The organism is Kribbella soli, assembly GCF_004331345.1.
Lineage (GTDB): Bacteria > Actinomycetota > Actinomycetes > Propionibacteriales > Kribbellaceae > Kribbella > Kribbella soli.
This window is the reverse complement of record NZ_SJJZ01000006.1, coordinates 55222-282007: the sequence shown is the minus strand read 5'-3', so window position 1 is coordinate 282007 and position 226786 is coordinate 55222. Positions and strand designations below refer to the sequence as shown.

Below are 226786 nucleotides of genomic sequence, written 5' to 3'. Positions count from 1 at the left end.
GCAGGCCGGTCAGCACCACCAGGAACAGGGCGTTGGCACCAGGAAACCGGATCCGGGCGAAGGCGTACCCGGCCATGCTCGAGACCAGCAGCGTGATCAGGGTGACGAGTACGGCGATGTAGACGCTGTTCAGGTACTGCCGGGCGAACGGCTGGAACGTGAACGCTTCACCGTACGCGGCCAGGGTCGGATGCTCGGTCCACAGCGACGGCGGCGCCTTGAAGATCTCGGGCAGCGGCTTGATCGACGCCGCGACCATCCAGATCGTCGGCACCGCGAACGGAATCGCCAGTACGGCGAGCGCTGCCACCAGCAGCACCCGTCGGGGCATCGAGGTTCTACTGCTCATGGAACACCCATTTCCGGCGCAGCTGCCATTGCAGCAGCGTCAGCACCATCACGAAGCTCAACAGCATCAGCGCGAGCGTCGAGCCGTAGCCGATGTCGTTGAACTCGAAGGCCTGCTGGAACACGTAGTACACGAGCACGGTGGTGCTCAGCTCCGGCCCGCCACCGGTCAGTACGGCGATCTGCGCGAACGACTGCAGCGCGCCGACGACGGTGATGATCGCGGTCAGCAGCACCGTCGGCGAGATCAGCGGCAGCGTGATCCGGGCGAAGATCGACCGGCTGCGCGCGCCGTCGATCCGGGCCGCTTCGTACAGCTCCGACGGCACGCCCTGCAATGCCGCCAGGAACAGCACCATGTTCACACCGACGCTGCGGACGACCTGGCTGACGATCACCGACAGCATCGCGGTGTCGCCGTGCTGCAGCCAGTTCGGCCCGTCCACACCGATGGCGTGCAGGAGTCCGTTGATCCCGCCGTTGTCCTGCAGCAGGAAGCCCCAGACCAGGGTCCACGCCACCACGGACACCACGACCGGCGAGAAGAACAAGGTGCGGAAGAACGTCGCGCCGCGGAACTGCCGGTTCAGCAGTACGGCGATCAGCAGGCCGAGGGTGATGTTCAGGATCACGACGCCGCCGGAGAAGACGACTGTTGCCAGCAGCACCGATGGCAACTGCGGGTCGGAGGCCAGCGCGGCGTAGTGGTCCGCGCCGACGAAGACCTGCTTGCCGGTGAAGACGTTCCACTTGTTCAGGCTGTACCAGATCGCCAGGCCGACCGGGATCAGTACGAACAGCACGACACCGAGGAACTGTGGCGCGATGAACAGGTACCCGGTCAGCACATCTCGCCGGCGTGTGGTCCAGTAGCGCATCACTTGGCCAGGATGGGATCGATCGCGGTGCAGACCGACTTCAGGACGGCGGGGATGTCGGCGTCGGTCTTCCACAGTGCGTCCAGTGCGGTCTTGCCCTTCTGGGCGATCTCGGCCGGGCTGGTGTGGTTGGGCAGCGTGACGGCGTTCGGCAGCTGGTCGACCACGACCTCCTGCAGCTGGGCCGCGGACAGCTTCTTGTTGTTCTCGGCAAGCTTCGCGCCGGTGAGCAGCGACTTCCGGGGCGGCGGGAAGAACTGTGCCAGCTTCGCCGCGTTCGCCGGATTCGTCAGGTAGGCAAGGAAGTCTGTCGCCTGGTCCGGGTGCTTGCTGGCGGCAAGGACGCCGACACCGGCCTGGCCGAGTACGGCGTACTTGCCGGACGGTCCGGCCGGTAGCGGGTACAGGCCGAACTTGAACGACCCGGTGAGTAGCGACGCCCGGGAGACCTGGGCGACGGTGAAGGCGGCGTCACCGGCGAAGAAGTCGGCCTTGGTGCCGGGGCCGGGCATCGCGCTGGTCTTGAACGCCGCGTCGTGCAGGAACGTGAAGGCGCGTTGCATCTCCGGGCTGTCGAACGTGCAGGTCTTTCCGTCCGGGCTCCACGCCGAGCCGCCGAAGCCGGTCCAGACCGTGGCCAGCGTGTTCCAGGACTTGTAGTCGAAGTCCCGAACGACGAAGCCCGCCTTGCCGGTCTTGGCGTGGACGGCGGCACCCGCGGCGGCGACCTGGTCCCAGGTCAGCGTCTTCGGATCGATCTTCTGACCGGCCTTCGCCAGCAGGTCGGTGTTCACGTACAGCGCGAACGGCGAGTTCGAGAACGGGTAGGCGTACAGCTTGCCGTCGCGGCTGAACTCCTTGGTCGCGCTGTCCACCAGGTCGTCGTACTGCCAGCCGTCGGTCGCCTTCAGCTTGTCGGTCAGGCCGACCAGCGCGTCGGAGGCGATCAGGTCCTTGGACAGGTCGCCCATCCAGGCCAGGTCGGGCGCGTTGCCGCCGGCGATCTGCGTCGTCAGGGTGGTGTTGTAGTCGGCGAACGGCAGGCTCTCGAAGGTGATCGAGCTGACCTCGGGGTGGTCGGCGCGGTAGGCGTCGCCGATCGCGTTGAACAGCTTGAGTTGGTCCTCGTTGGAGGTCCAGACCGTCATCCGCAGTTTGACGTCGGTGGCCTTCGACCCCTCCGCCCCGGTGCCGGATGCGCCGCACGCGGCAGTCAGCGTCGCTGCCGTGGTCAGCGCGAGCGCGCCGAGCAACTTCCTTGCAGTGATCATGATGTGGTCCTTCGTGCTGGGGATGACTAGTAGCCGGCGATCTCGGGCCAGTGGAGCTCGACCCCGGCCTCGCTCAACCGGCCCTGGAGGCGTTCGACGAGGGTGTCGTCGGTCGCGATCTGCTGCGGGCTCAGGCCGCTCTCGAGGCAGAACGCCACGAGTTCGCCGGCCGATTCGCCGATGTTCCACTCGACCGGATGCAGCCGGTAGGCGCCGTTGGTGATGTGGGTGGTGCCGATGTTCTTGGCGGCCGGCACCAGGTTGTGGGTGGCCACCGGGACCAGCGCGCCGAGCGGGATCTCGAACGGTGCGCACTCGACGTCGATGTAGTTGTCGCCGCCGGTGGAGGGGTGCAGGTCGATCCGGTACATCCCGACTCCGACCGAAGCGTCGAACCGGGCCGGACCGTCGTACCCGCGGGCCTTGATCGAGATGTCCTGCTCGCGGACGGTGGTGAGCGCCTTGATCCGGCGCGATTCCCGGATGTACGGCGCCTGCGCGAAGCCGTCCGTGGTGCCGACCAGGTCGCCGCGGAGCCGCAGACCGGGCCAGCCGCGACCGCCGTCCGGACGTGGTGCCTCGGTCTGCAGCCAGTACACGTAGGCACGGGACTGCGCCTTCGCGGCCAGCAGATGTACGGCGCGGTCGTCGGTGTCGATGATCGAGCCGCTGACGTAGTCGAGCTGCGGCCAGTTGGCGAGCACGATGTCGCTGTCGTAGAAGCCGTCGGCGAAGTTCTGCCGGGCCGCGATCCGGCGGAACTGCCACAGGTCGTTGTCGCCCGCGTCGAACCGCGGGTCCCCGGTGGCGTCGGCGGCCGGGTTGACGATCATGGTCCGCTCTTCCGGCGCCAGCGTCCGCGGGTTCGGGGCGACGAAGGACAGCATCGGCGCGCCCCAGAACGGCAGCTCGAACGAACGCCAGAAGTCGTAGTCGTCAGGCCGCGCGATCGTGTGGTCGCCGGCGGCGTGGTCGAACACGAAACACCACGCGATCGACTGCACGTTGGCCGGATCCGCGACCTCCGCGGCACTCGGCTCACCGGTGTCGGATCGCGCCTCGGCGCCGACGACGTACTCCGTGCCGGTCAGCGGCAGTAGGTCGCCGGTCTCGGTCCCGTCCAGGACGAACTCGGCGGAGATCACGGTCTCGGCCCCGGTCGTCGGATCCGCGACCGTGACGGTGCGGACGACGCCGTCGGTCACCTCGGCCGCGACCGGCACGCAGGGTTGCAGAACGGTCAGCCGCCCGGTTGACCGGTACGGCGCGAGGAGTGCGGTGATGACCGCGTCGGCCACGCGCGGCTCGTGGCACAGGCGGCTGACCCGGCCACGTCCCGGATTCAGCTCGCGATCCATGCGAGCGGCGTCGGTCAGTGGGTAGTGATCCCGGTAGTAGCGGCGAATGCCTTCGCGGAGCGCGCGGTATCGGGCGGTGATACCGAACTGCTCGACCCAGATGTGTTCGTCGGGCGGCACTGCCTGCGAGGTGAGCTGTCCACCGAGCCAGGCGTACTCCTCGGTCATCACCACGCGCCGGCCGCGCTGCAGCAACGCCAGCGCGGCGGCGACGGAGCCGAGACCACCGCCGATGATCGCGACCTCGGTAGAAATCCGTTCGGTCATGAGCCGGTCCGTACGACGATGGTGGCGCCGGACTCGACCTCGGCGACCAGATGCCGCCGCGTCTCCAGGTCGGCCCACTCCTGCGGCTCGGTCGAGATCAGCAACTGGAGCAGGTCGAGCGCCTCGGCCGCGAGTTGTTCCCTCGGGACGTGGAAGCCCGCGAGCGGCCGGCCCTCGATCCGATGGCCGCGGACCTCGCCGAGTGCCGCGACCGAGATCTCGTCTGGTACGGCGACTCCAGCGGCCGTCAGCGCGTGGACGACATCCTCGATCAGGAAGGCGTCCTCGGCGATGATGACGGTCGCACCGGTGGCCTGCGCCAGTCGGGGCAGGTCGGCGATCCGCTCCTCTCCGACGAGCAGGAACGCGAGTCGGCCGTCTGCAGAGGCGGCCTCGACGGCACCGCGACGGTCCCGGGCCGCGGGCGTGTCCCGGCCGCGGTGCACGTAGAGCGCCTGCTGGTGCCCGGCGGCCGCGGCCTGGTCGATCAGCGCCGTGGTCGGCGTGACGTAGTCGATGGCGACGTACGGCACCGCGGCGGCGGTCTCGTCCCGGCGGCCGATGGCGACGAACGGGAACTGTTCCGCGACCAGTCGCTCCAGCTCGGACGCGACCATCTGCTGGCCGAGCAGCACGCAGCCGTCGGTCAGCCGCAGCCGGGTCTTGCGGTGGAACAGGCTCCGGGTGCCGTCCTCGACCGGTGACGAGGTGAAGAACAGCAGGTCCCAGCCGATCTGCTCGGCGGCGCGTTCGATCCCGTTCAGCAACGGCCCGTAGAAGTCCATGCTCTCCGGGGACAGCGCGGCCTCGTACGTGAAGACGCCGATGATCTGGTTGTCCAGGCCGGCCAGTCGGCGCGCCGCCGGGTCAGCGACGTACGTCAGTTGCTCGATGGCCTGCTTGACCCGTGCCCGGGTCGCCTCGGGGATCCGCACTCCGCCGCCGTCGCGGTCGTTCAGCACCACCGACACAGTGGTCTGGCTGACGCCGGCGAGTTCGGCGATCTCGCGCTGGGTGACCCGGCGAGGTTTCGGTGCCATCGTTCCTCCGTGGTGATAATGCCTATCTTCAGCAAGCTGCAGCGACCATAGCCCAGGAAAAGTCGTTAGCGCAATGACCTCTTGACGACGAGCTTCGGGGCTGGGAACGTTCCGTCCATCGATCTGAAGATGCGCATTATCAGAAGGAGTAGTCGATGACCTCCACCCTCAGCCGCCGCAGCCTGCTCGGCGCGGCGCTCGCGGCCGGTGTCGTACTGGTCGCCGAAGCGACCCCGATCAGCGCGTTCGCCGCGGCCGGTGACGTGACCCTGACAGCCGGCGGCATCAGCCTGCTGGCCAGCCCCGGCGGCCGGCTCGCCATCCGTGACGCTGGTGGCGTCACGCGGTCCGCCGGGTCGAAGTTCCAGGTCAAGGACAGCGTCGCCGGCGTCCTGACCTCCACCGGCGGCACCCCGACGCTGAGCGCCCTCGCGGACGGTACGCCGGCGATCCGGATGGACTACACCTTCGATGCCGCCGCCGGCTCGACGGTGGTCACCGGCTGGTTCAGCGTCAGTACGTCGCACGCCCGGCTGGAATGGCGGATCACCGGGGCGAACACGCTGCTCCCGGACGGTTTCCTGTTCAGCCGCGCGATCCAGGCGCCGACGGCACCGGACGACTACATCGCGATCACCGAGTGGATCCGCGACGCCGGCGGCGGGATCCCGTACGAGGACACCGTCGGCGTCGCGCACACGTCGACGTGGAGCTCCAGCCTGCACGGTCTGTTCCTGCTGGACAGCTCCCGGCAGGCGTGGACGAACGCGACCTGGGTGCACTCGCCGGGTGTGGTGGATCCGGCCGGCGGCTGGACCAGCCGGGCCGACTTCTTCTTCTCCGAGACGCGCCCGTCGGCGACGGCCACCATCGGCCGCGGGCGGGAGCTCGGGATCGAGCTCACCACCAACAGCGACTTCAATCTGTACGAGTCGGCCGGTGCGCCGATGCAGCTCACCGCGCTGGTGGCCAACGGGGGCACGGCCAAGTCGGTCGACCTCGAACTGTGGATGCGCAGCTTCGACGGCGTACTCCTGGCCTCGACGACCGTGACCGGAAGCGTCGCCGCGGCCGGCACCTGGCAACACACCTTCAACCTGACCGCGCCGGCCAGTGGGATTGCGCTGGCGGAGGTGGTGGTCCGATCCGGCGACGACGAGGCCTTCGCGCGGACCAATCTCGCCGTGCTCCCGGCGTACGACTACCAGGCCGGCGCGGACAGCATGTTCGGGATCGCCAACTACCCGTGGCTCCAGCGGCCGAGCGCCGACGCCGTACTCGATCTGTGGCAGCGGGCCGGGATCAGCGTGGTCCGGATCGCGTACGACGGTGGGCCCGGGCTGCCACCGTCTGCGTTCGACGCGCGCGGGATGCGGCACAACATCGAACTGCAGCCGTCGTTGACCGTGACCGACACCGAGGCGGCCGCCTGGGCCGCGGACAAGCTGGCGGTGGCGGCCGGTGCCGGTGCCGGGTACTTCGAGGTGGGCAACGAACTGAACCGGCCGTTCAACACCGGGGATGCCGCACAGGCCTATCTGGACAAGGTGATGCGGCCGGTGTTCGACCGCCGGGCCGTCACCGGGGACACCGTGAAGCTGATGAACAACGGGCTGGCCGGGATGGACAAGCCGTGGGTGGAGAACTTCATCGCCGCGGGCGGCTGGGACCTGATCGATGCCTTCGCCTACCACCCGGGTCGCGGCAACTTCACGCCCGACTACATCCCGCCGGGCGACGACTGGGACACAGGTGCCGTGGGCACCTACTGGAACTTCTACGGCGGGCTGAAGCAGCTCAAGGCGTTGATGGCCGAGCACGGTGCGAAGGAGATCTGGCTGACGGAGGCGTACGCGCCGACCAAGCCCAACAGTTGGTGGCACGACACCTATCGCCACGCTGCGGAGAACGTGCTGTTGAGTCTGGCGCTGGCCAAGGCCGAGGGCATTCGGTGCGTCTGCTGGTACCAGTTCCACGACAGTGTGCTCGGGATGCCGCAGATCGCCGACCCGGACAACGTCGAGTACCACTTCGGCCTGATGAACCGCGACCTGAGTCCGAAGCCGTCGCTGCTGGCGTATGCGACAGCGGCCCGGGTGCTCGACCAGGCCGTCTTCCGCGGGCAGCTGACCTTTGCGGATCCGCTGACGTCCGGCTTGTGGTTCGACACCCCGGACGGGCCGGCGGTCGTGCTGTGGAACCGGGCCGACGGCTACATCCTCAACACGGCCGGTCAGCGCACCGATTGGCACTTCCCGGCGCCGGAGGTCTGGGTCGACCCGTGGCCGACCAAGACACCGCTGACGGTTGCCGCGAGTTCCGCCGTACGAGAGCTGGATGCGATCGGGCAGGCTCGGACGTTGCCCGTCACCAACGGCAAGGCGACGCTGACCCTCGACGGCGCACCGCGCATCTACTACGGCCTGGTCCCGCATGTCAGCGGCACCGGCACCCACACCCTGGCCGGCTGCCGCCCCGGCCGCCGCTACCGCAGATGACCCCGGGCCACGAGGTGCGTGTGCCGACAGTTATCGTTTGACCGCGCATTGTCATCAAGTCATGGGGTCGGCATCTTCCGCCGGAGCGGGCCCTTGGGGGTTTGCTCATGAAGAAGGCCGTTTTGGCTGTCGTCACCGCTGCGGCGGTCGGTGCCGCTGCACTGGTTCCGTCCGGTCCCGCTGTTCAGGCAGCTACTGACGCTGTCAGTGGGACCGCCGCCACCGCGCCGCGCGGGTTCGGGTCCGCGCTGTCGTCGGTGCAGCAGACGGCCTGGCAGACGAACGCGAGCGTGAACGCGCTCGCCGTCGCGGGGAACCTGGTGTTCGCGGGTGGCCTGTTCACTCGGGTCCGGCCGCCGGGGAAGGCACGCGGGGTCGGGGACGCGGCGCGGAAGTACTTCGCGGTGTTCGACCGGACCACCGGCGTACCGACGCGGTTCGCGCCGCAGGTCAACGGGCCGGTGTGGAGCGTCGCGACCTCCCCGGACGGCCGGCGGGTCGTGATCGGCGGCGACTTCACCGTCGTCGACGGGGTGCCGCGGTCGCGGGTGGCGATGTTCGATGTCGCCAGCGGCAAACTCGTGGCCGGCTGGGACCCGGTCGTGAACTACCGGGTCGCGGCGCTGAAGGTCTCCAGTAGCACCGTCTACCTCGGCGGCTCGTTCGGAACCGTGGACAAGGTCGCCCGCGGCCGGGCGGCCGCGGTCACCCTGAACAGCGGTGCGCTGCTGTCGTGGAGTCCGAACGCGAACGACGACGTCCATGCGATCGAGCTGTCGACCGACGGCAAGCGGGCGTTCGTCGGCGGCGGGTTCACCAGGATCGGCGGACGTGACATCCACGCGCTCGCGATGCTGAACGCCGCCACCGGCGCCGCGCTCTCGATGCCCGCTGCGGCTGCGATCCCGCCGAAGTCCGAGGAGTGCGACAGCCGGGTCAAGGACCTCGAAGTCCAAGGGAACAAGGTCTTCGCGTCGAACGCCGGTACCTTCAGCGTGGGTTGCTACGACGGGGTGCTCGCGGCGGACGCCACGACCGGCAAGCTGCTCTGGCAGAGCAAGTGCCGGGGTGCGACCGAGGCGATCAAGGCGATCGGGAACTGGCTGTACAAGGGTTCGCACGCCCACGACTGCAGCGCGGACGGGGCGTTCCCGGACAAGACCGGGATGCACCACTTTCTCGTCTACAGCGCGATCACCGGGAAGCTCGGTCCGTGGTTCCCGAACGCAACCGCCGGCGGCACGACCCTTGTCGGTCCGCTCGCGTTCGCGTCTGGCGGCAACGACCTCTGGGCGGGTGGTGACTTCACCAAGGTGAACGGCGTACCGCAGGAAGGGCTGACCCGGTTCACGAACATGCCGGGTGGCGCGGCGCCGGCACGGCCGGCCGCGCCGAAGGTCGCCAGCGCGCGGGTGAACAAGGTGACGATCGCCTTCCCGACCGTGCTCGACCGCGACAACATCACGCTCACCTACCTGGTGTACCGCGGCAGGACGCGGATCGGCAGCTGGTCGCGGACGTCGAACTCCTGGACGAAGCCAACCGTCACCTCGGTCACCGACTCCGGCCTGACCAGCCGTCAGACGGTGTCGTACCACCTCGAGGTCAGCGACGGCCGCAACGTCCAGAAGAGCCCGACAGTCTCCGTCCGCGTCCGCTGACCTCAACACCGCGCGCCGGCCGGGTGTTCAGGCTGGTGGCGGCACCGCTTCTCGCGAACGGGTGATCTGCAGCTGGACAGGTAGTGCACCGGTGAGACGGTGTACGCGCGGACATACTCACGCTCAGGTGCACTACCCGGCCACCTGACACATCCTGTCGAGCTGCAGATCACACCGCGGCCGGCACCGCGCAGCCAGTTCACGAGACCGCAGACACCCTGCGGTGGCTGGAGACCCGAAATAGCGGTTCTCCTGTCCGGTGTCTGGGTGAACTGCGGGGCCGTGTGACAGGTTCAGGTGGGCTTGCACCTGATATTTCCTGTCCGCAGTACCCGGAAGGTGTCTCTTCCCCCGGCAACCGGCTGACTGCGTTCGCGGTAGCCGCAAGTCCGCCGGGAAACTCTGGCTGCTCATCGGACCACGGGCCGTCGGACTTCGGGCTGAGGTGGTGGTCTGTTGGCTCGGCTAGGTTCGAGGGGTGTCAGAGGAGTACGGGTTGAGCCGGCGACAGCTGATTGTCGCGGACTGCGTCGTCGCGGCCGGGTACGCCGTCCTCGTCCTGCTCACCTCGTCCACCGGGCCCGGGCTCGTCGCGCTCGGGCTCGCGCTGCCGATCGCGGTACGGCGGATCTGGCCGGTCCCCGCCTTCGCCGTCGTATCCGTGATGTCTGCGACCGCGTACGTCGTCGACGCCCTGCACGATCCGCTGCTCGCCGCCGCCTACGTCCTGTACGTCGTCGCACTCACCCGGTCCTCGAACAGGCCGCTGTCCAGCCGCCGCCTGATCGGCCTCGCCGGCGCCGTCGGCTTCGTCGTACTGCTCCTCGCCATGGTGGCCGGCGCACCGGCCGGTCAGGCCCGGCCCGCGCTTGTGCTCACCGGGATCGCCGCGTTGTACGGCGCCTGGGTGCTGGGACAGGTCGTCCGGGACCGACGGGCTGCTGCGGCGCGGGCGGCGCAGGTGCTGGCCGAACAGGCGGTGGCCGCGGAACGGTTGCGGATCGCCCGCGAACTGCACGACATCGTTGCCCACAGCATGGGATTGATCGCGGTCAAGGCCGGGGTCGCCAACCACGTACTGCGGGTACGTCCCGAGGAGGTGTCCGACGCGTTGTCGGTGATCGAGTCCACGAGCCGTGACGCCCTGGTCGAGCTCCGGCACATGCTCGGCCTCTTGCGGACCTCCGACGAGCCGGTGGATCTCGCACCGCCGGCGGGTCTCGCCGCGCTACCGGATCTGGTGAGCCGGGTCGAGTCGACGGGCGTCCAGGTCGAGCTGCAGGTCGACGTACCAGAGCCGCTGCCGGAGGCCGTTGGACTCACCGTCCACCGGATCGTCCAGGAGTGCCTGACCAACGTCACCAAGCACGCCCGCGCCGCACGCTGCCGGATCGCGATCACCGGCGCCGCGAACGCCGTACAGCTCGAGGTTTCCGACGACGGCGCGGGTGGTGCAGTGGTGGAGGGACATGGCCTGATCGGGATCCGGGAGCGGGTGAGTGTGTACGGCGGTTCGTACCGTGCCGGACCGCGCGCGGGTGGCGGCTTCGAGGTCGTCGTACGGCTGCCGTATGAGTGAGATCCGGGTGCTGGTCGCCGACGATCAGGCGTTGCTGCGCGGAAGCTTCCGCGTGCTGATCGACACCACGCCCGGGCTGACGACGGTCGGCGAGGCGGCGGACGGGATCGAGGCGGTCGACCTCGCGCGGCGCGAGCGACCGGACGTCGTACTCATGGACGTCCGGATGCCCCGGCTGGACGGGATCGAGGCGACCCGGCGGATCTGCTCGGCGCCGGAGACGGCCGGGACCAGGGTGCTGATCCTGACGATGTTCGATCTCGACGACGCCGTGTACGCCGGCCTGCGGGCCGGGGCGAGCGGGTTTCTGCTGAAGGATGTCCCGCCCGTCGAGTTGCTGCAGGCAATCAACGTCGTCGCGGCGGGCGAAGGACTGCTGGCACCCTCGATCACGCGCAGGCTGATCGCCGAGTTCGCGCGGCTGGCCGAGCCGGGTCAGGCGCCGATGACCGGTCTCGACGGCGTGACCGAGCGCGAACGGGAGGTGCTGTCGCTGATCGCGCGCGGACTGTCGAACGACGAGATCTGCGATCACCTGCACGTCGGCCGCGGCACAGTGAAGACCCATATCGGGCACCTGCTCGCGAAGCTGCACGCCCGCGACCGGGCCCAGTTGGTGATCGCCGCGTACGAGTCCGGCCTGGTCCAGCCCCGCCGCCGCTGACCGACCGGCGCAATTGAGTGGTTCAGCAGGTGGGCAACGAACTAGGCTGACCGCCGAGTCGACAGTCCACGAGGAGTTGGGGATGCCCGGTCAACCGGGCACGCGCTGAACGCATCTGTCATCGCGTGCCGCTTGCACAGTGTTGGCGCCGGTTCCGGCGTGCGTGAGTGGCGCAGCTCCTCCTTGCCCGGGGCTGTGGTCCCTGGGTCGACTCCTGGGACAACTCTGTGTCGCTGTGGAAGCATCATGACTTCCGGTGGCTCTGGCTCGGCCAGAGCGCCTCGCAACTCGCAAGCTTCGCCGGTCAGGTAACCGTGCCGCTGGTCGCGGTCACCTCGCTCGGCGCCGGTGCCGCACAACTCGGCATACTGCGCGCCGTGCAGGGACTCCCCATCCTGCTCTTCTCACTGGCCGTCGGCGTTCTCGTCGACCGCCTGCGATCCAGGACCGTGCTGGTGGCCGCGGATCTCGGCCGCGCCGTCGTTCTCGCGTCCGTACCGCTCGGGCTGGGCCTCGGCCTGCCGTTCCTGTACGTCGTGGGCTTCACCGTCGGACTGTTCACCGTCTGCTTCGACGTCGCGTACATGGCCTCGTTGCCGCAGCTCGTCGAGCGGAATCAACTTGCCCAGGGCAACAGTATGCTCGAGACCACTCGATCGGCCGCGCAGATCTGCGGCCCCGCGTTCGGCGGTGGACTCGTGTCGCTGCTGGGCGCGCCGATCGCGGTGGTCGCCGGTGCTGTGCTGTACGCGTTCTCCAGCCTGTCCGTCAGCCGTATCCGGAACCGGGTGAGTACGCCGGTCGCGCAGAGCGGCGTACTGCGACAGATCGGTGAAGGCCTGCGCGTCGTCGTACGGGATGCTTCGTTGCGGGCGATCGCCGCCGCGACGTGTGCGTACCAGTTCTCGTTCACCGCGCTGACGACTGTGTACCTGCTCTTCCTCACACGCACGCTCGACCTGCCTGGTGCGGTCGTCGGGCTGGTGATGGCGTCGTTCGGCCCGGGAGTGCTGATCGGTTCGTTGCTGTCCGCGTGGCTGCCGAGACGATTCGGCTACGGGCGCGTGGTGGTGTACGCGGCGCTCGTCTCGGACCTCGTCATGCTGATCACCTCCACTCTCCACGGCCCCGGTCCGATCACGGTCGCCGCGCTGATCGCGATCAACATCCTGTACGGCGCCTTGAGCCAATCCGTCGACGTGGCGGTCGTCGCGATCCGCCAACTTGTCACGCCGCTGCCGGTCCAGGGACGGGTCGTCGCGACGATCAACTTCCTCGGTCTGGGTCTGACCCCACTCGGCGCACTGCTCGGCGGAGCGGCAGCCGGTGTGTTCGGCGTACGGACTGCGTTGCTCGTCGCCACCGCGGGACTGTTCCTGTCGCCGTTGTGTTTGACGCGCCTCAGTCGCAGTCTGGTCGGCCGTGTCTAGAAGTGCGGCAGGATCGCGATGAGGGCGATCAGCAGGCAGATGGCGCCGTTGATGTACGGGTGGCTGGCGAGGATCGCGACGAACTCGCGGATTGTTGCTGTCGGCCAGTAGTACGCCGCCGTCGGGGAGCCGACCACCTGGCCGTTGACCTTCGCCTTGCGGGCCGTGAGTGCGGCGCGGAACGCGTGGAAGTTGTTCGTGACGATCAGGCAGCGGTACTGCGGTTGCAGCTCCACCATCAGGTCCCGGCTGAACGTCAGGTTCTCCCAGGTGGTCGTCGACCTGTCCTCGCGGAGGATCTGGTCGTCCGGTACGCCGTGTTCGACCAGGTACGCCGCCATCGCGTGCGACTCGGGCAGATCCTCACCCGGACCCTGCCCGCCGGACGTCACGAGCTGCGGCGAACGGCCCTTGCGGAGCGCACGCTCGTACACCTGTTGCGCGCGGTCGAGGCGACTGGCCAGCAACGGTGTGACCCGCGACCCCATCAGGCCCGAGCCGAGGACGACGACGAAGTCCACCTTCCGCGACGAACGGACCCGGCTGTAGAAGAACGCGTACACCAGGAAACAGAGGAACAGGAACGAGATGTAGGTCAGGACGCCGAGCAGCACCGACCGTACGGCGGCCAGCGGTTCCCAGCCGATCTTCTGCACCAGCACACTGAAGATCACGAAGCCGATGATCCCGAGGCCGACCAGCAGCGACAGCAAGTTGGACAACCGGCGGCGCTCCCGGCGCAGCATCGTGACGCCGTTGATCACCAGGAACACCGCGAGCACCGCGATCGTCAGCGGGATCGCGACCAGGACCGCGACCACCAGCACCTTGGCGGCGGTCTCACTGACCGCCTCGACCGCGAAGATCAGCCCGAGGCCGGCGAACATCAGCGTGAGGACCAGGAAGATCCCGTTCTTGAACAGCCGCCGGTCCCGCAGGAAGCTGACGCCGAAGACGAGGAACCAGAACCCGGCGATACCGAAACAGATGGCCATCGCGCGCCATCAAACCACGCTCCGTACCCGAGATGGGGGAGGCTCGGGGGCTGGACGGGGCCGGGTGTCCGGGCGGCTGGTGTGCGAGGCTGCGGGGGACGGATCGTGCAGGTCGAGAGAGGTGAGGTCGGCGTGGGTGCTGTGACCAACTGGGCGGGGAACGTCAGCTTTGCGAGTGAGCTCCAGCGGCCCCGGACGATCGAGGAGCTGCAGGAGCTGGTCGCGGCGGCCGAGAAGGTGCGGGTGCTCGGGACCGGGCACTCGTTCAACCGGATCGCCGACAGCACCGGCACGTTGGTCAGCGTCGCCGACCTGCCCACGGTGATCGACGTCGGCGACCGTGGTGTCACGGTCTCGGCCGGGCTCCGGTACGGCGAGATCACGGCGGCTCTGCAGGCCCAGGGACTGGCGTTGCACAACCTCGGGTCGCTGCCGCACATCTCGGTCGCGGGCGCGTGCTCGACCGGCACGCACGGCTCCGGTGACACCAACGGTCCGTTGGCGGACGCGGTCAACGCGATCAGCTTCGTAGACGCTTCCGGTGAGCTCGTCACGTTGACTCGGGATGACCCGGACTTCGCCGGGTCGGTCATCTCGCTCGGTGCGCTCGGGGTGACCGTGAGCATGACGCTCGACGTACAACCGTCGTACCAGATCAGCCAGGTGGTGTACGACGGGTTGCCGGTAGAGCGGCTCGGGGCGGACTTCGCCGAGGTGATGGGGAGCGCGTACAGCGTGAGCGCGTTCACCGACTGGGTGGACCCGGACGTGATGGTGTGGCGCAAGCGGCGGGAGCTGACCGCGCCCGATCCGGAGTGGCTGGGCGCGACGCTCGCCGACGGGCCGCGGCACCCGATCAAGGTGATGCCGGCCGACTACGCGACCCAGCAGGGTGGGGTCGCGGGGCCGTGGAACGAGCGTCTGCCGCACTTCCGCCTCGAGTTCACGCCGAGCAACGGGGACGAACTGCAGTCGGAGTACTTCGTACCGCGCGAGCGGGCCGCCGAGGCGTTCGACGTACTGCGGGCCTTGGGCAACCAGTTCGCGCCGGTGATCCAGGTGTCGGAGGTCCGGACGATCGCCGCCGACGACCTGTGGCTGAGCCCGAGCCAAAGCCGTGACACGGTCGCGTTGCACTTCACCTGGGTCCAGGACGAGGCCGTCGTCCGCCCGGTCGTCGCAGCGTTGGAGGAGGCGCTCGCGCCGCTCGACGCGCGGCCGCACTGGGGCAAGGTGTTCGCCGCCGACGCAGCCACGCTCGCCGAGCGATACCCAAAGGTGAAGGACTTCGTCGCGCTGGCGGCGAAGTACGACCCAACCGGCAAGTTCCGCAACGAGTACCTGGACACCTTCCTGCCCATCGGCTGAGTTCGGCGAGAAGCTCTCAGAGCTGCGCGACCAACGAGAGCAAAGGGAAACGCGGTGGCAACCGAAGTGGCTGCCACCGGCAACACACGCACGCCACAGTGACGCAATGCCCCCTAGTGCTCACGCTCCGTCCCGCACCCGGCCGTTGCTGGTGCGGCTGCACTTCTACGCGGGGATCCTGGTCGGCCCGTTCCTGCTCGTGACGGCGCTGACCGGGTTCCTCTATGCGCTCGCGCCTCAGGCCGAGAACCTGCTCTACCGCGACACGATCTCCGTCGAGAGCTCAGGTACGACGAGACCGGTCGGTGAGCAGGTCGCGGCGGCCCGGAAGTACCAACCGGAGGGGACGCTGCTCGCGGTCCGACCAGCCGCCGGGCCGGGGGACACGACCCGCGTGTTGTTCGGCGTGCCCGGGCTCGCCGAGTCGGAACGCCTTGCGGTGTTCGTGAATCCCGGCAACGCGGAAGTGACCGGCGAACTGGTTGCCTATGGCTCGAGCGGCGCGCTGCCGTTCCGGACCTGGCTGTCGAACCTGCACCGAAGCCTGCACCTGGGCGAGCCCGGCCGGATCTACAGCGAGCTGGCAGCCTCGTGGTTGTGGGTGATCGCGCTCGCCGGACTCGTGCTCTGGTGGACAGGACGACGTACCGGATCCCGGCTCCGGGTGGAGCGGGCCTCGAGTGCTCGCCGGCGGACGCTGTCGTGGCACGGCGTTCTGGGCACGTGGGTGATCGTCGGCATGCTGTTCCTGTCCGCGACGGGACTCACCTGGTCACGGTTCGCCGGGGCGAACGTCGGCGACCTGCGATCTGCGCTGGATTGGAAGACCCCGGCAGTCAGTACGGGACTTACCTCGGCCGACCATGCCGGACATGAGGGCCACACGTTCCCCGGCGGCGAGGTCGATCCGGCTGTCGAGGAGTGGGACCAGACGCTGCAGTCGGCGCGCTCCGCGCAACTGGACGGTCCGGTCGAGATCACCACACCGAAGCAGGCCGGTACGTCGTTCGTCGTCCAGGAGATCGGGAAAGTGTGGCCGACCCAGGCCGACGCGGTCGCGGTCGACCCGATGTCCGGGAAGGTGGTCGACATCGTCCGGTTCGCCGACTACCCGCTCGTCGCAAAGTTGTCCCGGTGGGGCATCGACGCGCATATGGGCCTGCTGTTCGGCCTGGCGAACCAGGTGCTGCTGCTGATCGTTGCCGGAAGCATCGTCGCGATGGTGATCCTGGGGTATCGCATGTGGTGGCTTCGCCGGCCGACCCGCGGGCATGTGCTCAGGTTCGGTCGCCCGGCTCGGCGCGGTGCCTGGCGGGAGCTCCCGGTGCTCGCGGTCGTCGTACTGCTCGCGCTCGCCGTCGGCGTCGGGCTGTTCCTGCCGTTGTTCGGGATCAGCCTGGCGGCATTCGTGGTGCTGGACCTGCTGATGGGGCTCCGGGGTCCGCGGAACGTCGCGACGGAGGAATCCCGGAGCGAGGAGGAGCTACTCGCCTGAGTGCAGGAACGGCTCGAGGGTGGACGTGATCGTCCACAGCAGGTTCCGCATGATCCGACGGTCCTCGGGCGACAGCTGGGCGAGGGAGCGGCGGCCGGCGCGGTCGTAGATCTCCTGCACGGTGTGGGCGAGCTCGACGCCGCGGTCGGTCAGCTCGATGCCCACCTGCCGGGCGTCGGTCGTACTCTTCACCCGCCGCACCAGCCCGGCGGCTTCCATCCGCTGCGTGGTCTTGGTTGCCGTCGGCACCTCGACGTCCAGGACCTTCGCGAGCCGGGCCACAGGTAGCGAACCGTGGTGCAGGAGCTTGGCGAGCACCAGCTCCTGTCCCGTGTGCAACACGGTCCCCGCCAGCTCCTCCGCGATCGCCTTCCGGGTCGCACGCTCCGCGAACCGCAGGGCGATCAGAACATCGGCCTCGTCCGCGGGTGCGTCCGGCGACCACTCCCCATGGCCGTCCGAGCTGCCCGGGCGGCCCGTGTCGGCGGTGTCGCTCGGGGTGGTCACGTGTGGCTCCGGGCGCGGAAGGGGTTGCGGTTGTTGTAGTCGCCGACGTAGTCGGTGGGGATGGCGGCTTCGCCGCGGCTCAGTTGGCTGGCGGAGCGGGGGAGTTCGTCGCGGACCTTCTGGTGGTGCGCCTGGGACTCCTCCGGCGTGGTCCGGCCGACGATCTTGCCTGACTCGACGAGCGGCTTCAGGAGAACGCGGTCGTCGCCGTCGTCGACCGGCTGTTCACCGACGCCGATCAGTTCGACCTCCGCGACCCCGGCCGCCGTACGCCGTCGTAGTGCCCACTTCCGGCCGCCGATCGAGATCTTGTCCGGGCTCTTCTTCGCGACCGGCATCAGTTCGCCGCTCGCATCCTCGCGGGCGACCAGCTTGTACACGAACCCGCAGGTCGGGTACCCGGAGCCGGTGACCAGCGACGTACCCACGCCGTACCCGTCGACCGGCGCCGGTGCGAGCGCGGCGATCTGGAACTCGTCCAGGTCGCTCGTCACGATGATCCGGGTCTTCGTCGCGCCCAGCGAGTCCAGCTGCTCGCGGACCTGCCCGGCCAGCGACGGCAGGTCGCCCGAGTCCAGCCGGACCGCGCCCAGGTCAGGGCCGGTCAGCTCGATCGCGGTCCGCACCGCCTCCGCGACGTCGTACGTGTCGACGAGCAGCGTCGTACCTTTGCCCAGCGCGTCGACCTGCGACCGGAACGCGTCCTGCTCGCGGTCGTGCAGCAGCGTGAACGCGTGCGCCGCCGTCCCCGTGCTCGGGATGCCGAACCGGCGGGCCGCCTCCAGGTTCGAGGTCGCGGTGAATCCCGCGATGTACGCCGCCAGCGCCGCGCCGACCGCCGCCTCCTCATGGGTCCGTCGGGAGCCCATCTCGATACAGGGCCGCCCACCGGCCCACCAGCTCATCCGCGACGCCGCCGAGGCGACCGCCGAGTCATGGTTCAGGATCGACAAGAAAACGGTTTCCAGCAGCACTGCCTCGGCGAAGGACGACTCCACCACGAGCACCGGCGAGCCGGGAAAGAAGATCTCGCCGTCGGCGTAGCCGGAGATGTCGCCGGAGAACCGGTACTCCGCGAGCCAGTCCCGGGTAGCCTGGTCGACGACGCCGCGATCGGCCAGGAAGGCGATCGTCTGCTCGTCGAACCGGAACCGCTCGAGCGCGTCCAGCAGGCGGTTGACGCCCGCGACCACGCCGTACCGGCGGCCGTCCGGCAGCCGGCGGGCGAACAGCTCGAACACCGAGCGGCGCTGCGCCGTGCCGTCGGCCAGGGCGGCCTGCAGCATGGTCAGCTCGTAATGGTCGGTCAGAAGCGCAGTGGACTGTGCCGGTGAGTGCGTCACAGGAGCAGCCTATTGCGAGACCGGAACCGATGATGGAGAGAATGGACAGGTGACCACCGCACCAAGCGAACTCGAGAGCGCCGAGGTCGACGAGGCGATCGAGTTGAGCCCGCCCTGGGTGACCGTCGTCTGGAACGACCCGGTCAACCTGATGGACTACGTCACCTTCGTCTTCCAGACCTACTTCGGCTACTCCAAGCAGAAGGCGGAGAAGCTGATGCTGCAGGTGCACCAGGAGGGCAAGTCGGCGGTCTCGAACGGCAACCGGGAAGCGATGGAACGCGACGTGGAAGCGATGCACACCTACGGCCTGTGGGCCACCTGCGAGAAGTCGTGACCCGGTTCCGCAGGCGCCGCAAGACCGTCGTCGTCAGCTTCGCCGAGCACGAGGCGGACATCCTGGCGAACCTGCTCCGCAACCTGGTCGAGCTGCTGTACGACGGTCTGCCGCCGCGCGCCACCGAGTCCAGCGACCCGCTCGCGGCGCTGCTGGACTCCGACGGACCGACGTCGCCGCCCGAGGACGTCGTACTGCAGCGGCTGCTGCCGGACGCGTACAAGCAGGACGACATGGCATCGTCGGAGTTCCGCCGGTTCACCGAGCGCGGGCTGCGCGAGGGCAAGGTGACCGACGCCAAGCGGGTGCTGTCCGCGCTCGAGGAGTCCGGCGCCGACGAGATCGCGCTGGAGCCGGACGAGCAGCTGTCCTGGCTGCGTGCGCTGAACGACCTCCGCCTCGCCATCGGCACCCGCCTCGACATCAAGGACGAGGACGACTACTCGACCTGGGAGAAGCTCCCGGACGACGACCCACGCCGCCTCACCTACGACCTCTACGACTGGCTCGGCTACCTCCAGTCCGCGCTCCTGCACAACATGCGCTGAGGCGGGGAAACAAATCGCCACCACACGCACATTTCTTTCCCCTCCACGGGGCTGATTAAGGTTGGCCGCATGGAGACGCGGCGGCTCGGGCGGACCGGGCGGGATGTTGGTGTGGTCGGGCTCGGGGCGTGGCAGTTGGGCGCCGACTGGGGAGAGGTGGACGAGGGCGACGCTCTCGCGGTGCTGCAGGCCGCGATCGACGGCGGGGTGACGTTCATCGACACCGCGGACGTGTACGGCGACGGGCGCAGCGAGCGGCTCGTGGGACAGGTGCTCAAGTCGTCCGAAGGCCTGACCGTGGCGACCAAGATGGGCCGGCGCGTCGAGCAGGTGCCGTCCAACTACACGCTGGACAACTTCCGCGCCTGGAACGACCGCTCCCGGCAGAACCTCGGCGTCGACACGATCGATCTGGTGCAGCTGCACTGCCCGCCGACGTCGGTCTACTCCGACGACGAGGTGTTCGACGCGCTCGACACCCTCGTCGACGAGGGCCGCATCGCGTCGTACGGCGTCAGTGTCGAGACCTGTGCCGAGGCGCTGACCGCGATCGCGCGGCCGAACGTCGCGTCGGTGCAGATCATCCTGAACGCGTTGCGCCTGAAGCCGCTCGACGAGGTCCTGCCCGCGGCGCAGGCGGCCGGCGTCGGCATCATCGCCCGCGTCCCGCTCGCCAGCGGTCTGCTCTCAGGCAAGTACGACGAACACACCACGTTCGCCGACGACGACCACCGCACGTACAACCGGCACGGCGAGGCCTTCGACGTCGGCGAGACCTTCTCCGGCGTCGACTTCGCCACCGGCCTGGAAGCCGTCCGCCGCCTGAGTCCCTCGCTTCCAGCCGGCGCCACCATGGCCCAGTTCGCCCTCCGCTGGATCCTCGACCAGCCCGGCGTCTCGGTCGTCATCCCCGGCGCCCGCAACCCGTCCCAGGTAGCCGGCAACATCTCCGCCGCCACCCTCACCCCGCTGACCCCCGACCAGTCGGCCGCCGTCCAGCAGACGTACGACGACCTGATCCGGCCGCAGATCCACGACCGCTGGTAACCCACTGTCCGCATTCTGGACCGACTTCGCGGTTGGCGGGGTCGGTGCGGCGCGCGCCGTACCGTGGAGGCGTGCTGGTGATCGAGAAGGCGACTGTTGACGCGATCGTGGCGCATGCCCGGCGGGATCATCCCGACGAGGCGTGCGGTGTGGTCGCGGGGGCTGAGGGGTCGGACCGGGGCACCCGGTTCATCCCGATGCTGAACGCCGCCATGTCGCCGACGTTCTACGAGTTCGACTCGGGTGACCTGCTGCGGCTCTACAAGGAGCTCGACGAGCGGGACGAGGAGCCGGTGGTGATCTACCACTCGCACACCGCCACCGAGGCGTACCCGTCGCGGACCGACATCAACCTGGCCCAGGAGCCGGGCGCCCACTACGTGCTGGTGTCGACGCGGGACGGCGCCGACTCCCCGGCGTACGACGGGCCGGTCGAGTTCCGCTCGTACCGGATCGTCGACGGTGAGGTCACGGAAGAAGAAGTACGCGTGGTTGGTTCTTATGCAGAGACAGAAGGAGAGCACTGAATTATGGCGATCGAGCTACGCGTGCCGACGATCCTGCGCACCTACACCGGTGGCGCGAAGGCGGTCAGCGGCGACGGCGTGAACCTGGCCGAGTTCATCGACAACGTGAACGGCACCCACCCGGGCCTCAAGGAGCGCATCGTGGAGGGTGAGCCGGAGGAGCTGCGCCGGTTCGTGAACGTGTACGTGAACGACGAGGACGTCCGGTTCACCGGCGGACTGAAGACCGAGGTCAAGGACGGCGACGTCGTCGTCGTGCTCCCCGCGGTCGCCGGCGGCTGAGCGCGAACCGGTAGAGGACTGACGATGCGCTTCGACAGCCTGCTCGACTCGATCGGCGGCACCCCGCTGGTCGGACTGCCCCGGTTGTCGCCGACGGCCGACGTCCGGCTGTGGGCGAAGCTCGAGGACCACAACCCGACGGGTTCGATCAAGGACCGGGCCGCGCTGCGGATGCTGCTGGACGCCGAGAAGGACGGCCGGCTGCGCCCGGGCAACACGATCCTCGAGCCGACGTCCGGAAACACGGGCATCTCGCTCGCGATGGCGGCCAAGCTCCGCGGGTACCGGATGGTCTGCGTGATGCCGGAGAACACCTCCGAGGAGCGCCGCCAGATCCTGCGGATGTGGGGTGTCGAGATCATCTCCTCCCCGGCCGCGGGCGGCTCCAACGAGGCGGTCCGGGTCGCGAAGCAGGTCGCCGAGGAGCACCCGGACTGGGTGATGCTGTACCAGTACGGCAATCCGTCGAACGCGCTCGCGCACTACGACGGCACCGCGCGGGAGATCTTCGAGGACCTCCCGTCCGTCACGCACTTCGTCGCCGGCCTCGGCACCACCGGCACGCTGATGGGCGCCGGCCGGTTCTTCCGCGAGCACAAGCCGGAGGTGCGGATCGTCGCCGCCGAGCCGCGGTACGGCGAACTCGTCTACGGCCTGCGCAACCTCGACGAGGGCTTCGTCCCCGAGCTGTACGACGAGACGCTGATCGACGCCCGTTTCTCCGTCGGTCCGCGGGACGCCGTCCGCCGGGTCCGCGAGCTGCTCGACAACGAAGGCATCTTCGCCGGCATCTCGACCGGCGCGATCCTGCACGCGGCGCTCGGCCAGGCGGCCAAGTGCGTGCGCGACGGTGAGCAGGCGGACATCGCGTTCGTGGTCGCGGACGGCGGCTGGAAGTACCTGTCCACCGGCGCCTACGAAGGCACCATCGACGAGGCCGAAGACCGCCTCGAAGGCCAACTCTGGGCCTGAGCCGGGTGAGGGGAACCGGAGCGGCGGGCGGAGGGCCGGTCCGGGCTGGTGGCGCCTTTGTTGCCTTAGGCACCTGCAGGGATTGTTACGTCATGTCCGCCTACGGTTCTTTGAACAGGACCTTGCGGCCGAGTCGGGGATGGACGCCGCGGCCCTTGCAGCTGTTGCACGGGCGCTGGGCGTAACTGAAGATGCTGCCGCGGTGCCGGCCGGCACCTTTGCATCGGTTGCACTTGGCATTCGGGTGCAGCGACAGCGAGACGACGTACATTGCGAACATCGCCATCAGCGCCAGCAGCAGGAGTCCCGTCGGTCCGATGGACGACGCGATGTCCGCGGCTGTGCCGTTGTTCGACTCCGTGGCCTGACTGGCCGCCTGTCCTGCGGCGGCGACGTGATCGGGCTGCGGAGTTGGTGCGGCGGTGGTACCGATTACCACCGCTAGGTGATGCGTCAGATCCATGGCATCACGAGGGGCGGTCGAGCAAACATCGCTCCAGAGTGGCGCGCATCACGCGAAAAGGCAATTCCATAACGTAAAGATGTGGATAACCTCGGCGTGTCGTTCCGACCGGTTAGGTAAGGCTGCACTTGGGATCTGCCCGGCGCCGGACCTGTATAAGCTTTTCCCGTGGCTGACGCACCGGTGGGGATCTTCGACTCAGGCTTCGGGGGACTCACCGTCGCCCGCGCGGTACTCGATCAGTTGCCGCACGAGCCGATCCTGTATCTGGGTGACACCGCGCGGCAGCCGTACGGCCCGAAGCCGATCGCCGAGGTCCGCGAGTACGCGCTCGAATGTCTGGACCATCTCGTCGAGGCCGGCGTGAAGATGCTGGTGATCGCGTGCAACTCCGCGAGTGCCGCGATGTTGCGGGACGCGCGCGAGCGGTACGACGTACCGGTTGTCGAGGTGATCCTGCCGGCCGCGCGCCGGGCCGTGGCGGCGACGCGGAACCAGCGCGTCGGCGTGATCTGCACGAAGGCGACCGCGCAGTCGCTCGCGTATGAGGACGGGTTCGCGGCCGCGCCGCAGGTGGAGCTGTTCACGCACGCGTGCCCGAAGTTCGTGGACTTCGTGGAGTCCGGCGTGACGTCCGGGCCGGAGCTCCTCGAGGCCGCCCACGAGTACCTGGACCCGCTGGTCGAGGCCGGTGTCGACACGTTGATCCTCGGGTGCACCCACTATCCGTTGCTCACCGGCGTCATCTCGTACGTGATGGGCGACAACGTCACGCTGGTCAGCAGCGCCGAGGAGTGCGCGAAGGACGTGTACGGCGTGCTCACCAAGACGGGCCTGCTCCGCCCCGACCACCTCCCGACGCCCGCGCACCGCTTCGTCACTACGGGCAACCCCGCGGAGTTCGCCGCGATCGGCTCCCGCTTCCTCGGCCCGGCCCTGGGAGTAGTCGACCAGTTCGCCTGGGTCCGCTGACAGGTGTGATCCAGGTCGCACCCGGCTGTTGTCCAAGGCACCGGAAGCGCCCCGGATGCCTGTGTGGTAACCGAATCGACGCGTCCGCTCGTCCTGCGCGGGGGTCGACTCGCCGGTAGGGTTCCAGGTATGAAGCTCACCGTGATCGGTTGCTCCGGGTCTGTGCCCGGGCCGGACTCGGCCGCCTCGAGCTATCTGGTCACAGCCGAGGGGTTCAACCTGATCCTCGACCTCGGCAGCGGCGCACTCGGTTCGCTCCAACGGCACGTCGCCGTACCGGAGATCGGGGCGATCGGCCTGTCCCACCTGCATCCTGACCACTGCATGGATCTGTGCGGGTTGTACGTCGCGGCGCGCTACGCGCCCGGGGCGCCGATCCCGCGGATCCCGGTGTTCGGGCCGCCCGGTACGGCCGAACGGATGGCGCTGGCCTACGACCTGCCGATCGATCCCGGGATGGAGGAGGAGCTGGAATTCCATGCCTGGCAGGACGTTCAGCAGGTCGGGCCGTTCACGATCCGCACCGCGCCGATGGTGCACCCGGTGCCGGCGTACGCGATCCGGGTCGAGTACGGCGGCAAGTCGCTGGTCTACACCGGCGACACCGGGCCGAACGACGCGTTGGTCGAGCTCGCCCGCGGCGCCGACGTCCTGCTGTCCGAGGCCGCGCTGCCGGACAACGAACCGAACAATCCGGTCGACCTGCACCTGACGCCCGCCGACGCCGGTGAGCATGCGAAGAAGGCCGGTGTGAAGCGGCTCGTCATCACCCACGTGCCGCCGTGGTACGACCGCGTGACGCAGGCCGAGAACGCCCGCCGTACCTTCTCCGGCCCGGTCGAGATCGCTACCCCGCATGCCGTTTTCGACATCTGACGGCATCCGGTTGTGGACCGCGACCACCGGTACGGCGACCGGGCGGCCGGCGGTCGTGATCCTGCACGGCGGCCCGGGCCTGTGGGACGACTACGCCGTCCTCGCGGAGATGCTCGACGACCTCGTCGTCGTGCACCGTTTCGACCAGCGCGGCTGCGGTCGCTCGGACCCGTCCGACGTACAGACGCTGGCCCGGTCGGCGCGCGACATCGACGAACTCCGCGCGTACTTCGGTCATGAGCGGATCGTCGTCATCGGCCACTCCTACGGCGCCACGCTGGCGATGACGTACGCCGCGACGTACGGCGATCACGTGGCCGGGGTGGTGTACCTGGACGGTGTAGGCATCGGCGACTGGCGTACGGCGTACCACTCCGAGCAGGCCCGCCGGATGACACCCGAGCAGTTCGCGCGACTGGAGGAGCTGTCCGGCAGGCGGCGCACGCCGGCCGAGGAGACCGAGTTCCGCGCGCTGTCCTGGTTCACCGACCATGCCGATCGGGAGCGCGCGATGGGATGGGCGTACGCGAGTGCCGCCGTCGACCTCCCGATCAACTTCGCCGCCAACCGCGCGCTCGCCGCCGAGATGAACAGCCGGACGCCGGACGAGGTGACGGCGCAGGCCGCGTCGATCCAGGCCCCGGTCACCTTCATCCACGGCGCCGGCGATCCCCGCCCCGCCTTCGCCGTCCAGGACCTCGCCGCCCACACCCCGAACCACACCTTCCACCTGATCCCAGCCGCCGGCCACTCACCCTGGCTCGAGCAGCCGGACCTCGTCCGGGAGGTGCTGCGGGGCGTAGTGCGGTAGACAAATCGCAATTCTGAGATCTACTCTCAAATTAGAGCTGATCTCAGAAAGGTGTTTGTGATGCTGGATCCGCGGCGGTGGTGGGCCCTGGCGGCGATGTCTCTGAGCCTGATGGTGATCGGGCTGGATCTGACCGTGCTGAACGTCGCGTTGCCGACGCTGGCGACCGATCTGCAGGCGTCGACGAGTCAGCTGCAGTGGTTCGCGAACGCGTACACGCTGGTGCTCGCCTCGCTGCTGCTCCCGGCGGGACTGCTGGGGGACCGGTACGGACCGAAGCGGCTGATGCTCGGGGCGCTGGTGGTGTTCGGGTTGGCGTCGGCGGCGTGCGCGTTCGCGAACTCTCCCGGTCAGTTGATCGCGGGTCGCGCGGCGCTCGGGATCGGGTCGGCGTTCCTGATCCCGCTGTCGATGTCGCTGCTCAACCTGTTGTTCGCCCCGGAGGAACGGCAGCGCGCGATGACGATCTGGCTGATGGCGAACTCGCTCGGCATCCCGCTCGGACCGGTGCTCGGCGGCTGGCTGCTGGACCACTACCGGTGGGGTTCGATCTTCCTGATCAACTTGCCACTAGTTGCAATCGGACTAGTTGCGGTGGCTCTCTTGATCCCGTCGACGAGCGGCCACCGGTCGCGGCGGATCGACGTACCGGGAATCCTGCTGACGGCAGCCGGACTGGTCTGCCTGACGTACGGGTTCATCGCGGCGGGCGAGCACGGCTGGGGCTCGGCCTGGGCGCTCGGCGGGATCGCGACCGGAGTGGTCTTCCTGACCGCGTTCTGGGCGTGGGCCCGGCGTACGACGGATCCGTTGATCGAGCTGTCCTTGTTCCGGTCGGCCGGCTTCACCTGGGGCACGGTGCTAGCGACGCTAGCTTCGTTCGCGCTGGTGGGATTGCTCTTCGTGCTGCCGCAACTGTTCCAGGCGGTGCAAGGCGCGGACGCGTTCCAGGCCGGGCTCCGGTTGCTCCCGATCATCGGCGGGATGCTGATCGGCGCGAAGGTCGCGGAGCGTCTGGTCGAGGTGGCCGGGGCGCGGGTCTCGGTGGTCATTGGGTTCTCGTTGATGCTCATCGGTTTGGCGATCGGGGCGTTCACGCAGGCCGGCGACGGGTACGGGTTCACCGCGATCTGGGTCAGCCTGGTGGGCGTCAGCATCGGTTTCACGCTGCCGCCGATGAACGGGCTCGCACTCGCCGCGCTGCCCCTCGACCGGAGCGGCTCCGGATCCGCGCTGATCCAGGCGTCGCGGCAGGTCGGCGGCACGCTCGGCGTCGCGATCCTCGGCACGGTGCTCAATGCGGCGTACCGCAATCACCTGGACGTCACCGGCCTCCCGCCCGCGGCTGCGGAGGCTGCGCGCGACAGTGCGTCGGCGGCGGTCGCGATCGGTTCTCCTGAGCTGACCCGCTCGGCCCGCGCGGCGTTCGTCGACGGCATGGACGTGACGCTGTGGGCGTGCAGCGGCCTCGCGGTGGTGTCCATCGTGCTCGCGTTGGCCTTCCTGCCCCGCCGTACCCAGGCAACCGCGCCGGAACTTGCGACAATCTCTGCATGAGCGGGTTGCGGGAGCGGAAGAAGGCGAAGACCAGGGCGGCGATCCAGGAGCACGCGCTGCGGCTCTTCCGGGACCAGGGGTACGCCGAGACCACGGTCCAGGAGATCGCCGCCGCGGCCGAGGTGTCGCCGGCGACGTTCTTCCGGTACTTCGCGACCAAGGAGGACACCATCGTCCTCGACCGGCTCGACCCGGTGATGATCGAGCTGTTCCGCGCCCAGCCGCCCGAGCTGCACCCGACCGACGCGCTCCGGGCGGCGATCCGGCAGAGCTTGGACGCGCTGACCGCAGAGGAGTGGGAGCTGGAGTCCCAACGCCAGCGCCTGGTGATGCATGCGCCCGAGCTCCGGGTCCGGATGCTCGACCAGCTGTACGAAGGCATCGACCTGCTCGCGAGCCTCGCCGCCGAACGCACCGGCCGCGCGGGCGACGACTTCGCGGTCCGCGCCTGGGCCGGCGCGGTCGTCGGCGTCGTCATGGCCACGTACGAATCCACGATCGATGCCCCGCTCCCGCAATACCTCGCGACAATGGACCAGGCCTTCGACCAGCTCGCCGCCGGACTCCCGATGTGACCGTTAAGCCACTTTCTCGGCCGCACGCTCCAGCAGTGCGTCACCGGGTTGCAGACCGAACGTTTCGGCTGCCGAGCCGCCACGGATGACGAGCTCGGTGAAGCCGGTGCCGGAGCTGCCCGGAACGATGCCAGGTGCGTTCCGCGGTACGGCGGTCAGATGCGGGTAGCACGTGACGTCGACGATCGTCGTGCTGCCGTCATCGTTGCGTTGAGCAACAGGTAGCGTCGTACCGGCGACGAGGTCGAGGCGCTGGTCGAGCTTGCAGTTGCCGAAGTTGTCGACGACGGTCACAGTCGGCTCCTCGTCGAGCAGTTCGGGTACGGCGGTCTCGGTCGCCGGGACCACGCGGCCGTCGGCGACCCATTTCGCGAGCAACGGCAGGTACCACAGGCTGCGGAACTGGGTGCCGGCGATCTTCTCGATGTCGTCCGCGCCGAAGCCGGCCGCCGTCACCGCCTCGCGGATGTCGGTGACGTAGACGTGGTCGATACCGAGCTCACGCCGTACCAGGGAAAGCACGCGGGCGTTGAAGGTGCTCGCGACCAGGTGCTTGCCGTGCCAGAAGAAGCAGAACGGTACGCCGTTGGGCCAGACGCCGTCGCGGGGCGCGATGTTCAGCAATGTGATGGTCGGATGGCCGTCCTCGCCCAGCAGCTCCAGCGATTGCAGGCAGTCGAGCAGGGTGAGCGCGGCGAACGACTCCGGATCGGGTCCGTCGGCGGCGACGACGGTCGGCGACTGGCCGAACAGGGCACCGATCCGGGTGCTGAGTCTGGCGCGGGCGTTACCGTCGAAACAGTCGGTGACGTATGTGATCGGGTACATAGGTGGCTCCAAGTGGTTGCAGCGGTGGGAAACGAAAGAGGCCCCCGACATCGGGGGCCTCTCGCTGCAAGCACACGTGCCTACGCCGCTAGAGTCCTCCGCATCGAGGGCTCAGCATTCGCATGGCGGCGTACCAGGTCACGTCGAAAAGCGTAGCACCGTCATCGCGTCTGGCCGTTGTCGAAATAGGCGACCAGGGCCGGGTCCAGCGCCGGGACGTCCTGCGGTACGCCGTTCGCGCGCAGGGACTGGGTGGCGGCGTAGCCGGCGGCGACCGCGGCGCGGGCCGCGATCGGGGAGGTGAGCGTCGCGCCACCGTCGCGGACGAAGTTCACGAACTCGGCGACCAGGTGCGGGTCGGCGCCGCCGTGGTGTTCGGTCTCGCCGGCGATCTCGACGACCTGGTCGGCGTCCTCGCGGTACCCGGAGCGACGGCTGTTCCACACCTTCACCACGCCACCGGCGGTGTCACCGAAGTTCTCGAGCCGGCCGTGGGTGCCGATCACGGTGTAGTTGCGCCAGTAGTCCGGCGTGTAGTGGCACTGCTCGTAGGTCATGAAGACCCCGTTGTCCAGCAGCAGGTTCGCCATCGACAGGTCCTCGACGTCCATCACCGGCGCCAGGCCCTTCTGCTCCAGCGGCGGCCAGTTGTCGCTGGACACGAAGTCCTTGAACCGCTGACCCGTCCGGTCGAGCCGGTCGGTGATCCCGCCGTACAGCGTGAGCGCGCCCATCGCGTTCACCCGGGTCGTGTAGCCGCCGGCCAGCCAGTGCATCACGTCGATGTCGTGGGCGCCCTTCTGCAGCAGCAGACCGGTGGTGCGGGTGCGGTCCGCGTGCCAGTCCTTGAAGTAGAAGTCGCCGCCGTGGCCGACGAAGTGCCGGCACCAGATGGCCTTCACGTCGCCGATCGCGCCGTCCTGGATCAGCTGGCGCATCGTCAGCACGACGGGCATGTGGCGCATGTTGTGGCCGACGTACAGCCGGGCGCCGGAGTCGTACGCCGCCTGCAGGACCCGGTCGCTGCCCTCGGTGGTGATCGCCAGCGGCTTCTCCACGAACACCGAGACGCCGGCCTCGAGGAAGTCGATCGCCGGACCCTCGTGCAGGTCGTCGGGCGTGGTCAGGAACACGCCGTCGAGCTTCTGGTCCAGCAGTTCGGAGTGGTCGGCGTACGCCGTGGCGTCCGGGTACAGCTCCAGCGCGAGATCCCGCTGTCCCGCGACCGGGTCACAGACCGCGACAACTTCCGAGCCCTCGCCGGGACGGTGCGCGTACTGCGCGATGCGGCTGCGTGCTCCGAGCCCCACCACGCCAAACCGAAGATCAGTCATACCAGGCAACTCCTGCACATAGTTGTTTGCAACAGCCTAACTCCGAGCAATTCTGGCAAGCAATCACCGATCCTCCAGCTGGAATTGCCGCACTGGTCATCCGCCGCACATCAGCGTCTCGCTCCGTGCCGTCACCATGGCGGAATGTGAGCCTCCACTACGTGGCACTGGGGGACTCGACCACAGTAGGGGTCGGGGACCCGATGAACGGCAGTACGACCGACCTGTCCGGTGCCGGTGCGCGCCCGGGCGAGGGGTGGCGGGGCTGGGCCTCGCTGCTCGCCGACTCCCTGGCCAGCACCCACCGTGTGACGTTCTCCAACTTCGCGACCAGCGGCGCCACCGTGCCGGTCGTCGCGACCGAGCAACTGCCCTCTGCTGTTTCCTTGGCGGACGGTCCTATCGACCTCGCCTCCCTGATCGTCGGGGTCAACGACACCCTGCGGTCCACCTTCGACGCCGGCCGGATCCGCGAGCACCTGGATCTGTGCGCCGAGCAGCTGACCGCCCGCGGCGCGTTGCTGCTGACCGTCCGGTTCCACGACCACGGCCGGGTGTTCGGCCTGCCGCGGTGGCTGCGGCGGCCGCTGTGGCACCGGATCGAGCAGGTCAATGTCGCCTTCGACGACCTGCACGCGCAGTTCGGCGGGATCCGGCTGGACATGGCCGACTACCCCGAGGTGTACCGGCGGGACTTCTGGAGCGTCGACCGGCTGCATCCGGGGGAGCGCGGGCACCGCACGCTCGCCCGGGCGTTCGCGGACGAGCTGGCGGTCCGCGGGCTGCGCATCGACGTACCGCCGGATCTGGACTGTGCGTACCGGCCGCCGAGCAAGTTGGCGGACGCGGCGTGGCTGGTGCGCGAAGGTGTGCCGTGGGTCGGGCGCCGGGCGAACGACCTGCTGCCCTGGGCGGCCCGGATGGCGCTGACGCAGTCGCTCCCGTCCGGGGAGGGGATGCGCCTGCGTCCGAAGAAGAGGGAGGAGCTCCCGCCGGTTCTTCGGACCTGAGCAACTGCGACTAGGGTCTTGGGTATGGCTCGGATTGACGGACGTAATGCTGACCAGCTCCGACCCGTGACGGTGACCCGGAACTGGCTCGACCACGCCGAGGGCTCGGTGCTGGTCGAGTTCGGGCGGACCCGGGTGCTGTGCGCGGCGAGTGTGACCGAGGGCGTGCCGCGCTGGCGCAAGGGCTCCGGTCTCGGTTGGGTGAGCGCGGAGTACGCGATGCTCCCGCGGGCCACCAACACCCGTTCGGACCGCGAGTCGGTGAAGGGCAAGATCGGTGGCCGTACCCACGAGATCTCCCGGCTGATCGGCCGCTCGCTGCGGGCCGTGATCGACTACAAGGCGCTCGGCGAGAACACGATCCTGCTCGACTGCGACGTACTGCAGGCCGACGGCGGCACCCGGACCGCGGCGATCACCGGTGCGTACGTCGCGCTGGCCGACGCGGTGTCGTTCCTGCGGGAGCGGAAGCTGCTGAAGAGCGAGCCGCTGACCGGGACGGTGTCCGCGGTGTCGGTCGGCATCATCGACTCGGTGCCGATGCTGGACCTCTGCTACGAGGAGGACGTCCGCGCCGAGACGGACATGAACCTGGTGATCACCGGCGACGGCAAGTTCATCGAGGTGCAGGGTACGGCGGAGGGCGCGCCGTTCGACCGCTCCGAGCTGGACAGCCTGCTGGAGCTGGGGATTTCCGGATGCGCCGACCTGGCCAAGATCCAGCAGGAGGCGCTGGCGTGACGCGTGTTTTGCTTGCCTCGAACAACAAGAAGAAGCTCGAGGAGCTGCGGCGGATCCTGACGCCGATCGTGCCTGGGATCGAGGTGCTCGGGCTCGGCGACGTACCGCCGTACGACGAACCGCCCGAGACCGAGCCGACGTTCGAGGGGAACGCGCTGCTCAAGGCGCATGCCGCGCTCGCCGCGACCGGTCTGCCGTCGATCGCCGACGACAGCGGGATCTGCGTGGACGCACTGAACGGAATGCCCGGCGTGCTGTCGGCGCGGTGGTCGGGGCCCGCGAAGGACAACCACGCGAACAACCTGCTGCTGCTCGGGCAACTGGAGGACGTGCCGGACGAGCGTCGCGGCGCATCGTTCGTAGCGGCGGTCGCTTTCGTGCGGCCGGATGGACCGGACGAGCTCGTGCTCGGCGAGATGCGCGGGTCGGTGATCCGCTCGTTGCGCGGGACCGGCGGCTTCGGGTACGACGTACTGTTCCAGGCCGACGGGTACGACCGCACCACAGCGGAACTGTCGATCGAAGAGAAAGACGCGATCAGCCACCGCGGCAAGGCCCTGCGCGAACTGGCCCCGATCGTGGCGAAGGCGTTGGGGAGCTAGAGATGTTGTTCGCTGGATCGGACAAGGACGGCGTCGAGAGCGGCCAGATCACCGTGGCGTACCGGCGGTGGGCCGAGCCGCGCGTGGTCGAGGGGCGGATCTACCGGACGAACGCGGGCCGGATCGAGATCGACAGCATCCGCCAGGTGAACCCGGAGCTGATCGCGGACGGCGACCCGGACGTGGCACTCGCCGACCGCCAGAACGCGAAGGACGTACGGCGCCGGCTGCGAGGCGATGACACGTTGCCGACGTTCCTGATCCGCTTCCACCTGGTCGAGGGCCCGGATCCTCGGGATGAGCTTGCCTCCCAGACATCCTTGACGCCGGAGGACTTGGACGACCTGCGAGCGCGGCTGTCCCAGTTCGACGAGCTCAGCCACCACGGCCCCTGGACGGCCGAGACGCTCCGGCTGATCCAGACCACGCCCGCGACCCGGGCCGCGGACCTCGCGGCCGCTGTCGGGCGCGAGACGGCGCCGTTCAAACTCGACGTACGCAAGCTCAAGAACCTTGGCCTGACCTACAGTCTCGAGGTCGGCTACCGCCTCTCGCCCCGTGGCGCAGCGTACTTGGATGCCATCGGCAACTAGACCTCGTCGCCACGCCCGCGAAGTCCCCGGCTGTCCCGGCGACTGGATGGTGATGGGCACGGTCGTCGGTGGAGAGTTTTGCTCGGATTGCGCCAGAAACACTCCACCAATGTGCGGAAAACTCTCCACCGGTGCATACAGGCGGCGGCGGTGGTTGATGTGTTCGGGGTAGTGACCGGCGTGGTGTGCATTTTGGACAGGAGGTGTCGGTTGGCCGGGTAGTGCACCTGAGCGTGATTGTGGTCGTGCGTACGGTGTCTCGCTGGTGCTCTACCTGTCGAGCTTGCACACCAGCGCGCCAGCCGTGCATCACATCGAGTCGCAGCGGTGCAGGTTGAGGGTGGCTAGTAGATCCTCGTGGAGTTCGAACCAGACGCGGTGGCAGGAGTCGACGTCGCTGCGGTCGACCCAGGCGGTCTCGCCTGCTGTGGCGCGTGCGAGCGCTTGAGAGAATCGCCGGTCATATCCGCCGAACCGCGGCAACACCTCCGTCAACCGTCGGGCGATGCTCCCGAGCGCCCCGTCGATCACCTTGAGCTCGTGCAACACCCCGGTGTCCCATTCGGGGTCGGTGTGGTCGTTCGCGGCGAGGGGGTCGGTCGGCGTCGGCCGCAGCTGCCAGTCGGTGCAGGCCTGCTGCAGCATGCCGTTCAGCGGCAAGAACTCGGCGTACACCTCGCGTACGGCGTCGACGTCGGTCAGCTCAGCCTTGAGTAGGCGCTCGTTCTCCGTGCGGCCTGCTTCGGTGAGCGACCAGCCTGACGTACCCGCGAAACTGCTGTACGTCGCCCAGCCGCGCGCCTCGGCATCCTTCAAGGTGTCCTCGACGCCCTGCAGCTCGAAACGTCGCGCGATCGCCTGCGTGTCCGCGAAACCCAGTAGTCGGACCGCGTGCAGTACGAGGTGCATCATGAGTCCTGCCGTGCGACCAGCCGGTTGAACCGCTGCTGACAGGCCTGCGGCGAGCTGAACCCCATCGCGTCGGCCATCTCCGCCCAGGTCAGCCCTGCGCTCCTGGCCATGAACAGCAGTCCGGCCTCGACCTCGTCGACCTCCGCCCGGGCGGCCGGCACCAACGCCAGCGCCGCTAGCAGATCGTCGTCGCTCAGATCAGCTGCCCGCCAGGCCGCGAACTGCGTGAAATCCACCGCAGACAACGGGATCGGCGCCGGGCGCCACGGTCGCGCCGGTAGATCCTTCGCGCCTAGGTCGAGCAGTTGTTCCCGAGCCTCGCGCTGGCGTTCGGCCTGTTCCTGGTCCGCGGTCGCCGCGGCGTCCTGCTTGCGTCGCATCCGCCTACAGTGGATCATCAATAGAACGTTGTCAATATTCTGTTGTCAACGTTTCGTTGATAGGAGCCTTGGATGCTGGTGCCCCTCGCGGACGCGACCACCGACCGGTGCGGCGCCAAAGCAGCCACCCTCGCAACCCTTCTCCGCAACGACCTACCGGTCCCCGAAGGCGTCGTCATCCCGTTCGGTGCTCAGCAGGCCGGCGATGGGCTGCCGGACGGGCTCGTCGATGAGCTCTCGCGGTGGCTCGCGAGCGTGGGTGATCCGCCGGTCGCCGTGCGGTCGTCGGCCGCGAACGAGGACACCGCGCTCGCATCGGCAGCGGGTCAGCACGACAGCTTCCTCGGCGTACAAGGGATTGCGGCGGTTGTTGACGCCGTGCGGGCGTGCTGGGCGTCGGTGTGGTCTGCGCGCGCAACGGCGTACCGCAACGGATCCGAGGCACCGGCGATGGCGGTGATCATCCAGCGTCACCTGGACGCCGACGTCTCCGGCGTGATGTTCACCAACCCGAACGGCCCCACGCTGATCGAGGCCTCGTGGGGCCTGGGCCCGAGCGTCGTCGAGGGGCGCGTAACCCCCGACTGCTACCAGGTCACCGCAGCCGGGACAGTCACCCGCGCGATCGGCGACAAGCTCACGTCCCTCGACCGCCAGGGCTCAGCCCTGACCGTCCGCGAAGTCCCCACCGATCAACGCCGTACGCCGGCCCTCTCCGACGCAACCGCCGTACAACTAGCAGCGCTAGCCCAAACAGTCACCACGCTCCTGGGCGGCCCCCAAGACATCGAATGGTCCCTATCCACCAATACCCCGTGGCTCCTACAGTCCCGCCCCATAACAACCCAACCACCCCTCGCCGCCCGCGCGCCCCTCACTGGCGAGCGCGCGAACCGGCGACTGCTGACCGGCATCCCAGGCAGCCACGGCACCGCAACCGGCCCCGCCAGAGTCGTCCGCGGTCCAGCCGACTTCCCCCAGGTCCACCCCGGCGACATCCTCATCTGCCCGCACACCGACCCCGCCTGGACCCCGCTCCTCTCCATAGCCGCCGGCGTGATCACCGAGCAAGGCGGCCCCCTCTCCCACGCCGCCATAGTCGCCCGAGAACACAAAATCCCCGCCGTACTAGCCGTGCCCCAAGCCACAACCCAGATCCCCACCAACACCCCCATCACCATCAACGGCACCACCGGCACCGTCCACCTCTGACCAGTGCGTTCCAGTTGAGTGAGGGTTTTGAACGATCCACTGTTACCTATAGCCAGAACCACTACTCACCGTTACTGTTCGCCGTGTATCCCGAGGGGGGCTCGGGGACCGGGGGGAATCATCATGTCTCAGCAATATCCGCAGTACACGCACGATCCGAACCAGCAGCAACTGCAGCCGGGTCAGGGATTCGGCGGCAATCCGCCGCTCGGCCCGACGCCGGAACCGCAGCTGCAACCGCCGCCGAAGAAGAGGCGGCGGTGGGTTCCCTGGGTTGTTGCCGCAGGAACCTTCCTGCTCGGGTTGATCATCGGCACCACCGGGAGCAACAGCAGCGGCTCAACCACGGCGGGAACTGGCGTACCACAACCGGCCGTGACCAAGACTGTGCCCGGCCCTGCCGGTGCGACCGTTGCGGGACCGACCGTCACGCAGACGGTGCCTGGACCGGCGAAGACGGTGACGGCGCCGCCGCCTGCCCCGAAGGCTGCGATCACCGAGGACGGGGTGTACCTGGTAGGCACCGACATCAAGCCCGGCACCTACCGCAACGGCAACGAGGACGACTGCTACTGGGCCCGCCTCAAGAACACCAACGGCGACCTCGATGGCATCAATGCCAACGGCAACGGCGGCAACCAGGTCGTCACGATCAAGAAGACCGACAAGGCCTTCGAGAGCCGGTACTGCGGATCCTGGACCAGGATCGGCTGACCGTACGTCGACGTTCGAACGAAGGGGGAATCATGTCGAATTCCATGGCGGCCGGTGCCCGCGTTGCGGTGGCGATCGGGGTGGTCAAGTGGGTGCTGATCGGGCTGGCGATGGTCGCGGCAGGGGTCAGCATTCTGCTGACGCTGGTGGACCCGACCTCTGAGTACACCGTCGCGGCCGGGATCGCGGGGGCTCTCGGTTGCGTCGTGTGGAGCCTGTTTGTGTGGGTGTTGTTCGGGTGGTTCGAGCACACGTTGTCGGCGTTGGTTGCGATCGCCCGGAACACCGGACAGCAGTTGCCGGTGTCGTACGACGTACCGCCGGCGGCGTACGAGCAACGCCGGGGCTGAATGCTGTTGTGCCTGAGGCGGGAGTTGAACCCGCACGCCCGGGGGCACCGGCACCTAAAGCCGGCGTGTCTGCCGTTCCACCACTCAGGCTGAGGAGGGCTGGTGCCTCCCCCGGGTAGACATCCTAGGGGAGGCGTCGGCCTTCGGTGGGGTCAGCGGCTCTGCAGGGCGTCGATGAAGACGTTCTTCAGGTCGCCGGGGTTGCGGGCGACGTACGCCGCGCCGCCGGTGGCTCCGGCCAGGGCGCTGAGTTCGTCCGCGTTCGCTTCGGGGCCCATGCCGAGGGCGATGATGCGGACCGGGCGGGACGGGTCCTGCTGGGCCTTGAGCGCCTGGACGGCCTCGGCCAGCGTCGGGCTGCCGGGGTCGTCGTTCTTGCCGTCGGTGAACAGCAGGACCGTGTTGACCGCGTTCGACTTGTAGTCCTGCCGGACCTGCCGGACCGCGGCGATCGCGGTGTCGTAGAGCCCGGTGCCGCCGTTCGGGATCGGGTGCTGGATCTTCAGCTGGTCGACGATCTTGCCGCGCTGCCGTTTCGACAGCGGCGCGATCGGCACCAGCGGTTTGTAGTCGGCCTTGTCGGCGCCGATGGTCGTCGAGAACGTCCACAGGCCGAGTTCCGCGCTGTCCGGGAACAGGCTGAGGCCGCCCGCGGCCGCCTCGATCGTGAGCTGCATCCGGGTCTTGGCGCCGACCTTCTCCGCCATCGAACCGGAGATGTCGATGACCGCCAGCGAGTGCGTGGACAGCGACAGCCGGGTCCAGTTCTGCAGCGTGGTGTCGATCGCCTCGCTGGTCGGCTTGGTCAGCTGGTTCACGTCGCCGACGCCGCGACCGCCGCCGAGCGGGTTCAGTGTGGTGTCCCGGAAGCCGGCCTGGTCACGTGCCTGCGTGGCGCTGTCGGTGAGCAGCTCGGTGGCCAGCGCCTGGGCGGCGTCGTTCGCCGAGTCGGTGTCGGACTTCGCCGTGACCACGATCGGGTAGTCCAGGTACAGCGTGCCGGTGTCCGGCTGGATCGCCCGGAGCTGAGCCTCGGGGTGCGCCTCCTGGTACTTCAGGAAGGCCTGCTCGGACGCCGGTACGACGGTCTTGCTGCCGTCCTGGTCCGCGCGACCGAACAGCGCGTTGACGTCGGTGAACGGCCTGGCCATCGACCCGAGCCGCTGGGCCAGCGGGACGATCAACTGCGACACCTGACCGTCGGAGGCTGTCGTCTTCTGCCGCTCGCTCTGCACCGCCAGCAACGTGAGTGCGCCGGGCGAGGTGTTCAGCGGGTCGAGCAGCGCCGGCTGGTTGGCGGCCATGATGCGGAGCCAGGACGAGGTGTCTGCGAAGTTGTCGCGCCGTCCGACGATGACCATCGGCGACGTGGCAATGGAGGCGACCGCGATGCTCGGGACGCTCTGGCCGTCGTCGGCCTGGGCCACCCACAGCGAGGAGTCCGGAACCCACAGGTCCGGCCGGTTGTCGCTGCCGTGCGCGACGTCCCGCGCGATCTGTGCCGACGGTGCCGCGCTGACAGTGACCTGCAAGCACGGGGTGCCGTCCTTGCCGCCCTTGGCCGCCAGCGACTTGGCCGCGGCTTCGAGCGGGGACTGCATCTCGGGCGTGGTGGCCAGCTGGATCTGCGCCGGGTCGGCGCAGGCCTTGCCGCCGCCGAGGAACCCGTCGGCGCCTGCCTCGGACCCGAAGGAGCGGACTACAAAGACGGCGCCCAACGACAGCACCAGTAGCCCGACCGCGGTGATGTACACCGACCGACGGTTGTTGTTACTTCGCGTCACCGCAGAGGAATGTTTTCCCATCGCGGCAGGTCCCTCCCTCCCAGAGGCAGACTGCGCGCGCAGATTACCCGGTTTCCGCACGTCACGGCGAAGGCCGCCAAAGGTCGTGACACACCCGTCGCTGAACCGGAACCGTCCCTGGAGTACGGCTCTTTCACAGGAACGCTTAAAAACTCACCCAGAGTGCCGACTCCGCTGCGGTCCGGTGAGATGTTGGTGTGATCCAAATCACAGCGGTAGTTTGCTTCAAACGACCGTTCCATGGACCAAGGTCATGAAACGGTCGAAGGTTTCCCTCCGGAAACGCCCACGGTGAGGTGCCTTTTCACAATTCCAGGTCACAGGCCCAGGTCGCGGCGCAGCTTGGCGACGTGGCCGGTCGCCTTCACGTTGTACTGCGCGACCGCGACCTTCCCGTCCGGGTCGACGACGAACGTGGACCGGATCACGCCGGTCACCTTCTTCCCGTACATGGTCTTCTCGCCGAACGCGCCGTACGCCTCCAGCACCGCCTTGTCCGGGTCGCTGAGCAGCGGGAACGTCACGCCGTCGCGCTCCCGGAACTTCGCCAGCTTGGCCGGCTTGTCGGGGGAGATCCCGAGTACGGCGTACCCGGCGGCCTGCAGCGAGTCGAGCGAGTCGCGGAAGTCGCAGGCCTGCTTGGTGCAGCCCGGAGTCATCGCGGCCGGGTAGAAGTAGACGATCACGTTCTTTCCGCGCAGGTCCGCCAGTGCCACCTCGTTGCCGTCGGCATCGGGCAGGGTGAAGTCGGGGGCAGTGTCGCCAACGGACAGACGTTCGGACATCAGGGTCCTCCACGGGGTAGGTCTACTGGCGCAATGTTACGTGCGGAAGAACTAGGCCCTGTCGGGGTGCGAGCGGACGCCGAGTGGGTGAAGATCTGCAAATGAGCCGCGCATCCTCCCGCCAATTGTTCGACGGCTATCTGGACCCGCGTCGTCCGCATGCCGAGGCGTACGACGAGATGTTCGATCCGGTCGACGGCGTGCGTACGGCGTACAAGCGGCTGCACGACTCGCTGCAGCCGTTGCAGCCCGCGGATCTGACCACCCGGTCCGAGGCGCTCGACCGGGCGCTCGTCGACCAGGGGATCACGTTCAGCCTGTCGGGGGAGGAGCGGCCGTTCCCGCTCGACCTGGTGCCGCGAGTGATCACGGCGTCGGAGTGGTCGCGGCTGGAGCGTGGCGTCGTCCAGCGGGTGCGGGCACTGGAGGCGTTCCTCGCCGACATCTACGGCGAGCAGCAGATCGTTGCGGACGGCGTACTGCCGCGCCGGCTGATCACCTCCTGTGAACACTTCCACCGGCAGGCAGCCGGGATCGCACCGCCGAACGGTGTCCGCATCCACGTGGCGGGGATCGACGTGGTGCGTGACGAGCAGGGCGACTTCCGGGTGCTCGAGGACAACCTGCGTAGCCCGTCCGGGGTTTCGTACGTGATGGAGAACCGCCGGACGATGGCACGGGTGTTTCCGGACCTGTTCGCCAAGCACCGGGTCCGTGCGGTCGGCGACTACGCCGTACACCTGCTCCGCTCGCTGCGGGCCGCGGCACCGGGCGTGACCGACCCGAACGTCGTCGTGCTGACACCAGGCGTCTACAACTCGGCGTACTTCGAGCACTCGCTGCTGGCACGCCAGATGGGGGTGGAGCTGGTCGAGGGACGGGACCTGTTGGCCCGCAACAACGTCATCTACCTGCGGACGACAGAAGGCGAGCAGCGGGTCGATGTGGTCTACCGGCGGATCGACGACGAGTTCCTGGACCCTGTGCAGTTCGTTCCGGACTCCGTGCTCGGTGTGGCCGGTCTGGTCAACGCAGCGCGCGCAGGCAATGTAGTGATCGCCAATGCCATCGGCAACGGTGTCGGTGACGACAAGCTGATCTACACGTACCTGCCCGAGATCCTGAAGTACTACCTCGGTGAAACGCCTCTACTGCCGAACGTCGACACGTACCGGTGCTGGCTGCCCGCAGAGCAGGCGGAAGTACTGGACCGCCTGGACGAGCTGGTCACCAAGCCGGTGGAGGGTTCTGGTGGGTACGGCATCGTGTTCGGGCCGGATGCGTCGCCTAAGGAGCTGCAGGCGCAGCGGCGGCGCATCAGGGCCAACCCACGTGGCTGGATCGCGCAACCCGTCGTACAGCTGTCCACTGTGCCGACGAAGGTCGGTGAACGGCTGCAGCCGCGCCATGTGGACCTGCGGCCGTTCGCGGTCAACGACGGCGAGGACGTGTTCGTTCTGCCAGGTGGACTGACCAGAGTGGCGATTCCCGAGGGCAGTCTGATCGTCAACTCGTCACAGGGCGGCGGGTCCAAGGACACCTGGGTGCTGGCACCCAGAGCGTCCGGTGAGGACGCCGAGCTGCGCGGGCCTGGTCTGGCTACGGCGGCAGTGAAGCCGGACCGTACGGCGACACCGGAACAGGGTCCCGAACTGAACGTCGCCCAACAGCAGCAACAGTGATAAGGAGGTGCTGACGATGCTCGCACGCAACGCCGAGTCGCTGTACTGGATCGGCCGGTACGTCGAACGCGCGGACGATACTGCGCGGATCCTCGACGTCTCGGTCCACCAACTGCTCGAGGACGCGACCGTCGACGCCGACACGGCCAGCCGCCGGCTGCTCTCGGTCCTCGGCATCACCCCACCCGACGGCAGCGAGCTGGACGTGTGGGGCCTGACCGAGCTGGTCGCGATGTCGCCGGAGACAGGGTCGATCGTGTCCTCGATCGCCAGCGCGCGGGAGAACACCCGGGTCGCGCGTGAGGTGGTGTCGAGCGAGCTGTGGCAGTGCATCAACGCGATGTGGAACGCCGTACCCGAGCGGCAGCGCGCTGCTCGCCGGGTTGGCCCGCACGAGTTCTTCACGTTCGTGGAGGACCGGGCCGCGATGTTCGCCGGGTTGGCGGACTCCACGATGAGCCGGGACGACGGCTGGCGGTTCCTGGTGCTCGGGCGGTCTGTGGAGCGAGTGGACATGCTTGTCCGGCTGCTGATGTCCCGTGTGGGCGACAAGCCCACGTCGCCCGGCTGGGTGACAGTACTGCGTTCTGCGGGTGCCCACGACACGTATCTGCGGACGTACCGTGGTGCGCTCGACGCGTCCCGGGTAGTGCAGTTCTTGTTGCTGGACCGGCTGTTCCCGCGGTCCGTGTTCCATGCGCTGCAGCAGGCGGAGTCCTGTCTGGAAGACCTCGACCACGGGCCGTCTGCGCGGATCGGTGCCGGTGCGGAGGCGTCGCGGTTGCTGGGGAAGGCGCGGAGCGATCTGGAGTTCCTGCAGCCGGCGGAGTTGCTGGACAACCTGACCGGCAGACTGCAGGCGTTGCAGGCGACGGTCCGCGACGTCGGTGAGGCGGTGTCCCGGCAGTACTTCCATGCGGTGCCATGGATCGAGTGGAACAACACGGAGGTGAACCTGTGAACTGGCGTCTCCGTGTCGTGCACACTACGGGCTACCGCTACGCGACGGCCGTTACCCAGTCCTACAACGAAGCCAGGCTGACGCCACGTCATGACGACCGTCAGAACCTCATGGTGGCTCGACTGGAGACGGTCCCCGCGGCCCGTGCGTACAAGTACACGGACTACTGGGGCACCGAGGTCAACTCCTTCGACCTGCACACTCCACACACCGAACTGAAGGTGATCGCGGCCTCTGTCGTCGAGACGAGCGACCAGACCCCACCGTCCGCTGAGGTCACCTGGGTGCAGCTGAAGTCACCAGAGGTCCTGGACACGTACGCCGAATACCTGGAGTGGACCAGCTACGTGCCAAAGCACCGGGAGCTGTCCACAGTCGCCCGCTCGCTGCGGAGGGGCAGTACGCCGGAGGAGACCGTACTCGCGGTGTCCAAGTGGGTCCACGACACGCTGAAGTACCAGCGCGGCACCACTGGTGTGCACTCGTCCGCTGTCGACGCATGGCAGGCCGGTGAGGGCGTGTGCCAGGACTACGCGCACCTGACCCTGGCCATGCTGCGCGCGGTCGGCGTCCCGAGCCGGTACGTGTCGGGCTACCTGCACACGAAGCCGGACGCGGCAGTGGGCGAGAAGGTCGTTGGCGAGAGCCATGCGTGGGTGGAGGCGTGGACCGGCGAGTGGTGGGGCTTCGACCCGACCAACGACATCTCGATCGGGCACCGGCACGTATGGGTGGCGACCGGCCGCGACTACGCGGACGTGTCGCCGCTGAAGGGCATCTACTCGGGTGACGCGGCGACGGCCATCGAGGTGACCGTCGACATGACCCGGTTAGCCTGAGCCGATGCGGGCCATGACAGTCACGCCGGGCAAGTCCGACTCGGCGACAGTGGGCAACGTCCCAGAACCACCCGTCGTCGACGGTTCGATCCTGGTGGAGGGCCTGCTGACGGGCATCTGCGGGACCGACCTGGAGCTGGTCTCCGGATCGTTCGGCAGCGGCCGGCCGGGCGCTGACCACCTCGTCATCGGACATGAGTCGCTCGGACGCGTGCTGGAGGCACCTCTCGGTTCGGGCTTCGCCACCGGGGACCTGGTCGCCGGAGTGGTACGCCGACCCGACCCGGTGCCCTGTCCGGCGTGTGCACGGGGTGAGTGGGACTTCTGCCGCAACGGGCAGTACACCGAGCGCGGCATCAAGGAGATGGACGGGTACGGCGCTGAGCGCTGGCGGGTCGACCCGTACTTCGCCGTACCGGTGCCTGCTGCGTTAGGAGAGCTCGGTGTGCTCGTGGAGCCGGCCAGCATCCTCACCAAGGCGTGGGAGCAGGTGGACCAGGTCGGAGCCCGATCGTGGTTCGCTCCGCAACACGTACTGGTGACGGGTGCCGGACCGATCGGTTTGCTCGCCGCACTGATCGCCCGGCAGCGCGGGTACGACGTACACGTGCTGGATCGGGTTGAGGACGGGCCGAAGCCAGAGCTGGTACGGGCGCTTGGCGGGACCTACATCACCGACCTGGAGCAGCTGGACGTCGTACCGGATGTGGTGATCGAGGCAACGGGTGCTGGGCAACTGGTGTTCGACTGTGCCTCGCTGCTGCCGGCCGCTGGTGTGATGTGTCTGGCAGGGATTCACCCCGGTCCAGCGACGGTCGACGTGCAGCTCGACGCGCTGGTTCGGCAGCTGGTGGTCCGCAACGCCGCCCTGGTCGGGACGGTGAACGCAGGGAAGCGGCACTACGCGGACGCCGTGGACGTGCTGCTGGCCGCGGACCGGTCCTGGCTGGAGCGGCTGATCACCCGGACCGTGCCGCTGTCCGAGTGGCCGGCCGCATTGGTGCGGGAACCGGAAGACATCAAGGTGGTCGTGGACTTGCTGCGGTGACCTGCGAGGATGGTGGGTGACGAGGGGCAGAGCGGGGCAGCCCCGCCGATGGAAGGAGCGCCGACACGTGTCGGACACGAAGGCTCGGACCGCCGAGCAGATCGAGGCGGACATCGCCGCTACCCGGGCGCGCCTGGCCTCGACCGTGGACGAGCTGGTCGACCGGGCGAACCCGAAGAACGTCGCCCTGCGGCAGGTCGAGCAGGCCAAGTCCCAGGTCTTCGACGAGCAGGGCCAGCTGCGGACCCAGAAGATCGTCGCGGTCGCCGGTGCCGTCGTCGGCGTGGTCGGCGTACTCCTGGTGATCCGCCGCCTGGTAGGTCGCCGGTGACTTCACGCAAGCGGCTGTCCGACGACAAGCTCCCGATCCGGATGCTGCACGACCGCGTCCTGGTCTCCCTCGAGCAGGAGGGCGAGCGGAAGTCGTCGGCGGGCATCCTGATCCCCGCCACCGCGCAGATGGGCCGCCGCCTCTCCTGGGCGAAGGTGGTCGCGATCGGCGCGAACGTGCGGACGGTCGAGGTCGACGACCGGGTGCTGTTCGACCCGGAGGACCGGGCCGAGGTGGAGGTGCGCGGCGACGACTACATCCTGCTGCGCGAGCGCGACCTGCACGCGGTGGCCGCCGGCCGCCTGGAGGACGGCCAGACCGGTCTCTACCTCTGAAATCTGAAACGAGCCGCCGTTGGGGCGGCGCCGGTGACCAGGTCGCGGACGAGCGCGCCGACCAGCGGCACGAACTTGAAACCCTGGCCGGAGAACCCGGCGGCGACCGTGATCGGTCCGGCGCGGTCGATGACGAAGTCGGACGTCGGTGTGTTGTCGTAGAGACAGCTGATCGCCGTGGACCTGTGGGGGTCCAGTCCCGGATACCACTGTTCGACGTACTCCAGCAGGGCCAGGTCCCGCTCCGGCTCCGGCTGGAAGTCGCGCTGGTCGGGGTCCACCTGCGGCCCGGTCGCGTGCAGTCCGACCTTGACCCCGGAGCCGGGCTCGTAGAGGCCGTAGCTGGTGGGGCCGTGGTGCAGGAAGGACGGCCACTCCAGCTCGTCTGACACGGGAGTGAAGAACCGTGGCTGCTCCTGGGTCACTGTGAACGGTGGCAACGGCACCAGTCCGTGCACCAGCTTCGGAGTCCATGGACCAGTGGCCAGTACGACGTGCCGCGCCCGCACCGCGCCACCTGGTACGTCGAGCTCGACCAGACCGTCGTGTACCCGCAGCGCCCGTACTGGTGACTGCACGCGGAACTCGGCGCCCAAACGACCAGCCACGACCTGTAGCGCGTGAACGGTCCGATCGGCGTACAGCCGGCCCGACCCCGGCTGGTACAGGACTGGGGTCTCGAACCGGAACCCTGGCCACCGCTCCGCTGCCTCTGCCGCCGGCAGCACCAACCCGGTTGCCCCGTGCAACGACCGGAAGGCCGCGATCGACGCGTCACTCATCCCGTGGTCGATCCCACCGGTCTCCTCGAGCAGCGTCTCGCCTGACTCCGCCTCGAGCTCCCGCCACAGCGGCCGTGCTCGCTCCGTCAGCTCAGCCACCTCGGCGTCGTCCGCAGCCGGCCGGAACAACCGCGTCGCGCCGTGCGACCCGCCCCGCTCGTGCCCGAGCGTGAACTGCTCCAGTACGACGACCTCTCGCCCGGCCGCGGCCAGTGCCCGCGCGGCCGCGGACCCCATCGCACCGGCCCCCACCACTGCCACGTCATACGTCATTCGGTCACCCCCTGTCCGCACTGATCGTAGTGATGTGGACAGGCAATCTCAGCTGCCGAGCGGGTGGGGGAGAATAGGCGGGTGATCTTCGAGACCTCCAGCCGGTTGCCAGACTTCCCGTGGGACAAGCTCGCCCCTTACAAGCAGAAGGCGGCTGCGCATCCTGACGGGATCGTGGACCTGTCGGTGGGCAGTCCTGTCGACCCGGTGCCGGCGCTGGTGAAGCAGGCGCTGGCCGACGCGGCGGACGCCCCGGCGTACCCGACGACGATCGGTACGTCGGCGGCGCGGCAGGCGGCCGTGGACTGGATGGTGCGGCGGCTTGACGTGACCGGCGTCGACCCGCAGAGCGGCGTACTGCCCGTGATCGGCACCAAGGAGCTGATCATGCTGCTGCCGACGCTGCTCGGCATCGGGGCCGGTGACACGGTCCTCATCCCGGACCTGGCGTACCCGACGTACGAGGCCGGTGCGGCGCTCGCCCGGGCCACCAGCGTCCCGGTCGCAGACCCGACGACGTACGACGGGCCGGTCCGGGTCGCGTACCTGAACTCTCCGCGCAACCCGTCCGGAGAGATCACCCCGCCGGCCGACCTGCGACGTGCGGTCGAGTGGGCGCGGGCGAACGACGTACTGCTGGTCAGCGACGAGTGCTACACCGAGTTCGGCTGGGACGAGAAGCCGGTGTCCGTGCTGCACGCGGACGTGTCCGGTGGCAGCTTCGACAACCTGCTGGCGGTGCACTCGCTGTCCAAGCGTTCCAACCTGGCCGGGTACCGCGGTGGTTTCGTCACCGGTGACCCGACCGTCGTGGCCGAGCTGCTCGCGGTCCGCAAGCACGCCGGGCTGATGGTGCCGTCGCCGATCCAGGCCGCGATGGCTGCCGCGTTCGCCGACGACGCTCATGTCGAGGAGCAGCGTGCCCGCTACCTGCGTCGCCGTGCCGTACTGCGGGACGCGCTGACCGATGCGGGCTGGGAGATCACCCTGTCCAACGGCGGGCTGTACCTGTGGGCGTCGCACCCGTCGTACGACGCGTACGGCTCCGTCGGCGCACTGGCGGACCGGGGGATCCTGGTTGCACCCGGTGCCTTCTACGGGACTGCGGGTGACCGGCACGTCCGGGTCGCGCTCACCGGGACCGACGAGCGCATCGACGCCGCTGTGAAGAGACTGCAGGAGTAAAAGAACTTCCCGCCTTCGTGTGACGTCTTCCCGGGTGACTGCCTCTTATAAGGGGTAGGTGCTGTCCAGGGAGGGTGAGGCGGATGCAACGCGTCGTTGGGGTGGCGGTCGCAGTTCTGTTGAGTCTTGGGTCGGTCGGTGTGGCGCATGCGGACGAGAGTCCTTCGCCGAGTGTCACACCGTCGGTGACTCCTACTGAGACGCCTACAGAAACGCCAACTGAAACACCCACTCCTACCCCCACTCCTACACCGACGCCTACACCGAAACCAGTGGTGACTCCGGCGGCGGCGTGGTCGATCACGTTGGACCAGCCGGCCGCGTCCTGGGAGGACAAGCCGACCGTCCTCACCGGCAAGATCAGCCAGCCGATCACCGGCTCGTACATCACGCTGTGGCAGCGCGTCCCCGGTGCGTGGGTGCTGCGCGCCTCGACCCGGACCACGACCGGCGGCGTGTACAGGTTCAGCTTCGTGTCGGCGTACACGGGCACCTGGGCGTTCCGCACGATGATCGGGGTCAAGGCAGAGACAGCGCTCGCGATCTCGGACTACCGGACCGTGCCGATTCAGGACCGGAAGATCCTGATCAACACCCCGGCGTCCTGGTACGCGACCCTGACCGGCGTATCGGTCACCGGACGGATGGTGCCGGCCGAGCCAGGCAAGGAGCTCGCGCTGCAGGAGTACCTCGGCAGCGGCGTGTGGCGACTGCTGAACATCGCCACGATGGATGCAGGAGGCAACTTCCGGCTGCGGGTCCCCGACGACCTGCCGAAGACGCGGACCGTCCGCGTCGTCACGCGGTACGTCGCCCAGCCCGCGATGGAGTACTCCGGTCTCGCGACGATCGTGATCAAGGCGGCACTGAATCCCAAGGTGTACGCCGTCTCCGCCGCGATGGTGCCGAACACGTACCGCGCCGGATGCCCCGTGACGCCGTCGTCGCTGCGGCTGCTGCAGCTGAACTACTGGGGTTTCGACGGTCGCGTGCACCGCGGCGAGCTGATCCTGCGGGACGCGGCGGTGGCGAAGATGATCACGGTGTGGACCTCGACGTTCGCGTCGAAGTTCCCGATCCGGCAGATGCGCCGGGTGGACGTGTTCGGCGGCAGCGACATCAAGTCGATGGCGGCCGACAACACGTCCGCGTTCAACTGCCGCCGCGTCACGGGCGATCCGTACTCGCTGTCGCCGCACTCGTACGGGTGGGCGATCGACATCAACACCGTGGAGAACCCGTACCTGGCCGCGAACGGCGTCTGGTACCCGTCGAACGGGCTGACGTACCGCAGCCGGTCCGTGGTGCGTCCGGGCATGCTGTTCTCGAGCAGTGTCGCCACGAAGGCACTGATCGGCCAGGGCTACTTCTGGGGTGCCGGCTGGGCCAAACCCGATTACCAGCACTTCGAGCCGAAGTGAAAGCCCTAGTAGTCGCCAGCGCGTTGTCAGTTGTTCTGGTCGGCTGCAGCTCCAACTCGGCCGCCCAGGAGCCCACACCGACATCAACACCGACTCCGATCCCCACCGTGGTCGGCGGGACGGTCCCGGTGCCCACCAACACTCTGAGCTCCACCAAACCGACAGATGCAGCAGTACCGCCGGAGGTGCCGGAGCAGGCGACCGCACCGCCTCCGGCAAACGCCGGTCCGCTCACCGCAGGCAACCTCCCGACACCTGACAAGCTCGGCACGGGCTGGAAGACCTACACAGACCCAGGCGGTGCAGAGGCAGGCTTCATCGGCAACAACACCTGGACCCGCCGACGCGACCCACACCAGGCCTCGTACGAAGCACTGCCCTCTGGCTGCGCCGGCCAGCCAGTCAACGGCTCGCTGCCTGTTCCCGCGTACGCCCTGACTGGCAGCTACCGCACAGCCGACGCGCTACCTGCTACGGCGCTCCTGCTCCGCTTCAGCAACGCCAACCAGGCGACGACCTACTACAAGGGCTACAAGGCACGCATGGACGCCTGCGGCACCGGCGGTGACCTGAGTGTCAAACAACTCTGGGCCGATGACGCAGCTGCTGCCGCGGTGCGTGCGTACGCCGGTGCGGAGTCGTACGTCGACCTGTCCGTCGTCCACGGCTCGACAGTCGCTCTACTCGCCACCACGTCCACACACCCAGATCAGCAGGCCGACTGGGCGCGCAGCGTCGTACCGACTCTGGACGCCGTCATCGACTAGCGTCGACCACTGCCTGCGCGAACTCCCGCGGTGCCTCTTGGGGCACGTTGTGCCCCACGTCGAAGGTGCGGTGCTCGTAGCGGCCGATGAAGTGGTCCCGGTACGACGACCCGTTCCCGGTCGGCGTGAACGGGTCGTAGCGGCCGTCGATGGTGATCGTCGGTACGGCGATCTTCGGCGTCTTCTGCAGTTTGCTCTCCAGTTCGGCGTACTCCGGCTCGGCCGGGATCAGGCTCTGCCGCCACCGGTAGTTGCCGATCACGATGGCCTCGTAGTCCGGGTTGTCGAAGGCGGCCGCGGTCCGGGCGTACGTCGCGGCGCTGTACTTCCACGTCGGCGAGTTGAACTTCCAGATGAACTCACCGATCTCCCGCTTGTACTGGTGCAGGCCTTCCACGCCGCGCTCGGTGGCGAAGTAGTACTGGTACCACCAGGCGTTCTCGGCCGCGGGCGGCAGCGGCTTCTTGTTGAACTCCAGGTTGGTGATCAGGTACCCGGTGACCGGGACCAGTGCCTGGACCCGCTCCGGCCAGAGCGCGGCGATGATGTCCGCGGTCCGCGAGCCCCAGTCGTAGCCGGCCAGCACGGCCTGCTGGATCCCGAGCGCGTCCATCAGGGCGAGGATGTCGAGCGCGAACGCGGCCTGGTCGACGTTGCGCGGCGTGGCGGCCGAGCGGAACGTCGTACTGCCGTGGCCGCGGAAGTACGGCACCACGACACGGTAGCCGCGACGGGCGAGCAGCGGGGCGACCTGCTCGTAGCTGTGGATGTCGTACGGGAAGCCGTGCAGCAGGAGCACGGGGATGCCGTGCGCCGGCCCGAGTTCGACGTACCCGACGTTGAGAACGCCCGCGTCGATCTGCCTGACCGGCCCGAACGGGAGCTTCGGAGAGGCGGCCGCGCCGGCTGTGAGGAACGGGGTGGCCAGCGCGGTGGCGCCGGCGGTCCGGAGGAGGGTGCGGCGGCTGACGTTCATGAGAATCCTTCCGAGTGGGAGTGGATCCAGATTCACCCGTGCAGGACCTGGGTCGCGCCCGTGAGACACCCTGGTCCGGACTCCCCAGGGTCTGAAGTCGGAGGAGAAGTTGTATTACCTTTCAGTATTTCGTGTCCTACACTCCGGTTATGGGTAACTTCGACCGGTATGCCCGCCTGACCGCGCGGCTGGACGCGCCGTACGCGGTGATCGACCTCGCCGCGTTCCGGCACAACGCCGACGATCTGGTCCGGCGCGCCGCCGGTACGCCGATCCGGATCGCCTCCAAGTCGGTCCGCTGCCGCGCGCTGATCACGGCCGCGCTCGAGCGGCCCGGGTTCCACGGCGTGATGAGTTACGCGCTCCCCGAGGCGCTCTGGCTGGCCCGCAACGGTGTCGACGACATCCTGCTCGGCTACCCGACGACCCACCGGGCCGCGCTCCGCGAGCTCTCCGAGGACCCCGAGGCGGCGTCCCGGATCACGCTGATGATCGACTCGCCGGAGCACCTCGGCTACGTCAGGGCCGCCGCGACCGGCGCTGCCCGGATCCAGATCTGCCTCGACGTCGACGCCTCGCTGCGGATCTTCGGCCAGCACCTCGGCGTCCGTCGTTCGCCGCTGCGGACCCCGTCCGACGTGGCGGCGCTGGCCCGTACCGTGGCCGCCGACGACGCGTTCGAGCTGACCGGCGTGATGTTCTACGAGGCGCAGATCGCAGGCCTCCCCGACACGTCGCCGGCCGTTCGCTGGGTGAAGCGCCGTTCGGCCGCCGAGCTTGCCGACCGGCGCGGCGCGGTCGTCGACGCGGTCAAGCAGGTCGCGCCGCTCCGGATCGTCAACAGCGGCGGGACGGGCAGCCTGGAGATCAGCAGCGCCGACCCGGTCGTCACCGAGGTCACCGCCGGCTCCGGCCTCTACGGCCCGACCCTTTTCGACAAGTACGACGTGTTCCAGCCCGAGCACGCGATGGCTTACGCGCTGGACGTCGTACGGCGGCCCGCGCCGCGGATCGCCACGCTCTTCGGCGGTGGGTACGTGGCCTCGGGGCCGGCGAAGAAGTCGCGGCTGCCGCTGCCTGCCGCGCCGTCGGGACTGAAGCTGCTGGGCACCGAAGGCGCCGGCGAGGTGCAGACTCCGGTCCAGGGACAATCGGCCGATCGGCTACACATCGGCGACAGAGTGTGGATGCGTTACGCGAAGGCGGGCGAGATGCTGGAGCGGTTCGACGTCCTGTACGCGATCGAAGGTGAGGACGTCAGCGAGCTCAAGACCTACCGGGGAGAAGGGAAGAACTTCGGATGAGCACCTGGCGGAACTGGGCCGGCACCGAGTCGGCCACCGGTATCGAGACCCTGCGGCCAGGTTCGGCCGACGAACTCGCGGCCGCGGTGAAGTCCGCGGCCGATGAAGGCAAGAAGCTCAAGGCGGTCGGCTCCGGGCACTCGTTCACAGGCTGCGGGGTGCCGCAGCAGGTGATGGTCCGGCTGGACGGCCTGTCCTCGATCGTCCACGCCGACAAGGAGTCCGGCCGCGTCACGGTCGGTGCGGGCACCGGACTGCGGAAGCTGAACGCGGGCCTGGCGGCGTTCGACCTCGCGATGGCGAACCTCGGCGACATCGACAAGCAGACCGTCTCCGGCGCGATCTCCACCGGCACGCACGGGACCGGCGCGCGGCTCGGCGGACTGGCCACGCAGGTCGTCGCGCTCGACCTGGTCACCGCGGACGGGTCGGTGCTGCACTGCTCGGCGGAGGAGAACCCGGACGTGTTCGCCGCGGCCCGGGTCTCGGTCGGCGCGCTCGGCGTGATCAGCTCGCTGACCCTGCAGTGCGTGCCGGCGTACCTGCTACGCGCGCAGGAGATGCCGCTGTCGCTCACCGACGTGCTGGACGGGTTCGACGAACTTGCCAACGGCAACGACCACTTCGAGTTCTACTGGTTCCCGCACACCGAGATCGCCCTGACCAAGCGGAACAACCGGGTCGGCCCGGGCGTCGGCGCCTCGCCGGTCGGCCGGGTCCGCGGCTGGATCGACGACGAACTGCTGTCCAACAAGGTCTTCGAGCTGACCAATCGGCTCGCGGTCCGGCGGCCCGGGATGGTGCCCCGGATCAACCAGCTCGCCTCGCGCGCGCTGTCGGCGCGGGAGTACGTCGACGCGTCGTACAAGGTGTTCTGTTCCGAGCGCACCGTGATCTTCCGCGAGTCGGAGTACGCCGTACCGCGTGAGCACGTCGTCGACGTGATCCGCCGGCTGCGGGAGTGGATCGACACGTCGAGGTCGCGGATCCCGTTCCCGATCGAGGTCCGGGTGGCCGCGCCGGACGACATCTGGCTGTCCACGGCGTCCGGGCGCGAGACGGCGTACGTCGCGATCCACCAGTACCACCGGCTGCCGCACGACCCGTACTTCCGGGCCTTCGAGAACATCGTCGCCGACTACGACGGCCGGCCGCACTGGGGCAAGCTGCACACGCTCACGGCGGATGACCTGCGCACCCGGTACCCGCGCTTCGACGACTTCCTCGCGGTCCGCGACCGGCTGGATCCGCAGCGGACGTTCGAAAACACCTACACCCAGCAGGTCTTCGGGGACTAGCCTGCGGACATGAGCACTCAGGAACGGCTCGAACCTGTCGTCGAGGACTGGCAGAAGGCGCTGGCCGTGGTCGCGCATCCGGACGACCTGGAATTCGGTACGGCGGCCGCGATCGCGCGCTGGACCGCACAGGGCAAGCAGATCGTGTACTGCGTGCTGACCTCCGGCGAGGCGGGCATCGACGGCGTCGACCCGGCCGAGTGCGGCCCGCTGCGCGAGGCCGAACAGATCGAGTCGTCCCGGATCGTCGGGGTCTCCGCGGTCGAGTTCCTCGGCCAGCCCGACGGCACCATCGAGTACGGCGTCGCGCTCCGCCGCGTGATCACCGCCGCGATCCGCCGGCACCAGCCGGAGATCGTCATCACGAACAACTTCCGCGACACCTGGGACGGCGACGTACTGCTGAACCAGGCCGACCACATCAACACCGGCCGCGGCGCGCTCGACGCGGTCCGGGACGCCGCGAACCGGTGGATCTTCACCGACGCCGGCGACAAGTGGGACGGCGTACGGCAGGTCTGGGCGGCGGGATCACCCGACGCGCGGCACGGGGTGGACACCACCGACACGTTCGACGTCGGAGTGCAGTCGTTGAAGGCGCACAAGGCCTACATCGACGGGCTGAACTGGCCACATTTCGACCCGGAGGAGTTCCTCGAAGGCACCTCGCGCCCGGCCGGTGCTCTGCTGGGCACGAAGTACGGCACGCGGTTCGAGGTCTTCACTCCTTGAGGTAGGCCCGCAGGTGCGGCGGCGTCGGCTTCGGACGCCGCGGCTCGCGGTCGCCGGCGGTGCCGGGGCCGGGCGGGTTGTCGGGGCCGACCCACGAGCGGACCAGCGCACGGCCGCCCTTGCGGGTCATCCGGTGCAGGTCGATCTGCTGGACCTGACTGGCCGGGATCCCGAGCTGGGCGAGGCTCCGGTTCGCCATCGCGCAGGCGGTGTCGTGCTTGCGCGGCGACATCTTCTGCTGCAGGACGACCGCGATCGTCCCGTCCGGCAGGTCCTCGATCCGCTGGAACCGCAGGCCCTTGTCCAAGGACCACGAGTTCAGGGCGAGGTCGATGTAGTCGGCGTTGGACAGTCGACGATCGGGCTTCGCGCGCGCAACCACTTCGTAACGGGCCATATCCCGATCATCCGTCGTAGGTCGCCGGATTTCCAGGAATCAATGCGGCGTCTGCGCTCAGCGAAGTGCGTTGATCGCGGCCGCCACCTCGGCCGGGTTGGAGATCGGAGTGAGGTGGTTGGCGTTCGGGATCAGCGTCGGCGCGGGGGCTCCGATGCGGGTCGCGGTCTCGGCCGGGTTGCCGCCGTTCGTGTCGTCGACGCCGAAAACGACCGCTTTGGGGAGCTTCAGAGCGCTCAGCTTCGCCAGCCGCTCGGGGGCGACCGCGGGGATGCCGTGCGCGGTCATCTGCCAGACAGCCTTCTCGGCGCCGGGCTGCCGGAACGGGCGGGTCCAATCGTCGACAACCATCTCCGGGCAGTCGGGGGAGCAGACGTTGTTGTAGATCTTCTTCAGCAGCCAGCCCTGGTTGAGCACCAGCCGGAACAGCGACGTCCGGTACGGCGGGACGATCAGCCAGCGCGGCGGCCCGGCCTGCCCGCCCGGCAGCGGCAGCCCGTCACCGTCGAGGAACATGATCCCGCCGATCCGGTCCGGCGCCTCCAGCGTCGCCTCGGCCGCGATCCCCGCGCCGAGCGAGTGCCCGACCAGGATCGGCCGCGGCTGACCCGGCCCGCCGAGATGCATCGCGTCCAGGAACCCGAGCAGCTGCGCCGCGAGATGCTCGACCGTGTACGGCGCCTTGCGCTCGGAGTACCCGTAGCCGGTGATGTCGTACGCGTACACGCGATGGTTGGTGGCGAGCAGCGGTACCAGCCGCGACCACGTGTCGACGGACTCCGCCGACCCGTGCACGAGTACGACGGGTGCTCCCGACGTACCCCAGGTGTCGTAGCGGGTGTTGACGTCGCCGGCCTGCACGTACTTGAGGCCGGGTGGAGGTGCTGCGGTTCCGTTGGTGACGAGGTTGTAGCCGAGAGATGCCGCGGTGACGACCAGCCAGAGCCCGAGAAGTCCCAAGAACCCCCGCCACAGGAACCGTTTCACAGGTCTTAGTTTTACAGGCCCTCGTTTACAGCTGGAGGATGCGCTGCGACTCGGTGAGGACTGCGGGGGAGGCGAGGGACTGCCAGCGCGGAATCTGTTCCTGGAGGAACGGGCGCAGCTTGAGGGCACGCTTCGCGTCGTGGTCGAGGACGTCGAGTTCGTTGACGATGGTCAGGTCGACGAAGTCGCGGAGGTCCTCGCTGCCGAGCTCCTCCGACGTACCGGTGAAGCGGTCCGTCACGGTGCGGTGCTCGGCGAGGTCGCGCCAGGTGGTCTCCCGGTCGCAGGCGCCGTACCGGTAGACGAGCAGCTCGGCCTCGGTGCCGATCACCGACTCCAGGACCGGGCGTTCGGTCTGCCAGTCGAAGAGGTGGGTCGGGAAGCCGTCGGTCCCGTACGCGGCGTGGGCGAGGCCACCCAGCACCAGAGTGTCGGACGCACCGAGGGAGCTGAGGCGCTTGGCCACGCGGTGCAGGTGGACGTACAGGCTTCCGCCCGCGTGGTCGATCTCGTCGGCGCCGCGCACCATCAGCAGCGAACCCAAGTCCTGGAAAGTGCTCATCTGACCCCTTCTCACCCCGGAGCGGCCAACCAGATCAAGGCCCACCGACCCGGCCCAGGTCACCCACGGTAAGGCCAACCCACCACCCCCGCCCACCACCCCGGCGTGCCGTTTCAGTCACACCAGCCCTGGCCTCCACTCGCCCGGTGCACAGGAACTCGTGTGGCCGGACAGGAAATAACCTGTTCAATGCACCCGCCACGCGGGCGCAGCCCCGGTTCCCGCGCGCAGCCACGCCGTCCCAGGTCCTGTCCACCACTCCAAGAGGCGCGCGTCAGGTTGTTGCGGTGGGCAACGGGGTCGACGCGCAGCAGGTTTAGGACAGCTTCAGTAAATCGTCAGAACCCGCCCGCAACCACCTCACACGGTTGCGGACGGGTTCTGCATTTCCTGCCCGTGGTTGATCAGGGAAGGTGACCGGCCACGGGGAGCCTGTCGTCGGGATCAGGCGGGATCAGGCGGGCGCTCAGTCGAGGTCGGCGAGGGCCTTGCGGGCGGCTTCGAGTTCGGCTTCGAGGGCGGCGACCTTGGCAGCCTGCTGGGAGCGAGCCTCCTCGATGACCTCGTCGATCGGGGTCGACAGGTCCTCGTGCAGCTCCTTCGCCGCACGCGACACCGCGGCCGCGGCAACGGCCAGGTCGCGGGCCAGGTACGTCGTGCCCTGCTTCAGCTCGGCGCGCCACTCACCGTCCGCCGTACCGGTGACGGTCAGCGTCAGCTCGATGGTCTTCGTCTTCTTGCTCGCGGCCTTCTTGGCCGGCGCCTTCTTCGGCTTCACGGCCTCGGTGGGCTCCGCGGGCTCGGCCGGCGCTGGGGTGGAGGTGGATTCGGGGGCGGCCGTCGACAGGTTGATCGGGTCGGGAGTGTCGGCGAGGTCGGACGGCGTCTCAACTGCCAGAGTGTCTACAGTCATCGTTGCGGCGATCTCCTTCGGAACTGACGCGGACGACCATTAGAACACATGTTCGATTGGCACGCCAACCAGCCTGCAGAGAAAACGATCGACCTGGTCCTCCAGGGGCGGCAGATCGGCCTCCGGCTCGTTGATGCGGATCGAGACCGCGCCGTGCACCGCCGAGCGCAGGTCGAGCGCCACAGCTGCCGCGTCGTCCGCCGGTGCGAGCCCTGCGTCCATGCAGGCCTGAACGGCGGCGATCGCCCGGACTGACAGCTCCTCCTTGAAGACCAGGTGCATCCGCCGGTTCAGCGTGCTCTCGTGCAGCACCTTGTAGAGGCCGGCGTACTCGCGCGACCAAGCACCGAGGAACAGCACGCGTGCGCGTAATCGGCGTACCGGATCGTCGCCGCCGCTCGCCTCGGCCTGTTCGAGGTCGCGCAGCAGGTCGGCGGTGGATTGTTCGAGCGCCGCGAACACGAGCTCGTCGCGATCGGTGAAGTGGATGTACACCGAGGTCGCCGCGATCCCGACCTCGCGAGCGACCGCGCGCAGCGAGAGTGCCTCGTCGTCGCCGAGCTCGTTCAGCATCCGCAACGCGGCGTCGATGATCTCGCGCCGCAGGAGCTCGCCCTGCCCGCGCCGGTTCCGGCTCCGCGTCGTCCCAGCGTCCATGAACCCGATTGTATTGCAACGCACGTTGCCTTACAGTCGTAGCACTACAGCTGTTCACTTAAGGATGACCATGAGCGAACTCAAGACACAAATCGCACCGTCGCCGGTGCTCACGCGGCGGTGGTGGGCGCTCGGGGCGGTGGCCACGGCGCAGTTGATGGTGGGGATCGATCTGACGATCGTGAACATCGCGTTGCCGTCGATGCAGCAGGACCTGGGGTTGTCGGATCCGTCTAGGCAGTGGGTGATCACCCTCTTCGCGCTGGGGTACGGCGGACTTCTGCTGCTCGGTGGACGGATGAGCGACCTGATCGGGCGGCGGCGAGCGCTCTTGATCGGGCTGACCGGATTCGCACTGGCCTCCGCGCTCGGTGGGGCAGCGACCGGTGGGGCGATGCTGCTCACCGGACGTGTGCTGCAGGGCGTCTTCGGTGCGTTGCTGACTCCAGCCGTGCTGGCAACGCTCGCCGCCTCGTTCCCGGCGCCGGAGGAGCGTGGAAAGGCGTTCGGGATCTACGGCGCCGTCATGGGCAGTGCGTCCGGACTGGGCATCCTGGCCGGCGGCGTGTTGACGGAGTACCTGGACTGGCGCTGGTCCATGTACGTCAACCTCCCCATCGCTGCACTGGCCGCGGCTGGTGTCCTGTACGCCGTACCTCCGGTGCAACGCACTAGCGGCGTGCGCGTCGACGTACTAGGTGCGCTGCTGGCTACCACTGGGCTGATGGCAGTGGTGTTCGGATTCGGCCGAGCGGAGTCGAACGGCTGGAGCGCGCCCGCGACGTACGTGTCATTGGCTGCCGGTGTGGCACTACTAGCTGCGTTTCTGGCAGTGCAGACCCGAGTGGCGTCCCCACTGCTGCCGCTGCGAGTGGTGCGAGACCGCAAGCGAGGTGCCTCGTACCTGGCCGTCTTCAGCCTGGCGATCGGCATGTTCGCTGCCCTGTTCTTCCTGACGTTCTACCTGCAGACCGTCCGCCACTACTCGCCGATCCGCGCCGGTCTGAGTTTCCTGCCGCTGACAGTCGGACTGATGGTCGGCGTACGTGCGGTGAGCCGCCTGCTGGCCAAAGCGAGCGTGCGCGCGCTCATCTGCCCTGGACTGCTGACCATCGCGGCAGGTCTCGCACTGCTCGGTCTCCTGCGCCCGGACTCCAACTACTGGCTGCAGGTCATGCCGGTGTTCCTGCTGGTCGGTTTGGGCACCGGCTGGGTCCTGGTCACGGCCAACAGCACCGCCACCCTCGGCGCTGGTGCCGACAGTGCAGTTGCCGGCGCCATGGTCATGACGTCCCAGCAGGTCGGAGCATCAGTGGGTACGGCGCTGCTCAGCACAGTCGCCGGAACAGTGGCCGCGCACTCCGACGCCGTCCACGGGTTCAACGTGGCCGGCGTCGGAGCGGCGGGCTTCCTGTGTGTTGCTGCGGTTGCTGTCTACGCGGTCGCCTCGGAGCGGTCGCCGGACCACTCCAGGTGGAAGTTGCCCTCACGGTCGACGCGCTTGTAGGTGTGCGCTCCGAACAGGTCGCGCAGCCCCTGGATCAGAGCAGCAGGCAGCCGCTCCGCCCGCAGGCCGTCGTAGTACGAGAGCGCCGCCGAGAACCCAGGAGCCGGTACGCCGACGGTCGCCGCGGTCGCCACCACTCGGCGCCACGCGTCCTGGCCGCTCGTGACCGCATCCCGGAAGTAGTCGTCGACCAGCAGTGACGGCAGTTCCGGGTTGCGGTCGTACGCCTCCATGATGCGGTCCAGGAACCGCGCCCGGATGATGCAGCCGCCCCGCCAGATCTTCGCCATCGCGCCGAGGTCGATGTTCCAGCCGTACTCGTCGCTGGCCGCCCGGATCGCGTCGAAGCCCTGCGCGTACGCGACCAGCTTCGACGAGTACAGCGCGTGCCGTACGTCGTCGATGAACGCGTCCCGGTCAACCTCCGCCTTCACGTCCCCAGGCCCGGGCAGTACGCCGGCCGCGGCCTCCCGCCGTACGACGTCACCCGACAGGGACCGCGCGAACACCGCCTCGGCCATACCGCTGACCGGGATGCCCAGGTCGAGCGACGACTGTACGGTCCACCGGCCGGTGCCCTTCTGCTCCGCCTGGTCGAGGACGACGTCCACGAACGAGCCGCCCGTGGTGGGATCGGTCTGGCTGAGGACCTCGGCGGTGATCTCGATCAGGAACGACTCGAGGTCGCCGGTGTTCCAGTCCCGGAACACTTCCGCGAGCTCCGTCGGGGACAGACCGAGGACGTGCCGGAGCAGGTCGTACGCCTCCGCGATCAGCTGCATGTCGGCGTACTCGATGCCGTTGTGCAGCATCTTCACGAAGTGGCCGGCACCGTCCGGGCCGACGTGCACGCAGCACGGCTCGCCGTTCACGTGCGCGGAGATCTTGGTCAGCATCGGCTCCAGCGCCGCGTACGACTCCGGTGAGCCGCCCGGCATGATGCTCGGGCCGTTCAGCGCGCCCTCCTCGCCGCCGGAGACGCCGCTGCCGACGAAGTGCAGGCCCTTCTCCTTCAGCGCGGCCTCGCGGCGCCGGGTGTCGGCGAAATGCGCGTTACCGGCGTCGACGACGATGTCGCCCTCGGCGAGCAGCGGCACCAGTTCGTCGATGACCGCGTCGGTCGGTGCGCCGGCCTTGACCATGATGATCACCTTGCGCGGCGGCTCCAGCGACTCGACGAAACCCGCCAGGTCCGTGGAGGGAATGAACTCGCCCTCGGAGCCGAACTCCGCGACCAGCGCGTCGGTGCGGGCCTGGGAGCGGTTGTGGAGGGCGACGCGGAACCCGTTGCGCGCGAGGTTCCGGGCCAGGTTGCGGCCCATCACCGCGAGGCCGGTGACGCCGATCTGGGCTTTGGCAGAACTCATCGAAATCTCCCGCAGTCTCGAGTTGTGTGCGGACCAAGTCTCGCCTGCCCGGCAAGGGCGCTCCGCAGCGGGCTCGGCAACTGGACACCGGTGAGCTCTTCTCAAAGCGGTGACAACGATGGTAAACATCTCAGAAATCGATTTCCCATCACGAAGGAAACCGCCCATGCTCCGTCGTGCTGTCGTGGTCCTGATGTCTTCGGTGCTGATGCTGACCGGTTCGGTGTCAGCCTCGGCGAGCACGTCCGGGAGCAACGGACCGGTCGGTTGGGAGGTGTACCGCAACCTCGACCGCCTGCCCGAGCTGCAGACCGCCGTCCGCACCAAGCAGTTCTCCAGCTTCGGCCGCGACGGCACGAACAACGACGGCTTCGACGGCACCTATTCCTGCTTGCGTACGACGGACGCGGGCTGCGTGATCGCCGAGGACAGCGGTCCCGGTGAGGTCGCCTCGATCTGGTTCACGCGCGACGAGGGCAACGTCACCAAGACCGGCACGATCACGGTCGAACTCGACGGCAAGCAGGTCCTGCACGGTTCGCTGCAGGACATCGTCGACGGCAAGCTCGGCGCACCGTTCAGCTACCCGCTGGTCGCGAACGGCGTACAGACCAGTGGCGGCGTCTACATCCGCGTCCCGATGCCGTACCGCTCGTCGATGCGGATCACCACGCAGACGAACCCGTACTTCTACCACGTCGACTACCGCCAGTTCCCGGACGCGAACGGCGTACAGACCTTCGACCCGAGCGACAAGGCCGAGGACGTGCTCGCGCTGCTCAACGCGGCCGGCACGAAGGATCCCAAGCCCGCGCGGCCCGACGCGCGGACCACGAGCACCCCGCTGAACCTTGCCCCCGGCAAGCAGGTGACGCTGGCCGACACCCGCGGTGCCGGTGAGCTGAGCGCGCTGCGGCTGAAGCTGCCCGACATCGTCGGCCTCGACCTGAAGAGCTTCGCCGACGACGGTCGCGCATTCCTCGGCGGCAGCACGTTCACGCTGAAGATCGACCCGGCCAACACCGGCGTGAAGCTGACCCGCCGGATGGATCTGCGGATCGGCAACCAGCGCGCGAAGATCCTCGTCGACGGCGCATCCGCCGGCGAGTGGGCGCCACTCAAGGCACAGGGTGCGCAGTGGCACGATCAGTCCGTCGACCTCCCGGCCGCGCTGACCGCGGGCAAGTCGCAGATCACGATCACCAACGAGTTCGTCTCGTCCGACCTGGACTTCAACGAGTTCGCGTACTGGGCGGACTCGACGGTCGGCGGTCAGGTGAAGCGCACCGACACGCTCGACGTCGGGCCCAACCACGTCGCCGACGAGCAGGCCCACGGGTACGCGATCACCCAGCAGAACTGGAGCGGCGAGCACGCGATGTCGTACGCCGCGACGGACGAGGACGCCGCCCGCGTCAAGCCGTCCGACACGCTCCTGGCGGGTGTGCGGGTGCAGGTGACGATCGACGGCCAGAAGCGCGTCGACGCCCCGCTCGGCGAGTTCTTCGGCTCCGGTCTCGGCGAGAACCCGGTCCGCTCACTCTTCTTCGCCATGGACCCCGACGGCTGGTACTCCGCCTGGTGGCCGATGCCGTACGCCGCACGCGCCACGGTCACGTTGGTCAACAAGACGACGTACCCGCTGAAGGGGCAGGCCGAGGTGACGTCGGCTCGCGACGCTCGCAAGGCGACTGACCTCGCGGCCGGGAAGATCGGGTACTTCACCGCGATCTCGACGCGCGGCGAGACCACGCACGGCAGCGACTGGACATTCGCCGACGTGGCCGGCCGCGGCAAGTTCGTCGGTGTCTCGCAGACCATGGAGGGACTGCTTGCCGATGGCAACACTCGCGGTTATCTGGAGGGTGACGAGCGGGTGTACGTCGACGGCGAGCGGACGCCGGCCATCCACGGCACCGGCACCGAGGACTACTACGAGTCCGGCTGGTACTTCAACGCCGGCACCTACTCGACCCCGTTCCACGGCAACTCGGCGCACGAGGTCCGGGCCGGTTTCTGCACCAACGAGTGCGACGGCGCATGGCGACTGCACATCACCGACTCGGTCGCCTTCGAGAACCAGCTCGACTTCAGCATCGAGCACGGCCAGCAGGACGACCACCCGGCGATCTACGGCTCGACAGCCTTCCTGTACACCGCGTCAAAGTTCGGTGCCCGGGAGACCGACCGCATCGACACCGGCTCGGCGGACAGCCGTCAGCAGCACGGGTACGTCGACAACGGCACCCAGGCGGATCTCAGCTCGGTGTACGAAGGTGATCACGACGACATCACCCTCACCGACCAGGTTCGCTCCAGCACGCAGCCGATCCGCTTCAGTGTGAAGACCGATCCGGCGAACCGTGGCGTCACGCTCCGCCGGACGAGCGACCAGAACGCCGCCGGCCAGTCGGCGCAGGTGATCGTCAACGGCAAGAACGCAGGCACCTGGCTGCAGCCGCTGGGCAACACTCATCAACGCTGGCTCGACGACAACTATCAGTTGCCTGCAGCAATCACATCCGGCAAGGGCCGCCTGGACATCGAGCTCCGCCCGAGCGGGCCGGCGTGGACGGCTTCGTCGTACGTCGTCCAGTCGTTGACGGCGCCGTACAGCGACAACCGGGCGCCCGGCGCGGTCGGCGGCGTGACTGCCGTCGGTCGCTCCGACAACGCGATCAACGTGACGTGGAACGACGTCGGCGACGACAGCGGAGTCGCGCACTACAACGTGTACGGCGCGAAGGCGGGCGGTGCGGAGAAGCTGCTCGGCACGTCGCCGTTGCCCGGCTTCCTGCACCGTGGCCTCGGGCTGCACGAGACATGGACGTACCGGATCGCAGCAGTCGACCTCGCCGGTCACACGGGTCCGAAGTCGAGCGCTGTGCAGGGCACGAGCGGTAGCACCTTGCGGGTCGAGGGGGAGTCGATGCTGCCGCCGGTGTCGTCGACTGTCGCGGTCGATCCGCAAGGCAACTGTTGCGGGGTCAGTTGGTCGGGTGGCGCGCAGGCGTGGATCCACGGGACCAAGGCCGGTGACAAGACCGTGTTCGGGTTCAACGTTCCGACAACCGGTTCGTACCAGCTGTCGACCGTGCTGACGAAGGCGGCCGACTACGGGATCGTCGCCCTACAGATCGATGGGAACGCTGCGGTCAGCTTCGACGGCTACCAGGCGTCTGGTGTCGGTACACAGTCAGTTGCGCTGGGCACCGTCCAGTTGGCAGCGGGCGATCACCAGTTCGCGGTGACAGTTACCGGCAAGAACGGGGCAGCAACCGGCTACCTCGTCGGAGTGGATCTGCTGGATCTTAGGCTCGCCCCGTGAACCCTTTGGAGTCCCGTCGTACCGCGCTCGTCCTGATCGACCTGATGCCGCGAATCATCGCGCTGGAGACCGCGCCGCTGAGCGGATCGGTCGTGCTCGAGCGATCCGTGGAACTGGCCGCGGCGACGCGATCCGCCGGCGGTCTGGTGGTGAACGTCCGGGTCGACCGGCCCGGGGTGGAGGTGCAGCCGGAGGGCAGCGAGTTCGCACCCGAGGCCGCGCCGCAGCCCGGAGACCTGGTGATAGTCAAGCAGACGGTGGGCGCGTTCGGGCGCACGTCCCTCGACACCGAGCTGCAGTCCCGCGGCATCGCAAACGTCGTACTCGCCGGCATCGCCACGAACTTCGGCGTCGAGTCCACCGGCCGTGCCGCCTCGGACCTCGGCTACGAAACTTTCTTCCTCACCGACGCCATGACCGGCCTCGACGACCACGCCCACAACTTCGCCGTCTCCTACGTCTTCCCCCGCCTCGGCTCGGTCTGCACCACCACGGAGTACTTGAAGGCACTCAGCTAGGCGAAAAGTGCAGCGTTTTCCTGGGTCCAGGTTTGGAGGGTTCGGGCGGGGTGGCCGGTGACTTCGGGGACGGTGTTGGTGACGGTGGTTTCGTCGATGGTGCCGTCGGCGAAGAAGGATTCGATGGCTTGAGCGTAGGGCTCGGGCATCGAGGCGTAGAGCGCCTCGTGGGTTTCGGCGCGGCTCATCGGGTACGCCGTCAGCGGGCGGCCGATGGCTTCGGCGAGGATTGCGACCTGTTCGACCGGGGTGAGGGCGACCGGCCCGGTGAGACGCAGTACGTCGCCGTCATGGGCGCCCTGCAGCGCGCGAACCGCTACGTCGCCGATGTCGCGCGGATGGATCGTCGACACCGGTACGTCGGGGAACTGCACCCGCACCTCGTCGCCTGCTGCCAGTTGGTCGCGCCAGCGCAGCGTGTTGGACATGAACGAGTTCGGCCGCAGGAACGTCCACTCCAGTCCGGCCGCCCGGACCGCTTCTTCGGTGGCGTGGTGATACGCGGCAACAGCGTTCGTCAGCTCGCCGTCGAGTGAACTGCTGGACAGTACGACGACTTTCCGCACCCCGGCCTGCACGGCGTTCGTCAGCAGTTCGTCGAGGCGGTCGTAGCCGCTCAACAGGAAGATCCCGGTCACCCCGGCCAACGCGTCCACGAACGTCTCCGGCCGGTTCAGGTCGCCGTACACCGGCTCGATACCACCCGGTAGTTCGCGTTCCGAGCGGATCAGCGCCCGCCCCGGGATCCCTTGTTCCGCCAGCGATTGCACCACGGCGCCACCCGCGTTGCCGGACGCACCCGTAATCAGAATCGTCACCCGCGCAACCCTGTCACATTCCACACCGCGCGAACAGCGTCACCAGTCGCGAAACGCAGCGGCTGCCGCGCGGAGGCAGGTGGCGGGGTCGTCCTGGTGGTACACGCGTTCGGCGGGTTCGATGTTGTCCAGGAAGCGTTGGTACGTGAGGGCGTAGGTGAGGAACCCAAGGACCTTCATCGGCCGGATCGCTCGCAACGGATCGCTGCCCGGCGCATGCTCCTTCCATGTCGCGCACCAGACGTCCGTGACGTGCGGATGCTTCTCGGCGGGCAGGAAGTCGTGCAGGCGTTGGACGTCGAGCGCCGGGTGGCCGATGAACGCGTCGGCCCAGTCGACGATGACGCGGTTCGCGCCGTCCGACCGCCAGTTGCCTGGATGGAAGTCGCCGTGCACGACCGTGATCGGCAGACCGGCCGCGTCGAGTTCGTCGACGATGTCGGGGAGCTTCGCGACCAGTTGGTCCACGCTCGCCAGCTCGTCGGGGGAGAGTGCGACGCGAGGCAGCAGCCGAGTGACCTCCGCGAGCAGGTCCTCCGGTAGCAGGGAAGGAGCCGCGAGCGTGTCGGCCTCGGATGCCAGGGCGGCTTGCGCGGCGACCCAGCGGCTCACCACATTGTTGACGGTTGCATGGTCCGGCTCCCAGCAGTCGATGCCCGGGGCATGAGCCAGGAGCGACCACCTGTTGTCCGTCGACTTGCCGAGTACGGCGGGTGCCAGCGTCGCGTCGTACCGCTGGACATGCTGGATGATGTCCGCGTCGATGCTCCCGAACCGGCTGGTGGCCTTGGCCCACGCGCCGGGGAAGCGAATCAGGCACGACAGGTTCCACGTCTTCACCTGTACGGCGTCGTGCGGTCCGACAATGCTCTGCGCCCACTCGATCAGCCGGGTCGGTCCGTCGATCTCGGCCCAGGTCGATCGCAGCGGGTCGGGCGCGATGATCGAGTCCCACTCGGGCAGCGGTGTCTCGTCGAGTACGCCGTACCGTGGCTCCTCGAGCGCCTGGACGTGGTACACGACCCGTCCGCCGCGGCCGATCACGGCCTCGTCGGCGTGGACGAGTCGCAGTACCACTGTCCGAACCCCGAGCAGCTCGTCGAGATGCCGGGTGATCGCCTCGACCTCGGCCCACCACCCCGGCTCGACGTCGAACGCCGACGCCCGCCCGACGTACCGGTCGCCGACGCTGACCAAGGCCTCTACCGTCTTGAGCTCCACCCGCCTACTTTCGCGTGATCCGGTGCCAAGTGCGAGCGCCCGACTTCAGCACGACCCCGGCGTCGAGCTCGACGGCAGCAGCAGGATCGTCCATCCGTACGCCGTTGATCGTCACCGCGCCCTGCTGCAGCAGACGACGCAGCGCGGAGTTGCTGTCGTTCGGGCGGACGGCGCGCAGCAGGTCGAAGGCAGTCGCGACCTCACCGGTGACGACGACCTCGGGCATCTCGTCCGGTTCGGAACGCTCGGAAAACGTGTGACGGAAGGCGTCCAGCTCGGTCTTGGCGATGCCGGCGCCGTGGTACCGGGTCACGACGGCAGCCGCCAGCCGGAGCTTGGCGTCGCGCGCTGCCGGGCCGGTCGCATCCGCGAGCGCGGCGACCGTGTCGAGGGGCAGCTCGGTGTAGACCCGCGCGTACGCCTCGACCAGCGAGTCCGGAATGCTCATCACCTTTCCGAACTTGTCCCGCGGACTGTCTGTCAGCCCGATGTAGTTGTTGAGCGACTTCGACTGCTTGGCCCGGCCGTCGATTCCGGGCGTGATCGTCGTCGTGATCACCACCTGCGGCGGCGCGCCGAGCCGTTGCTGGAAGTGCCGCCCGAGCTGCTCATTGAACAGCTGATCCGACCCCACGATCGTCAGGTCGCTCTGCATCGCGAAGCTGTCGTATCCCTGCAGCACCGGGTACACCAGTTCGTGTACGGCGATCTCCCGGCCGGCCGCGACCCGCTCGCGGAACATGTCCCGGCTCATCAGCTGCGCCTGCGTGACCTGGGCGAACAGACTCAACAGCTCCGCCACCGGCATCGCGTCGTACCACTCGGAATTCCGGCGTACCTCGAAGACGTCGGGATCGGTCCGCAGGACCAGGGACACCTGTTCGAGGAACGAGGCGGCGTTCGCGTCGATCTGCTCCGGAGTGAGGATCGGCCGGGTCTCGGAGCGCCCGGTCGGATCGCCGACGCGGGTGGTGAGGTCGCCGAGCAGGAACACGACCCGGTGCCCGAGATCCTGCAGCTGGCGCATCATCCACAGGTTGACCGCGTGCCCGAGGTGCAGGTCGGGCGCGGTGCAGTCGACGCCGTACTTGATCCGCAGCGGCCGCCCGGACTCCAGGCGCTCGCGCAGGTCGTCCTCGCCGACAATGAGGTCGGTGGTACGGCGTAACCGGTCGATGACAGCGTTCATGAGGTTCCTCTCGGGACGAGGCACCTCCGAACCAGTGCCTCCGGCAAACGGAAAGAGGCAGGAACCGGACGGTTCCTGCCTCGGAGGCTCTGGGTGCAGCGACTGCGGGGACTACCGAATGCCGACTCCTCCCAGAGCCGGTCGATAGGTCACGCAGTGCTTGGTCACACTCTGAGGCTAGCAGCCGCCGAGCACCTGCCGGAATCCGATTAGGCTCAAGGCGTGATCGACGAGCGGGTTGTGCTGGTGGACGAGGGTGGGCGTGCGGTCGGGACCGAGGCGAAGGCGGCGGTCCACCACGCGGCGACGCCGCTGCATCTCGCGTTCTCCAGCTACGTGGTCGACGCGGCCGGGCGGGTGCTGCTGACCCGGCGGGCGCTCGACAAGCCCACCTGGCCCGGCGTCTGGACCAATAGTTGCTGCGGGCACCCACTTCCGGGCGAGCCGCTCGAGCAGGCGGTACGGCGCCGGCTCGCGGACGAACTGGGGATCGTTGTTGACGCCGTCGATCTGGTGTTGCCGGAGTTCCGGTACCGCGCCGAGATGCCGACCGGCATGGTCGAGAACGAGATCTGCCCGGTGTACCGAGCGTGGTGGACCGGTGACCCGATGCCGAACCCGGCCGAGGTCGCGGACTACCGGTGGGCCGAGTGGCACGAAGTACGGGAGCTTCCCGACCTCTCGCCCTGGTGCCTCCTGCAACTGGACGAGCTCCCGGAACCACCGGTCGACTGGCCGATCGCCGACCCGACGCGGCTACCGCCCGCCGCTCAGCTCCAGCTCTAGGAGATCCCCGTGTACGGCGACCGCCACCGTACTCGCATGACCCGCTGCGCCGATCGCGAGCAGCGCCGGACTCGTCGTCGTACCAACTGCGTAGATCCCAGGCATCGTGGTCCGCCCGCCCTCGTCCGTAACCACCGCACCGTCCGCGACCTGACACCCGAGCCGCTCGGCCAGATCACTCTGCTGATGCTGCCGTACCACCACAAACACCCGCCGCGCTGCCAACTCCGCCCCGCCGAGCAGCACGGAACCTGTCCGCACCTCTTTGACGTGCTCGGTGCGCACGGCGACCCCGGCTCGAGCCAGCTGATCCACCTGTAGCGCCATCAGCTCGTCCCCGTCCGTGCACAGCGTCACGTCGTCGCTCCACCGGCTCAGCAGCAACGCCCGCGCCACCGACCGCTCCGGCGACCCGCGCATCCCGAGCTGAACCAGCGGCTGATCCCGCACCTCCCATCCATGGCAGTGCGGACAAGCCACCACCGACCGTCCCCACCCGTCCGCCACCCCTGGTACGTCGGGCAACTCGTCCCACAGTCCGGTCGCCAGTACGACGGCACGCACCCGCTCCCCGCCGACGACGAACTCGTCACCATCCACGTCCACGTCGTCGACCCGCGAGTCCCGCACGTCGACGCCGTACGCCGACACCTGTCGCCGCCCCACCGCCAGCAGCTCACTCGGCGAAAGATCCTCCGCGCCGAGGAAGTTGTGCACGTGCGAGGCCGCACGGTTCCGTGCCTGCCCGTCGTCGAACAACACCACCCGCCGTCGCGCCCGCCCCAACGTCAGCGCCGCCTGCAGCCCGGCCACACTCCCACCAACCACCGCAACATCCATGCGTTCATAATACGAGAGACTTCATCTCGTATTTTAAGACAGCTCACGGAGGAGGTCAGGCCCGGACCACGAGCGGCGGTCCGTCTCGGCCGCGCGGATCAGGTCCACCAACCGCGCGTTGACCGGCGCGGTCCGGCCGAGGGACTCCGCCAGCCGGACGACCTCGCCGTTCAGGTAGTCGATCTCGGTCGTGCGGCCGGCCTCGAGGTCCTCCCACATCGACGTCCGCGCGAGCGGGTCGACGGCGAGCACCTTGCTCGCGAGCCGGCGGAACAGGAAGTCCGGCAACCGAAGGACAGTGGGGAAACGGTGCATCGGAACGGCCAGTAGCTGGGCCGGCCGGATCCCGGCCGCGTCGAGCAGCCCGAGGGTCTCGGCCTGCGCCGCAGCCAGGCAACGGCGGTACGCACGCTGCGAGAGCTCGTCGCGCAACGGCAGGTTCGACAGCGCGTTGATCGGGTTGTTCAGGTTCAGCAGGAGCTTCGCCCACTGCACCGGAAGGATGTCGTCGTGCTGCGCGAGCGGCAACCCGGCCCGTTCGAAAGCCTTCAGGTACGGCGCCAACGCGGCATCCCGCTGTACGTCGAGCGCGCCTTCGGTGCCCTGATGGAACACGCCGGCGCCCCGGTTCAGCACGTTGAACGGGACCATCCCGGTCACCACGATCTGCTCGGTCAACCGCGACCGCAGCACCTCGCCGTTCCGCACGCCGTTCTGGAAACTCACCACGACGGTCCCCGGCGACAGCACGTCGGCCAGCTCCTCCGCAGCGCCCGCCGTCGCCGCGGACTTCACCGTCACCAGCACCAGGTCCGCCTCGGCCGCGCCCGCCGGCGTCGTCTCGAACGGCACGTCAGCGACCCGGAGGTCGGCCCCCAGGTAGTCCGTCAGGTGCAGACCGTGCGTCGCCAGTTCGGCGGCGATCCGTGGCCGCCCGATGAACGTCACCGGCGTACCGGTCGCGGCCAGCCGGCCACCCACGTAACACCCGATCCCACCCGCGCCGTAGACAGCAATCACGAGGAACAACGTACCGAAGGACGGGCCACATACCACCCGTCCTTCGGTACGGCTAGTGAAGCCGAACCCGCGGATCGAGTACGGCGTACCCGATGTCGACCAGGATGTTCGCCACCACCACCGCCGCGGAGGCGAACAGGACGATGCCGATGATCACCGGCAGGTCCTGCTGGTTGATCGCGGTCACCGCCGTCTGCCCGAGCCCCGGCAGGCTGAACACGGTCTCGGTGACGACCACGCCGCCGATCAGCTGCCCGAGGTCGATACCGAACTGCGTGACCACCGGCGTCAGCGCGCTGCGCAGGCCGTGGACGACGACCACCCGGCTCTCCCGGATGCCCTTCGAGCGCGCGGTCCGGATGTAGTCCTCACCGAGAACGTCCAGCATCGAGCCACGGGTCAACCGGGTATACGTTGCCGCCAGCAACAAGGCGAGTGCGACCCAGGGCAGCAGTAGATGCTGGAACCAGGGCCCGATCCCGCCGGCGAGCGGCGCGTAGCCACCCGCGGGGAACCATCCGAAGCCGGACAGCGTGAGCCGGAAGTACAGGAAGTACAGCAGCAGCAGGCCGAGCAGGAACGACGGGAACGAGTAGAAGAACAACGCGAACAACGTCAGCCCGCGGTCCGCCAGCGATCGCGGGTGCGTCGCCGAGATGACGCCGTTGAACACGCCCAGCGCGAGCCACAGCACGGCCGCACCGAGCGCCAGCGACACCGTGATCGGCAGCGCCTGCCCGATGATGTGCGTCACCGGCACCTGGTGGTAGTAGTCGTACCCGAGGTTCCCCTTCACCGCGTTGCCGAGGAAGTGCAGGTACTGCTGCCACACCGGCAGGTCGAGACCGAGCCGGTGCTTGATCAACGCGATCGTCTCCGGCGTACCCTGGCGGCCGGCGAGCGTCTGCGCGACGTTGCTCGGAGCAACGAAGAACAGGGCGAACACCGCGACGCTGATCAGCCACAGGACCAGGATCCCGTGACCGATCCGGCGGATCAGGAACATGGCCATGATCAGGTCCGATCTGCGCGGGGGTCGAAGGCGTCCCGGACCCCGTCACCGAAGAGGTTGAAGGCGAGCGTGGTGACCAGCAGCGCCAGACCGGGGAACAGGATGAACCACCACGCGGTCGTGTAGTAGTTCTGCGACTCGCTGATCATCCCGCCCCAGTCGGGGGTCGGCGGCGGCAGCCCGAGCCCGAGGAACGACAGCGTCGCCTGGGTCACGATCACCACGGGGATCAGCAGTGTGGTGTAGACGATCACCGGCGCGATCACGTTCGGCAGTACGTCGACGAACATGATCCGCCGGTCGCCGGCCCCGAGCGAACGGGCCGCCTCGACGAACTCCCGTTCCCGCAGCGACAGCACCTGACCGCGGACGATCCGGGCCACGGACGCCCAGCTGAAGCAGCCGATCACCAGCACCGTGACGGTCAGGCTCGGCCCGGTCACGGACACCAGCGCGATCGCGACCAGCAGGAACGGTACGGACAGCACCACGTCGATCAGCCGCGCCAGGATCGTGTCGGTGATCCCCCCGAGGAACCCCGCCGCCAGCCCCAGTACGACGCCGATGACGACCGTGATGGCGGTCGCGATGACGCCGACGAGCAGTGAGATGCGGGCGCCGTACGCGATCCGCACCAGGATGTCGCGGCCGAGGTCGTCGGTCCCCAGCCAGAACGTGCCGTTCGGCCCCCGCGGCAGGCCGTCCGGTGTCAGTCCGATGTCGCGGTACTGCTCGTTCGGCGGATGTCCCGTCACGGCTGCGAACACCGGCGCGAGGATCGCCATCAGCACGATCAGCACGATCACGACGAGCGAGATCATCGCCACCTTGTCCTTGCGCAGCCGCCGCAACGCGAGCGAGAACGGACTCCGCCCCTCGATCGCCTTCGGCTCGTCGATGACGTCGACCATCTCGATGGCGCTGGTCATGGGGCCTCCCGGTCTGGACTGAGGAGCGGAGGGAGCGAAGCGACCGGAGCGACGAGGGAAGGCCGGGAGTTACAGCCGCATGACCCGCCGCGCCGGAGGCGTGGCATCAATACCGTCATGATGCCTTCAGATCCGGTACGGCGGTGGAGAGGTCTTCGCCCACCGTCAACGGGTAGAGGCACGCGGTGCGGTGCTGTGGTTGGTCGTTCAGGACTGGTTCGAGTGGCGGCTCCTCGGCTGTGCAGTCGAGCCGTGCCTTCGGGCACCGGGTGTGGAACCGGCATCCTGTCGGCGGGTTCGTCGCGGCCGGGATGTCGCCGCCGAGGATGATCTGCTCGCGGCTGTCGGCGGTGTCCGGGTCCGCCACCGGCAACGCCGACAGCAGTGCCCTCGTGTACGGGTGCCGGGTCTGCCCGAACAGTTCGCTGGTCGGCGCCAGTTCGACGATCTTGCCCAGGTACATCACCGCGATCCGGTCGCTCACGTGCCGGACCACGGACAGGTCGTGCGAGATGAATACATAGGTGAGGTCGAACTCGCGCTGCAGATCCGACAGCAGGTTGATGATCTGCGCCTGGATCGACACGTCCAGTGCCGACACCGGCTCGTCGCAGATCACCAGCTTCGGCCGCAGCGCGAGCGCCCGCGCGACCCCGATCCGTTGCCGCTGGCCACCGGAGAACTCGGCCGGGAACCTGTTGTAGTGCTCGGGATTCAGCCCGACCAGCTCCATCAGCTCCTGGACCTTCTTCTTCCGATCATTGCCGGAGGCAATGTTGTGGATGGCGAACGGGTCGCCGATGATCGACCCGACCCGGCGGCGCGGATTCAGTGAGCCGTACGGGTCCTGGAAGATCACCTGCACGTCCCGGCGCAGCGGCCGCATCGCCTTGCGCGAGAGCTTGCTGATCTCCTGGCCCTCGAACCACACCGAGCCCGACGTCACGTCGTACAGGTGTGCCATGCAGCGGGCCAGCGTCGACTTCCCGCAGCCGGTTTCGCCGACCAGTCCGAGCGTCTCGCCCTTGTGCACCTCCAACGAGACCCCGGCGACGGCCTGAACAACCTCCTTGGAATGCGTCGGGAACTCCTTCCGTACGTCGTCGACCTTCAGGAGTACGTCGGTCATGAAGCCACCGCCTCGTTCACGTCGTGGGGGAGCCAGCACGCGGACTGATGACGCGGGTCGCCGCCCACGTCGGTCAGCGGTGGTGGCTCCGAGCACTTGTCGAACACGTGCGAGCAACGGGCCGCGAACGGGCAGCCCTTCGGCAGGCTGATCAGGCTGGGCGGTGTGCCCGGGATCGGGGTCAGCCGGTCCTCGCTGCGGGCCGGCAGCGAGGCGAGCAGGCCCTGTGTGTACGGGTGGTGGTTGCGGTAGAAGATGTCGCGGCGCGGCGCGCGTTCCATCACCGCGCCGGCGTACATGACCACGACCTCGTCGGCCATCTCGGCCACCACGCCGAGGTCGTGAGTGATCAGGATGATCGCCGTACCGAACTGCTCCTGGAGCCGGCGCATCACGTTCAGCACCTGGGCCTGGACCGTCACGTCGAGCGCGGTGGTCGGCTCGTCCGCGATCAGCAACGCCGGGTCGAGGGCCATCGCCATCGCGATCATCACCCGTTGCCGCATTCCGCCGGAGAACTGGTGCGGATAGTCGTCGATCCGCTCCGCCGCCCGCGGGATGCCGACCAGGGTCAGCAGTTCGGCAGCCCGTTTCCGGGCCGCCTGCTTGCTGATCGTCAGGTCGTGCGCCCGGATCATCTCCACGATCTGCCAGCCGATCCGGTACTGCGGATGCAGGCTGGACAGCGGATCCTGGAAGATCATCCCGATCTGGGCGCCCCGCAGCCGCCGGAGCGTCGCCTGGTCCGCGGTGATCAGGTCGGTGCCGTCGAAGTACGCCGTACCGGAGACCTTGGCGCCGCGGGTGAGGCCGGTGATGGTCTGGGTGGCGACGCTCTTGCCGGATCCGGACTCGCCCACCACGGCGAGCGTCTGCCCGGCCTCCACGTCGAACGACAGCCCCCGGACGGCACGGACGGTACCGTCCGGGGTGTCGAAGGAGACCTTGAGGTCCCTTACTTGAAGCAGGGCCATGAGGTTCAGCCGCCCTGCTTGTCTTTGGACAGCCATACGTTGGTCGGGTCGTAGTTCTGCATGGACGGCACGTAGACGGCGTTGTTCACCTGCTCGGCGTGGTAGTTCGCCTGCTTGTTGCTGGTCAGCGGGAAGAACGCTGCCTGGTCCATCACCCGGGCGTCGGCCTTGGCCCACAGCTCGGAGGCCGCGTCGACGGTCGGTGCGGCGATCGCCTGCTCGATCAGCGTGTTGGTCTCCGGGTCGTTGTAGAGCCCGAAGTTGCTGCCGACCGGCGGGAACGACGGCTCACCCGAGAACAGCGGGTTGAAGAACGACAGCGCCGCGTTGCCGTACCAGTCCGCGCCCCAGCCGGCCAGCGAGACGTCCCAGACACCGCGCTTCGCGACGCTCGGCACCTGCAGGTACTTCACGTAGAAGTCCGCGTTCGGCGACGGTACGCCGACGACCGTGATGCCGACCTTGGACAGGTCCTGCTGGATCGTCTGGAAGGACTTGCTGCTGCCCTCGGTCGCGTTCCGGTAGAGGAACTTCAGCGTCAGGTGCGGGAACCCTGCCTCGGCCAGCAGTTGCTTGGCCTTGTCCGGGTTGTACGGGTACGGATCGATCTGCTTGGAACCGGTGATCACGTCCGGCAGCACGTGCGTCAGCGGCGGGTTCAGCGTCTTGCCGCCGAGCACCTGCAGGATGTGGTCGCGGTTGATCGCGTAGCTGATCGCCTGCCGCACCTTCGGGTTCTGCATCGCCTTGTCGTTGTTCGGCGAGACGGTGTTGTAGATGACGTACGGGTTCGAGCTCGAGGTGTCGCCGATGGTCAGCTTCGGATCCTTCTTGGCCTGCAGGGCAGGCAGCTGGGACGGCGGCGGCGCGACGTCGAACTCCATGTCGGCCGACGGCGTACCGGTCTGCAGTTGCTGCTGGATCGAGTCCTGGGTGACGGTCTCGTTGACCACGATCTTGTCGACGTACGCCTTCCGGACCGGGTCGGACGCCGCGTCCCAGTTGGGGTTGCGGGAGTACGTGATCGACTTGGTCGGCACCCACGAGTCGACCTTGTACGGGCCGTCGGACGGGAAGTTGTTGCCCAGTTCGGTGCTGGCCGGCAGGTACTTGAGCGACTCGACCGGAGCGGCGGAGAAGGCCGGCAACGTCAGCATGTCGACGAAGTACGACGCCTGCTGGGTGAGGTGGAAGACGACGGTCGTGTCGTCCTTGGCCACCACGCCCGGCAGTGGGGTCTTGTCGATGTACTCCTGGATCCCGGCCACCGTCTTCGGCGCCTTGGCGAAACCGTCGGCGAACGCCTTGTAGCCGACGATCAGGTTCGCGAAGTCCGGGATGCCGCCGAACGGCTGCACCGGGTTGGCGGTCCGCTTGACGCCGCGGACCAGGTCGGCGGCGGTCACCTGACGGGCCGGGGTGGTGCTCCACTTCGCACCGGGCCGGATCTTGATCGTGTACGTCTTGCCGTCCGGGCTGATCCCGCCGTTCGCCGCGGTCGGGATCTCGGTTGCGAGATCGGCGACCGGCGTGGTGTTCTTGCCCGCGGGGTCGGCCGGATAGGTGAACAGCTGCCGGCTCCACATCCGCAGGTTCAGGTAACCGACGGAGTAGTAGCTGATGTTGGGATCCATGTAGTCGACGTCGCCCGCCCCGAGCATGTTCAGGGTGCCGCCGCTGACCGGTGTGCCGGCACTGCTTCCGGATCCGGACGATGTTGTGCCGCCACTGCTGCAAGCCGCGAGCGCGATGCTCGCAACGGCGGCAAGTGATAGTGCCGCCAGCCCTTTCCTGGCCATTGGTCCTCCTCCGGGACTCGATAGCGCCGAAGCTAGGACTCCCGGACGGGCCTGGGACCGGGGTCACAGAACCGTCAAACAGATGTCAATCGGCCTCCGCGCGAAGATGACGGATTCATGACAGCTGTAACCGCCGTGCGGTCCGCCGGTGAGCGACACTGGTCCCGTGGCACACAGCTTGCTGCTGGTCGACGACGAGCCGCGCATCCGGCGGGTACTGCGACTTGCCCTGGAGGACGAGGGCTACGAGGTCGCGGAGGCCGCCAACGGGTACGACGCTCTGGCCGCGCTGCGCCGGGAGAAACCGGACGTCGTGCTGCTGGACCTGATGCTGCCGGACCGGGACGGTTTCGCGGTCTGCCGGGAGATCCGCCGGGCGAGCGACGTACCGGTGATCATGGTGACCGCGCGGACCGACAGTCACGACGTGGTCGCGGGCCTGGAGGCGGGGGCGGACGACTACGTGACGAAGCCGCTCGTCGCGAAGGAGCTGTCGGCCCGGATCCGGGCGCTGCTGCGCCGGGTCGAGCCGGCCGGCGCGCGGCAGGCCGACCTGCTGGAGGTCGGTGACCTGCGGATCGACGTACCGGGGGCCGAGGTGACGCGGGACGGCGACGTGCTGCCGCTGACCCGGACCGAGTTCAAGTTGCTCGCCGAGCTGGCCAATGCCGAGGGCAAGGTGCTGAGCCGTGAGCAGTTGCTGTCGAAGGTCTGGGGCTACGGGTACTTCGGTGACAGCCGGATCGTCGACGTACACATCCGGAGGTTGCGGCTGAAGATCGAGCGCGACCCGGCCAGCCCGAAGCATCTCGTCACGGCCCGCGGCCTGGGCTACCGACTGGTGAGCTGACCTTGCTGGGACGAGTCACGCTGCGGGGCCGCGTGATGCTGGCCTACGGCCTGCTGGCGCTCGGGTTGTCGACCGTGCTGTCGATCGTGACGTGGAACGTGGTCTCGGACTACCTGGTGCAGCAGCGTGAGGCGGCGGCGGAGACGATCACGGCGGACAACGGGGCGGCGTTGCGGTACGGGCTGTTCGGTCCGCCGGAGCCGTGCCGGCCCAGCCACGAGCGGGTCGAGTGCGAGAGCCCGACGCTGGAGCGCGGGGTGTCGGTGATGGAGGTGATGAACAGCCTGCCGTCGACCGACGCGGCGGCGACGATGCTGTACCTCCAGGACCATTGGTACGCGATGACCGGGAAGCCGTCCGATCTGCCGCCGGACCTGATCCAGAGCGCGATCAGCGGCAAGGTGGTGCAGCGGCGGATCGAGGTGGGCGGGCAGCCGGTGCTCGCGGTCGGCGTACCGATCGGTCGGCAGGGGGACGCGTTCTTCGAGTGGCATCCGCTGAGCAGCCTGGACGAAACGCTGCAGCAGATGAAGATCACGCTGATCGCGGCGGCGATCGCGACCGCGCTGGTCGGACTCGCAGTCGGCCGGCTGGCCAGCACGCTGGCGCTGCGCCCGCTCGCGGAGCTGACCCGGGTCGCGGACGCGGTGGCGCGCGGGAAGCTCGACGCACGGCTGCGGGCGGAGAACGACAAGGACCTCGGCGGGCTGGCGCGGTCGTTCAACCAGACCGCGGCGGACCTGGAGCGACGCGTCGCGGCGGACGCCCGGTTCGCCGGTGACGTGAGCCATGAGCTGCGTACGCCGCTGATGACGATGCTGAACTCGATGCAGCTGATCCAGAACCACCGCGCCGAGCTGCCGGCCGCCGTACGGGAACCGGTCGAGCTGCTCGGTGACGACCTGGACCGGTTCCGGCGGCTGGTGATCGACCTGCTGGAGATCTCCCGCGACGACGGCGGCGACCGGGGAAGCCGGGAGATCGTCCGAATCGCCGACCTTGTACGGGCCGCCGCCGACGCAACCGCCGGCCGGGAGGTGACGGTCGTCGAGCCGGAGGCCGAGGCGCTCACGTTGAACGCCGACAAGCGCCGGCTCGAGCGGGTGATCGCGAACCTGGTCGAGAACGCCGAGGACCACGCGGGCGGCTGCAAGGGTGTGGGGGTCGAGGCGGGCGGTCTCGGTGTCGTCATCACCGTCGACGACGCCGGGCCGGGCATCGCCGTCGAGGACCGAACCCGGGTCTTCGAACGCTTCGGTCGTGGCGAGACGTCGGGCCGCGGCCGCGGCGTGGGTCTGGGCCTCGCGATCGTCGCCCGCCACGTCCAGTGGCACCACGGCACCATCCAGGTCACCGACCGTCCGGGCGGCGGCGCCCGCTTCGTCGTCGAGCTCCCCGCGAAAATCAGCTGACGGATCTTGCCCGCCCCGGCTACCGTGGGCGCATGGCTACTTGCCTCTGTGTCTAGCTGGCGCACCCGCTTCTGCAGGTGAGGTGTGTCCACTAGCTACCACGGAGAGTAACCATCATGATCGCCGTTCGCGGTGTAGATATTCGGGTCGGTGCGCAGTTGCTGCTGGCCGATGTTTCGTTCGGTGTCGGCGCGGGGGACCGAGTCGGACTCGTCGGCCGTAACGGTGCCGGCAAGACCACGCTGCTGAAGACCCTGGCCGGTGAGGCCCGTCCCGCGACGGGGCAGGTCACCGTGACCGGGTCGATCGGCTACCTGCCGCAGGACCCGCGGGCGGCCGATCCCGCGATCACCGTCACCGCGCGCATCCTGTCCGCGCGCGGTCTGGACGTCGCCGTACGGCAGCTCCGCGCGGCGGAGTCTGCGATGAGCAGTGCCACCGGCGAGGCGCAGGAGAAGGCGATGGCGGCGTACGCGCGTGCCGAGGCCGCGTTCCAGGCGGGCGGCGGATACGCGGCGGAGGCGGAAGCGGCGCGGCTCGCGGCCGGTGTCGGTCTGCCGAACCGTGCCCTCGAGCAGCCGATCGGCGAGCTGTCCGGCGGTCAGCGCCGGCGCGTCGAGCTGGCCCGGATCCTGTTCGCGCAGCACGACGTACTGCTGCTCGACGAGCCGACCAACCACCTCGATGCCGACTCGGTGCTGTGGCTGCGGCAGTTCCTGCTGTCGTACCCCGGCGGCCTGATCGTCATCAGCCATGACAGCGAGTTGCTCAAGGCAACGGTCAACCGGGTCTTCCACCTGGATCCGCAGCGGCTGACGATCGACATCCACAACACCGGCTGGAAGAAGTACCTCGAGCAGCTGGATGTGGACGAGCGGCGCCGGCAGCGCGAGCGTGCGGTCGCCGAGCGCAAGGCAGCGGTCCTGCAGGCCCAGTCGGCGAAGATGCAGGCCGGTGCGAGTACGGCGATGGCGGCCAAGAACATGGCTCGTCGCGCGGACAAGCTGCTCGCCGGGCTGGAGCCGGTACGCCGGGCCGCGCGGGTCGCGAAGATCCGCCTCCCGGCCCCTGCGCCGTCCGGCCGGACTCCGTTGTCCGCGGTCGGCCTGAAGAAGTCGTACGGCGCCTTGCAGGTCCTGGACGGTGTCGATCTGGCCGTGGACCGAGGGAGCCGGGTCGTCATCCTCGGGCTGAACGGGGCGGGCAAGACCACGCTGCTCCGGCTCCTCGCGGGCCGCGAACAGCCGGACGCCGGTCGCGTCGTACCCGGTCATGGTCTGCGGCTCGGGTACTTCGCGCAGGAGCACGACACGCTGGACCTGGCCGGCACCGTCCGGCAGAACCTGGCGTCGGTCGCGCCTGGGCTGACCGACGGCGAGGTGCGGAACGTGCTGGGCTCGTTCCTGTTCAGCGGTGACGACGTGGACAAGCCGGCCGGGGTTCTGTCCGGTGGCGAGAAGACCCGGCTGGCGCTCGCCGGCCTGGTCCACTCCAGCGCGAACGTGCTGCTGCTCGACGAGCCGACCAACAACCTCGACCCGGCCTCCCGCGACGAGGTGCTCGGCGCGGTCGGCAGCTACCCGGGCGCGATCGTGATGGTCACCCACGACGAGGGCGCGATCGAGGCGCTCCGACCGGATCGCGTGCTGATCCTGCCGGACGCCACCGAGGACCTGTGGTCGGACGACTACCTCGACCTGGTCTCGCTGGCCTGAGAGTCAACCCTGGGGTTGAGATCCGGTTCCACCCGGGTCTCACCTCGGGGCTGACGTTCCGGGCGCCGCATCCGAGGAGGCTTGTCAGCAACGACAAACCTCCCTGGAAGGAACCGCTGACATGTCGGCCGTGCTCGGAATCTTGATTGGCCTGCTGGTGCTGGTGCGGGTGATCGGCCGGCAGGTGACCGGCTCGCTGGTCACGCAGAAGTCCCTGGTCGTGATGCCGCTGATCCTGCTGGGCGTCGGCGTACTCTCGCTGTCGTCGGCCGTCCACAGCGCCTCGACCGGTGAGCTCGCGTTCCTCGCGCTCGACTGTGTCGTCCTGCTCGGGTTCGGGTTCGCCCGCGGCGCGAGCATCCGGCTGACGCAGACCGACCAAGGTCTGTTCCAGAAGGGCACCGTCACGACGCTCCTGCTGTGGCTGGTGACCATCGGCATCCGGGTCGGTACGTCGTTCGCGTCGGCCGCGCTCTGGCCGCACGGCGGACTCAGCAAGGCGGCCCTTGCGCTGACCATCGGCATCACGATCGGCGCCCAGAACGCGATGATCTACCGCCGCTCGCTGGCCATGAACATCCCGCTGGCCATGCAGCAGGCATGATGAGGCCATGACCTGGAAGCCGGCAGGCCTGGTGCGGGAGAACTCCCTGCCCGGCCTGCTGCTGCGCGCCGTCCCCGGGGTGATCACGATCCTCTCGGTCGTCGTCGCCGCCCAGGACGACCAGGACCGGCGGCTGCCGTACCCGCTGATCGTCGCACTCGGCATGATCGTTGTCGTCAGCAACATCACGCTGTTCGGACTGAAGTACGGCGAACCGCCCGGCCCGGCCGGCTACGGCCTGCTCGTGTTCGCGATCGCCGGATCCGTGCTCTGGTACGCGTTGCCGGGCAGCGCGATGATCATCGTCCCGTTCTGGGTCAGCCGGGCGGCGGTCCGCTACTACCGCGCGCAGCCGCTCGAATGGATCATCGTTGCCATCAGCATCCTCGGCGCCAGCGTCCCGCTGTACCTCACCACGCATTCGCTGCCCGGGGCGTTCGGGGCCGCGTTCGGGGTGGTCGCGCTGACTCTCGCCGCGGTCAACCGACGGACTCGCGAGCAGCAGTTGGAGGACCTCGAGGTGTCGCTGGCCCGGAAACAGGCCGCGATCGAGGAGCACGAGCGGGCGGCGGCGCTGGCCGAGCGGGCGCGGATTGCGCGCGACGTGCACGACGTACTCGCGCATTCCCTGGCCGGGTTGTCGTTGAGCCTGCAGGGTGCGCGGCTGATGCTCGTGCGGGACGGGGCGTCGGCGGAAGCGATCGAGCAGGTGACGCGGGCGCAAGGACTGGCCGCTGATGGGCTGGCCGAGGCGCGGCGGGCGGTGGCGGCGCTGCGGGAGGACGCGGTTCCCGACGTACGGGCGCTCGGTGATCTGGTCACGGCGTACCGGCTGGAGAGTGGCGCGGGGGCGGAGTTCGAGGTCGGCGGCGAGGAGCGGGAGTTGCCGGCTGAGGCGATGAGCACGCTGTACCGGACGTTGCAGGAGGCGCTTGCGAACACCCGCAAGTACGCGCCGGGCGCGCCGGTGCAGGTGCGACTGACGTACGGCGACCTTGTCCGGCTGACTGTCGAGGACCGGCCGGGGCAGCGCCCGGAGCGAGTGGCGCCGGGTGGTTATGGTCTGCTCGGGATGCGCGAACGTGCCGACCTGGTCGGCGGATCACTGGAAGCCGGCCCGACGTCGACGGGCTGGCGGGTCGAACTGAAGGTGCCTGCGTGAGTGTGCGAGTGGTGGTCGCGGACGATCAGACCGTGGTGCGCGACGGGCTGGTGACGTTGCTCAAGCTGCTGCCCGGGATCGACGTGATCGCGGCCGCGTCGGACGGCCGGGAAGCGGTCGAGCTCGTGGCCGAGCACGACCCGGACGTCCTGCTCGTCGATCTGCGGATGCCCGCCATGGACGGTGTCGAGGCGACCCGGCGCGTGCGGGCCGACCATCCGCGGACCGAGGTCGTCGTGCTCACGACGTACAGCGACGACGACTCGGTGCTGACCGCCTTGCGGGCCGGCGCCCGCGGGTTCCTCACCAAGGACGCGGACGCCGAGTCGATCGGCCGGGCCCTGCAGGCGGCCGCCGCCGGCCAGTCGATCGTCGACGCCGACGTCCAACGCCGGCTGATCGAGGGCACGACCAAACGGGTTGAAGCCTCGGTTTCAGGGCTCACGCCTCGCGAGGTGGAGGTACTGCGGCTGATCGCCGAGGGCCTGTCCAACACCGAGATCGCGCGCCACCTGGTCGTCAGCGAGGCCACGGTGAAAACCCACATCAACCACCTCTTCGCCAAGGCCAACCTCCGCGACCGCGCCCAGGCAGTCGCGTACGCCTACCGACTCGGCCTGGCCTGACGCACCGCATCCATCAGCAGATCGAGATGCCCACGATGCTGCGCTGTCTCCTCCAGCCTGTGCAGGTAAATCCGACCGCCACGGTTCGGCCGACGGTACGTCGAGGAACTTGTGGCTGAACCACAGGTCCTCCATGGCCGCCAGATGCTTGACGATCCCGCCCACCGCGACCATGTTGCCGGTTCGGGGATCGGTGCACTACCGTTGATATATGAAGAGTTCTGCAGATGTGCAGCTCGACTCGTGCAACGTGCGGCTGGTCGACCCGGAGCGGGTGGCGAGCGTCAATGCCAGGATGCCGGGCGAGGAGGACATCGCCGACACGGCCGACGTGTTCGGTCTGCTCGGCGATCCGCGGCGGCTGAAGTTGCTCGTCGCGCTGCTCGACGGGGAGTTGTGCGTCTGCGATCTCGCCGCGATCACCGGGTTGAGCGAGTCCGCGACGTCGCATGCGCTCAGGTTGCTGCGCGCGCACCGCGTGGTCGGCGTACGGCGGGACGGGCGGAACGCGTTCTACCGGCTCGACGACGCGCACGTGCGGATGCTGCTCGACCTCGCGGTCGCGCATACCGAGCACACCGACGCCATTCACCCGGAGAGGTCGGAAGCATGAGCGCCGGCCACGGCCACGGGCACGCTGTCAGCGCCGCGGCGGACCGGAAGCTGCTGAGTGGTGCGCTCGCGCTGATCGTCGGCTTCATGATCGCCGAGGTGATCGTCGGGTTCGCTGCCGGTTCGCTGGCCCTGGTCACCGACGCGGCGCACATGCTCACCGACGCCATCGCCATCGCGCTAGCGCTGCTAGCGATCCGGCTCGCCGCGAAGCCGCCGGCCGGTGGATTCACGTACGGCTTCAAGCGCGTCGAGATCCTGTCCGCGCAGGCCAACGGCATCACGCTGCTGCTGCTCGCCGTCTACTTCGTGTACGAGGCCGTCAGTCGGCTGATCCATCCGCCCGAGGTCAAGGGCGCGCTGGTGCTGATCACCGGCGTCGTCGGCATCGTGGTGAACCTCTTCGCGACCTGGCTGATCAGCAAGGCGAACCGCTCCAGTCTCAACGTCGAGGGCGCGTTCCAGCACATCCTGAACGACCTGTTCGCGTTCATCGCGACCGCGATCGCCGGTCTCGTCGTACTGCTGACCGGGTTCGCCCGTGCGGACGCGATCGCGGCGTTCGTGGTCGCCGTACTGATGCTGAAGGCCGGCGTCTCCCTGGTCCGGGACTCGGGGCGGATCTTCCTCGAGGCCGCGCCGATCGCGATCGACCCACAGGCGCTGGGCGCCGAGCTGTGCGCGGTCGAGGGTGTGGTCGAGGTGCACGACCTGCACGTCTGGGAGATCACCTCGGGCGAGCCGGCCGCGTCCGCGCACATCCTGGTCGCCGAGGGGCTCGACTGTCACCAGATCCGGGTCCGCATCGAGGAAGTGCTTGCCGAGCGCCACCACCTGACGCACTCCACGCTCCAGGTCGATCACGCCACCGCAAGCCAGGGGTCGGAGCACTGCAGCGACTCACACGGCGTGGTCCACCGCGCGATCACAGGTGCTGGACCAGCACCTGACCCAGCCAATCCACATCATTGACCCGCGGTACGGCGAACTCGGCGTCGCGCGTGAAGCCCTGCTTCTCGTAGTACCGGACCAGTGCGCCGTCGCCGCCGGCGAAGCAGTCCACCCGCAGCAACCGCACGCCGTCCTCGCGGGCGAGCGTGCGGGCGTGGTCGAGCAGCGTTCCGCCGAGGTTCTGTCCGATGGAGAGGCGGTCGGTCACGAGCAGCCGCACGTACAGCTCCGGCTCGGTTGCCGGTGGCACGTAGTCGAGGGCTGCGCCAACAGCGAGCGCCCCGACCACTCGGCCGTCCGTCTCGCCCACCCACAGCCCGCCGTCGTCGGCGAAGCCGGTGATCTGCTCGACCCGCCGCGGGCTCGTCGAGTGCGGCGACGTACCCCACTGGTCGGTCCGCCCGCGCGCGACCAACCACTCGGTCGCCCCGTCGAGGAGCGCCAGCACCGCCGGTACGTCGTCCCGCCCGGCCCGGCGGATCGTGATCTGCACATTTCCCAGAATAGATTGGCGGGAGATGTCGAAACGCCGTTCGCAGTCTCTACCTAGGGGTGTAGAGAGGAGCTCACCGTGAGCAAGAAGACCGGAAAGCTGGACAAGACCTTCACCGCGCCGCTGCTGAAGAGCGACGCCAAGGGCGGTTGGACCTACGTGCAGATGCCGGATTCCGCGGCGTACTTCGGGACGCGCGGACTGGTCAAGGTCCGCGGCACGATGGACGGCCACCCGTTCGAGAGCTCGTTCATGGCGCTCGGCGACGGGACCCACAAGCTGCCCGTCAAGGGCGAGCTACGGACCCTGCTCGGCAAGCAGCCGGGGGACGAGATCACTGTGTCCCTGGAGGAACGTCTCGGTTGAGAGTGCCTTCCTTTTGAGCTGCACCGCCATTTGATCTGAGATCACCGTCACAGCCGGTCATGTTCTGAGTAAGGTCTCTGTGAAGAATCGATGCTGACCGGCTGCTCGGGTGGGGCTCACCGCGGGCCTGACCGTACCGTCGATGCCTGGGTGGTCCGACGAAGTCAGGAGTGATCGAAGTGCAACGGGGCTCACGGGGCTTGCCATCGGCATGCCCACCATCGGCGGATCCGGTCTGACCGTGATCTCGCTGAACAAGATTCTCGGCGCGGCCGGGCTGGTGCTGCTGGTCGGCGGCGCGCTGCTCGGGTTCCGGTCGGTCTCGGCGAGCGGGACCGACTGCGGTTCCGCGTTCCAGCCGGCCGGCGGGATCACCCCGATGGCCTGCGACAACGCACTGAACGGCGCCAGCACGTTGACCACGGTCGTGATGAGCGCCGGCGTGCTCTTGCTGATCGCCGCTGTCGCGGTCAAGATCATCCGCGACCGCACCCAGGAGAAAATCACCGCCTGACCGGCATTTTCTGTGTCAGAGTGCCGCGGTGACGATCGAACCGTTTCGGCTGGATGTGCCGGAGAGCGAACTGGATGACCTGCGTCGGCGGCTGGACCTGGTGCGTTGGCCCTCGGAGCTACCGGGTGTCGGCTGGTCTCGCGGCGTACCGCTGGACTACCTGCGGGACCTGGTCGGCTATTGGCGGGACGGTTACGACTGGCGGGCCGCCGAGGCGCGGCTGAACGCGTGGCCGCAGTACACAACTGTCATCGACGGGGCGGTCGTCCACTTCGCCCACGTCCGCTCGTCGTCGCCGGATGCGATTCCGCTCGTCCTCACGCACGGCTGGCCGGGCTCGATCGTCGAATTCACCTTCGTCGCCGAGTTGCTGAGCGACTTCCACCTGATCCTCCCGACCATCCCGGGCTTCACCCTGTCGGGCCCGACCAACGAGCCCGGGTGGGAGTTCAAGCGCGTCGCGCGTGCGTGGACCGAGCTGATGACGAGGCTCGGGTACGAGCGGTACGGCGTCCAAGGTGGCGACTGGGGTTCGGCGATCTCCCGCGAGGTCGGGCGGATCGATCCCGAGCGCGTGATCGGCGTACATCTGAACCTCATCCCCGGCGCGGGCGCGACCTCCGAACCGACCTTCGAGGAACTCGCGCCCCTCGACGCGGCCGAGCGCGAGCGGACCTGGGCGTCGTGGCACCGGCAGCAGGGGTTCGCGACGGAGCAGCAGGGGTACGCCGACCTGCAGTCGACCCGCCCGCAGACACTCGCGTACGCGCTAACTGACTCGCCGGTCGGGCAGCTGGCGTGGATCGCGGAGAAGTTCGCGACCTGGACGGATCCGGCGTCTGAGCTCGACCGTGATGTGCTGCTCACCAACGTGATGCTGTACTGGCTGACCAGGACCGGCGGATCGTCCGGCGCGATCTACTACGAGCGCGCGCACGCGTCGTACTGGGGCCAGCCGGCTGAGCCGTCGCAGACGCCGACCGCGCTCCTCGACCTGGCACACGAGAACTTCATCCCGCTACGGCACAAGGTCGCCCACACCGACAACATCGTCCGCTGGACCAGCCACCCGCACGGCGGTCACTTCGCCGCGCTAGAACAGCCCGAGGTGCTGGCCGCGGACATCCGTGCGTTCTTCACGGCTTGAGTACTAGCTTTCCAGTGGTTCGGCGGGCGAGCAGATCCTCGTGTGAGCGACGGGCGTCCTCCAGCGGGTACTCGGCGCCGACGAGCGGACGGAGTTTGCCGGCGGCGGTCAGTTGGAGCAGTTCGGTCAGCGGCTCGACGTACCCGCCTGGCTCGTCCATGGCAGGGACCAGCCAGAAGCCGGCCACCGAAAGGTTGCGTTGGGCAAGCGCACTCGGGTCGATGCTGGGTCGTCCCTCGCGACTGGCGTTGCCGTAGTTGACCAGGCGGCCGAACCCTTTCAGGCATTCGAGCCCGGCGAGCATGGTCGACCCGCCCGTCGAGTCCAATACGACGTCCACGCCGTCGGTCACCTCCCGGATCCGGTCCGCGTAGCCGTCCGGGTTGTTGTCCACAGCAACATCCGCGCCGAGCTCCAGTGCCAGCTCCCGCTTCGCCGCGGTCGACGCCGTCGCGATGACCAGCCCGGCTCCGAACTGCTTGGCGAGCTGTACCGCGATCGTTCCGACGCCGCCGGCCGCCGCGTTCACCAGCACGGACTCGCCTGCGCGGAGCCGTGCGCTGTTCCTCAGTACATGCCAGGCCGTCAGTCCTTGGATGAGCAGTGCGAGCGCCTGCCCGTCGCTGACCTGGTCCGGTACGTCGACCGCGCGGTTCGCCGGCGCCACGGCGTACTCGGCGTACCCTCCGCCGGTCTCGAGGATGGGGGAGAGGATGCGGCGGCCGGTCTCGGTACGGCCGACGATCTCGACGCCGGGAACGAACGGGAGCGTGACGCCGCCGCGGTAGGAGCCGTCGGTGCGATGCGTGTCGGCGAAGTTCACACCGGCCGCGCCGACCTCGACGAGCAGTTGGCCAGGACCCGCGACCGGTGGTTCGAGCTCGGTCGGTACGAGTACCTCGGGGCCGCCGAACTGGGTGACCTGGATCGCGCGCATGGGGTGTCTGTCCGATCTGCCGGGCGAACTATCGTTACCGCATGAGTTTTACCGGTTTTCCGGCTGCGGCGCTGGACTTCTACGACGATCTCGAAATGGACAACACCAAGACCTTCTGGACGGAGCACAAACACGTCTACGAGGAGTCGGTCCGGGCGCCGATGGCCGCGCTGCTGGCCGAGCTCGAGGAGGAGTTCGGTGCGGCGAAACTGTTCCGCCCGTACCGCGACGTGCGGTTCGCCAAGGACAAGACGCCGTACAAGATCCACCAGGGCGCCTTCATCGACGTCGCCCCCGCGACCGGGTGGTACGTGCAGGTCTCCGCACCCGGCGTACGGGTCGCGGCCGGTTTCTACGAGGCGTCGTCCGAGCGCCTCGCCCGTGTCCGCACCGCCATCGACGACGACCGCCGCGGCAAGCAGCTGGAGAAGCTACTCGCCAAGCTGGTGAAGGCCGGTTGGACCGTAGGCGGCGACAAACTCAAAACCAGCCCCCGAGGCTACGACCCCGACCACCCCCGCATCGACCTACTCCGCCACAAATCCCTCACCGTCAGCAAGAACTACGGCTTCGAACCCGTAATCCACACCCCGGACCTCACCACCCAGGTCCGAAAAGACTGGCGAGCCACCCAACCCCTCATCCAGTGGCTCACCGACAACACCTAACAGGGTGCTGTCAGCTCGGCCGACCGAGCTGTTGACGGTCCCTGTCCGAGTCCAGAGGTGAAGGACTCGGACAGGGACCGCTCGGTGACAGAGCCGGCAACTCGTGGCGACTGCTACACGAGCCCGCGGCTGATGAGACCGCCGCCGGCTCCGTCAGATCATGGCTCGTCCGCCAGCGGCGTCCGGGCAGCCGGATCGTTCGTGACCCGCAACGACACAAAGCGTCGCCGCATAGCGGCCTCGTAGGTGGCTGCCGAGTCGGGGTCAGAGACGTAATCGGCGATCAAATGCTCACCGAACCACACGCGTACCCGTCGGTCGGTTGGGAGCGGCAGTTGAGTCGCGGTCATCGGTCGCTCATGTTCCGCGCGATGTCGCGGATCATCAAGACGGCGACGACAGCTGTGGCGACGATCAGCGCCCACATGCCTGGGATCACTGCAAGCCACCTCGTTCAGTTCGTGCCCGAAGCGTTGACATGACACGACCGTACGGAGCGTGATGGTCCTTGTACCATACGAATCTGGGTACGGATCGGGCCGCAAATCTCGGACGAATGGTTGGCTGACTGATCGATTCGCTCGCGCTACGTACCTTGTCGGGCTCGAAACGAGAGGTTGTGGACAATGCCGAGACCAGCCGGCCCGCCGACCGTGCGACTGCGTCGGCTCGCGGCCGAGCTCAGCGCGCTCCGCGCCGACGCCCAGTTGACTCGCGAGCAGGTCGAGGAGCAGACCGGTGTCAACCAGGGAACGCTGTGGCGCATCGAGAAAGGACAGGCCAAACCCCACAACGGCACTCTCGAGACCCTCTTCGATCTGTACGGCGTGACTGAGTCGCGCCGTACCGAGCTCATCGAACTCACCAGAGGTGCAAAGCAACCCGGCTGGCTTGCCCAGTTCAAGGATGCGCTCCTCAAGGAAGCGATTCCTGAGGTCTATGCCGCGTACATCGGCTTCGAGACCGAGGCGAAGACCATGAACACCTATGAGTCGTCGTTCGTTCCCGGCCTGCTGCAAACCGAAGAGTACGCTCGCGCTGTCATGATCGACGGCTGGCCGATGGAAGCCGACGCCGTTGAACGGCGGCTCGAGACACGGATGCAACGGCAGATCGTCTTGTCACAGAAGAGAGACGGGCGAGATCCGCTCGAGCTCTGGGCGGTTCTCGATGAGGCGGTGCTGCGACGGGAGGTCGGCAGCCGTGCTGTCATGCGAGCTCAGCTCGGTCGGCTGCTCGAGATGGGCGAGCGACCAAACATCACCCTCCAGGTCATTCCCTTCAACCGGGGCGCCCACCCCGGAATGAGTGGCGCGTTCACCTGTTTCAAGTTCGGCTCATTGGCACCCAACATCGTCCACACGGAGAGCCTGGCCGGCGCCTTCTTCCTGGAGTTGGAGGCGGATGTCGAGCGGTTCGGCCTGGCGTTCGATCACGTGCGTGCCATGGCGCTCAGCCCACGTGATTCCGGCACCTTCCTCGCCATGCTGATGACCGAGTGATCGGTCCCGCAGTTATCCACAGTCTCGCGTTTCGGTTGCACTTCGGTACTGCGCCGCGCTGAATCACGCTCAGGCGAGGCCGATTCGGCTGCTCAGGTTCATATAGTGCGCGGCCGGTCAGACTCCGTACGTTCGTCGTGTGGCGACTGCAGAAGTGAACCCGGCGTGGTGGTCCAGCTCCGACCACGGGGGCGGGGCCAGGTCAGGTCTGATTGTGAGCCGCCGGTTCGACGCCGTGGTCTCGCCTTCGGTGGTGCGTCCGTCGACCGCGCGGCGCGTTCTGTACTGCTACGCCCACGAGGGTCTCACTCGAACGCTCCGTGACCTCGTCGGTGTGCAGGAGGCAGCCTATGCAGAGGCCGTCGAGCGCGGGTACCACCTTGGCCCGCTCTTCGTCGAAGAGGACAGCTCGGGCAATGCGATGCAGGCGCTCATCGAAGAGATGACGATCCAGCTCGGCAAAACCGCCGTCGCTGTTCCGCACCGCGGGCACTTGATTCCGCTCGGCGCGCCACAGGACTGGCAGTGGCTGCTTGAAGAGCTGACTGGTCATCCGCTCATGTTCATCAACCACGCCCCATGATCAGCGGGGCGGGCATGCTGGATCCCAGTCGCCCGTGTCCGTCCCGCTCTCCACAACACCCGCAAACGAAAGGGCACCCATGCGCGGCATCTCAACCGTGCGTCCGTGGCCGCGACCAACTGCTGTCAGCTCTCGAAGTCCTTTTTGATGGTGGCGAGGATGTCGCGGGTTTTGTTCGGGGGTGGGGCTGCTACGCAGAGGGCTTCCATGGTGGCGGTGTACTGGTCGAGGTCCTCGAGTTTGTCCAGGTACAGGGCGCTGCTGAGGTGCTCGATGTAGACCATGTCCGGGAGGTCCTGCTCCGGGAAACGGAGAATGCTGTAGGCGCCGCCAGTGGCTGCGTGGCCGCCGACGCTGAACGGCATCACCTGCAGCGTGACGTTCGGGAACTGCGACGCGTCGATCAGGTGGTCGAGCTGCTGGATCATTGCCTTGACGCCACCGATCGGCCGGCGGAGCACCGCCTCGTCGACGACGGCCCAGATCCGGACCGGCTCCGGGCGGGTCAGGACGCTCTGCCGGCTGGTCCGCAGCGCGACCCGGCGCTCGACCTCCTCGGCCGGGATCAGCCCGCGGCCGAGCTGGATCACCGCGCGGATGTAATCAGGGGTCTGCAGCAGGCCGGGGACGAACTGCAGTTCGTAGACACGAATCAGCTGCGCCGCGGCCTCGAGGTCCAGGTAAGAGTGGAACCAGCTCGGCAGTACGTCGCCGTACCGGTGCCACCATCCCGGGTTGTTCGCCTCGCGGGTCAGAGCGAGGAGGCGCTCGCGCTCTTCCTCGTCGTCGACGCCGTACAGAGTCAGAAGGTCACGGACGTCGCGCTCCTTGAGGCCGACGCGGCCGAGTTCCATCCGGCTGACCTTGGACTCCGACGACCGGATCTCCCACCCTGCGTCGGACCTGCTGATCCCTGCTGCCACCCGCATCCGGCGAAGGTGCCCGCCGAGAATGATGCGCAGCGCGGTCGGCCCGCTCTGCGCGTCCGACTCGGTCACACCCACCTCCCAGCGGCCCCAGCGGTCTTCATCGGCAACCTCATCCGCAGGTGCACATCATCGCATGCCCGAGCGCTGATCTGCCGGAGTTCTTACAAAAGAGCGTCGAATCCGCATCGGCGATCACGGAGCGTAAGACTAGCCGATCCGGGGTCAACCGGCTTTGTCAGCACATACTAGCCCGCCTCTTGAGGGTCGAACACTGTTCGCCGGCGGTCGATCCAGGCTCAATCAGGCGGAAAGTGGCCCGATCTGGTCTCGAAATGGAAAACGTGCGGATGCACGTGCATCGGGCGCTTGCATTCGTCGCGTGCCGACGCCATGATTGCTTCATGCACAGAAGGTGAGCTGGTTCTCGCGAAAAGTGACATCGCGTGATCCAGTAGGCCGGTCCTACAGAGCGCCGACGGCCCCCCGTTGGCATGACTGGTTGGGGAACCCGAGTCGATGAACGACGACGACAGTGAGGTTGTGGAGCAGACCGCCGCGATGGCAGGCGGCCGCGCGCCCGAGGAGCTGACGGAGCGGGAGATCCAGGATCTGGTCGCGCGTTGCCCCGAGCAACAGCGCTGGGCCTTCGAGGGCTGGTTGCGCGGCGTCCGCCAACTCGATGGCGACCCGATCGTGAGCCTGGCCCCATGACTACCGACAGAGCAACAGGAGGACGGAAGATGGTGCGGATCTGGCTGGGCGACCACCTGATCGCCGAGTACGTCGCCGAGCCGGACCGCGCGTCGCGGTACCAGCGGGTGATGACGCCGAAGTTCACCGGATTGCGAATCACCGTTGACAATGCGGCGACCGGGAAGGCTTCCGAGTTGCCGAGCGAGCAGCTCTGGCCGCTCACCGTCCAGTAGTCCGAACCCGCCCCTCGGGCAACGCCAGGACCGACTCTCTTCGGAGAGTCGGTCCTGGCGTTTTGCATGCCAGAGCGACCGCGCGGTACGGCGTCGGCCGGCGATCGGTCGTTGTCGTCCGCCGGGTCGTCGTACCGATGTTCTCAGGGCACAAGAAAGGGCCCCTTCGTCACTCGCCTGGCGAAGGGGCCCTTTGCTTCTGTGTCGCCCAGTGTTGCTGGTTCTTGCTCAGATCAGGTAGCCGAACTCGCCGTCCTGAACGCCGCCGAGGAACGCCTCGATCTCTGCCTTTGTGAACACCAGCGCCGGGCCGTCGGTGAAGCGCGAGTTGCGCACCGCCACACCGCCGTCCGAAAGCTTCGCAACCTCGACGCAGTTGCCTTGAGGGCCGCTGCGCTGGCTCTTCCGCCAGATCAGCTCGCTATTCGAGTCGCCGGGCATGCCGTTGTAGATCGCAGTCATCAGCTGCACCTTCCGTACGTCCTTGGCATATGCACGTGCATTTGGCCTTGCATCTGCATCGTACACACTTTTGGCCGACGTGTCCGCTCCCTTACGTCCTGTGATCTTTGCGGGGTAAAACGAGCGTTGGCTCATCGATTTCAGTCGCGATCGGTGACCTTTTCGGGCTCAGTGCATGAGTTCGAGGGAGGTGGGGTACGACTCCTCATGCAGGCATGACCGTGGTTCAGCGAAGTGCCACGCCGTGACGAGACAGTCGCGAGGTCATACCAATGGTTACGAGCATCATCGAGCGGGATTCCACCCGCAGCGGCGCCCCGACCGATCGGGCCGCCCGTGAAGCAGCCACCCGGAAACTGATGGAACGTCGGGCCGGTAGCAGCGCCGCAGACGAGCGGCAGGAACTTCTCGAACAGGTCGTCGAGCTCAACCTGGAAATGGCCAAGGGCATCGCGCGCCGTTTCCGCGGCCGGGGCGCCGAGGCCGACGACCTGGAGCAGGTCGCTTACCTGGGGCTGGTGAAGGCGGCCCATCACTACCGTCTGGACGCGGACACCCCGTTCATCGGGTTCGCGATCCCGACCATTCGCGGCGAGGTGAAGCGGTACTTCCGCGACTGTGCCTGGACGGTCCGGATCCCGCGCCGGCTCCAGGAGATGCAGGGCACGATCGCGGCCAAGCTGCCGGAGCTGGAGCAGCAGCTGAATCGCGAACCGACGCCGGCCGAACTAGCCGCCCATCTCGAGGTCGAGGTGACCGAGGTCGAGCAGGCGCTCGCGGCACGCGGCTGCTTCAACGTGCTTTCGCTGGACCGGCCCGCTGAGGCCGACGCGGAGCTCACGCTCGCGGACGTGGTTGCCGATGACGACGACGCGAGCATCGATCAGCTGGAGACGGTCGAGATGCTGGAGCCGGTGCTCGCCGACCTCGGCGACCGGGACCGCCGCATCCTGCAGCTGCGCTTCGTCGAGGGCTGGACGCAGTCCGAGATCGGCGACGACATCGGCGTGAGCCAGATGCAGGTCTCCCGGGTCCTGCGGCGGATCCTCAACGACCTCCGCGAAAAGCTGGCTCCGCTCCAAACAGCTGCTTAATCGTCAGCTGCCGGAGTGCCCTGGTGGTAGTACAGACGCCAGGCGCCGTCGGTCCGCCGCCAGATCGAACTGCGGCGGACCGGCGTACCGCCTGTCCGCCGGGACACATAGGTCACATGGACGAGGTCGTCGGCGAGCCGAACGCCGGCGACCTCGGTCGCCTCGATCGGATCCGCGTCGGTGATCTCCCCGGACGCCAACGCGGCAACGATCGCCGCCCGGTCCCAGCGCCGGCCGGACGCGCCGACCTCGACGAACTCCGGATCCAGCAGTACGTCGACCTCGGCGGACCCCCGCACCTCCGGCAGCAACAACCGCAACTCCGCCTCGACCGCGGCCCGCGCCTCTTCGTCCACGGCCCCGACCTTAGCGACCGAACCAGACCAGCCGACCGCCCCACATCGACCCCAGGGCCATCACAATCGGCCTGCCGACGCGGCGCTGAGCGGGCGCAGGTCGGTAATGCCTCGATTGTGATGGCCTGGCGATCCGCGACTCGCTGGCCGGGGCATCTCACTCAGGGTGGCGGCGGGGCGGCACAATGGGGGAGACGAGGGGATGAGTCGTTGCTGTTGGCCTTGCGGATGTTCAAGACCGTGCCCGCGGACGCGGTCGCGGTCCTGCGCGCGTATCCGCCGATGGTGGTGTGCTTCGCGGCCGCGCTGACCGGCACCGCACTGGTGTTCGACGTCTTCTACCTCGTCGCCAGTCCGGGACTCACGCTCGCGCTTGTCTATACAGTGCCCGTGCTCGCCGGATTGATCGCCGGGCTGGTCGCGGCGGCCGACGATGTCGGGCTCGCGCGGGGCGTACTGCTCCGAACGGTCGGTCTGGCCGTTGCCCTCGGCCTCACCAATGCGATCGTCGTCGCGATGATCGCCGCGATGGTCCGCACCGATCCGTCGAACTGGTCGTCCGGCGGCCAGTCGGTGCTGTTCGCGGGCTGCACGGTGCTCGCGGTCGCCGTCGCGATCGTTGCCTGCAGCAAACTGATCGATGCGCTCGGCCTCGAGTTGAGCACCCGGCTCCCACACCGCCGACCACATCGCAACCCGCTCGCCGCCCCGGCGGTCGCGAAGATCAAGCCGCGCGTGAGCAAGGAGTCGGCGGCCCGCGCCAAGCCCGCGCCACCCGCCGCGCCGCCGCCTGCCCCGCCTGCGGTCGACGAGGAGGAGACGATCCCGTTCTTCGTCCCGCCTCCTCCCAAGGTCGTCGACCTCGACGAGGCCCGCCCGGTAACGCCCTCAGGCCCGGTCACCCCCCACACCCCACGCCCTCGCCGTACCACCGCCCGTCGTCCCAACAAACCGGGCCGCCGCCCCGGCACCTAGCAGGTCTGATCGTCCGGCAGCCGGTTGGTGAGTAGATAGGTGATGACTGTGTTGTCGACGCAGGTGTTGCCGTACTCGCCGAAGATCCCGTGCTTGCGAGCGCCCGTCAGCGTCACCATCCGTGCGTTGGGCAGGTGCTTCTGGAGGGCTGTCGCGTACGAGTAGATGGTCCGCGGGTCGCCGTCCGCCGCCACGATCAAGGCCGGCTCCGAGTTGGCGATCCGTGTCGGCGGCTCCTGCGGCTGCACCGGCCAGTACGCGCACGGCGAGATCATCCGTGTCAGCGATGCGAAGTGCGGTTCGGTACGGCGATGCGCCTGGATGTCCCGCCAATACACCTGCGGATCGCTCGGCACCGCACGGTCGCCGCAGATGATCGCGATCTGCGCACTGGCCGGCTGCGACGACGCCGGCGTCAGCAACGCCTCCAGAAACCCGCCGAGCTCAGGCCCCGGTTCCACTGGTCCGTACGTCGCGTCGAGCAGCGTCCGCACAATCCCGGCGTACGTCGTCCGCGCCGCGTCCCGATCATCGGCGAGCGGACCGAACAACACCACCGGCACCGACCCGCCGTCGAGCCGATGCGTCCCGATCCGCAGGCCGTCCTTCGAGGCCACTCGCAGGATCCGATCCACCGACGCCATCACGCGCGACGGCGTTGCCCCGAGGTGGTACGTCGCATCTCGCGCAGCCGCCCACGATGCCCACGCGCGCAACGCCGCCTCGTTCGCCGGCCCGACCGTCCGCAGCAGCCGCGCGCTGTACAGCTCGGGATCCAGCGGACCGTCGAGGACCACCCGGTCCGTACGGCCCGGGAACATCTGCAGGTAGACCGCGCCGAGATAGGTCCCGTACGAGTACCCGAGGTACGAGATCTTCTGCTCACCCAGGGCGATCCGGACCCGGTCGATGTCCCGCGCGGTGTTCCGGGTGTTCACGTACTGCAGATAGTCGCCCGCGTTCGTGCCGCAGCGTGCCGCGATGTCCGCCACCTGCCGATCGACGCGCTCGAACGACGATCGTTCGGCGCCGCCTGCCCACGGCCAGCCCGCGAACGGGAGCTTGCAGTCGATCGGCGTACTGCGACCCACGAACCGCGGATCCAGCCCGATCAGGTCGTACCGCGTTCCCGCAGCCTTCATCGCCGTCCGCAGACGCAGCGGCATGCTCAATCCAGGACCGCCCGGGCCGCCGTCGTTCAGCACCATCGTGCCGATCCGGTCGCCGCTCGCCTTCAACCGCGACAGCGCGAGCGTGATCTGCGGGCCGTCCGGACGCCCGTAATCGAGCGGCACCTTCAGGTCACCACACTCGGCACCGGCCTCGTCGAGCGCGGCCCCTTCGGCGTCGGCTGCGTTCAGCTGACAGTGATGCCACTCGATCTGCGGGTGCTCCGCCGGCGTGGAGACGGGCGCACCCAGGAGCGCCAGTACCAGAAGCAGTTTCATCGATCCTCCTCGAAGTCACTCCCGACGCTAGGCATCGCGGCGCCGCGGCACAGTGCACTCGGAGACCGGCCGAGGGTCGCGCGGACGCTACCTGGAGCTGCAAGACTGTGGCTGGGGAGGCGCTTGTGTGGGATGTGATTGTTGTCGGAGCCGGGCCGGCGGGAGCGGCGGCTGCGATCGGTGCGTTGGCGGCGGATCCGAGTTTGTCGGTGTTGCTGCTCGATCGGCACGAGTTCCCGCGCGACAAGGCCTGTGGTGACGGGATCGCCCCGCACGTACTCGACCTGCTCGCCGGCGTCGGCGTCACCGGGATCCTCGACGACTGGACTCCGGTACGTCGGTTCGTGCTCAACCGCGGTGACGTCGGCGTGGATCGGCAGATGTCCCGACCGACCTGGGTGGTCCCGCGGACCGTGTTCGACCAGCGCCTGGTCGAGGCCGCGCAAACGGCCGGCGCGCAGTTCATTCGCCGACGGGTCCGCGGCCTCGCGATCCAGAGCGGATCCATCACCGTGGACGAGGACCTGGACACGCGCTTCCTGGTCGGTGCCGACGGTGCGCATTCCGTCGTACGGCGGGAACTCGGCCTGAAACCGGGTCCGGTCGCGCTGGCGATCCGCGGATATGCGCCGACCCCGTCTGCACGCGCGGCGAGTCAGGTGATCGCGTACGGGCCAGGTCGGCAGCCGTCGTACGCGTGGTCATTCGATCGTGGCGACGGGTGGTCGAACGTCGGGTACGGCGAACTGCTGGCCGGCGCCCGCCCGACGCGGACCGAGCTGCTGAACCACCTGGAAGCACTACTTCCGGGGGCAACCGAAGGCGGGGAGTCGTGGTGGGGCCACCATCTGCCGCTCGCCGGCCGGTCGTGGCGGCCGCGCAGCGGGCCGGTGCTGCTCGCCGGTGACGCGGCCGGTCTGATCAACCCGATGACCGGCGAAGGCATCTACTACGCCGTCGCGACCGGGCTGCTCGCCGGCCGGGCGATCGCCGACGCGTTTCGAGCGGGTACCTCGGACGCCGGTACGCCGTACCGCCGCCGCACGACCCGCCTGCTCGCCAGGCATCTCCGCGACACCGCGCTGGTTGCCCAGTTGAGCCGCTCGGACCGAGTCCTCGACGGCGGCATCCGCGCGGCCGCTGCCGATCAGCACGTGTTCGACGACCTCGTCGAGCTAGGCCTCGCGGACGGCGGCCTGACCCGCCGCCTCCTCCGCACTCTCCTGCCCTGAAGCCTTGATCGCGTAGTCGACGGCATCGGTGACCCGTTCGACCGGCCATCCGAGCCGGCGGGCAAGTTCCGCAGCGCGATCCGCTGCGTGGTGTGGTTCCCACAGAACTGCTAGCACTGCCAGACAGTCCTGGAAGCCCGCGCCGCCGGACATGTCTTCGCTGAGCCGCTCGAAGAACTCCGCCATCTGGGTGAGCCGCTCGCCCGCCGGAGTATCGCGCCCGACGAGGTCGACACCCTCGGCCGCGGTCTCCGCCCAGTTGTGGTTGGTTCGCGCGCTCACCTCCCACGCCTTCAGCCACACGTCCTCGGCGATCACGTAATGCTGCAACCGACGTACCGGATCGGGCTCGCGGTACACCATCCCGACCCGTTCGAGATAGCCGATCGCCTTCGAGATCGACGCCGGGCTGACCCGCAACGTGCGGACGAGATCGGCTGCTGTCAGCGTGCGGGTGTCGGAGGTATAGAGCAGTGCCAGCACCCGCGAGGCCATCCGTGGCAGCCCGCCGTCGACCATCATCGTGGCGAACCGCTCGACATACGCCTGCCGCGGCTCGACCGCCCGCGCATCTCCCCGGGCGTCCGTGTACGTCGGGCGTCGTCGGCGCGCGCGGGAGGCGGTGGCGTAGTGCGCGTGGTCGGCCCGGTACCCGCCCGCGCCGCCGTTGCGTGAGACCTCCCGGCTGACCGTCGACGTCGGCCGCTGGAGTTGCCGCGCGATCTCGGCGTACCCGAGCCCGTCCGCCAGTCCGGCCGCGATCTCGAGCCGGTCCTGGTGACTCAGCCTGCCTCCGGGCATCGGCAACCTCCGCGCATTCACTGTCAGCTCATTGCAACGGATTGCGTTCTCTCGCAATCCCATTGCACAGAATGCCATGTTTTACAGGGTTTCACGAGCTCGGGCCGCAGAATGACAATTGCCGATCCGCTGAACGCAACGTAACTTCCACGGCATGGTTCTGACAGTGGACGGCCTGCGGATGCGGTACGGCGACCGCGAGGTCCTGCATGACGTGACGTTCGACGCGCGCCCCGGCGAAGTGCTAGCACTGCTAGGTCCGAACGGCGCCGGGAAGAGTACGACGATCGAGATCCTCGAAGGCTTCCGGCTCCGGTCGGCGGGCCGCGTCGAGGTGCTCGGCGTCGACCCGGCCGCGGGGGACGAGCGGTGGCGGTCGCGGATCGGCATCGTTCTGCAGTCCTGGCGTGACCACGGAAACTGGCGAGTCGGAGAGCTCCTCCATCACCTCGGGGCCTACTACGCGCCGTACTCGACATCGACCGCGCCGCGCCCGTGGCCGACCGGCGAGCTCCTCGACGCCGTCGGCCTGAGCGCGTATGCCGGGCAGAAGGTCAAGACCCTCTCCGGCGGACAGCGCCGACGCCTCGACGTCGCGATCGGAATCGTTGGCCGCCCCGACGTACTGTTCCTGGACGAGCCCACGACCGGGTTCGATCCCGAGGCACGGTCGGAGTTCCACGAGCTGGTGCGCGGGCTCGCGGCCGACCAGGGTACGACGATCCTGCTCACCACCCACGACCTCGACGAGGCGAGCAAACTCGCGCACCGCATCCTCGTCCTCGCCGCGGGCCGCATCATCGCCTCCGGCACCACCGCACAACTCACCGAGCTGATCGCGGGTGAGGACGAGGTCCGCTGGTCCGTCGACGGGCAACCGTTCCGGAAGTCGACGTCCGACTCGACCACCTTCGTCCGCGAGCTCTTCGCGACGTACGGCGACGCGGTCCGCGAACTCGAGGTACGCCGGGCCTCACTCGAAGACACCTACCTCACCCTGGTCCGGGAGCAGGCATGAAAACGGGAGCAAGCATGAGAACCGGAGCCAGCGTGAGAACGGGATGGCAGCGTGGGCTGATCGAGTTGCGGCAGTCCTTCACCAACGGTCCTGAACTGTTCAGCCACTTCCTCTGGCCGGTGCTGATGCTGGCCGCGCTGTTCTTCCTCCGGCATCGCGACTTCGGCTCCACCGGCTTCCAGCTCGGTGCGCTCGCCCTGCCGAGCATTCTCGGGATGAACGCCGCGATGGGCATGGTCAGCATGAGCCAGCAGCTGACCGCAGATCGCGAGGACGGCACGTTGCTCCGCGCCAAGGCCATTCCGAACGGCATGGTCAGCTACCTCATCGGCAAGGTCGTCTCGGTCGCGGGCGGCCTGCTCGTAGATCTCGCGATCCTCCTGATCCCGGGCCTGTTCCTGGTCGAAGGGCTCGCGCTCGGATCGGCGCACTGGTTCACGCTCGTCTGGGTGCTGCTGCTCGGCCTGGTCGCGACGTTGCCGATCGGCGCGGTCCTCGGCTCGGTCTTCACCAGCGCGCGTTCCCAAGGCCTGATCCAGTTGCCGATGCTCGGTCTGATCGCGGTCTCCGGCATCTTCTACCCGATCACCGCGCTGCCCGGCTGGCTCGCAGCGATCGGCCAGCTCACGCCGGTGTACTGGATGGGCCTCGGCATGCGGTCCGCGCTCCTCCCCGACGAAGCGGTCGTGGTCGAGGTCGGCGAGTCGTGGCGCCATCTGGAGACGGCAGCCGTCCTCGGGCTCTGGGCCGTCGCCGGATTGCTGCTCGCGCCCGTCGTACTGCGGCGAATGGCGCGGCGAGAGTCGGGCTCCAAAGTCGCCGAGCGTCGCGAGCGCGCTCTCCAGCGGGTCGCGTGACGAGCCGCATGATGGAGATATGCAGCAGATGCAGGCGTGGGCAGTGGATCATCCGGGACCCGTCGACGACGGTCCGCTACAGCGCGTACGCCGTACCGTTCCAGAGCCTGGTGCCCACGAAGTACTGGTGCAGGTCGAGGCGTGCGGGATCTGCCGGACTGATCTGCATCTGACCGAGGGCGACCTGGCGCCGAAGCGCCCAGGCGTCGTCCCGGGCCACCAGGCTGTCGGGCAGGTGGTCGATCGCGGTACGGCGGCCGAGCGGTTCGCGATCGGGGACCGGGTCGGAATCGCCTGGCTGCGCGGCACCTGCGGCGTCTGCGAGTTCTGCCGGCAAGGATCCGAGAACCTCTGCCCGCGGTCGACGTACACGGGCTGGGACGCCGACGGCGGTTTCGCGGAGTACGCCGTGGTGCCGGAGGACTACGCCTACGCGTTGCCGGCGGATCGTCCCGCGGTGGAGCTCGCGCCGTGGCTGTGTGCCGGGATCATTGGCTACCGCTCCCTGCTCCGAGCGAACCTGCCGCCCGGCGGCCGGCTCGGTATCTACGGCTTCGGGTCTAGTGCGCATCTCACCGCGCAGCTTGCCCTGGCTCAGGGTGCCGAGCTGTTCGTGGTGACCCGTGGCGAGCGGAACCAGGCCCTCGCGCGTGAGTTGGGTGCTGCGTTCGTCGGGGATCGGCCGCCGGTGCCGCTGGACTCGGCGATCGTGTTCGCCCCGGCCGGCGACGTGGTTCCGTCTGCGCTCGAATCGCTCAAGCCCGGTGGAACTGTGGCGGTGGCCGGCATCTACCTGTCCGACGTACCGGTGCTGAACTACGAGCGGTACCTCTTCCACGAGCGCGATCTCCGCAGCGTCACCTCCAACACCCGTCGTGACGGCGAGGAGCTGTTCCGCCTGATCGCCCGGCTGCCGGTCGCGGCGCACACGTCGATCATCCCGTTCGACGCCGTCGACCGAGCCCTCGCGGACGTCGCTCACGGTCGCGCGAGCGGGTCCCTGGTCGCGGTCCTCGACCGCTGAACCGAAGCGGCCAGGGCAGCGTAGAACAGGGTGAACCGGTAGGCCCCAGGCAGCGTTAGAACGGGTGAACCGGTGTGGCCCGGGTCGCGTTAGAACTGGGTGAAGATTCCAGCAGGGTGCCCTGCCCAACTTCTGAGCAGCCTGCTAGCTGCGTTAGATTTGATCAAATCTTACCGAGCTGCCAGGGAGCTGAGGGTGCGTATGTGGGCTCTGACCCGCCAACAGCGGTCGGTCCTGCCTGACGCCTGCCCCCACATCACCGAGGACGGCCGGTGCTGAGCAAGGTCCTCGGCGCGGTGGGTGCAGTCCTGCTGATCGTCGGGGTGGTGCTCGCCGTCCGGCCGGTCCATGCCGGCGGGGACAGCTGCGGCTCGGTCTTCCAGCCCGACAAGGGCATCACGCCGATGCAGTGCGACGCCCGGCTGAGCAGCCGCGGCACCCTGGTCACCGGCTTCGGCGGCGGCGGGGCCGCCCTCCTGGTGACGACCCTCACCGTCGCCGCGGTCCGCGACCGCCGTACCCACGTCGCTTCCTGACCAGTACGCTCGTTCCGGCTTGACCTTGACACTGTGTCAAGCCGGAAGGTGGCTGCATGTTCACCATCGGAGACTTCGCGGCGTTCGGGCAGGTGTCGGCGCGGATGCTGCGGCACTACGACGCGCTCGGGCTGCTTCGCCCGGCCGTGGTCGACGCGGCGACCGGCTACCGGTTCTACTCGGCCGACCAGTTCAGCCGGCTGAACCGGATCATCGCGCTCAAGGACCTCGGGTTCAGCCTGCAGCAGGTCAGCGAGATCGTCGACGCCAAGCTGTCCGCCGAGGAACTGCGCGGCATGCTGCGACTGCGGCAGGCCCAGCTCGAGGACGAGTTGGCCCGCAGCGCGGCCCGGCTGACGAGCGTCGAGGCGAGGCTCCGACTCATCGAGAGGGAAGGTCACATGCCCACCGAAGACGTCGTCCTGAAACACATCGCCCCGACCCGGGTCGCCGAACTGTCCGCGATCTCACCGAGCTACGACGGTGCGGACATCGGCCCGGTGCTGCAGCCCTTGTTCGGGCAGCTCTTCGAACGCCTCGGCGCGGCCGGTGTGAACCCGTGCGGTTCGCCGGTCGCGTACTACGAGGACGCCGAGAACGACACGATCCGCGTGCACGCCGCCGTACCGGTGGAGACCGGGACGGCGGCGGACGTCGACGTACTGGAGCTTCCGGAGCTCGCGCAGGCGGCCACCATCGTCCACCAGGGCGACATGATGGAGGCCGATCGCAGCATGCAGACGTTGGCCCGGTGGATCGAGGACAACGGCTACCGCAGCCAGGGCTACGCGCGTGAGGTCACCGTGCAGTTCGACCCGGACAACCCGGCGAACTGGGTGCACGAGTTCCAGATCGCGATCACAAAACCAAACTGACCGTTGCAAAGGAGTGCGGCGGGAGCGTAACCCGCAACCCGCGCGGCTCCGGTTCCAGCTTCAACGGAACCGGAGCCACCGCATCCGGATCCGCGACAGTGTTGTAGGTCTGCGGTTTCGATGCCGTCAGCAACCGTCCCGTGACCTCGCTGGGCGATCCGCCGCGAAGATCCAGTACGACGTCCAGCGACGCAGTGGGGTCGAGGTTGCTGACGGACACCAGCGCCCGCCCGTCCTTCACCGAGGCGGACGCCGACACCAGATCCATCGCCTTGCCGTCGAGATCGTAGGTCGTCGGTTCGATCACGTGCACCGGCACCGACGTCGCGTCCTGATGTCCCTTGTTCATCTCGAAGACGTGGTACGTCGGCGTACGGACAAGCCCGCCTTCGTCGTCGGTGAGCAGCATCGCCTGCAGCACGTTGACCGTCTGCGCGATGTTCGCCATCACGAGCCGCTCGGCGTGCCGGTGGAACACGTCGAAGTGCAGGCTCGCGACGAGCGCGTCCCGCATCGCGTTCTGCTGGTACAGGAACCCGGGATTCGTTCCCGGCTCCACATCCCACCACGTGCCCCATTCGTCCAGCACGAGACCGATCTTGCGCTCGGGGTCGTACGCGTCCATCAGCGCCGAGTGCGCACGAATGATCCGCTCGATGTCCTGCGCCTTCGACATCGTCCGGTAGTAGTCGTCGACGCTGAACTCGGTCGCGCTGCCCTTGTTCTCCCAGCTCCCCGCGACCGTGTAGTAGTGGAACGAGATCGCCTGGTAGATGTTCTTGGGGTCGCGCCCGCAGCCCAGGCAGCTGACCGCCTTCAGCAACGCCTCGGTCCAGGCCAGGTCGTCGTTCGACGCACCCGCCGCGATCCGGTACAGCTTGTTGTCGCCGTGGTCCTTCAGGTACGTGGCGTACTGCCGCGCCAGGTCGGCGTACGCCTCGGCCCGCAGGTTCCCGCCGCAGCCCCAGGCCTCGTTGCCGATGCCCCAGAACGGCACCTGCCACGGCTCGTCCCGGCCGTTGGCCTTGCGTTGCCGCACCATCGGGCTGTCGCCGTCGCGGGTCAGGTACTCGACCCACTCGCTCATCTCCCGCACGGTCCCGCTGCCCACGTTCCCGTTCACGTACGGCGCGGCGCCCAGCAGCTCGCACAACGCCATGAACTCGTGGGTGCCGAAGTGGTTGTTCTCCTCGACGTTGCCCCAGTGAGTGTTCACCATCGACGGCCGGTCCGACTTCGGTCCGATGCCGTCCTTCCAGTGGTACTCGTCCGCGAAGCAGCCGCCCGGCCAGCGGAGGTTCGGGATGTTCAGCGCCCGCAGCGCCTCGACCACGTCCAGGCGGATCCCGCCTTCGTTCGGGATCGGCGAGTCCTCGCCGACGTAGAACCCGCCGTAGATGCACCGCCCGAGGTGCTCGGCGAAGTGGCCGTACAGGTGCCGGCTGATCGTCGGTCCCGGTACGTCGAGATCGATCGCGACGCGTGCTTCAGGCATTGAGCCCTCCTGGGTCTTTACAGTGGTCCGCATGGGGAAGCCATCGAGTGTCGTGACGATGGCCGACGTCGCCCGGTTCGCCGGGGTATCGACGATGACGGTGTCGAACGTGATCAACGGCCGGCCGCGGGTCGGTCCGGAGACCCGCGACCGGGTGCTGGCGGCGATCGGCGAGCTCGGGTATCAGGTGAACCTGGCCGCACGGCACCTGCGCGCGGGCCGCACCGGCGTGGTCGGTCTCGCCGTACCAGAGCTGGAACGCCCGTACTTCGCCCAGCTCGCCGCGCGTCTCGCCGACCGGTTCGAGGCGCATGGCCTGCGGATCGTCACCGAACGCACCGGCGCCAGCCGGGAGGGCGAAATGGACGCGGTCGCGTTCTCGCGGCTGCGGATGTACGACGGACTGATCCTCAGCGTGGTCGACATCGATCCGGCCGAGCTGGGCCAGCTCCGCACCGATGCGCCGGTGGTGATGATCGGGGAGCGGGCGCTGCCGTCGCGTTTCGACCACGTGATGATGGACAACGTCGACGGCGCCCGCCAGGCCACCGCGCACTTGCTCGCCACCGGCGCGCGCCGGATCGCGATGATCGGCGGCGATCCGACCGGCTCCGCGACCATGCCCGCGCTCCGGGCGGAGGGCTACGCGCTGGCGCACACCGAGGCCGGCGTACCGGTGGACCAGGAGCTGAACGTCCGCTGCTCGTTCGGCCTGCAGGACGGGTACGACGGGATCCGGGCACTGCGCGATCGCGGGACCGCCTTCGATGCCGTGTTCGCGCTGACCGACGTACTGGCGATGGGCGCGTTGCGCGCGCTCGCCGACGCCGGGCTCCGGGTGCCGGACGACGTCCAGGTGGTCGGCTTCGACGACATCGACGAGGCGGCGTACCTGGTGCCGTCGCTGTCCACGGTCAACCCGGGGCACGAGGAGATGGCCGACGCGATCACCGCGTTGCTGACGGCGCAGCTCGGCAGTCCGGGCGGCGACCCGAAGGAACTCGTCGTACCCGCGCAGCTGGTCCTCCGAGGCACGACGAAACCCGCCGCCTGACCTCCGCCGTCGTCGCACGGCAGTAGGTATATCGATAAACTAGCGCCAAGACAAGTGCTTGTCGCCCCTCAGGCTCACGTACGGTGGACGCTTCGGACGCCCACCAGCACGAGGAGCTCGACCAGTGACGACCACCTGGCGACGCTCGCCGGTCCGGATCCTGCTCGTCACGCTGATCGTCCTGGCGACGCTCTTCCTGGCCTTTCGGGTCGCCGTCATCGCATCACTCGAGGTCTATTTCGGCAGCGGGTTCGACCACCGCCGGTTCGACAAGCTGGAGACGGAGTTCGACCAGACGCAGGCGGCCTTCAGCGAGGCCGAGGGCCGAATGCGGGAGTTGGCGGCCGCCCACCCGCACGCTGAACGGATCGTGTGGACCCGAGCGTGGATCTGCGTGCGCGACGCCGGCCGGGCCGAGGTCTGTCAGCGGCCGACCCCTGACGATGAGGCGATGTACTTGGCTCTGCCGAGCACCGACAGGATCGTGCGTCAGGCGAAAGACCAAGAGCGCACGTTCTTCTGCTTCTACGGGGAAGACCCGCCGCGGTACACGATCATGCACGTACCCGACGGTACGAACGTGAAGGCGTTCGCGAAGGACCGCGGATTCCGGAGCACCCGGTCACTGGAGCCGGGGTGGGCCCTCCTCGGACCCATCCCCGACCTGAACCGTGAGAACGACCAGTGGCAGTAGGCGACTCAGGCGGCCAGTAGCTTCGCGACCTGTGTCATTTGGTCGTCCGTCAGCGGGCCGAGTTCCATCGCGCGGGTGTTCTCCTCGGCCTGCTCGACTGTCCGGAATCCGGGGATCGGCACCGTCCGCGGGCTCCGCGCCCACAGCCAGCCCAGGGCGCCCTGCGCGAGCGTCCGCCCGTCGCTCTGCAGTACGTCGCGGATCGCGGACACCTTCTCCCACCATTCCGGTGCCGGTACGCCGCCCTCGGCGAAGTATCGCAGCCAGGACGGCGGCAGGGTGCGGATGTCCGCGCCGGTCGCGGGCTTGTTCGCGTCCCGGCGGCCGAGGATGCCCATGCCGAGCGGGGTGCGGTTGATGCTCGCCAGGTCCTCGCGCTCGCACAGCGCGAAGAACTCCGGCGCATCGTGCAGAACACTCGCCTCGTGCTGGACCGCCGCGCAGTGCTCGCCCTGCGCGAAGAGTTCGGCGCTGTGCACCGTGTCGGTGCTCCAGGCGTAGCTGCGGATCAGCCCCTCGCGGACCAGTTCCTCGCAGGCCTCGCGCAGCGGCAGCGCGATCTCGTCGGTGGTGTCGAAGTGCAGCTGGTAGAGATCCAGGTAGTCGGTCCCGAGTCGTTCGAGCGACGCCCGTACGGCTTTGTGAACGTACTCGGGTGTCGTGTCCTGGTGGTGCATGGTCCGGGTCGACTCGTCGAAGGTGTTGCCCCACTTGGAGGCGATCACCACCTGGTCGCGGATCCCGGCGAGCGCCTGGCCCAGTACGCGTTCGCTGTGGCCGGCGCCGTACACGTCCGCGGTGTCGAAGAAGGTCACGCCGAGCTCGACCGCCCGGCGGATCGCGCGCACCGATTCCTCGTCGTCGACCACGCCCCAGCCGAGGGGTTCGCCGGCCGGGGTGCTGAACGGGCCCCCGATCGCCCAGCACCCGAATCCGACCGGGCTGACCTCGATACCTGCTCGTCCCAACGTGCGCATATCCATGCCGTCGAGCCAACCAGTTCGCCGATGATCCGTCCAATGAATCTTCTGCACAGAGTTGATGCGCACAGCGTATGTAACGAAATTGAGGCCTTTACCTACCATTAGTCGTTAGGTAACCTTCCTAACAATTCTGGCTCCGCGCCCCCGGAGGTATCTCATGAGACTGCGCCTGTTCGCGCTGGTGCTACCCGTCGGTCTGCTCGCCGCGCTCGGCGGTTCCGCCGCCAACGCCCGGATGAACGCCGACACCCTGCTGTCGCAGGGCAAGCCGGTGATTGCCTCGAGTATCGAGGACGACACCCTGACCGCAGGCAAGGCGGTCGACGGCAGTACGTCGACCCGCTGGGCCAGCGCCGAAGGTTCCGATCCGCAGTGGATCCGCGTCGACCTCGGCCAGCCGGCCGCCGTCGGCCGGGTCAAACTGAACTGGGAGGCCGCGTACGCGAAGGCGTACCGGATCGAGGTCTCCGACGACGGCACCACCTTCAGTACGGTCAAGACCGTTGCAGATGGCAACGGTGCGACCGATGATCTCACCGGCCTGCAGGGCCACGGGCGGTACGTCCGGGTCGTCGGCACGCAGCGCGGCACGTCGTACGGCTACTCGCTGTGGGAGCTCGAGGTCTACGGCACGACCGACTCGAGCGGTGACACCCAGGCACCGACGGTCCCGGCCGGTCTGAAGAGCACCGGCGCCACGGCCACCTCCGTCGCCCTCAGTTGGACAGCCTCGACCGACAACATCGGCGTCAGCGGGTACGACGTACTGCGTGACGGCACTGCGGTCGCGACGACGGCGAGCACGCAGTACAACGACACCGGGCTGACCGCGAACACGGCGTACAAGTACTCGGTGCGCGCCCGCGACCTGGCCGGGAACGTGTCGGCCGCGAGCGAGCCGATCGCAGTGACGACGCCGACCGGTGGGACCGGCGGGTTCGTGCTCGCGGCGGCCGGTGACATCGCAGACCGCTGTACGGCGTCCAACTCGGACTGCATCCATCCGAAGACCGCGAAGCTGGTCGAGGCGATGAATCCCACCGCGGTGATCACGATGGGCGACAACCAGTACGACGACGCGCACCTGTCGGACTTCCAGAACTACTACGCGAAGACGTGGGGGAAGTTCAAGAGCATCACCCACCCGATCCCGGGCAACCACGAGACGTACGACGACACTCCGTTCAAGGGGTACCACGACTACTTCGGCTCGATCGCGACGCCGCAGGGCAAGAACTACTACAGCTGGAACCAGGGGAACTGGCACTTCATCGCGCTCGACTCGAACGACTTCGTGCAGGAAGAGGGGCTCCGCGAGCCGGCACAGCTCACCTGGCTGAAGCAGGATCTCGCGAACAACACCAAGGGCTGTATCGCGGCGTACTACCACCACCCGCGGTTCAGCTCCGGCGACCACGGCGACAACCCGGACGCCGAGCCGCTCTGGCAGACGCTGGTGTCGGCGAAGACCGACCTGGTGCTGAACGGGCACGACCATCACTACGAGCGGTTCCTGCCGCAGAACGTCGACGGTGACAAGGACGCGAACGGCCCCGTCCAGATCATCGGCGGGATGGGCGGAGCGCCGCTGTACCCGGTGCACGCCGCGCATCCGGCGACGGCGAAGATCCTCTCGGACTTCGGCGTACTGAAGCTGTCGATGACCGACAACACGTTCGCCACGCAGCTGATCGGGCTCGACGGCAAGGTCCTGGACGGCAGCCCGACGTACAGCTGCCACTGATGTACCTCGCATCCGTCGGCCCGCTCCGGACACCACTGCGTCGTGTTCCCGGGAATGTCGTTGCCCTTGGCATCGTCAGCCTGGTGACCGACGTCTCGGCCGAGATGGTGACCGCGATCCTGCCGTTGTACCTGGTCTTCGGGCTCGGGCTGAACCCACTGCAGTTCGGTCTGCTCGACGGCCTGTACGCCGGAGCAACCGCCGTGCTGCGGTTGGTCGGCGGACATGTGGCCGACCGCTGGCGACGGTTGAAGACCGTCGCCGGCGTCGGCTACGCGCTCTCGGCGATCTCGAAGCTTGGCTTCCTGGCCGCCGGTTCCACGGTGCCGGCGATCGGCGCGGTCCTCGCGATCGACCGCGCCGGCAAGGGCATCCGGACCGCACCCCGCGACGCCCTCATCTCGCTGAGCAGTGATCCAGCCACGATGGGCCGCTCCTTCGGCGTCCACCGGGCCCTCGACACCATCGGCGCTTTCCTCGGCCCACTCGTAGCAACGCTCGTGTTGTGGGCAAGCCTCAACGACTACAACTCGGTCTTCGTCACCAGCTTCGCCCTGGCCACCTGCGGCGTCATCCTGCTGACCGCCTTCGTCCGCGACCAGTCTCCACCTGCCCCTACCTCGCGCAGTCTTCCGATGCTGAGTCTGCTGCGTGACCCGAACTTCCGCCGGTGCTGTCTCTGGGCGGCGGCACTCGGCCTGTTCACGATCACCGACTCCTTCGTCTACCTCGCCGTACAGCGTCGCTGGGACATCAGCACGAGCCTGTTCCCGCTGCTCCCGTTGGGGACCGCCGGCACCTTCCTCCTGCTCGCGATCCCGCTCGGACGCCTCGGCGACCGGGTCGGACGCTGGAAGGTCTTCCTCGGCGGACATCTCGCGCTCATCGTCGCGCTCCTGATCGTCTGCGGCCCGGTCGGCGCTTGGTGGCTGGTCCTCGCCCTCCACGGTGTCTTCTACGCCGCCACCGACGGCGTACTCCCCGCCGCTGTCGGCCCGCTCCTCCCCGAGAACCTCCGCGCCAGCGGTCTCGCCGTACTGCAAACAGGGCAGGCGCTCGCCCGCATGGCCGCAGCCGTCACTGTCGGTCTGCTGTGGACCCTCTGGGATCTCCGCCCGGCGCTCCTCGTGTTCACACTCGCCTTGCTCGCGGTCACGATCGCCGCCGCGATCTTCAAACCCTTGGAGGTACGCGTATGAGACGCCGTGTGCTTGCCGCCGCGATCGGTGTCCTCGCACTCGTCGGCGGCGCGATCACGTACGTCGCACACGCACGCAACGGTGGCGCTGCCGAGAACGCCGTACCGGTTGTCACGGGGCAGCCGATGCGGTTCGACGGCAAGACGCTGTTCTTCCGCAACCTTGCGGACGGACCGGACTCCGGCAAGCTGGCCGCCGTACCCGTGGCTGATCCAGGTGCTGCCCGGCGTGTGGGGGAGCTGCATTGCGAGCGGTTCGCCGCGGCGCACGGTACGGCGATCTGCCTGCGGCTGAAGGCCGGCTCACTCCCGGCGATGACCGATCTGATCATCCTGGACGCGAACCTCCGCGAACGGCATCGCGAGACACTCCCCGGTACGCCGAGCCGGGCGCGGGTGTCGCCGGACGGACGGATCGTGAACTGGACGCTGTTCGTGACGGGTGACTCGTACGCCGCCAATGGCTTCTCGACCCGCACCGGGCTGTACGAGGTGGACACCGGGCGGCTGGTGAAGACGATCGAGGAGCTCGCCGTGTTCGTCGACGGGAAGCGGTACTTCGCCTCGGACGTGAACTACTGGGGTATCACGTTCGCTGCCGACGGCAACCGTTTCTACGTGACGATGGCGAGCAAGGGGACGACGCACCTGATCGAGGCCGACTACCGCGCGTACCGCGGGAGTGCGATCGCCGAGAACGTCGAATGCCCGTCCCTGTCACCCGACGGCCGCCGAATCGCCTACAAACAAAAGGTCTCCAACGGCGTCTGGCGCCTCGCGGTCCTGGATCTGGCCAGCCGCCGCATCATCCATCCGCCCGACTCCCGCCCCGTCGACGACCAGCCCGTCTGGCAGGGCAACGACACCCTCCTTTACCCGCTCCGGAACTCCGACAACACCCTCGACCTCTGGTCCGTAGGCCTGACCACCCCGGCCAGGCTCCTCATCCCGCAAGCCACCACGCCGTCACTTGGCTAGCGCGCGGGGCGATGCCGGCGACGAACTCGGTGAGGTCGCCGCTCGGGTCGCCGCTCGGGTCGAACGCGATGGCACTGGTCAGTTCGGTGATCATCGCCATCACCAGCTCGGCCTTGCTCGGCCAGCGGCGGTAGATCGTGGTCTTCGCGACCCCGGCCCGTTCGGCGACGCGGTAGGACTATTTACGCAACTAGAGTAGCGGAAAAGAAACGCTGCCATGGATTGTCAGGGTTTGGTGTGACCGTTGACCGAGTGACCTCGCGACCCCGCTTGCTGCTGCCTGCAGCCTTCATCACGTCCCTCGGTAACAACATCCAGCTCCTCGGCGCCGCGCTGCTGCTGGTCCGCGCGCAGGGCTCGATGCTCGACGTCGGCTGGCTCTTCATCGCCGTCGCCGTACCGCAGGCCGTCCTTTCGCCGTACTTCGGTCGCCTCGCGGACCGTTTCGACCGGCGCATGCTGTGGATCATCTGCGACCTCGTCAGCGCGGCGGCCGCTCTCGCTCTCCCGGTCGGTCTGGCGCTCGGGGTGTCCCACCAGCCGCTCGTCTACGCGACCAACTTCGCTCTTGCCGTCATCGCGGCCCAGTTCATGCCGGCCAGTGCCGCTCTGATCCGCGAACGAGTCCCTACCGGGCAGCTTCGTCGCTTCAACGCGCACTACGAGATCGCCCTCCAGTGCGGCATGCTCCTGTCCGCTTCCGTCGGCGGGATCGCGCTCCAGTACTTCGGCCCGAAGCCGCTCTTCACCTTCAATGCGCTGACGTTCGCGCTCTCCGCCGTACTGGTGTTCGCGGTCGGAACGGGCCGCCACAGGCTGGAGGAGTTGCCGCAGGCAACAACCCGCACTGTGCGCGCGACCGCTGTACGGGCCATTCCACTCGCACCGCTGGCCTTGCTCTTCGGTCAAGGGCTCGTTGTCGTGACGGTCTTCAACGCCTTGCTTCCGGTGTTGCTGATCGGAGAGTGGCATCGCGGTCCGGCTGTCCTCGGTGTGGTCGACGCGCTGGGCGGAGCCGGCTTCCTGCTCGCCGCGGCCGTCTACCGTCGCTCTGCGGCACGCCTCGGTGACCTGAGACTCGCAGTCGGCGGATTCTTCCTCTGTACGACGTTGTTCGCGCTGCAGCCGTTGTTCGGCGTACCCGTGCTGATGGTGCTGGTGATGCTGGGGGCCTTCCTGTTCGGGCAGGCGCGGATCGCGACGCGTTCGTTGCTGATGACGTCGGTGGACGAGTCGCGGGTGGGACACGCGTTCGGTCTGGCCAACGGCTACGGTCTCGCCGCGACGATCGTCGTCATGCTGATCACCTCGGTCGTCACCGGTCACTCCGACACCCGCTACGGCTTCGCAACCGTCGCCGTGATCAGCCTGCTGTCCGCCGGGCTCGCCGCGGCGTGGATCTCAACCATTTCGCGCCGTGGCGCATCCAACCACCATGGAGCGCGACCAGTCGTTCGATCACCTGGCGGAGCGGTATGACCGGCTCGGCGAACTGACCGCCGACCACGTCGCCGACTGGCTCCCGACCGTCCTGCCCGAACGCCGCCGCCGAGCCATCGACCTCGGCTGCGGCGCCGGCCGGCACGCCGTCGTACTCGCGGACTACTTCGACCAGGTCGACGCGATCGACCTCTCCGGCCCGATGATCCGCCTCGCCCGCCACAAGCGTCCGCGCTCGAACATCACCTACCTCGAGTCCGGCATCCTCGAGACATCAGGGCAGTACGACTTCGTCACCACCTCGGCCACCCTGCACCACGTCGCCGAGCTCCCCGCAGTACTGCGGCACATCCGCTCCCTCGTCGCGGTCGGTGGCTGCGCGGCCCTCGCCGACACGGTGTCACCGCGTCCCGCGAACCCGCGCTGGTGGCTGTACGGCGGCGAGGTCCGGAAGCTCGCTCGCAACCTCATGCACCGCAATCCGCACGCCTGGGAGATCTTCGGGCTGGCGACCGGCGACTGGCTCGACCACCGCGTCTCCGACCGGTACCTGAGCCGCGCGGGCTTCGACCAGACGTACGGCGCCGTATTTCCGGAGGGCCGCTTCGTGCAGGTGGGCGGCCAGCGCGCGGTGATCTGGCGGCGACCAGATATAACAGCACTTATATAAGTGCTGTTATGATCGGCGCATGGAGGATCCCACTGAGCAGAGTTTGTGGCGGCCGTTGCACGAGTTGCTGGGGCGGCTGGATGCCGAGATCGGGCAGATCTACACCGATCGGGACATCAAGGGGCTGAAACCGACGTACGTGCGGGAGCTGCTCCAGCTGCACCTCAAAGGGCCGATGACGATCACCGAGCTGGCCGACGCGATCGGTCGGACGCACTCGGCGCTCAGTCAGAAGGTGGCCGCGATGCGCACCGCCGGCCTGGTCCGGACCGTGCCGGGTGCGGATGCGCGGAGCAAGCAGGTCACGCTCACCGCCAAGTCCAAGAAGCTCGTCGAGCTGCTCGCTGCCGAGTGGCGGGCGACGGAGGCCGCCCTCGCCGAGCTCGAGGCCGAGGTGCCGTACCCAATGACTCAGGTCGTCCGCGACGTCGAGGAAGCGCTGGCCAGGAAGAGCTTCCACGACCGGATCGCGGAGAAGCTGCAGTGAAGGGCGCGTTCATCGACCTCGAACCGCTGAAGGTCCTGACGTACCGGCGGTTGTGGATCGGACAGGTGCTGTCGGGGTTCGGCGGTCAGCTGACCTTCGTCGCGGTGATGTTCCAGGTCTGGGACCAGACCGCGAGCCCGGCCTGGACCGGCGCGGTCGGACTGGCGCAGGCATTGCCGCTGATCGTGCTCGGTCTGTTCGCGGGCACGCTTGTCGACCGGCTTGAGCGGCGCAAGATCTACCTGATCACCACGATCGGACAGTTGCTGACCGCGACCGTGATGGCCAGTCAGTTGGCGATCGGCCGGTTCCCGGTGGGCGTGCTCCTGGCGCTGGTCGCCGTACAGTCGGCGTTCGGCGCGACTGCCGGGCCGGTGGCGCGGACGGTGTTGCCGCAGTTGCTGTCGCGTGACCAGTTGGCCGCCGGGATCGCGCTCAACCGGATCGGGTTCCAAGGTGCGATGCTGCTCGGGCCGGCGCTCGGTGGCGTGATCGTCGGCACCTGGGGCGTCGGTGTCTGCTACCTCGTCGACGCGGTGAGTTTCCTCGCCGCGCTGTACGGCGTACTCGGGCTACCGCGCATGAAGATCGAGGGGGTTGCGAAACCAGGATTGCGCGGGGTCTGGGACGGGTTGACGTTCGTCGTCGCGACGCCGGTGATCCGGGGCGCGCTGATCACCGACCTGGCCGCGACCGTGCTGTCGATGCCGATCAGCTTGTTCCCGGTGATCAACGCGGAGCGGTTCGGCAACAACCCGCGGACGCTCGGTTTGTTCCTGACTGCGATCGCTGTCGGCGGGGTCGCCGCGTCGTTGTTCTCCGGGTCGTTCACCCGGTTGCCGCGGCACGGGCTGGTGATGCTGTGCGGTTCGGCCGGGTGGGGGATCGCGTTGCTGCTGTTCGCGTTCTCGCCGGCTGCTTGGCTGGCGTTGGTGTGCCTCGCGTTCGCGGGCGCCGCGGACACCGTTGCGGTCGTCTCCCGCAGCACGATCGTCCAGTTGCATACGCCGCCTGAGCTGCTCGGCCGGGTCAGCGCCGCCGAGCAGATCGTTGGCCAGGCCGGTCCCGATCTCGGCAACCTCCGCGGCGGCGTCGTCGCACAGCTCACCTCACCGGTCGCCTCGCTCGCCTCCGGGGCGTTGCTATGCATCGCGGCCGTTGCTGCGGTTGCAGCCAGTACGCCGGGATTGCGGCGGCCTGCCGTCACTCAGGACGCGTGAGACCGACCGTACGGAAGCCGGCGTTGCCCATCGAGGACTCCGGCGTGTTCGACGATCGGGCGGCGTTGCGGTAGCGGTTGCAGTACGAGTCGTGGCACAGGTACGAGCCGCCGCGCATCACCCGGGCCGCGCCCAGCGACGGTCCGGGCGGGTTCTCGGCGGGGGAGAACTTGTAGTAGCGCGGGCCGAACCAGTCAGCGCACCACTCCCACACGTTGCCGACCATCTGCCACAGCCCGAAGCCGTTCGGCCGGAAGGTGCGGACGGGGGCGGTGGTCAGGTAGCCGTCCTCCTCGGTGTTCGTCCGCGGGAACTCGCCCTGCCAGATGTTGCAACGCCACTCGCCGTCGGTTGGCTCGTCGCCGATCAGCTCGTCGCCCCAGGGGTACCGTGCGCCTTCGAGACCTCCGCGGGCGGCGTACTCCCACTCGGCCTCGGTCGGCAGCCGTCGCCCCGCCCACTTGCTGTACGCGACCGCGTCGTTCCAGCTGACATGGACGACTGGATGGTCGTCGAGCCCGTCGAGATCGGACCGCGAGCCGCCCGGGTGCCGCCAGTCTGCTTGGCGAACACCCACCCACCATGGGGTCCCGGACGCGGGTCCCATCACCTCGTCCGGTTCCGCGGCCAACGCCAGATGGAACACGGCGGAGTACCCAAAGGTCTCGGCCTCGGTCCGGTAACCGGTCGCATCGGCGAAGCGGGCGAAGTCGGCGTTCGTCACGCTGGTCGCGTCGATGCTGAACGGCGCCACCTCGACCTGATGCACCGGTGTCTCGCCGTCGGCGGCATTCTCGTCACCGTTGCTGTTACCCATCGCGAACGAGCCACCACTGAGCACAACCTGCTCGACCCCATGCTCCCCGCGCTGCTCCCCACGCGCCGGCGGAGGCGCCGCTGCCTCACCACGCGCCGGCGCACAACAGGACGGATGGTCATCGCTCATGCGTGCAAGCTTAGGTCGGCTGCACTCGTGGGGTCAGCCGAGGTTCGGTGGGCCTTGTTCGATGCGGCGCAGGATGGGGTCCAGGCGGTAGAAGTCGGTGCCGGTGATGAGTTGGCGTTCGTCCCACCAGGTGGCGCCCGCCTCGGCCAGTGGTTCGACGAGGGCGCGGGAGCGGGCGGGGTCGGCCGGGCTGATGCCGCCGACGATCACGTCGTACGGCGTACTGCGGTCCGCGCGCTGGTCGTTGATGAACGCGACCAGGTCGCGCAGTTCGTCGACCGGTGGGGCTTCGCCGTGGTTGGCGGTCTTGAACAGCGGTACGGCGCCGTCCCAGCGGGCGGCCCGGCGCATCGGGGCCTTCCGCGGCCAGTAGCCGGCGATCCAGACCGGCGGCCGCGGTTGCTGGACCGTTGCCGGCAGCAACTCGACGTCGTCGGCCCGGTAGTGCTCGCCGGCGTGATCGACCCGCTCACCGGACCAGTACGCCGCCAGCAGGTCGAGGCCTTCGTCCAGCCGCGAGGCCAGCACTTTCGGGTCCGTCTCGTCGCCGAAGCTGCCGAACTCGTCGTCGATCGGCCCACCGAGTCCGGCGCCGAAGATCACCCGGCCGCCGCTCAGTCCGTCGAGCGTGGCGACCTGCCGCGCGAGCTGCTCGGGCCGCCGCCGGGCGATCGGCGTCACCAGCGGACCCAGCTTGATCCGCGACGTCGCCAGCGCGGCCGCTGTCATCAGCATCCACGGGTCGCCGAACGGCTGTCCGCGCCGCCGCTCCTTGCTGTGCACCACGTGATCCCAGAGGAACAGCCCGTCCCAGCCGGCTTCCTCGGCAGCCTTCGCCACCTGCGCGACCGTGTGCGCGTCGGCGAAGTCCCCAAAGTTCGGAATATTGATCGAAAAGCGCATCGTCACTCGGCTCTCAGCTCGATGAACGGAATCGTGTCGCCCGGCAGCAGGTAGGTCTCCACCTCGACGAACCCGTGCGCCTTCGCGAACCGTACGCCGTCCTCGTTGCTGCTGAGGATGTGCGTCTCGACGCCGTCGCCCAGGGCTCGCCCGCGCCGCAGGCAGTGCTCGTAGATCGCCGTACCGAAGCCACGACGCCGGTACGCCGGGAGCACACGAGCGATCACCACCGCCGCCGAGGTCTCCTCGGACGGTGGGCGGACCGTGGAGCACCCGACGAGCATGTCTCCGTCGTACGCCACCTCGAGGATGTGCCGCGTCAGCCGCTCGCGGATCTCCTCGACCGACAGCGGCGCCGTCGGGATGATCTCGTTGTGCACTCGCTGCCAGTCCAGCAGCGTCTGGTCGTCCGTCACCGGCACGATCCGAAGCTCACTCATCCCGCAACCCAACAGCCGGGCGCGGCCAGCGGTCAAACGGATTCGGTCCGGGGGAGTAGTAGCGTCCGTGTCGTGCGGATTCTCTTCGTTGGTAACAGTTTCACCTCACGGAACAACCTGCCTGGGCTGATCAAGGGCCTGGCCGGGGCGCGTGGCATCGAGATCGAGCACAAGCTGATCTCGGCCGGCGGCGCATCGCTGCGGCAGCACCTCAACGCGGGCAAGGCGCTCGATGAGATCGCGAGCGGCGGTTTCGACACCGTCGTACTGCAGGAACAGAGCACGCTGCCGATCAAGAGTCCGGACCGCTTCCGCGAGAGCGCCCGCGACTTCGACCAGGCGATCACCGCCGCCGGTGCGCGTACCGCGTTCTACCTGACTTGGGCTCGCCGGAACGCACCGGAGACCCAGCAGGCGCTGACCAAGGCGTACGGCGGCGCCGCGGCGGAGCTCGGTGCGACGCTCGTACCCGTCGGAATGGTCTGGGAGCGCTTCCTCAGCCAGTACGACGAACCCGCGCTGCACGACGCGGACAACAGCCACCCCGCGCTTGCGGGCAGCTACCTCGCGGCGTGCGTGTTCCTCATCGCCTTGCTGAACGAGGATCCGGTCGGGACCGAGGTACCGGTGAAAGGCCTGACTGCAGACACCACCGCCCAACTCCGCCAGGCGGCATGGGACATCTGCTCCGACCTGGCCGCAGCCGAGTAACCCGCCACGACCCCCCGTGGCGGGTTACCCGATCACGCGCTCTCCAGAGTCGGGTGGATCAGTACCGCTGCGATCAGGCGGAGGCGTGCGGTAGCGCCGTCCCGTAGGGCTGGCCCATGTCGTCGTGCCATCGGGATCGGATGTGACGACCCATCCACCTTCGTGTTTGAGGCGGTGATGGTGCCGACAAAGGCAATGGAGATTGTCCGTCGTGGTGCGGCCGCCTTCGGCGAAGGCGACGCGGTGGTCGACGTCGGCGAACTCGGCCGGCTGGTTGCACCCGGGGAACTGGCAGGTTCGATCGCGCAGACGGACGAAGCGATCAGTAGCCGCATCCGGCGTGTACCTGTCCGGCTTCCCAGTCGGCGGCTCATCGCTGAGCCGAAGGCCAATCCGGGACCGGCCGGCGCCCCCGAGGAGGCTCCGAGTCAGGGCGCGAGTGAGGTGCTTACGCAAGGATTCCTGAGGAATCGGCCCGTAGCGTTCGGCCGTCCCGCCGCTACCGTTCTCGCCGTCGATCAGCGCGCGGATCTCGGCGCCGGTCGCGTGGATGACCACTGTGGCGTCTGCGCCAACGGTCGAGTCGTCGTGCAGTTCAACGTCTGCATTGTCGACTGGCTTCCCCGGCCCGCAAGTGTCAGTTCGCGGCAGGAGCCGCGCCAGGGCGATGTCGGCGCGCAGCTGATCCATGGAGCGGGGGTCGCCGTGACGACGCCGGTACGCCGCCGCGCGAGTAAGACTGTTCATCACCGCGCCCGCATCCAAAGCGTCCTGCGTATGGATCAGCTCAGCCGTACCGTCACTGCTCGGGAAGATCCGCACCGACCGCTCATCCATCGCCCGGGCATGTGACTTGCTCCGCGCGTCCGGCGAACGCCGAGCGGCCTCCCGCTGCGCTTCCTGCTTCACCTTCTGCAACGGATGCTTCCCGGCCCACTCCAGCACCGCCGTCTCGGCCGCACGCCTCGCTTCCGGTTCCTCCAGGACCGACAACTCCCGCACGATCGTGAACGCGGCCCGCTCGGTCAGCTGCCCCACCTCCAGCGCCCGCAACGTGGCCGGAAAGTTGTGCACCAATTCGCACGACGTGTGAATCCGCGCCATCGCAGCGCCCTTGTGCATCTGCCACACCAACGCGAGCTCATCGGCAGTCGACCGCAGATCCCCGGCCACCCATCGACGCTCGCCCGGTTCGGCAGCCCGATCCCCAGGCTGGGGGTGGCGGCGCCCCAGATCGGCTGACACCCCGCGCAGCGAGGTCTCGTACCCAACGACCGCCTCTGCCTTCATCGCGGCCAGCCGCGCCTCCAACCGGCCGATGGCTTCCAGCCGATCCTGCCACCCGGAGTCGTTCAGCTGAGACGTGTCCTGGAACGCAACCGCCTCGAACAACCCGACACCACGCTCAGGGTCGTCCGGTACGTCGTACCGCCCCAGCAACCCGAACCGCCCAGCAACCTCCGCGTCCCGTCGCAACCGATCCCGCAGAACCGCTAACCCATCCTCCGGAACCACAGACAGCCGCGCACGCCCAGCAGACCCCTCCCCAGAAGGCTCGTCGACCGGACACTCGCTCATGTATCCGATCATACGTTCGAATACGACGCAAAGCCAAATCAGTCCGTCACTTAGCGTCGTGGAAAACCAACCCGAGCGTATGGCGCTGCCCCGAGCGGATCGCGGACACGCCGTGCCGCACCGGCGCGGCCGACCAGCCACGCGCCGACTTCACCGGACGATCGCGCGTCGTGAATACCAACCCATGCCCCTGCGGGATCAGCGTCGACGTACCCCGCGACTGCGCCCGAGGCCGCTGCTCGACCAGCAGGAACTCACCGCCGGTGTGATCGACGCCGGGGTCGTTCAAGTTGATCACGACCTGAAGCGGAAACACCTTGTCGCCATAGAGATCACGATGCAAGGCGTTCCAGTCGCCCGCGCCGTACCGCAGCAGGATCGGCGTCGGCCGCGCCTGCCCCGCCCTATGACACACGTCGAGCCATTCGTCGAGCGTGTCCGGCCACTCCGCCTCGCGTCCGAGCCTCGAATACCACTCCCGCGCGATCGGCAAAAGCCGCGGATACAGCGCCTGCCGCAACGCCTCCACAGCCTCCGGGAACGGCCGATCGAAGTACCGGTACTGTCCCTCGCCGAACCGATGCCGCGCCATGTCGATCGTCGCCCGGAACCGCTGTATGTCGTCGTACATCCCGGCGATCCGCACCGCCTCGGTCGGTGTCAGCAACTGTGGCAGCGGCGCACAACCGAGATCATCAACCGAAGCGGCCACAGCGTCCCAGTCGGCTCCGGCCACGCGTCGTTCGTACTTGTTCATACCTGTGGAACGGCACAGCCGACAGGTATGTGAGGGCTACTTCGGGAGCACCAGCAAGCTGCCGTAGTGATGCATGGCAATCCCCGCAAAAGCAGGTGAGGTCTCGGCCGCATACACCTTGTCCAGCTCGGACTCCATGTACGCGCGCCCCTCCTCGTAGAACGTCACCGTCTCCGGATCGCCCGTCCCCGACAGGTCCTTGCTCTCCACCCCGATGACCACAGACTGCGGAGCGCCGTACGCAATCTCATGCGAGGCGCGCGCAATGATTCCGCTAGCAGTATCGGTGTAGTCCATCAGCGCGACGTAGTCGGTGAGATCCTGCACATGGTCGCTCAGCGGAGCAGTCTTCCCGTGCCACGTGATCGCCGTACAGCAGTCCGAGCTGTCGAACCAGAACGGGATCGCCGGCCCGACGAGCAACTGCTGCCCGGACGCGTCCCGCAACTGCATGAACTTCTGCAGCAGATCGAGCCACACCGTCGGCAGCGTCGTACCCGGCTCCTTCCACTGCGGCAGCAGGTACGGCTCGATGTCCACGTTCACCCCGTCGAACCGCGCATCAGCCGGTACGGCGAGGTTGTAGTCGAGCACCTTCGTGAACTCACTCGCCGCGATGTGCTGGTACTGCGGCAACGCACCCAGGTACGGCGGCACCGTCCCACCCGCGATCACCGCCTGCACGTGGTACCCGCGCCCACGCGCCCACCGAACGAACGCCGCGACCTGACGCCGCGAGTCCCGCAGCATGTCCCGACCCTGGTACGCCGCGACGCCCAAGTACAACGTCCGCACCGGATCCGACCCGAACGTCGTCGTGTCGTCCATGAATCGACCGAGCTTGTCCCGCGCTGCCCGATCGAAGACCGCCGGGTACGAGTCCTGTTCCCACACCCACATCGCCCGGTCCTGCGAGTACCGCTGCTGCACCGGCTGCATCGCACCGCCAACCGCGACGTACGTACTCGCAGACAAACCAACCTGTCCCGTCACGTCGACCGCTCGCGCTTCGATCCCGGCGAAACCCTTCGCAGCAACCAAAAGAACGCGATACCCACCGGCCACCCGAACAGCAGTCCGCCACGCACCACCGTTGACACGCGCCTCGACCCGCTGCACAGGACGACGCGACGAAACCGCGACCGTCGCCTCGAACCGCAACCCCTCAACGGCCCCACCCAGAGCCGGCGACGTGACAACGACCGTCGGTTTCGCTGCCCGCGGGTTGTGCACGTTCACCGAGACGAACGCCGACCACTGGTTGTACAGCGTCTGCAGGTTCTTCCCGTACGCCGCGAGCCCGACCGTCCCGTCCACGTCCCGAAGATCGACCGTCGCACTCCACGTCCCGGTCGCCGCATCCATCGCCACCGGCATGATCCGCTGCGCATCGACGACCAACTGGATCCCCGACACCTGCTCATAATGCCCGCGAACAGTCACCGAACCCGCGCTGTCGGCAGGCGCCTCGATAGTGATCGTCGGCGCACCCACCTCAGCAGCCGCCGGCGTCACCGACCCGCCAACGAGCAACAGCGCGAGCAACGCAACGAGGCGCCTCACACCTGTTCCAGCACCATGATCGGGGCCAGCATCGTCGCGTCGTCGAGCGGTCGCTCCCCGGTCTCGAGCATCCCGAGGAAGACCTTCAGCCCAGGTACGACGTACTCCGAGTCGAGCCGTACGTCGCGACTCACCAGCCCCGTCCGCCCGACGAGCTCGGCATGGAACGGCACCCGCCCGTCGTCCGTTGGCTTCACCAACTGCAACGTCACCAGCACCCCGCCGCACACGTAGCGCACGACAACAGTGGATCCAACGCGCTCGACCGTCACGGGACCAGGCTCGCCAGGAGCCAACCGCTGTGCCAGATCAGCCGCATGAATCCCGTAGAAGAAGATCCCGCTGTACTCACTGTCCGGATCAGCAGGCCCGGTCACAGTGACTGCCTGCAGCTCACCGACCGAGGCCGCGGCGAGTGCATCCGCGTCCGCGACCCAGCGCACAGCGGAGTACGACGTCACCGGCGCACCACCGCGTTGTGACGCATCCAGGATCGCCCGCGCATCCGCCGTACTCGCGGCCAACGGCTTGTCCACCCACACCGGGACGCCTGCCTCCAGAAACGGTACGGCGTGCTCACGGTGCAACGCGCCGTCCCGATTGGTGGCGATCAGCGCGTCCACGCTGCCGAGCAACTCGGATGAGGTCGGCACAAGCTCGGTGATGCCACCGGTTGTGGCGAGCTTGCGGTTGCGTTCGTCATCCGCGCCGACGAGCGCGACGATGCGGGCGGTGTCAGCGACGGGATCGACGTTCAGATGCCGGACGATCTCGTCGGCGTGGCTGTTCTCGGTGCCGACCAGGGCGACGCGCAGCGGCATGGGTCAGTCCTCTTTCAGTTCGACCGGTTGCCCTGAACGGGCGGACTCGTAGACAGCGAGCACAGTCGCCAACGACCGCCGCCCTGCCTCCAGCGTCACAGCCGACGGGCGGCCTTCACGGACAGCAGCGATGAAGTCGCGGTACTGCGCGAGATGCGCGAGCTCGACCGGTCCCCACCCGTCCGGCCCCGCCAGCACGGCTGCCTCGGGTTCCGCAGCGTCCGCCGCGGCGAAGTACGCGAGCTGATCGTCGTCGAGGACCGCCGTCCCCTGATCGCCGTGGATCGTCAACCGCACCGGACGGCCCGGGTAGGCCGCGGTACTGGCGAGCATCAGCCCGATCGCCCCACTCTCGAAGACGATCGATGCACCGGCGAGATCCTCGACCTCGATCCCCGAGTGGGCGAGCCGACCGGTCTGCGCGCTCACCTGGACCGGGCGACCCAGCATCCAGACCAGCAGGTCGAGCGCGTGGATGCCCTGGTTCATCAGGGCGCCGCCGCCGTCGATCGCGAGGGTGCCGCGCCAGTCGTCGCCGTCGTAGTACGACTGCGGCCGGAAGAACGCCGACTCCGCGATCCCGGACGTCACGCGACCGAGGGCGCCGCTGTCGATCGCGGCGCGGATCTGCGCGACCGGCGGCTGGAAGCGGCGCTGGCTGATTACCGAGACGGTCAGCCCGGTCTCCCGCTGCGCCGCGATCAACCGGTCGGCGGCGGCCAGCGTTATGTCGACCGGCTTCTCGACGATCACGTGCTTACCGGCCCGCAGTGCCTCGATGGCGACGTCGGCGTGCAGTGCGCTCGGCAGGCAGATCCCGACGGCGTCGATCTCTTCCGCGGCGTACGCCTCGGCTGGTGTCGCATAGGCCCGACCGCCGTACTCCGAGACGAGTTTGCCGGCGCGGTCGAGGCTCTGGTCGACAACGGCGGCCAGGACGGCCTCGTCGCCGAGGGCTTCGATGAGGCGAGCGTGCACGGCGCCGATCGCGCCGGCACCGATGAGGGCGAAACGCATAGGACCTCTCTTCAGTCGGTCGTCCAGGAGATGGGTACGCCGCCGTTCTCGGCGGACCGTTGCGCGAGGAGTGCGAGTCGCGTCGCCAGTAGGCCGCGCTCGGTGGTGATGTCCGGTTCGTTGCCCGCAGCAAGCGCCTGCAGGACGGGCTCTGCCGGGCGATGACCAGCAGGCAGCGGTACGTCGTGTGGCGCCAGGTCGGTCGTGGTGAGGACGAGGCGGTTGCGTGCCCAGAGCAGTTCGGCGGTGCCTCCGGTGCCGACGAGCTTCATCCGGTAGTCCCCGTGCACGGGTGAGCCGGCTGGGTTCATCCAGTCCACACCCGCGGTGATGACCGCACCGGGTCCGCTCAGCGTCGCGACGCCGTACGAGCTGTCCACGATCGAGCCGCTCACGGTCCCGCTGGTCAGTCCGGTGAAGAGCAGTGCGGCGTCAATGTCGTGGACGGCGAGGTCGTTGAGGAGTCCGCCGTACCGCGCGCGCTCGAAGAACCAAGCCGGCCGGGTCGGGCGGTTCAGTTTGTGCGGGCCGGACGACGTCACGCCGTGGATCGTGCCGAGTTGATCCGCGATGCTCAGGGCGGCGAGGGTGACGGGGTAGTACCGCTTCTCCAGCAGGAGGGTCACGTGGCGGCCGGTGAGGTCCGCAGCCTCCGCGATCGCGTCGAGGTCCTCGAGTGTCGTGCACAGCGGCTTGTCGGCGATCACGTGGCAGCCGGCGTTCAGGGCGTCGACCACAACCTGGCCGCGGTCGCCGTAGATGCCGGCGACCATGACGACGTCCGGCTCGACCTCGCGCAGCATCTGCTGGTGGTCGGTGAACACCTTGGCGTCGTACGGCGCGGCCCAGCGCTCGGCGGTCTCGCGGGACGGATCAGCCACCGCGACCAGCTCGTACTCGGCGACCTGATCGACCTCCGCGGTCGCATAGGCCACGTGCGGATGGGCGGCGCCGGCGATGGCGATACGCGTCATGATCGTGATTCCAGCATGCAACCGGTTGCACGTCAACGCATCAGGGCGTCGACTTCGGCGCCGCCGCGGTCGTCGCGCGCGTCACCAGGTGGGTCGCGATCGTGACGCACTCAGCGCTCGGCTCGGCGCCCTCCAGTACGTTGACGAGCAGCTTCGCGGCCGCCGTACCGGCGGTTGCGGCACCGGCCGAGACGCTGGTCAGCGCCGGCGTGGTCAGGGCGGCGAGGGTGTCGTCGCAGCCGACCAGACTGAAGTCCGCCGGTACCGAGATGCCGCGTACCTCGAGCCCGGCCAGCACGCCTTGCGACACCACGTCGTCGAACGCGATCGCCGCGGTCGCTCCCGATCGGACGACCGCAGACACCGAGTCCCGCCCGGCCGCGTAGGTCGGCCGCCCGACCTCGACGATCTCCACCGTCAGCCCAGCCTTGGCGGATGTCTGCGTCAGAGCCTCCCGCCGCTGCTGGTCCGACCACGAGTCGCGCGGCCCGGCCAGGTACGCGAGCCGCTCGTGACCGAACTTCTTCAACAGCAGCACAGCCTCGGTCATCCCACCCGACGAGTCGATCAGCACCCGCGGGATCCCGTCCAGATCACGGTTGACCAGTACGACGGGACGTGTCGCGGCCAACTCGCGGATCAACGTCTCGGACAGCCGCGGCGAGGCCAGCACGAACCCCTCGACCTGCGGCGCCAGCCGGGCGATCAGCTTGGCCTCCCGCTCCGCGGACTCGTCGGAATCACCGAGGAACACCGCCAGGTCGGCGGTCTCCGCGGCCAGTTGCAGACTCCGCACCAGCGGCGGGAAGAACGGGTTCGCGATATCCGGTACGACGACCGCGATGTTCCCGAACCGTCCCGTCGACAGCGCCCGCGCCGCCTGGTTGCCGACGTACCCGAGCCGGACCGCGACCGCGCGGACGTGCTCGACGGTCTCCTGGCTGAGCAGTTGCGGCCGGGTGAAGGCGCGCGACACCGTCGACCGCGAAACCTGGGCGGCGGCCGCGACGTCGCCGATGGTGACCCCCGGCGCGCGGCCGGCCCGTGATGCCATGCCCACACCATAAGGTTCCGTGCAACCGGTTGCACACCTCTACTTCACGACCTCGAGGCGGAAGCTGAGGTTTTCGGCGGTGCGGACTCGGAGTTTGGTGGGCTGTACGCCGGGGCTGTCGTAGAAGCGGATGCCTTCGCCCAGCAGGACGGGGGTGATGTGGAGGACGATCTCGTCCACCAAGCCGGCCTCCAGCGCGAGGCGGGGCACCGCGCCGCCCGTGACCACCAGATTCTTCCCGGCGGCTGCCTCCAGGCCTCGCGCCACCCCGTCCCGGATGTCGCCGGAGACGTACGTGAACTCCGGGATCGGGTTCGTGGCCGGGTCCTTGTGCGTGTAAATGAGGATCGGGCCCTGCCAAGCTCCGCCGTACGGACGGTTCTCGCCGAAGACCTCGACCAGTTTGCCGCCGCACAGGAACGCGCCGCACGTCGCGATCACCTCGGCGCCGAGCCCGGACGGGCCGCCGTCGGCAGGGGACATCCAGCCGACCCCGTCGTCGCGGTCCCCGATGAAGCCGTCGAGGGACATCGTCATGTGCCAGATCACTGTGCCGGTCATGCGTCCAGCCTCCCCCCGGTCTGATCCATGCGTCTAATGCCAATGCCGAGACGGAAGCATAGATAGCGTCGATACATGCTCGATCTCATCCGGCTGCGCGTGCTGGCCGCAGTCGCCGCGCACGGTTCGGTGACCGCGGCGGCCGCGGCACTGCACTACACGCAGCCCACCGTCAGTCATCATCTCGCCCGGCTGGAGGCTGCGACCGGAGCGAAGCTCGTCCAGAAGGCCGGTCGTGGCATCCGCCTGACCCCCGAGGGCGAGGTGCTCGCGCGCCGCGCCGCGGAGATCGTCGGCCGTGTCGACGCCGCCGACGCCGAGCTCGCTGCCATGGTCGGCCTGCGCTCCGGCCTGGTCCGGGTCGGCGCCTTCAGCTCGGCGCTCAGCGAACTCGTCCCATCCGCGGCGGCCGAGCTCCGCCGCGAGCACCCGAACATCCAGTTCGAACTCACCGACGTCCACCCGCTGGTCGCCGTCCAGCAGCTCCGCGCGGGTGAGATCGATCTCGCGATCGTCTTCCGGTACGGCCACGACCAGCCGGACGACGGCATCCGGTACACGTACCTGCGCGACGACCCGATCCATCTGCTCAGCCGCCGAACCGGCGAAACGCTCGCCGACCATCGGGAGTCCGACTGGATCGCGGGCTGCGTGAACTGCCGCCGCGAGCTGCTGCAGCACTGTGCGGAGGCCGGCTTCACGCCCCGGATCGCGTTCACCAGCGACGATGTGATCGTCAAGCAGGCTCTCGTTCGCGCTGGTCTCGGTGTCACCACCACGCCCGGTCTGGCGCTGCGGTCGCACCTCGCCGACGGGGTGCGATCGACAGAGTTGCCGATCGTTCGCCGGATCCTGCTTGCGACGTACGGCGAACCTCCCGACCCGCCGGCGACGGCGGCCTTCATTGCAGCCCTGAAACGAGTAACACTGGAGTAGGAGCCGTTCGACTCCGGGTTGGAGACCGGTCGACGGGGAACCGGGGGAGCATGGTGGACGTAGAGCTGCGGTATCTCCGGATCTGGCGGGCAGCCGTGGGACTGCTGGCCAGTCTCGGTGTGGTCACTTCTTTGGTGTTCGTGTCGCCGGCGACGAACCTGGCGGTCTTCATGGTCGCCGCCTTCACCGCCGGAGCCATCTGTCTCAGCGTCGGTCTCGGCCGCGATCTGCCGACCTCGGACCTGCTCTACATGGTTCCCCGCGGCGCGGTGTTCGGCGGACTGTTCGTACTCGCGATCTGCGGGTACGCCGCCGCGATCGGGGCCCGCACAGCGACGCTGATCCTGCTGATGGTCGGCGTATCCCCGCCGGTTGTCGGCTGGTTGCGCTCAGGCCGGGCCGACCGGCCGGCGCGGACACTGCCTCGCCGGACGACACTGCCTCGCCGGTCGATCAGGTTGCCCAAGGCATCGAACCGTCAGCTGAACGCTGTCCAGGCCGAAGCTGACCCGGCTGCGGACTGGCCGATGCCGAAGTACCTGGTCGCCGTGGTGCGGAGCGTCGGCGAACTGAGCGACGAGGAGCTGTGCCTCGCCTGGCGACGAAGTTTCAACCAGCTCCAGCGCGCGATGGGCCCGGACCGGAGACAGGCGATGGTCGACGTACGTCGTGCCTACCTCGACGAACTCGAACGCCGTCACCCCGACTCGTTCACCGTCTGGCTGGCGTCGAACCCGCGCGCCGCCGGCAACCCGGCCCGCTTCTTCACCCACCGCGCCGACCACTAGGAAAACGCAGTACGGAGGTCCGCGGCGATCAGTTCGACCGCGTGCCGGCCGGCAGACAGTGCGGCCGGAAAGTTCAGGAACGCGTGCATCGTGTCCGCGTACTCGACCAGTCGCGTCGGTACGCCGTCCTGCTCCAGGCGACCCGCATACGCCAGCGCGTCATCGCGCAACGAGTCCCGCCCGGCCGCAAGCATCAGCGCCGGCGGAAGCCCCGCAAGCGAGTCGGCCCGCAGCGGCACGGCGGTTGTGGATACGTCGTCCGCGGGGAAGTACCACTCGTGCCACTCGACGTCCGGGTGCAGGTCCAACGTCGGGTAACACAGGATCTGACGGTCGGGGAGCGGACCACCTTCATCTCGAGCGAGCAGGCACGCCCCGGCAGCCAGCGCCGCGCCTGCACTCTGCCCGCCCACCGCGATCCGCCCGTCTGAGCTGAGACTCTCGCGGATCCATTGCAGTGTGTCGTGAACGTCCAGAAGCCCTGCTGGATAAGGATTCTCCGGCGCGAGCCGATAGTTGAGGGAGACAACGGTAACGTTGCTGTCGGCAGCGATCCCGGAGGTCGCGTACTCGATGTCGCGCAGATGCCCGCCGATGAACGAACCACCGTGCAGCCAGAGCAGAACCGGCCGAGGCTCCGGCGACATGCGGTAGATCCGTGCGTCGAGGGACCGCCCCGGCAGCTCGATCACGATGTCCTCGATCCCCGGCCGCGGATCACGCTCACCCGCCAGCGCCGGATCCGGCAGATCCTCCCGGTCCAGCAGCAACGCCTGATGGGGATCGAGCCCGGGGTAGCCGGGTTGATCGGCAAGCACCTTCAGCAGCGCGTCGGTCTCGGACCCGTACTCCGGGCTGTCGACCAGCTCGGGCGTCATGCGCTCACCGGCTGCAGGTGACGTGCCGCGTGCGCGAACAGGATCCCGTCGGGCGTCGTCGAGACGTACTCCGCGAGCGCCCCGATCCCGCCGTCGAACCCGGCGCCCGTCGACGGCTCCGTCCAGGTCTCCTCGTCGTACCGCGAGATCTCGTCGACGAGTGCGTCGCCGACGCTGTGGAACCGGTGCAGCACCAGTTCGGACGGGATCCGCCGGCCCGCCTCGACGCCGCCGAGGTTGAGCGCGCGCCCGATCTCGGCGGTCTCCCACCGCGGATCGAGACTCCAGTGCGGGCGTCCCGCCCGGGCGTCCCGCAGTACGGCAAGGGTGATCTCGTCCCACATCAGTACGTGCGCGACCAGGTCGTGCAGCGAGTCGCAGAAGTCCCCGAGCGGCCCGGCGGTCACGTCGTACGGCGCCCGCAGTTCGTCCTCGCTCAATCCCTCGATCCGGCTCAGCAACAGGTCCTGGTCCCGCCGGAGCATCCCGGCCGCCTGCGCCGGTGTTGTAGTCGGTGTACGCATGCCGACAATCAACCAGCCCGGACGCGGCCACCACGGTCGATTGCGCGAACCCCTCAATCCACCGCTCAACCCACGGCGCGGTACGTCGCCATCTTCGCGCGCGCCCCGCACGTGTTCATCGAGCACCAGCGCCGCCGCCCGGCACGACTCGCGTCGACGAACAGCAGCGAACACTCGTCCGCGGCACACGTCCGGATCCGGTCGGCGAGCGGACCGGAGAGCAGATCGACCGCATCCCTGGCCAGGCTGCTGAGCAGACCGGGCAGGTCGACCGTCGCACTCTCCGCGCGGAGCTCCGAGGTCAACCGGGGACCGGCCAACGGACGGCTGCTCCAACGATTGACCACCTCGAGATCGGCGGCGTGCCTCGTCCCGGTGAAGAGCCGGTACAGCGCCTCCCGCAGCTCGACGGCCTGGCGGTAGGCACGCCCCGGGACCGCCGGCTCGTCCTGAGTGAGCCCGGCTTCGCGGAACCAGCGGCCGAGATCGGCAGGCTCCGGGATCCGCTCGAACGGCGCCTGCTCGCGCTTGCCGAGGGTCGCGGTGAAGTCGACCGACGGCCGCCCGCCGACCCAGGTGAAGCGCGTGTCCATGACGCGTAGTCTATCATCGCTGTTACCAGTTGAACCGGTAACCGAGGGAGTGGCTTGTGAGGATCGGGATCGTCGGCGCGGGCGGTGTGGGCGGGTACTTCGGCGCGCGGCTGGCCGCCGCCGGGCAGGACGTGGCGTTCGTGGCGCGGGGCAAGCACCTGGAGGCGCTGAAGGCCGATGGGCTCGTGGTGCACAGCCCCGCAGGGGACTTGCAGTTGCCGGTGCAGGCAACGAGCGCGCCGGCCGAGATCGGCCCGGTGGACTACGTGTTGATCTGCGTGAAGACGTGGCAGTTGCCCGAGGCGATCGACACGATCCGGCCGCTGGTGGGTCCGGACACCGCGATCATCACGGTGCAGAACGGGGTCGAAGCACCCGATCAGGTCGCCGAGGTCTACGGGCGGGACGCCGTACTGCCCGGCGCCGCGGAGGTGATCGCGTACGTCGAGGGTCCTGGCGTGATCCGTCATCTCGGCAATGGGAAGCTGAACTTCGGCGAGTGGGACAACGCGGCCACGCCACGAACCGGTCTGCTGCGCGACGCGTTCATCGCGGCGGGACTTCAGGCGACCGTTCCGGAGGACATCTGGGCGGCGTTGTGGACGAAGTTCCTCTCGGTCGTCCCGGGCGGCGGCCTCGGTACGGCGACCGGCGCCGGGTACGGCGTGCTCCGCACCCATCCCGCAACCCGCCGGCTGCTCACCGAAGCCACCACGGAGATCCGCGACATCGCGTTGGCGCGAGGTATCCGGCTTGCTGAGGACGTCGTACCGCGGACGCTCGCCTGGGTCGATCAGCTCCCGGCCGACGGGACGACGTCGCTGCAGCGCGACCTTATCGCCGGCCGCCCGTCGGAGCTCGACGCCTGGACCGGGGCCGTCGTACGGCTCGGCGCCGAATCGGGCGTGCCGACACCGGTGAACACGTTCCTGTTCGAGCTGGCCGGCGCCCGAGCGCTTGCCGCCGGCAACTGACCGGCCAGGACCTACTCCAGGCCGAGGTCGGTGAGGACGTCGATCACCGGGCGGTTCGGCGGTGCCGCTGCGACCAGGCCTCGGATGCAGCCGGTCATCACCATCCGGAAATACGGCTCGGACGTGATCATCGGGAGTTCCTGATGCGCCGCGTGTAGCACCTCGTCCGCGGCGAGGAGCGCGTAGACCTTCTCCAGTTCGCGCTGATGCGAACCTTCGAAGTACGGGCGATGCCGCTCCTCGGCCGCGGTCAGGTTGATCGCCAGCGACGCGACGGTGCCGGACATGAGCACCGCGCCGGCCGGGCTGTACCCGCGCCGGCCGAGCGCCTCGACCGCCTCCCGCTGGAGTCGTACGCCGGCCTCGCCGCGCGGGAACAGCCCCTGCAGGTAGGCGGCGAGCCCCGGGTGTTCCAGGACGAACGTGTGCAGCTGCCGCGCGAACGACAACAGGTGCGCCTCGACGTCGTCCTCCGGGTCGTCGACGATGTGCAGCTCCCGCAGTACCGCCTCACCGACCAGCGCCTCGAGCCCGAGCTTGCCGTCGACGTGCCGGTACAGCGCGGTCGGGGTGACGCCGAGCGCGGTCGCGACCCCGTTCACGGTCAGGTTGGTCAGGCCGAGCCGCAGACCCTCCCGCTCGATGTCCGCGACGGTGATCTGCGCCTGGCGACCGCCGGTCTTCCGGCGGGGCGGATTCGCTGTCACAACCCTCCTCCGTGGGGCCTGACCCCAAAGTTATGCTACTAACTTAGATCGACACCGTCGCCGACGGTGATTGTTCTGTTCTGTCCCTCACTCCTCAGGAGATCATGGTGAGCGCACCTCGCCCCACCCGGCGCACGATGCTGAAGGCCGCCGGCGGGTTGACCGTCGCCGCCGGCCTCGGCGCCGGCACCATCCTGGCCACCTCCGTCGCCGCAAGTGCGGCCGACGACGGATTCGGCCTGCACATCACCGAGCGGAACGAAGACGATCCGCGGATGTGGTACTACCGCTTCCAGACCGACGCGATCGGCTGGGCCCCGGCGGTCAACGTCCTGCTGCCGAGTGACTATCACACCAGCGGGCGCACCTACCCGGTCCTGTACCTGCTGCACGGCGGCAACCAGGACTTCATCGCGTTCGACCGCCTCGGCATCCGCGACTGGACCGCGGGCAAGCCGATGATCGTGGTGATGCCGGATGGCGGCAAGGCCGGCTGGTACTCGAACCCGGTCAGCTCCAACACCGGCCCGCGCAACTGGGAGAGCTTCCACCTCAACCAGTTGGTGCCGTGGATCGACGCCAACTTCCGCACGTACGCCGAGTTCGCCGGCCGGGCCGTCGCCGGCTTCTCGATGGGCGGCTTCGGCGCGCTCAAGTACACGGCGAAGTACTACGGCCACTTCGCCTCCGTCAGCTCGCACTCCGGCCCGGCGAGCGTCCGCCGCGACGCGGGCCTGGTCGTGCACTGGGCGAACGTGTCGTCCGCGGCCGTCGACCTGGCCGGCGGCACGATCTACGGCGCCCCGGCGTGGGACGAGGCACGCGTCACCGCCGACAACCCGATGGAGAACCTCGAGCGCTACCGCGGCAAGCGCATCTTCCTGGTTGCCGGCACGAGCCCGAGCCCCGACCCGTTCGACTACGCCAACGAGACCCAGGTCCTGGCCGGCCAGCGCGAGTTCCGCGCCGCCCTGGACAAGGCCAACATCCCCTACATCGCCCACGAAGACGAAGGCGGCCACATGGTCCGCCCCAACCGCGTCATCGAAGACTTGGACGGCATCATCGCCCACCTGAAGAAGGCGTGAAATAGGACCGCCACGCAGGCAGAACCCGGCCGAAGCGCCGTTCTCGCGCCGAAAAGGCGACTTTCGCCTGCGTGGCGGTTCGCACCACCCCCGCTCACTCCTCCGCGAGGCGCTGGAGGAGTGAAGCGAGGGTTTGCTGTTCGGCGGCGGTCAGGCGGGACAGTTGGCTGACCATCACGTCGCGGCGCTTCTCGCGGAGGGTGGTCAGGATCTTCCGCCCGTCCGGCGTGAGGTCCACCAGGGTGGCCCGACGGTCGTGCGGGTCCGGCTGCCGTGCCACCAGGCCGGCCGCTTCCAGGTCGTCGACGACCGAGGTCGCCGACCGCGGCACGATCCCCAGCTGCGCCGCCAGTTCACTCAGCCGCAGCGCCTGCTCCGCGCGATCGAGCGTCCGCAGTACCCGGAACTGCCCGTGCGTGACGCTCTCGCCGAACCCCTCCCGGGACGCCCGCCGCTGGCGGCGAACGATCCCGTCCAGCAGGCCGGCAATCTGCTCCGCGGCATCCTCGGGGTCACGCATGCCCAGAGCCTAATGGGACCGGTCGCGCCCGCGGGGAACAAAACACCATCTTGTGAGGTTAGCTCATAGTGAGTTAACCTCAGTATGTTTGATCCCTGACTGGAAGGAACTGCATGTCGCAGATCTCCGGACTTCCGGGTGGGGGAGGGGGCGGCGGGCGTGCGATGCGCTCGCTGTTGAAGGACTCCTCCGTCCGGCATCACAAGCTGTCGGCGGGCACGCTCCGCCGGATCCTCGGGTTCGCCCGTCCGTACCGCGGCTATCTGGCCGCCTTTCTCGTTCTCGTCGCGCTCGACGCCGGCACCGGTGCGGTCACCCCGCTGCTGTTCAAGGCGATCATCGACCGCGGCATCGTGCCGGGCCACGCCCAAGTGGTCGTCTGGCTCGCTCTCGTCGTCGCACTGCTGGCGGTCGTGAACAGTGCGATCACCCTCGTCGAACGCTGGTTCTCGTCGCGGATCGGCGAAGGTCTCGTCTACGACCTCCGCACCGCCGTGTTCGACCACGTGCAGCAGCTCCCCGTCGCGTTCTTCAGCCGGACGCAGACCGGCGCGCTCATCCAGCGCCTCAACGGCGACGTACTCGGCGCCCAGCAGGCGTTCACCTCCACGCTCTCGAACGTGGTCAGCAACCTGCTCAGCGTCACGCTCGTACTCGCCGCGATGTTCGTGATGTCGTGGCAGATCACACTGCTCGCACTGGTCGTCCTCCCGCTCTTCGTCATCCCGGCCCGGCTGCTCGCCGGAAAGTTGCGCACGGCAACGGCGGAGACGTACAAGCTGAACGCCACCATGGCGCAGACCATGACCGAGCGCTTCAACGTCGCCGGCGCGGTGCTCGCCAAGGTCTTCGGCCGCACCGAGGACGCCTCGCGGGACTTCGCCGGCAAGGCGGCCCGGGTCCGCGACATCGGCGTCACCACCTCGATGTACGCCGGTGTCTTCCGCGTCTCGCTCACGCTGGTAGCGGCGCTCGCGGTCGCGCTCGTGTACGGCGTCGGCGGGGTCTTCGCCGTCGAAGGGGCGCTCGGAATCGGAACGGTCGTCGCGCTGACGGCGTACCTGAACCGGCTCTACGGGCCGCTCACCGCGCTCTCGAACATGCAGGTCGACATCATGACCACGCTGGTCAGCTTCGAGCGGGTGCTCGAGGTGCTCGACCTGCCGCCGATGGTTGCCGACCGCAAGGATGCGAAGACGCTCCCGCCCGCCGCGGAGCCGTCGATCGAGTTCGACCACGTGTCGTTCCACTACCCGTCCGCCAAGGAGGTGTCGCTCGCCTCGCTCGAGTCGGTCGCGACGCTGTCGGCCGAGACCGGTGAAGAAGTCCTCAAGGACGTCACGTTCACCGTTGAGCCCGGGCAGATGGTCGCCGTCGTCGGCCCGTCCGGTGCCGGCAAGTCCACGCTCTCCTCACTCGTCTCCCGGATGTACGACGCCACTGGCGGCGCGGTCCTGGTCGGCGGTCACGACGTACGCGAAGTCACCCAGGCCTCGCTCCGTGCGGCGATCGGCGTCGTCACGCAGGACTCGCACATGTACCACGACACGATCCGCGCCAACCTGCAGCTGGCCCGCCCGGACGCGACCGACGACGAACTGCACCAGGCGCTCGAAGCGGCGCAGATCGCGACCCTCGTCGACAGCCTGCCGGACGGTCTCGACACCGTCGTCGGGGATCGCGGGTACCGGTTGTCTGGTGGTGAACGTCAGCGGCTCGCGATCGCGCGACTGCTGCTCAAGTCCCCGTCGATCGTGATTCTCGACGAGGCGACCGCGCACCTCGACTCCGAGTCCGAGGCCGCCGTCCAGACCGCGCTCGCGAACGCGCTGGTCGGCCGTACGTCGCTCGTCATCGCGCACCGCCTCTCGACGATCCGCAACGCCGACGTCATCCTCGTCCTCGACGAGGGCCGCATCCAGCAACGCGGCACGCACGACGAACTGCTCGCAGAAGGCGGCCTGTACGCCGACCTCTACGCAACCCAGTTCGCCGAAGCCGCCTGATCCGTCTGGGTGACCAGCAGTCGGACCCCCGGTCGCGGGACGGTGTGTGGACGGGGGAGGATCGCGGCATGAGAGATCGGATGACTGCGGCCGCCACCGAGCTGACGTACGACGCTCCCGCCGCGGACTGGCTGGCGGCGCTCCCGCTGGGCAACGGCCGGATCGGGGCGATGTGGTTCGGCGGCACCACGCAGGACCGGATCGCCCTGAACGACGAAACCTGCTGGTCCGGCAGCCCCGCAACAACCCGCCGACTCGCCACTCCAACCGGAGGGCAGGATGGAGTGGGCGGGGTTGGGGCGGGTGCGGTTGAGCGGGTACGGGCGGCCCTGGCGGCGGGCGACGTACGCGCGGCCGAGGAGCTCGCGCACGGGTTTCACAGTGGTCACTCGCAGGCTTATCTCCCGCTCGGCGACCTGCTGCTGGACTTCGAGTCCACTGGTGCGGTCACGAACTACCGGCGCCGGCTCGACCTGGACACCGCGGTCGCCCGCGCCGAGTACGAGGTGGGTGGCGTCGAGGTCTGGCAGGAGGTCTTCGTCAGCGCGCCGGCGCAGGCATTGGTCCTACGTCTGGGCGCCTCGCAGCCGCTCACGGTGACGCTCAGCCTCACCTCGCAGCTCCGCGCGACCACGCAGGCCCTCGGCGACAACGGGCTAGCCCTGCTAGCCACCTGTCCGTCGTCGGTCGCCCCGCCCCACGGGAACGCCGCCGAGCCGATCCAGTACTCCGACGGTGACGACCGCGGGATGAACGCGGCCGTCGTACTGCGTGCGCACACCGACGGCACGCTCACGCCCACGAACGAACAGCTGACCGTCAGCAACGCCACGGAACTCCTGCTGGTGCTCTCCACAGCCACCGGCTACGAGGACCCCCACACCGCCCCGACCCGCACCGCGGTGGAGTGCCAAGAGGCGGCCGACACCACAGCCCGCACCGCACTCACCACGGGGACCGAGGTGGGGTTGCGGGAGGAGCATGTCCGCGATTACCAGGGGCTCTTTCGGCGGTCGGTGCTCGCTCTTCCTTCGGGTGTGGAACTGACGACCGATCGACGGCTTGTGGAGGCGGGGGACGACCCGGGGTTGGCCGCGCTGATCTACAACTTCGGGCGGTACCTGATGATCTCCAGCTCCCGCCCAGGTGGTCTACCGACCAACCTGCAAGGGATCTGGAACGAGCACCTGCAGCCGCCGTGGAGTAGCAATTACACCGTCAACATCAACACCGAGATGAACTACTGGCCCGCCGAGACCACCTCCCTCTCCGAGTGCCACCAACCCCTCCTCGACTACGTCAAACACCTCGCCGTAGCGGGACGCCGTACCGCCGAACACCTGTACGGCGCCAAAGGCTGGACCGCCCATCACAACGCCGACGCCTGGTGCTGGACCGCGCCCGTCGACGGCAACCCGAAGTGGTCGAACTGGCCGATGGCCGGCGTCTGGCTGTGCCGTCACCTCTGGGACCACTACGCGTTCACCGGCGACCGCGAGTACCTGAACGACGTCTGGCCGACGCTGCGAGGCGCCGCCGAATTCGCACGGGACTGGCTGGTCGACCTACCCGACGGCACGCTCGGCACAGCCCCCTCCACCTCGCCGGAGAACGAGTACGTCGCCGAAGACGGCCAACCCGCCTCGGTCACGACCTCGTCGACGATGGACCTGTCACTGATCGCCGACCTGTTCGACCGGTGCGCGCAGGCCGCCGCCGAACTCGACCTCACCGACCCGCTGATCGACGACCTTGCAGCGGCCCGCAAGCGCATCCCTGACCCGAAGATCGGTAGCCAAGGGCAACTACAGGAGTGGCTGGCCGACCTCCCTGAGGCCGAGCCGCAGCACCGCCACACGTCCCACCTGATCGGCTTGCACCCCGGTGACCAGATCACCCCGGACGGTACGCCGGAACTCGCCGCGGCCGCCGCCCGCACCCTGGAGCTACGTGGCGACAAGAGCACCGGCTGGTCATTGGCTTGGCGGATCTCGTTGTGGGCAAGGCTCCGCGACGGTGCCGCCGCCCACCGCCTGGTCCGCGAACTGCTGACCCCCGCGGGCGACTCGGGCACGGACTACGTCGGTGACGGCTCCGGTCTGTACCCGAACCTGTTCTGCGCGCACCCGCCGTTCCAGATCGACGGCAACTTCGGTGCGACCGCCGGGATTGCAGAGATGCTGCTGCAGAGCCACACCGGCGAGCTCGAGATCTTCCCCGCGCTCCCGGACGCATGGCCGGAGGGCTCGATCACCGGCCTCCGGGCCCGCGGCGGTGTCCGTGTCGACCTCACCTGGTCCCCGGATGCGGCCAACGCCGTACTCACGGCCGACCAGGACACCACCGTCGTACTCCGGCACCGAGAACAACGCGAGGAGGTGTCTCTCGCCGCCGGCGTTCCGCGTCACTGGTCAATTACTGGATGAGATTCGTCATCGGTCACGTCGCGGACGTGCAGCACGGTGCCGCTGGGGAGGTCGCGGTCGAGCAGCGACCAGATCGTCCGTGCCACGGTCTCGGGCTTCGCGAGGTTGCCGAGGGCCTGCATTTCGCGGAAGCGGCCCGAAACCGGCACCTCGTCGGAGCTGGCCGCTCTCAGTTCGGCCTGCATCGCTGTGTCGACCGAGCCGGGCGACACCGAGATCACCCGACAGCCGGGACTTCGGCGCTGCTGCTCCAGCCCGACCGTACGCACCCACTGGTCGATCGCTGCCTTGCCTGCGCAGTAACTGGATTCGCCTTCGTGCGGTCGTTTCGCCGCGCCGGACGACACCATGATCAGGTGCTGCTCACAGTCCCGTCCGGACACCGCGCTGAGGAACGACTGCCCGAGGACCTGCGCGGCCGCCGAGTTCAACAGCACGTTGCGCGTGTACTGCTCGGTGTCGACGTGATCGGCCGAGCCGAGCGGCGTCAGCGTCCCGGCGTTGTGGATGAACACCACCAGCTCCGGGTCGCCGGCCTCGATCCGTTGCCGGAAGTCCTTTTCCACCACCGGCCACGACTCCGGGTCGGCGAGATCCACCGCGACGTGGTGCGTGCCCGGCGTACCGCCGCGACGCGAGATGTCGATCAGTTCGGCGCTCTCGAACGGAATCGTCGCCGCCAGCGCAGCCCCCAGCCCCGCCGACGCACCAGAGATCCAGACCAGAATCCGCCGTAGCGGCGTCATCGGCCGGCCGTCCCCGAGCCCAGGCAAAAATCCAGCATCATGCAGCTCCCCCTGCAGACCCGACCCACCCCTTGGAGCAGAGACTACGTTGTGGAACGCCTGAGACGTACCCCTGTGGACGTTTCTGACCACCAGCGACCGCATGGTCGCCGCCAGCATGCGCAGGAACCCTCAATCGGTGCTCAGCGGGCTCACAGGAACTTGTTGCCCGAAGCATCGACCATTTGGTAAAGCGTTCGCGGGTGCTGGTCAGGCTCGTTAATCTCGGGTGGTGAGCGAGTGGACCTGGCAGTGGGATGCGAGTTTGTACGCCGGGAGCGCCCGGCATTACGCAGCGGGGCGGATGGCCTACCCGGTGGCGTTGGGGGAGGCGCTGCGGGACGAGTTGGGGCTCGACGGGCAGGGGCGCTTGCTGGACGTCGGGTGTGGTCCGGGATCGTTGACGCTGCTGCTGGCGCCGTACTTCACGGAAGCAGTCGGTGTCGACGCGGACGGTGACATGCTCGACGTGGCTGCCGCACGGGCCGACCAGGTCGGCGTACCCAATGCGGTGTGGCGGCAGCTGCGAGCCGAAGAGCTGCCGGGCGACCTCGGGACGTTCCAGGTGGTGGCGTTCGCGCAGTCCTTCCACTGGATGGATCAAGCTCTCGTCGCGGGTCTGGTGCGCGGGATGCTGGCACCCAGTGGAGCCTGGGTACATGTCGGCGCGACGACGCATCGCGGTATCGAGGGGATCGCGGAGCTGCCGCATCCGCGGCCGCCGTGGGACCGGATCGACGAGCTGGTGGCGCGTTATCTCGGTCCGGTACGCCGTGCCGGTCAGGGCGTACTGCCGACCGGGACCCGGCCGGGTGAGGAAGAGGTCATGCGCGCTGCCGGGTACGCCGGACCGACGCGGCTGATCGTCGGCGGCAACGAGATCGAGGATCGCACCGTCGACGACGTGGTGGCGTCGGTCTTCTCGTTGTCGAGCTCGACCCCGCACCTGTTCGGCGCGGATCGGGCCGCCTTCGAGGCCGACCTGCGGGACCTGCTGACCGATGCCGCGGACAACGGACTCTTCGCCGAGCAGCGCCGCGAAATCGAAGCCGTCGTCTGGCGCTGACGATTTGATGGGTCAACCAGTCAAATCGGGGGTTCCTGACCCGTTCTCAGGGTGTGGAACCCCCCATTTCCCTGGCTGACCCACCAAATGCGTTGGCTGACCCACCAAATGTGGGCGGGCGGCGGGCTCAGGACTGGTCGTCGGGGATGTCGTCGTTCTGGCCGTCCAGGTTGTCCAGCTGGTCCTTGGCCATGTCCGTGCCCTGGTCGATCTTGTCGCCGTACTTGCCGCCGGTCTTCTCGTCGGCGAACTCGCCGGCCTTGTCCAGGCCTTCGCTGACCTTGTCGCCGTGCTCGTCGACCAGATCGCCGGCCTTGTCCTTCATGTCGTCGAACATACCCATCGTGGTTTCCCCGTTCTCTCGATGGTTGCCTTCCACTACCGAGCCGCCAGTACCCGATCCGCTCGATCCCACACCACACGCGCCGCAACCTCGCGGTGATCCCCGCGAAACCTGCGGAGTAGTTGAAGATGACATAACAGGCTGACAGGTTGCCGCCACGACCGGGAGGGACTCGTGAGTCTCAGTCAGCCCACCGACGCCGAACTGGACGTGATGATCAGGGCGCGTCTGGCTTCCATCGGTATCGATCTCGAACAGTTGCCGGCCGGGAGCGCGCCGGATCCGGACACCGGGAGCCCGGGCCGTGACTCGGTGCTCGCCAGTCTGCGCGGCTTCATGCGCACGACGGTGCTGCCGTTGAGTTCGTACACGTTCGCCGCGGACGCCCGGCTCGCTCAGCAGGCCGCGCCGCCGAAGCTGTACCCGTCCATCGACGTCGTCCGGGAGGCATGATGAGCGCGCCGCAGGACAGCCAGGTCGATCGGCGATCGTTCCTCCACCGCGCGAGCGCACTGGCCGCCGCCACCGCAGTCGGCTCCGTGGCGCTACCGGCCGTCGCACACGCAGCCCCCGCGTCTCCCGCAGCCAGCAGTACGGCGTCATTGGTCGACGTACCGGCGAGATCGGTGGACGTCAGCGAGCTCACCATCGCCGAAGCCGCCACGTTGATCCGCAAGGGCAAGCTGACGCCCGAGCAACTGGTGGAAGCTCATCTGGCGCGGATCACCGCGTTCGACTCGGCGTACCAGGCGTTCAACCTGGTGCTCGCCGACGAGGCGCTGGCCCGGGCCCGGGCCCTTGGCCGGACCCGCGGCGGCGCGCTGCACGGCATCCCGCTGGCGATCAAGGACAACTACTACACCCGCGGTGTGACCACGACCGCGAACTCGTACCTGTTCGCCGACTTCGTGCCGCCCTTCGACGCGACTGCCGTACGTCGGCTGACCGCGGCCGGCGGGATCGTTCTCGGCAAGACCCAGATGGGGCCGCTGGCAACGACTCGGGCGACCACGCCGGACGGCCGGATCACCACCGTGAACGCGTGGACGCCGAACGATCCCAGCACGGATCCGGGCGGATCCTCGTCCGGATCGGCGACCGCGGTGGCGGCCCGGCTCGCGACGTCGGCGGTCGGGACGCAGACCGGCGGCTCGATCACAGCACCGTCGAACGCACAGAACCTGACCGGGCTGAAGCCCACTATGGGCCGGGTGTCACTGCACGGCATCGTGCCGCTGAGCTACACACGGGACCACCCGGGCCCGCTGGCGCGCGACGCGGTGGACGCCGCGATCATGCTGACCGCGATGGCGGGTGAGGACCCGGAAGACCCAAGAACACAAGGGCTTCCGCCGGTACCCGACCTGGTCGCGGCCGCGACACCGATGCGCCGGGGACGGGCACGCTGGCGGACCCGGATCGGCGTGATTCCCGGGTTCACCAGCGGCACGTCGGAGACCGCCGCCGCCCGTACGACGGCACTCGACGTCCTCGCGGGGATCGAGGGACTGTCGGTCGTCGACGTGACCATGCCGGACGAGTGGGACCTGCTCACGAACGCGGCCTTCAACAACGTCCGGCTCCCCGAACGGAGCGAGCCGTTCCTCCCGATGCTGCAGTCGGACCTGCGCGGCTTCGGTGTGTCCGTGGTGGGCTGGTTGCAGGGCGCGATGCTCGGAGCCAACGAGTTCCTGATCGGCCAGCGCGCCAAGGTGGTGCTGCTGGAGCGTGTCCTCGAGGACCTGTTCGAGCAGTGCGATGTCGTGGTGCAAACGTCTCCGACCCCGTTCGACGCGCTCGGACTTCCGGAGCTGGCGTTGCCGATCGGGTTCAGCGCGAACGGCGTACCGATCGGGACGATCCTCGGCGGCAAGCCGTTCGGCGAGGATCGCCTCCTGTCCGTCGCAGCCGCCTACCAGTCCGTCACCGACTGGCACCATCGCCGCCCCGCGGATCCGACCGCAGCCCCGGCCGCTCTACGGTCCGCCGAGAAGCAGGACCGCGGCCGAATCCACGCCGAGGAAGTCCCCGACCTCATGCAGTGAACGGATTTCGGTCCGCGGCGATCGCGGGCAGGAGCGCGTCGGCGAACTTGGCGTACAGGTGGCGCTGGAACATCGGGCCGAAGGTGACCCGGGCGACACCGCGGGCTGCGTAGTCCGCGACCGAGTTCGCGCCCTGCCCGTAGCCGGCGTTCACCGGGCCGCCGACTTCCGTGACCAGCGTTGCGATCAGGTCGAGATCGCCGACACCGATCGGGTACACACAATCGGCGCCCGCCTGCAGGTACCGCTGTCCGCGATCGAGCGCGGTCCGCACCTGCTCATCCGCGGTACCGGCCTGGCGGATGAATGCGTCGATCCGGGCGTTGATCACCAGCGCGTCACCGGCCGCGGCGCGGACCGCGGCCAGGAAGTCCGCCTGTTCACTGACGTCGATCATCGACCCGGTCGCCGGGTCGGAGTCCTCCAGGTTGAGTCCGACGGCACCGGTCGCGACGAAGCGCTCCACGAGTTCCTCCGGAGCCAGCCGGTACCCACGTTCGAAGTCGACCGTGACCGGGACGGACACCGACTGCGCGATCCGTGCCGCGCCCGCCAGTACGTCGTCGACTGGCGCGTGCTCGCCGTCCTCGTACCCGAGGACCGCGGCCGTCGCGTTGCTGCTGGTCGCGACCGCGGCGAAGCCGGCCGCTTCGACCATGCGGGCTGAGGCGGCGTCCCACGCGTTCGGTACGACGATCGGTGTGCCGGGGACCTGCAGGTCCCGCAGAGTGGTTGCCAATGACATCAAGATCTCCCATGGATCAGGGGCAGCCCGAAGGCTGGGAACAAAGCAGGTTGGTGGAATGCGAGCACGGCCGAGATCGCGTCCTTCGTGCACGTCAGCACCTTGATCGAGTGCGCGTGGAACAGGTCGTCGGTGCCGCGGATGTAGAGCGCGAAGGCCGACTGGCCGTTCGCCGATGTCTCGACCAGGACCCGTTGGCCCGGACCCGGGCGCAGTTTCGCGTCGAGCAACCGCAGTACGTCGGAACGCCCGCTGAACCAGGTCGGGATCGGCGGCATCTCCCACCGCGCATCCGTGCTGAACAGCCCTTCCAGGACGACGAGATCCTTGCTCTCCATCGCGGCCTGGAACTGGTCGAGCAACGCCCGCCGCAACGGTTCGTGTGGCTCGCTCAACTCGTCCTCACGCGGCCGCAGCCGGGCGAGCTCGGCCCGTGCGCGCTGCAGCGAACTGTTCACCGCGGCGGTCGTTGTGTCGAGCAACGAGGCGACGTCCGCGGCCGGCCAGGTCAGTACCTCGCGCAGGATCAGTACGGCGCGCTGCCGCGGTGGAAGGTGCTGCATCGCGGCGACCATCGCCAGCCGCAGGCTCGCGCGATCGCCGACCACCGTGGCCGGGTCGGCCCCGAGCAACTGATCCGGGAACGGCTCCAGCCACGGCACCTCCAGGGCCTGGGCGTGCAGCTCGTCCGGATCGTTGCCCGGGGCACCCAGCGCCGACGGGACGACCCGCCGGCTGCTGTGCTGCAGGAGGTTCAGGCACACGTTCGTGGCGATCCGGTACAGCCAGGTCCGCACCGACGAACGATGCTCGAAGTCCGCGTGACCACGCCAGGCGCGCAGGTACGTCTCCTGGACCGCGTCCTCGGCGTCGTGCAGCGAGCCGAGCATCCGGTAGCAGTGCGCGACCAGCTCACCCCGATGCTGCGCGAACTCCTCCTCGAGGTTCATCGGACTCGTTCCGCCTCCTTCGCCACCACGACATCGGCGGTACGACGGCGCGCCGCGATCGCCAGGCCCGAGACGGCCCCGAGCAACGACAGTACGCCGCAGCCCGCGAGCGCCCGGCCGAAGCCGTGGCCGGTGTAGCCGCCGGCCGCCGTGAACACCGACCCGAGGACAGCGACCCCGGCCGCGCCGCCGATCTGACGGTTCATGCTGTAGATCCCGGATGCGATTCCGACGGCGTCCCTTGGCAGCGCAGACATTGCCGCACTCTGGGCCGCGGGCATCGCGAGCGAGATCCCGCAACCGGTGACGACCAGCGGCACGATCAGTTCCCAGTAGTGGTCCGCGCCGCGGCTGACCCAGAACATGCCGGCGGTCTGCAGCGCCATACCGATCACCACCAGCGGGCGCTCGCCGACGCGGTCGACCAGCCGCCCGGCGATCGGGCCGACGATGAACAGTGTCGCGGTCCAGGGCAGCAGTTGCAGACCGGCCTTGAACGGCGCCGATCCGAGCACGGCCTGCATGTACTGCGACAGGAAGAAGACCGCGCTGAACAACGCCGCGCTGAGGAAGAAACCGGCCGAGTTCGCCGCGGTGAACGTCCGGTTCCGGAAGAACTCCAGCGGCACCATCGCGTGGTCCGTCCGCCGCTCCCACCACGCGAACGCCGCCAGCATCACGATCCCGATCGCGAACGCCCCGAGTACTTCGGTACTCGTCCAGCCGGCCGACTCACCGCGGACCGTGCCCCAGACCAGGCCCAGTACGGCGAGGCTGATCAGCACCGCGCCGGCCAGGTCCAGCCGTCGCGCCGGACCGGTGCTCTCCGGGATCTTCGTCAGCACCAACGCGATCGCGGCCGCGCCGATCGGCACGTTGATCCAGAAGATCCACTGCCACGACAGCCCCTCCGTGACCGCGCCACCGATCAGCGGCCCACCGAGTACGGCGATCCCGGTCACGCCGCTGAACACGCCGATCGCCTGCCCGCGCCGCTCCGGCGGGAACGCCGCTCCGAGCAGGCCCATCGCCAACGGCATCACCATCGCCGCGCCGACACCCTGCACGGCACGGGCCGCGATCAGGAACGGCAGTGTGGTGGCCAACGCGCACGCGACCGACGCGGCGGTGAAGAGCGCCAAACCGGCGGCATAGGTACGGCGTCGGCCCAGACGGTCGCCGATCGCGGCGGCCGTCATCAGAAGCATCGCAAGACTCAGTCCATAGGCGTTGACGGTCCATTCCAGCTGCTCGGCCGTTGCGCCGAGGTCGCTGCGGATCGTGGTCAGCGCCGCGGCCACCACGAGGGTGTCCAGCGCCACCATGACCGATCCGAGGGACGCCAAGCCCAGAACCCATCGTTGTTCACTAGTTGTCCGCACATCAGTACAGACCAGCCAGACACCCCGAACTCATCGGTCCGATGACCCCAAGTTTCAGCGCTCCGCCCGGACCTGGTGCGATCAGCAGCTCGAGCGTACAGATCACAGGCCTCGAGGAGCTGCGCCGGACCGCATCTCTCGACAGCGGGGAAACAAGTTTGCATATTGCGACGAGTTCTTTCCCCGCGACGACAGCGTTTCAGCGTTCGGGGCGGGCCTCGATCTGGATCAGGGTCTGCTGGCCGACGGCGACCAGGTTGCGCTGTTCGCCGGTGACCCCGAAGACCTCGAGGCGGCAGATCGTCAGGGTCCGGCCGGGTTTGATCACGGTGCCGACGGCCTCCAGCCGCTCGCCCTCGGCCGGTGCGAGCAGGTTGATCTTGAACTCGACCGTGAGCACCGACGTACCCTCCGGAAACAGCGTGAACGCGGCGTACCCGCCGGCGCTGTCCGCGATCGAGCTCGTCGCGCCGGCGTGGAAGTACCCGTGCTGCTGCGTCACCTCGGGCCGGCTCGGCAGCACGATGTGCACCTCACCCGGCCCGATGTGCGCGATCCGCGCCCAGAGATGCGCCATCAACCCCTGACGCTCGAAACTCGCCAGAACCCGGTCCCGTACGTCGTCAGCCGCCTCCTCCATTCCCGGGAGGCTACTAGGTGAGCGGAATTAGCGCCGCCGCCGGGAGCGTCGGCTTGGGGGATCCGCCGCTGGGCTCGAGGGTGAGGCCGAACGTCGTCATCCCGGTGGTCGAACCGTCGATGACCTGGGTGAGATCGCCGGCCGCGAGGCCGACCGAGTGCGCGGTCTGCCCGGGGTCGATCATCCACAACTGCCAGGTCCGGTTCGCGGGGAGCTTCGGCAGATCCCGCAGTACGACGACCGACTTGTCGGCCTTCGCGGACACGACGACCGTGGCCTGCCCGCCGCCCTGGACCGCCCCGTGAACGGTCCGCGCGTCGGGCTGCGAGAGTACGGCGGCGACCTGCTGGTTGGCCTGCTCCGCGGCGGTCCGGTCCCGGTACTGGTCGATCGCGATCCCGCCACTGACGGCGACCACAGCTGCCGCGGCGGCGAGCGTCAGTACCGATCGTCGGCCGAAACGCCGACGTACGGCGGGCTGACCGTGGACGACCGGGGGGAGTTGGCGCACGTGCTCGATCGCGGACATGACGTTCGCCTTGAGCGCGGGAGGCGGCGGGGTCGAGACCTGGGTGGCCAGCTTGACCGCGGCAGCGCGCAGTTCGTCGACGTCGGTGGTGCAGAAAGTGCATTCGGCGAGGTGGGCCTCGAAGCGGACCCGTTCGTCGTCCGGCAGCGCGTCCAGAACGTACGGGCCGGTGAGGGTGTGCACGTCGGGTTCCGTCATGGCCGCTGCCCCTTCGTGGTTCCCAGGCAGTCGCGCAGGCGGATCAGTCCGTCGCGCATTCTCGCCTTGATGGTCGGAAGTTTGGCCCCGAGCTGCTGAGCGACCTCGGGGTACGTGTAGCCGTTGTAGTACGCGAGCTCGATGGACTCGCGTTGCAGTTCGGTCAGCGAGCCGAGGCATCGCCGTACCTGCTCTGCTTCGAGCCGGTTGGTGACAGTGTCGGCCACCTGGTCGAAGGCGACGTCGGCGGACCGGGCGCCGGCCTGCTCGGTGCGGTCGGCGGCGGCCTGTTCGGAACGCACCCGGTCGACCGCGCGGCGGTGCGCGATGGTGAGGATCCAGGAGTGCGCGGAGCCGCGGTCGGCGTCGTACCGGGTCGCGGTGCGCCAGACGTCGAGCATGACTTCCTGCGTGACCTCTTCGGACTGCGCTGGGTTGCGGAGGATCCGGCGTACCAAGCCGAACACCCACGGTGCGACCCGGTCGTAGAGGGCGCTGAACGCGGCCGTGTCACCGGTCGCGGTCAGCAGCAGGAGATCGCCGTCCGCGACCGCGCCGGATCGCGGGTGCGATCCGGCGGGCCAAGGCAAAGCGGTTGGTTCGTTCACGGTCAGCTTGCCGGGGGCATCAGAACGGAGTCGATGAGGTACACCGTAGCGTTCGCGGTCTTCACGCCGCCGCAGATCACGTTGGCGTTGTTCACCTTCAGGCTGTCGCCGGAGCCGGTGACAGTGACGGCCTGCTTCTCCACGGTCGTCTGCTGGCCGACCACCGACGACGGGTCGAGCTGGCCGGGTACGACGTGGTACGTGAGGATCTTGGTGAGCAGCGCGTCGTTCGTCTTCAGCGTGTTCACGGTCGCGGCGGGGATCTTCGCGAACGCGGTGTCGACCGGCGCGAAGACGGTGAACTCGCCGCCGTTCAGCGTGGAGACCAGGTCGACCTTCGGGTTCAGCTTGCCGGAGACGGCCGCGACCAGCGTCGTCAGCAGCGGGTTGCCCGACGCGGCGGTGGCCACCGGCGCGGCCGCCATACCGTCGATCGAGCCGGCGCCCGAGGGGTTGGCCTTCGCGTAGTCGGCGCAGCCCGGTCCGACCAGTCCGCCGGCCGTGTCACCCATCGACGGCGTGGTGCTGGTGGGCGGAGCGCTCGTGCTGGTCGTCGTACCGCTGGAGGCGCTGCTGTTGTCGTCGCCACCCCCACAAGCGGATGCGGTCATTGCGAGGGCCAGGGCGCTGAGAGCGATTCCGGCGCGGCTGAAGTGCTTGTACATGACTGGATCTCTTTCTTGGGGAGGTTGCTGATGGGAGTACTTCGGAGCCGGTCGCGGGCCGGATGGGTCACTCGACCATCACGACCGTGTTGTGCAGGCCGCTCGAGCCGTTCGGCCGCGGCGGTGCCTGGCGATCGGTCTGCAGCTCGCCGGTCGCGTCGGTCGCGCGGACGGTGAGTTTGTGGGTGCCGGGCGTGGCGTTCCAGCGGAAGGTCCACTGCCGCCAGGTGTCCGGGCCGTCGACGGGTGCCAGCCGGGCCGGTTGCCACGGGCCGTTGTCGACCTGGACCTCGACCTTGCTGATGCCGCGGCGCTGCGCCCACGCGACCCCGGCCGCGACGGCGGTCCCGGCTTTGATCGTCGCGAAGCCCTTCGGTACGTCGATCCGCGAGGACGTCTTGATCGGCGCCTCGACGGACCAGCCGCGGTCCGTCCAGTACGCGCTGAAGTCCCGGAACCTGATGACCTCGAAGTCCACGATCCACTTGGTCGCGGACACGTACCCGTACAGACCGGGGACGACCATCCGCACCGGGAAGCCGTGCTCGAACGGCAGCGGTTCGCCGTTCATCGCGAGCGCGAGGATCGCGTCCCGTCCGTCGGTGAGCGCGGCGAGCGGCGTACCGATGGTGAGCCCGTCGACGCTGGTCGACTTCACTGCGTCGGCCCCTTCCCGAACGCCGGCCTCACGCAGCAGATCCGCGATCGGTACGCCGATCCAGCGGGCGTTGCCGGCGTACGGACCGCCGACCTCGTTGGACACGCAGGTCAGGGTGATGTCGCGCTCGATCAGGCGTCGTTCGAGTAGCTGATCGAACGAGAGCCGGAGCTCTTTGTCGACAAGTCCGTGGATCCGCAACTCCCAGTCCCGCGGGTCGATCCGCGGTACCTGGAGCAGCGTGTCCACGCGGTAGAACTTGGCGTTCGGCGTCGTGAAGGGGCTGATCCCGGGAACGTCGAGGCTGGCCTGCAACGGCCCCGCGGCATCGGTCGGCCGAGGCACCCGAACCCGCGCTCGCAGCTCCTGCCCCGACCCACCGGCAAACCGAGCAGCACCAGCAGCCCCGGCCCCCACCACAGCCACCGCCGAGACGGCCAGCAGGAACCGCCGCCGATCAAACCCCACCGGCTGTTCAGCCGCGACCCGCTGTCGAGTCGGACTTCGCGTGACCAGCGCCATCGCCAGTACGGCGACCACCAAGGTGACTGTTGCCGGCAGCAACCGATCGACCGTGCTTCCGGCGGCCGACCGGCTCACGATCGCGAACACCAAGCCCACCACCCCCAGCCCACCCGCGAGCGCGACTGCAGTCCGTCGGTGCCCCCGCGCGCCGATCACTCCGGCGACGGCGGCGACGATCGCCAGCGTCGCGCAGATGCCGACGCGGAGCAGCGGACGGTCGGCGGTACCGAGGGTCCGGACGGCCCAGTCCTTCACCGGGCCGGGGGACCAGTCGATGACCTGTACGCCGACCGCGTCGACCGGCCACGGTCCGCCGGTCAGGTCCGCAACGAGATATCCGGCCGCAAGCGCCGTACCGGCCGCGACCACACCACCCAACGCCCCGAGTGTCTTGTGCATGACAGAGGTTCGTCGCCGGCACCGCTCCGGATGGTTCGAGAGTTGGACCCACTGCACCGTCGGGCGCTTCGCACGGCCTCGGCCGCACCCTGCTGATCACCCCATCCGGGTGAGGGCGGCCTCTGTTAGCTCGTAGTGGAGGGGGCGGCCGGTTGCGTGGCGTTCGATTTCGCTGACGGTGATTTTGCCCATCTCGAAGTAGCACTCGACGGTGGCGGCGGCCTGGTGGGGTGTCAGGAGGACGTTCGGGAGGGCGCGGAACGGGTCGTCGGGTGGGAGCGGTTCCTCGTCGAATACGTCGAGGGCGGCGTCGATCCGGCCGGTGCGGAGCTCCTCGAGCAACGCGGCGGTGTCGACCAGCCATGAGCGGGCCGTGTTGACGAGGGACGCGCCGTCGGGCATCAGCGCGAGTTCGCGGGCGCCGATCAGCTGGTGGGTCTCGGGGAGGATCGGTGCGTGCAGGGCGACGACCCGGCTGGTGCGGAGCAGGTAGTCGAGTGCGGTACGACGTACGCCGAGCTCCGCCGCGCGCTCGTTCGTGAGGTAAGGGTCGTAGACGAGGACCTCCGTCGCCCGGAGCGCGAAGAGCATCCGGATGTATTCGAGGCCCGTCCGCGAAGCACCCACGACACCGATCCGCGACGCCGTGAGCCCGTGCTGCGGGGGCACGGCGTCCCGCCAAGCCCCGTCGCGCATCGCATGGTCGAACCGGTGAATGCGATGCAACAGGCTCAACGTGAACGCGAGCGACACCTCGGCCACCGGCTCCGCCATCGCCTGCCCCGCCTGCGTGATCCGCAACCCGCGCCGGAACACCTCCTCGGTGACGAAATGCTTCACCGACGACGCACTGTGCGCGACCAACCGCAACCGGTCCGCGTGATCCAGGACCGCAGCGGTCAGCGGCGTCGCACCCCACGACGTGATCAGTACGTCGGTGCCGGGCAACGCCGCCGTCAACGCCTCGGCATCGCCCGGATCATCCAGTACGACGACATCCCCGAGCGCCTCCAGCCGCGCCGTACTCTCCGGTGCGAACACCATCTCCCGGTACGCCGGCGTCGCCGCCAGCACCACCCGCAGCTTTTCGGTCACGACCGAATTCTAGGGTCTGGAAACGATCAGATGCAGCACCACGGTGGCCGCGAGGATGACGGCGGCGACACCGAGGAGGCCGGACGGTGCGCTGCCGGCGGTCAGAGCGATGCCGCCGACGGCGCTGCCGAACGCGGCACCGAGCGAGATCGCGCTGCCGTTGAGGGCCATGACGATCGCGGCGGACTCCGGGGCGAGGCCGCCGAGCCGAACCTGCTGCGGTACGGCCGCGCCGCCGTTGCCGGCGCCCTGGAAGAAGAACCAGCTCACACCGACCACCGCGAGCGCGGTGGCCGAGGTGAGCAGCAGGCCGGCCAGGCCGAGAACCGAGTTCAGCAGCAGGACGATCAGGACGACGGTGAGGACACGCGGTGCCGGGAAGCGGTCCGCCAGCCGGCCCGTGATCGCATTGCCCAGCGCACTGGCGACGCCGTACCCGAACATGATCGCGATGATCATCCAACCGGCCGGAAAGGACGGCCCGAGGATCAGGACGGCGTACGTGAAGCAGGTGAAGCTGCCGGCGAGGATGCCGCTCGTGACGAGCAGGGAGCCGAGTAGCCGGGGCCGGGCGAGTGGGCGAAGCTGGTCGGTGAGCCGGCCGGCCGGAAGCCGCCGGCGAGGGAGGCCGCGCAGGATGCCGGCCAGGGCGATCGTACCCATCACGGCGACGAGGATCATCGGGTAGCGCCAGCTTGACTGCCCGATCACCAGGCCGACCGGTACGCCGAGGGCCGTCGCGGTCAGCAACCCACCGAGCACGAACGACAACGCCTTCCCGCGGTGCCCGACCGGCGTCACAGCGATCACGTAACCGCTGACGGCCGCGTTCAGCAGGCAGGCTCCGAGCGCCGCCAGCACCCGCCCGGCGAACGCGATCGGGTACGTCGTCGCGAGGCCGACGACCAGGTTGCCGAGCACGAAGACCGCCAGCGCCGTGGCGATCGTCGTACGGCGCTCCCACCGCGAGGTCACCGTTCCGAGGACCGGCCCGGCGAAGGCCGCGGTCAGCGCGAACGCGGACATCAACTGGCCCGCGGCCGCCACGCTGACGTGCAGGTCCGCGGCGATGGTGGGCAGCAACCCGGTCAGGACGTACCCGTCGATTCCCATCGAGAACGTCGCCACGGCCAGCCAGACCAGCGGCCGGTACGAGAACTCCTGCTCCTCAACCGTGTCAGCGGCGCAGGTGTCCGTCACTAGACGGCGGCTTTGGCGGCGCCGGAGGCGCGGGCGACGAGGAGATGCAGTCCGACGGTGATGGTCAGGACGACGGCCGAGACGCCGAGCAAACCGTTCGCCGCGACGCCCGCGGTCAGGGCGACACCGCCCAGGCCACTACCGAGAGCTGACCCGAGCGAGATTGCGCTGCCGTTCAGCGCCATCACGATCGCCGCCGAGTCCGGTGCCATCGACGCCAGTCGCGCCTGCTGCGGCACCGCTCCGCCGCCGTTGCCGACGCCGGCCGAGAAGAACCAGATCAGCCCCCAGACGGCCGCCACCACGGCCGGGGCGAACATCAGCGCGAGCATGCCGAGTACGGCGTTCAGCAGCAGCCCGACCAGCACAACGGTCAGCACCTTGAGCGCGGTGAACTTGTCGACCAGGCGTCCCGTCACCGCGTTGCCGGCCATGCTCGAGACGCCGTACCCGAACATGATCAGGATCATCGCCCACTCGGCGTGGAAGTGCGGTCCGAGGATCAGCGTCGCGTACGTGAAGCAGGCGTAGCTGCTGCACAGGATGCCCGTGGTGACGAGCAGCCCCGCGACCAGCCGCGGCTGGCCGAGCGGGCGGAGACGTTCGACGAGGGTGCCGCCGGGCAGATGCAGTTGCGGGAGCCGGAGCAGGATGCCGATCAGTGCGATCGTGCCGACCACCGCGACCAGGATCATCGGGAACCGCCACGAGGACTGCCCGAGCAAGAGGCCGACCGGTACGCCGAGCGCGGTCGCGGTCATCCAGCCGCCGAGCACGAACGACAACGCCTTGCCGTGGTGCTCGGACGGGGTCAGCGCGAGCACGTACCCGGTGACGGCGGCGTTCAGGAGACTGCCGCCGAGCGCCGCGATCACGCGCCCGCTCAGCGCGACCGGGTAGTTGGTCGCGATCGCGACGACCACGTTGCCGAGCACGAACACTCCCAGTGACAGCACGATCGTCGTACGGCGTTCCCACCGCGACGTCAGCGTGCCGAGGACCGGACCGGCGAGCGCGGCGGTGAACGCGAACACCGACATCAGCTGACCGGCGGCCGCCGGGGTCACGTCCAGGTCGCCGGCGATCTGCGGCAGCAGGCCGGCCAGCACGTAGCCGTCGATGCCCATCGAGAACGTCGCGACCGCAAGCCAGATGAACGGGCGGTACGAGAAGCTTCGGCCCTCCGCCGCATCGGCGGGTCGCGTTTCCGTCACACAGCTATCTCACCGCGAGCACAGGCCTCACGGCAAGGGCAAATTGATCACTTGTGCCAGAAGTGACGATTTCAGGTGCAACTCCGATCACATTTACGGAGACTGAATTCCATAGTCGTGGATCTTCCGGTAGATGGTCGCGCGCGACATGCCGAGCGACTTGGCGGCGCGGCCCTTGTGCCCGCCGTTGGCGAGCAGGCTGTGGACGATGGCGTCGCGCTCGAGTGCCTCCAGCTGGCTGAGGCTGCGGCGGCTGACGGCCCGGGTGCGGGCGGGCAGGTCCGCCGGCGTGATGACACCGGCCCGGCGACGCCGTACGACGACCTGCTTGAGGACCTGGCACAACTCGGCCGTGTTCCCTGGCCACGACGAGCGCAGCAGTTGCTGCATGGTGTCCGGTGCACACGTGAGGTCACCGTGACTCAGCTGGTTGAGGAAGTGCGGAACCAGCTCGCGAACGTCCTCGATGTGGTGCCGCAGCGGCGGCACCTCCACGGTCAGCGGGAACAGCGTCAGCAGCTCGCCGAGGTCCGGGGTGTTGCCGTTCTCGCAGGTGAGCGTGAGCGCGATCCAGGGCGGTGCGGAGGGCCGGCGCTCGAGCACGCCGTACAGCGCCTCGACGAGGCTGTCGAGACCGTCCGCGTCGAGGCACTCGGCGTGCCGGATCACCAGGGCCTGTACGGAGTCGTCGGCCAGCTCCGCGTCGAGCTCGGCGGCGAAACTGTCACCCGGCCGGGCGGCGTCGACGATGTGGAACGGGCCGGCCGGGTTGTTCTGATGGTGCGCGGCCCGCGCCAGCGCGACCTTGCCGACGCCGCGTTCGCCGCTGAGCACGACCCACTGGCCGGCCCGGCAGGCGTTGTCGACCTCGCGGCTGCTGCCGAGCCACGGCGCGCTCCGCCCGACCAGTCCGGGGAGCACTGGACGCGGCGGCGGCCGATGACCGGACGCCTGCGTCCGCAGATCCACGCCGGCGGAATGCGGGCTGATATGGAGGATTCCGGCCCCTGCGCGGCCACCCAGCGGGCGGCCGGTGATCCGGACCCAGGCCCCGGTCGGCAACTCGGCCAGGATCGTCTCGGTGCCCCCGTGGCTGAGGATCTCCGCCGCGTGCCCGAGGACCGCGCGCTGGTCGCCGGCGTCGAGCGACTGCCGGGCCTTGGCGTTCATCAGCAGCAGGTCGTCGTCGATCGCGATGACCATGTCACCCAGCCGCCGGGACGTCTGCAGGTACGCCTCCAGCAAGGAGAGCTCCCGCATCGAGCTGTCCCGGAGCAGCGCCGTACGGATGCTCTCGGCCGTGCTCTTGGCGAGCGCCATCAGCAGCGACCCGGCGTCCTTGCGCCAACAGGTGAGGTCGATCGCGCCGATCGTCTTGCCGTTGAGCGGGTGCTTGATCGGTACGCCGGCGCACGCGAGGTCCTCCAGGTCCTCCGCGTAGTGCTCGTGGCCGAAGACGTGCATCGGTCCGCCGACGTCCAGCGCGGTCCCGATTCCGTTGGTACCGGCGAACTCTTCGGCGTAGCTGAAGCCCGGCGCCAGGTAGACCTTGTCGAGGTGCCGCGCCAGCTCGCTGTCCGCGGTCAGTCGTTCCAGCACGAGTCCGGAGCGGTCGGTGAGGATGACGCTGATCGGCTGACCGTCGAGGTTCTCGTGGAGTTTCCGCAGGACCGGCCCCGCGCTACGGGTGAGCGGGAGGTCCTGGTCCGGGTCCGCGACGTACGGCAAGGTGATCCGGTCGGCGGGCAGGTTCCAGTGCCGCGACCGGACCCAGGACGCGAGGATCGGCGGCCGGACGTCCTGCGGCGCGACCGGATCCAGGGTGAGAAAGTTCAGCCGGGCCGTCGCGGCCCGCCGGTTGTCCTCCATCGAGGGTGCGATCTCGTCCACCGGGGCCTCCTGACGCCAGGTGGAAACAACGCGGATCCGCGGCCCCACCCGGTCCTCTTCGAGCCTAATGCACGCAGCCGCAACTGCTGTCTCAGATTGAGACAACCGGCCGCACGCTGAGGGTTTGTGATGCGGGGAGGAGGTCTGCATGGAGAACGAGGAGTCGTACAACCCGTGGACCGTGGTCCACCTGGTCTTCGAGCACCTCGCGGACGCCGGCCTGCATCCGGTCCTCGGCGCGACCGGGCACCCCGGCGAGCCGGCCGCCGAACTGCTGCGCTGCCTCGGTATCCGGCCGGATCCGCAGGGGGACCAGCGGATCGCGCAACAGACCGCGGAGACGCTGGCGGAGCTGCGGGAACGAATGCTCGGGGCGCCGTGACGCCCTTCTCAATTTGAGACCTTCAGCGCGTCCCCTCCCACGTGTACTGCAGATAACAGCCGGTCACATGAGCGGGAGGAGTGCCATGAGTCGCCAGAGTGTGGCGAAGGCCCACCAGAAGATCCAGGAGTTGTCCTGGGAACCGGCGTACCACGAGCCGGTCTCCCAGTACGGCACCGACTACACGTTCCGCAAGGCGCAGAAGAAGGACCCGCTGAAGCAGGTCCTGCGGTCGTACTTCCCGATGCAGGAAGAGAAGGACCACCGGGTGTACGGCGCCTCCGACGGCGCGATCCGCGGCAACATGTTCCGCCAGGTGCAGGAGCGCTGGCTGGAGTGGCAGAAGTTGTTCCTGAGCATCATCCCGCTGCCGGAGATCTCCGCCGCGCGGGCGATGCCGCTGCTGTTCCGGACCGTCCCGAACCCCGAGCTGCACAACGGGCAGGCCATCCAGATGATCGACGAGGTCAGGCACTCGACGATCCAGCAGAACCTCAAACGCCTGTACATGAACAACTACATCGACCCGGCGGGCTTCAACTCGAGCCTGCGGAACTTCCAGAGCGACTACTGCGGCACCATCGGCCGGCAGTTCGCCGAGGGGTTCATCACCGGTGACGCGATCACGGCGGCCAGCATCTACCTGACCATCGTGGCGGAGACCGCGTTCACCAACACGCTGTTCGTCGCGATGCCGGCCGAGGCCGCGGCCAACGGCGACTACCTCCTGCCGACGGTCTTCCACTCGGTCCAGTCCGACGAGTCCCGGCACATCAGCAACGGCTACGCCACCTTGCTGATGGCGCTCGCCGACGAGGACAACCACCAGTTGCTCGCCCGCGACCTGCGCTACGCGTGGTGGAACAACCACCGGGTCGTCGACGCCGCCATCGGCACGTTCATCGAGTACGGCACCAAGGACCGCCGTAAGGACCGCGAGAGCTACGCGGAGATGTGGCGTCGCTGGATCTACGACGACTACTACCGCAGCTACCTGGTGCCGCTCGAGAAGTACGGGCTCGAGATCCCGCACGACCTGATCGAGGAGTCCTGGAACCAGATCTGGAACAAGGGCTACGTGCACGAGGTCGCGCAGTTCTTCGCCACCGGCTGGCTCGCCAACTACTGGCGGATCGACCCGATGACGGACAAGGACTTCGAGTGGTTCGAGTACAAGTACCCGGGCTGGTACGACAAGTACGGCGCCTGGTGGGAGAACTACAACCGCCTGTCGCGGCCGAACGGGCACAAGCCGATCGTGTTCGAGGACGTGGACTACGAGTACCCGCACCGTTGCTGGACGTGCATGGTGCCGTGCCTGGTCCGTGAGGACATGGTGATGGCGAAGGTCGACGGTCAGTGGCGGACGTACTGCCACGAGATGTGCAAGTGGACCGACGAGACCGCGTTCCGGCCGACGTACCAGGGCCGGCAGACGCCGAACATGGGCAAGCTGATCGGCCACCGCGAGTGGGAGACGCTGTACCACGGCTGGAACTGGGCCGATGTGGTCTCCGACATGGGCTTCGTCCGCGACGACGGCAAGACCATGGTCGCGCAGCCGCATCTCGACCTGGACCCGGACAAGATGTGGACGCTCGACCACCTGCGCAAGTGCCCGCCGCTGGCGAGCCCGAACGTGCTGCTCAACGAGATGACCGATGACGAGCGCACCGCGTTCGCCGCCCGCTACGTCAAGGGAGGCCCCGCCGGCCGTCCCGCACCTGCCGACGCCTGATCCGATGGGCGGCAAGCACGTCGTGCGGTTCGAGCCCGTCGGCATCGAGATCGAGGTCGACGAGGAACAGACGATCCTGCGTGCCGCGGCCGAGCAGGGCGTGATGCTCATGCACGGCTGCAAGGAGGGACAGTGCGCGTCCTGCAAGTCGTTCGTCCTCGATGGTGAGGACATCGACCTGGACCGCTACTCCACCTTCGCGCTGCCCGAGTACGAGCTGGACGAGGGCTACACCCTGCTCTGCCGGGCGCACGCGTTCGAGGACCTCACGATCGAGCTGCTCAACTACGACGAGGAGATGATCCGGTCCGGGCTGCCGATCCAGGAGCGCACCGCCGAGGTCGTGGCCATCACCCCGGTGACCCACGACCTGCGGCACCTGGTGCTGAAGCTGTCCGGCCCCGGCGAACTGAAGTTCTTTCCCGGGCAGTACGTCGACCTCCAGGTGCCGGGCTGGGATGCCAGCCGCTCGTTCTCGATGGCCAACACGTCCAGCCGGGAGAGCGGGCAACTCGAGTTCGTCATCAAGGTCTACCCGGGCGGCCTGTTCTCGGAGTTTCTCGACACCGAACTGCAGGTCGGCCACCGACTGGAGCTGAGCGGGCCCTTCGGGGTGTTCACCCTCCGGGACAACCCGGGCGCCCGGCTGGTCTTCGTCGGTGGTGGCGCCGGACTGGCGCCGATCCTGTCGTTGCTGCGGTCGATGGCCGACCGCAGCATCGACCGGCCGGCGGTCTTCTACTACGGCGCCCGTACTCGTGCCGACCTATGTTTCGAGGACGAGCTCCATGAGCTGGAGGAACGGTTACCGCAGTTCCGGTTCGTGCCAGCCCTGTCGGAAGACGAGTGGGACGGCGAGAGCGGACTGATCACCGATGTGGTCCGCCGGCTCGAGCCGGATCTCACCGGCGCAGATGCCTACGTGTGCGGTCCGCCGCCGATGGTCGAGGCGGCGATCCCGCTGCTCGAACGGCTCGGTGTCGCGACGAAGCACATCTACTACGACAAGTTCACCACGACCGGCGACGCCGGTGACTCGAAGGTGCTGGAGGCAGGAAACCTATGACCACCACACAGGACTCACCTAAGTTCGAACGCAGTGTCCCCAAGCCGGTCTTCACCGACGCCGAGGCCGGCGCCAAGGAGTTCCCGGACTCGACACTCCGGCACTACAACTACTACAAGCCGCAGAAGCGCAAGCAGAGCCACTACGAGGACGTCACGGTCGACGTCCAGCCGGACCCCCGGCACTACCTCAGCCAGGGCTGGCTCTATGGGTTCGCCGACGGGCGCGGCGGCTATCCGCTGGACTGGACCGCGCTGAAGGCCTGGGGTTCCGACAAACCGTCACCGCAGCGCGGACCCGGGACCGGAGGGCTGATGGTCAAGGACTGGCCGGCCACCGGCTGGCACGAGTTCCGCGACCCGAACGAGGAGTGGGAACTCACCCTCTACCGCTACAACTCGAACGTCGTCCGCCAGGTCACCCAGAACGTCGAGGCGGCCAAGCAGTCGAAGGCCTTCGAGCAGTGGAACCCGAACTGGGTGCGCTTCGTCGAGCACCACGTCGGTGCTTGGATGCACGTCGACCACGGCCTCGGTCTGTACCTGTTCGCGAACGCGAACCGGCGCGCGCCGACGAACATGCACAACAACGCGATCTCGGTGAACAGCATGCACCGGATCCGCGCCGCGCAGGACCTCGCGCTCTACAACCTCACGCTCTCGGAGGAGATCGAGGGGTTCGACGGCAGCGCGCACCTGCAGACCTGGAACAACGACCCGGCCTGGCAGGGCGTCCGTGACGTCGCCGAGCAGCTGACGGCGATCGACGACTGGTGCGAGGCGATCTTCGCCGCGAACGTTGTCTTCGAACCGCTCGTCGGCGAGCTGTTCCGCAGCCAGCTCGTCCAGCAGGCGTCCCCGCGCAACGGGGACTTCGTCACCCCGACGGTGATCGGTGCGGCCGAGTACGACTTCGCCGAACGCGACCTGCGCTACACCACGGCGATGTTCGAGCTGCTCACGAACGACAAGGAGTTCGCGGACCACAACAAGGCGATCCTGACGGGCTGGTTGGGGTCCTGGACGGAGAAGGCGCTGGGCGCGGCCCGGAAGCTGCAGCCGCTCTGGTCGCAGCCGGACGCCAAACCACCACGGTTCGAGGACGGTCTCGACCGCGTGAAGAACCGGTTCAGCGGCATCCTCGGCCAGCTGGGCCTCGAGGCACCGAAGGAGTTGGCACAGTGACCACGCTCAGGGCAGTCGTCGAGAGCCCGTTCAAGTCGGACAGCACCGCGTCCAACAAGTGCGGTGTGACGCTGATGAACAACCAGGTCGGCGCGGTCGTGGCCGAGGTGATGACCGGTGTGGACAACGTCACCGTGACGCACCTGCCGTCGATGATCCGGGTCGACGCGATCGGCCGGATGGACTTCGTGTACGACGACATCTCCGAGGCGCTCGGCGAGGAGCCGGGGTACTTCGACCAGGCCGAGTTCGAGGAGAACATGTCCACCCACTACGGGCGGATGGTGCACCTGGACGACCGGACCATCATGTTCGCCAACCCCGAGGACGCCGCCGAGTACATCGGCTTCGACCTGACCGCATCCAGCTGACAAGGGGGTCTTTTCGTGTACGAGAAGAACGGTGAGAAGTACTTCGTGGTCGACAGCCACATGCACTTCTGGGACGCAGGCCCCGACAACTGGGTGCCGGGGGCCGAGCAGTACGCCAAGGGCTGGATCGAGTGTTTCCACGCCTACCAGAGCCTCGCGCCGAAGGAGACCCACTGGACCATCGAGAAGTTCATGAAGTACTCCGAGGACGACCTGATGAAGGACGTCTTCGAGGACGGCTACGTGGACGTCGCGGTGTTCCAGCCGACGTACCTGAAGGAGTGGTACAAGGAAGGGTTCAACACCACCGAGAAGAACGCGGCACTGGGTGAGAAGCACCCGGGCATGTTCGTCCACAACACCCGGTTCGACCCACGCGACAGCGACGCCGGCCTGGAGGAGCTGAAGGCCAACGTCGACCGGTACGGCTCTCGCGGCGTGAAGCTCTACACGGCCGAGTGGAACAACGGATCGCGGGGCTACAAACTCAGCGAGCCGGCTTCGTACCGCTACCTGGAGAAGGCGCAGGAGCTGGGGATCAAGAACATCCACGTCCACAAGGGCCCCACGATCTGGCCGCTGGACAAGGACGCGTTCGACGTCTCGGACGTCGACCACGCCGCGACCGACTTCCCGGAGCTCAACTTCATCGTCGAGCACGTCGGGCTGCCGCGGATCGAGGACTTCTGCTTCATGGCAACGCAGGAACCGAACGTGTACGCCGGTCTGTCGGTCGTCATCGGCGGTCTGATGCACGCGCGGCCGCAGTTCTTCGCCAAGGTGATGGGCGAGCTGCTGTTCTGGGTCGGCGAGGACAAGATGACGTTCGGCAGCGACTACGGCATCTGGGAGCCGAAGTGGCAGATCGAGGGCTTCGTGGACTGGGAGTTCCCCGACCAGCCGGAGTTCGCGGACTACCCGCGACTCGGGGTGGACGGCAAGAAGAAGATCCTCGGGCTGAACGCCGCCAAGCTGTACGACCTCAAGGTGCCGGACGAGCTGCAACTGAAGGAGGACACACCGGCCGCACAGGACGACTCCAAGCTGGTTTCGTCGTAATGACAACGATGGTTGCCGAGCGGGACCGGGTTCTGGACGCACTGGGTGCGGTCCGGGACCCGGAGCTGGACGAGCCGATCACGACGCTGGGTTTCGTGTCCACCTGCGTCGTGTCGGCCGCCGGTGACGTGGTCGTCCGGCTGCGGCTGCCGACGTACTTCTGTGCGCCGAACTTCGCCTTCCTGATGGTCGCCGACGCGTACGACGTGGTCTCCGCGCTGCCCGCCGTACGGTCGGTCGACGTCGCGCTGGAGGATCATTTCGCGGCCGCGCAGATCAACGCCGGCGTGGCGTTGCGAGCCGGGTTCGTCGCGTCGTTCGACGGTGAGGCGACGGCCGAGCTGGACGAGTTGCGCCGTACCTTCGTCGCCAAGGCGGTGCTGGCCGGGACCGATCAGGTCTGCCGGCCACTCGTTGCGTCAGGCATCGATCCGGCCGGCGTCGCCCGGCTGACGATCGCCGACGTGCCGCCGTCACCCGAGCTCGACCGGCTGGTCCGGCGCCGGGCCGAGCTCGGGCTGCCGGTGGGTCCGGACGCGCCGCTGCTCGTCGACGTCGGCACGGGTGCGGCGATCGCCGGTGCCGCGGCGGCACGGCACCTCGGGCTGGCCCGGTTGACCCGGACCGGTATCGAGGCCAACACCGGGATCTGCAGGGGAATGCTGAAGCACCGGTACGCCGAGTCCGGTGCGGGCGAGGAGGAGCAGGGATGAAGGCCGTTCGACTGCACGGGTACCACCAGCAACCAGTGGTCGACGACGTACCGGAACCGGTCGTCAAGGGCCCGCTGGACGTCGTCGTCAAGATCGGCGGCGCCGGAGTGTGCCGTACCGACCTGCACATCATCGAGGGTCAGTGGGACGCGGCGATGCACCCGTCGTTGCCCTACACGATCGGTCACGAGAACGCAGGCTGGGTCCACCAGATCGGCTCGGCCGTCACCAACGTGCAGGTCGGCGACACCGTCATCCTGCACCCGACCCCGACCTGCGGGTTGTGTCGCGCCTGCCGTGCCGGGGACGACATGCATTGCGAGAACAGCACGTTCCCGGGACTCGACAGCGACGGGGGGATGGCGGAGTACCTCCTGACCTCTGCCCGCGCGTGCGTGAAGCTGGACCCGAGCACCCGGCCGCAGGATGTCGCAGCGCTGGCTGATGCCGGAATCACGGCGTACCACGCGGTCCGCAAGGCGCTTCCGCTGCTGCCGCCGGGCACGACGGCCGTGGTGATCGGCGCGGGCGGTCTCGGGCACATCGGCGTGCAGTGCCTGGCGGCGCTGACCGCGGCCCGGATCATCGTCGTCGACCGTAACCCGGACGCGCTGAAGCTGGCCGAGCAGCTCGGTGCCGACCAGACGGTAGTTGCTGATGGCAAACAGGTGGACACCGTGCTGGAGCTCACCGACGGTGCCGGCGCGCACGTCGTGCTGGACTTCGTCGCCGAGCAAGGCGCGGAGCAGGACGGCTTCGCGATGACCGGCCGCGGCGGTTCCTACTTCGTGATCGGGTACGGCGGCCAGGTGCAGATCCCGACTCTGGACATCATCTCCACCGAACGCAACATCGTCGGCAACATCGTCGGCACGTTCAACGAGCTGGCCGAACTGATGGCGCTCGCCCAGGCCGGGAAGGTCACGCTGCACACCCGGACGTACCCCCTCGACGCGGCCGCCGACGCGGTCGCCGATCTCGATGCCGGCCGCGTCCGCGGCCGCGCGATCCTCGTTCCGTAACGACCATTTCCGGAGGGAACTGATGGCCAAGGAACTCAGATTCGGAGAGCAGGCTCGCGACTTGTTGCTGTCCGGCGTCGACCAATTGGCCGACGCGGTCAAGTCGACGCTCGGGCCCAAGGGCCGCAACGTGATCCTGGAGAAGATCACCGGGTCGCCGGTCGTCACCAACGACGGTGTGACGATCGCCCGGGAGATCTTCCTGAAGAACCAGTTCGAGAACATGGGCGCGCAACTGGTGAAGGAAGCCGCGATCAAGACCAACGACATCGTCGGCGACGGCACCACCACCGCGACCGTGATCGCACAGGCGATCATCCGCGAGGGCATGATCGCGATCTCCAACGGCGGCAACCCGGTCCTGGTGAAGCGGGGCATCGACGTGGCCGTCGGCAAGCTGGTCGAGCGGCTCCGTGAGGTCGCCCATCCGGTCGCCACCGAGCTGGACTTCGCCCGGGTGGCGGCGATCTCGGCCAATGACGACGACGTGGTCGGCGCCGCGATCGCGAAGGCGCTGTTCACGATCGGCGACGGCGGGATCGTCACGGTCGAGGAGTCCGCCGTCCACGGCATGGGGGTCGACTTCGTCGAGGGATTCGAGTTCGACAACGGCTACCTGTCGCCGTACATGGTGACGGACCCGGGCAGCCTGCAGGCCAACCTCGACGACCCGTACATCCTGTTGTGCAGCGAGAAGATCACCAAGGTGCAGGAGATCATGCCGCTGCTGGACAAGATCATGCGCGAGCCGCGGCCGTTGGTGATCATCGCCGAGAGCCTCGAAGGTACGGCGCTCAGCATGCTGGTGCACAACCACGTCAACGGGCTGTTCCAGTGCGTGGCCGTGAAGGCGCCGGGGTTCGGCGACCGGCGGCTGCACAAGTTGGAGGACATCGCGGCGATCACCGGTGGCGCGGTGTACAGCCGGCATTCGGGCTTCACCCTCGAGACGATGACGCTCGCCCAGCTGGGCCGCGCGGATCAGGTCCGGGTGAATGCGGACCGTACCGCGATTGTCGCGTCTTCCGGGCGCGAGCAGGAGGTCGCGTTCCGGATCGCGCAGTTGCGTGCCGAGCTGGAGCGCGCGACCTTCGGCGTCGACGAGGACGTGCTCACCGAACGGATCGGTTCGCTGTCCGGCAAGGTCGCGGTGATCCGGGTCGGCGCACCGACCCCGGCCGAGCTCAAGGAGCTCCAGCACCGGGTCGAGGACGCGTTGTCGGCCACCCGCGCCGCGATGGCCGAGGGCATCGTCGCCGGAGGCGGGATGGCACTGCTCCATGCCGCACCGGCGCTCGACGCCTTGGAGGTGAAGGACGACTACGCGACCGGTGTCGAGATCGTACGGCGGGCGTTGCGTGAGCCGGCGTACCTGATCGCGACGAACGCCGGCTACAACGGTGCGGAGGTGCTCGAGCGAACCGGCCAGATGGGTGTCGACGACGGTTTCGACGCACTCGAAGGCCGCTACGGCAACATGCTCGAGATGGGCATCATCGACCCGCTCCGCGTCGCCCGGTCAGCGCTGCAGAACGGCGCCTCGGTCGCCGGCCTGCTCCTCACCACCAACACCTTGATCGCCGAGGAACAAACCCCGTGGGGCGGCAGCGCGGCCCTGATGACCGAGTACGGCGCCCTGGATGAGGGCCTCCACCAGCCGTCCCCGGACTCCAGCACACCACAGTCCCTGGGCCTCGGCCCATCAGTCGGCTAACCCTGCCGCAGGAAGAGGTCCGGGCAGCCTCGTGCCAGCCAGCCAGCCAGCAGGAGATTCGCGCCCCATATCCGAAGCCAGCCACCCACTCACGCTGCCTGTCGTTCGGGCCCCAAACCGGTTTGGGGAGTCCTGCCCACCCGGATCGGGCAGTGGTGCTCCCCAGTCGGAGGGAAGAGCCTCCCCAAACCGGTTTGGGGAGGCGCGTCGGGTTCGGTTGGGTGGACTTATGACGCCACTTGCGGCGCAGGACACTTGCGGCTTGGACGTCAGCGGGGCCACTCCGCGGTGGCTCGGACCAGGGCTGTGAAGGCCTCTTCGGGAGGAGTGAGGATTCGGTCGGCGCGGCGGACGAGGGAGACCTCGCGCTGTGGGGGAGCCGGGCTGATGTCGAGACACACCAGGAAGCCGACCTCGACCTCGCGGCGTACGACGTGTTCGGACAGGACCGCCAGGCCCAGCCCCTGCTGTACTGCCTCTTTCACCGTGTCCGAGCCCCACAGGTCCCAGGTGTCGACCTGATCCAGTCCCCAGGCGCGGAGCGACTGCTCCTGCAGCCGGCGGGTCGCCGATCCCGGCTCGCGGAGCAGGAAGCGGCTGGTCGCGATGTCGGCCGCGGTGATCCGGCGATCCTTCAGCGGGCAGCCGGCCGGCGCGACCAGGACCATGTCCTCGGTCAGCACCGGCTCACTGCGGAGGGCCTCGGCCGTCGGGGTCGCCGCGCACAGGCCGAGGCCGACCTCGCCGGCCAGCAACCACGACTCGACCGTGTCCTCGTTCCCGACCCGGATCTGGCACGACACCTTGGGTGCGCGGATCGTGAACTCGCTGATCAGGCGCGGCAGCAGATAGGTGCCCAACGTCGTCGTACCGGCCACCACGAGCTGGCCGGTGTCGAGCCCGCGGTACCCGGCGGTCGCGTGCTCGAGCCGGTCCAGCAGGGCCAGGACCTCGCGCGCATGCTCCACGACGACCGCACCGGCAGGCGTCGGCTGGGCGCCGTGCGGCCCGCGCTGGACCAGGCTCACGCCCAGACTCCGCTCCAGCTGCCGGACGTGGTTGGAGACGGCCGGCTGGCTCATGTAGAGCGACTTCGCCGCCGCGGAGAAGCTACCTTCGTCGACGACGCGAACCAGGATCTCCAGCTGCGTGAGACTGAACATCGGCCGCCTTTCCTGCGAGAACGCGGCCATCGTCGCACGGAGACGTCAGTACCTGATACAGGCCGACCGGAGGTCGGTGTAGAAGTTCCAGACGTCCGGCGAGCATTCCGGCGCGCCGAGCTGGGAGGCCTTGGCGCCCATGTGCGGCAGGTGCGAGTACGCGCCCACACCGGGGCGGTTCACGTGCAACATGCCTGCCTGGAAGTCCTGCAGCGCCTGGAACATCAGCGCCGGGTTCTGCGTGAAGATCGTCCCGGACATCCCGTACTTCACCGAGTTGCTGATCCGCATCGCGTCGTCGTACCCGTCGCAGGTGATGACGGACAGGACCGGCCCGAAGACCTCCTCCTGGGCGAGTTCGGAGTCCCATGCGACGTCGTCGAGCAGCGTCGGCTTGACGAAGTACCCCGGGGTGCCGAGCTCGGCCGCCCCACCGCCGGCCAGCAGTTCGGCGCCGTCGGCAACGGCCTGCTCGATGGCCTGGAGACAGGCCTGGTGGCGCTCGTCGTTGACGACCGGACCGATGTCGGCGTCCGGCTGGTCTCCCGGACCGATCTTCATGGCGCGGACCCGCGGGGCGAGCCGGGCCATCAGCTCGTCGTGTACGGCGCGGTCGACGATGATCCGGCTGGTGGCCGAACACCGTTGACCCGACTGGCCGTACGCGCCGTGGACGATGGCGTCGCACGCCGCGTCGAGGTCGGCGTCGGCCAGCACGATGAGCGCGTTCTTGCCGCCGAGCTCGAGCTGGGTCCGCATCAGGCGGCCGGCGCCGGCCCGGTTGATGGCCTGGCCAACGGGCAGCGATCCGGTGAAGGAGATCCCGGCCACTCGCTCATCGTCGACGAGGGCCTCGCCGGCCTCGCGGTCGCCCTGCACGAGATTGAGTACGCCGGCCGGCACGCCCGCGTCGTGGAACGCCTGGACGAGCAGAGCCGCCGTCAGCGGAGTCAGCGGGGATGGCTTGAGGACCGCCGTACAGCCGGACAGCAGGGCCGGAGCGACCTTCCAGATGGGGATGGTGAGGGGGAAGTTCCACGGGGTGATCAGGCCGACGACGCCGATCGGACGCCGGAACGTCAGCACGACGGTGCGCGGCTCCTCGGCGGCGGTGGTCTCGCCGTTCATCCGGCGCGCCTCACCGATGTGGAACTCGAGAATCGCCAGCCCACGGGTTACCTCGCCGCGCGCCTCGCCGAGGCGTTTGCCCTGCTCGCGGGTGATCGCCGCGGCGAAGTCCTCGATCCGCTCCTCGATCAGCCGGGCCGCCTTGGTCAGCACCTTGGCCCGCTCGATCGGCCCGATCGCGTCCCAGTCCGGCTGAGCGGCCTCGGCGGCGTCGACCGCCGCGGTGACATCGGCCGCGACGGACTCGCCGAACTCACCGATCACGTCGCCGGTGTCGGCGGGGTTGAGGTTCGGCCGGGTCTGCCCACCGCTGCTCGGTGTCCACGTTCCGTTGACGTAGTTGAGCAGGTGGTCCGCCTGGACCTTGAAGTCGAGGCTCACGAGGAGATCTCCTTGAAATCGATGGCGATGCGCGGCGCACCGCCGGTACTGGCGGTCTTCGTCGCCTGCACGATGTCGGCCAGCGCGTACGGCGCCGGAATCAGGCCGGCGAACAACTGTTGCGCCGGCGTGCGCTCGAGGAAGTCGATCGCCTCGACAAGGTCGTCGACCCGGTAGTTGTGGCTGCCGACGACGGTCGTGAGGTTCTTGACGAAACCGCTCGGTTCGAAGCTGATCTCGGGAGCGGGCGACACCGAGCCGACCAGGGCGATCCGGCCGCCCAGATCGACCACCTCGAACGCTGACCGGACCGCGTGGCTGTTGCCGGACAGTTCGAAGATGACGTCGGCGCCGTACTCGCTCGTGGTGGCGGCGAGGTCCTGCGGCTCGACGACGGTGGTGGCGCCGAAGCGCGTCGCCAGCTCGCGGCGCGACGGATCGACGTCAGACGCAATCACAGTCGTGCAGCCGAGGTCGCGGGCATACGCCACCGCGGTCAGCCCCAACATTCCGCATCCGAGCACCACAACGACATCGTCCGCGGTGAGCTTGGTACGGCGAGCCGCACAGGTGACCGTTGCCGTGGCGCAGTTGGCGGGCGTGGCGACGGTGGCGGGCAAGTGGCCCGGCACCTTCACCAGACCAGTGCCCGCCACGAGGTGCACGTGCGTCCCGAAACCACCGTTGAGCTTCCAGTGGTCGTCGATCGCCTCGTGGCCGTACTTGCGCACTGACAGGCACTTCTGGGGTATGCCGCGCAGGCACCGGCGACACGTGCCGCACGCCGTACCGATCGTCCAGGTGATGCGATCACCCTCGCTCACCGGCTCTCCGTCAGCGGCGGTCACGCCGCCTCCCGTGGCGACGACGTGGCCGATGGCCTCGTGCCCGAGGACGGTCGGCAGCGGAGTGGGGCGGTCGCCGTTGATCGTGTGCAGGTCGCTGCCGCAGATCGTGGCCAGCTCGGTGCGGACCAGGACCTCACCCGGCCGCAGCACAGGCAGCGGCAGCGTGTCGACGGAGAAGCCCGCTTCCACGCCGGACCAGACCGCCGCGGTCGCGTTCACTGTCGTCATCATTGTGTCCCGTTCAGTCGTTTCAGCGGCGGATGGTCGACGCTACGGCGGCACTCGCCGTACAGCTGATCGCCACGATGAGAAAGATCAGCCCGGCGTCGCCGCCGTTGTGGTCCATGATGCGGCCGATGATGGGTTCGGCGGCGCCGGCGAACAAGTAGGCGAAGAAGTTGACCACGCCCACCGCCGTACCGGCCATCACCTTGCCGGCGAGGTCCGGGCACAGCGCCCAGAACGACGACTGCGGCCCGTAGACGAAGAAACCGGCCAGGAACAGCAGGACGATACCCAGGCCGACACCGGGGTGCAGGGCCCAGATCCCGAGGGAGCTGAGCGCCCCGAGCACCATGAAGAGCATGATCGGGCGGTCGCGGCGCGAGCCGAACAGGCGGTCCGAGAGCTGACCGTTGACGAGGGCACCTACCGCCATACCGACGGGCAGCGCCACCGTGATCCAGACCGCGTTGTCGGTCTTCTTCCAGGCGTCGCCGAGGAAGTACACCGGGACCCAGATCAGCAGGCCGTACCTGGCCGCGTTCTGGAACCCGATCGCGATACCGGTGAGCCAGATCCTGGGGATCCCGAGCACGGCCTTGTAGCGGTCCGCCGAGCTGGGCGCCGCTGCCTCGCTGTCGTACGCGACATCGTCGGCGTCATGGGTGAACGAGCGCGGTGGCGTGATCCCGGCACTCTTCGGGGTGTCCCGCGCGAGCACGAAGAAGGTGATCCCGCCGACGAGCATCAGCAGCACCGGAAGGCGGAACAGCCACTCCCAGTCCAGGCCGAACGTCGTGATCGTCAACGTCGAGGTGACGTAGACGAGAACCGACGACGAACCGGCCGCCAGCGTGTAGAAGCCGAAACTCTTGCCCCGTTCGTGGTGGCTCCACCAGTTGGAGATCACCCGGCCGCCGGCCGACCAGCCCATGGCCTGGACGAAGCCGTTGGCCCCGAGGGCGACGGCCATGCCCGCCGGCGAGGTCATGAAGCTGGCGATGATGCACAGGGCCGTCGACAGGACCGCCCCGAGAGCCATCAGGCGGCGACCTCCGAACTTGTCCGCGAGGTTGCCGTTGACCATCTGGCCGATGGCGTAGGACCACAGGGCGATACCGCTGATCGTGCCGACGGTCGCCTTGGTCCAGCCGAGGTCCTTCTGGATGCCGGTGATCGCGAAACCGAAGGCCTGCCGGCCGGTGTAGAAGAACAGGTAGCAGAACATTGCTGCGAGCAACATTCGCCAGGCGAGGCGCCGGAAGGAGGCGTCGGAGACGGGTTCGGCCGAGACGTTGCCGGTGCTGGGGTCAAGTGTGCTGGACATCCTCGTCGCAGACCTCTCTCAGGGGTAACGCGCAGGACGGGGTCGACTCACGACGCAGGGGCGGCCGCGAGGTCATGCTCGGACGCGAGGGTCGTGGCGACCCAGAACGCGTCGTAGTTGTGGATGTACGCCGGCCGGCCCCAGGGCTCGTCGAGCTCTTCCGGCCGGGGTAGCACCCGGTTGATCAGGAACGGGATCTGCAGCTCGCCCAGCGCGCCGTGCGACCGCAGGGGAGCATCGAGGCCGGTCAGGTCGTGCCAGGCGGCGTACCGGCCCAGGGCCGTGCCCTTCTCGGCGAGGACCACGATGTCGCCGATCCGGTCGGCAGGCAGCGAGAACCTGTCGGCGGCCTCGTCCCGGTTGCACACGGTCTGTACGCCGTCGATCGTCCGGAGCGCCTCGATGGTCGAGTCGAGGTCCGCGCCCGCGGGCAGGTAGACGCTGGCGAAGGAGCCCAGCGCACCGTGGTGAACGGTGTACGGGTCCGTGATCGGCAGGATGACGCGCAGCTCGTCCGACCCCGGCTCGGCGCCGGTCGAGCCGAGGATCCGGCGTGCCTCGTCCTCGACGAAGACGACGTTCGGCGCACCGGTGTCGTCGGTCTTCGCGCTCATGCCGTGGTCGGCGGTGAGGACCACGACCGCGCCGAGCGCTTCGAGTTGTGCGGCGTGCCGGTCGATCTCGGCGTACAGGTCGTTGGCCGCCTCGGTGCCGGGGGCGTGCTTGTGCTGGATGTAGTCGGTGAGCGACAGGTACATCAGGTCGGCGCCGCGGGTCTTCATGATCTCGACGCCCGCGGCCAGCGCGAAGATGGACAGGTCTGCCGAGTACACGCTGGGCAGCGGCCTGCCGACGAGCGCGAGGACGTCGTCGATGCCGTTCTCCTCGAGGTTGGCCTGGTCGGCCTTCTCGGCCGAGAAGCAGATCCCGCGCCGGCTCGGTTCGACGAACTCACCGGAGCCGTCGAGGCTGGGACCGGCCTCCACGACCCCGGCGCCGAGCAGCCGCCGCAGCTTGTCCTTGGCGGTGACGACGACGACGTCGAGGCCTGCCTCGTTGGCGGCCGCGAACAGCGTCGGCGCCCGCAGGAACGACTTGTCGTTCATCAGCACTTCCGCACCCGTTGAGGTGTCGAAGAGGTAGTTGCCACTGATTCCGTGTACTGACGGCGGCTGCCCGGTCGCGATCGACACGTTGTTCGGGTTGGTCAGCGCAGGCATCGCGCAGTGCGCCTCCCAGGACGTTCCCCGCCCGCTGTCGAGTACCTCGGCGAGCCACGGCATCCGGCCTGCTTTGACAGCCTCGAGGTGGTAGTCCGGCTCGCTGCCGTCGATACAGATCACAACGACCGGCGCACCGTGGGTGGTGTAGGTCCGGTCGTTGATGCTGAAGGTGGTGGTCACGGAGTCTCCTGCGATCGGGTTCTCGGGATCGATGTCACTGTCCAGCCCCGCAGGTCGCACCGGGAACCCCGGTTTGGGCTATGGACCGCATAGCCAGATCCCGCATACCGCGCGGAAGCACGGGCTGCCAGTGTTCGAAGTCGTCCGCCGGTCCGCCCCGAGGAGCCCGCTCATGCGATTACGTCTCACCGCCCTGACCACCTGCACAGCCATCGTGCTCGCCGCGGTCGTCGCACCCACCGCGACCGCCGCCACCGTCTCCAGCGTCCCGAAGGTCCTGTTCGTCGACATGGACGGCATGCGCTGGGACAAGATGCAGCAGGCCGGTACGCCGAACTTGTCCGCCGTCGGCGCGACGGGCCAGTTCGGGCCGGCGTACATCCAGGACAACGCCATCGCCGGGACGAACTCCGGTCCCGGTCACTCGAACATGTTCACCGGTGTCTGGCCGGACAAGCACAACGTGCTCGACAACTCGTTCAACGGCTACCGCAAGAGTCAGTACCCGGACTTCATCACGCGCGCCGAGGGACTCAAGCCTGAGTTGTCGACGTTCACCACGCTGGACTGGACGCCGCTGAACACCTACCTGATCGACCGGCCGGACGTGAAACTCCAGCAGGACGGCGCCAACCAGCAGATCACCGACCGGCAGAGCACCGACGCTGCGCTCGAGATGCTCGGCGAGCACGACCCGGACCTGATGATGGTCTACCTGCACGACGTCGACGCGACCGGTCACGCGCTCGGCTCGGACAGCCCCGACTACCTCGACGCGATCCGTCGTGTCGACGCCAAGTTCGGTGAGTTGGTCGCCGCGGTCAAGGCGCGGGCGACGTACCGGAACGAGCGTTGGCTGATCGTCGCGGCCACCGACCACGGCCAGACCGGCTTCGGTCACGGCGGCGACCAGCACACCTCACGCCAGGGCTGGATCCTCGCTGCCGGGCCGGGGATCCCGACGACCGCCACGCTGCGGCGGGAGTGGCGGCAGGTCGACATCATGCCGACGGTCTACCGGCATCTCGGCCTGCCGATCGACCCGGCCTGGGGTCTCGACGGCGTGCCGATCGGTGCCCGGAGCAACGATCCGTTCGACACCGTGCCGGCCACGTCGGGCGTGGTCGACGAGGCACCCAAGCCTGAGGGTGTCGGCGGCTGGACGACTGCGCTGCCGACTGCGTGGACCCGCGTCGACAAGACTCCCGCCGGCAGCGGGGTGACCGAGTACCGCGGCTGGCGCCTGATGAGCGGCGAGTTCTGGACGACCTCCCAGGAAGGTCAGGGCCGCGGCTCGTTCGTCCGGGGGCGTGACGTGATCGCCGTCGCCGACCCGGACGAGTGGAACGACAAGGGCGACCCGGCGGCCGGCGGTGCGCTGTTCGACAGTGCGCTCACCACGCCGTGGGTGCCGCTGCGCAAGGCTTCCGGCGTCCAGGTCGACTACCTGAGCCACTACAAGCAGGTCGCTGCAGGGCCGCCGCAGGACGCCGAGGTCGTGGCGGAGTTCGACAACGGCGTGAAGCGCGTGCTGTGGACCGCCTCCGCGGCCGACGGTGCGAAGTTCGACATCAGCAAGGCGATGCACTTGACCACCGCGGTCCCCACCGGCGCTACCCAGGTACGCGTGACCTGGCACCTGACTGCCGGCAACAACGGCTACTGGGCGATCGACGCACCCAAGGTCGCCGCCGGCTGAGCAGTGGCGCCCTCGGTGTTGATGAGGACGACGGCGTCCGGTGACGGGCGGGAGTCGGTGACTTGCAGAGCGGCCAAGGCGGCGGCTCCGCAAGGACCGGCGGGGATGTTGTAGCTGTGAAGCAGGGCCTGGGCGGCGCGGGTCTCGTCATCCGTGACGGCGATGGCGGCGTCCAGGCCGCGGTGGATGGTGGGCCATGCGGTGGAGGAGACCGTGCCGCAGTTGAGGCCGGCCATGATCGTGGGGGCCGAGGTGTCGACCGTGACTGGCCGGCCGGCGGCGAGGGACTTCGTGACGCAGGCGGCGGTGACCGGTTCAACGGCGAGGACCGACGTACGGCGGCCCGCCACCCGGTAGTGCTCGATCGCGGACTGCAGCAGCGACCCCACACCTGTCGGTACCACGACGAGTCCGATCTCCGACGGAAGCTGTCCGTCGATCTCCGCGAACAGCGTCGAATACCCGGCGACGATCCACCGTGGCACTTCCTCGTACCCGGGCCAGGCGGTGTCCTGGATCAGCACGTCACCATCGCGCACACTCGCCGCGGCGGCCTGTACTGCGTCGTCGTACGGGAGGCCGGTGTCGACGACCGACGCACCTTCGTCGCGGATCGCCTGCACCGGGGCCTCCGGCAGACCGGCCGGGACGTAGATGCGGGACCGGAGGCCGAGTGCCCGCGCGAGATACGCGAGAGCCCGGCCATGGTTTCCGTCCGTCGCGGTCACCAGCGTGAGCCGGCGACCGGCGACCAGCGAGACCAGTTCGGCGAACGTCCGCGCCGGCCCGAGCGCACGGTTGACCGCCCACGACGCGCCGAGCACCTTGAACGCCGGCAGCCCGAACCGGTTCGACTCGTCCTTCACCCACACGCTCCCGGCCCCGAGCAGCTCCGCGAGCGCGGGCACCTCGATCAGCGGCGTCGCGGCGTACCCGGGCATGCTCCGATGGAACTCCAGCGCGGACTCCCGCACTCCTGGCGCGATCCAGGACCCGGCCCCGGGATTCGTCGCCCACGGGCGCTGCACAGGCTTCGTCATCCTCCGCGTCTCCATCCGCTGCGCCGGCAATTGCCGGTACTGACATGCATCAATTCATCGCTGAGCGTGTCACAATGCAACAGAGCGCCTGACCCCGGACCCGCGTCGTTTGCTCGCAGAGGACACAGCGGACCTGGGGAGGACTGCAATGGGTAATGGGGAACTGGTCAAGGAGTTTCGGACCCGGCTGACCGAGCTGCTCGGAGAGCCGCTGATGGTCGAGGATCCGCTGGTCACCACCGCGCAAGCCGCGCTCCTGCTGGAGGTTCCCCCGCAGCGAGTCGCCGGGCTGATCCGGGCCGGGCATCTGCCGGCCCGATCCCGTTCGCACCGCCGCCTGCTGCTGTCCGACGTCGTCCGGTCGGGCCTCGACCAATGGATGTCGGTCGCCGAGGCCGGCGCGGTGCTCGGCCTCGGCCAGACCGGCGTACGGCGGTTGATCACGGCCGGACTGCTGACGGCGCACGGCAAGGAGCTGCCACTGCGACGCGACGACGTGGACGTCCTCGCACGCCTGCGCCAGGGGTGGTTGACGTTGTCGTCCGCCGCGACCGCGCTCGGAACGGATGTCGACGAGGTCCAGCGGATGCTCCGGACCGGTCACCTCACGCACACCTGCGACGTGGCCCGGCCGGTGTACCGGCACGAAGTCGCTGCCGTGCTGGCCAGGCGCCTGCCGGCCGCGATGGAGGCGTGAGACGACCGTTCGGTCTCGTAGTGGCGGGCTGGGTGGTCTGCCGCGTCAGCTGCCGTTGATCAGGTGCATGGCGAGGTCCGGGCTGAAGGTGCCGGCCGGAATTCCGGCACCGATTCCGCAGTCGCCGTCGGAGTCGCCGGGCACCTTGATCCACAGCAACATCTCCGCGCCGCCACCGGTCTGGGCCGTGACGCCGAGCTTGCGGCCGGGCGGGTTGCACCAGTCGTTACCCGTACCGTTGCCGTTCCGGCTGGTGTCGACGACGAACGGCTTCGCAGCGGACAGGTGGCTGTTGACCGCGTTGCCGTAACTCACGGTCTGCGCGGTGGTGTAGTAGTTCGAGACGTTGAGCGCGAAACCGTGCGCGTTCGCCAGGCCGGCGCCGTTGAGCCGCTGTGCCATCACGTCGGCGGCGACCCAGCCTGCGTTGCCGCCGTCGAGGTACGCCCACGCGTTCGGCGCCAGGTCCTTGAACTGCTGTACGGCGTAGGTCAGCATGCCGTTGCGCTCGGCGATCTGGTCCGCGTTCATGCAGTTGAAGTCGCCGAGCGAGTCGGGCTCGATCACGACCACGGCCGGGCGGTTGCCGACGGCAACGGCGAAGTCGTGGATCCAGGTCCGGTACGCGGCGGGGGTGCCGGCGCCGCCGCCGGAGTGGCCGCCGCAGGCGTCCCGGCCGGGGATGTTGTACGCGACCAGTACGGGCAGTTTGTCCGCGGCGTCGGCGGCTCCGACGAAGCTTCCGACCGCGGTGCCGATCGGGTTGCTCCAGTTGCCGAACCAGCGCGCCATCGGCTTCGTCGCGATCGAGTTCTGGATCGCGGTCCGGCGGCCGTCGTTGGGATTGTTGTTGACCCAGGCGGCCGGGTTCGAGTTCGGGTCGACGTAGAAGCCGCTGGTCAGCTGGACCGGGTTGCCGGTGGTGGCGGCGCCGGCGCCCTGGTGTGCGGGCAGGGCGACGCCGAGCGTCAGGCCGGCCGCGACCAGGCCTCTGAGGATCCATCGCATGTGCTGCTCCTGTCTCGAGTTTGGGGGCGGACACTCCGGGAGCGCTTCCAGTTACTGCCGCACCGATCGTGTCGGATCAGCCACCCAGTCGTCAACCATCTGTGCCCCAGCGATTCAAAACTGCACAACGCCTCAGCTCCCGCTCCCGAGAGCGCTCCCAAAGAAGACCCGCCATTACCTGGTAATTTGAGGATCAGATAATACGAAACTCAAATGATCAAGACAGGGAGAGCAGCATGAAGATCGTGGTGACCGGATGGCCCGGTACGAGCGTGGCGCCGGGCAGCCCGCGGAGGTCACCGACGAGGTGGAACGCGTCCTCGGGCGGCCGGCGCGCACCCTCGCGGACTGGGTCGCGGACCATGCTGCGGCGTTCCGCGACTGATGGGCTCAGTTCGCGGCGAGCTTCTCCGTGGACACGTGCCCGGCCTCGGCGCAGCGGTTCAGGAAACCGGCGATCAGGTCGAGCTCGTCCTCGGAGTAGCCGGCGCAGATCTTGTCGACCGCGCCGTTCATCCCGCGGTACGCCTGGTAGACCGCCGCCGCGCGCTCCTTGACGACGCTGACGGTCACCCGCCGGCGGTCGGCCTGGTCGCGGTCACGGACGATCCAGCCGCCGCGCTCGAGCCGGTCGAGAATCCCGGTCATCGTGGCCGGATGGATGCCGGCCCGCCGGGCCAGGGCGCTCGGTGTGAGCGCCCCGTCCCTGGCGAGCACGTCCAGGCAGTCCAGCTCGGCGTCCTTGAGGGACAGCTGGGACCCGACCTGATGATTCAGCAGGGCGAGCTGGACCCGCAGGTCCCGCAACGCGGTCCTGATCGCGGCGGTGCGCGACGGCGCCTTCGGCATACTTCCGCTCTCGTATCATCCGGGTTTCAGATCATCTCGAACGGCAGCCTAACTCACCGGACGCGCGCGGCCGAGCGGCGCGGGCGTGAGCACCGGGTGCGCGCGCAGGTAGGCGATGAAGCCCTCGTGGTCGCGGTCGTTGCGGACCGGATCGGTGAACCCGGCGAAGACCGTCGTACCGTCGCCGCCGATCAACGTGTAGGCCAGCGCGGCGACGCGGTAGTCCCGGTTCAGGTCGAGCGGCTTCCCGTTGATCTGTACGGTCGCGGGGTCGACGCGCTGACCGATCGGTTTCGTCGTGTCGTAGGTGTAGCTGACGTTCTGCGACACCGCGAACGGAGCGAACTTCTCGGTGCCGTTGGCCTGCGGCACCCACTGCGCCTCGAAGGCGGCGTGCAGTTGGGTACCCGGCAAGGTGACCGTCAGGATCGGGTTGCCGTACCCGAAGGCGCCCCACGCCTCGCCGAACAACACGGTGCCGTCCACGTCCGACGGATTGGTGCCCTTGGCAAACAAAAGGTCACCGGTCACGGCGTTCGACCCTGAGACCGGCTTGACCGAGATCAGGGCCAGGTCGGCGCGCCCGTCGCGGTGCTGGTTCGCGTCCCAGTAGGCGAAGTCCGCGGCCAGGTTGCCCATCGTGCTCTCGCCGGACGCGTTCAGCGTACGGGTGAAGTCGGCGGTGACTCGCGCGAGCGGTGTGGCGTAACGCTTCTTGCCCTGTGCGGTCCAGTAGTCGGCGATGTACTGGAGCTCTTCGTCGAGCGGTACGTCGCGGCTGTTGGCGTGATTGGTCGACCGGGTGAGCTCGCGGATGACCTCGCCGGTCCGCGGGTCCAGCTTGAGGTTGATCTCGTTGATCAGCGACCCGTGGTTGCCGGCTTCGACGACCGGCCGCGGTACGCCGTTCGGGTCCGGAACCATCATGTTGAACCGGCAGTGCCAGTGCCCGGTCACGATCGCGGCGATGTCCGGCGAGGCGTTCGCGGCCAGCTGGAACACCGGCCCCGACGGGTTCGTCCCCGCGTTGTAGTCGTTCCCGGCGACGCCGCCGTCGTGGATGTTGATGACGATCGCGTTGACGCCGCGCTTCTTGAGCTGCGCGGCCAGCTTGTTCGCCTGCTCCAGGTCGGACAGCGACCGCAGCCCGGGCTGGTACGACGTGGATCCCACCTCCGAACCCACCAAGGTCAGGTGGATGAACGCGATCGGCAGCTTCCGCCCGCGGCCGGCGTCGACCCATTCGATGTTGTACGGCGGAACGATTGGCCGGCCGGTGTCCGCATGCACGATGTTCGCGGTGTAGAAGCGGAAGTTCGCGCCCTGGAAGCGCTGTCCGGTCGAGTCGATGAAGTTGTCGTCACGCCCGCTGACCGGGTAGGGCTTGCCCTTCTCCATGTGGTCGACGATGAACTCCACCGAGTGGTCGAGCTCGTGGTTTCCGACGGTGCTGAACTGCAGGCCGAGCGCGTTCAGCGCCTCGATGGTTGGCTCGTTGGCGTGCGCGTCGACCTCGAACGGCCAGCCGTTGAAGTTGTCGCCGGACGAGAAGAAGATCGAGTTCCGCTGCCCCTCGCGCAGCCGCTTCAGGTGGGTGGCCAGGTATCCGGCCCCGCCGACGGTCACCTGGACGCCGCCGGCGCCGGTGATCACGCTGCCCTGACTGGGCGTCGTCGGCTGCAGGTAGCCGTGGAAGTCGGTGATGTTCAGCAGCTGTACGTCGACGTACTCCGAGGCGTCGTCGAGCGCGTGCGGCGTGGCGTACGCGACGTCACCGACCGCGGTCGCGGTGGCGATCGCGCCGGTGGTGGTGAGGAACGTCCGGCGGCGGATCCGACTGTTCACGGCAACCTGCTTCCTGGCGGAGGGGGTGCGCGTTAGTGCGCATTATTGCCTGTTTCCGACATTATTAGCTGCCGGACCGGACATGCGTCAACGGCCCGGTGAACAATCGGCCAACCTGAGGTCAGAGGCTGCGGGTGGTGAGTTGGGGGAGGGGACCGCGGCTCGGGGCGAGGAGACGCGTGTTGACGGCGTCCTGGGCGAGGCTGGCCGCACCGAGGGCCACACACAGGCCACCGAGGGCGGACGCGCGGACCTCCGGGACCCGTGGGCAGAGGCGGGTCAGCTCGGCGGTCAGCGGCTCCAGCAGTACGTCGGCCGCTTGTGAGAACGCCCCGCCGAGCACGAGCAGCCGCGGGTCGACGATCGCGATCGCGGTCGCGGCGGCCACTGCCATCGCGTGGGCGTACTTCCGGACGGCCGCGCGGGCAGGCCGATCTCCGTCGCGGGCGGCGGCGAACGCACGCTCGGCCTTGTCCACGGTGGGAATCTCCGCCGGTACGACGGCGTGCAGGTACTCGAGTGCGGCCTCCCAGGCGACGCCGCGCAGCGCCGACATGTCAGCCGCAGCGCCGTACGCGCCCCGCCGCAACCGCCCGTCCAGCACCAACGCCAGTCCGGTACGCAACCCCGCATGAAGAAACACCATGTCCGCTGGAGGATCCGCGCCCCCACGGCGTTGTTCGGCCAGGGCTGCGAGTTGGCTGTCGTTGTCTGCGACAACGAGTTGCGCCGTGAAATGCCCGGCCAGATCGGTGCCGCCCCAGTCCGGGATCGCGTTGGCCCGTACGACGGTGCCCGCGGCATCGACCAGCCCGGTGGTACCCGCACCGACCGCCCATACCCGCGAGACCGGCACCCCGGCGTCACGCGCGCAGTCGGCAATCACCTGGTCCGCCGTAGCGAGCCGCTTCTTCCGTGGCGTCTCCGGCGTCACCGGGTGTCGCGCGTTCGCGAGCATCCGCCCGTCGAGGTCGGTAAGTACGCCACGGACCGAGAACGCGCCGATGTCCAGCCCGACGATGTGTCCGGCCTCGGCGCGAAACCGGTAGCTGCGCGCCGGCCGCCCGCGCCCGCGGATGGCCGGACTCTCCTCGACCAGCCAGCGCCGCTCCACCAGGCTGGCCAGCACTTCCTCGACGGCCGTCCGCCCGAGTCCGCTCTGCTCCACGATCTGCGCAACCCGCAACTCCCCGGCGGATCGCACGGAAGCGAGCACGGCACGCTCGTTGAGCTGCCGCATCCGCGAGTGATCGCCACCGTCCGCCACCGAGGACCCCATGATCGCCCCAGCCTAGACCGACCTGGCGGGAGTTCAGTGGTAGGCGATGGTGGTGACGAGAGCAGCTGCGCAGGTTGTGAAGTACAGGGTCCACGGGGCGAGGTTGTGGTCGTGGACTCGGAGGTGGGCGGTCAGGGCGGCGAGGAAGTACAGGACGAGGCCTGCGGCGGCGAGGACTCCTAGTGGCGGTACGGCGAGGCCGGCCAGGAGACCGATCGAACCGGCGCCGAGGAGGAGGCCGAAAGGGAGGATCTACTTGTGGTCGACGCGGATCTTGTCGGCCTGGGCCTTGGGGTAGTCGTGGCGGAGGACGTTCGCGACCGCGGCGCTGCCGGTGAGTGCGGCGGCCAGGAGGGTGGTGGCGAGGTAGGCGACGTACACGAGGTCTCCGATCCGTGGGGCGTTGGGCGCCTCACGGACGAGACAGCTAGTACCTCGTCAAGGAACGTTTGGGTCATAACGCTCATGGGCGAGGCACGCCGCCGTGACCGCTGACTCTCATCGACGAACTCGCCACCACTCCGGCGAGACGTCTTCACCCCACCGACGCAGACCCTCCCCAAACCGGTTTGGGGAGGGTCTGCGCACAGACCGGGGAGTCCGACCTCCCGATTCGGGCAGGTAATACTCCCCAAACCAGTTTGGGGAGGAGGCTGCGCACAGACCGGGGAGTCTTACCTCCCGGTTTGGGGAGGCAGGACTCCCCAAACCGGTTTGGGGAGGGGGCACGAGCACGGCGCGCCGTCGCGCGGGCGTAGGAGGCGGACCGGGCGAGCTGACGGATTTGCGACCCGAACGATTCTTGACGGGGCACTAGCCGAGATGTGGAGGCCGGTCAGTTTTGCCGGATTGCTGACCATCTGGAGGGTTTGTACGGCGCTCGCTGGGTGTCCGGCCGTTCGGTGCGCGGTTGCCGATCGTGCTCCCGACGAACGCGGCACCCCGTTACCGGGCACCCCCGAGTCCTGACGTAGCGGGCACGAACTTCACGGCGCTGGTGCGGAGCCAGCCGGTGCCCGCCGCGTTGGTGAGGGTGATGTGGGCTGTGGTGCCGGCGGTGAAGGGGTAGCGACCGAGGAGGATCCAGCGGGCGCCGCCGGTTGTCTGGTCGAGGGTGGTCGCGTCGGATCCGCTCGCGTGGGTGACGGTGTAGCGAGCGGCGGTGGTGCTGTTCAGGTGGTTCGGGACCCAGGCGTAGACGTCGTACTCGCCGGAGGTTTCGAGAGTTGGGCGCCAGTCGGCGGTCGCCGTGGCGATGTTGCTGGTCCGGGTCGACGTGCCCTGCCAGCCGGCGACGCTCGACCCGGACCAGGTTCCTGTCTCGGTGTAGCCAGGGTCGGTGATTCCGACGACAGCCATCGGCTTCGGTGTCACCGGCACGGTCGCCGGCTTCGACTCGTTGCCGCTCTGATCCACCACGGTGACCGCGAGGGTATGGGTGACGTCGTTCGTGAGGTCCGGCACCGGGAAGCCGAGTGCGCGCGACTGTGCGTCCGCCGGGTTGCCGGTCGGTACGTCGGTGATCCGCCGCCCGTCGACGTACACGTTGTATCCGTGCAGATCTACCTCGGTGCTCTGCGGCCAGTACAGCACCGCGCCACCGTTGGTCGCCTCAGCCGACACTTGTGCCGGTGTTGCCGGAGGCACCTTGTCCACCGGGACACGAACCACGAAGGGCGTCGACGGCGCGGACTCCTTGCCGGTCCGATCGACCGAGGTCATGGTCACTCGATGCGTCTGTCCCGCAAGCAGCTCGTACATCCGGAACGAGCCACCGCGGACCGGCTGCCAGGTGACCCGATTCCCGTCGAGGTACACGTGGTACCCGATCGCGCCGGTCGGCAGCCATCGCACCTGGAGGACCTGGTCGCCGTTCGACGGGTTCGGCTGCACGAACGCAGTCACCGCATTCGGTGCTGACGGCAACTGATTGCGAGCAGGCGCCGCCAGGAACTTGACGGCGTCGGCGCGCACGACCCCACCCGACGCGCTGACCGTGACCGAACCCTTGCTACCGGCCTCGAATGCGAAGTTCCCCAGCTTGACCCAGCGATCAACCCCGAGGCTCAGATCCGGCGCGACCGTGCTGACCCCGCCGGCATGCGTGACGGTGTACGTCGGCGGCGTGGCCTCATCTGCGCCCACGCGAACGAACCGCACCACGTTGGTTCGCAGATAACCACGCCCCGCGGCGTTGGCGATCGTGACCCGTCCCGCCGTCCCCGCAGCGAAATCGTAGGTGCCCAACGACACCCACTGCTTGCCACCCGTCGTCTGATCGACCTCGACCGAACTCTGACCACCCGGATGATCGACCGTGTAGCGCGCCGCGGTGGTGCTGATCGCATCGTTCGGCACCCAGGCGGACACCTCGTACCGCCCGGCGATCGGCAGCTCCGGCCGCCACTCCGCCGTGGCCTTCGTGTCGTTCGTCGTCCTGGTCGCCGTACCGTCCCAACCGGTCAGACTCGAGGCGGCCCACGCACCGGACTCTGTGTAGCCAGGATCCGTGACTCCGATGCGAGTCTCGCTGTCCTGCCGGCCGTCCGGGATCCAGGCATAGACGTCGTACGTCGTACTGCGCGGCAACGTCGGCGCCCAGCGCGCCGTCGCGGCCGGGTCGCCCGACCACCGGGTGTCCTGCCCGCGCCACCCGGTCACGGAACTCGAGGACTGCCACGGTCCTTGTTCGCTGTACCCGGTCTGATCGTTGTCCACGACAACTGCCGGGACGAACTTCACCGCGTCGGCGCGCAGCGTGCCGCTGCCTGCCGGATCCGATGTGACGCGTACTCCTTGACCGCGGCCAGGCGTCATCCGGTAAGCCCCAAGGCTGACCCACTGCTGACCGGCGCTGTCCTGGTTCACGACCGCCGCGGTCTGGCCGCCGTCATGACTCACGGTGTAGCGCGCGGCCTTCTGGCCGGTGTGCAGGAAGCTCGGGTTCCAGACGAACACCTCGTACGACTGCTTGGCCGGCAGCTGTGGTCGCCAGGCGGCCGATGCCGTCGGGTCGTCGGTGCGCCGTACGTCCTTGTCCTGAAAGCCGAACGTCTGGTGGTGCCCGTCGGTGACGTCATCGGTCCACCGACCGGATTCGGCGTACCCGGAGTCGCCGTTGTCGACGACGACCGTGCCGGCGGACACGTCGGCGTCCGGCTGGACCGGAGCGTAGTACCGGAAGTAGTCCCAGGCCGTTTCGCCGGGCAGATTGGTCTCGTCGACCGGTGCGGTGAATCCGAGGGTCGTGAGCCAGATGTTCTGCAGGCCGTGCGGTCCGGGCTTCGGCAGGACGCGCGTCAGCTGGCCGTCGATGAAGTAGCGCACCTGGGTCGGCGTCCATTCGAAGCCGTAGACGTGGTAGCCGTCGGAGGAATCCGGACCGCGGTACACCCCGCCCGGATTGCCGACGTGCTGCGGCACGAACCAGTGCGAGACCTGGCTGAAGACATCGGGCGCGTGCGAGTCGACCTCGAAGCCGTCGATCTCGTTCACCCGGTTGTTCGGGCCCTTGTACTGCGGGGTGTCCGGCACGTAGTCGGACAGCCCGGTCGTCCAGAACGCCGAGTGGAACCCCTGGTCGCCCCACAGTTTCGCGCGGGTCTCGTAGTACCCGTAGCCGAAGGTCTTCTGGCTGATCACGCCACCGCAGGTGTACGGCATCCCGTTACGGTCCTCGCGTTTCAACGCGATGCGCAGCGAACCGTCGGCGACCGAGACGTTGCCCGGGTTGTTCGAGCAGATCGCCTTCTCGCCCTCGCGGTAGAACCACGAACCGGTGTCGAGCCGCGCACCGTCGAACTCGTCGGACCAGGCGAGCTGGTACCCCGGAACCGGCAGAACAGGCGTGGCCTCCACCGAAGAAGCAGGCACCGACGAAGCAGGCGGTGTGTTCACCAGTCCCGCGGCGAGCAGCACAGCGACGATTCCGGCGTGGACAGATTTGCGGACCTTCACGACCGCGACCTCCTAGTTTGAGCGGACGAGCTTGACGGAGTCGGCGCGGATACAGCCCGCCCCGTCGCGATCGATCCGCACGATGTACGACGTACCGCCGGTCAGAGCGTGGTTGCCGAGCAGGACCCAGCCACTGGGCTGCGTCAGATCGACCTCGGACCGGATCAGCGCGGTACCGCCGTCCCAGACCGTGACGGGTGCGTCGACCTGTCCGCCGGCGCCACCGGCTCGGTAGAAGTAGACGTCGTACGTTCCCGTGGCCGGGGGAGCGATCGTCCACCGCGCGGCGGTCCCGCTGTCGCAGGAGTAGCGCCCGGTCAGTCCGGCGAAGGCCCGAACTCCGGTCGCCCCCCAGCCGGTGCCGGTCTCGGTGTAACTCCCGCCGGGGGTGTCGTTGTCGGCGTACGCGTCGCGCTGGTAGTAGCGGAAGTAGTCGAACTGCACCTTCCCGGGCAGCGCGCTTTCGTCCACCGGATTCTCGATCGGCTTGTAGGCGATCGACGTCAGCCACACGTTGAGGTAGTTGTGCACGTAGCTGTCGGCCGGGTACGCCGCCGATACGTCGCCTTCTTCGACCAGGGTGCCGTCGACGTAGAACCGGACCGAGTCTTCCAGCCACTCGAACCCGTACGTGTGAAAGGCAGCCGAAGTGTCGAAGGTGAGGTCGTAGACGTTGCTGGTGGGCGTGTATCCCTGCCCCCAGGCGAACACGTTGTGCCGGATCTTCGCCGGTAGGTTCGAGTCGACCTCGAAGCCGTCGATCTCGGTCTGCGGGCTGGCGCCACCGCTCTGTGCCGCCCAGAACGAGGAATGCCAGCCGCTGCCGACGTTCATCTTCGCCCGCGTCTCGTAGTAGCCGTAGCGCAGCCTGCGTTTGCTGATCAGACCGCCGCCTGTGTACGTGTTGCCCGAGGCCACTGTGTTCTGGCAGTTCTCGCCCGCGCGGTTCTTCGGGCACAGGTAGATCGTCATCAGTCCACTGCCGACCTTGACGTTGTCGGCGAGCTGCTGACTGCCCTTCAAGTCCGTCCGGAAGTTCCACTCCGCGGTGTCCGGGGCAGTGCCGTCGAACTCGTCGGCCCACGAGAGCGCGTAGCCGGCCGCGGGCGCGGCATCCACTGCATCCACGGCTTCAACAGGCTTCGCCGCCACGAGCATCGACGTAACCACCAACAGCCCGACACCAGCCCCAGCAAGTCGCATCTCGCACCTCCGGTCCGGAACCTTGCAGGACCGTAACATTCCAGATCCACTATGTGAATATCCAATCCCACGCGAGCGAAAGATTGCCTGAAACTGCCTAGCCCGAGCACTTGACGTGCAGTTCCGCGCACTGGCTAACTGGCTTCACCCGCCCTGCCCGAGGAGACTCATGCGCCTGCTCCGGTCTGCTGTCAGCGTGTTCGCCCTGGTTGCCCCGCTCGCACTCCTGCCTCAGTACGCCGGGGCGACCGGTGCCGCGGTTGCTGCGGTCTCACCCGAGCCACAGCAACTCGTGCAACGTGCCGACGGCTTCCCGCTCACCCCGGTCGTCGGGCTGGTACGCACCTCGCGCACCGATGCGGATGCCGAGCGCGTCGTACGCCAGGCTTTGAACCGCGCCGGCGTGACGAGCATCCGGACCACGAACGGCAGCGACCCCGGTACGCCGACGACCATCTGGCTGGGCCGTGACGCGTCGGTGCTCGGTGCCTTGCACGTTCCGGACAGCACCGGCTTGCCCGTCGAGGGGTACGTTCTCGCCGCCGGTCGCGACCGGCACGATCGCGGTCACGTGGTCCTGGACGGCGTCGACTCCGACGGCACGTACTACGCGGCGCAGTCGCTCGCCCAGCTGATCCAGGCCCGCCCTGGCCGCGATTGGATGCCCGGCGTCGCGATCCGGGACTGGCCGACGATGCGCTACCGCGGTGCGATCGAGGGCTTCTACGGCACGCCCTGGTCGCACGCGGACCGCCTCGACGAGCTCAGCTACCTCGGCGACCATCGCATGAACACGTACGAGTACGCGCCGAAGGACGACCCGTACCACCGGGAGCAGTGGCGCGACCCGTACCCGGCCGACAAGCTCGCCCAACTCGCCGAGCTCGTCACCCGCGCGCGCCAGAACAAGGTCGACTTCACCTTCGCGCTCTCGCCGGGCCTGTCGATCTGCTACACCTCGGACGCCGACTTCCAGGCCCTGATCGCGAAGTTCCAGGCGCTGTACGACGTGGGCGCCCGATCCTTCAACGTGCCGCTCGACGACATCGACTACAACTCCTGGCACTGCGACGCGGACAAGGCGAAGTACGGCACCGGCGGGGGCGCCGCCGGCCGGGCGCAGAGCGATCTGCTCAACCGGGTGCAGCGCGAATGGGTGGAGACGAAGGCGGATGTCGCGCCGCTGCAGATGGTGCCGACGGAGTACTACAACGTCAGCGAAACGCCGTACAAGAAGGCTTTGCGGGAGCAGCTCGACACCGACGTGGTCGTGCACTGGACCGGCATCGGGGTGGTGCCGCGGACGATCACGGCGGCGCAGGCGGCCCAGGCGAAGGCCGTGTTCGGCCACGACATCCTGATCTGGGACAACTACCCGGTCAACGACTACGCCGCCGGCCGGCTGCTGCTCGCGCCGTACAGCGGCCGTGAGCCCGCGATCGCCGATCACGTCGCCGGCGTCATCTCGAACCCGATGAACCAGGCGGCGGTCAGCAAGATCGCGCTGTACTCGTTCGCCGAACTCGGCTGGAACCCGGCGAAGTACGACGAGCAGGCGTCCTGGCGTCGCGCGCTGGCCGAGCGGGCGGGCGGCAATGCGGCTACGACCGCGGCTCTGCAGGTGTTCGCGGATCTGAACACGTACGACGGCACGCTGCATCCGGAGAGTGCTCCGGTGTTCGGTGCCGCGGTCGAGCAGTTCTGGCAGCTGTGGCGATCCGGGCAGCGTGCCCAGGCGATCGCCGGCCTGCGCCCGCGGGTCAACGCCATCACCGCTGCACCGGGGACGATCCGGTCGGGAGTTGTCGATCCCGCCTTCGCCGACGAGGCGGAATCGTGGCTCAAGGCAACAGAGTTGTGGGGACAGGCGATGGGGCGCGCCCTCGATCTGCTCGCGGCTCTGGATGCCGGCGACGGAGCAGCGGCCTGGACCGCTCGGCAGCAGATGAGCGGTCTCGTGACCGAGGCCAAGGCGATCCGGGACGGCCGCCTGCCGCACAGCGGCACCTATCCGCGGATCGGCGAACGGGTGGTCGACGAACTGATCGCCGAGACCGGCCGCGTCCACGACCGCTGGCTCGGCGTACAGCCGGGTCGCACCGCGACGACGAACCTGGGGACCTACCAGGACAACGTGCCGGCGCGGATGGTCGACGGCGACCCGAACACGTTCTTCTGGAGCAACGGCACCCCCGATCAGGGCTCCGAAGTCCGCGTCGATCTCGGTGAACCGGCGACCATCGGCGCGATCGAACTGCTGATGGGCAAGACGTCCAGCCCGAACGACTACATCCAGTCGGGCGCGTTGGAGTACTCGCTCGACGGCACGCGGTGGACCGAGCTGACGCGCGCGACCACGGCCGAAGTGCGGACCACGGCACCGGCCGGCACGACCGCGCGCTACGTGCGGTACCGGTCGTTGTCCGCGACCGACTTCTGGGTGGTGGTGCGAGAGTTCTCGGTCGAGACGATCGGCGGGCGGAAGACGACGCTGACAGCCGGTGGTACGCCGGCGCCCGCGCCGGGATCGTCGTACCAGCGTGCGGTGGACGGAAACCTGGACACTGCCTACGTGCCGGTCGCGGCGCCCGGTCCCGGCGATGCGTTGACCGTCGGCCTGTCGGCGCCGAGGGAACTGGCGGGTCTCACGATTCTCCAGCAGTCGGCGAACGTGGGGTCGGCGGACGTGGAGGTCCAGGTCGGGGGAGCCTGGCAGCGGATCGGAACGGTGTCATCGGCGTACGCCGAGGTGCCGGCGAACGATCTTCGCGCCGAGGCCGTGCGGCTGGTGTGGAAGAGCGGAACTCCGGCTGTGGCTGAGATCGTGCCGCTGTGGAGTGACACGCCGCTCGCCGGGCTGCACGTCGACGCGGACCGGGCCGACGTGGTCCGCGGTGCAGCGTCGAGCTTCGTGATCGACATCTCCGCTGAACGCGGTGCGGACGTGACCGGTACCTTGCGCGTCGCCCCGCCGGCAGGATGGACCGCGGATCCGGCCAGTACGCCGGTCACCGTCAAACGCGGATTCACCCAGTCTGTCACCGTGAAGCTGACTCCTCCCGCCGACGCGGCCCTTGCAGACGTGGACATTCCGGTGACGTTCACCTCCGGCACGACCAGTTTCGACGCCGTCCTGCGGGTCGCCGTACGGCCTCGCACCGGTGCCGCCAACGTCGCGCTGGATCACCCGGCCGTTGCCTCGAGCATCGAACCCGGTACGTCGTTCACCGCCGGCCTCGCAGTCGACGGAGACACGGCCACGCGCTGGGCGTCCGGGTACGACGACGCCTCCTGGCTCCAGGTCGATCTCGGTACGACGACGCGCCTCGGCAAGGTCGTGCTGCGCTGGGAGGCGGCGTACGGCTCGGCGTACCAGGTGCAGGTCTCGGATGACGGGAGTACCTGGACGACCGCGGCCGAGGTGACCGACGGCGACGGCGGGACCGACACGCTCTGGCTCGACGCCACCGGGCGCTACGTCCGCCTGCAGGGTGTGCACCGTGCCACGCAGTACGGCTACTCCCTCTACGAGCTCGAGGCTTACCCGGCAATCTGACCTCTCCTCTTGCGGCGGCGGGGTGTGGCGCGCTATCAATACCTGTGACGATTAGGAAAGTTTCCTAACAGTCGAGCGCACCCTCCCTGCCTGGGCTCCGCCCCACCCGGAAGAAGGAGAAGAGCATGCGTACGCATTCGCTGAAGATGGCGTCCGGCCCGCCCTGGCGGGTCGTTGGACGGATCGTGACAGCCCTGGCGTTGGCCGCCGTACCGGCAACCGTGTTCCTCGGTGTCGGTCATGCGGCCGAGGCGGCGGACCTGGACGATCCGGTGAAGAAGGAAATCGCCCAGCAGATCGTTTCCTCCGCGGAGAACTCGTCCCTGAACTGGCGGGACCAGTTCGGCTACATCGAGGACATCGACGACGGTCGCGGTTACACGGCCGGCATCATCGGCTTCTGCTCGGGGACGCACGACATGCTCGAACTGGTCGAGTACTACACCGATCAGGTGCCGGACAACCCGCTCGCCGAGTACCTTCCGGCGCTCCGGGAGGTCGACGGCAGTGACTCGCACGAGGGTCTCGACCCCGGCTTCACCGACGCCTGGAAGCAGGCGGCCACGACGACGGAGTTCCAGGCAGCGCAGGAACACGAACGCGACCGTGTCTACTTCAACCCGGCCGTCACGCTGGCCAAGCAGGACGGCCTGCGGACGCTGGGACAGTTCGCCTACTACGACGCCATCGTCATGCACGGCGAGGGAGGCCTCGACAGCATCCGCGCCGACGCGAAGGACCACGCCGACACCCCGGCCGACGGCGGCGACGAGACGGAGTACCTGAACGCCTTCCTCGATGCACGCGTCGTCGAGATGAAGAAGGAGGAGGCGCACGAGGACACCAGCCGGGTCGACACCGCACAACGCGTCTTCCTCGACAACGGGAACCTTGACCTGAACACGCCGCTGGCCTGGGCGGTGTACGGCGAGCCGTTCCGCATCGACACCGATCCCGACCCCGGTACCGATCCGGGCCCGGACCCGGCCGGTGTGCTGATCTCGCAGCACCGGCCGACGACCTCCTCCTCGACGGAGGACTCGACGCTGACCGCCGACCGCGCTGTCGACGGCAACACGTCCACCCGCTGGGCGAGCGCCGAAGGGTCCGATCCGCAGTGGATCCGGGTCGATCTCGGAGCGGGAGTAACCGTTTCGAAGGTCAAGCTGACCTGGGAGGCGGCGTACGCGAAGGCCTACCGGGTCGAGATCTCCGCCGACGGCTCCACCTGGACGAACCTCACCACCGAGACGGCAGGCAACGGCGGCACCGACGAATGGTCGAACCTGAACGGCCAGGGCCGGTACCTGCGCATCTACGGCACCGCACGCGGCACGACCTACGGCTACTCCCTCTACGAACTAGAAGCCTTCGGCAAGACCAACTAGCCACATCGAACTGCGCGGTGGCGGGTTGTTTTACGCCTGGCGTGCTACAACCCGCCACTTGCGCAACAACCTGCCAGCCGCGCGAACAGCACGAGGCCTTGGAACATGAGAAGTCTGTAATGTTCGGCTCATGCGGTTCTTCGGGAGGGATCGCAGGCTTTGAGGATGCGATCTCCACGCGTGATCTACGGGGTCGTCGCCGGCGTGCTGGTGGTGGCCGGGTTCGTGCTGCCCCGGTACCTGGCCGGCCGGTCCGCGCCGGAACTCGGCGACACAGTCGTCGTACCGGCCTCTACCGTTACGCCGACCCCGGTTCCCTCGACGTCGCCGACCACGGGCAAGGGAGCCTCACCGGTTTCGCCCGCGCCGGCCCGGACGGCCGGGGTGGACGACGACGATGACGGTGTGGACGACCCGGACGACGATGGCTGACCGCCACCCGGTGGTCAGCGCCCGGGTGCGGATCATCGGCTGGATGTTCGGCGTTCTCACGCTCGCCCTGGGCGCCCTGGTCTTCCTCACCTGGCAGGTGCTCGCGGCCCGCGCCGACGACTCCGCGGACGACGAACTCACCCATGAGGCGAACAAGTTCCGCGCCTTCGCGGCGTCGCCCGCCGCCGCGTCCTTCCAGCGTCCGGAGGACCTGCTGGACCGCTGGCTACAGAGCAATCTGCCCGACGACTCCGAGGCCCTCTTCACCATCGTCAACGGCAACCCGTACCACCGCAGCCAGGGCAGTCCGCCCGCGCGTCTCGACACCGACGCGGCCTTCGTGCGGCGTCTTGCCGGCGCCAAGGAACCGGCGTACGGCTGGATCGACAGCAGCGCGGGCCGCGTCCGGTACGGCGTACTTCCGGTGCGGATCGGGGCGCAGCCGGTCAAGGCGCAGCTCGTCGTGCTCGAGTTCCGGGACCTGATCGCGCAGCCGTCGATGGAGGCGGCCAGCGCGCTGGTGATCATCGCCGCGATCACGCTCGTGCTGGCCGCCGGCGCGAGTTGGCTGGTCACCGGTCGGGTGCTCGCGCCGATCCGGCAGCTGCGGACGACGGCCGAGCGGATCAGCGAGACCGACCTGCGGCGCCGGATCGATGTCGTGGGCAACGACGACGTCGCGCACCTGGCGCGGACGTTCAACACGATGTTGGACCGGCTCGAGGACGCGTTCGTCGCGCAGCGCGAGTTCGTCGACAACGCCGGGCACGAGCTGCGGACGCCGATCACCGTGATTCGCGGGCACCTGGAGCTGATGGGTGACGACCCGCGGGACCGCGCCGAGACGAAGGCGTTGGTGCTGGACGAGCTGGCCCGGATGAACCGGATGGTCGACGACCTGCTGGTCCTGGCGAAGAGCGACCGGCCCGGATTCCTCGAGCTCGGCGAGATCAACCTGACCGAGCTCGTCGTCGAGGTGGTGGCCAAGGCGCGACCGCTGGCCGAGCGGGCCTGGCGAGTCGCGGCGACCGCGGACGCGACGATCGTCGCCGACGGGCAGCGGCTCACGCAGGCGTTGATGCAGCTGGTGTCCAACGCGGTCCGGCACACGAAGACTGATGACCGGATCGAGGTCGGGTCGTACCTCGACGCCGACGGGAGCGTGCTGCTGTGGGTGGCCGACTCCGGGCTGGGGGTTCCGCCGGAGGATCGGGAGCGCATCTTCGAGCGGTTCGCCCGCGGTACGGCGCAGCGCCGTACGGAAGGAGCCGGGTTGGGGTTGGCCATCGTACGATCGATCGCCCGGGCGCATGGTGGCGACGTCCGGCTCGCGGCCGGGCCGGGGGCGCGGTTCGAGCTGTCGTTGCCGGCCGGAGTGGAGGCGGAGTGAACCGGATTCTGATCGCCGAGGACGAGGAGCGGATCGCCTCGTTCGTCGAGCGCGGCCTGCGCAGCAACGGGTTCGTCACGACGGTGGTCGGCGACGGCGAGACGGCGTACCAGGAAGGTGCTACCGGCAACTACGACCTGATGGTCCTGGATATCGGGCTGCCGCGGGTGGACGGGTTCACCGTCCTGCGACGGTTGCGTGAGGCAAGGGTTGCGATGCCGGTGGTGATCCTGACCGCGCGCGACAGCGTCCGGGACACGGTCGCCGGTCTGGAGGGCGGCGCGGACGACTACATCGCCAAGCCGTTCGCGTTCGAGGAGTTGCTGGCGCGGATCCGGCTCCGGCTGCGCAGTGAAGGTACGCCGGACGCGAACATCCTGCAGGTCGGCGAGCTCAGCCTGGACCTGCGGACCCGGCGTGCGTTCGTCGACGGCGCGTCGATCGACCTGACGGCGCGGGAGTTCCTGCTCGCCGAGGTGTTCTGCCGCCATCCCGACCAGGTGCTGTCCCGCGAACAGCTGCTCTCGCAGGTCTGGGGCTTCGATTTCGACCCGGGCTCGAACGTGGTCGACGTCTACATCCGGTACCTGCGGCGCAAACTCGGTGCCGACCGGATCCAGACCGTGCGCGGGATGGGGTACCGCCTGCTTCCGTGAGAGCCCTCTAACGATCGGCTCAGCGAGCTCTCACGCACGGGCGGAAAGGTGGAAGCAACATCAGCCACCTGGAGGAAAACCATGTCCGGTCTGGGACTCGCGATACCCGCCGATCTGCTCGCCATCGGTCTGCTTGCCTACGGCACCTACTTCCGCCGCTACCACCGGCGCGACCTGCTGCTCGCGTACGTCGCGCTGAACGTCGGCGTCCTCGCGGTCACCGCGATGCTGGCCGGCAGCGGCGCCGGGACGGGACTCGGGCTCGGCCTGTTCGGGATCCTCTCGATCATCCGGCTCCGCTCGGACTCGATCACCCAGGAAGAGGTCGCGTACTACTTCATCTCGCTGGCCCTCGGCCTCGTCAACGGCCTGCACCCCGGCCCGTTCTGGCTCGCGCCCGCGTTGAGCTTCCTGCTGGTCGCCCTGATGTACGTCGTCGACCATCCACGACTCACGCTGCGGTCCCGGCGGCAGAAGGTCGTTCTCGATCAGGCGTATCCGGATGTCCGTGACGTCGGTCCGGCGCTCGAGCGGTTGTTGCGCGCCGACGTCCGGTACTTCGTCGTACTCGATCTGGATCTGGTCACGGACACGACCGTCGTGGACGTGCGTTATCGCACGCGGGTGGATGCGCCGGCCGCCGTACGTCCGTTCCAGCGGTACGCGTCATGAGGACCCGGGCCGCGTTGACGGGCGCGTTGGCCGAGTTGCCGCCGATCTCGTTGGAGGACGTGCTGGCGGAGGCGGCGTTGCAGGTTCGGGTGGATCGCAAGTACCTGGTGCCGGTCGGGGTTTTCGTCGAACTGGTGAACCGGCTGCGCGATCGGTTCGCGGTACTGGAGATCGACGGGCAGCGGACGTTTCAGTACGAGTCCGTGTACTTCGACACGCCGTCGCACGGGCTGTACCGGCAGCACCTCCAGCGCCGGCGCTACCGGTACAAGGTGCGCACGCGGACCTATCTCGACAGCGGCGAGTGCAGCTTCGAGGTGAAGCTGAAGGGCAATCGCTCCGAGACGATCAAGTCACGCTTGCCGTACGCCGCCTCGGATCGCGGACGGTTGACCGACCCCGCCCGCGATTTCCTCGCCGAGCAGCTCAGGACGGCGTACGGCGTGGGGCCCGTGGACGGACTGCAACCCGCGCTCGTCACGACGTACCGCAGGAGCACCCTCACCGACCCGACGGCGCACGAGCGCCTGACCTGCGACATCGACCTGCGCTTCTCCGACGCGACCAGGTCGATCGACGTGCTGCCCGAGGCCGTTCTCGTCGAAAGCAAGACCAACGGCCGCGCCGGAGCCGCCGACGCCGTACTGCGGGATCTCCGAGTCCGCCCGATCCAGGTCAGCAAGTACTGCGTGGCCGCTGCCCTCCTGAACCCCACGCTCCGAGCCAACCCTTGGCACCGAACTGTCCACAGCTTGGTTGTGGCCGGGAGGTCCGGGTACCGGGAGGCGTGACGGAAGGAGTGACGGACATGCCTGCTGGATCGAATCGGAAGCGTGAACGGCAGTACGAGCACATCAAGGAAGGCCTCAAGGACCGGGGCCGGAGCGAGGACGTCGCCGAGGAGATCGCGGCGCGGACCGTGAACAAGGAACGCGCCCGCTCCGGCGAGGCGAAGGAGTCGAGCCGTTCCTCCACCCACGACATCTCGTCCGGGCGCCGTGGCGGCCTGCGCTCGCACAGTGGGTCGAAGGGTCGGACGAAGGAACAGCTCTACAACGAGGCCAAGCAGAAGAACATCAAGGGCCGCTCCAAGATGACGAAGGCCCAGCTCGCCAAGGCCGTCGGCCGCTAGTCGGCATCCTTCGGGTGTTGTTCGAGGAGATGGAGGACCGGTACGCCGAGGTGCCGGCGGGCCTGGGCGGACCAGTCGACGTGGAGCAGTTGGGCGATGACGTGCGGGCGGGTGAGGACGACGACCTCCCGCCCGCCCACGCGCGGGATGTAGTCCACGAGTTCGTCGACCGGGTGCCGGTGCGTGATGATGCCCTCCGCCTCCCGGTCGTAGGACCGCAACCGCCCGACGCTGCGTTCCAGCGCCTCGGTGGCGTGCGCGTCGACCTCACGTTGCGCGTCGTCCCCCGCTCGCCGTACCTCGTCGTCCGGCGGGCCGCCGTACAGCTGACTCGGCGTCCCGAACAGATCCGGCCCGGCAAGCCCGGTCAACGACGCCTCGACCTGCGCCTTCGCGTTCTCACACGGAATCAGCACATGGAACTTCACCGGGTCAGTGGCGTCCGCGTACAACTGCACGATCTGCTTCGCATCGGGCGCGCTGACCTCTTCCTCGGCCAACACCAACACGTCATACATCTGAACCACCTCACACCCCCGGTACCCATCGGTATGACCGGGCCTGCGGCGGTCAGCGGCGGGCGCCTGCTTCGGTCATGACCTTGCGGGCCTCCGGCGGGAAGACGCCGTCGGTGATCTGGGTGTTGTCGATCACCTGGTTGTTGTAGCCGGGACCCTCGGGGTTGCGGGCCGGGCCGACGTCCCACCAGTTGCCGGTGACCAGGTTGTCCTTGGTGTTGAAGGTGTCCGGGTTGCCGGCGTCGGCGTTGATGTAGACCCAGCGGCTGCTGCCCAGGAACACGTTGTCACGCATCACGACGTACCTCGTCCCCTGGTCGATCAGGGCGCCGAACGTCACCTGGCTGTCGTACACGTAGTTGCGCTCGATCACGGTGCCGGGGCTCGACGACAGCGTGTAGATGCTGCCGCCGTCGTGCATCGCCTGCTTGGTGTCGTGGATCAGGTTGTAGGCGACGTAGTTCTCCAGGAACGTCGTCGGCGTCCGGTAGATCGGCTGGTAGTTGTAGAGCCCGGCCTCGAGGTAGTACTGGTTGCCGCCCGGGTCGTTGATGCCCCATCCCCAGCCGATGTCGACGCCGTCGTACGGCAGGTCGGTGAGGGTGTTGTGTGTGATCGTCGCGCGGGTGACGTACGTCGACAGGATGCCGGCATTGTCCCGGTAGTTCTTCGACACGCCCTTGATCGTGTTGTCCACGATGCGTACGTCGTGGTTCGTCATCCGCGGGTCCCGCGGATGGTGCGCGTCGGGCTGCACGCCACCGGCCACGATCGCGGAGGCGGCGCTGTTGGTGAAACTGTTGCCCCGGACATCGATCTCGGCGGCGCCGTACCCGATGCCGGACGCGTGCGCGTTCGGGTCCATGCCGAGGCCGAGCCCGACGGAACCGAGCTGCTCGAAGCTGTTGCCGTCGAAGGCGACGTGCTCGGCGGCGGACACCTGGACGGCGGCCGGGATCTGGTGCCATTCGTTACGGGTCTTCTCGAACTCGGGACAGCCGTCCTGGCAACTGGTCAGGAAGTCGGCCGGCTTGGCGTACTCCCCGACGATGTGCGCGCCGCTCTGCTGGTCGACGTACCCCTGCGGCCCGCTCGGGGAGTTCCAGGTCGTGTGCGCGAACGTGAGGTTGCTGAAGGCAAGGTTCTGGACGGGGTCGCGGTAACTGCCGCTGACCTGCACCAGCGACTCCAGCCGCGGCAGCCGTACGTCGGTAGCCGCCATCGACTGCCCGTCGGCCGGCCGGTAGAAGACCTTGCCCTTCGCGGAGTCGAGGTACCACTGGTTCGGGCCGGAGAGCAGCTCGTACGCGTTGTTCAGGTAGATCGCACCGCGGTTGTACGGCGACTTCAGCGTGTCGTAGCCGAAGTTGTTGTTGTCCCAGGCCGGCTGCTCCATCACCAGGGTGCTGCCGTCGACCGTCTGGACAGGGGAGTAGCGGTCCGTGAACGAGCCCAGCTCCTCGATCTCGAGGTCGCCGGGGTTCGACAGCCCGGCGATGCGCTCGGCCAGTGCCGGATCGTTGACGGTCAGACCGCGCTGGCTGAAGACCAGATGGTCGCGGGTCTTCTTCGACTCCGCCAGCAGCAGCTGGGTGCGCTGCGCGAGCTGTCCGTCGACGTACAGCTGGCGCGACCGGCTGCCGACCGGGACGTCGGCGGACCAGATGTTCTTCGCCGGGTCGGTCAGCGTCCAGCCGGTCACCTTGGAGCCACCGGACAGTACGGCGTGCTGCCCGGGCACGCTCTGCCAGGTGACGGTGTGCCCGTTGCGGCCGCCGTCGCGGGAGCCGAAGCGCAGCGGCTGGTCCAGCTCGTAGGTGCCGCCGGTCAGCAGGACCCGGACGTCGGCGGTCGAGTTCTTCGCCCGGGCCAGCGTCTGGGCGGCGTCGAGAGTGCGAACGACCTGGTCGGCGTGCAGGTCCTTGGGCTTCTTGCCGTCGGGGGCGACCAGGATGACGTTGGTCGGCCGCGAGGCGGCCGAAGCGGGTGAGGCGGAGAGGGCGGCGGCGCCGAGGACGAGCGCGCAGGCGGCGGCGATCACTCGGAGCGGACGAGGTCGGGTCATGCTTGACTCCTATGTCGTCTGTTGTCTGACATCTGTCAGCGGCAACGTAGAAGCGACTTCTCGATCGGTCAACAGTTGATCTCGACCACCGAGACCACTGGTCCTGATTCGGCCTCCGGTGAGGGCTACCCGCGCGGGAGTGGGCGCCGGCGCTGCCAGGCGGAGTTGATGTGGTTGGTCATGGCCTCGGCGGCGCCGGCGGCGTCGCGGTCGAGGATCCGTTCCAGCACGATCCGGTGCTCTGAGTTCGTCGTACGGACGTCCTCGACGCTCGGGTGGCCCTGGTAGCGCATGCTGGTCCGGGCCTGGCTGTGCACCGTGCTCACGATGGACCGGGCCAGCCGGTTCCCGGATGCGGCCATGATCTGGTCGTGGAACTCGACGTCGGTCTGGATGAAGACCTCGGGGCGTGCCGTGTCGGCCTCGAGGCGGTGGAAGATCGCCTCGATCGCCGCGCGGTCCTCGTCGGTCGCCTGTGCCGCGGCCAGGCCGGCCAGGTTGGACTCGAGCGCGACGCGGACGCCGACCAGTTCGTCGAGGATGCCCAGATTCGCGTCGTTGCGGACCGCGGCCGCGAGCACCGCGGAGTCCAGCAGGTTCCAGTTCGAGTCGTCCTTCACCACCGCGCCGATCCCGCGGCGGACCTCGACCAGGCCCTTGGCCTCGAGGAGCTTGACCGCCTCGCGGACGGTGATCCGGCTGACCTGGAACTGCTCGGACAACGCTGATTCCGGCGGCAGTACGGCGTTCGGCTGGATCGCGCCGGACACCACCCCGTCGAGGATCGACTCGACCACGAGGTCGGCCAGCCGCGCCGGACGTTGCGCGGCCGCCGCCGGCGCGAGTCGCACGGTTGCCTGTCCGGGGTCCGACGCCATGATGCCTCCCGAGTTCGTCTGCACCGATGTCTGTCACCGGATTCTCGCCCATCCTTCAGCAGTCAACAAACTCTTGACAACAGACAACAGACAACTAACATCAAACCGAGTCGCAAGGCTCAACGAACTCGACAGAAGAAGGAGGGCGCCATCATGCCGACCGCCTCAGGTCCGACCACCCGGGGACTCCGCAGCTCGCGGCGCGGCTGGTTCGCGGCCGCTCTCGTTCCGGCGCTGGCACTCGTGTCCGCCGCGTGCGGTGCCGCCGCCCCGCAGACCCAGTCCGGCAGTGGGGCGAGCACGGGCGGCGGCAAGCTCGTCGTCTGGGACTGGCACTCCGGTGACGCGACCACGAAGGAGTACTACGCGAAGGCCAAGTCGGACTTCGAGGCCAAGCACCCGGGCGTCCAGGTCGAGTTCGTCGCGCAGCCGTACGACCAGTACTACACACTGCTCGGTACGGCGATCCAGGCCGGCAAGGGCCCGGACATCTCGATGTTCAACGGCGGCGCGCAGATGCGGGACCGGGCCTCCTCACTGCTGCCGCTGGACGACAAGGTCGGTGACCTGAAGGACCGGCTGGTCGGCTGGGACGCGTTCCGCAAGGGCAGCGCGACGTACGCCGTACCGGTCACCCTGCAAGGCTTCCCCTTCTACTACAACAAGGCCGTCTACAAGAAGGCCGGCCTCGACCCGGAGACGCCGCCGAAGACCCTGACCGAGCTGCAGACCGCCTGCGCGGCGATCAAGAAGTCCGGCAACGCCTGCTTCAACCTCGGCAACAAGGAAGGCCTCGGCATCGAGTTCTTCCTGTCCGGCTTCGGCCCCGGCGTGTTCAGCCCCGCGCAGTACGACGCCTGGCTGGCCGGCAAGCGGGACTGGAAGTCGCCTGAGGTCAAGCAGATCTTCGAGCTGTGGAAGCAGACGAACGACGAGGGCTGGTACAACAAGGGCGTCAACTCGACCGCCATGTTCATGGACCAGTTCACGATGTTCTCCGGCGGCAAGGGCGGCAACGTGATCGGGCTGATCTCCGACACCGCGCACTGGAAGTCGTTCGACGAGTTCCTCGGCCCGGACCTCGGCGTCTACAAGCCGCCGGTGTCGAACCCGGCGAACGTCACCTCGACCTTCCTGCCCGCGGAGGGCGGCATCGGGTACGGCGTGATGAAGTGGACGAAGGACCCCGCACTCGCCGTCGACCTGGTGAAGAGCCTGGCGAGCACCGACGCGGAGAAGTCGTTCTTCGAGAAGGCCGGCGCGATCGCGGCCGACAAGACCGTCGACACCAAGTCGGTCGACGTGAAGGCGGCCGGCGAGATCGTGTCCTGGCTGCCGGACAGCAAGCCGCTGCTGCACACCGCGCTGTCGGCGAAGACGCTCGACCTCATGCACCGGCTCTCCCAGCAACTGATCAGCGGTGACGTGACGGTCGACCAGGTGCTGACCCAGTTGGCGGCGTCGGACAAGTGACCCAACAAGTCGCAGGGTCCGGAGATCAGACGATGGCGCAGGCAGCCACGGCACAACGCAGTACGACGGCAGTCCGCCGGTGGCACCTCAGCGAGCACAAGATCGCGGCGCTGGTGCTGGTGACACCGGCGTTGCTGATCATCGTCGGGCTGCGGATCGTGCCGCTCGTCCTCGGTGCGCAGTACTCGCTCACCGGGGACGGGGACCGCAACGGCCTGTTCGTTGGCCTGGCCAACTACCGCACGCTGCTGGACGATCCGGTGTTCCGGACCGCGGTCAGGAACGTGGGCCTGTTGTTCCTGGCGTTGCCGGTCGCCGTCGCCGTACCCGGGCTGCTGGCCACCTTCCTGTTCCTGAAGGTTCCCGGCCATCGGTTCTACCGCAGTGTGTACTTCTTCCCGGTGGTGCTGTCGCCGGTGATCATCGGCGCGATCTTCAACATTCTGCTGTCGTTCGACGGTCCGCTGAACCAGTTGCTCGGCAAGGCCGGTATCGGGCCGGTCGACTGGCTGGGCAACTCGCACATCGCGATCCTGTCGGTGATCGGCGTGCACATCTGGGCGACGTTCGGGATGGCGCTGGTGATCTTCATGGCCGGGTTCTCGACGCTGGACCAGTCGTTGCTCGACGCCGCGCGGTGCGACGGCGCGACGCTGCCGCAGACCGTCTGGCACGTGGTGATCCCGGAGCTCAGCCGGACGATCCAGTTCGTCTTCGTCACCACGATGATCGGGATGCTGACCGGGATGTTCGGTCTGATCTATGTGATGACCGCGGGCGGGCCGGGCGGTGCGACGTACCTGCCGGAGTTCTACATCTGGGTCACCCAGAGCCAGATGAACAGCCCGGCGCTGGCCTCGGCCGCGTCGATGGTGCTGTTCGTGCTGATGCTGCTGGTCGGGCTCGCGCAGATCCGCCTGATCAAGCGCGCCACCAAGGAGGTGTGAGCGATGCGCGAACGTGGATTCGGACGCTGGGTCGTCGCGATCCCGATGTGCCTGCTGGCGCTGGCCACGATCTATCCGATGGTGTTCACGCTGAACGTCGCGATGAAGTCGCGGCGCGAGTACGTCCTGGACCGGTTCTCGCTGGCCGATCACCTGACCGCCGCGAACATCGCCGACGCCTGGAACTCCTCCGGTCTCGGTCGCTACACCTTCAACTCGGTGGTGGTCACCGCGGGCTCGGTCGCGCTGTTGCTGCTGCTCGGATCGATGGCCGGGTACGCGTTCAGCCAGCTGACGTTCCGTGGGCGCCGGTGGCTGTTCCTGGTCTGCCTGGGCGCGTTGATGATTCCGTTCCAGGTGATCATGGTGCCGTTCTTCCGGGTGCTCGGACAGATCCACCTGCTCGACACGCACGTGGGGCTGATCCTCGCCTACACCGGCCAGTTCCTGCCGTTCACGATCTTCCTGATGACGAGCTTCTACTCGCGCATCCCGGCCGAGATCGTCGAGGCCGCGCGGGTCGACGGCAGTACGACGCTCGGCGTGTACCGGCGGATCATGCTGCCGCTCGGACGTCCGGCCCTGCTCTCGGTCGGGATCCTCAACGCCTTGTTCTGCTGGAACGACGTCCTGATCTCGTTGCTGGTGATGCAGTCCGAGCAGCACCGCACGCTGATGGTCGGTGTCACCGCGTTGCGCGGTCAGTACTCCGACAACATCCCGCTGTTCGCCGGCGGAGTGCTCGTCGCGGCCCTGCCCGTGATCGCGATCTACCTGTTCTTCCAGCGCCAGATCACCGACGGCGTCACCGCCGGCTCGACCAAGGGATAGCCAGATGCGCATCACGGGATATCGCACCCTCACGACGGTGCACGACTGGGGCAGACCGATCGGTGATGCCAACGGGGCCGTCGGATCCGGCAAGACATCGGTGCCGGTCGTCGTACTGACCACCGACGTCGGTCTCGAAGGGATCGGGCTCGGCTCGCACGAGGGCATCGACACGCTCTTCCCCGCACTGGACGGCCAGGATCCGCGCGCGGTCGTGGCGCTGTACGACCGGATGCTCGCGTGGGTGTTCAAGCGTGGTCATGCCGGTGCCGTCTTCGGTGCCATCGGGGCGCTCGACATGGCGCTTTGGGACCTCAAGGCGAAGGCGGTCGAGCAACCGTTGTGGCGGCTCCTCGGCGCCCGCGATCACGTCGTACCGGCGTACGCGTCCGGCCTCGACGGGCCACTGGCCGACGACGAACTTGTCAGGCTGCACAAGCAGTTCGCGGAGCGCGGTCTGCAGGCGGCGAAGCTCAAGGGCGGGCTCGACGTGGCCGCGGACCTGCGCCGGCTCGACGTGCTGAGCGAGCTGTACCGGGACGAAACCGGGCAGGCCCCCGCGCTGATGCTCGACGCGAACGAGTCGTGGTCGCGCAAGGAAGCGGTCCGGCACATCCGGCGGATCGAGGAGCATGTCGACCTGGCCTGGGTCGAGGAGCCGGTACGGCGCTGGGACGTCGAGGGGCTCGGGATGGTCACGCGTTCGGTGAAGGCAGCAGTCGCGACCGGTGAGAACCTCACGGGACTCGAACAGTTCCGCCCGCTGGTGGCGGCCAACGCCGTGGACATCGTCCAGACCGGCAGCGTCTGGGGGATCACGCACTTCCTCCGGGTCTCCGCGCTGGCGCACGCGTTCGACCTCCCGATCAGCCCGGTGGGGTACGACGCCAATCCGCTCGGTCACGCGGCTGCCGTCGTACCGAACCATCTGTCGATCGAGATCCAGGACCTGTCGACGCCGGTCGGGATCAGCGCGGACCAGGAGATCGCCGACGGTCACCTCGTGCTCGGCGAGTCACCCGGCCTCGGGTACGCCCTCGACGAAGACGCCGTCGCGCGGCTCGGTGAAGCGGGCAGCTGGGACGACGACGCAGGTCCGCACGTACGCCCGGATCGGGCCGGCCGCCGTCTGGTCGGCAAGCCGGCGATCCGCGCCGGACGATGGGAGACGCAGGAATGAAGTCCGCTGTCGTGACCGGCGCCGGTGGGTCCCTCGGCCGGGCGATCGCGCTGCGGCTGGCACAGGACGGGTACGGCGTCGCGCTCCTCGACCTGCCGGGTGACGGTCTGGACGAGTCCGAGGCCGAATTGAAGGCGACGGGACATCCGCACGCCGCGCTCCCGATCGACCTGCGCGACGCGGCAGCGCTTGTGCGGACGATCGCCGCGGCCGAGGAGACCCTCGGCCCGCTCGACGTCCTGGTCAACAACGCCGCGATCTATCCCGCGAAACCGTTTCTCGACATCTGGCTGGAGGAGTACGACGACGTTGTCGCGGTGAACCAGCGCGCGTACTTCGTCGCGGCCCAGGCCGCCGCCGGGTCGATGCGGGAGCGGCGAGCGGGGTCGATCGTCAACATCGCTTCGATCACGTGGCACGGCGGATGGGAGAGGCTGGCGAGCTACGTCAGCACGAAGGGCGCCGCGGTCGCGCTCACCCGGGCCCTCGCACGGGAACTAGGACCCGAAGGCATCCGCGTGAACGCGGTGTCGCCGGGCGCCTTCCCGACGAAGGCCGAGACGATCCACGAGAATCCCGAGGCCTACAACGCCTTTGTGCTCGACCACCAGTCGATCAAGCGGCGCGGTACGCCGGCCGAGATCGCGTCGGTGGTGTCCTTCCTGGTCGGCCAGGACGCGTCGTTCGTCACCGGACAGACCCTCAACGTCGACGGCGGCTGGGTGATGGTGTGAACATCTTCGGAGACGAGTTGTCCGTCGCGGCTCTGCGGGAGCGGACCGGTGATCTGGCGAGCGTCGCGGGGGTCCGCGAAATCGAACTGAGCAACGGTGTCGAGCGTGGCGTGCGTGCGGTGCAGCTGCGGAGTGCGGCCGGGCTCGAGGTCGAGGTGCTCGTGGATCGCGCCCTCGATCTGGGATCCGCGCGGTTTCGCGGCGTACCGTTCGGCTGGCGGTCGGGAAACGGCTTCCGCCATCCGGGTTTGCACGAGAACAACGACGAAGGCGGTCTGTCCTGGCTGCGGGCGCTCGACGGGCTGCTCGTGTCCGGCGGCCTCGACCACACGCTGTTCGGCGATGAGATCGACGCCGGGCACTACCGCTATCCACCGAAACAGTCCGTGGCGCACGGTCTGCACGGCCGACTAACCGCGATCCCGGGCCGGCTGCTCGAAGCAGGCGAGGTCTGGGACGGCGACCAGTGCACTCTACGGGTGCGCGGCGAGGTCGTGCAGGCGACGTCGTTCGGTGAGCACCTGCGGCTGACCCGGACGGTCGAGATCGACTTCGACGGCCTCGAGATCCGGCTGTACGACGTCGTCGACAACCTCGGGTTCGAGCGCACGCCGCACATGTTCCTGTACCACTTGAACTTCGGCTGGCCGGTGATCGACGCCGGCACCGAGTTCGTCGCCCCGATCGCCGAGACGACCTGGTGCAGCGATTCCGTCGCCGAACAAGGCGTCTCGTACCGCGTCCAACCGGACCCGAAGCCCGGGTTCGTGGAGCAGGTGTACGAGCATCGCCTGGTTCCCGGCCCCGACGGCCGGCATCGCGTCGCGCTGATCCGCGGCGACAGCACGCTCGGCGTCGAGGTGACGTGGGACGCGGCCGCGATGCCGTGCTTCTTCGAGTGGCAGAACCTCCGCAGCGGCCAGTACGCCGTCGGCCTCGAACCGTCGACGCATCACGTCACGGGGAACGCCGCGGCGCGCGACGACGGCACGATGACCTGGCTGGAGCACGGTGAGTCGCGGGCGTACCGCACGACGATCCGGGTGCTCGACGGAGCCGAGGCCACCACCGCTGCCCGGGACGCGATCCGCCGCGTCGCCGGCCAGCCCGACTGACGACCTCTGGAGAAAATGTGAGCATTCTCGACGGCTACCGCGTACTCGACTGCTCGATCGCGATGGCCGGACCCTTCGCAGCCCAGCGGCTCGGCGACCTCGGCGCCGATGTCGTCAAGGTCGAGCCGGTGACGGGTGAGTGGCAGCGGCACGCCGCGGCTGGGGGCGCGAAGGGCAACGCGATCAACGTGTCGTTCCTGTCCCTGAACCGCAACAAGCGCTCGCTGGCGATCGACCTCAAGGCGGCCGAAGGCAAGCGGGTACTCCGGCGCCTGGTCGAGACCGCCGACGTGTTCCTGCAGAACTACCGGCCCGGCGTCGCGGAACGGCTCGGCGTCGACTACCCGACGCTGTCCGCCATCAACCCGCGCCTGGTCTACGTGTCGATGTCCGGGTACGGCGAGGACGGGCCGCACCGGAACCTGCCGGGACAGGACTTGTTGCTGCAGGCAAAGTCCGGCGCGATGCTGTCGACCGGACGGCACGGCGAGCCGCCGCAGCCGGCCGGGCAGTACCTCGTCGATGCCGTGACCGCGTCGACCGCGTTCGAGGCAGTGCTCGCCGGACTGCTGCACCGGGAGCGGACCGGTCAGGGACAGCTCGTGACGGTGAACATGCTCGACGCGATCACCACTCTGCAGATGCAGGAGCTGTCGGTCTTCACGGCCGGAAACGTTCCGCAACAAAGGGGTTCCGAGCCGCACGCGCATGTGTACATCAGAGCGCCGTACGGAACGTTCAAGACCGCGGACGGATTCCTCGCGCTGGCGATGCCTGATCTGCCGACGCTCGGCCGGGTGATCGGCGAGGACACGTTCCTGGCGATGGATTCCGAGGTCCACGGCTGGACGCATCGCGACGAGATCTTCCGGCTGACCGCCGCGCGTCTGCTCGGGCGGACCACCGACGAGTGGCTGGCGGACCTGGCCGCAGCCGGGATCTGGTGCGGGCCGGTGTACGACTACGAGCAGCTCGTCAACGATCCGCAGATCCGCCACAACGGCACCTTTGTCGAGTACGACCATCCCACCGAGGGCCGGGTCAAGACGCCTGGTTTTCCGTACAGCTTCGAGAAGACACCCGCGAAGGTCGAACGCGGTGCGCCGCTGGTGGGCGAGCACAGCCGGGAGGTCCTGGCGGAGGCCGGGTTCGACGCGGACGAGGTCGCGGACCTGCTGGCGACCGGCGTCGTCGCGGAGACTCCGCTGCCGGATCCGGTGCCGTGATGCCGCGATACCGAGGACTGACCTGGGACCACCCCCGCGGGCGGGATGCACTGGTAGCGGCTTCCGTCGATCGTGGGATCGATCTGACCTGGGACGTGCATCCGCTGAGCGGCTTCGAGTCCACACCGATCGAACAGCTCGCGGAGCGGTACGACGTCATCGTGCTCGACCACCCGCATCTCGGTGACGCCGTACGGCATCTTCAACCGGTCGACGACCTGCTGTACGGCGAATTCGTCGGGCCGAGCGTCTCGTCGTACCGGATGAACGGGCACCTCTGGGCGCTGCCGCTCGACGCCGCCACGCAGGTTGCTGCGACCCGTGTGGACCTGGCCGGCCCACCACCGCGGTTGTGGTCCGACGTGATCGCGCTGTCTCACCACGCACCCGTGACGCTGTCGCTGGCGGGACCGCACGCGTTGCTGACGTTCATGTCGATCTGCGTTGCGCTGGGGGAGGAGCCGGACTCCTTCGTGCCAACCGCGGCCGGACGCCGGGCCCTCGAACTGATGACCGACCTGACCACTCGCGCCCCGCGACACGCGGTGCCGCTCGATCCGATCGAGCTGCTGGACGACATGGTCTCGGACGACACCGTGGCGCATTGCCCGCTGGTCTACGGCTATGTGAACTATGCGTCGGTCGCTCTGGACCGCCGCGTGACGTTCACCGATGCACCGTCGGAGCGGCAGGGATCGCGGCCGGGTTCGACGATCGGAGGAACCGGCCTCGCGATCACCGCGCGCTGCACACCCGGCCCTGATCTCGTCGACCATCTGCGGTGGTTGCTTTCGGCAACTGCGCAGGAATCGTTCATCCCGGTGCACTCGGGACAGCCGGCGCTTTCGAGCGCATGGACGTCGGACCAGGTCAACGATCCGGTCTCAGGCTTCTACCGGTGCACGCTGCCGACGATCACGTCGTCCTGGGTCCGGCCCAGGCGCGCCGGATACATCGGCTTTCAGACCGCGGCGAGCGAGGTGGTCCGCGAGGTCGTGGACGGCGCCGTCTCGACCACTGCGGGCCTGGATCAGATCGCTGCCTTGTGGAAGGGGACCGACGATGAGTGAAGAGGTGCTGTTCGAGCAGCAAGGGCAGGTCGCCGTCATCACCCTCAACCGGCCGGCGAAGCTCAACGCGGTCACCGCGGAGATGTCCGACGCGCTGGTCGAGCTGGCTCGGCACTGCAACGAGTCCGACGACGTGCGCGCCGTCGTACTGACCGGGACTGGGCGGGCGTTCAGCGCTGGCTCTGACATCCGGGAGCTCGACAAGTACCCGACGCCGTGGGCGTTCCGGAACCGCGCGGACTACTGCGACTCGCTCAAGGTCCTGCGTAAGCCGGTGGTTGCCGCGGTCAACGGGTACGCGCTCGGCGGCGGTCTCGAAACCGCGTTGATCTGCGATATCCGGCTCGCGTCGACGACTGCCAGCTTCGCGGCGGCCGAGGTGAAGCTCGGATGGATCGGCGGTGGGGGCATGTCCGCACTGCTGACCCACAACATCGGGCCGGGCAATGCTGCGCTGATGCTGATGACCGGCGATCCGATCGACGCCTCGCGCGCACTGAGCTGGGGGCTGGTCAGCGAGGTGCTCGAGCCGGACGCGCTGCTGCCTCGTGCGCTGGAGTTGGCCACCACGATCGCGTCGCGTGCCCCGATCGCCGTCGAGACCGCCAAGGCGAACCTGTCAGCAGCATTGAACCTGCCGCTCGACCAGGCGGTCGCGTACGAGCGCGATCTTCAGACGGTCTGCTTCGCGACGAACGACGCGGCCGAGGGCCGAGCAGCCTTCTCAGAAAGGCGCGCGCCGCGGTTCACGCGGTCGTAGTGTCCGGTCCCAGGTTGCGGCGGATCCAGTTCTCGATGCCGGCGACGTGCGACAGCGACAGCGCGGCGGCGACGCTGGGCTGCCGGTCACCGATCGCGAGGGCGATCGCGCGGTGCTCGCGCTTCGTCTGTTCGAAGGCGTCTTCCTGCGTGACCGCTCGCCAGGTCCGGGCTTGGTGGGTGCGTCCGGCGACGCTGTCGACCAGTGAGCACAACACCGGATTGCCCGCGGCGGTCGCGATCCGGTGATGGAACTCCACGTCGTTCGCCACCATGTCGCCGACCGGGCTGTCGACGTCGACAGCCTCGGTCAGCGCGAGCAACTCGGCCACGTCGTCGGCGCTCATCAGGAGCGCGGCCTTCTCGGCGGCCATCGGTTCGAGCGCCCGGCGTACCTCGAACAGGTCGAGGATGCCGGAGTCCTGATGGAAGTCGATGATGAAGCTCATCGTCTCCAGCAGCAGGTCCGGCGTCAGGCTCGTGACATAGGTACCGTCACCCCGTCGTACGTCGAGGATCCGCAGCATCGACAGCACGCTGACCGCCTCGCGCAGCGGGCTCCGCGAGATGCCGAGCTGGTCGGCGAGATCCGCCTCGCGGGGCAGCTTGTCGCCCGGCTTGAGGCGGCCGTCGAGAATCATCGTCTTGATCTTCTCGATCGCGACGTCGGTCAGAGCCATCCGGCTACCCTCTCAGTCCTTTGGGCCGTCGGGGTCTTTGGGGCGGAGGCGCAGCGTAGCCATGCCGCCGTCGACTGCGAGCGCCGTACCCGCCGTCGAGCCGGACGAAGGCCCGGCCAGGTAGACGACGGCGAGCGCGACCTCCTCCGCGGCGACCAACCGCCCGTGCGGCTGGCGAGCGTCGAGAGCGGCCCGTTCGGCGACGGGATCGGGCGCCGCGTCGAGCAGGCGCTGCACCCAGGGAGTTGCCGCCGTACCGGGGTTCACGCAGTTGACCCGGATACCTTCGCGGAGATGGTCGGCGGCCATCGCCAGCGTCAGCGACTGCACCGCGCCCTTCGTGGTGGAGTAGAGCGCTCGCTGGGGGATGCCCGTGGTTGCGGCGACCGAGGCGACGTTGACGATCGCGGCGGCGGGCGACTGACGGAGGTACGCGAGAGCGGCCCGGCTGACCCGGACCGCGCCCATCACGTTGACGTCGAAGACCCGGTGCCACTGGTCGTCCGGGTTGTCCTCGATCGTGCCCTGTGCGCCGATGCCCGCGTTGTTGACCACCACGTCGATCCGTCCGAACGCCTCGACGACCTGCTGAACCGCCGTACGCACGCTGGCGTCATCCGTCACGTCGGCCTTGATCCCGAGCACACCCTGCGGGACACCAGCAGGTTCGAGGTCGAACGCCGCGACGCGGGCACCCCGCGCCGTGAGTTCGCGGGCGACGGCCGCGCCGATACCCGATCCGCCTCCGGTGACGATCGCGACCAGACCGTCGTACTCCCCGGCGCTCATCTGGCGGCCTCGAACGCGACGTACTCCTGGCGCTGCCGGCCGAGACCGTCGATCTCCACCTCGACAACGTCTCCGGGACGCAGGTACGGGAACCGGCCGGACAGCGCCACACCCTCCGGGGTTCCCGTCATGATCAGATCACCCGGGTCGAGCACCATGTACTGGCTCAGGTGATGGATGACCGTGGCGACGTCGAAGATCTGGTCGGCGGTGCTGGAGTCCTGCCGCGGCTCGCCGTTGACGAAGCTGCGCAGACTGAGCTTCTGATGCTCGACCTCGTCGGGAGTGATCAGCCAAGGACCGACCGGGCTGAAGCCCGCCGCGATCTTGCCCTTGCTCCACTGGCCGCCGGACTGCTCGATCTGGAAGGCCCGCTCGGACAGATCGTTGGCCACCACGAAACCGGCCACGTGGTCCAGGCTGTCCGCGGGGGAGTCGAGGTACGACGCGCGCTTGCCGATCACCACTCCGAGCTCGACCTCCCAGTCCGTCTTCGTGCTGCCCTTGGGGATGGTCACGGCGTCGTTCGGGCCGGCCAGCGTGTTCGGTGCCTTGAAGAAGATGACCGGCGACGACGGCGGCTCGGCACCCGACTCGGCGGCGTGCGCGGCGTAGTTCATGCCGATGCAGATGATCGCGCCCGGCCGCGCGAGCGGTGCACCGATCCGCAGGTCGTCGGCGTTCTCGACGAGCGGCAGTTCACCGGCGGCCAGTGCGGCCGCGACGCGGGCCGGCCCGTCGGCCTCCCAGAACCCGGCGTCGAGGTCCGTCGTGAGGCCGGCGAGGCTGCGGACGCCGTCCTCGGTGATGACAACCGGCGCTTCCGCACCGAGAGGACCCAAGCGGGCGAACTTCATCGCACTACCTCCAGATCGTATCTTTAGCCGCATCTGACCGTGCTTTTGGCGGCATCGCACCACATTGACAGGTGAAACATATGATGTCTAGCGTGCTGTCCACAGTTCAGAACGCTGGGGAGCAGACGTGATTGACGTACCGCGGTTCGGTCTCGGGTGTGCGCCGCTCGGCAACCTGTTCCGGCAGTACTCCGAGGCCGAGGCCGACGCGATCCTCGACGCCGCCTGGGACGCCGGCGTCCGGCACTTCGACACCGCGCCGCACTACGGGCTGGGGTTGTCCGAGCAGAGGGTGGGCCGCTTCCTCGCGACGAAGCCGCGCGACGAGTACGTCCTCTCCACGAAGGTCGGGCGCCTCCTGCGGGAGGATCCGTCGTGGGACGGATCGGCGATGGCCGCCGGCGGGTTCGTCGTACCCGCGCGTCTGCAGCGAGTGCTCGACTACTCGGCTGCTGGAGTACGCGCATCGGTCGAGGAGTCGCTCGCCCGGCTGGGTCTGGATCGGGTCGACATCCTCTATGCGCACGACCCGGAGTTGTCGGGGATCCCTGGCGCGACGGAGTCGGCCTTGGCGGCCCTCGCCGAGTTGCGTGCCGAGGGGACGGTCGCGGCGATCGGCACCGGTTCGCTCGGCATCGATGCTCTGCTGACCACGGTCCGCACCGGGCTGGCCGACGTACTGATGGTTGCCAATCGCTACACGCTGCTGGACCACAGCGCCGTACCGGAGTTGGTGGATGCGTGTGACGTGCACGGGGTGCGGATCGTGGCGGCGGCTGTGTTCAACAGTGGGCTGCTCGCTTCCACGCCGAGCCGCGACGCGAAGTACGACTACGAGGCCGTGCCTGAAAACGTTTTCGCTCGCGCGCTCGAGATCGACAAGGTCTGCGCCGACCACGGCGTCGACCTCCCCGCCGCCGCGCTCCAGTATCCGCTCCTCGATCCACGCGTCATCTCGGTCGTCGCAGGCGCCGCGACTCCCGACCAGCTCGGCCAAAACCTGGCTCACCTCAACGCCCCGATCCCTTCGGCGCTCTGGCAAGACCTCGCCTCGCTCAACCTGATCCAGTAGGTCGGGGTGCCTCCTCCTCGCGGAGGAGACACCCCGGGGCTCAGGACGTCGTGATCGTGTACCGGGCGGACGCCGTCGGCTGGGCGCCGTTGCTGGTGGTGACCGTGAAGGAACTGGCACCTGGTTTGCTGGGGATGCCGGTGATGGCGCCGGTGTCGGCGTCGAGGGTGAGGCCGGCGGGCAGGGAGCCCTTGGTCACCGTGAACTTCCGGGTCTGTGGTGTGTTGCTGGTGAGCTTGTACTCGTACAGCTTGCCGATCGTCGCCGCAGGCGGCGGGTCACCGATCAGCTGGGGTTGTGGGATTGTCACGGTCTGCGGGGCGCCGATCGGGGCACCGGCCGTGTCGACCTCCTGCAAGGACCATTCACGGTCCGGCGTGGTCATCGTCAACTGCCAGCGCTTCGTGGTGTCGCCCAGGGCGGCGCGCTGTGCTGTCGTGAAGGCGCCCGCGTTCCTCGCCGACTCCCAGGCGCGGATAGTTGCCAGCAGCTCCTTTCCTTCTGCTGTGTCGCCCAGCGAGAGCGACGCGTAGTACTGGCTGCCGGCGTTCCAGGATGCGGCGACCGCGAGCGCGCCGACGATCGCGTCCTTGCGCGTGGGCGTGAGGCTCGTCTGTCCCATCATCCCGGGAAGGAAATTGGCCCGGTAGAACCGGTTGTTGCGGATCACCTGGTCGAGAGAGGTGATGTTCGGTTCGCCCCAGCTCATCCGGGTCTGGACGCTCCAGGTGTTCGACGAGATCCGGCTGGCCTCGCTGACGAAGCCGTCGGCGGCGGCCGGGCCGAGGTCGCGGTAGAAACCGTTCACCATCCGCGCCACGCCGTACGAGCCCCATCCGCTCTGTGACGCGGACTCCAGGCCGTCGAACGAGATCCCCTTCAAACCGGCCTTCCCGTACAGCGAACCCAGGCGCTCGGCGACCTCGTCGATGACGCCGAGCCCGCCGATCGCACCGCCGTACGAGTTCTTCACGACGACCTGTGCCTCGTCGCCGGGGGAGTGTGCTGCCGCCGCGGACGACCAGTACCCGCGGGTGATCCCGGTCAGCTTCCACTCGTGGTCGCCGACCTTCTCCTGCGCCGTGTAGCGGATGAACTCGTCGCCGACGCGGAGGAGGTCCGCGGGTCCCGGGGTGAGTCGGTCCACGCCGTCGACGTACAGCTCCGTGCCGTCGGCCGCGAGCGCCTTGGTCAGCTTCGGGCCCGGCCGTACGGCGAGGCGCTTGTCAGCAGGTGCCTTCAGGTAGGCGTCGTTCGGCTCGATGAAGTCGGACAGGGTGTGCGCCCCGAACTGCACGCCGCGCTGCTTCACCCCGGCAACTGCAGTGGCGAGCGCGTCGTCGCTGTTCTGGTATCCGTCGTTGAGGCCGTAGTGCCCGGTGGACTTCCAGGGTCCTCGTCCACCGCTGGCGTCGTAGATCCAGTCGAGGCCGGCCTGCCGCGCGAGATCCGCGTAGGCGGTCGCGTTCTGCGAGTTCGTACTGAGCCAGAACTCCGACGCGGAACTGGCCTGGGACACCTTCTGCCATTGACCGTTCAGCGTCGGATGCGGCTGGTCCTCGCCCACCTCGATCTGGCCGAGAACGGCCGGTGCCAGATCCGGCGCGCTGCCGAAGAGCGCGATCGACGACCCGATGATGGAGGCGTCAGGACCGCTCAAGGGCCCGAGCTCGAACGTCGCCGGGCCGCCGAAGCCGTTGACTTCCTGTCGCAACCGCGGCTTGCTGTAGTCGTCGGAGTAGGCGCGCAACAGGCTTCCCCACGGCGTGACGGCTGCCGCGCTCCACTCGTACATCGTGTCGACCTGCAGGTCGTACGGATTCTCGATCACGTCGGCCGCGAACCCGTACTGCTCGTCCTCGATCGGCCAGGCGCCGACGGTCTTGTCGTTCAACGGCCGCAGGCCGATGGCGAAGTCCTGGTCGCGCACGACCCCGACCGCTTCGCCGACTTCCTGGTTCGGGTTCGTCCGCGGATTGACGACCGTGGGCAGCGGTCCCCAGAAAGCGGTCTGCACGTCGGCGCCCGGCCGGGCTTGCAGGCCGCTGATCACGAGCTTGCTGTACGTCGGCCGGCGCTCGACGGTCACGTCGACGGTTGCGCTCGGCAACTTGAACTGAAGGGTCGCCGGGGCGTGGCGCCCTGGCGTCACGGCCGTCGGTTCCTCGAGGTGTCCGTCCACCATCAGGCTGACCAGCGGGGCGGACTTGCCCGGGGCCAGGTAGTCCTTGCCGGAGCGGACGTCGGTCAGTGCCGTGACGCGTCCGCTGGGGCTGAGCCCGATCGACAGGAAACCTGCCTCGATGCGCAGCGGTGGCGCGGCGACCGCCGGTCCGGTCCAGAACGACGACATGGCGAGCGCGACAGCGACAAGACTGCCGGTGATCCGTCTCTTCCTCACGCACGGCTCCTTCGGGTCGAGTTATGCGAGAAGCTCGCATAACTCGGCCCATTGAAGCGACGCAGTGTTCCGGCGTCAAGGTTTCGAGTGACCCGAATGCCTGGATCTGCTTGCGGTTAAGGGATTTTCAGCTTCGGTTCGACAGTGCGAGCGGGGTCGGCTCGTCCGCACCGTCGACCGCGTGCAGCCGTGCCTCGACGTCGTCGAGGGCGAGACGGACGGCGCCGAGCGATACGCCGCGTCCACCGAGCGTCGACCAGCGGACGTCGATCTCCCACGGGCAGTGCGTGGCGAGCGCGGCCTCGAAGTCCGTCCGGAACTTTGGGCCGAGAGCGGCGAGCTGCCCGCCCAGGACCACGGTGTCCGGGTCGATCGTCAGCGCCATCGCGGCGACGCCGACGGCCAGGTCGCGCGCGACCGCACGCAGGATCCGGTGGGTAGCCGTCGCGCCCGCGTCGAGTGCTGCGAGATCGGTCAGGATGCGGTCCCAGTGCAGCATCGGCATCGTGCCGACCTCGCCGGCCCGACGATGCCGCCCGCGGTGCAGTTGCCCGTCGAGCACCACGCCGGCAGTGATCCGGCGGCCGGCATGGATCAGCAGTACGTCGCGTACGTCGGTGGCCGCGCCCGTCCAGCGCTCCGCGATCGCGGCGACGTTGCCGTCGTTGTCGACGAGCACCGGGCAGGTGACCGCCGCCCGCAGCGCACCGGCGACATCGAAGCCGGTCCAGTCCGGGAGCGTGGTGCTCAGTGAGATGCGGCCGGCGTCGACGATGCCCGTCGTACCGACTCCGAGACCGAGCAGCGGTGCCGGGGTGGATGCCTGGTGGATCGCTTTGTCGAGCAGCTTCCGGGCAGCGTTCAGCCGGCGTCGCGCGGTCCAGTCCAGCTGGGCCTCCGCGGCGACCTCGGCCAGGACGGTACCGGAGAGATCGGTGACCAGACACTCGATCCTGGCCGCGCCGAGGTCGATCCCCGCGACCAGGCCGGCGTCCGGCCGGAACCGGAATCGTCGTGCCGGACGGCCGACCGCACGACGCTCAGCCTTGGCGGCTTCCTTGCCGTTGGCATCGACCGGGGCCGGGTCCGAAGGATCCGTGGCGGACTCGACCTCGACCCAGCCCTGGGTCAGCAGGTCGGCGAGTGCGTCCTCGACCGTCCTGCGGGACAGGCCGACGCGGGTGACCAGCTGTGCGACGGTCTGCTGCGTTCCGGCCTCGAGGGCGCGCAGCACCGCGGAGCGATTGATCCGGCGCAGCAGCGCCGGGTTCTCCCCGGAGAGGGTCCTGCTGTCGGTCATGCCGCTCCTTCCGGCAGTCACCTTACGCGCATCGCTGCATCCCCTCAGCTGGTCCGCAGCGGTCCGGACCAATCACACTCCTGAACGATTCAGGTTTTCGTAGATGTGCGAATTAGGCCTTGTTCAAACATCTTTGCTCATATACGGTCACGTCCAATCAGATCCCTGTGACGGAGCATGCGAGGGGAGTGAGGACTGATCAGCAAGTCAGCCAGCCTGCGGTACCTCGGGCGGCGCCTCGGGTTCTACCTGGTGACGTTCTGGGCGGCGTTGACCTTCAACTTCCTGATCCCGCGGTTCATGCCGGGTGATCCGGCGGCAACCATGCTGCGGCGGATCCAGCAGTTGACGGGGCAGGCGCCGACACCGGACCAGATCCGCTCGGTGCGCCTGTTCTTCGGCGGCGCGCGGGAGAACCTGCCGGCGCAGTACCTGCACTACCTGAACGATCTCGTGCACTTCCGCTTCGGACTCTCGTTGAGCGAGTACCCGACGCCGGTCAGCGATCTCATCGCGCAAGCGCTGCCGTGGACCCTGCTGCTGGTGGGGACGACCACGATCATCGCCTGGATCGTCGGCACCGCGCTGGGTGCGTACATGGGCTGGAAGCCGGGCAGCCGGTTCGATGCGATCTTCGCGCCGACCACGACGTTCCTGCATGCGATTCCGACGTTCTGGCTGTCCCTGGTCGCGCTCTGGGCGTTCGCCTTCCAGCTCGGGTGGTTCCCGGTCTCGGGTGCCTACGACCCCGACGTCCCGTACCAGATCAACAACCTCTGGTTCCTGCTCAGCATCCTCAAGTACGGCGCGCTGCCGGCGCTGACCCTGATCTTCATCGGGTTCAACGGCTGGCTCTTCACCATGCGGAACGTGATGGTGACGACCGTCAGCGAGGACTACGTGCTGCTGGCGAAGGCGAAGGGCCTGCCCACCTGGCGGGTGTTGTTCAAGTACGCCGCACGCAACGCGCTGCTGCCCAACGTCACCGGACTCGCGCTCGCGATCGGGGGCATCCTCGGTGGCGTCCTGCTGACCGAGGTGGTGTTCACCTATCCGGGCCTCGGGCACCGGCTGTACCGCGCGACGGTCGACCACGACTTCCCGGTAATGCAGACGATCTTCCTGCTGATCACGCTCACGGTGCTGATCGCGAACCTGATCGCCGACTCGATCTATGTCCTGCTCGACCCGCGAACGAGGGACGAGGCCTGACCCATGCTGAACGGATTCCTGCGTAACTCCAAGGTCCGGATCGGACTCGGCGTCTTCGCCGCCTTCCTGCTGCTGGCGCTGCTCGGCCCGTGGTTCGTGTCGGCGGTGATGCACACGACGCCGCGCACGATCGACTACGACGCGCTCGGGCAGCCCCCGAGCGCGAAACATCTCCTGGGTACGACGTTGCCCGGTTCCGACGTCCTCGCACAGGTGATCGTCGGCGCCCGCGGCTCGGTCTTCGTCGGGATCACGAGCGCCGTCCTCGCCACCGTGATCGCCGCGCTGGTCGGCGTACCCAGTGGGTTCCTCGGGGGCCGGCTCGATCACGGACTCACGGCGTTCACCAACCTGTTCCTCACACTGCCGAGCTTCGCGCTGACGCTGATCATCGCGGGCTACGTGCAAGGTGCGGCGTGGTGGGTGATCGCGTTGATTATCGCGGCCTTCGAATGGCCCGGTGGTGCGCGGACGTTGCGGTCGCAGACGATGTCGCTGCGCGGCCGGGACTTCACCGTCGCGATGCGGATGCTCGGCGAGTCCAAGACCAGGTTGGTCTTCGCCGAGGTGATGCCGCATATGACCGGCATCGTGTCCGCGATGTTCCTGCGCGCCTGCGTCGCCGGGGTGTTCGCCGAGGCGGCGCTGAGCTTTCTCGGGATCGGCACCACCGGCAGCGTGAGCTGGGGCACGATCATCTCCGAGGCGCAGGGACAGAGCGCCATCCTCAACGGTTTGTGGTGGTGGTTCGTACCACCGGGCCTGTGCATCGCGTTGCTCGGCACCGCGACCGCGCTGGTCAACTTCGGCATCGACGAGATCAGCAACCCACGGCTGTCCGCCGCGAACCGCAAGCTGATGAAGCGCTTCCGTCGCGCCGCCCGGACCGCGGAACCGGAGGTGGCCCGATGAACGAGGTCTTGCTGGAGGTCGACGGCCTCACCGTCGAGTACCTGTCCCAGACGGGGTCGGTGAAGGCCTGTGCCGACGTGTCGTTCACGTTGCACCGGGGCCAGATCCTCGGTGTCGCGGGCGAGTCCGGCTCGGGCAAGTCGACCCTGATCACCGCGTTGACGAGGCTGCAGCGACCGCCGGCGGTGACGTCCGCCGGGCGGCTCGTGTACCACTCGTCCGACGGTGACAAGGTCGATCTGCTGACGCTCTCGGAACGTCAGTTGCGCGCGTACCGCTGGTCGGAGCTTGCGATCGTCCTGCAGAGCGCGATGGACTGCCTGAACCCGGTGATGCGGCTGGGTGACCAGTTCGAGGATGTGCTGCGGTACCACGATCCGCAGCTGACGCAGCGGCAGGCGTGGGAACGGGCCGAGGAGCTGGTCGCGATGGTGGGGATCGGCTCGGATCGGCTGCGCTCGTACCCGCACGAGCTGTCCGGTGGCATGCGGCAACGGTCGTTGATCGCTCTCGCGCTGGCCTGCGATCCGGATCTCATCGTGATGGACGAACCGACCACGGCCGTCGACGTGGTCATGCAGCGCCAGATCCTCGCCCAGCTGCTGCAACTCCAGGACCGGCTGGGGTTCGCGGTCGTCTTCGTCACCCACGACCTGTCGTTGCTGCTCGAGCTGGCGGACCAGATCGCGATCATGTACGGCGGCCGGATCGTCGAGCTCGGCTCCGCCAGGGAGATCTACACCGCCCCGAAACACCCGTACACCCGCGGCCTGCGCGACTCGTTCCCGCCGTTGCACGGCGAGCTCACCACGATGCGTGGCATCCCCGGTTCTCCACCGGACCTGCGGACACCGCCGTCCGGGTGCGCGTTCCATCCCCGCTGCGCGGACCGGCTGGACGCCTGCGACCAGCAGATCCCGTTGCTCCGCCCGGTCGGCCGCAACGACGTTGCCTGCTTGCTGTACGAGGAGACCCCATGACAGCTCCGGTGCTGGAGGCAACCAATCTGAGCAAGGAGTTCCCGGTGCACGGCCGCGGCTCCCGTGGTACGACGGTCAAGGCTGTGCAGAACGCCAACGTCACGCTGCACAAGGGCAGCATCGTGGCGCTCGTCGGCGAGAGCGGATCAGGCAAGACCACCGTCGCTCGGATGCTGGCGCTGGCGTACCCGCAGACCGCAGGCACGATCCGCCTGAACGGTGCCGAGGTGTCGCACGCCCGGAACGCCGAACGCTCCTACTTCCGCCAGGTCCAGCTGATCTTCCAGGACCCGTTCGCCTCGCTGAACCCGCTCCACAAGGTGCGGTACACCCTCGGCCGGGCCCTGCGGATCCATCAGCGCACCCTCCGCGGCAAGGAGCTGGAGGAACAGACGCTCGAGCTGCTGCGCAAGGTGAATCTGACCCCTGTCGAGCAGTTCATCGACAAGTTCCCGCACGAACTGTCGGGAGGCCAGCGCCAGCGGATCGTCATCGCCCGGGCGCTCGCCGTACGGCCGAGTGTGCTGCTCGGAGACGAGCCGATCTCGATGCTGGACGTCTCGATCCGGCTCGACATCCTGAATCTGCTCGCGAAGCTGCGTGACGAGGAGGGCCTGGCCCTGCTCTACATCACGCACGACATCGCGAGCGCACGGTACCTCTGCGACACGATCCAGGTGATGTACGCCGGCCAGATGGTCGAAGGCGGCCCGCGGGACTCGGTGATCCAGTCGCCGAAACACCCGTACACGAAGCTGCTGCTGGACTCCTCGCCCGACCCGGGCCGATCCCTGCGGTCCGGTGACACCGGTCTGTTCGACGTGGCGGACGATCTCGGCGAGCCACCCAACCTGGTCGACCCGCCGAGCGGCTGTCAGTTCCACCCCCGGTGCCCGTTCGCGATGGACGAGTGCCGGCAGACATTCCCCGAACGCACCGAGTTCCCTGACGGCCAGTGGGCGCACTGCTGGCTGCATCAGAAGGACAGGGGCCACGTCCTGGAAGGAAAGCCATGATGCATCGCAAACTCGTCGCGGTCGCGGCGGTCGTCACCCTCGCGGCGGCAGCCGTCGGGTGCAGCACCGACAAGGGGACCGGCAGCAGCGGGGGAACCGCCGGCGGCAAGGCGGCGGTGGACACCCTGAACATGACCGCGTCCGCCGCGGCGCCGACGTTCGTGAAGAACTGGAACCGGTTCTCGCCCGCGGACAAGAAGAGCCCGGCCACCAACCTGCTGTACGAGCCGTTGATCCGGATCGACCACCTGGCCGGCAAGAAGCCCGAACCGTGGCTCGCGGAGTCGTTCGAGTGGAGCCCGGACGGCCAGACGCTGACCTTCAAGCTGCGCACGGACGTGAAGTGGTCCGACGGTACGCCGTTCACCGCGAAGGACGTGAAGTTCACCTTCGAGGCGCCGAAGTCGAACCCGAAACTGACCCAGAACTCGCTCGGGTTCAAGACCATCACCACCCCTGACGACCACACCGTCGTGATCAGCTACGACGACGTCGCGTACCAGAAGCTGGCGTCGTACGGCGACGAGCGGATCGTGCCGCAGCACATCTGGTCCCAGCAGAACCTGGAGACCTGGACCAACCCCGAGCCGATCGGCACCGGGCCCGCCAAGCTGACGAAGTTCTCGCCGCAGCAGATCACCTTCGACTGGCGCGACGACTACTGGGGCGGGAAGTCCAAGGGCGTCAAGCACATCAACATCAAGCCGTTCGCCGACCCGCAGGTGGGCAAGGCGATGATGCTGAACGGGCAGCTCGACTGGAGCACGATGTCCTGGCAGGACGCCGACAAGCAGTTCGTCGCGAAGAACCCGACGACCAATCACTACTGGACCTACCCGACCGGTGGTGACGAAGGCCTGAACTTCAACGTCGCGAAGCCGCCGCTCGACGACGTCCATGTCCGGCGGGCCCTGTACGGTGCGATCGACCCGGAGAAGCTGCTCAAGCTCAACGTGACCGGTCAGAGCCCGACGAACGCGACCGGGTACGACGCGAAGGTGTACGGCGATCTGCTCGCGCCGGAGTACAAGGACAAGCCGCACACGCAGGACCTGGCCACAGCGAAGGCCGAGCTCGCGCAGGCGTCGTACAAGCTCGATGCCAGTGGCAACCTGTCGAAGGGCGGGAAGTCGTACCCGCTGACGATGAAGCCCGTGGTCGAGTACTCCAACTGGAGCGCCTGGGGCCTCGGGCTGGCCGAGCAGTGGCGAACCGGGCTCGGCCTCAACGTCAAGGTGGTGCCGACACCGGAGGACCAGTTGTGGGGCCAGATGGCGAAGGGCGACTACCACATCGCGCTCGACTGGCAGGCTGGCGGCAACACTCCGTGGGCCGGGTACGACGGCGTGCTGAACAGCGCGAACGGCGCTCCGCTCGGCCAGGAGGCGTCGACGAACTACACGCGCTGGCAGGACAAGACCACCGACGACCTGCTGGCGAAGTGGCGCGTCACCAACGACGAGGCGAAGCAGAAGGAGTACGCCGCCGCGCTGCAGAAGATCGTCGTGGACAACGTGCCGTTCGCGCCGCTGTTCACCGCAGCGTGGTTCATCGAGGTCAACTCCAGCCGATGGACCGGCTGGCCGGACCCGGCGAGCGCCGAGTACGTCCCGCACTCGCTGCTCGGGCCCGAGACCATCCTCACCATCCAGAACCTCACACCGACCAAGTAGCCGAACGCGGCTAGTGGTGTTCGGCGAGGGTCGTGACGAACGCTGCGGCGGCGGTGAAGGTCAGCGGTGGTTCGGGATTCCAGGGCAGCACCTTGCCGGTGCGTACCCCTGGGACCTCGGACCACCCGGGGATGTCGGCCAGGCGATCGGCGCCCAGTGAGTTCGGGCCCTGGTCGTACAGGACGATGCCCGCGGGGTGCTTGGTGGCGAGCTCGGTCCACTTCACCACCTCCCACCCGCCGGCTGTGGTGGTCGGTGTGAAGTGGACGCCTGCGTCGGCGAGCAAGTGCAGGCTCGGCCAGTAGGCCGGGTTCGCCACGTAGGCGTCGGTTTCGGTGCCGCCGGACAGGGCCACCACCTGCACCGGCGGATCCTGAGTGAGCTTGGTCCTGAGTGCAGCGACCGCCGACGTGAGGTCAGCTTCGGAATCCGGGATGCTGTCCGAGGTCAGTGCTTGTGCCAGTTCGTGGAAGCGACCGATGACGGATTGGAGAGTCCGGTCGCCGGCGATGCCGATCAGCAGACTCGGCGCGAGGCCTTCGAGTTCGTCGGCCACAGGCGGCGCGACGCCGTACACCTCACCCGCGTAGGTGACACCCACCACGAGGTCGGGACGCAGGGACTTGACCAGGTCGATGTCGATGCCGTCACCGGAGCCGACGCAGGGCCCGTCCAGCCCTGCCGCCGCGGGAACCGCACCACTCTCGGCGTGGTGCTGAGAGCCGAAATAGCCCACAACCGGTACGCCGAGCTGCTCCAACGTCTGTGCAGCCTGAGCGTACGCAAGCACCCGCGCCGGGCGACCGGCCAGCGCTAGGTGCTGCTGCCGATCATCGTCGAACGACCAACCACTGGACTCCATGCCGGCACAGTCCTCCCGTCGAGTTGACACGCAGAGACCATCATCAGTCGTCTCACCGCTAGCCGCAGCGGTACAGCGTGTCAGGGGCGCCGCCGAGGACGGCCGGCGGCTTGGACATCATCCTTCGCTTCCCAGCAGAGCACCGAAGCTCTGCTCGACTGCCTTGAGTGTCTGCTCGACTGTCTGACCATCGACCACGATGACGTGTGCGCCGGTCCCCTCGAGCTGACTGCGGACCAGCTCCCAACCCCAGACCAGACCGTTGTGATCGCCGCCCGGATTCCTGCCTTCCAGTCGTGCGAGCTGCTCGTCTTTGGAAGGCATCAGCCACACGGCGTTCTCGGCAACCCCAGCCATCGCGGGAGTGACAAAGGCGCCCTCGACAACAACCGACACAGGCAGGGCCTGAATGTCCTCGATGATCATCGGCCGACGATCAAAATCCCCCGGCCCGGTCCCCAACACATGAAGCCCCGCCGCAGCCGCCCGCTCCTCATGATCGAAAGCATGCGCATCCACGCTGTACCAATGAAACCCGTACTTCCGCGCCAGCAACTGACTAACCGTCGTCTTACCCGCACCCGCCGGGCCACCCACCCAAAAGATCATATAAATCAAGTCTATCCAGGGCGTCCTAGTACTACGGCCGGACTCCGTGACAGGAGCTCCAGCCCGGGTGCACAACCTGGCCCGGGGAGGATAATGTGCCGAATCGGGCACAAAATCCTCCCCAACCCGCCGTGCGCGACGGCGGCGATCGGTTGCGATCGGTTGGTGAGTGATACACGTCCGGGCATGCGCCGACATCACGAAGTCCGGCTGTAGTACTAGATGGTCGGGGCGGTCAGCTGCACGGTCTGGCCGGTGGTGATGGAGTCTTCGATCGCGCAGATGATCTGGGTGACGAGTACGCCGTGGTCGATGTCCGGTCCGAGGTCTCCGCCGTCGACGAGTCCGGCCGCGAAGTCCTGCACCATCCAGACGGCAGGGCCGACCTGTGATCGCCCGATCCGGCCGGAGACCGGCCACGCCGACCGGTACTTGTCGCTGACCACGGTGAGGCCCTGATGCGACAGATCCGCGGTCACCGACCCCTCGGTGCCGATCACCTGGAACCGGAAGTCGACGATGCCGTCACCGGCATCCGGGAGGGTCCACGCCGACGAGAGCGTCGCCGTCGATCCGTCGTCGAAGGCAACCAAGGCATGTACGACGTCCCACGTGTCGACGCCGCGCTTCGCCAGGACACCACGAGATCCGACCGCGCTGACCGATACGGGCCTCCGGCCCGTCAGCCACAGAACAAGGTCGACGGTGTGGGGCATCAGGAACCACGCCGGTGATGACTGTGCAGCCCACGACAGCATCGTGGTCGGCACGAAGAAGGAGTTGCTCAGGGTGGCTGATGCCGTGATCGGTTCACCAACGCTCGCCATCGCTGCTTTGGCTTGTACCACGTGAGGGTTCCAGCGGTTCTCGAAGCCGACAAGGCAGCGAACGCCCGAGCGGTGGACCGCAGCGGCAATGGCGAGGGCGTCGTCCAGGGTGGTGGCGACCGGCTTCTCGATCAGCAGGTGCTTACCGGCCTCGGCTACGTCGACGGCGATCCGACGGTGGGCGAAGTCGGGGGTCGCCACGATCACGGCGTCCGGATCGAAGGCCTCGAGCAACTCGGGATGCGACGCGGTGACGGGTAGACCCGTGGCGGCCCTGGCCTCCTCGGCCACCTTGGCCGAGGGCTCGGCGAGCCCGACGACGGTGACCTCCGGCTGCCCTCGGAGGGCCTCGGCGAACAGCCTCCCGCGCAACCCGGCGCCGACAATTCCTATGGTGACCATCAGAACAGTGTGAAGCCGCCGTCGACCTTGACGACAGAGCCGGTCATGAAACTGGACGCCTCGCTCGCCAGGAAGATCGCCACCGGACCCAACTCCGGCGGCAAACCGTAGCGCTTCATCGCGGCGGGATCGACACACCACTGCTTGAACTCCGGCTGGTCGACAGGCGACATCTCCGTGAGGAAGTACCCCGGCGCCATGGCGTTCACGCGGATCCCGTGCGGCGCCCACTCGGCCGCCAGTGCCTTCGTCAGTTGATGGACCGCGGCCTTGGACGACAGGTACGACGCCTGCCAGCGAGGCTGGTTGACGATCTCGGCCGACATGGAACCGACGTTGACGATGGTGCCGCCTCCTCGCTGCGCCATCCGGCGGCCGACCGCGCGACTGCAGTACCAGACGCCGTCGACGTTGACGGAGAACACTTCATGCCACGCCTCGTCGGGCGTCTCGAAGGCCCGGCCGGCGACGCCGATACCGGCGTTGTTGAGCAACACGTCGATCTCGCCGAACTCGGTACTCACCTGCTCGACAGCACGTTCGACGTCCTCGACATCGGACACCTCGAGCTGGACGCCGTACGCGCGAATGCCGAGCCCGCGCAGTTCGTTCGCGGCAGCTTCGGCCGGTGCGAGCGTGCGCGCCGTCACCGCCACCGCCGCACCCGCGTCGCCGAGCGCCTCGGCCATCGCGCGTCCAAGGCCCCGGCTGCCGCCGGTGACCAGAGCGACCTTGCCCTCGAGGGAGAACTTCTGCATGGCGTTCATGGCGTCCTTTCGATGGGGTGGTGCGTCAGCCGGTGTGCCGTGGCTTGAGGATCGCACGTACGTCAGAGTGAGATCTCGTACAGCTCGCCGCGGAAGACAGAGACGAGGAGGATGAGCGGATGATCGCGCATACCGGCGACTCGCGGCTCGCCTCGCTGAAGGGCGGGCTCGTTGTGTCCTGCCAGGCGTACCCGGGAGAGCCGATGCGGTCCCCGGCCATCATGGCTGCCGTCGCGCAATCCGTCGTCGCAGGTGGTGCGAAAGGCGTCCGAGCCCAGGGCATCGAGGACCTACAGGCCATTCGCCCACTCGTCGACGTCTGCCTGATCGGATTGGTCAAACGCGGAGCCGACGGCGTCTTCATCACGCCGACCGTCGCGGACGCACTGGACTGTGTCACGGCCGGAGCGGACATCGTCGCCGTGGACGGAACGCGCCGCGACCGCCCCGACGGACAGCCCCTGGCCGCGACCGTAGCCGCCGTCCACGCAGCAGGTGCCCTGGTCATGGCCGACTGCGGCAGTCTCGACGATGCCCTCTACAGCGTCGCAGCGGGCGCCGACTGCGTCGGAAGCACGCTGGCCGGATACACCGGCGAGCGTCCGGTCACCCGGGGGCCTGACCTCGACCTGCTCACCGAACTCGTCGCGCAGCTGACCGTCCCGGTCATCGCCGAAGGACGCATCCGCAACCCCGACGACGCCCTGGCCTGCCTCGAAGCCGGCTCGTACGCCGTTGTCGTCGGGTCCGCGATCACCCATCCCACCCGCATCACCCAAACCTTCGCAGAACAACTGACCCACGGTAGGACGGCGTTATCCGATGAAGGCCGTCATCCGGATCGAGACGAGTAGCCCGGGGAGGTCGGGGCCGAGTTTGGCGACGTACCGTGTCGGCGGCTCGGACGGGAACCAGCGCGCGTATTCCTCGTTCAGGCCGGTGAAATCGGTGGGGTTGGCGAGTAGCACGCCTACCTCGATGACGTCGTCCAGTGTGGCGCCGGCGGCGTGCAGGATCGCCTCGCAGTTCGTCAGTGCCTGCCTTGTCTGAGCCTGGATGGTGCTTTCGACGAGGCTGCCGGTGCTCGGGTCGATACCGGCGGTGCCTGAGACGTGCACATGGGGTCCGGCCTTGACTGCCTGGCTGTAGAGCGGCGAAGTCGGCGCGTTCGCGGTCGTGATGATCTGCCGTGCCATGACGGTTCCTCCCTTGGTCAGCTTGTGTAGCGGGCGATCAGGGTGTTCATGGCTTCGTCGATGCTGGGGTCGACGCGGCGGCGGGCCGCGTCTTCGTCGTACCAGCTGACGATTTCGCGGGCGCCGGACTCGAACGGGATGGTGGCGACGAAGTCCGGGACGACTCGGCGGAGTTTGGTGTTGTCGAAGACGGCTGAGTGGGTCTTGTCGCCGAGCAGACCGGCACCCCACGCCGGATGCACGGCGGCGATGGCGTCCGACGGGACGTGCACGATCTGGGCGGAGGTGCCGGCCGCGGCGGCTAGTGCGTTCGCGATCTGGTCCCAGGTGAGGACGTCGTCGGAGGTGATCTGGAAGGCCTCGCCGAGGGTGCGGGGGTGGCCGAGCAACGGAACCAGCCCGCGGGCGAAGTCGCGGTGGTGGGTCAGGGTCCACAGAGAGGTGCCGTCGCCGTGGACCACGACGGGCTGACCGCGGCGCATACGTTCGACGATCGTCCAGCCGCCGTCGAACGGGACGAGGGTGCGGTCGTAGGTGTGCGAGGGCCGCACGATCGTGACCGGATAACCCTCGTCGCGATACAGCGCCGTGAGGAGGTCTTCGCAGGCGATCTTGTTGCGTGAGTACTGCCAGAACGGGTTGCGCAAAGGTGTCGACTCGGTGATCGGCAGCCGGGCCGGTGGTGTCTGGTACGCCGATGCCGAGCTGATGAAGACGTACTGGCCGACTCGTCCTCGCAGCGCTTCGGTGCGAGCGCGCACCTGCTCCGGTGTGAACGCCAACCAGTCGACCACGACATCGAAGTCCTGGCCGGCAACTGCGGCGAACGCCGATGCGTCGTCGACGTCAGCGGTGAGTACTCGCGCCTCCGGAGGAAGCGGGCGAGTCGAGGTCTTGCCTCGGTTGACGACCGTGAGGTCGAGCCCTGCCTCAACTGCTCGCCACGAGCAGGCCGAACTGATGATCCCCGTCCCGCCGAGAAAGAGCACACGCAAGCCAGTCATTCAGACAACTCCTCGAGGTCGCAGATCATGACGTGAGCAAGCTCGACGTCAAGGGTAGGCCGCGCCGTTGTTGCCCGCGTCATCAACGAGGAGCAGGCTGGTTGAGACCGTCCTCGTCGTGGAGGCCGGTGAGCATCTCGTCGCGGAAGTGGATCAGGTGGCGGCGCCAGATGTCGGCGGCCTCGCCTTGGCTTCCCTGGGTGATGGCCTGGATGACTTGGCGGACCTCGTCGACGTGGCCCTCGCGGATAACCTCGGGGCGGAGGGCGGAGGACCGGAGCTCGATCCAGCGGGTCGATTCAGTGTGCCGCAGGGCTTCCTCGAGCGCGGTTTCCAGGACGGGGTTGCGGGCGGCGCGGGCGACGGCGCGGTGGACCGGTAGGTCGCTGCGGTAGTGACCCGTCTCGGCGAACTCCTGCTCCAGTTCGGCGCCGGCTTCCTGCAGCGCCGCCATGTCGTCGGGGTACCGCTTCTCCGCCGCGAGCCGGGCGAGTTCGGGCTCGATCACCAGTCGAGCCTCGAACACCTGGATCGGCGTGACCTCGGCACCCCAGTTCGCCACATGCGCCGGAGACGCGATCACCACCGTGCCGTGGCCTTGTCTGGACCGCACGAGGCCGGCCAGTTCCAGGCCGGCGAGTGCTTCACGCAGTGTCGGCCTGCTGACGCCGAGGAGCCTGGCCAGTTCGCGCTCGGCGGGGAGGCGGTCGTAGCGCTGGATCTGGCCGTCGCGGATCGCTGCCACAACTTGGTCCGCGACCTGGGCGGGTGCGCTCCGGGGTGTGGCCACCGGGGCGAAGGGGCTCTCGTCGGACGTGTTCACCTCAAAAGTCTAGAACAGGTTGACAGGTGGTCAGGCCAATCGCCATAGTCCTGTCCATGAATTGGTCTGACCACCTGGCGAATCTGAACGGCGGTGAGATCTTGTACGGCGCTCAGACCGCACAGGCTCTCACCAACTTCCCGCTGGCCGGGCCGCGGCTGTCCGAGCGGCCCGAGCTGGTCAAGGCAGTCGCGGCGGTGAAGATCGCCGCCGCCCGGGCCAACGTCGCGCTCGGCGAGCTCGACGAGACCCGTGGCCGGGCGATCGTCGCGGCCGGTGCGGAGGTCCGGGCCGGTCGGCATCTCGGCCAGTTCGTGCTGCCGGTGGTCCAGGGCGGCGGCGGTACGTCGACCAACATGAACATGAACGAGGTCCTCGCCGCCCGCGCATCCCAGTTGTCGGACCTCGTCGTACACCCCAATGACCACGTGAACCGCGGCCAGTCCACCAACGACGTGATGCCGACTGCGATCGCGATCGCCGTCATCCCGTTGATCGACCAGGCCCTGGTGAGCCTGCGCCGGGTCGCGGAGTCCCTGGAGAACAAGGCCGTCGAGTACGACGACCTGGTCCATCTCGGGCGTACCTGCCTGCAGGACGCCGTACCGATCCCGGTCGCCGACTTCCACCGCGGTCAGGCGGCCAGCATCGGCCCGGCGATGGATGCCCTCGTCGCAGCTGCGTCCGAGCTGTACGCCGTACCGCTCGGTGGGACCGCTGTCGGTACCGGACTCGGAGCCGCGCCCGGTTTCGCCGAGGCCGCACTGGACGAGCTGACGGAGATCACCGGCCTCGCACTCACCGCCGCACCGAGTCCGTCGTACTCGCTGGCCTCGCTCGAACCACTGACCGCGGTCACCGAGGCCGCGAGCCGGGCCGGGCGGGTGCTGGCGCGGATCGCGCGGGACCTGCGGCTGCTGGCGTCCGGGCCGGTCGGCGGGATCGGGGAGATCGAGCTGCCCGCGGTACAGGCCGGGAGCTCGATCATGCCGGGCAAGGTGAACCCGGTCATCCCGGAGCTGGTGATGCAGGTGTCGTTCCTGCTGAACGGCGCGACCGCGACGGCGCGGAGTGCGACCGAGGTCGGCGAACTGGAGGTCTCAGCGATGGCCCCGGTCGTCACGCTCGGCCTGCTGGACGGACTCACCAACCTGCACAGGGTGTCGGAGGTCTTCGCCGAGCGCTGCATCACCGGCCTGCGCTGGCGCGAGGACACGGTCGCCCGCAATCTGGCAGGCTCCCTCGAGCCCGCCGTACTGACTGCCACGACCGACGGCTACGAATCCGCGGCGCGGAGCGTACATCGATAAGGAGATGTCATGACGCATCGATCGCAGGGCTTCTGGGGGTGCCTGCTCGCAGGCTTGCTGTTGACGACCGCCGCCGCGTGCGCGGATCCCACTACCGTGTCCGATGCGGCCTCCACTCCCGGCTCGACGCCTGCGTCGACCGCCGCGACGGTGCCCGTGACCAAGGCCGATCCCGCGGTCGAGGCGCTGGTGCCGGCGGCCCTGAAGCAGAAGGGCACGCTGGTCCTGGCGACGAACGCGCCGTACCCGCCGCTGGAGTACTGCAAGGAGGACAACAAGACCCTGATCGGGTACGACATCGATCTGGGCAACGCGATCGGCGCCGCGATGGGGCTGAAGGTGGAGTGGAAGAACATCTCCTTCGACTCGATCATCCCGGGTCTGCAGGCCGGTAAGTACGACGGCGGGATCGCCGGGTTCAGCATCGAGCACGAACGGCTCGGTACCGTCGACTTCGTCTCGTACTACCTGTCCGGCGGCGGGTTCCTGATCAAGAAGGGCAGCGGGACCAAGGTCGGCTCCTTCGCCGACCTGTGCGGTTACCGGGTCGCGGTCCAGAAGGGCGTCAGTCAGGTCGACGCGCTCACCGACGCGAGTAAGGACTGTGTTGCCGAGGGCAAGAAGGCGATCACGATCAACCAGATCCCGGACCAGAACGTCGTCGTCCTCAACCTCGCCTCGGGCAGGGCCGACGTGGTCGTCGGTGACAAGCCTCAGGTCGAGTACGCCGCCGGCCATGCCGAAGGACTGTGCGTCGTCAGCACGTACCAGACGGGTCACAGCATCGCGGGCATCGCCGTACCCAAGGGCAAGAAGGACGTGACCACGGCGCTGCAGGCGGCGATCAACCATCTGATCGAGAACGGTGACTACGCGCAGATCTCGAGGTTCTGGAACACCGGCGTCGCGGTCGAGGGCGCAACCCTGTCGGACCAGTACCAGAAGGTCAGCGCGCCGTGGGGCGTCGGGCCGGACGGCACCGTGAACAAGTCGCTGGTCTTCACCGATCCGGCCGCGATCCCGCCGGGGCACACGTACTACTACCAGCCGATTCGTGAAGGCTGCGCATGACCACCGAGGTGCAGGACACCCCACGGACCGGCGAGCTCGAGATCCGCGCGATCCCGCCGAAGCACCCGTGGCGGTGGGCCGCCGCGGCCGTCGTCGTCCTGCTCGCCGCGATGCTGGTCTACTCGATGCTGACCAACCCGCGCTACCAGTGGGACGTCGTCTTCTCGTGGTTGCTCGCACGGACGATCCTGCGCGGCCTGCTGCTGACGCTGGCACTGACCGCTGTCTCGATGCTGACCGGCATCCTGCTCGGCGTCGTCTTCGCGGTGATGCGCGGATCCCCGAACCGGCTGCTGTCCGGCGCCGCCGGCGTCTACATCTGGTTCTTCCGCGGTACGCCGCTACTCGTCCAGCTGGTGTTCTGGTTCAACCTGAGCGCGCTGTATCCGCGGATCGTGGTCGGCGTCCCGTTCGGCGGACCGGAGCTGACCGCTCTGAACGCGAACGCGCTGATCTCGCCGATGACCGCCGCGTTCCTCGGGCTCGCGCTGAACGAGGCGGCGTACATGGCCGAGATCGTCCGGGCCGGCATCGTCTCGGT

Annotated in this window: 225 protein-coding genes and 1 tRNA gene (2 of these 226 running past the window's edge); 123 read left to right on the top strand and 103 right to left on the bottom strand. The window is 68.3% G+C overall.

From position 1 onward, the window contains the following. The 5 genes in view from E0H45_RS40460 to E0H45_RS40440 are tightly spaced (at most 26 nt apart) and all read right to left on the bottom strand, a layout consistent with a single transcriptional unit that may run on beyond the window. Positions 1 to 349, bottom strand: partial view of a carbohydrate ABC transporter permease gene (locus tag E0H45_RS40460; protein WP_131347792.1) — the 5' end (the start) only. The gene continues 491 nt to the left of window position 1, outside the view; 349 of the gene's 840 nt are visible here — the first part of the coding sequence; its start codon is at positions 347 to 349; its stop codon lies beyond the left edge, outside the window. Further along, positions 339 to 1226 carry a carbohydrate ABC transporter permease gene (locus E0H45_RS40455; RefSeq protein WP_131348295.1) on the bottom strand — a complete coding sequence of 296 codons (888 nt, stop codon included), beginning with the start codon at positions 1224 to 1226 and terminating at the stop codon, positions 339 to 341. Before E0H45_RS40455 ends, E0H45_RS40460 begins: the two co-directional genes overlap by 11 nt. Beyond that, complete coding sequence (locus E0H45_RS40450; RefSeq protein ID WP_131347790.1) at positions 1226 to 2497, bottom strand: ABC transporter substrate-binding protein; 1272 nt, start codon at positions 2495 to 2497, stop codon at positions 1226 to 1228. Before E0H45_RS40450 ends, E0H45_RS40455 begins: the two co-directional genes overlap by 1 nt. A gap of 26 nt (positions 2498 to 2523) precedes the next feature. Continuing rightward, positions 2524 to 4122 carry an FAD-dependent oxidoreductase gene (locus E0H45_RS40445; protein ID WP_238155675.1) on the bottom strand — a complete coding sequence of 533 codons (1599 nt, stop codon included), beginning with the start codon at positions 4120 to 4122 and terminating at the stop codon, positions 2524 to 2526. Then, positions 4119 to 5162: a LacI family DNA-binding transcriptional regulator gene (locus E0H45_RS40440; RefSeq protein ID WP_131347788.1), complete on the bottom strand. Its 1044-nt coding sequence runs from the start codon at positions 5160 to 5162 to the stop codon at positions 4119 to 4121. Before E0H45_RS40440 ends, E0H45_RS40445 begins: the two co-directional genes overlap by 4 nt. A 155-nt stretch (positions 5163 to 5317) precedes the next feature. Between E0H45_RS40440 and E0H45_RS40435 the strand changes: the two genes are divergently transcribed. The 5 genes from E0H45_RS40435 to E0H45_RS40415 all read left to right on the top strand — a co-directional run bounded on the left by E0H45_RS40435 (position 5318) and on the right by E0H45_RS40415 (position 12994). Next, a complete protein-coding gene (locus tag E0H45_RS40435) occupies positions 5318 to 7660 on the top strand; it encodes a hypothetical protein (RefSeq protein WP_131347786.1) in 2343 nt (780 codons plus the stop codon). Positions 7661 to 7767: 107 nt separating this feature from the next. After that, positions 7768 to 9321, top strand: coding sequence for a WD40 repeat domain-containing protein (locus tag E0H45_RS40430; protein WP_131347782.1), 1554 nt, complete (start codon positions 7768 to 7770; stop codon positions 9319 to 9321). A gap of 478 nt (positions 9322 to 9799) precedes the next feature. Continuing rightward, positions 9800 to 10900 carry a sensor histidine kinase gene (locus E0H45_RS40425; protein ID WP_202872752.1) on the top strand — a complete coding sequence of 367 codons (1101 nt, stop codon included), beginning with the start codon at positions 9800 to 9802 and terminating at the stop codon, positions 10898 to 10900. After that, a complete protein-coding gene (locus E0H45_RS40420) occupies positions 10893 to 11564 on the top strand; it encodes a response regulator (protein ID WP_131347780.1) in 672 nt (223 codons plus the stop codon). Before E0H45_RS40425 ends, E0H45_RS40420 begins: the two co-directional genes overlap by 8 nt. A 227-nt stretch (positions 11565 to 11791) precedes the next feature. Beyond that, entirely contained in the window at positions 11792 to 12994 is a 1203-nt protein-coding gene (locus tag E0H45_RS40415; protein WP_131347778.1) for an MFS transporter, read from the top strand. Here E0H45_RS40415 and E0H45_RS40410 read toward each other — a convergent pair. Further along, positions 12991 to 13989, bottom strand: coding sequence for a YdcF family protein (locus E0H45_RS40410; RefSeq protein ID WP_131347776.1), 999 nt, complete (start codon positions 13987 to 13989; stop codon positions 12991 to 12993). The genes E0H45_RS40415 and E0H45_RS40410 overlap by 4 nt on opposite strands. Positions 13990 to 14121: 132 nt before the next feature. Here E0H45_RS40410 and E0H45_RS40405 point away from each other — a divergent pair, with 132 nt between their 5' ends. Continuing rightward, entirely contained in the window at positions 14122 to 15357 is a 1236-nt protein-coding gene (locus tag E0H45_RS40405) for a D-arabinono-1,4-lactone oxidase (RefSeq protein ID WP_131348289.1), read from the top strand. 106 nt (positions 15358 to 15463) lie between these two features. Next, on the top strand, positions 15464 to 16852 hold the full coding sequence (locus E0H45_RS40400) for a PepSY-associated TM helix domain-containing protein (protein ID WP_131347774.1): 1389 nt from the start codon (positions 15464 to 15466) through the stop codon (positions 16850 to 16852). Here the strand turns inward: E0H45_RS40400 and E0H45_RS40395 are convergent. Further along, positions 16841 to 17359 (bottom strand): MarR family winged helix-turn-helix transcriptional regulator, encoded by a 519-nt coding sequence (locus tag E0H45_RS40395; protein ID WP_131347772.1) that lies wholly within the window; start codon positions 17357 to 17359, stop codon positions 16841 to 16843. The genes E0H45_RS40400 and E0H45_RS40395 overlap by 12 nt on opposite strands. Continuing rightward, a complete protein-coding gene (locus E0H45_RS40390) occupies positions 17356 to 18645 on the bottom strand; it encodes a nicotinate phosphoribosyltransferase (RefSeq protein WP_202872769.1) in 1290 nt (429 codons plus the stop codon). Before E0H45_RS40390 ends, E0H45_RS40395 begins: the two co-directional genes overlap by 4 nt. Positions 18646 to 18751: 106 nt before the next feature. On the opposite strand from E0H45_RS40390, the gene clpS reads away from it, so the two are divergent. From clpS to E0H45_RS40360, 6 genes are all read left to right on the top strand, one after another. Then, positions 18752 to 19039 (top strand): ATP-dependent Clp protease adapter ClpS, encoded by a 288-nt coding sequence (clpS, locus tag E0H45_RS40385; RefSeq protein WP_131293520.1) that lies wholly within the window; start codon positions 18752 to 18754, stop codon positions 19037 to 19039. Beyond that, positions 19036 to 19587, top strand: a complete 552-nt coding sequence (locus E0H45_RS40380) for a DUF2017 domain-containing protein (RefSeq protein WP_131347768.1) — start codon at positions 19036 to 19038, stop codon at positions 19585 to 19587. Before clpS ends, E0H45_RS40380 begins: the two co-directional genes overlap by 4 nt. Positions 19588 to 19656: 69 nt before the next feature. Further along, positions 19657 to 20634, top strand: a complete 978-nt coding sequence (locus E0H45_RS40375) for an aldo/keto reductase (RefSeq protein WP_131347766.1) — start codon at positions 19657 to 19659, stop codon at positions 20632 to 20634. A gap of 71 nt (positions 20635 to 20705) precedes the next feature. After that, positions 20706 to 21161 carry a M67 family metallopeptidase gene (locus E0H45_RS40370; protein WP_131347764.1) on the top strand — a complete coding sequence of 152 codons (456 nt, stop codon included), beginning with the start codon at positions 20706 to 20708 and terminating at the stop codon, positions 21159 to 21161. A 3-nt stretch (positions 21162 to 21164) separates the two neighbouring features. Further along, positions 21165 to 21443 carry a MoaD/ThiS family protein gene (locus tag E0H45_RS40365; RefSeq protein ID WP_130381936.1) on the top strand — a complete coding sequence of 93 codons (279 nt, stop codon included), beginning with the start codon at positions 21165 to 21167 and terminating at the stop codon, positions 21441 to 21443. A 24-nt stretch (positions 21444 to 21467) separates the two neighbouring features. Continuing rightward, complete coding sequence (locus tag E0H45_RS40360; RefSeq protein WP_131347762.1) at positions 21468 to 22415, top strand: PLP-dependent cysteine synthase family protein; 948 nt, start codon at positions 21468 to 21470, stop codon at positions 22413 to 22415. Positions 22416 to 22515: 100 nt separating this feature from the next. Here the strand turns inward: E0H45_RS40360 and E0H45_RS40355 are convergent, their stop codons facing one another. After that, the gene (locus tag E0H45_RS40355) at positions 22516 to 22854 is read right to left on the bottom strand and encodes a hypothetical protein (RefSeq protein ID WP_238155674.1); all 339 of its coding nucleotides are present in this window, start codon (positions 22852 to 22854) and stop codon (positions 22516 to 22518) included. A gap of 192 nt (positions 22855 to 23046) precedes the next feature. Between E0H45_RS40355 and murI the strand changes: the two genes are divergently transcribed. The 5 genes from murI (at position 23047) to E0H45_RS40330 (ending at position 27669) form a co-directional block, all read left to right on the top strand. Further along, positions 23047 to 23850, top strand: a complete 804-nt coding sequence (gene murI / locus E0H45_RS40350; RefSeq protein ID WP_130381928.1) for a glutamate racemase — start codon at positions 23047 to 23049, stop codon at positions 23848 to 23850. Between the two features lie 129 nt (positions 23851 to 23979). Then, complete coding sequence (locus tag E0H45_RS40345) at positions 23980 to 24726, top strand: MBL fold metallo-hydrolase (protein WP_131347759.1); 747 nt, start codon at positions 23980 to 23982, stop codon at positions 24724 to 24726. Then, the gene (locus tag E0H45_RS40340) at positions 24707 to 25537 is read left to right on the top strand and encodes an alpha/beta fold hydrolase (protein ID WP_131347757.1); all 831 of its coding nucleotides are present in this window, start codon (positions 24707 to 24709) and stop codon (positions 25535 to 25537) included. The genes E0H45_RS40345 and E0H45_RS40340 overlap by 20 nt, the downstream gene beginning before the upstream one ends. A 60-nt stretch (positions 25538 to 25597) precedes the next feature. Then, complete coding sequence (locus E0H45_RS40335; protein WP_202872751.1) at positions 25598 to 27094, top strand: DHA2 family efflux MFS transporter permease subunit; 1497 nt, start codon at positions 25598 to 25600, stop codon at positions 27092 to 27094. Beyond that, the gene (locus E0H45_RS40330) at positions 27091 to 27669 is read left to right on the top strand and encodes an acyl-CoA-like ligand-binding transcription factor (RefSeq protein WP_131347756.1); all 579 of its coding nucleotides are present in this window, start codon (positions 27091 to 27093) and stop codon (positions 27667 to 27669) included. Before E0H45_RS40335 ends, E0H45_RS40330 begins: the two co-directional genes overlap by 4 nt. Positions 27670 to 27672: 3 nt before the next feature. Here E0H45_RS40330 and E0H45_RS40325 read toward each other — a convergent pair whose 3' ends face one another. Further along, positions 27673 to 28497 carry an SAM hydroxide adenosyltransferase gene (locus E0H45_RS40325; RefSeq protein ID WP_131347754.1) on the bottom strand — a complete coding sequence of 275 codons (825 nt, stop codon included), beginning with the start codon at positions 28495 to 28497 and terminating at the stop codon, positions 27673 to 27675. 161 nt (positions 28498 to 28658) lie between these two features. Beyond that, complete coding sequence (locus tag E0H45_RS40320; RefSeq protein ID WP_131347752.1) at positions 28659 to 29831, bottom strand: Gfo/Idh/MocA family protein; 1173 nt, start codon at positions 29829 to 29831, stop codon at positions 28659 to 28661. Between the two features lie 146 nt (positions 29832 to 29977). Here E0H45_RS40320 and E0H45_RS40315 point away from each other — a divergent pair, with 146 nt between their 5' ends. The 4 genes from E0H45_RS40315 to E0H45_RS40300 are packed head-to-tail and all read left to right on the top strand — an operon-like array spanning position 29978 to position 32777. Beyond that, on the top strand, positions 29978 to 30841 hold the full coding sequence (locus E0H45_RS40315; RefSeq protein WP_131347750.1) for an SGNH/GDSL hydrolase family protein: 864 nt from the start codon (positions 29978 to 29980) through the stop codon (positions 30839 to 30841). Between the two features lie 24 nt (positions 30842 to 30865). Continuing rightward, on the top strand, positions 30866 to 31582 hold the full coding sequence (gene rph, locus E0H45_RS40310) for a ribonuclease PH (protein WP_131347748.1): 717 nt from the start codon (positions 30866 to 30868) through the stop codon (positions 31580 to 31582). Beyond that, positions 31579 to 32184, top strand: a complete 606-nt coding sequence (gene rdgB / locus E0H45_RS40305) for an RdgB/HAM1 family non-canonical purine NTP pyrophosphatase (RefSeq protein ID WP_131347746.1) — start codon at positions 31579 to 31581, stop codon at positions 32182 to 32184. Before rph ends, rdgB begins: the two co-directional genes overlap by 4 nt. 2 nt (positions 32185 to 32186) lie before the next feature. Continuing rightward, complete coding sequence (locus E0H45_RS40300; RefSeq protein ID WP_131347744.1) at positions 32187 to 32777, top strand: hypothetical protein; 591 nt, start codon at positions 32187 to 32189, stop codon at positions 32775 to 32777. 309 nt (positions 32778 to 33086) lie between these two features. Here E0H45_RS40300 and E0H45_RS40295 read toward each other — a convergent pair whose 3' ends face one another. Further along, complete coding sequence (locus E0H45_RS40295; protein ID WP_131347742.1) at positions 33087 to 33689, bottom strand: transcriptional regulator; 603 nt, start codon at positions 33687 to 33689, stop codon at positions 33087 to 33089. Next, positions 33686 to 34069: a DNA-binding protein gene (locus E0H45_RS40290; RefSeq protein WP_131347740.1), complete on the bottom strand. Its 384-nt coding sequence runs from the start codon at positions 34067 to 34069 to the stop codon at positions 33686 to 33688. Before E0H45_RS40290 ends, E0H45_RS40295 begins: the two co-directional genes overlap by 4 nt. 72 nt (positions 34070 to 34141) lie before the next feature. Between E0H45_RS40290 and E0H45_RS40285 the strand changes: the two genes are divergently transcribed. The 3 genes from E0H45_RS40285 to E0H45_RS40275 all read left to right on the top strand — a co-directional run bounded on the left by E0H45_RS40285 (position 34142) and on the right by E0H45_RS40275 (position 36345). After that, positions 34142 to 35281 carry a PEP/pyruvate-binding domain-containing protein gene (locus E0H45_RS40285; RefSeq protein WP_131347738.1) on the top strand — a complete coding sequence of 380 codons (1140 nt, stop codon included), beginning with the start codon at positions 34142 to 34144 and terminating at the stop codon, positions 35279 to 35281. Positions 35282 to 35404: 123 nt separating this feature from the next. Beyond that, entirely contained in the window at positions 35405 to 35995 is a 591-nt protein-coding gene (locus tag E0H45_RS40280; RefSeq protein ID WP_131347736.1) for a hypothetical protein, read from the top strand. Between the two features lie 32 nt (positions 35996 to 36027). After that, on the top strand, positions 36028 to 36345 hold the full coding sequence (locus E0H45_RS40275) for a hypothetical protein (protein WP_131347734.1): 318 nt from the start codon (positions 36028 to 36030) through the stop codon (positions 36343 to 36345). Positions 36346 to 36354: 9 nt separating this feature from the next. Here the strand turns inward: E0H45_RS40275 and E0H45_RS40270 are convergent. From E0H45_RS40270 to bcp, 3 genes are all read right to left on the bottom strand, one after another. Further along, positions 36355 to 36435: transfer RNA gene (locus E0H45_RS40270), tRNA-Leu, on the bottom strand. 62 nt (positions 36436 to 36497) lie between these two features. Then, positions 36498 to 38099, bottom strand: coding sequence for a substrate-binding and VWA domain-containing protein (locus E0H45_RS40265; RefSeq protein WP_238155673.1), 1602 nt, complete (start codon positions 38097 to 38099; stop codon positions 36498 to 36500). A 368-nt stretch (positions 38100 to 38467) separates the two neighbouring features. Beyond that, the gene (bcp, locus tag E0H45_RS40260) at positions 38468 to 38935 is read right to left on the bottom strand and encodes a thioredoxin-dependent thiol peroxidase (protein ID WP_131347730.1); all 468 of its coding nucleotides are present in this window, start codon (positions 38933 to 38935) and stop codon (positions 38468 to 38470) included. 101 nt (positions 38936 to 39036) lie between these two features. Here bcp and E0H45_RS40255 point away from each other — a divergent pair, with 101 nt between their 5' ends. The 6 genes from E0H45_RS40255 (at position 39037) to E0H45_RS40230 (ending at position 44131) form a co-directional block, all read left to right on the top strand. Next, on the top strand, positions 39037 to 40617 hold the full coding sequence (locus E0H45_RS40255; protein ID WP_131347728.1) for a circularly permuted type 2 ATP-grasp protein: 1581 nt from the start codon (positions 39037 to 39039) through the stop codon (positions 40615 to 40617). Positions 40618 to 40633: 16 nt separating this feature from the next. Then, complete coding sequence (locus E0H45_RS40250; RefSeq protein ID WP_131347726.1) at positions 40634 to 41578, top strand: alpha-E domain-containing protein; 945 nt, start codon at positions 40634 to 40636, stop codon at positions 41576 to 41578. Further along, positions 41542 to 42417 carry a transglutaminase family protein gene (locus tag E0H45_RS40245; RefSeq protein WP_238155672.1) on the top strand — a complete coding sequence of 292 codons (876 nt, stop codon included), beginning with the start codon at positions 41542 to 41544 and terminating at the stop codon, positions 42415 to 42417. The genes E0H45_RS40250 and E0H45_RS40245 overlap by 37 nt, the downstream gene beginning before the upstream one ends. 4 nt (positions 42418 to 42421) lie before the next feature. Continuing rightward, positions 42422 to 43465 (top strand): glucose 1-dehydrogenase, encoded by a 1044-nt coding sequence (locus tag E0H45_RS40240; RefSeq protein ID WP_131347723.1) that lies wholly within the window; start codon positions 42422 to 42424, stop codon positions 43463 to 43465. 67 nt (positions 43466 to 43532) lie between these two features. Beyond that, the gene (locus E0H45_RS40235; protein WP_130381886.1) at positions 43533 to 43796 is read left to right on the top strand and encodes a DUF3618 domain-containing protein; all 264 of its coding nucleotides are present in this window, start codon (positions 43533 to 43535) and stop codon (positions 43794 to 43796) included. Then, the gene (locus E0H45_RS40230) at positions 43793 to 44131 is read left to right on the top strand and encodes a GroES family chaperonin (protein WP_130381884.1); all 339 of its coding nucleotides are present in this window, start codon (positions 43793 to 43795) and stop codon (positions 44129 to 44131) included. Before E0H45_RS40235 ends, E0H45_RS40230 begins: the two co-directional genes overlap by 4 nt. Here the strand turns inward: E0H45_RS40230 and E0H45_RS40225 are convergent. After that, a complete protein-coding gene (locus E0H45_RS40225; RefSeq protein ID WP_131347721.1) occupies positions 44122 to 45186 on the bottom strand; it encodes an FAD-dependent oxidoreductase in 1065 nt (354 codons plus the stop codon). The two genes, E0H45_RS40230 and E0H45_RS40225, sit on opposite strands and share 10 nt — an antisense overlap. An 84-nt stretch (positions 45187 to 45270) precedes the next feature. On the opposite strand from E0H45_RS40225, the gene dapC reads away from it, so the two are divergent. The 3 genes from dapC (at position 45271) to E0H45_RS40205 (ending at position 48559) form a co-directional block, all read left to right on the top strand. Continuing rightward, entirely contained in the window at positions 45271 to 46371 is a 1101-nt protein-coding gene (dapC, locus tag E0H45_RS40220; RefSeq protein ID WP_202872768.1) for a succinyldiaminopimelate transaminase, read from the top strand. A gap of 272 nt (positions 46372 to 46643) precedes the next feature. After that, positions 46644 to 47792 carry a M15 family metallopeptidase gene (locus E0H45_RS40210; RefSeq protein WP_238155671.1) on the top strand — a complete coding sequence of 383 codons (1149 nt, stop codon included), beginning with the start codon at positions 46644 to 46646 and terminating at the stop codon, positions 47790 to 47792. Between the two features lie 128 nt (positions 47793 to 47920). Continuing rightward, on the top strand, positions 47921 to 48559 hold the full coding sequence (locus tag E0H45_RS40205; RefSeq protein ID WP_131347715.1) for a hypothetical protein: 639 nt from the start codon (positions 47921 to 47923) through the stop codon (positions 48557 to 48559). On the opposite strand, the gene E0H45_RS40200 is transcribed toward E0H45_RS40205, so the two are convergent. Continuing rightward, positions 48549 to 49535 (bottom strand): alpha/beta fold hydrolase, encoded by a 987-nt coding sequence (locus E0H45_RS40200; RefSeq protein WP_131347713.1) that lies wholly within the window; start codon positions 49533 to 49535, stop codon positions 48549 to 48551. The two genes, E0H45_RS40205 and E0H45_RS40200, sit on opposite strands and share 11 nt — an antisense overlap. A 149-nt stretch (positions 49536 to 49684) precedes the next feature. On the opposite strand from E0H45_RS40200, the gene E0H45_RS40195 reads away from it, so the two are divergent. From E0H45_RS40195 to E0H45_RS40185, 3 genes are read left to right on the top strand one after another with little or no spacing between them, the layout of a single operon-like run. Further along, the gene (locus E0H45_RS40195; RefSeq protein WP_131347711.1) at positions 49685 to 50839 is read left to right on the top strand and encodes an amino acid deaminase/aldolase; all 1155 of its coding nucleotides are present in this window, start codon (positions 49685 to 49687) and stop codon (positions 50837 to 50839) included. Then, positions 50836 to 52137, top strand: a complete 1302-nt coding sequence (locus E0H45_RS40190; RefSeq protein ID WP_131347709.1) for a D-arabinono-1,4-lactone oxidase — start codon at positions 50836 to 50838, stop codon at positions 52135 to 52137. Before E0H45_RS40195 ends, E0H45_RS40190 begins: the two co-directional genes overlap by 4 nt. Positions 52138 to 52146: 9 nt before the next feature. Next, positions 52147 to 52869 carry a PIG-L deacetylase family protein gene (locus tag E0H45_RS40185; RefSeq protein ID WP_131347707.1) on the top strand — a complete coding sequence of 241 codons (723 nt, stop codon included), beginning with the start codon at positions 52147 to 52149 and terminating at the stop codon, positions 52867 to 52869. Here the strand turns inward: E0H45_RS40185 and E0H45_RS40180 are convergent. From E0H45_RS40180 to E0H45_RS40160, 5 genes are all read right to left on the bottom strand, one after another. Then, positions 52859 to 53266 carry a hypothetical protein gene (locus tag E0H45_RS40180; RefSeq protein ID WP_131347705.1) on the bottom strand — a complete coding sequence of 136 codons (408 nt, stop codon included), beginning with the start codon at positions 53264 to 53266 and terminating at the stop codon, positions 52859 to 52861. The genes E0H45_RS40185 and E0H45_RS40180 overlap by 11 nt on opposite strands. A 57-nt stretch (positions 53267 to 53323) precedes the next feature. Further along, positions 53324 to 54253 (bottom strand): alpha/beta fold hydrolase, encoded by a 930-nt coding sequence (locus E0H45_RS40175; protein WP_165546779.1) that lies wholly within the window; start codon positions 54251 to 54253, stop codon positions 53324 to 53326. Positions 54254 to 54278: 25 nt separating this feature from the next. Then, positions 54279 to 54815, bottom strand: coding sequence for a DUF6817 domain-containing protein (locus tag E0H45_RS40170; RefSeq protein WP_131347701.1), 537 nt, complete (start codon positions 54813 to 54815; stop codon positions 54279 to 54281). Positions 54816 to 55281: 466 nt separating this feature from the next. After that, complete coding sequence (locus tag E0H45_RS40165) at positions 55282 to 55728, bottom strand: DUF6319 family protein (RefSeq protein ID WP_131347699.1); 447 nt, start codon at positions 55726 to 55728, stop codon at positions 55282 to 55284. A 39-nt stretch (positions 55729 to 55767) separates the two neighbouring features. Beyond that, positions 55768 to 56385, bottom strand: a complete 618-nt coding sequence (locus E0H45_RS40160; RefSeq protein ID WP_131347697.1) for a TetR/AcrR family transcriptional regulator — start codon at positions 56383 to 56385, stop codon at positions 55768 to 55770. Positions 56386 to 56455: 70 nt separating this feature from the next. Between E0H45_RS40160 and E0H45_RS40155 the strand changes: the two genes are divergently transcribed. Then, entirely contained in the window at positions 56456 to 57892 is a 1437-nt protein-coding gene (locus E0H45_RS40155) for an MFS transporter (RefSeq protein ID WP_131347695.1), read from the top strand. Here the strand turns inward: E0H45_RS40155 and gndA are convergent. Next, positions 57820 to 59259, bottom strand: a complete 1440-nt coding sequence (gndA, locus tag E0H45_RS40150) for an NADP-dependent phosphogluconate dehydrogenase (RefSeq protein ID WP_131347693.1) — start codon at positions 59257 to 59259, stop codon at positions 57820 to 57822. The genes E0H45_RS40155 and gndA overlap by 73 nt on opposite strands. Before the next feature lie 166 nt (positions 59260 to 59425). Here gndA and E0H45_RS40145 point away from each other — a divergent pair, with 166 nt between their 5' ends. Continuing rightward, positions 59426 to 62587, top strand: a complete 3162-nt coding sequence (locus E0H45_RS40145) for a DUF2961 domain-containing protein (protein ID WP_131347691.1) — start codon at positions 59426 to 59428, stop codon at positions 62585 to 62587. Continuing rightward, positions 62584 to 63105: an isochorismatase family protein gene (locus E0H45_RS40140; protein ID WP_131347689.1), complete on the top strand. Its 522-nt coding sequence runs from the start codon at positions 62584 to 62586 to the stop codon at positions 63103 to 63105. The genes E0H45_RS40145 and E0H45_RS40140 overlap by 4 nt, the downstream gene beginning before the upstream one ends. Here the strand turns inward: E0H45_RS40140 and E0H45_RS40135 are convergent. The 3 genes from E0H45_RS40135 to tyrS are packed head-to-tail and all read right to left on the bottom strand — an operon-like array spanning position 63102 to position 66333. After that, entirely contained in the window at positions 63102 to 63923 is an 822-nt protein-coding gene (locus E0H45_RS40135; protein ID WP_131347687.1) for an NmrA family NAD(P)-binding protein, read from the bottom strand. The two genes, E0H45_RS40140 and E0H45_RS40135, sit on opposite strands and share 4 nt — an antisense overlap. 39 nt (positions 63924 to 63962) lie before the next feature. Further along, positions 63963 to 65144, bottom strand: a complete 1182-nt coding sequence (locus E0H45_RS40130) for an aminoglycoside phosphotransferase family protein (protein ID WP_131347685.1) — start codon at positions 65142 to 65144, stop codon at positions 63963 to 63965. A 4-nt stretch (positions 65145 to 65148) separates the two neighbouring features. After that, entirely contained in the window at positions 65149 to 66333 is a 1185-nt protein-coding gene (gene tyrS, locus E0H45_RS40125; RefSeq protein ID WP_131347683.1) for a tyrosine--tRNA ligase, read from the bottom strand. A gap of 222 nt (positions 66334 to 66555) precedes the next feature. On the opposite strand from tyrS, the gene idi reads away from it, so the two are divergent. Further along, a complete protein-coding gene (gene idi, locus E0H45_RS40120) occupies positions 66556 to 67119 on the top strand; it encodes an isopentenyl-diphosphate Delta-isomerase (RefSeq protein WP_131347681.1) in 564 nt (187 codons plus the stop codon). Here the strand turns inward: idi and E0H45_RS40115 are convergent. The 7 genes from E0H45_RS40115 to E0H45_RS40085 all read right to left on the bottom strand — a co-directional run bounded on the left by E0H45_RS40115 (position 67090) and on the right by E0H45_RS40085 (position 74822). Next, complete coding sequence (locus E0H45_RS40115; RefSeq protein ID WP_131347679.1) at positions 67090 to 67959, bottom strand: NAD(P)/FAD-dependent oxidoreductase; 870 nt, start codon at positions 67957 to 67959, stop codon at positions 67090 to 67092. The genes idi and E0H45_RS40115 overlap by 30 nt on opposite strands. Positions 67960 to 67992: 33 nt before the next feature. Next, positions 67993 to 68979, bottom strand: a complete 987-nt coding sequence (locus tag E0H45_RS40110) for a 2-dehydropantoate 2-reductase (protein WP_238155670.1) — start codon at positions 68977 to 68979, stop codon at positions 67993 to 67995. Positions 68980 to 69031: 52 nt separating this feature from the next. Further along, a complete protein-coding gene (locus E0H45_RS40105) occupies positions 69032 to 69991 on the bottom strand; it encodes an ABC transporter permease (RefSeq protein ID WP_131347675.1) in 960 nt (319 codons plus the stop codon). 2 nt (positions 69992 to 69993) lie between these two features. Next, complete coding sequence (locus tag E0H45_RS40100; RefSeq protein WP_131347673.1) at positions 69994 to 70920, bottom strand: ABC transporter permease; 927 nt, start codon at positions 70918 to 70920, stop codon at positions 69994 to 69996. Positions 70921 to 71035: 115 nt separating this feature from the next. Beyond that, positions 71036 to 72049: an ABC transporter ATP-binding protein gene (locus tag E0H45_RS40095; RefSeq protein WP_131347671.1), complete on the bottom strand. Its 1014-nt coding sequence runs from the start codon at positions 72047 to 72049 to the stop codon at positions 71036 to 71038. Beyond that, a complete protein-coding gene (locus tag E0H45_RS40090; protein WP_131347669.1) occupies positions 72046 to 73023 on the bottom strand; it encodes an ABC transporter ATP-binding protein in 978 nt (325 codons plus the stop codon). Before E0H45_RS40090 ends, E0H45_RS40095 begins: the two co-directional genes overlap by 4 nt. A gap of 5 nt (positions 73024 to 73028) precedes the next feature. Then, positions 73029 to 74822, bottom strand: coding sequence for an ABC transporter substrate-binding protein (locus tag E0H45_RS40085; protein ID WP_131347667.1), 1794 nt, complete (start codon positions 74820 to 74822; stop codon positions 73029 to 73031). A 166-nt stretch (positions 74823 to 74988) separates the two neighbouring features. Between E0H45_RS40085 and E0H45_RS40080 the strand changes: the two genes are divergently transcribed. The 8 genes from E0H45_RS40080 (at position 74989) to E0H45_RS40045 (ending at position 82775) form a co-directional block, all read left to right on the top strand. Beyond that, positions 74989 to 75672, top strand: coding sequence for a response regulator transcription factor (locus E0H45_RS40080; RefSeq protein WP_131347665.1), 684 nt, complete (start codon positions 74989 to 74991; stop codon positions 75670 to 75672). 2 nt (positions 75673 to 75674) lie between these two features. Next, positions 75675 to 77084 (top strand): sensor histidine kinase, encoded by a 1410-nt coding sequence (locus E0H45_RS40075; RefSeq protein ID WP_131347663.1) that lies wholly within the window; start codon positions 75675 to 75677, stop codon positions 77082 to 77084. A gap of 116 nt (positions 77085 to 77200) precedes the next feature. Next, positions 77201 to 78799, top strand: coding sequence for an ABC-F family ATP-binding cassette domain-containing protein (locus E0H45_RS40070; protein ID WP_131347661.1), 1599 nt, complete (start codon positions 77201 to 77203; stop codon positions 78797 to 78799). A gap of 121 nt (positions 78800 to 78920) precedes the next feature. Further along, positions 78921 to 79403 carry a hypothetical protein gene (locus E0H45_RS40065; RefSeq protein WP_131347659.1) on the top strand — a complete coding sequence of 161 codons (483 nt, stop codon included), beginning with the start codon at positions 78921 to 78923 and terminating at the stop codon, positions 79401 to 79403. A 7-nt stretch (positions 79404 to 79410) separates the two neighbouring features. After that, a complete protein-coding gene (locus tag E0H45_RS40060; protein WP_202872748.1) occupies positions 79411 to 80565 on the top strand; it encodes a sensor histidine kinase in 1155 nt (384 codons plus the stop codon). After that, on the top strand, positions 80562 to 81191 hold the full coding sequence (locus E0H45_RS40055; RefSeq protein WP_131347657.1) for a response regulator: 630 nt from the start codon (positions 80562 to 80564) through the stop codon (positions 81189 to 81191). The genes E0H45_RS40060 and E0H45_RS40055 overlap by 4 nt, the downstream gene beginning before the upstream one ends. 211 nt (positions 81192 to 81402) lie before the next feature. After that, positions 81403 to 81804, top strand: coding sequence for an ArsR/SmtB family transcription factor (locus E0H45_RS40050; RefSeq protein WP_131347655.1), 402 nt, complete (start codon positions 81403 to 81405; stop codon positions 81802 to 81804). Then, positions 81801 to 82775 carry a cation diffusion facilitator family transporter gene (locus E0H45_RS40045; protein WP_131347653.1) on the top strand — a complete coding sequence of 325 codons (975 nt, stop codon included), beginning with the start codon at positions 81801 to 81803 and terminating at the stop codon, positions 82773 to 82775. Before E0H45_RS40050 ends, E0H45_RS40045 begins: the two co-directional genes overlap by 4 nt. Here E0H45_RS40045 and E0H45_RS40040 read toward each other — a convergent pair. Then, the gene (locus E0H45_RS40040; RefSeq protein WP_238155669.1) at positions 82729 to 83247 is read right to left on the bottom strand and encodes a GNAT family N-acetyltransferase; all 519 of its coding nucleotides are present in this window, start codon (positions 83245 to 83247) and stop codon (positions 82729 to 82731) included. The two genes, E0H45_RS40045 and E0H45_RS40040, sit on opposite strands and share 47 nt — an antisense overlap. A gap of 78 nt (positions 83248 to 83325) precedes the next feature. Between E0H45_RS40040 and E0H45_RS40035 the strand changes: the two genes are divergently transcribed. From E0H45_RS40035 to E0H45_RS40025, 3 genes are all read left to right on the top strand, one after another. Then, entirely contained in the window at positions 83326 to 83613 is a 288-nt protein-coding gene (locus E0H45_RS40035) for a DUF1905 domain-containing protein (RefSeq protein ID WP_131347651.1), read from the top strand. A 211-nt stretch (positions 83614 to 83824) separates the two neighbouring features. Further along, a complete protein-coding gene (locus E0H45_RS40030) occupies positions 83825 to 84127 on the top strand; it encodes a hypothetical protein (RefSeq protein WP_131347649.1) in 303 nt (100 codons plus the stop codon). A 28-nt stretch (positions 84128 to 84155) separates the two neighbouring features. Continuing rightward, entirely contained in the window at positions 84156 to 85274 is a 1119-nt protein-coding gene (locus E0H45_RS40025; RefSeq protein WP_131347647.1) for an epoxide hydrolase family protein, read from the top strand. On the opposite strand, the gene E0H45_RS40020 is transcribed toward E0H45_RS40025, so the two are convergent. Further along, a complete protein-coding gene (locus E0H45_RS40020) occupies positions 85264 to 86211 on the bottom strand; it encodes a quinone oxidoreductase family protein (RefSeq protein ID WP_131347645.1) in 948 nt (315 codons plus the stop codon). The genes E0H45_RS40025 and E0H45_RS40020 overlap by 11 nt on opposite strands. A gap of 41 nt (positions 86212 to 86252) precedes the next feature. Between E0H45_RS40020 and E0H45_RS40015 the strand changes: the two genes are divergently transcribed. The 3 genes from E0H45_RS40015 (at position 86253) to E0H45_RS40000 (ending at position 88964) form a co-directional block, all read left to right on the top strand. Continuing rightward, the gene (locus tag E0H45_RS40015) at positions 86253 to 86879 is read left to right on the top strand and encodes a DUF2461 domain-containing protein (protein WP_131347643.1); all 627 of its coding nucleotides are present in this window, start codon (positions 86253 to 86255) and stop codon (positions 86877 to 86879) included. Positions 86880 to 87505: 626 nt separating this feature from the next. Then, complete coding sequence (locus tag E0H45_RS40005) at positions 87506 to 88381, top strand: helix-turn-helix domain-containing protein (protein WP_131347639.1); 876 nt, start codon at positions 87506 to 87508, stop codon at positions 88379 to 88381. A gap of 139 nt (positions 88382 to 88520) precedes the next feature. Next, positions 88521 to 88964 (top strand): hypothetical protein, encoded by a 444-nt coding sequence (locus tag E0H45_RS40000; protein WP_131347637.1) that lies wholly within the window; start codon positions 88521 to 88523, stop codon positions 88962 to 88964. A gap of 125 nt (positions 88965 to 89089) precedes the next feature. Here E0H45_RS40000 and E0H45_RS39995 read toward each other — a convergent pair whose 3' ends face one another. Further along, positions 89090 to 89962, bottom strand: coding sequence for a helix-turn-helix domain-containing protein (locus E0H45_RS39995; protein ID WP_131347635.1), 873 nt, complete (start codon positions 89960 to 89962; stop codon positions 89090 to 89092). Positions 89963 to 90409: 447 nt separating this feature from the next. Between E0H45_RS39995 and E0H45_RS39990 the strand changes: the two genes are divergently transcribed. After that, positions 90410 to 90604, top strand: a complete 195-nt coding sequence (locus tag E0H45_RS39990; RefSeq protein ID WP_130381785.1) for a hypothetical protein — start codon at positions 90410 to 90412, stop codon at positions 90602 to 90604. Continuing rightward, entirely contained in the window at positions 90601 to 90819 is a 219-nt protein-coding gene (locus tag E0H45_RS39985; RefSeq protein WP_238151293.1) for a hypothetical protein, read from the top strand. Before E0H45_RS39990 ends, E0H45_RS39985 begins: the two co-directional genes overlap by 4 nt. A 228-nt stretch (positions 90820 to 91047) precedes the next feature. Here E0H45_RS39985 and E0H45_RS39980 read toward each other — a convergent pair whose 3' ends face one another. After that, on the bottom strand, positions 91048 to 91281 hold the full coding sequence (locus E0H45_RS39980; protein ID WP_131347633.1) for a DUF397 domain-containing protein: 234 nt from the start codon (positions 91279 to 91281) through the stop codon (positions 91048 to 91050). 272 nt (positions 91282 to 91553) lie between these two features. Between E0H45_RS39980 and E0H45_RS39975 the strand changes: the two genes are divergently transcribed. Beyond that, the gene (locus tag E0H45_RS39975) at positions 91554 to 92375 is read left to right on the top strand and encodes a SigB/SigF/SigG family RNA polymerase sigma factor (protein ID WP_131347632.1); all 822 of its coding nucleotides are present in this window, start codon (positions 91554 to 91556) and stop codon (positions 92373 to 92375) included. Here E0H45_RS39975 and E0H45_RS39970 read toward each other — a convergent pair. Beyond that, positions 92372 to 92731: a nuclear transport factor 2 family protein gene (locus E0H45_RS39970; RefSeq protein WP_131347630.1), complete on the bottom strand. Its 360-nt coding sequence runs from the start codon at positions 92729 to 92731 to the stop codon at positions 92372 to 92374. The genes E0H45_RS39975 and E0H45_RS39970 overlap by 4 nt on opposite strands. 210 nt (positions 92732 to 92941) lie before the next feature. Here E0H45_RS39970 and E0H45_RS39965 point away from each other — a divergent pair, with 210 nt between their 5' ends. Continuing rightward, complete coding sequence (locus E0H45_RS39965) at positions 92942 to 93706, top strand: hypothetical protein (protein WP_238155668.1); 765 nt, start codon at positions 92942 to 92944, stop codon at positions 93704 to 93706. Here E0H45_RS39965 and E0H45_RS39960 read toward each other — a convergent pair. Continuing rightward, positions 93703 to 95154: an alpha/beta hydrolase gene (locus tag E0H45_RS39960; protein WP_131347628.1), complete on the bottom strand. Its 1452-nt coding sequence runs from the start codon at positions 95152 to 95154 to the stop codon at positions 93703 to 93705. The genes E0H45_RS39965 and E0H45_RS39960 overlap by 4 nt on opposite strands. Before the next feature lie 125 nt (positions 95155 to 95279). Here E0H45_RS39960 and E0H45_RS39955 point away from each other — a divergent pair, with 125 nt between their 5' ends. Continuing rightward, complete coding sequence (locus tag E0H45_RS39955; RefSeq protein ID WP_238155667.1) at positions 95280 to 96386, top strand: NAD(P)/FAD-dependent oxidoreductase; 1107 nt, start codon at positions 95280 to 95282, stop codon at positions 96384 to 96386. On the opposite strand, the gene E0H45_RS39950 is transcribed toward E0H45_RS39955, so the two are convergent. After that, on the bottom strand, positions 96330 to 97187 hold the full coding sequence (locus E0H45_RS39950) for a GbsR/MarR family transcriptional regulator (protein WP_131347624.1): 858 nt from the start codon (positions 97185 to 97187) through the stop codon (positions 96330 to 96332). The genes E0H45_RS39955 and E0H45_RS39950 overlap by 57 nt on opposite strands. A gap of 154 nt (positions 97188 to 97341) precedes the next feature. On the opposite strand from E0H45_RS39950, the gene E0H45_RS39945 reads away from it, so the two are divergent. The 5 genes from E0H45_RS39945 to E0H45_RS39925 all read left to right on the top strand — a co-directional run bounded on the left by E0H45_RS39945 (position 97342) and on the right by E0H45_RS39925 (position 101497). Further along, the gene (locus E0H45_RS39945) at positions 97342 to 98205 is read left to right on the top strand and encodes an ABC transporter ATP-binding protein (protein ID WP_131347622.1); all 864 of its coding nucleotides are present in this window, start codon (positions 97342 to 97344) and stop codon (positions 98203 to 98205) included. Between the two features lie 32 nt (positions 98206 to 98237). Next, positions 98238 to 99062, top strand: coding sequence for an ABC transporter permease (locus tag E0H45_RS39940; RefSeq protein WP_238155666.1), 825 nt, complete (start codon positions 98238 to 98240; stop codon positions 99060 to 99062). Between the two features lie 19 nt (positions 99063 to 99081). After that, on the top strand, positions 99082 to 100086 hold the full coding sequence (locus tag E0H45_RS39935) for a zinc-dependent alcohol dehydrogenase family protein (protein WP_238155665.1): 1005 nt from the start codon (positions 99082 to 99084) through the stop codon (positions 100084 to 100086). Between the two features lie 272 nt (positions 100087 to 100358). Next, complete coding sequence (locus E0H45_RS39930) at positions 100359 to 100622, top strand: hypothetical protein (protein ID WP_131347618.1); 264 nt, start codon at positions 100359 to 100361, stop codon at positions 100620 to 100622. 56 nt (positions 100623 to 100678) lie between these two features. After that, positions 100679 to 101497 carry a MerR family transcriptional regulator gene (locus E0H45_RS39925; protein WP_131347617.1) on the top strand — a complete coding sequence of 273 codons (819 nt, stop codon included), beginning with the start codon at positions 100679 to 100681 and terminating at the stop codon, positions 101495 to 101497. Here E0H45_RS39925 and E0H45_RS39920 read toward each other — a convergent pair. Further along, positions 101481 to 102992, bottom strand: a complete 1512-nt coding sequence (locus E0H45_RS39920; protein WP_131347616.1) for an alpha-N-arabinofuranosidase — start codon at positions 102990 to 102992, stop codon at positions 101481 to 101483. The genes E0H45_RS39925 and E0H45_RS39920 overlap by 17 nt on opposite strands. A 31-nt stretch (positions 102993 to 103023) precedes the next feature. Here E0H45_RS39920 and E0H45_RS39915 point away from each other — a divergent pair, with 31 nt between their 5' ends. Further along, entirely contained in the window at positions 103024 to 104046 is a 1023-nt protein-coding gene (locus E0H45_RS39915; protein WP_202872747.1) for a LacI family DNA-binding transcriptional regulator, read from the top strand. 124 nt (positions 104047 to 104170) lie between these two features. Continuing rightward, complete coding sequence (locus E0H45_RS39910) at positions 104171 to 104740, top strand: hypothetical protein (protein WP_131347615.1); 570 nt, start codon at positions 104171 to 104173, stop codon at positions 104738 to 104740. Positions 104741 to 104745: 5 nt separating this feature from the next. Here E0H45_RS39910 and E0H45_RS39905 read toward each other — a convergent pair whose 3' ends face one another. Beyond that, entirely contained in the window at positions 104746 to 105723 is a 978-nt protein-coding gene (locus E0H45_RS39905; RefSeq protein WP_131347614.1) for an aldo/keto reductase, read from the bottom strand. 157 nt (positions 105724 to 105880) lie between these two features. Between E0H45_RS39905 and E0H45_RS39900 the strand changes: the two genes are divergently transcribed. From E0H45_RS39900 to E0H45_RS39890, 3 genes are read left to right on the top strand one after another with little or no spacing between them, the layout of a single operon-like run. Continuing rightward, the gene (locus tag E0H45_RS39900; protein ID WP_202872746.1) at positions 105881 to 107467 is read left to right on the top strand and encodes a discoidin domain-containing protein; all 1587 of its coding nucleotides are present in this window, start codon (positions 105881 to 105883) and stop codon (positions 107465 to 107467) included. Continuing rightward, positions 107467 to 108666 carry an MFS transporter gene (locus E0H45_RS39895; RefSeq protein ID WP_131347613.1) on the top strand — a complete coding sequence of 400 codons (1200 nt, stop codon included), beginning with the start codon at positions 107467 to 107469 and terminating at the stop codon, positions 108664 to 108666. Before E0H45_RS39900 ends, E0H45_RS39895 begins: the two co-directional genes overlap by 1 nt. Then, positions 108663 to 109643: a TolB family protein gene (locus E0H45_RS39890; RefSeq protein WP_131347611.1), complete on the top strand. Its 981-nt coding sequence runs from the start codon at positions 108663 to 108665 to the stop codon at positions 109641 to 109643. The genes E0H45_RS39895 and E0H45_RS39890 overlap by 4 nt, the downstream gene beginning before the upstream one ends. On the opposite strand, the gene E0H45_RS43055 is transcribed toward E0H45_RS39890, so the two are convergent. Then, positions 109609 to 109779 (bottom strand): hypothetical protein, encoded by a 171-nt coding sequence (locus E0H45_RS43055; RefSeq protein WP_202872766.1) that lies wholly within the window; start codon positions 109777 to 109779, stop codon positions 109609 to 109611. The two genes, E0H45_RS39890 and E0H45_RS43055, sit on opposite strands and share 35 nt — an antisense overlap. A gap of 116 nt (positions 109780 to 109895) precedes the next feature. On the opposite strand from E0H45_RS43055, the gene E0H45_RS39880 reads away from it, so the two are divergent. Genes E0H45_RS39880 through E0H45_RS39865 form a run of 4 tightly spaced genes read left to right on the top strand, consistent with a single transcriptional unit; the run spans position 109896 to position 113460 of the window. Continuing rightward, positions 109896 to 111122 carry an MFS transporter gene (locus tag E0H45_RS39880; RefSeq protein WP_131347609.1) on the top strand — a complete coding sequence of 409 codons (1227 nt, stop codon included), beginning with the start codon at positions 109896 to 109898 and terminating at the stop codon, positions 111120 to 111122. Next, a complete protein-coding gene (locus tag E0H45_RS39875) occupies positions 111079 to 111753 on the top strand; it encodes a class I SAM-dependent methyltransferase (RefSeq protein ID WP_131347607.1) in 675 nt (224 codons plus the stop codon). Before E0H45_RS39880 ends, E0H45_RS39875 begins: the two co-directional genes overlap by 44 nt. Positions 111754 to 111772: 19 nt before the next feature. After that, a complete protein-coding gene (locus E0H45_RS39870) occupies positions 111773 to 112240 on the top strand; it encodes a MarR family winged helix-turn-helix transcriptional regulator (protein ID WP_131347605.1) in 468 nt (155 codons plus the stop codon). Further along, entirely contained in the window at positions 112237 to 113460 is a 1224-nt protein-coding gene (locus E0H45_RS39865; protein ID WP_131347603.1) for an MFS transporter, read from the top strand. Before E0H45_RS39870 ends, E0H45_RS39865 begins: the two co-directional genes overlap by 4 nt. On the opposite strand, the gene E0H45_RS39860 is transcribed toward E0H45_RS39865, so the two are convergent. From E0H45_RS39860 to E0H45_RS39850, 3 genes are read right to left on the bottom strand one after another with little or no spacing between them, the layout of a single operon-like run. Then, a complete protein-coding gene (locus E0H45_RS39860) occupies positions 113444 to 114406 on the bottom strand; it encodes a formylglycine-generating enzyme family protein (RefSeq protein WP_131347602.1) in 963 nt (320 codons plus the stop codon). The two genes, E0H45_RS39865 and E0H45_RS39860, sit on opposite strands and share 17 nt — an antisense overlap. 33 nt (positions 114407 to 114439) lie before the next feature. Continuing rightward, positions 114440 to 115309, bottom strand: a complete 870-nt coding sequence (locus E0H45_RS39855; protein WP_131347600.1) for an LLM class flavin-dependent oxidoreductase — start codon at positions 115307 to 115309, stop codon at positions 114440 to 114442. A gap of 2 nt (positions 115310 to 115311) precedes the next feature. Next, a complete protein-coding gene (locus tag E0H45_RS39850; protein WP_131347598.1) occupies positions 115312 to 115749 on the bottom strand; it encodes a GNAT family N-acetyltransferase in 438 nt (145 codons plus the stop codon). A gap of 72 nt (positions 115750 to 115821) precedes the next feature. On the opposite strand from E0H45_RS39850, the gene E0H45_RS39845 reads away from it, so the two are divergent. Beyond that, on the top strand, positions 115822 to 116460 hold the full coding sequence (locus E0H45_RS39845) for an SGNH/GDSL hydrolase family protein (protein ID WP_131347596.1): 639 nt from the start codon (positions 115822 to 115824) through the stop codon (positions 116458 to 116460). 24 nt (positions 116461 to 116484) lie between these two features. On the opposite strand, the gene E0H45_RS39840 is transcribed toward E0H45_RS39845, so the two are convergent. From E0H45_RS39840 to E0H45_RS39805, 8 genes are read right to left on the bottom strand one after another with little or no spacing between them, the layout of a single operon-like run. Beyond that, complete coding sequence (locus E0H45_RS39840; protein WP_165546778.1) at positions 116485 to 118038, bottom strand: HNH endonuclease signature motif containing protein; 1554 nt, start codon at positions 118036 to 118038, stop codon at positions 116485 to 116487. A 46-nt stretch (positions 118039 to 118084) separates the two neighbouring features. Beyond that, complete coding sequence (locus E0H45_RS39835; RefSeq protein WP_238155663.1) at positions 118085 to 118774, bottom strand: 2OG-Fe(II) oxygenase; 690 nt, start codon at positions 118772 to 118774, stop codon at positions 118085 to 118087. Positions 118775 to 118831: 57 nt separating this feature from the next. Further along, positions 118832 to 120358 (bottom strand): hypothetical protein, encoded by a 1527-nt coding sequence (locus tag E0H45_RS39830; protein ID WP_131347591.1) that lies wholly within the window; start codon positions 120356 to 120358, stop codon positions 118832 to 118834. Beyond that, positions 120355 to 121179 (bottom strand): Gfo/Idh/MocA family protein, encoded by an 825-nt coding sequence (locus E0H45_RS39825; protein WP_131347589.1) that lies wholly within the window; start codon positions 121177 to 121179, stop codon positions 120355 to 120357. Before E0H45_RS39825 ends, E0H45_RS39830 begins: the two co-directional genes overlap by 4 nt. Positions 121180 to 121182: 3 nt before the next feature. Next, positions 121183 to 122196 carry a Gfo/Idh/MocA family protein gene (locus tag E0H45_RS39820; RefSeq protein ID WP_131347587.1) on the bottom strand — a complete coding sequence of 338 codons (1014 nt, stop codon included), beginning with the start codon at positions 122194 to 122196 and terminating at the stop codon, positions 121183 to 121185. An 11-nt stretch (positions 122197 to 122207) separates the two neighbouring features. Next, on the bottom strand, positions 122208 to 123170 hold the full coding sequence (locus E0H45_RS39815; protein WP_131347585.1) for a Gfo/Idh/MocA family protein: 963 nt from the start codon (positions 123168 to 123170) through the stop codon (positions 122208 to 122210). Between the two features lie 40 nt (positions 123171 to 123210). Then, positions 123211 to 124224 carry a LacI family DNA-binding transcriptional regulator gene (locus tag E0H45_RS39810; protein ID WP_131347583.1) on the bottom strand — a complete coding sequence of 338 codons (1014 nt, stop codon included), beginning with the start codon at positions 124222 to 124224 and terminating at the stop codon, positions 123211 to 123213. A 39-nt stretch (positions 124225 to 124263) separates the two neighbouring features. Continuing rightward, positions 124264 to 124785, bottom strand: a complete 522-nt coding sequence (locus tag E0H45_RS39805) for a dihydrofolate reductase family protein (RefSeq protein WP_131347581.1) — start codon at positions 124783 to 124785, stop codon at positions 124264 to 124266. 75 nt (positions 124786 to 124860) lie between these two features. On the opposite strand from E0H45_RS39805, the gene E0H45_RS39800 reads away from it, so the two are divergent. Continuing rightward, positions 124861 to 125721 (top strand): LysR family transcriptional regulator, encoded by an 861-nt coding sequence (locus E0H45_RS39800; protein ID WP_131347579.1) that lies wholly within the window; start codon positions 124861 to 124863, stop codon positions 125719 to 125721. Positions 125722 to 125771: 50 nt separating this feature from the next. After that, positions 125772 to 126509, top strand: coding sequence for a hypothetical protein (locus tag E0H45_RS39795; protein WP_131347577.1), 738 nt, complete (start codon positions 125772 to 125774; stop codon positions 126507 to 126509). Here the strand turns inward: E0H45_RS39795 and E0H45_RS39790 are convergent. The 3 genes from E0H45_RS39790 to E0H45_RS39780 all read right to left on the bottom strand — a co-directional run bounded on the left by E0H45_RS39790 (position 126506) and on the right by E0H45_RS39780 (position 128504). Beyond that, positions 126506 to 127387, bottom strand: a complete 882-nt coding sequence (locus E0H45_RS39790) for an alpha/beta hydrolase (RefSeq protein ID WP_131347575.1) — start codon at positions 127385 to 127387, stop codon at positions 126506 to 126508. The two genes, E0H45_RS39795 and E0H45_RS39790, sit on opposite strands and share 4 nt — an antisense overlap. Further along, positions 127384 to 127911, bottom strand: coding sequence for a DinB family protein (locus E0H45_RS39785; RefSeq protein ID WP_131347573.1), 528 nt, complete (start codon positions 127909 to 127911; stop codon positions 127384 to 127386). The genes E0H45_RS39790 and E0H45_RS39785 overlap by 4 nt, the downstream gene beginning before the upstream one ends. Before the next feature lie 65 nt (positions 127912 to 127976). Beyond that, positions 127977 to 128504: a CGNR zinc finger domain-containing protein gene (locus E0H45_RS39780; RefSeq protein WP_131347571.1), complete on the bottom strand. Its 528-nt coding sequence runs from the start codon at positions 128502 to 128504 to the stop codon at positions 127977 to 127979. 56 nt (positions 128505 to 128560) lie between these two features. Here E0H45_RS39780 and E0H45_RS39775 point away from each other — a divergent pair, with 56 nt between their 5' ends. Further along, positions 128561 to 129478 (top strand): 2-dehydropantoate 2-reductase, encoded by a 918-nt coding sequence (locus tag E0H45_RS39775; protein WP_131347569.1) that lies wholly within the window; start codon positions 128561 to 128563, stop codon positions 129476 to 129478. 11 nt (positions 129479 to 129489) lie between these two features. Here E0H45_RS39775 and E0H45_RS39770 read toward each other — a convergent pair whose 3' ends face one another. Then, complete coding sequence (locus tag E0H45_RS39770; protein WP_131347567.1) at positions 129490 to 130185, bottom strand: TetR/AcrR family transcriptional regulator; 696 nt, start codon at positions 130183 to 130185, stop codon at positions 129490 to 129492. 104 nt (positions 130186 to 130289) lie between these two features. On the opposite strand from E0H45_RS39770, the gene E0H45_RS39765 reads away from it, so the two are divergent. Continuing rightward, positions 130290 to 131273 carry an alpha/beta hydrolase gene (locus tag E0H45_RS39765; protein ID WP_131347565.1) on the top strand — a complete coding sequence of 328 codons (984 nt, stop codon included), beginning with the start codon at positions 130290 to 130292 and terminating at the stop codon, positions 131271 to 131273. A gap of 94 nt (positions 131274 to 131367) precedes the next feature. Here E0H45_RS39765 and E0H45_RS42735 read toward each other — a convergent pair whose 3' ends face one another. After that, on the bottom strand, positions 131368 to 131793 hold the full coding sequence (locus tag E0H45_RS42735; protein ID WP_165546777.1) for a MarR family winged helix-turn-helix transcriptional regulator: 426 nt from the start codon (positions 131791 to 131793) through the stop codon (positions 131368 to 131370). A gap of 164 nt (positions 131794 to 131957) precedes the next feature. On the opposite strand from E0H45_RS42735, the gene E0H45_RS39755 reads away from it, so the two are divergent. Both E0H45_RS39755 and E0H45_RS39750 read left to right on the top strand, forming a co-directional pair. Then, a complete protein-coding gene (locus E0H45_RS39755) occupies positions 131958 to 133799 on the top strand; it encodes an ABC transporter ATP-binding protein (RefSeq protein WP_131348271.1) in 1842 nt (613 codons plus the stop codon). A 68-nt stretch (positions 133800 to 133867) separates the two neighbouring features. Continuing rightward, complete coding sequence (locus E0H45_RS39750; protein WP_131347563.1) at positions 133868 to 136225, top strand: glycoside hydrolase family 95 protein; 2358 nt, start codon at positions 133868 to 133870, stop codon at positions 136223 to 136225. On the opposite strand, the gene E0H45_RS39745 is transcribed toward E0H45_RS39750, so the two are convergent. Next, on the bottom strand, positions 136204 to 136998 hold the full coding sequence (locus E0H45_RS39745) for an SDR family NAD(P)-dependent oxidoreductase (protein ID WP_165546776.1): 795 nt from the start codon (positions 136996 to 136998) through the stop codon (positions 136204 to 136206). The two genes, E0H45_RS39750 and E0H45_RS39745, sit on opposite strands and share 22 nt — an antisense overlap. Positions 136999 to 137242: 244 nt before the next feature. Here E0H45_RS39745 and E0H45_RS39740 point away from each other — a divergent pair, with 244 nt between their 5' ends. Beyond that, positions 137243 to 138076, top strand: a complete 834-nt coding sequence (locus E0H45_RS39740) for a class I SAM-dependent methyltransferase (RefSeq protein WP_238155662.1) — start codon at positions 137243 to 137245, stop codon at positions 138074 to 138076. Between the two features lie 127 nt (positions 138077 to 138203). Here the strand turns inward: E0H45_RS39740 and E0H45_RS39735 are convergent, their stop codons facing one another. After that, a complete protein-coding gene (locus E0H45_RS39735; RefSeq protein WP_131347559.1) occupies positions 138204 to 138419 on the bottom strand; it encodes an antitoxin in 216 nt (71 codons plus the stop codon). A gap of 174 nt (positions 138420 to 138593) precedes the next feature. Here E0H45_RS39735 and E0H45_RS39730 point away from each other — a divergent pair, with 174 nt between their 5' ends. Together E0H45_RS39730 and E0H45_RS39725 are read left to right on the top strand one after the other, a co-directional pair. Further along, positions 138594 to 138872: a hypothetical protein gene (locus E0H45_RS39730; RefSeq protein ID WP_131347557.1), complete on the top strand. Its 279-nt coding sequence runs from the start codon at positions 138594 to 138596 to the stop codon at positions 138870 to 138872. Further along, a complete protein-coding gene (locus E0H45_RS39725; protein WP_131347555.1) occupies positions 138869 to 140464 on the top strand; it encodes an amidase in 1596 nt (531 codons plus the stop codon). The genes E0H45_RS39730 and E0H45_RS39725 overlap by 4 nt, the downstream gene beginning before the upstream one ends. Here E0H45_RS39725 and E0H45_RS39720 read toward each other — a convergent pair. From E0H45_RS39720 to E0H45_RS39665, 12 genes are all read right to left on the bottom strand, one after another. Next, the gene (locus E0H45_RS39720; protein ID WP_131347553.1) at positions 140454 to 141209 is read right to left on the bottom strand and encodes an isocitrate lyase/PEP mutase family protein; all 756 of its coding nucleotides are present in this window, start codon (positions 141207 to 141209) and stop codon (positions 140454 to 140456) included. The genes E0H45_RS39725 and E0H45_RS39720 overlap by 11 nt on opposite strands. Continuing rightward, positions 141209 to 142159, bottom strand: a complete 951-nt coding sequence (locus E0H45_RS39715; protein WP_131347551.1) for a sigma-70 family RNA polymerase sigma factor — start codon at positions 142157 to 142159, stop codon at positions 141209 to 141211. The genes E0H45_RS39720 and E0H45_RS39715 overlap by 1 nt, the downstream gene beginning before the upstream one ends. Next, positions 142156 to 143484, bottom strand: a complete 1329-nt coding sequence (locus tag E0H45_RS39710) for a DHA2 family efflux MFS transporter permease subunit (protein WP_131347549.1) — start codon at positions 143482 to 143484, stop codon at positions 142156 to 142158. Before E0H45_RS39710 ends, E0H45_RS39715 begins: the two co-directional genes overlap by 4 nt. A gap of 256 nt (positions 143485 to 143740) precedes the next feature. Beyond that, entirely contained in the window at positions 143741 to 144181 is a 441-nt protein-coding gene (locus tag E0H45_RS39705; protein ID WP_131347547.1) for a PaaI family thioesterase, read from the bottom strand. A gap of 13 nt (positions 144182 to 144194) precedes the next feature. Continuing rightward, a complete protein-coding gene (locus E0H45_RS39700; protein WP_131347545.1) occupies positions 144195 to 144908 on the bottom strand; it encodes an anti-sigma factor in 714 nt (237 codons plus the stop codon). Then, positions 144905 to 145516: an ECF RNA polymerase sigma factor SigK gene (sigK, locus tag E0H45_RS39695; protein ID WP_238155661.1), complete on the bottom strand. Its 612-nt coding sequence runs from the start codon at positions 145514 to 145516 to the stop codon at positions 144905 to 144907. Before sigK ends, E0H45_RS39700 begins: the two co-directional genes overlap by 4 nt. 2 nt (positions 145517 to 145518) lie before the next feature. Further along, on the bottom strand, positions 145519 to 146181 hold the full coding sequence (locus tag E0H45_RS39690; protein ID WP_131347543.1) for a fasciclin domain-containing protein: 663 nt from the start codon (positions 146179 to 146181) through the stop codon (positions 145519 to 145521). Between the two features lie 67 nt (positions 146182 to 146248). Further along, a complete protein-coding gene (locus E0H45_RS39685) occupies positions 146249 to 147763 on the bottom strand; it encodes a molybdopterin-dependent oxidoreductase (protein ID WP_131347541.1) in 1515 nt (504 codons plus the stop codon). Positions 147764 to 147859: 96 nt separating this feature from the next. Then, a complete protein-coding gene (locus tag E0H45_RS39680; protein ID WP_238155660.1) occupies positions 147860 to 148858 on the bottom strand; it encodes a hydroxyacid dehydrogenase in 999 nt (332 codons plus the stop codon). 9 nt (positions 148859 to 148867) lie between these two features. After that, positions 148868 to 150058, bottom strand: coding sequence for an MFS transporter (locus E0H45_RS39675; RefSeq protein WP_131347539.1), 1191 nt, complete (start codon positions 150056 to 150058; stop codon positions 148868 to 148870). Further along, positions 150058 to 151272 carry an MFS transporter gene (locus tag E0H45_RS39670; protein ID WP_131347537.1) on the bottom strand — a complete coding sequence of 405 codons (1215 nt, stop codon included), beginning with the start codon at positions 151270 to 151272 and terminating at the stop codon, positions 150058 to 150060. The genes E0H45_RS39675 and E0H45_RS39670 overlap by 1 nt, the downstream gene beginning before the upstream one ends. 93 nt (positions 151273 to 151365) lie before the next feature. Further along, the gene (locus tag E0H45_RS39665) at positions 151366 to 153162 is read right to left on the bottom strand and encodes a sigma-54-dependent Fis family transcriptional regulator (RefSeq protein ID WP_165546775.1); all 1797 of its coding nucleotides are present in this window, start codon (positions 153160 to 153162) and stop codon (positions 151366 to 151368) included. Positions 153163 to 153310: 148 nt separating this feature from the next. On the opposite strand from E0H45_RS39665, the gene E0H45_RS39660 reads away from it, so the two are divergent. The 9 genes from E0H45_RS39660 (at position 153311) to groL (ending at position 162411) form a co-directional block, all read left to right on the top strand. Further along, positions 153311 to 153544, top strand: a complete 234-nt coding sequence (locus E0H45_RS39660; protein ID WP_131347535.1) for a hypothetical protein — start codon at positions 153311 to 153313, stop codon at positions 153542 to 153544. Positions 153545 to 153629: 85 nt separating this feature from the next. Further along, entirely contained in the window at positions 153630 to 155282 is a 1653-nt protein-coding gene (locus tag E0H45_RS39655; protein ID WP_131347533.1) for a ferritin family protein, read from the top strand. Then, positions 155206 to 156348, top strand: a complete 1143-nt coding sequence (locus tag E0H45_RS39650) for an NADH:ubiquinone reductase (Na(+)-transporting) subunit F (protein ID WP_202872744.1) — start codon at positions 155206 to 155208, stop codon at positions 156346 to 156348. Before E0H45_RS39655 ends, E0H45_RS39650 begins: the two co-directional genes overlap by 77 nt. Continuing rightward, entirely contained in the window at positions 156345 to 157532 is a 1188-nt protein-coding gene (locus E0H45_RS39645) for a ferritin family protein (RefSeq protein WP_131347531.1), read from the top strand. Before E0H45_RS39650 ends, E0H45_RS39645 begins: the two co-directional genes overlap by 4 nt. Further along, the gene (gene mimD / locus E0H45_RS39640; protein WP_131347529.1) at positions 157529 to 157903 is read left to right on the top strand and encodes a propane 2-monooxygenase effector subunit MimD; all 375 of its coding nucleotides are present in this window, start codon (positions 157529 to 157531) and stop codon (positions 157901 to 157903) included. The genes E0H45_RS39645 and mimD overlap by 4 nt, the downstream gene beginning before the upstream one ends. 15 nt (positions 157904 to 157918) lie before the next feature. After that, the gene (locus E0H45_RS39635) at positions 157919 to 158962 is read left to right on the top strand and encodes an amidohydrolase family protein (protein WP_131347527.1); all 1044 of its coding nucleotides are present in this window, start codon (positions 157919 to 157921) and stop codon (positions 158960 to 158962) included. Beyond that, entirely contained in the window at positions 158962 to 159675 is a 714-nt protein-coding gene (locus E0H45_RS39630; protein ID WP_131347525.1) for an iron-sulfur cluster assembly protein, read from the top strand. The genes E0H45_RS39635 and E0H45_RS39630 overlap by 1 nt, the downstream gene beginning before the upstream one ends. Next, positions 159672 to 160697: an NAD(P)-dependent alcohol dehydrogenase gene (locus tag E0H45_RS39625; protein ID WP_131347523.1), complete on the top strand. Its 1026-nt coding sequence runs from the start codon at positions 159672 to 159674 to the stop codon at positions 160695 to 160697. The genes E0H45_RS39630 and E0H45_RS39625 overlap by 4 nt, the downstream gene beginning before the upstream one ends. Before the next feature lie 19 nt (positions 160698 to 160716). Next, the gene (gene groL, locus E0H45_RS39620) at positions 160717 to 162411 is read left to right on the top strand and encodes a chaperonin GroEL (protein ID WP_238155709.1); all 1695 of its coding nucleotides are present in this window, start codon (positions 160717 to 160719) and stop codon (positions 162409 to 162411) included. Between the two features lie 269 nt (positions 162412 to 162680). Here the strand turns inward: groL and E0H45_RS39615 are convergent, their stop codons facing one another. From E0H45_RS39615 to phnA, 5 genes are read right to left on the bottom strand one after another with little or no spacing between them, the layout of a single operon-like run. Then, positions 162681 to 163574: a LysR family transcriptional regulator gene (locus E0H45_RS39615; protein ID WP_165546774.1), complete on the bottom strand. Its 894-nt coding sequence runs from the start codon at positions 163572 to 163574 to the stop codon at positions 162681 to 162683. 45 nt (positions 163575 to 163619) lie between these two features. After that, a complete protein-coding gene (locus tag E0H45_RS39610) occupies positions 163620 to 165083 on the bottom strand; it encodes an aldehyde dehydrogenase family protein (RefSeq protein WP_131347517.1) in 1464 nt (487 codons plus the stop codon). Further along, complete coding sequence (locus tag E0H45_RS39605; protein ID WP_131347515.1) at positions 165080 to 166162, bottom strand: zinc-binding dehydrogenase; 1083 nt, start codon at positions 166160 to 166162, stop codon at positions 165080 to 165082. Before E0H45_RS39605 ends, E0H45_RS39610 begins: the two co-directional genes overlap by 4 nt. 19 nt (positions 166163 to 166181) lie before the next feature. Further along, positions 166182 to 167480 (bottom strand): MFS transporter, encoded by a 1299-nt coding sequence (locus E0H45_RS39600; protein WP_131347513.1) that lies wholly within the window; start codon positions 167478 to 167480, stop codon positions 166182 to 166184. A 47-nt stretch (positions 167481 to 167527) separates the two neighbouring features. After that, positions 167528 to 168883: a phosphonoacetate hydrolase gene (gene phnA / locus E0H45_RS39595; protein WP_131347511.1), complete on the bottom strand. Its 1356-nt coding sequence runs from the start codon at positions 168881 to 168883 to the stop codon at positions 167528 to 167530. A 172-nt stretch (positions 168884 to 169055) separates the two neighbouring features. Between phnA and E0H45_RS39590 the strand changes: the two genes are divergently transcribed. After that, the gene (locus E0H45_RS39590; protein WP_165546773.1) at positions 169056 to 170582 is read left to right on the top strand and encodes an alkaline phosphatase family protein; all 1527 of its coding nucleotides are present in this window, start codon (positions 169056 to 169058) and stop codon (positions 170580 to 170582) included. Here the strand turns inward: E0H45_RS39590 and E0H45_RS39585 are convergent. Continuing rightward, a complete protein-coding gene (locus E0H45_RS39585) occupies positions 170543 to 171622 on the bottom strand; it encodes a pyridoxal-phosphate dependent enzyme (protein ID WP_131347507.1) in 1080 nt (359 codons plus the stop codon). The genes E0H45_RS39590 and E0H45_RS39585 overlap by 40 nt on opposite strands. 148 nt (positions 171623 to 171770) lie before the next feature. Between E0H45_RS39585 and E0H45_RS39580 the strand changes: the two genes are divergently transcribed. Beyond that, entirely contained in the window at positions 171771 to 172319 is a 549-nt protein-coding gene (locus tag E0H45_RS39580) for a MerR family transcriptional regulator (protein WP_131347505.1), read from the top strand. Between the two features lie 45 nt (positions 172320 to 172364). Here E0H45_RS39580 and E0H45_RS39575 read toward each other — a convergent pair whose 3' ends face one another. Beyond that, positions 172365 to 173327, bottom strand: a complete 963-nt coding sequence (locus tag E0H45_RS39575) for a glycoside hydrolase family 6 protein (protein ID WP_131347503.1) — start codon at positions 173325 to 173327, stop codon at positions 172365 to 172367. 256 nt (positions 173328 to 173583) lie between these two features. Between E0H45_RS39575 and E0H45_RS43750 the strand changes: the two genes are divergently transcribed. Beyond that, positions 173584 to 173712, top strand: a complete 129-nt coding sequence (locus E0H45_RS43750; RefSeq protein WP_272949019.1) for a hypothetical protein — start codon at positions 173584 to 173586, stop codon at positions 173710 to 173712. A gap of 5 nt (positions 173713 to 173717) precedes the next feature. Here E0H45_RS43750 and E0H45_RS39565 read toward each other — a convergent pair whose 3' ends face one another. From E0H45_RS39565 to E0H45_RS39540, 7 genes are all read right to left on the bottom strand, one after another. Continuing rightward, a complete protein-coding gene (locus E0H45_RS39565) occupies positions 173718 to 174176 on the bottom strand; it encodes a MarR family winged helix-turn-helix transcriptional regulator (RefSeq protein ID WP_131347501.1) in 459 nt (152 codons plus the stop codon). 48 nt (positions 174177 to 174224) lie between these two features. Then, positions 174225 to 176021, bottom strand: a complete 1797-nt coding sequence (locus E0H45_RS39560) for a bifunctional metallophosphatase/5'-nucleotidase (RefSeq protein WP_238155659.1) — start codon at positions 176019 to 176021, stop codon at positions 174225 to 174227. Between the two features lie 121 nt (positions 176022 to 176142). After that, the gene (locus tag E0H45_RS39555) at positions 176143 to 177300 is read right to left on the bottom strand and encodes an ROK family transcriptional regulator (RefSeq protein WP_131347499.1); all 1158 of its coding nucleotides are present in this window, start codon (positions 177298 to 177300) and stop codon (positions 176143 to 176145) included. A 33-nt stretch (positions 177301 to 177333) separates the two neighbouring features. After that, positions 177334 to 177552 (bottom strand): DoxX family protein, encoded by a 219-nt coding sequence (locus E0H45_RS43950; protein WP_202872762.1) that lies wholly within the window; start codon positions 177550 to 177552, stop codon positions 177334 to 177336. Further along, positions 177553 to 177681 carry a hypothetical protein gene (locus E0H45_RS43745; protein ID WP_272949018.1) on the bottom strand — a complete coding sequence of 43 codons (129 nt, stop codon included), beginning with the start codon at positions 177679 to 177681 and terminating at the stop codon, positions 177553 to 177555. Between the two features lie 564 nt (positions 177682 to 178245). After that, positions 178246 to 181257: a glycoside hydrolase family 16 protein gene (locus tag E0H45_RS39545; protein ID WP_131347497.1), complete on the bottom strand. Its 3012-nt coding sequence runs from the start codon at positions 181255 to 181257 to the stop codon at positions 178246 to 178248. 12 nt (positions 181258 to 181269) lie between these two features. After that, positions 181270 to 182460, bottom strand: a complete 1191-nt coding sequence (locus tag E0H45_RS39540) for a family 16 glycosylhydrolase (RefSeq protein ID WP_165546772.1) — start codon at positions 182458 to 182460, stop codon at positions 181270 to 181272. Positions 182461 to 182629: 169 nt separating this feature from the next. Here E0H45_RS39540 and E0H45_RS39535 point away from each other — a divergent pair, with 169 nt between their 5' ends. The 8 genes from E0H45_RS39535 to E0H45_RS39500 all read left to right on the top strand — a co-directional run bounded on the left by E0H45_RS39535 (position 182630) and on the right by E0H45_RS39500 (position 191686). Continuing rightward, positions 182630 to 186016: a beta-N-acetylglucosaminidase domain-containing protein gene (locus E0H45_RS39535; RefSeq protein WP_131347493.1), complete on the top strand. Its 3387-nt coding sequence runs from the start codon at positions 182630 to 182632 to the stop codon at positions 186014 to 186016. A gap of 125 nt (positions 186017 to 186141) precedes the next feature. Further along, entirely contained in the window at positions 186142 to 187404 is a 1263-nt protein-coding gene (locus tag E0H45_RS43740; protein ID WP_131347491.1) for a chitosanase, read from the top strand. 165 nt (positions 187405 to 187569) lie between these two features. Further along, positions 187570 to 187836: a hypothetical protein gene (locus E0H45_RS39525; RefSeq protein ID WP_165546771.1), complete on the top strand. Its 267-nt coding sequence runs from the start codon at positions 187570 to 187572 to the stop codon at positions 187834 to 187836. Further along, complete coding sequence (locus tag E0H45_RS39520; protein WP_238155658.1) at positions 187802 to 189226, top strand: sensor histidine kinase; 1425 nt, start codon at positions 187802 to 187804, stop codon at positions 189224 to 189226. Before E0H45_RS39525 ends, E0H45_RS39520 begins: the two co-directional genes overlap by 35 nt. Then, on the top strand, positions 189223 to 189882 hold the full coding sequence (locus E0H45_RS39515; RefSeq protein ID WP_131347489.1) for a response regulator transcription factor: 660 nt from the start codon (positions 189223 to 189225) through the stop codon (positions 189880 to 189882). The genes E0H45_RS39520 and E0H45_RS39515 overlap by 4 nt, the downstream gene beginning before the upstream one ends. 81 nt (positions 189883 to 189963) lie before the next feature. After that, on the top strand, positions 189964 to 190554 hold the full coding sequence (locus E0H45_RS39510; protein WP_131347487.1) for a DUF4956 domain-containing protein: 591 nt from the start codon (positions 189964 to 189966) through the stop codon (positions 190552 to 190554). Further along, positions 190551 to 191345: a polyphosphate polymerase domain-containing protein gene (locus tag E0H45_RS39505; protein WP_131347485.1), complete on the top strand. Its 795-nt coding sequence runs from the start codon at positions 190551 to 190553 to the stop codon at positions 191343 to 191345. Before E0H45_RS39510 ends, E0H45_RS39505 begins: the two co-directional genes overlap by 4 nt. Before the next feature lie 17 nt (positions 191346 to 191362). Further along, complete coding sequence (locus E0H45_RS39500) at positions 191363 to 191686, top strand: plasmid stabilization protein (RefSeq protein ID WP_131347483.1); 324 nt, start codon at positions 191363 to 191365, stop codon at positions 191684 to 191686. On the opposite strand, the gene E0H45_RS39495 is transcribed toward E0H45_RS39500, so the two are convergent. From E0H45_RS39495 to E0H45_RS39485, 3 genes are all read right to left on the bottom strand, one after another. Continuing rightward, a complete protein-coding gene (locus E0H45_RS39495; protein ID WP_131347481.1) occupies positions 191683 to 192204 on the bottom strand; it encodes a hypothetical protein in 522 nt (173 codons plus the stop codon). The genes E0H45_RS39500 and E0H45_RS39495 overlap by 4 nt on opposite strands. A gap of 52 nt (positions 192205 to 192256) precedes the next feature. Further along, on the bottom strand, positions 192257 to 194269 hold the full coding sequence (locus E0H45_RS39490) for a right-handed parallel beta-helix repeat-containing protein (protein WP_131347479.1): 2013 nt from the start codon (positions 194267 to 194269) through the stop codon (positions 192257 to 192259). A gap of 125 nt (positions 194270 to 194394) precedes the next feature. Further along, positions 194395 to 195147 (bottom strand): FadR/GntR family transcriptional regulator, encoded by a 753-nt coding sequence (locus E0H45_RS39485; RefSeq protein ID WP_131347477.1) that lies wholly within the window; start codon positions 195145 to 195147, stop codon positions 194395 to 194397. A 153-nt stretch (positions 195148 to 195300) separates the two neighbouring features. Here E0H45_RS39485 and E0H45_RS39480 point away from each other — a divergent pair, with 153 nt between their 5' ends. From E0H45_RS39480 to E0H45_RS39440, 9 genes are read left to right on the top strand one after another with little or no spacing between them, the layout of a single operon-like run. Beyond that, positions 195301 to 196620 (top strand): ABC transporter substrate-binding protein, encoded by a 1320-nt coding sequence (locus E0H45_RS39480; protein ID WP_131347475.1) that lies wholly within the window; start codon positions 195301 to 195303, stop codon positions 196618 to 196620. Positions 196621 to 196652: 32 nt separating this feature from the next. Beyond that, positions 196653 to 197567, top strand: a complete 915-nt coding sequence (locus E0H45_RS39475; protein WP_131347473.1) for a carbohydrate ABC transporter permease — start codon at positions 196653 to 196655, stop codon at positions 197565 to 197567. A 3-nt stretch (positions 197568 to 197570) separates the two neighbouring features. Beyond that, positions 197571 to 198398 carry a carbohydrate ABC transporter permease gene (locus E0H45_RS39470; RefSeq protein WP_131347471.1) on the top strand — a complete coding sequence of 276 codons (828 nt, stop codon included), beginning with the start codon at positions 197571 to 197573 and terminating at the stop codon, positions 198396 to 198398. Between the two features lie 4 nt (positions 198399 to 198402). After that, on the top strand, positions 198403 to 199578 hold the full coding sequence (locus E0H45_RS39465) for a mandelate racemase/muconate lactonizing enzyme family protein (RefSeq protein WP_131347469.1): 1176 nt from the start codon (positions 198403 to 198405) through the stop codon (positions 199576 to 199578). Next, complete coding sequence (locus tag E0H45_RS39460) at positions 199575 to 200312, top strand: SDR family NAD(P)-dependent oxidoreductase (RefSeq protein WP_131347467.1); 738 nt, start codon at positions 199575 to 199577, stop codon at positions 200310 to 200312. Before E0H45_RS39465 ends, E0H45_RS39460 begins: the two co-directional genes overlap by 4 nt. After that, positions 200309 to 201427: an aldose 1-epimerase family protein gene (locus E0H45_RS39455; protein WP_131347466.1), complete on the top strand. Its 1119-nt coding sequence runs from the start codon at positions 200309 to 200311 to the stop codon at positions 201425 to 201427. Before E0H45_RS39460 ends, E0H45_RS39455 begins: the two co-directional genes overlap by 4 nt. 17 nt (positions 201428 to 201444) lie before the next feature. Further along, the gene (locus E0H45_RS39450) at positions 201445 to 202653 is read left to right on the top strand and encodes a CaiB/BaiF CoA transferase family protein (protein WP_131347464.1); all 1209 of its coding nucleotides are present in this window, start codon (positions 201445 to 201447) and stop codon (positions 202651 to 202653) included. Further along, positions 202653 to 203723, top strand: a complete 1071-nt coding sequence (locus tag E0H45_RS39445; RefSeq protein ID WP_131347462.1) for a carbohydrate ABC transporter substrate-binding protein — start codon at positions 202653 to 202655, stop codon at positions 203721 to 203723. Before E0H45_RS39450 ends, E0H45_RS39445 begins: the two co-directional genes overlap by 1 nt. Next, positions 203716 to 204483, top strand: coding sequence for an enoyl-CoA hydratase/isomerase family protein (locus E0H45_RS39440; protein WP_131347460.1), 768 nt, complete (start codon positions 203716 to 203718; stop codon positions 204481 to 204483). The genes E0H45_RS39445 and E0H45_RS39440 overlap by 8 nt, the downstream gene beginning before the upstream one ends. Here the strand turns inward: E0H45_RS39440 and E0H45_RS39435 are convergent. The 3 genes from E0H45_RS39435 to E0H45_RS39425 are packed head-to-tail and all read right to left on the bottom strand — an operon-like array spanning position 204470 to position 206808. Further along, entirely contained in the window at positions 204470 to 205162 is a 693-nt protein-coding gene (locus tag E0H45_RS39435) for a FadR/GntR family transcriptional regulator (RefSeq protein ID WP_131347458.1), read from the bottom strand. The genes E0H45_RS39440 and E0H45_RS39435 overlap by 14 nt on opposite strands. A 12-nt stretch (positions 205163 to 205174) precedes the next feature. Beyond that, complete coding sequence (locus E0H45_RS39430; RefSeq protein ID WP_131347457.1) at positions 205175 to 205951, bottom strand: SDR family NAD(P)-dependent oxidoreductase; 777 nt, start codon at positions 205949 to 205951, stop codon at positions 205175 to 205177. Beyond that, positions 205948 to 206808: a fumarylacetoacetate hydrolase family protein gene (locus tag E0H45_RS39425; RefSeq protein ID WP_131347455.1), complete on the bottom strand. Its 861-nt coding sequence runs from the start codon at positions 206806 to 206808 to the stop codon at positions 205948 to 205950. The genes E0H45_RS39430 and E0H45_RS39425 overlap by 4 nt, the downstream gene beginning before the upstream one ends. Before the next feature lie 127 nt (positions 206809 to 206935). Here E0H45_RS39425 and E0H45_RS39420 point away from each other — a divergent pair, with 127 nt between their 5' ends. Further along, the gene (locus E0H45_RS39420) at positions 206936 to 207880 is read left to right on the top strand and encodes an aldo/keto reductase (protein ID WP_131347453.1); all 945 of its coding nucleotides are present in this window, start codon (positions 206936 to 206938) and stop codon (positions 207878 to 207880) included. 40 nt (positions 207881 to 207920) lie between these two features. Here E0H45_RS39420 and E0H45_RS39415 read toward each other — a convergent pair whose 3' ends face one another. Both E0H45_RS39415 and E0H45_RS39410 read right to left on the bottom strand, forming a co-directional pair. Continuing rightward, positions 207921 to 210281, bottom strand: a complete 2361-nt coding sequence (locus E0H45_RS39415) for an Ig domain-containing protein (RefSeq protein WP_202872743.1) — start codon at positions 210279 to 210281, stop codon at positions 207921 to 207923. Between the two features lie 127 nt (positions 210282 to 210408). Then, entirely contained in the window at positions 210409 to 211581 is a 1173-nt protein-coding gene (locus E0H45_RS39410) for an ROK family protein (RefSeq protein WP_131347451.1), read from the bottom strand. A gap of 252 nt (positions 211582 to 211833) precedes the next feature. Here E0H45_RS39410 and E0H45_RS39405 point away from each other — a divergent pair, with 252 nt between their 5' ends. Genes E0H45_RS39405 through E0H45_RS39385 form a run of 5 tightly spaced genes read left to right on the top strand, consistent with a single transcriptional unit; the run spans position 211834 to position 217374 of the window. Further along, entirely contained in the window at positions 211834 to 212793 is a 960-nt protein-coding gene (locus E0H45_RS39405; RefSeq protein ID WP_202872742.1) for an ABC transporter permease, read from the top strand. 3 nt (positions 212794 to 212796) lie between these two features. Then, positions 212797 to 213705: an ABC transporter permease gene (locus E0H45_RS39400; protein ID WP_131347449.1), complete on the top strand. Its 909-nt coding sequence runs from the start codon at positions 212797 to 212799 to the stop codon at positions 213703 to 213705. Further along, the gene (locus E0H45_RS39395) at positions 213702 to 214685 is read left to right on the top strand and encodes an ABC transporter ATP-binding protein (RefSeq protein WP_131347447.1); all 984 of its coding nucleotides are present in this window, start codon (positions 213702 to 213704) and stop codon (positions 214683 to 214685) included. Before E0H45_RS39400 ends, E0H45_RS39395 begins: the two co-directional genes overlap by 4 nt. Further along, a complete protein-coding gene (locus tag E0H45_RS39390) occupies positions 214682 to 215701 on the top strand; it encodes an ABC transporter ATP-binding protein (RefSeq protein WP_131347445.1) in 1020 nt (339 codons plus the stop codon). The genes E0H45_RS39395 and E0H45_RS39390 overlap by 4 nt, the downstream gene beginning before the upstream one ends. Next, positions 215698 to 217374 carry an ABC transporter substrate-binding protein gene (locus tag E0H45_RS39385; protein WP_131347443.1) on the top strand — a complete coding sequence of 559 codons (1677 nt, stop codon included), beginning with the start codon at positions 215698 to 215700 and terminating at the stop codon, positions 217372 to 217374. Before E0H45_RS39390 ends, E0H45_RS39385 begins: the two co-directional genes overlap by 4 nt. Positions 217375 to 217384: 10 nt before the next feature. Here the strand turns inward: E0H45_RS39385 and E0H45_RS39380 are convergent, their stop codons facing one another. The 4 genes from E0H45_RS39380 to E0H45_RS39365 form a co-directional block, all read right to left on the bottom strand. Continuing rightward, the gene (locus tag E0H45_RS39380) at positions 217385 to 218236 is read right to left on the bottom strand and encodes an ABC transporter substrate-binding protein (RefSeq protein WP_131347441.1); all 852 of its coding nucleotides are present in this window, start codon (positions 218234 to 218236) and stop codon (positions 217385 to 217387) included. A 117-nt stretch (positions 218237 to 218353) separates the two neighbouring features. Beyond that, positions 218354 to 218845, bottom strand: a complete 492-nt coding sequence (locus tag E0H45_RS39375; RefSeq protein ID WP_131347439.1) for a P-loop nucleotide/nucleoside kinase family protein — start codon at positions 218843 to 218845, stop codon at positions 218354 to 218356. A 218-nt stretch (positions 218846 to 219063) separates the two neighbouring features. Continuing rightward, a complete protein-coding gene (locus E0H45_RS39370) occupies positions 219064 to 220074 on the bottom strand; it encodes a Gfo/Idh/MocA family protein (protein WP_131347437.1) in 1011 nt (336 codons plus the stop codon). Further along, positions 220074 to 220841 (bottom strand): SDR family NAD(P)-dependent oxidoreductase, encoded by a 768-nt coding sequence (locus E0H45_RS39365; protein ID WP_131347435.1) that lies wholly within the window; start codon positions 220839 to 220841, stop codon positions 220074 to 220076. The genes E0H45_RS39370 and E0H45_RS39365 overlap by 1 nt, the downstream gene beginning before the upstream one ends. Before the next feature lie 119 nt (positions 220842 to 220960). Between E0H45_RS39365 and E0H45_RS39360 the strand changes: the two genes are divergently transcribed. Then, positions 220961 to 221695: an N-acetylmannosamine-6-phosphate 2-epimerase gene (locus E0H45_RS39360; protein ID WP_131347433.1), complete on the top strand. Its 735-nt coding sequence runs from the start codon at positions 220961 to 220963 to the stop codon at positions 221693 to 221695. On the opposite strand, the gene E0H45_RS39355 is transcribed toward E0H45_RS39360, so the two are convergent. From E0H45_RS39355 to E0H45_RS39345, 3 genes are all read right to left on the bottom strand, one after another. Then, the gene (locus tag E0H45_RS39355; protein WP_131347431.1) at positions 221657 to 222037 is read right to left on the bottom strand and encodes a RidA family protein; all 381 of its coding nucleotides are present in this window, start codon (positions 222035 to 222037) and stop codon (positions 221657 to 221659) included. The two genes, E0H45_RS39360 and E0H45_RS39355, sit on opposite strands and share 39 nt — an antisense overlap. A 17-nt stretch (positions 222038 to 222054) precedes the next feature. Further along, the gene (locus tag E0H45_RS39350) at positions 222055 to 223041 is read right to left on the bottom strand and encodes an NAD-dependent epimerase/dehydratase family protein (protein ID WP_131347429.1); all 987 of its coding nucleotides are present in this window, start codon (positions 223039 to 223041) and stop codon (positions 222055 to 222057) included. 82 nt (positions 223042 to 223123) lie between these two features. After that, positions 223124 to 223864, bottom strand: coding sequence for a FadR/GntR family transcriptional regulator (locus E0H45_RS39345; RefSeq protein ID WP_131347427.1), 741 nt, complete (start codon positions 223862 to 223864; stop codon positions 223124 to 223126). Between the two features lie 56 nt (positions 223865 to 223920). On the opposite strand from E0H45_RS39345, the gene E0H45_RS39340 reads away from it, so the two are divergent. The 3 genes in view from E0H45_RS39340 to E0H45_RS39330 are tightly spaced (at most 9 nt apart) and all read left to right on the top strand, a layout consistent with a single transcriptional unit that may run on beyond the window. Then, positions 223921 to 225174, top strand: coding sequence for a lyase family protein (locus E0H45_RS39340; protein WP_131347425.1), 1254 nt, complete (start codon positions 223921 to 223923; stop codon positions 225172 to 225174). Positions 225175 to 225183: 9 nt separating this feature from the next. Continuing rightward, positions 225184 to 226245 (top strand): ABC transporter substrate-binding protein, encoded by a 1062-nt coding sequence (locus tag E0H45_RS39335; RefSeq protein ID WP_238155657.1) that lies wholly within the window; start codon positions 225184 to 225186, stop codon positions 226243 to 226245. Beyond that, positions 226242 to 226786 carry the 5' portion of an amino acid ABC transporter permease gene (locus tag E0H45_RS39330; RefSeq protein ID WP_131347423.1) on the top strand. 322 nt of this gene lie beyond the right edge of the window, so the window shows 545 of its 867 coding nt (coding positions 1–545); the start codon lies at positions 226242 to 226244; its stop codon lies beyond the right edge, outside the window. Before E0H45_RS39335 ends, E0H45_RS39330 begins: the two co-directional genes overlap by 4 nt.

Excerpts from the sequence above, each read along its gene's own strand:
- E0H45_RS40455 (WP_131348295.1), bottom strand. The coding sequence starts at position 1,226 with ATGCGCTACTGGACCACACGCCGGCGAGATGTGCTGACCGGGTACCTG.
- E0H45_RS40450 (WP_131347790.1), bottom strand. The coding sequence starts at position 2,497 with ATGATCACTGCAAGGAAGTTGCTCGGCGCGCTCGCGCTGACCACGGCA.
- E0H45_RS40445 (WP_238155675.1), bottom strand. The coding sequence starts at position 4,122 with ATGACCGAACGGATTTCTACCGAGGTCGCGATCATCGGCGGTGGTCTC.
- E0H45_RS40440 (WP_131347788.1), bottom strand. The coding sequence starts at position 5,162 with ATGGCACCGAAACCTCGCCGGGTCACCCAGCGCGAGATCGCCGAACTC.
- E0H45_RS40435 (WP_131347786.1), top strand. The coding sequence starts at position 5,318 with ATGACCTCCACCCTCAGCCGCCGCAGCCTGCTCGGCGCGGCGCTCGCG.
- E0H45_RS40430 (WP_131347782.1), top strand. The coding sequence starts at position 7,768 with ATGAAGAAGGCCGTTTTGGCTGTCGTCACCGCTGCGGCGGTCGGTGCC.
- E0H45_RS40420 (WP_131347780.1), top strand. The coding sequence starts at position 10,893 with ATGAGTGAGATCCGGGTGCTGGTCGCCGACGATCAGGCGTTGCTGCGC.
- E0H45_RS40410 (WP_131347776.1), bottom strand. The coding sequence starts at position 13,989 with ATGGCCATCTGTTTCGGTATCGCCGGGTTCTGGTTCCTCGTCTTCGGC.
- E0H45_RS40400 (WP_131347774.1), top strand. The coding sequence starts at position 15,464 with ATGCCCCCTAGTGCTCACGCTCCGTCCCGCACCCGGCCGTTGCTGGTG.
- E0H45_RS40390 (WP_202872769.1), bottom strand. The coding sequence starts at position 18,645 with ATGCTGCAGGCCGCCCTGGCCGACGGCACGGCGCAGCGCCGCTCGGTG.
- E0H45_RS40375 (WP_131347766.1), top strand. The coding sequence starts at position 19,657 with ATGGAGACGCGGCGGCTCGGGCGGACCGGGCGGGATGTTGGTGTGGTC.
- E0H45_RS40365 (WP_130381936.1), top strand. The coding sequence starts at position 21,165 with ATGGCGATCGAGCTACGCGTGCCGACGATCCTGCGCACCTACACCGGT.
- E0H45_RS40360 (WP_131347762.1), top strand. The coding sequence starts at position 21,468 with ATGCGCTTCGACAGCCTGCTCGACTCGATCGGCGGCACCCCGCTGGTC.
- E0H45_RS40345 (WP_131347759.1), top strand. The coding sequence starts at position 23,980 with ATGAAGCTCACCGTGATCGGTTGCTCCGGGTCTGTGCCCGGGCCGGAC.
- E0H45_RS40340 (WP_131347757.1), top strand. The coding sequence starts at position 24,707 with ATGCCGTTTTCGACATCTGACGGCATCCGGTTGTGGACCGCGACCACC.
- E0H45_RS40335 (WP_202872751.1), top strand. The coding sequence starts at position 25,598 with ATGCTGGATCCGCGGCGGTGGTGGGCCCTGGCGGCGATGTCTCTGAGC.
- E0H45_RS40330 (WP_131347756.1), top strand. The coding sequence starts at position 27,091 with ATGAGCGGGTTGCGGGAGCGGAAGAAGGCGAAGACCAGGGCGGCGATC.
- E0H45_RS40325 (WP_131347754.1), bottom strand. The coding sequence starts at position 28,497 with ATGTACCCGATCACATACGTCACCGACTGTTTCGACGGTAACGCCCGC.
- E0H45_RS40320 (WP_131347752.1), bottom strand. The coding sequence starts at position 29,831 with ATGACTGATCTTCGGTTTGGCGTGGTGGGGCTCGGAGCACGCAGCCGC.
- rph (WP_131347748.1), top strand. The coding sequence starts at position 30,866 with ATGGCTCGGATTGACGGACGTAATGCTGACCAGCTCCGACCCGTGACG.
- E0H45_RS40300 (WP_131347744.1), top strand. The coding sequence starts at position 32,187 with ATGTTGTTCGCTGGATCGGACAAGGACGGCGTCGAGAGCGGCCAGATC.
- E0H45_RS40295 (WP_131347742.1), bottom strand. The coding sequence starts at position 33,689 with ATGATGCACCTCGTACTGCACGCGGTCCGACTACTGGGTTTCGCGGAC.
- E0H45_RS40290 (WP_131347740.1), bottom strand. The coding sequence starts at position 34,069 with ATGCGACGCAAGCAGGACGCCGCGGCGACCGCGGACCAGGAACAGGCC.
- E0H45_RS40285 (WP_131347738.1), top strand. The coding sequence starts at position 34,142 with ATGCTGGTGCCCCTCGCGGACGCGACCACCGACCGGTGCGGCGCCAAA.
- E0H45_RS40280 (WP_131347736.1), top strand. The coding sequence starts at position 35,405 with ATGTCTCAGCAATATCCGCAGTACACGCACGATCCGAACCAGCAGCAA.
- E0H45_RS40275 (WP_131347734.1), top strand. The coding sequence starts at position 36,028 with ATGTCGAATTCCATGGCGGCCGGTGCCCGCGTTGCGGTGGCGATCGGG.
- bcp (WP_131347730.1), bottom strand. The coding sequence starts at position 38,935 with ATGTCCGAACGTCTGTCCGTTGGCGACACTGCCCCCGACTTCACCCTG.
- E0H45_RS40255 (WP_131347728.1), top strand. The coding sequence starts at position 39,037 with ATGAGCCGCGCATCCTCCCGCCAATTGTTCGACGGCTATCTGGACCCG.
- E0H45_RS40250 (WP_131347726.1), top strand. The coding sequence starts at position 40,634 with ATGCTCGCACGCAACGCCGAGTCGCTGTACTGGATCGGCCGGTACGTC.
- E0H45_RS40245 (WP_238155672.1), top strand. The coding sequence starts at position 41,542 with ATGGATCGAGTGGAACAACACGGAGGTGAACCTGTGAACTGGCGTCTC.
- E0H45_RS40240 (WP_131347723.1), top strand. The coding sequence starts at position 42,422 with ATGCGGGCCATGACAGTCACGCCGGGCAAGTCCGACTCGGCGACAGTG.
- E0H45_RS40225 (WP_131347721.1), bottom strand. The coding sequence starts at position 45,186 with ATGACGTATGACGTGGCAGTGGTGGGGGCCGGTGCGATGGGGTCCGCG.
- E0H45_RS40200 (WP_131347713.1), bottom strand. The coding sequence starts at position 49,535 with ATGAACGTCAGCCGCCGCACCCTCCTCCGGACCGCCGGCGCCACCGCG.
- E0H45_RS40195 (WP_131347711.1), top strand. The coding sequence starts at position 49,685 with ATGGGTAACTTCGACCGGTATGCCCGCCTGACCGCGCGGCTGGACGCG.
- E0H45_RS40190 (WP_131347709.1), top strand. The coding sequence starts at position 50,836 with ATGAGCACCTGGCGGAACTGGGCCGGCACCGAGTCGGCCACCGGTATC.
- E0H45_RS40185 (WP_131347707.1), top strand. The coding sequence starts at position 52,147 with ATGAGCACTCAGGAACGGCTCGAACCTGTCGTCGAGGACTGGCAGAAG.
- E0H45_RS40180 (WP_131347705.1), bottom strand. The coding sequence starts at position 53,266 with ATGGCCCGTTACGAAGTGGTTGCGCGCGCGAAGCCCGATCGTCGACTG.
- E0H45_RS40170 (WP_131347701.1), bottom strand. The coding sequence starts at position 54,815 with ATGAGCACTTTCCAGGACTTGGGTTCGCTGCTGATGGTGCGCGGCGCC.
- E0H45_RS40165 (WP_131347699.1), bottom strand. The coding sequence starts at position 55,728 with ATGACTGTAGACACTCTGGCAGTTGAGACGCCGTCCGACCTCGCCGAC.
- E0H45_RS40160 (WP_131347697.1), bottom strand. The coding sequence starts at position 56,385 with ATGGACGCTGGGACGACGCGGAGCCGGAACCGGCGCGGGCAGGGCGAG.
- E0H45_RS40155 (WP_131347695.1), top strand. The coding sequence starts at position 56,456 with ATGAGCGAACTCAAGACACAAATCGCACCGTCGCCGGTGCTCACGCGG.
- gndA (WP_131347693.1), bottom strand. The coding sequence starts at position 59,259 with ATGAGTTCTGCCAAAGCCCAGATCGGCGTCACCGGCCTCGCGGTGATG.
- E0H45_RS40145 (WP_131347691.1), top strand. The coding sequence starts at position 59,426 with ATGCTCCGTCGTGCTGTCGTGGTCCTGATGTCTTCGGTGCTGATGCTG.
- tyrS (WP_131347683.1), bottom strand. The coding sequence starts at position 66,333 with ATGAACGCTGTCATCGACCGGTTACGCCGTACCACCGACCTCATTGTC.
- E0H45_RS40115 (WP_131347679.1), bottom strand. The coding sequence starts at position 67,959 with ATGGATGTTGCGGTGGTTGGTGGGAGTGTGGCCGGGCTGCAGGCGGCG.
- E0H45_RS40105 (WP_131347675.1), bottom strand. The coding sequence starts at position 69,991 with ATGGCCATGTTCCTGATCCGCCGGATCGGTCACGGGATCCTGGTCCTG.
- E0H45_RS40100 (WP_131347673.1), bottom strand. The coding sequence starts at position 70,920 with ATGACCAGCGCCATCGAGATGGTCGACGTCATCGACGAGCCGAAGGCG.
- E0H45_RS40095 (WP_131347671.1), bottom strand. The coding sequence starts at position 72,049 with ATGACCGACGTACTCCTGAAGGTCGACGACGTACGGAAGGAGTTCCCG.
- E0H45_RS40090 (WP_131347669.1), bottom strand. The coding sequence starts at position 73,023 with ATGGCCCTGCTTCAAGTAAGGGACCTCAAGGTCTCCTTCGACACCCCG.
- E0H45_RS40085 (WP_131347667.1), bottom strand. The coding sequence starts at position 74,822 with ATGGCCAGGAAAGGGCTGGCGGCACTATCACTTGCCGCCGTTGCGAGC.
- E0H45_RS40070 (WP_131347661.1), top strand. The coding sequence starts at position 77,201 with ATGATCGCCGTTCGCGGTGTAGATATTCGGGTCGGTGCGCAGTTGCTG.
- E0H45_RS40065 (WP_131347659.1), top strand. The coding sequence starts at position 78,921 with ATGTCGGCCGTGCTCGGAATCTTGATTGGCCTGCTGGTGCTGGTGCGG.
- E0H45_RS40060 (WP_202872748.1), top strand. The coding sequence starts at position 79,411 with ATGACCTGGAAGCCGGCAGGCCTGGTGCGGGAGAACTCCCTGCCCGGC.
- E0H45_RS40050 (WP_131347655.1), top strand. The coding sequence starts at position 81,403 with ATGAAGAGTTCTGCAGATGTGCAGCTCGACTCGTGCAACGTGCGGCTG.
- E0H45_RS40045 (WP_131347653.1), top strand. The coding sequence starts at position 81,801 with ATGAGCGCCGGCCACGGCCACGGGCACGCTGTCAGCGCCGCGGCGGAC.
- E0H45_RS40030 (WP_131347649.1), top strand. The coding sequence starts at position 83,825 with ATGCCCACCATCGGCGGATCCGGTCTGACCGTGATCTCGCTGAACAAG.
- E0H45_RS40020 (WP_131347645.1), bottom strand. The coding sequence starts at position 86,211 with ATGCGCGCGATCCAGGTCACCCAGTTCGGCGGCCCCGAGGTACTCGTA.
- E0H45_RS40015 (WP_131347643.1), top strand. The coding sequence starts at position 86,253 with ATGAGTTTTACCGGTTTTCCGGCTGCGGCGCTGGACTTCTACGACGAT.
- E0H45_RS40005 (WP_131347639.1), top strand. The coding sequence starts at position 87,506 with ATGCCGAGACCAGCCGGCCCGCCGACCGTGCGACTGCGTCGGCTCGCG.
- E0H45_RS39990 (WP_130381785.1), top strand. The coding sequence starts at position 90,410 with ATGAACGACGACGACAGTGAGGTTGTGGAGCAGACCGCCGCGATGGCA.
- E0H45_RS39985 (WP_238151293.1), top strand. The coding sequence starts at position 90,601 with ATGACTACCGACAGAGCAACAGGAGGACGGAAGATGGTGCGGATCTGG.
- E0H45_RS39980 (WP_131347633.1), bottom strand. The coding sequence starts at position 91,281 with ATGACTGCGATCTACAACGGCATGCCCGGCGACTCGAATAGCGAGCTG.
- E0H45_RS39975 (WP_131347632.1), top strand. The coding sequence starts at position 91,554 with ATGGTTACGAGCATCATCGAGCGGGATTCCACCCGCAGCGGCGCCCCG.
- E0H45_RS39960 (WP_131347628.1), bottom strand. The coding sequence starts at position 95,154 with ATGAAACTGCTTCTGGTACTGGCGCTCCTGGGTGCGCCCGTCTCCACG.
- E0H45_RS39950 (WP_131347624.1), bottom strand. The coding sequence starts at position 97,187 with ATGCCCGGAGGCAGGCTGAGTCACCAGGACCGGCTCGAGATCGCGGCC.
- E0H45_RS39945 (WP_131347622.1), top strand. The coding sequence starts at position 97,342 with ATGGTTCTGACAGTGGACGGCCTGCGGATGCGGTACGGCGACCGCGAG.
- E0H45_RS39935 (WP_238155665.1), top strand. The coding sequence starts at position 99,082 with ATGCAGCAGATGCAGGCGTGGGCAGTGGATCATCCGGGACCCGTCGAC.
- E0H45_RS39925 (WP_131347617.1), top strand. The coding sequence starts at position 100,679 with ATGTTCACCATCGGAGACTTCGCGGCGTTCGGGCAGGTGTCGGCGCGG.
- E0H45_RS39920 (WP_131347616.1), bottom strand. The coding sequence starts at position 102,992 with ATGCCTGAAGCACGCGTCGCGATCGATCTCGACGTACCGGGACCGACG.
- E0H45_RS39915 (WP_202872747.1), top strand. The coding sequence starts at position 103,024 with ATGGGGAAGCCATCGAGTGTCGTGACGATGGCCGACGTCGCCCGGTTC.
- E0H45_RS39905 (WP_131347614.1), bottom strand. The coding sequence starts at position 105,723 with ATGGATATGCGCACGTTGGGACGAGCAGGTATCGAGGTCAGCCCGGTC.
- E0H45_RS39900 (WP_202872746.1), top strand. The coding sequence starts at position 105,881 with ATGAGACTGCGCCTGTTCGCGCTGGTGCTACCCGTCGGTCTGCTCGCC.
- E0H45_RS39895 (WP_131347613.1), top strand. The coding sequence starts at position 107,467 with ATGTACCTCGCATCCGTCGGCCCGCTCCGGACACCACTGCGTCGTGTT.
- E0H45_RS39890 (WP_131347611.1), top strand. The coding sequence starts at position 108,663 with ATGAGACGCCGTGTGCTTGCCGCCGCGATCGGTGTCCTCGCACTCGTC.
- E0H45_RS39875 (WP_131347607.1), top strand. The coding sequence starts at position 111,079 with ATGGAGCGCGACCAGTCGTTCGATCACCTGGCGGAGCGGTATGACCGG.
- E0H45_RS39870 (WP_131347605.1), top strand. The coding sequence starts at position 111,773 with ATGGAGGATCCCACTGAGCAGAGTTTGTGGCGGCCGTTGCACGAGTTG.
- E0H45_RS39860 (WP_131347602.1), bottom strand. The coding sequence starts at position 114,406 with ATGAGCGATGACCATCCGTCCTGTTGTGCGCCGGCGCGTGGTGAGGCA.
- E0H45_RS39855 (WP_131347600.1), bottom strand. The coding sequence starts at position 115,309 with ATGCGCTTTTCGATCAATATTCCGAACTTTGGGGACTTCGCCGACGCG.
- E0H45_RS39850 (WP_131347598.1), bottom strand. The coding sequence starts at position 115,749 with ATGAGTGAGCTTCGGATCGTGCCGGTGACGGACGACCAGACGCTGCTG.
- E0H45_RS39840 (WP_165546778.1), bottom strand. The coding sequence starts at position 118,038 with ATGAGCGAGTGTCCGGTCGACGAGCCTTCTGGGGAGGGGTCTGCTGGG.
- E0H45_RS39825 (WP_131347589.1), bottom strand. The coding sequence starts at position 121,179 with ATGCCGCTGCGCGTCGCCCTGGTCGGCACCGAGAACAGCCACGCCGAC.
- E0H45_RS39820 (WP_131347587.1), bottom strand. The coding sequence starts at position 122,196 with ATGCGTTTCGCCCTCATCGGTGCCGGCGCGATCGGCGCCGTGCACGCT.
- E0H45_RS39815 (WP_131347585.1), bottom strand. The coding sequence starts at position 123,170 with ATGACGCGTATCGCCATCGCCGGCGCCGCCCATCCGCACGTGGCCTAT.
- E0H45_RS39810 (WP_131347583.1), bottom strand. The coding sequence starts at position 124,224 with ATGGCATCACGGGCCGGCCGCGCGCCGGGGGTCACCATCGGCGACGTC.
- E0H45_RS39805 (WP_131347581.1), bottom strand. The coding sequence starts at position 124,785 with ATGACCGGCACAGTGATCTGGCACATGACGATGTCCCTCGACGGCTTC.
- E0H45_RS39800 (WP_131347579.1), top strand. The coding sequence starts at position 124,861 with ATGCTCGATCTCATCCGGCTGCGCGTGCTGGCCGCAGTCGCCGCGCAC.
- E0H45_RS39795 (WP_131347577.1), top strand. The coding sequence starts at position 125,772 with ATGGTGGACGTAGAGCTGCGGTATCTCCGGATCTGGCGGGCAGCCGTG.
- E0H45_RS39790 (WP_131347575.1), bottom strand. The coding sequence starts at position 127,387 with ATGACGCCCGAGCTGGTCGACAGCCCGGAGTACGGGTCCGAGACCGAC.
- E0H45_RS39785 (WP_131347573.1), bottom strand. The coding sequence starts at position 127,911 with ATGCGTACACCGACTACAACACCGGCGCAGGCGGCCGGGATGCTCCGG.
- E0H45_RS39780 (WP_131347571.1), bottom strand. The coding sequence starts at position 128,504 with ATGGACACGCGCTTCACCTGGGTCGGCGGGCGGCCGTCGGTCGACTTC.
- E0H45_RS39765 (WP_131347565.1), top strand. The coding sequence starts at position 130,290 with ATGGTGAGCGCACCTCGCCCCACCCGGCGCACGATGCTGAAGGCCGCC.
- E0H45_RS42735 (WP_165546777.1), bottom strand. The coding sequence starts at position 131,793 with ATGCGTGACCCCGAGGATGCCGCGGAGCAGATTGCCGGCCTGCTGGAC.
- E0H45_RS39755 (WP_131348271.1), top strand. The coding sequence starts at position 131,958 with ATGCGCTCGCTGTTGAAGGACTCCTCCGTCCGGCATCACAAGCTGTCG.
- E0H45_RS39750 (WP_131347563.1), top strand. The coding sequence starts at position 133,868 with ATGAGAGATCGGATGACTGCGGCCGCCACCGAGCTGACGTACGACGCT.
- E0H45_RS39735 (WP_131347559.1), bottom strand. The coding sequence starts at position 138,419 with ATGGGTATGTTCGACGACATGAAGGACAAGGCCGGCGATCTGGTCGAC.
- E0H45_RS39725 (WP_131347555.1), top strand. The coding sequence starts at position 138,869 with ATGATGAGCGCGCCGCAGGACAGCCAGGTCGATCGGCGATCGTTCCTC.
- E0H45_RS39720 (WP_131347553.1), bottom strand. The coding sequence starts at position 141,209 with ATGTCATTGGCAACCACTCTGCGGGACCTGCAGGTCCCCGGCACACCG.
- E0H45_RS39715 (WP_131347551.1), bottom strand. The coding sequence starts at position 142,159 with ATGAACCTCGAGGAGGAGTTCGCGCAGCATCGGGGTGAGCTGGTCGCG.
- E0H45_RS39710 (WP_131347549.1), bottom strand. The coding sequence starts at position 143,484 with ATGGTGGCGCTGGACACCCTCGTGGTGGCCGCGGCGCTGACCACGATC.
- E0H45_RS39705 (WP_131347547.1), bottom strand. The coding sequence starts at position 144,181 with ATGGAGGAGGCGGCTGACGACGTACGGGACCGGGTTCTGGCGAGTTTC.
- E0H45_RS39700 (WP_131347545.1), bottom strand. The coding sequence starts at position 144,908 with ATGACGGAACCCGACGTGCACACCCTCACCGGCCCGTACGTTCTGGAC.
- E0H45_RS39690 (WP_131347543.1), bottom strand. The coding sequence starts at position 146,181 with ATGTACAAGCACTTCAGCCGCGCCGGAATCGCTCTCAGCGCCCTGGCC.
- E0H45_RS39685 (WP_131347541.1), bottom strand. The coding sequence starts at position 147,763 with ATGCACAAGACACTCGGGGCGTTGGGTGGTGTGGTCGCGGCCGGTACG.
- E0H45_RS39660 (WP_131347535.1), top strand. The coding sequence starts at position 153,311 with ATGGAGAACGAGGAGTCGTACAACCCGTGGACCGTGGTCCACCTGGTC.
- E0H45_RS39655 (WP_131347533.1), top strand. The coding sequence starts at position 153,630 with ATGAGTCGCCAGAGTGTGGCGAAGGCCCACCAGAAGATCCAGGAGTTG.
- E0H45_RS39650 (WP_202872744.1), top strand. The coding sequence starts at position 155,206 with ATGACGAGCGCACCGCGTTCGCCGCCCGCTACGTCAAGGGAGGCCCCG.
- E0H45_RS39645 (WP_131347531.1), top strand. The coding sequence starts at position 156,345 with ATGACCACCACACAGGACTCACCTAAGTTCGAACGCAGTGTCCCCAAG.
- E0H45_RS39630 (WP_131347525.1), top strand. The coding sequence starts at position 158,962 with ATGACAACGATGGTTGCCGAGCGGGACCGGGTTCTGGACGCACTGGGT.
- E0H45_RS39625 (WP_131347523.1), top strand. The coding sequence starts at position 159,672 with ATGAAGGCCGTTCGACTGCACGGGTACCACCAGCAACCAGTGGTCGAC.
- E0H45_RS39615 (WP_165546774.1), bottom strand. The coding sequence starts at position 163,574 with ATGTTCAGTCTCACGCAGCTGGAGATCCTGGTTCGCGTCGTCGACGAA.
- E0H45_RS39605 (WP_131347515.1), bottom strand. The coding sequence starts at position 166,162 with ATGATGACGACAGTGAACGCGACCGCGGCGGTCTGGTCCGGCGTGGAA.
- E0H45_RS39600 (WP_131347513.1), bottom strand. The coding sequence starts at position 167,480 with ATGTCCAGCACACTTGACCCCAGCACCGGCAACGTCTCGGCCGAACCC.
- E0H45_RS39590 (WP_165546773.1), top strand. The coding sequence starts at position 169,056 with ATGCGATTACGTCTCACCGCCCTGACCACCTGCACAGCCATCGTGCTC.
- E0H45_RS39585 (WP_131347507.1), bottom strand. The coding sequence starts at position 171,622 with ATGACGAAGCCTGTGCAGCGCCCGTGGGCGACGAATCCCGGGGCCGGG.
- E0H45_RS39580 (WP_131347505.1), top strand. The coding sequence starts at position 171,771 with ATGGGTAATGGGGAACTGGTCAAGGAGTTTCGGACCCGGCTGACCGAG.
- E0H45_RS39575 (WP_131347503.1), bottom strand. The coding sequence starts at position 173,327 with ATGCGATGGATCCTCAGAGGCCTGGTCGCGGCCGGCCTGACGCTCGGC.
- E0H45_RS43750 (WP_272949019.1), top strand. The coding sequence starts at position 173,584 with ATGGCCCGGTACGAGCGTGGCGCCGGGCAGCCCGCGGAGGTCACCGAC.
- E0H45_RS39565 (WP_131347501.1), bottom strand. The coding sequence starts at position 174,176 with ATGCCGAAGGCGCCGTCGCGCACCGCCGCGATCAGGACCGCGTTGCGG.
- E0H45_RS39555 (WP_131347499.1), bottom strand. The coding sequence starts at position 177,300 with ATGGGGTCCTCGGTGGCGGACGGTGGCGATCACTCGCGGATGCGGCAG.
- E0H45_RS39540 (WP_165546772.1), bottom strand. The coding sequence starts at position 182,460 with ATGCGACTTGCTGGGGCTGGTGTCGGGCTGTTGGTGGTTACGTCGATG.
- E0H45_RS39535 (WP_131347493.1), top strand. The coding sequence starts at position 182,630 with ATGCGCCTGCTCCGGTCTGCTGTCAGCGTGTTCGCCCTGGTTGCCCCG.
- E0H45_RS43740 (WP_131347491.1), top strand. The coding sequence starts at position 186,142 with ATGCGTACGCATTCGCTGAAGATGGCGTCCGGCCCGCCCTGGCGGGTC.
- E0H45_RS39525 (WP_165546771.1), top strand. The coding sequence starts at position 187,570 with ATGCGATCTCCACGCGTGATCTACGGGGTCGTCGCCGGCGTGCTGGTG.
- E0H45_RS39520 (WP_238155658.1), top strand. The coding sequence starts at position 187,802 with ATGACGGTGTGGACGACCCGGACGACGATGGCTGACCGCCACCCGGTG.
- E0H45_RS39510 (WP_131347487.1), top strand. The coding sequence starts at position 189,964 with ATGTCCGGTCTGGGACTCGCGATACCCGCCGATCTGCTCGCCATCGGT.
- E0H45_RS39505 (WP_131347485.1), top strand. The coding sequence starts at position 190,551 with ATGAGGACCCGGGCCGCGTTGACGGGCGCGTTGGCCGAGTTGCCGCCG.
- E0H45_RS39500 (WP_131347483.1), top strand. The coding sequence starts at position 191,363 with ATGCCTGCTGGATCGAATCGGAAGCGTGAACGGCAGTACGAGCACATC.
- E0H45_RS39495 (WP_131347481.1), bottom strand. The coding sequence starts at position 192,204 with ATGTATGACGTGTTGGTGTTGGCCGAGGAAGAGGTCAGCGCGCCCGAT.
- E0H45_RS39490 (WP_131347479.1), bottom strand. The coding sequence starts at position 194,269 with ATGACCCGACCTCGTCCGCTCCGAGTGATCGCCGCCGCCTGCGCGCTC.
- E0H45_RS39485 (WP_131347477.1), bottom strand. The coding sequence starts at position 195,147 with ATGGCGTCGGACCCCGGACAGGCAACCGTGCGACTCGCGCCGGCGGCG.
- E0H45_RS39480 (WP_131347475.1), top strand. The coding sequence starts at position 195,301 with ATGCCGACCGCCTCAGGTCCGACCACCCGGGGACTCCGCAGCTCGCGG.
- E0H45_RS39475 (WP_131347473.1), top strand. The coding sequence starts at position 196,653 with ATGGCGCAGGCAGCCACGGCACAACGCAGTACGACGGCAGTCCGCCGG.
- E0H45_RS39470 (WP_131347471.1), top strand. The coding sequence starts at position 197,571 with ATGCGCGAACGTGGATTCGGACGCTGGGTCGTCGCGATCCCGATGTGC.
- E0H45_RS39465 (WP_131347469.1), top strand. The coding sequence starts at position 198,403 with ATGCGCATCACGGGATATCGCACCCTCACGACGGTGCACGACTGGGGC.
- E0H45_RS39460 (WP_131347467.1), top strand. The coding sequence starts at position 199,575 with ATGAAGTCCGCTGTCGTGACCGGCGCCGGTGGGTCCCTCGGCCGGGCG.
- E0H45_RS39445 (WP_131347462.1), top strand. The coding sequence starts at position 202,653 with ATGCCGCGATACCGAGGACTGACCTGGGACCACCCCCGCGGGCGGGAT.
- E0H45_RS39440 (WP_131347460.1), top strand. The coding sequence starts at position 203,716 with ATGAGTGAAGAGGTGCTGTTCGAGCAGCAAGGGCAGGTCGCCGTCATC.
- E0H45_RS39435 (WP_131347458.1), bottom strand. The coding sequence starts at position 205,162 with ATGGCTCTGACCGACGTCGCGATCGAGAAGATCAAGACGATGATTCTC.
- E0H45_RS39430 (WP_131347457.1), bottom strand. The coding sequence starts at position 205,951 with ATGAGCGCCGGGGAGTACGACGGTCTGGTCGCGATCGTCACCGGAGGC.
- E0H45_RS39425 (WP_131347455.1), bottom strand. The coding sequence starts at position 206,808 with ATGAAGTTCGCCCGCTTGGGTCCTCTCGGTGCGGAAGCGCCGGTTGTC.
- E0H45_RS39410 (WP_131347451.1), bottom strand. The coding sequence starts at position 211,581 with ATGACCGACAGCAGGACCCTCTCCGGGGAGAACCCGGCGCTGCTGCGC.
- E0H45_RS39400 (WP_131347449.1), top strand. The coding sequence starts at position 212,797 with ATGCTGAACGGATTCCTGCGTAACTCCAAGGTCCGGATCGGACTCGGC.
- E0H45_RS39395 (WP_131347447.1), top strand. The coding sequence starts at position 213,702 with ATGAACGAGGTCTTGCTGGAGGTCGACGGCCTCACCGTCGAGTACCTG.
- E0H45_RS39390 (WP_131347445.1), top strand. The coding sequence starts at position 214,682 with ATGACAGCTCCGGTGCTGGAGGCAACCAATCTGAGCAAGGAGTTCCCG.
- E0H45_RS39385 (WP_131347443.1), top strand. The coding sequence starts at position 215,698 with ATGATGCATCGCAAACTCGTCGCGGTCGCGGCGGTCGTCACCCTCGCG.
- E0H45_RS39380 (WP_131347441.1), bottom strand. The coding sequence starts at position 218,236 with ATGGAGTCCAGTGGTTGGTCGTTCGACGATGATCGGCAGCAGCACCTA.
- E0H45_RS39375 (WP_131347439.1), bottom strand. The coding sequence starts at position 218,845 with ATGATCTTTTGGGTGGGTGGCCCGGCGGGTGCGGGTAAGACGACGGTT.
- E0H45_RS39370 (WP_131347437.1), bottom strand. The coding sequence starts at position 220,074 with ATGGTCACCATAGGAATTGTCGGCGCCGGGTTGCGCGGGAGGCTGTTC.
- E0H45_RS39365 (WP_131347435.1), bottom strand. The coding sequence starts at position 220,841 with ATGAACGCCATGCAGAAGTTCTCCCTCGAGGGCAAGGTCGCTCTGGTC.
- E0H45_RS39360 (WP_131347433.1), top strand. The coding sequence starts at position 220,961 with ATGATCGCGCATACCGGCGACTCGCGGCTCGCCTCGCTGAAGGGCGGG.
- E0H45_RS39355 (WP_131347431.1), bottom strand. The coding sequence starts at position 222,037 with ATGGCACGGCAGATCATCACGACCGCGAACGCGCCGACTTCGCCGCTC.
- E0H45_RS39350 (WP_131347429.1), bottom strand. The coding sequence starts at position 223,041 with ATGACTGGCTTGCGTGTGCTCTTTCTCGGCGGGACGGGGATCATCAGT.
- E0H45_RS39340 (WP_131347425.1), top strand. The coding sequence starts at position 223,921 with ATGAATTGGTCTGACCACCTGGCGAATCTGAACGGCGGTGAGATCTTG.
- E0H45_RS39335 (WP_238155657.1), top strand. The coding sequence starts at position 225,184 with ATGACGCATCGATCGCAGGGCTTCTGGGGGTGCCTGCTCGCAGGCTTG.